This window comes from Tardiphaga sp. 42S5 (genome assembly GCF_034044155.1).
Classification (GTDB): Bacteria; Pseudomonadota; Alphaproteobacteria; order Rhizobiales; family Xanthobacteraceae; genus Tardiphaga; species Tardiphaga robiniae.
This window is the reverse complement of record NZ_CP139027.1, coordinates 2,450,479-2,681,164: the sequence shown is the minus strand read 5'-3', so window position 1 is coordinate 2,681,164 and position 230,686 is coordinate 2,450,479. Positions and strand designations below refer to the sequence as shown.

Here is a 230,686-nt window from a genome sequence, read left to right as displayed (position 1 = left end):
GCGACCGCCCTGCTCCGCAGTCACCAGATGCTCCATCTTCATGGATTCGATGATGGCGAGTTGCTGGCCGGGCCTGACAACATCGCCTTCGGCCACCGGAATGGACACGACCGTGCCCTGCAGCGGCGCCGCGACCGGGATCGATCCTTCCGGCGCGGGCTGTACGACGCCGGCGGAGGTCCGTGCATCACCGGTTGATCCGCTGGCGGCGAATAGCGGCTTGCCCGCTGTCAGTGTGGCAGCGACCAGATCGGCGACGTTGCGATCGATGAAGCTGGTGTTGATCCGATTGGCCTGGAAATCGGCGTTGGCCAGGATCGCCTGCATCAGCGGAATATTGGTGGCGACGCCCTCGATGCGAAATTCGCGCAGGGCTCGCGTACCCTTGGCGATGGCGTCGGGCCATTTCGACGACGGCGTGTGGACGATCACCTTGGCCAGCAACGAGTCGAAGGCAGCGCTGGTCTTGTAACCGGCATAGCCGAACGTATCGACACGCACGCCCGGGCCTGACGGCGGTTCGAAAATCGCGAGCGTACCGCCGGTCGGCTTGGTGGCGCCGGTGACATCCATGGTCTCCATATTGATGCGGAGCTGCATGGCGAAACCGCGCGGGCTCGGCACCGACGCCTGATCGAGGCCGAGCGACGCCAGCGTGGCGCCACCGGCAACGGCAAGCTGCGACCGCACCAGATCGACCGATAGCACTTCCTCGGTCACGGTATGCTCGACCTGCAGCCGCGGATTGGCCTCGATGAAGGCGAAGGCACCGTCGCCCTCACCAGCTTCGCCATCGACCAGAAATTCGAACGTGCCGAGGCTGTCATACTTCGCCTCCGCCGCGAGATTTTTGGCGGCCTCAACGATGCGGCTGCGCAATTTGTGTGACAGCGACGGGCTCGGCGCAACTTCGACCAGCTTCTGATTGCGGCGCTGAATGGTGCATTCACGCTCCCAGAGCTGACTGATATCGCCGTGACGATCACCGATGATTTGCACTTCGATATGACGGGCATTGCGAATGAGACGCTCGACATAGACGCCGTCGCTGCCGAAGGCCGCCTTGGCTTCTGACTGGCAACGCGCATAGGCGTCATCGAGATCCTCCGCATGCTCGACAACGCGCATGCCGCGGCCGCCGCCGCCAGCCATAGCCTTGATCATCACGGCGGCATTGCTACCCAGCGATGTGAAAAACGCTTTCACCTCATCAAGCGTCGAGGGGCCCGTGGTGCCCGCGATGATCGGCACACCACAGCGCTTTGCGAGTTGCTTGGCCGCGACCTTGTCGCCGAACAGCTGCAATGCCGCGGGTGACGGGCCGACAAAGGTAATGCCCTCTTCGGCGCAGCGGCGGGCCAGATCGGCGTTCTCGCTGAGAAAGCCGTAGCCCGGATGCAGCGCGTCACAGCCGGTGGCTTTCGCGGCACCAATCACACCTTCGATATCGAGATAAGCACGCGCACCACGGCCGGGGATTTCCATGGACTCGTCAGCGATCCGTACATGCAGCGAAAGCGCGTCATCGGCCGGATACATCGCGACGGTGGCAAGGCCGGCGTCCGCCGCGGCGCGCGCGATACGAATGGCGATCTCGCCGCGATTGGCAATCAGCAACTTGCGAAAGGGCATCAAAACTCTCCGTGAACAATAGACGCGATCCGGGGTGGCATCATCCACACCCGGGGCCATGTAACGTTTCGATTTACTGCGGCGCGTTGGCGTCGAGTTCCTGCTTCTTCACCTTGCCGGTGCCGGTCATCGGCAGCGCGTCGATAATGCGGATCTCAGGCACCTTGTAGACGGCCATCCGTTCGGCACACCACGCCTGCAGTTCCGCTGGCGTGACGGTGCCCCTCTCTTCCGGCTTGAGCTGGATGAAGGCGACCGGCACTTGCCCCTTGCTGGCATCTTCACGGCCGACCACGCCTGATCCGAGAACCTTCGGATGCTGCCCGAGCAGCGCCTCGATCTCCGGCGGGAATACACTCATGCCCTTGACCTTCAGCATCTCTTTGCGACGACCGAGGAAATGCAGGAAGCCGTCGGTATCGATGGTGCCGATATCACCCGTCCGCAGCCAGCCATCGATCAACGACTCCGCTGTTGCTTCCGGCTTATTCCAGTAGCTCTTCAGCAGCGATGGTGTCCGCACGAGGATCTCGCCCTCGCCGCCGAGCGGTACGAGTTCACCTGTCTCGAAATCGGTGATCTTGAACTCGGCGCCGGGCACCGGGAGCCCAACGAAGATCGGCTGCGACAGCAGATCGAAATCATCATCCTGGAAGCCAGCCGTGAGGGTGTTGGATGTATGGGTCTCGGTCATTCCCCACGACGCTTCTGTCAAGATCGTGCCGGTGAGATCCTTCCAGCGCTTGCGATAGGCCGGATTGAGCTTCTTCACGAAGGACACGACGCGCACCTGATTGAGCGACGACAGGTCGAATTCCTTGAAGCGCGGATGGTCCATCAGTTCGACAGCGCCATCGACCGGCATCGCAGTGACATTGACCTTGTAGCGATCGATGGCCGACAGTGCCCCGATCGCATCCCAGCGGGCCAGCAGGACAAGCGTTGCGCCGGTAAACATCGGAAAGATCAGGCCGAAATTCTCGCCGGCAATCCAGAACTCCGGGAAGAACGACAGAAAGACGCTGTCTTCATTGGCGACGACGGAGATGCCGTGATTGGCGGCGGCCGTATAGACCATATCGCGCTGGGTGTGCACGCAGCCTTTGGGCATGCCGGTGGTGCCACCGGTGTAATTCAGCGCAGCGATATCATCGAGCCCGGCGGGCGGCAGCGGCCTTGGCGCGGGCAGCGCAGCCAGCGCCGGTAACAGATCGGTCGCACCTGAGATGGCAATGCGCGGCACACTGATCGAGTCAGGAACGGGAATGGTCGGCTTGGCCGGAAGTACATCCGCAAAACTGGTAACGATCACTTCGCGCAGCTTGGAATCGCTCCGCACCTGGTCGACCACAGGCGCCAATTGATCCAGCGCCACGATGACCTCGGCGTCGGTATCATTCAACTCGTAGGACAATTCGAACGCGCGTGACAGCGGGCTCACTGGCACATGAATGGCGCCGAGCTTGAGGATGCCGAAGAACACGATATGGAATTGCGGGCAGTTCGGCAGGAACACCGCGACACGGTCGCCCTTGCGGACGCCCTTCTCCATCAGCAACGCTGCGAAGCGATCACTCTGCGCGTCGAGTTCGGCATAGGTGGTGACGTGACCGTAAAAGATCACTGCAGGCTTTTCAGGATTACGCTTGGCCCACGCGCGCAAATATTCGGTGAGCGCCACCTCGCCATGCAGATATTGCGGCTTGTCCGGCGTGCCCTTCGGCCAGGCCTTAGCCCACAGCTCGTGCAGCATGGCGAGATATTCAGTTTCTTTGGCGCTTGCGGTCATCACCGTCGTCCTTGTTCTTGATCTTGGTCAGTTGCGTTTCATGGTCGGGTCGAGCGCGACGCGCAGCGATTCACCCAATGTGTTGAAGGCCAGTGCGGTGAACAGGATGGCGAGGCCGGGCGGATACATCTGCTCGGGCGCGATTTCCATGTTCTGATAGGCGCGCGCCAGCATCGAGCCCCAGCTCGGATCCGGCGGCTGGATGCCGAGGCCGAGGAAACTGAGGCTCGCTTCCGCCAGCAGCGCCGCGGCCAGCAACAGCGTGACCTGCACGATGACGGGCTGGATCGCGTTCGGCAGCACATGACGCCAAAGAATGCGTGGCGTTGATCCGCCGAAGCAACGCGCGGCATCGACATAAAGCTCATTGCGCACCACCAGCGTGCGCGCCCGGACGAGGCGCGCCAGTTGCGGCGAAAACACGATGCCAACCGAGATCATGCCGTTCGTGAGGCCGATGCCGAGCGCACCTGTCACGGCGATCGCCAGCACGATGGCCGGGAACGACAGGAAGCTGTCGATAACACGGCTGATCACCGTATCGACCCAGCCGCCAAGATAGCCGGCGAGAATGCCGACAGGCACGCCGATCAGAACGGCGATCGTGACCGCAAGGAAGCTCGCATAGAGCGACGCCATACCGCCATAGATCAGGCGGCTGAGCGTATCGCGACCGAGATCGTCGGCGCCCAGCCAATGTTGAGTCGACATGGTCGCCAACGCCGCGTCGAGATCCTGTGCGGCCGGCGCGTATGGCGAGATCCACGGGCCGAGGACCGAGATCACGAACAGCGCGACGAGGAAAGTCAGGCTGAAAGCACCGCGTAGATCACTGACGAACCAGCGTACAAAACCCGAGAAACGTCCCGGCCGACGCTCGGGAGCCATCACAGCATCCGTCATGATGAAATCCTCGGATCGAGGACGCTGTACAGAATATCCGTGAGCAGATTGAGCGTCACGACGATCAGGACCATGGTAAACACGACGCCCTGCACCACCGGGAAATCGCGGTTCATCGCGCCGTTGACGATCAATCCGCCCATACCGGGAATCGCGAACACCGCCTCGACCACGACGGTCGCCGCAAGCAGGCGGTTCGCGAGCAGGCTGACGACGGTGAGCAGGTTGACGCTGACATTCTTCAAGCCGTGACGCCACAGGATGGACGATGGCGGCAACCCTTTGGCATGCAGCGTGCGAACCTGTTGCGACGACAGTATCTCGACGAGTGACGACCGCAATTGCCGCGCCACCTCGGCAATGCCGCCGGACGCAAGCGCTACCGCCGGCAGGATGGCATGACTGAGCGACGCCCACGGATCTTTCATGAGCGATACTGCACCCGTGGCCGGCAGCCAGTTGAGCTGCAGCGAGAAGAACGCCACCAGCAGCATGCCAAGCCAGAAATTCGGTACGGCAACACCGAGTGAGGCAATCGCCATGACGAAGCCGTCGATCCACGAGCCGGGCTTGGTTGCCGCGGCAATGCCCAGGGGGATGCCGACCAACATCGCCATGAACAGCGCGAGTGCGACGATCAGCAGCGTATGCGGCAGGCAGCGCTGGATCGAGGTCAGCACCGCTTCGTTGGAAATCAGCGAGCTGGAGAGATCGCCATGCGCTGCCTTCCAGAGCCATGAGCCATATTGCAGCAGGAATGGCTGGTTCAGGCCATAGAGCTCGCGGATTTCGGCGATCCGCTGCTCCGACGCATTGTCGCCAGCAAGCGTCACCGCAACGTCGCCCGGCACCAGCTTGAGCAGGCCGAACACGATGAAGGTCGACAGCACCACCACCGGGATTGCCTGCAGCAGGCGACGACCGATGATGCGGAGACGTCCGGAATTCAACATGCGCAATTCACACCAGTTAAGGCGCCGCGATGACCGCGGCGCCGGTTGCTGTGTCCGATGGATTAGCCGAGCGAGATGTTTTCGAATTTCGGCTTGCCGAGCAGATTGGGCTTGAAGCCCTTCACCTTGGCGGACAGCGCATCGAGTTCAAACTGGAATGCGAGCGGTGCCGACAGGGCGTTCTCCACCGTGAATTTCTGGATCTTGGCGAACACATCGGCGCGCTTGGCGAGATCTTCGCTGACACGGCTCTCCTGGATCAACTTCGACAACTCCGGCTCGCCGCTACGGCCCGCATTGTAATAGGCGCCTTTGTCAAAGCTCAGCCCGTAGGTCATGCTCGGATCAGGACGCCCGGTCCATGCCGAGACAAGAAGGTCGAACTTCTTCTCGGTGGCAAAGAACTGCGCGCTGATTTCGGCGATGGTGCCGCGGGTGAATTTCAGACGGATGCCAGCCTTGCCGAGCTGATCCTGGATCACCTCGCCACGCCGCACGGAATCCTGATCCATATAGCCGCCTATGGTCAGTTCGAGACCATCCTTGTAGCCGGCCTCAGCGAGCAGCTGCTTCGCTTTCTCCGTATTGTTGGGATACATCCCCGCGACGTCCTTGTTGAACGCCCAGTGCGAGCTCGGCAGCGTCATGCGCGCCGGTTCGCCAAGGCCGTTGAGCGCCGCCTTGACGAAAGCATCGCGGTCGAGCGCGAAGTTGATCGCCTGACGGACCTTGACGTTGTCGAGCGGTGCGCGGCCGTAATTGAAGTAGACCTGAATACAATACAACGTCGGCGAGCTGACAGTTTCCAGATTCTTGGCGCGCTCGATCACCGGCTTCAATCGCGCTGGCAGCTGGAACGCCATATCGTTCTGGCCGGCGACGACCGAACGCAAAGCGGTAGCATTTTCCGGGATGATGTTGAATTCGATGCCGTCCAGATAAGGTCGGCCCTGGCGCCAGTACTGATCATGGCGGGTGACGACGATGATCTCGTTGTCATTCCAGCGTACGAATTTCCACGGCCCGGCGCCGACCGGCTTGCGGTCGGTCTCATTGCCGAGCGCTTTGATATTGGTCGGCGACACCATCATGCCGGCGCGATCCGACAGGATCGCCGGCAGCGCGGTGTCGGGATTCTTTAGCTTCAGCGTCACCTGCAGCGGACCGGTGACCTCGACCGCATCCACACTGGACAGATCGGGCTTGACGTTGGAGCGCTGGTCGGTGCGGTTGCGCTCGAGGTTGAATTTGACGGCCTCCGCATCCATCGGTGTGCCATCGTGGAATTTGATGCCGGTGGTGATGTCGAGCACCATGGTCTTCGGATCGGGAAACGCCCATTTCGCCATGCCCGGCTTCGGCTTCAGCGTCTCGTAGTCCCACTCCACCAGCGTGTCATACATGGTCCACAGAATGCTGTGGTCGGAGCCGGCGCCGCCGGTGGCCGGATCGAGCGACGACGGATTGGCCGGCGCAGCGACCTTCAGCACGCCGCCCTTCTTGGCCTCTTGCGCCCAGGCCGGCAGGCCGAGTGCGCCGGTCACGGCAGCGCCGCCCATCAGCGCCAGAATGTCACGACGGCGTAGCGTCCGCTTGCTGAGGTCGATGGTGGTCATTCGAAAATCCTCCCGTTGATTATGATGCGCGTTGCGCTTTTTGATTGTCTGGCGGTGGACCGTCCGCCGTGGCGAAATGGCAGGCCACGCGGTGTCCCGGCTTGACGTCGCGCCAGGCTGGCACTTCTTTGGCGCAACGCGGTTGCACCGACGGGCAGCGCGTGCGGAAACGGCAACCCGACGGCGGTGCCACCGGGCTCGGAATTTCACCTTCGAGAATGATGCGGCGGTCGACCCGCAAATGCGACGGCAATGGGATCGGCTCGGCCGACAACAGCGCACGCGTATAGGGATGCAGTGGCCGCTCGACCACATCCTCGGCCGGACCGAGCTCCATCAGCTTGCCGAGATAGGTGACGGCGATGCGGTCGGAGATGTGCGAGACCACCGAGATGTCATGGGTGATGAACACATAAGTCAGACCGAATTCGCGCTGCAGATCGGCAAACAGATTGAGCACGTCGCCGCGGATGGAGACGTCGAGCGCTGCCACCACCTCGTCGCAAACAATGACCTTGGGCCGCAACGTCAACACGCGCGCGATGTTAACGCGCTGCTTCTGGCCACCGGACAATTGGTGCGGATAGCGATCGGCCGCTTCGGCGGCGAGGCCGACGCGCTCCAGCACCTCGATGCCACGGCGATGGCGCGAGGCATGATCGCCCTCGCCCATGATCTCCAGCGGCTCGACCACGCTGTCGATGATCGTCATGCGCGGATTGAGCGCGGCATTCGGATCCTGGAAGATGATCTGGTAGTCGCGGCGATGCTTGCGAAATGCGCTGGTGCCGAGGGCCGCCGGATCGGTGCCGTCATGCAGAATCTGGCCGTGACTCGGCGGCAGCAGCGACACCAGCGCACGGCCAAGCGTGGTCTTGCCCGAGCCAGACTCACCGATGATGCCAAAGGTCTCGCCAGCACGAACCTCGAAATCCATGCCGTCGATCGCCTTGACGGTGTCGCGGCCATCGCGGGTCGGAAAGAGGATCCGCAAGTCACGCACTGCGAGAATCCCGCTGAGAACGCCGCTGTCCCGATTGTGGTCCCGCATGCCTGACATCAATTCACCGCCCCCGGCAGCACGAGTTCGGGAGCACGCCAGCAGCGCGCGGCACGGCCATTCCCGCTCTCGACCATCGGCTGTTTCTGCTCGCAGCCCGCAACGGCGTGGCTGCAGCGCGCGCGGAAGCGGCAGCCGGCGGGCATTGCATTGGGCGACGGTACGCGGCCGGGAATCGAGGCCAGCACGCCGCGGCGCGGGCTGAGGCTAGGCAGCGAGCGCAGCAGTCCGGATGTATAGGGATGACGCGGCCGCGTCAGCACATCGTCCACCGGGGCATCCTCGACGACCTCACCGGCATACATGGTGATCATGCGGGTGCAGGTTTCGGCGACGACGCCGAGATCATGGGTAATGAAGATCAATGCCGTGCCGGTGCGCTCGCTCAACGAACGCAAGAGATCGGTGATCTGCGCCTGCACCGTGACATCGAGCGCCGTGGTCGGCTCGTCGGCGACCAGCAGCTTCGGCTTGCAGATCAACGCCATCGCGATCATCACGCGCTGGCGCATACCGCCCGAGAGTTGATGCGGATATTCGTCGCAGCGGCGTTCCGGCGCGGGGATACCGACCTCGCGCAACGCAGCGATGGCGCGCTCGCGCCCCTCCGCGCGGCTGACCGGAAAATGGATGCGATAGGCTTCGCTGATCTGGTCGCCAACCGTGAAGACAGGATCAAGCGCGCTCATAGGCTCTTGGAAGATCATCGCGATCTCACGGCCGCGCACGGCGCGCATGCGTCGCGGCGACAGAGTGGCTAGATTAATCCCGTTGAACAGGATATCGCCCTGAATGCGCGCCGACTGCGGCGGCAGCAGGCGCAGCAGCGAGAGGCCGGTAACAGTCTTGCCGCATCCGCTCTCACCAACCAAGCCAACGCGCTCGCCCGGCGCGATGGTGAAATTTACGTTCCGGGCGATCGGCAATGCGCCGCGCGCCGTCGTGAATGACAGTGAGAGATCGCGCACTTCGAGCAAAGGCGGCTGCGGCAAAACGCCCGCGTCGGGCATTCCAGCAACGCGCGTTGCCGTGGGAGCGGAGATGTCGATCGCACCTGTCATCGCGCTTCGCCAGCAGGAACACGGCCAGTGACGCCGCGCATCATCCACTGCTGCAGGGTTTGCCGGTGCTGCACTTGCGCATACGGATGAAAGCCGCAGACCCGTGTCTGTTGGGGTGTTGTCAGTCGGACATGCGCCGACGCGAACAGAGCCGCCATGTTCACCTCCCTTGCCATCCCTGTTCTGCAGATCTTGCATCGGGACGTTCCATCGCGGTCCGGCTTGTGCCGGTATGTATTGAAGCGACAGTAACCCAATGAAGGGGCATCGACTGTCAATTGTCAACAATTGACTTCTGCGGTAGACAGGACCGTATGACGCTGCAAGCGTGCATCGACAGGAGGCGGCCATGGCAGCGACACTTCGCAAGCCGTTCAATGATAACGAGCACGACGTCGAACGAAGATTTGCGCCGCGCACGATCCCCGACCAGGTTGCGGAGGAACTCGGTGCCGAGATCGTCTCCGGCCGTCGCAAAGCGGGCGAGCGTCTTGTTGAACTCGACCTGGCGCGCGATTTCGGCGTCAGCCGTGGACCAATCCGTGAAGCGATCCGCATTCTCGAGCGCCGGCGCCTGGTCGACATCTTTCCGCGGCGCGGCGCCTATATCAGGCCGCTGTCACTCAAATCGGTGGCTGACCTGTTTAATGTCCGCACCGCACTGTCGATGCTGGCAGTTCGCACCATGGCGACCACGCCGGTCGAAAGCTTCATCGACACATTGGCGCGCCGCTGCGACGAGTTGAGAGTCGCAGTCGAGATCGATGATCCAATGGCTTTCGCACACACAACGACGCGCGCGGTAAAGACCATTGCGCGCGGCTCGGGCAACGAACTGCTCGTCGAACTGCTCACCGACCTTGCCAATCAAACCGTATGGGAAACCATATGGAAGACGCCGCTGGACTATCAGACCCGCGACATCCGCCGACTCAGCGCCGACCTGATGGCGTCGACATTGAAGGCGATCCGGCAGCGCAAGCCGAACGCTGCTGTCACACATCTCGGTCAGCTTCTGGAAAGTGATCGCGACCGCGCCTTGTCCACCCTATCGCGCATTCGCGGAGAGACATTCGACCTGAGTGCGCTAACACATAGCGATGGGCACGATAATGTGCTGGCGGACATTGTGCCCGCTCCGCGCGGGTGAAATGCGACGGAGCGGCAGGCTCGGACGGTAGCGACTCGCAATTCATCAAGGCAAAAACGTAAGGGCACACGGGGCGTCAGTAACGCCCCGTGTGCCATGTTCCGGCGCTAGACGAAGCGGAAGTCGTCAGCGGTAAGCGACGCCAAGCTGGTGTTGGCGAGCGTGACTGCGTGGTTTTCATCCAGCGTCACCACGATGCTGCTGCCGACCTGGGCGGTGTGAGACATCACATCGGCATAGTCGGAGAACAGATCACTGGAGAACTGGATGAAGTCCTTGGACGCTCCGCTCGCGGCGAAGTCGGTGATCATATCCTTTCCGAACCCGGCGGCGAACACGAACACGTCGGAGCCAGAACCGCCGGTCAGGATATCGTCGCCGGTTCCACCGCCGATGATGTCGTTGCCGGAGCCGGCATTCACCTTGTCCGCACCCGCACCGGCCACGATGATGTCGTCGCCCGAGCCAGCATCGATGATGTCGTTGCCGTCACCGCCATCGACGCTGTCATCGCCGGAGCCGGCCTTCAGCGTATCGTTGCCGATGCCGCCGGACACCACGTCGTCGCCGGAACCGCCGTCGATCGCGTCGTCACCAACGCCGCCGCTGAGCGCATCGTCACCCGCACCGCCATTGATGGCGTCGTTGCCGGCACCGCCATCGAAGGTGTCGTCACCGTTGCCGCCGGTGATTTGATCATTGCCCGCACCGAACAGGATCTGCTCGATGCCGGTGAAATGATCGGTCCCGATCCCGGCACCCGTCACCGTTCCAGCCGCGTAGTTGACCGTCAACGCTCCGGTCGCATCCGACAGGTCGAGCACATCGTAGCCCTCTCCGCCGTCGATCGTGTCGTTGCCGGCACCGCCGCGCAGGATGTCGTCGCCGTCACCGCCGTTCAGAACGTCGTTGCCCGCGCCCCCGATCAACGTGTTGGCACCGCTGGTTCCGATCAGAAGATCGTCATAGCCGGTCCCGATCGCATTCTCGATATTGCTGAAGTGATCGGCGCCGGCGAGATAGCCGGGGTAGTAAGCGAGCCCGGAGGCAAGATCGACCGTCACCTTGAATGTGATCTGGCTGTAGTCGATTGTGTCGGTTCCGTCGCCGCCCTCATAGGTATCCAGCCCGCCGGTGCCGAGGAAAGTATCATTTCCGCTGCCGCCGAACACCAGATCATTGCCGGCAGAACCGGTGATCGCGTCGTTGCCGTTGGTGCCGACCACTAGCTTCCAGGCCCCATCGACAAAATTGAGCTGCTCGACATTACGCAGCGTGTCGATCCCGTCCGGCGCACCATTGCGCAGGTCGGTGACCTTGACGGAGCCATCCGCGTTCAACGCGTAGCCATGGTTATTGAACGTTCCCGTGTAGAAGACGGTATCGTTCCCTTCGCCACCATCGATGCTGTCATTGCCGCCATCACCATGAATGGTGTCAGCTCCAATGCCGCCGGCGATATCGTCATTGCCGGCTCCGCCCTTGATCAGGTCATCGCCGTCATTGCCATAGAGCGTATCGTCGTCAGCCCCGCCATCGACCTGATCGTTGCCTGCACCGGCATAGATGTAGTCGTTGCCGTTTCCGCCGCTGAGGATGTCAGCACCGCCATATGCGTAGTCCATGGCCATCGTATCGCTGCCGTCGCCGCCATCGATATCGAAGCCACCAGCCGAGGTGGAGAGAGCGACGTCGTCGCCGGTCCCGAGCAGGATCTTGCCCGTCACCGTCGCACCGACATAGAGGTTCACCTGGTCGTTGCCGGCGCCCATGTCGATGGCTGATCCACCGGTCGCGATGATCGAGCCGGAGTTATTCAGGGTGTCCCTGGCTCCGCCCATCGATATGCCGCCGATGATCCGGCCCGTGCTGTTGTTGCCGACGAAATCCTCATAGTCGCCAACCAGATTGATCGCCTCATTGCCGCGCAGGTCGAAGCGGGCAGCGTCTTCCGCAGAGACGCCTTCCGGACCGTGACCATCGCCGCGGATCAGGCCATCATTCACGATCGTGGACACACCCAGCGCGTTGCTGTTGCTGGAATTATCCACCTGGATAGCACGACCGTAACCGTAGATCTCGCCAGTAGCACTGTTGACGACGGAGCCTCCTCCGATGGCGATACCCTCGGAGACGTTCGGTTCGCCATCATGGTAGCCCTCGGCGCCGAGGCCGGCGATACGGCCGTAGTTCAGGACCTGCACCAGACCATCGACGTCGATGGCATCGCCATCGGAGTCGGACAGTTCCGCCGAGCGACCTTCCATCGTGCCGTGGTTGGTGATGAAGACCTTCTCGGCTTCCGAACCGCCATTGTCGATGTTCACCGCCGAGCCGTTGCGGCCGATCATCGTGCCTGAATTGACAACGGTCACAGCATTGTCGCCGGTCACGGCATGGCGCGAACCTTCCATCCAGCCGCCGGCATAGTTGTTGACCTTGCCGCCGGTATCGCTCTGGAAGTCGATCAGGTCACCTCCGCCGACGAAGCCAGGATCGGTAGTGATCGTACCCCAGTTATTAACAATCCCGTCATTGCCGGGGCGGATCACGTCGGTGTCGCTCCCGTACTGGCGGATAATGCCGCCGGCGAGATTGTTGATCACCGCCGAAGCGCCGGCTCCATCGAAGCTGCGGAAGTCGATGACGCGACCGCCCGCTTCCATCACGCCAGCATTGTTGATCGTGATGGTCGCATCAGCGTGTCCCGCCTGTTGTGGGCTCAGCGCACCGCGAAGAATGCCGCCTGCTTCGTTGTTGAAGGTCAACGAGCCCGTCACACCGGTCGTGGTGTTGAGCACGCGGCTCGATCCTTCGATCAGGCCGGCATTGTCGACCACGGCGGCTCCGCCGCCCGACCAGGTGATGGCGGTGCCGGCGATCAGCTTGCCGCCAGCATGGACCGAAAGCAGATCGCCGTTGTTGACAGCCACGTTGCTGATGAGTGTGGCGCCGCCCTCGACTGTAACCGTGGAGTAGTCGCTGCCGGTGACCGACCAGGTACCTTCACTGACCACGAGATTTTCGACGTTGATGACAATGTTGCTGGTGTCGATGACGCCGGTACCGGAACCCACCAGTTTCAGGATGTCATTGCCGTCACCGCCATCGATCAACGCCGGCGCGTAATCGTCGGTCGAGACTTCGATAATGTCGTCGCCATCGCCGCCGGATGCGACATCGCCGGCTCCGGCAACGAGCCGGTCGTTGCCAGCACCGCCGTCGAGGGTGTCGTAGCCTTCGCCGCCATCGAGCTCATCGTCACCGGCGCCGCCGGAGAGCGTGTCGTCACCTTCGCCGCCGGCCAGGACGTCGTTGCCGGCATCGCCGCTGAGAGCGTCGTCACCTTCGCCACCGGTGAGATTGTCGTTTCCGGCACCGCCGAGCAACGTATCGTCGCCCTCGCCGCCGTCGAGTTCGTCATTGCCGCCAAGACCCGTCAGCGTGTCATCGCCCTCGCCGCCGGAGATCGTATCGTTGCCGAGTGCGCCAGTGAGGATGTTGTCATCATCGTCGCCGACCAGCACGATCGGCTGCACGGAGAGCACCGTATCCGACCGATAGTCGAGGTTCTGGATTCGAGTGTCATGCGCGCGGTCGGTGTCGAGGACATCGTAAGCCGTTTCGGAATAGTGCGCCGCGAGATATTCGGCGAACGCGTCCTGTTCGGTGCCTTCGGCCACAAAGTTAGCCACCTGACCAGCATCGGGAATGAGATTCGGAGACAGGTCCACAACATTTGCAAAGGCCGGATTGGCCGCAATGAAGCTCGCGAACGGATAGCCGTCGCCGCCCGTGAGCAGGAAGCTCAGCGTCACGACCCGGATCGCCATATTGGCATCGACAACGAGCTCACCGTTCTCGACCAGGGCAAGGACGGGATTGCCGTTCTCGTCGATCAGCGCTGCCGACTGGATGCGGTTGCCGGCCGGGCTATCCTTGTCGAAGGAGTAAGCGATACCGCCAACCTGTGCAAACTGACCGGGGGTGGCACTTGCCGTGGTCGCAGCCACCGCATGCTCCAGCACCGTCAGCAACTGCGTTGCCGTCACGGTGACCATGGACAGGGCATTGTTGAAGCGCAGCGAGTTGGCGATGTCGAGCTGGGAGATATCACCTGCCTCTTTGTCGACTTCAGGATTAGCCGAAGGTGGATTCTCCTGGGCGTTGCCGCCTACAGCAGACACGTTGCCGATCGAGTCGCGGATACCACCGCCATTCTTGATCGAGACCATCACCGTCGCATCGGCCTTCTGGGCATACCAGAGATTGGCGTCGGCCGTGAGGTCACCCAGATTGGTCTCCTCGGTGCGGACCTCGCCGCGACGGCCTTCCAGATAGACATTGGTGCTGCCGAACAGATTGCCGTCCTGGGCGTCGATCACATTGCCGACCCCCTGAGCGATGTCGTTGACGAGATCGCCCTTGCTGCCTTCCGCAAACGGATTGGCATCGGCCGTGTCTATATCGCCATCTCCATCGACGTCGATGACGTCGTCATAAAGATCGGCAACCTCTTCGTCGGTGGTCGCGTAAGCGCCGCTGACATTCGGATCGACGCTGCCCGCGATGACATTGCCATTGGCGTCGAAATCGACCACCAGCCGGCCGACATAGGAGTATTCACCGTCAGTATTGACGATCAGCGTGGTGTTGCCGTCGGCATTATGGGTCACGATCGGGTAAGTGCCATCGGCGGTGTCGCCGGGACGCAGCGTATCCTGCGCATCGGCAAGCAGCGTGTTCGATCCGCCCGAGATGATGATGTCGACGCCATGCAGCAACGGTGCAAGCGCCTGCTCGAACGCGATCTGCTGGAGATGGCTGACCAGGATGATCTTGTTGATACCCTGGGCGATCAGGCTGTCGATAGTTGGCTGCAGGATCGCAGCAAGTGCGGCCATGTCGTCAACATCGTCGCCGATCACTTCGACGCCACCGGTCGAGGAAATGCTTTCGACGATCTGAGTGGTGGCGCCCACCACGCCGATCTTTTCGCCGCCTTCCTCGATGATGGTCGCAGGCGCGATCTTCTTGCCGATGCCGGCGGCCGGCGGGAAGCCGGAATAGTTGTCAGCGTTCTGGATGAGGTTGGTGTAGAGGCCGGCAAGATTGGAATCGCCTGAGAAATCCAGATTGGCAGATAGGAAGGGGAACTGTGCACCCGGGAAGCCAGCAGTTTGCCGAATAATCGCTGCGAGCGGATTTGTGCCTGCGTCGAATTCGTGATTTCCGATCGCCGAGGCCTGCACGCCGATGATGTTCAGCATCGAGATGTCAGCACTACCGAAGCCCGGCGTGATGTTCAGCGTGCCGCTGGCAAGACCGTAATAGGTCTCGAGCGCGGTCTCATAGACCTCCTTCAGCGAGGCGTCGCTGCCGGCGCTGAAGAACGGGCTGGGGATGAAGTTATCGCCCGACGACAGCGTGATCGAATTCGCCTGTGTCTCTTCGAGGTAATCGACGATGGCGGCGAAATTGCCAGCGCGATCAACCGCATCGAGACCGGCCTCGAAATCCGACGCATGCAGGATCTGCAGCCTGTAGGTCGACGGCGTCTGGTTCAGATCGAGGCCAACGATGACCGGATCGTGGTCGGAAACGCGGACATTCGTATCGGCATCGAAGATCGCCGGATCGCGCGAAAAGTCCGTGTTGTAGTCGAGGGCATCGGCTTCATCGGCATTGATGTGCCAGGTGGTGACGCCAGTAACCTGCGACGACAGGCTGTCATTCGCGAACGCGTAATCGAGGGTGCCGGTTTGACCGTCGAAGACGTAGGAATAAGCACCGTCCTCCCGGCCATGCAAGTTTTCATAGCCTGCATTCTCGATGATGCCCGTTGCCTGCTCCTTGGCGTAGCTGTTGAAATCGCCGAGCATCAGCACGTCGCTGTCGCCGGAGCCGGTCGGGTCGCTGTTGGCCCAGGCGGTGAGCGCAGTCGCTGCGAGCTCGCGCTGGTTCTGCCAGTTGCCCTGACCGTCACCCTGGTCAGCATCGAGGCCGGTGCCGGTGCCGCTCTTGGATTTGAGGTGGTTGGCGATTGCGGTGAAAGTTTCACCAGTGGCGATCTGCTCGAACGTCACCGCGAGCGCATTGCGGCTGGTATTCGCGCCGTCGAAGATGTGCCCGACGGTGCTCTGGCTCAGCAGGCCGGAAAGCCCGAGTCCGGGCAGATCTGCATCGTTGAGGATCGCGACCGTCGTCCCGTCCGCGATTTTCACATCCGCGGTCTTGTAGATGAAGCCGACCGCGATCGCATCACCACCAACAAACTGCTGACCGGGATTGACCCAGGCATAGGCGCCGGGACCCGCAGCGGCATTGAGCTGACCGACCAGATATTCGATGGCATTGCCAGACGAACCCGGCAGAAAATCATTTTCCAGTTCGGTCAGTGCAAGCACGTCGGCATCCATTGCAAGAATGGTATCGACGAGCTTGCCGGTCTGGCGCGAGAGCTCGACGGAGTCGTTGGCGCCGCGCGGCTCCTGGCCGATGGCGGTGCTGGCGCCATTGTCCAGCGTCTTGAAGAAATTCAGGACGTTGAAGCTTGCGACCTGGAGCGTACCTCCGACATCGTCGGGTGCAGTAGTCCGCGGCGCGGCGCCGTCTTCAAACGTATTGGTGCCGTTCTCGACGGAGCGGACCCGCCAGGTCGCGCCCGATGCGGCATTGCCGGCCCACTGATAGTCCAGTACGCCGGTCAGCCCGGTGATCGTGTCCCCCATCCGCGGCGCCGTCGCCGTGTTGTAGGTCGGGCCGAAGCCGTCGAGATTGCTGATGGCCGCGTTCTGAGCGTTCAGGCCATCATCATAGGTGATGGTGCGCGAGCCGAGTTCGGCCAGATAGGCCTGGTAGGCTGCAGCGTCCGGCGCATTTTCCTGCGTGAACTGGGCCGGGCGATCGCCTGCCGCCAGCTTGATTTCATTGAAGCGATCAAGGTTGAACTGCTCGGTAATCACGAGTGTCTCTGGCAGCGTGACCAGCATCCCCTCATAGGCTTCGAGGTTCGGCTGATAGTCGCCGTCCTGGCTCAGCGTGGTGCCGGCACCCGGCAGATCGATCACGGTCGCCATCGTGTTGATATCGGCAACTGCTCCCGCTTCAACCACGGAAATGTTGGTCGCGGTGAGTTCGGTGAGACCGAAATACTCGCTGATCGAACCGGTGACACGGACACGGTCGCCGACGGCCACGTCACCGTTGCCGCCGAATACGAAGATGGCTTCAGAGGTCAGGACATTACCGTCGGAGTCGGTCACCTCTTCCTGAACATAGAAGCCGTTCAGGTTGCGACTGTTGTCGCCGTCCCCATTCTGGAAATCACCGACGACGATGGCTTCGACAGTGACCGTCTGGCCGGCCATTCCGCTGGTGGCGCCCGTCCCCTGGATGGCGCTGATCTTGGTGATCGCGACGTCATCATTGACGATGGTGCCGGTGGCTTGCGCGGTGCCAATCGTGGTCGCCACGGCGGTGGAATTGGAAGCGCTCTGAAGCGTCAGCGTGAAATTTTCATTCGGCTCGCTCGTGGTGTCACCGGCGACCATAACGGTCACCGTTGCCGAGCCCTGCCCAGCCGGAATCACGCCGCTAAAGCTGCTCGGCACGCTTCCAACGAAGTCCGATGCGTCGGTCTGCGCAGAGGCAATGGTTCCGGAGAATGAGACATCGCCATCGGTGCCACCACTGCGCTCCACGGTGAATTGATAGACCGTCGAGCCGCTATTGCCCTCGTCATGCGAGACCGACACCGTGCCTGCAGAAAAGCCGACGGTCTGGCCTACGACCGGGGTGCTGGCATTGCTCGTAACGCGGATATCGTCGATCCCGACCCACTCGTCATTGCCACCGGCATTGGTGGTGAGGATCCGAACCTGCAAGTCCGCGTGGCCATTGACTTCGGACGGCAGCAGTAAATTGAAAGGCGTCACTTGAGTGGCGGCATTCGCGGTGGTCACGTCGGCAGCGTAGCCACCCGGCACATTCGTCCAGGACCCGGCGGAACCGACCCGGTACTGCACGGCAATTGGCTGGGACGCATCGTCTGCGCTGCCGTCGAGATCGCGCGCATTGAAGGTCAGTCGCACATTATCGCGGCCGCTCGCATCGAGATAAAGCACGAGGCTCGGTGCGTCTGCAGTACCCGAGCCGTTCAGCGCAATGGTCGGATTGGCAACAGCGAATTCCGCAACGCCGCCATTGGTAAGAGAATTCGGGGCAGTCTGATTGGCGATCACATCGACGGCGCCGAGCCCAGCGCCGGTCAATGTCCGCGGATCGGTGCCAGTTGGCGAACCAGCGTTGATGTCACCGAGATAGCCGACGATCGATGGAACGGAAGACCAATTATCATCGGCGTTGATTGCGCCGGCATTGGACCAATCCTGGACGAGATCGCTAACGGCAAGGGCGTGATATGTCGTTGACATGAAATCGGCTTCCATCGTTGAGGCGTGCGTCGAACATCGCTCGCTTCGCAGAATGCGAATACGCGCGACCGACTGCCTTTGGTTAACGAAAAGTTAATGCGCCGGATGTAGCCACGTCGATTTAACAGCCGCGTGACTGGTTTCTAACGTCGCAGTGAAGCCACGCGCCGACCGCTCTTTTTGCTCGACTATACAAAGGCGACACAGCAAATCGCGACATCGTGCCACACCCGCAAAAGTGCAAAGCGTTGCGGGTTGCTCCACCGCGGATTGGTCGCAGTTCGCACCGAAGAATGATGAAACTGATCGAACTACACTGAATTACTTTGAGCTCCCGATCGATCGCGCGGCAAAACAGCGGCCGAGGTTCGCGCACGTAATGCGCAAGAAAGAATGTATTTGCTGTTGCAATGTCTTGTCGCGCACATCGGTCACCATTCACATGGCCGATCGCGCGACAGAAAAATTGCACGCGCACGCAATTCACACGCTGTCACGCAGTTGACGCTGAAGCCAGATAACGAACTCGATCGGCGCGCATCGCTGTCGCTTACTGGCCCAGGTGAAATATGACCGCAGCAATTTCGGCAGACAGAACAGCCGGATCGAAGTACCAAGATCTTCCGAGTGCCGCTCTCGCATCATGTCGTAGCGCGTTCCTGTCTGTCGGGTTGTTCTCCGCCGTGGTCAACATCCTGATGCTGACCGGATCCATTTACATGCTGCAGGTCTATGACCGCGTCATTCCCTCGCGCAGCATTCCTACTCTCGTATCGCTCTCGATTATCGTAATTGCGATCTACGCTGTGCAGGGTGTTTTCGACTGGTTGCGCCAGCGGATCCTGACGCGCATCGGAGCTGCACTTGATGGCGCGTTGTGGGAGCCAGTGAATTCCGCCATTCTGCGATCGCCTTTGAAGTCCAGCCGCGGCGGCGGTGTTCAACTCGCTCATGATCTGGATTCAGTGCGCGGGTTCCTGTCCGGCCTCGGGCCGACAACGCTGTTCGATCTGCCGTGGATGCCGCTGTATCTCGCCGGGTGCTTCCTGCTGCATCCGTATCTTGGATGGACCCTGGTCGGTGGCGCAACCATTCTGTTCGGCATTGCTCTTGTTACGGAAATTCTGACACGGAAGCCCACGCGAGAAGCATCCCGCCATGCCGCCATACGCAACATCCATCTGGAGGCAGGACGCCGCAATGCCGAGGTCGTCGCCGCCCTCGGCATGGAGCGACGAGTCATCTCACGCATCGGCGCAGCCAATGCCAATCAGATTGCTGCTCAGCAGCACGGTTCCGATATTGCCGGTGCACTTGGCACGCTGTCGAAGACCCTGCGGTTCATCTTGCAATCGGCATTGCTCGGATTAGGCGCTTGGCTGGTAATCGAAGGACAGGCCAGCAGTGGTGTCATGATTGCCTCCTCGATCATGGGCAGCCGTGCGCTGGCTCCCGTCGAACTGGCGATCTCGGTTTGGCGTCCTTTCGTCGGCGCCCGCCAGGCCTGGCAGCGGTTACGCGATGCGCTATCGTCTCAAGACGAAAGCCCTTCTGCCGTTGCGCCAGAACGTGCTCAGCACATTCTCACGGTCGATCAGGTTTTCATTGTCGCGCCGGGTGGCACCAAGGCCATCGTTCAGAATGCCACGTTCCAACTCAAAGCCGGCCAGGCTGTTGGAATCATCGGACCGTCGGCGTCGGGCAAATCCACATTGGCGCGTGCGCTGGTCGGGATCTGGCCTGCAGCGCGCGGCGAGATCCGCCTCGATGGCGCAACCCTCGACCAGTGGCCCGCCGAAATTCGGGGCGGCTTGATGGGCTATTTGCCGCAAGACGTCGAACTGTTCGACGGCACGGTGGCTGAGAACATTGCCCGCTTCGATCCGGAGATGGATGGACCGACCGTCATTGCCGCCGCAAAAGCCGCCGGTGCCTATGACATGATCCTCAACCTGCCAAAGGGCTTCGAGATGCGGATCGGCGAAGCCGGTGCTGCCCTCTCGGGTGGGCAGCGGCAACGGGTAGCGCTTGCACGCGCGCTTTATAGGGACCCGTTCATGGTGGTGCTCGACGAACCGAATGCCAATCTCGACGTCGAAGGCGACGCAGCACTGACTCAGGCAATCAAGGGCGTACGTGAGCGCGGCGGAATCGCCATTATCGTCGCGCACCGCCCGGCCGCTCTCGCAGGCGTCGATCTCGTGATGACGCTCGCCAATGGCCAGGTCCAGGCATTTGGTCCGAAAGATGAGGTCCTGCGCAAGGCGCTTGCCTCGCAACACCCTGCAAACCAGGTGGCGCCACAGCCGGTGCACGAAGTCCGCATGACCGCTGACGGCCGAAGCTGAGGAAACCCTGATGCCAAATTCTGCAACGCCCAACTCAAGCCGCCCCGATCCCTTCCGCGATATCCGGCGAACTGCGTATGCGGGACTAGCTATACTCGCCGTGGCGATCTCCACCGCTGGCGTCTGGGCGGCAACCGCGCCACTCGCTAGCGCGGTGATAGCGCCGGCACAGATCGTCGTCGATAGCAACGTGCGCAGGATTCAGCATCCGACCGGCGGGGTGGTCGCCGAAATTCTCGTCAACGACGGGGACCGCGTGCGCGCAGGCGACGTTCTTGTCCGGCTTGACGAGACCATGACGCGAGCCAACCTGGCACTGATCGAAAACCAGCTCAACCAGTTCTGGACGCGTCGAGCGCGGCTGCGCGCGGAACAAGATGGTCGCGACGCTTTCGTGATACCGGGCGAACTTGCGGACCGTATCGAGTTACCCGCGATCGCCGACATCATCGCCGGTGAGACGAGCCTGTTGCTCAGACGACGCGAAGCCGTCAGCGGCCAACAGTCGCAACTGCGCGAGCGCACGTCGCAGATCGGTGAGGAGATCCACGGCCTCGCCGCTCAGATCGCGTCAAAGCGTGAACAGATCCGACTGATCCAGCGCGAACTCGAAGGGGTTCGCCAGCTCTTCGAGAAAAATCTAATTCCCTACGCACGGCTAACCACACTCGAACGCGAAGCCGCGCGGCTGATCGGCGAGGAAGGACAATTGATCGCTGAGACGGCGCGGGCCAAAGGCCGCATCACCGAGACAGAACTACAGACGCTTCAGGTCGTGCAGGATCAGCGACGCGAGATCGCGACCGAGCTGCGCGAGGTGGAGATCAAGATGGCCGATCTCTCCGAGCGCCGGATCGCAGCAGTCGATCAACTCGCACGCGTGATGCTGCGGGCGCCGCAGGACGGGATGGTTCACCAGAAGACGATCCATACGGTGGGCGGCGTTATTACTGCGGGCGAACAGTTGATGCTTATCGTTCCGGAAAAAGATTCTCTCGTGGTCGAGGCGCGGGTCGATCCGCAAATGATTGACCGCCTCCGACTAGGTCAATCCGCGAAGCTGCGCTTCACCGCTTTCGATTCCGCGATCACACCGGATCTCAACGGAAGGCTTACCCGCATAGCGGCCGATCTCACAAAAGACCAGCAGTCCGGCGCGTCCTATTACGTAGCGCGCATTAGCCTCATCGACGGAGAACTCGCCAAGCTCGGCGGGAAGGCACTTGTGCCGGGCATGCCGGTCGAAGCCTATATTCAGAATGGCTCCCGTACCGCGTTCGCCTATCTCCGCAAGCCGATCGAGGACCAACTGGCTCGCTCGTTCCGTCACGACTGAGTCGAGTCGCGCCGGCCAACCTCCGCATTGATGACCCCATCAATCTGCGCAAGGTTTTCCGTGACTATTCATTACCCATACCGCGGCACCCTTCCCTCAGCGTCAACCTAAGCGAATCGGCGGCGACATCATGGACAGGCATGAGGGACGCGAACTGTTGCTCGCAGATACGATAGCATTCCTGCAGCAGGCGATCGGAGAAGGACTGGTGCTCGCCGTCAAGCTGAAGGCCCCGCTTTCGCCGGAGATCGTCGCCGCGGCCAAGTATTTGCGGGGATATCACGAGGGACCGAGACCGACGCAGATCGAAGAGCTGCGCAGGGAGCTCCGTACTGTCGTCGAGGTGTTCGGCAAGATGCAGTCCGCCCTGCGTCGCAGGCAACTGGGTGACGATCAGATCGCTGCCGACTGCACAACTGGAAACGATAAGCCGACAATGATGAAGGCCGCCTGACAGCCCAATCCACTGCTCTTCTGCTCCACTGAACCCGAGCCGCGCTATCTGCGACTAATCGGTATGCCACATGCCCTGACACGCGCCTGGACGAGATTGATGGACTGGATCGAGAATGCCGTCCACTTCGTGGACTGGCTGACGGATGACCCATCCCCGACCAACAAATTTCTGGAAGAACCGCCAATTAAGGAACGAGCCACACCGGACAAACGCTCGATACGCTAGCGCGCGACGTCACACGGATTTCAGTTGACCGAGACCGATCGCCGGCCACGGGAACCGCGCCAGCTTGCTGGCGCATAGGGCAGCGCCGTGTATGCCGATGAGCGCCTCACCGCTGCGGCGCCACGCGACACGCGGTTCTTCGGCGCAAACATCCATCCGATCAGGCCAAGCGTCGTTTTGCACGCCGTCGCGGGCGTCGACGCTGCAATCGATGTCGCCTTCAATCCAAATTGTCTGGGCATTCAAACCTCCATCCCGAAATTCCGATTACGCCAAAAGGGCGCTCCGAATCCCAGCCGAGATTGAATTTATACACCACGAATCTTGTGGCGCACTTGCGCTGCATCAAGTCACCAATCAGTGCAGAACGGCGTGCACCATCTGCTCATCGAACGGCCGTGCGGCCATCTGCGCACGCAGCTCGGCCAGTTCGGTCTCAAGTTGCTGATTGACGAGAATGAGTGCTGCCACGGTACCGCGGGTGTCGCCGTGGCAGGCGGCGATGAGATCGTCGACTTCTGCGTCTAACTTGGTCATTGAAAAAATCCCCTGCCGCGCTTTCGGTTGCCTTCAATAATCGGCTGAGCGTTGCATCAATATTAAACGATACCGGAGTCGTCGGCGTCATCGCCAACGTGCATGAATACCGGTTAAGAGCGCCTTTCCGGGCTCAAAGAATCCATAAGCGACTTTCTGCAATCGGTTTAAGCGACCCGTTTCAATCACCGCGCTGCAACCGCGCGTTGATCGCAAAATCACCTGTTTCTGATTAGTCATAGTCCGCCGAACCGGCTACCGCCGTCAGGCCGATCACGATGCAAATTCAAGGACATGCCAATGATGAACGATGGTCGCCCGTTCGGGCTTTATATCAATGGCCGGTTTCAGCCAGCCTCGACCGGCCGCACCATCAGGATCGAGAACCCGAAGGACTGCAGCCATCTGGCCGATGTCGCCGAGGGGGACGAAAAGGATATCGATCTGGCCATCGACGCCGCCGAACGCGCCGGCAAAATCTGGGCGGCGACACCGGGCGCGGTACGCGGCGACATCATGCACCGGGCCGGCGAATTGCTGGCCAAAAAGCTCCCCGAACTGGTGACCATCGAGGTCGATCAGATCGGCCGCGCCCGCCGCGAAATGACCGCCCAGCTAGGTCGGCTGCCGGAATGGTTTCGCTATTTCGGCGCTCTGGCGCGCACTCATGAGGACACCGTGCCGCCGTTCGGCGGCAACTTCCTGAATTATACCCGCCGGGTGCCACTCGGCGTCGTCGGCCATGTGACGCCATGGAATCATCCGCTCCTGATCCTCACCAAGAAGATCGCGCCATCGATGGCGGCCGGCAATACGATGGTGGTAAAGCCCAGCGAACTGGCGCCGATCACACCTCTTCTGCTCGGCGACATCTTCAAGGAGGCCGGTGTGCCCGACGGCGTCTATAATGTCGTGCCCGGCTATGGTGCGACCGCCGGCAAGGCTCTGACCACCAGCAAGCGCATCAGGAAGATCGACCTCACCGGCGGCACCGAAACCGGCAAGATGGTGGCATCCATGGCCGGCGCCAACCTCACCAAGGTCGCAGCCGAGCTTGGCGGCAAGGCTGCGGTCATCCTGTTCGACGATACGCCGATCGAGCGCGGCGTCGCGGCGGCCCTGTTCGCCTCGTTCATCGCAACCGGCCAGACCTGCGTGCAAGGTGCTCGGCTGTTGGTGCAACGCTCCGTGCATGACGCCGTCGTCACCGAGCTGGTGAAGCGCACCAATGCGATCCGGATCGGCGATCCGCAGGACATGGCGACGCAGATGGGTCCGCTCGTCTCGGCCAAACAACGCGAACTCACCGAGCGCTACGTCAAGATCGGTCTGGAAGAAGGCGCGACGCTTGCCGCCGGCGGCAAACGCCCGGACGGCAAGGCCTTCGAGAGCGGCTACTATCATCAGCCGACCATCTTCACTGGCGTGACCGGCAGCATGCGCATTGCGCAGGAAGAGATCTTCGGACCAGTCGTCGTCGTGATCCCGTTCGACACCGAAGAGGAAGCCATCGCGCTGTCCAACGGCACTGAATTCGGCCTGGCCACCTCGATCTGGACCCGCGACGTCACCCGCGCCCATCGCGTTGCGCATCGGCTGGAGAGTGGCATCGTCTGGATCAACGACCACCACCGCATCGATCCCTGCTCGCCCTGGGGCGGCTTCAAGATGAGCGGTATCGGCCGCGAGAACGGCATTGTCGCCTATGAGGAATACACCCAGATCCAGAACGTGATCGTCAATCTCTCGGACGAGCCGTTCGACTGGTATGCGGACGATGGGCAGGAGAAGCGGTATAGCTGAGACGAACGTCGTTTTAGTCGAATACTCCGTCCTCATCCTGACGAGCGCGTACTTCGCGCGCGCCTTGAAGGATGCACGACACACTCATGGTTCGAGACGCGCGCCAAGCGGCGCGCTCCTCACCATGAGGACAGTGAATGGGCGCTAACCAAACCCAGCCACGGCATGCGGCACATACGGCGCTTCAAGCGATGCGACTTCCTCACTCGTCAGCTTCAACAACAGCGCCGCCACCGCATCGGTGAGATGCGCCGGCTTCGACGCGCCGATGATCGGCGATGTGATCCCTTTCTTCTGCAACAGCCAAGCCATCGCGACCTGCGCCTGCGGTACTCCGCGCGCCTTGGCGACCGCGGCAACCTGCTCGACGATCTTGCGATCGGACTCCTCGGACTGCACATAGAGCGTCTTGCCGAACTCATCGGTCTGCTGGCGTTCGCTGGTCTGGTCCCAGGCGCGTGTCAGACGCCCGCGCGCCAACGGGCTCCACGGCATGACAGCGATCTTCTGGTCGGCGCAGAGCGGCAGCATCTCGCGCTCTTCCTCGCGGTTCAGCAGATTCACATGGTTCTGCATGCTGACAAATTCAGTCCAACCGTTCAGTCGCGACGTATAGAGCGCCTTGGAGAACTGCCACGCATACATGCTGGACGCGCCGATATAGCGGACCTTGCCGGCTTTCACGACGTCGTGCAGCGCTTCAAGCGTCTCCTCGAGGGGCGTGTTCTTGTCGAGGCGATGGATCTGGTAGAGATCGATATAATCGGTGCCGAGCCGGCGCAGGCTGTGATCAACCTCGGTCATGATCGCCTTGCGCGACAGGCCTGCCCCGTTTGGTCCCGGCCGCATCCGGTTGAAGACCTTGGTCGCCAGCACCACATCGTCACGGCGCGTGAAGTCCTTCAGCGCGCGACCGACGATCTCTTCCGAGGTGCCATCCGAATAGACATTCGCCGTGTCGAAGAAATTGATGCCGAGCTCAATCGCTTGCTTGATCAGCGGCCGGCTCTTGTCCTCGTCCAGCGTCCATGCATGCGCGCCGCGATCGGAGACGCCATAGGTCATGCAGCCCAGACACAGACGCGAGACGTCCAGGCCGGTATTTCCAAATTTGACATAGTCCACGGCGTTTCTCCCTTGTTGTTTTATTTGCGTTTGACGAAGTCCGCAAAGGCGTCGGCATAGTCGGGATGCCAGCGCGACAGCGCCGGTCGATTTTCCACGACGTCGCCGATGGCCCACAACATGCGGCGTTCGTCGAGTGCGCGCGGCACGTCGTTGTCCGGACACAGGATATAGAAGTCGCTGGCTTCGAGCCGTTGCATCATGAAGTCCACGGTCTGCTCGGCTGTCCACGCTGCATCCGGCTTCTCGCTGCGCCCGCCAGCCGCGAGCGGCGTGAAGACAAAGCCGGGGATCAGCAGATGTGCGGAGACCTGACATCCCTCGGTGTTGCGCAGCTCGTGCGCCAGCGCTTCGGTATAGGCTTTCACGCCGGCCTTGGAGACATTGTAGGCGGGATTGCCGGGCGGCGTTGTGATGCCCTGCTTAGAGCCCGTATTGATGATCAGGCCCGGCCGCTTGCGCGCGATCATGTCCACAGCGAAGGCCTGACAGCCATTGACGATGCCCCAGAGATTGACGCCAAGCAGCCGCTCCCAATTGTCGCGCGGCCCGAGCGCCGAGGTCGGCACCTGAATGCCGGCATTGTTCATCAAAACATCGCAGCCGCCGAAGCGGGCCTGCACGTCGGCCGCGAGTCTGGTCATCGCGGCGACGTCACTGACATCGACAGCGGCCGTCATCACATCGTCACGCCCGCCGCGCGCCACACCGGCGATCTTGCCAGCCGCCTCAGTCAAACGATTCTCGCCGAGATCCACGATGCAGATGCGCATTCCCAGTCGCGCAAAGGCTGTCGCTGCGGCCAAGCCGATGCCGGAGGCGCCTCCCGTAATGACGGCTACAGAACCGGCGGACAGAGCGGTGTGGGTCATGGTGCACTCCAGCAATTCGGGATTTTAGAAGGCGTCCAATCGATCAGGACGTGATCCGGACAAATGAGCGTGGCGGTCTCAATATCACGCACGACACTAATCCGCATTCACGTCACCGCGAACGAATTCACGATCATGAATTGGTCGCGAAGACCTCCCATGCAAGTCGTTTCGGGTTCCCCGCCTTTACCCGTTTCGTGAAAACGATATATTCCGCGCGCTACAACGACACTTCAATCAAACGTCCGGGAGGATCACATTATGGGCTTGATGCAGCCAATCTCTGCCACCGCGCACCCTTACGCGAACGGCTCCTACAAGCAGATGCTGATCGACGGCAAATGGCAGGACGCCCAATCCGGCAAGAAGTTCGAAACGCATAATCCAGCCACCGGCGAACTGCTTGCCACCGTCGCCGAAGGCGATGCTGGGGATATCGACCTTGCGGTCGCCGCCGCCCGCCGCGCCTTCGAAGGCCCATGGAGCAAGGCCAAGCCCTACGAGCGCCAGGCGCTGCTGCTGAAATTCGCCGAGCTTGTCGAGAAGCATTTCGATGAACTCGCGATGCTCGATACACTCGATATGGGCGCGCCTGTCATGCGCACTTTCGCTGGCAAGCAGCGCATCCTCGGCATGCTGCGCTTCTATGCCGGCCAGGCCACGCTGATCTACGGCGAGACCATCGAGAACTCGCTGCCGGGCGAGATCTTCTCCTACACGCTGAAGGAGCCCGTCGGCGTCGTCGGCGCGATCATTCCGTGGAACTCGCCGCTGTCAGCCAGCATCTGGAAGATCGGCCCTGCCATCGCCACCGGCTGCACCATTGTGCTGAAGCCGGCTGAGGAAGCACCGCTGACCTCGCTACGCCTCGGTGAGCTGGCATTGGAAGCCGGCTTCCCGGCTGGCGCCATCAACGTCGTGCCGGGCTATGGCGAAACCGCCGGCGCCGCGCTGGCCTCGCATATGGACGTCAACAAGGTCGCCTTCACCGGTTCCCACTTCACCGGCCAGTCGATCATCCGCGCCTCGGCCGGCAACCTCAAGCGCGTGTCGCTCGAGCTCGGCGGCAAGTCGCCGAACATCGTGTTCTCGGATGCCGACCTCGATGCCGCCGTCCCCGGTGCTGCCATGGCGGTGTTCGCGAATTCCGGGCAGATCTGCAGCGCCGGCACCCGCCTGTTCGTCGAAAAGAAGATCTATGACGAGTTCGTCGGCCGCGTCGCCGAATTCGCCAAGAAACTGAAGGTCGGCAACGGTGCCAATCCCGACACCCAGCTCGGGCCATTGGTCTCCAAGGAACAGCTCGATCGCGTCACCGGCTATCTCACCACCGGAAGCGGCGAAGGCGCCAAGGCGCTGTCCGGTGGTGGCCGCCTGATGGACGGTGAACTGTCGAAGGGCTTCTTCGTCCAGCCGACCGTGTTCGCCAACGTCCAGGACACCATGAAGATCGCGCAGGAAGAGATCTTCGGGCCGGTGATTTCGGCGATCTCCTTCACCGACATGGACGAACTGGTGCAGCGCGCCAACAACACCACCTTCGGCCTCGGCAGCGGCGTCTGGACCAAAGATGTCAGCAAGGCGCATCGCCTCGCGAAGTCCCTGCAGGCCGGCTCGGTCTGGATCAATTGCTATCAGGCGATGGATCCCGCGGTGCCATTCGGCGGCTATAAGATGAGCGGCTATGGCCGCGAATCCGGCGTGCATCACATCGACGAATATCTGAACATCAAGGCGGTCTGGATCAACACCTGATCGCCGCTGTCATCGAAAAGAAAAGGCGCCGAGCAACGAGCCCGGCGCCTTTTTTTTGCGCCGTCATCGCAAGGAGTCCTTGCGATGACCATTGGCGATTAAGCGACCGGCGCGGCACCGTATCGATCGCGCAGCTTGCGCTTGAAGATCTTGCCGGTCGACTCGCGCGGCAGCGCATCATGAAAATGGATTGTCTTCGGCACTTTGAAGTTCGCCAACCGCTGCTTGAGATAGGCTTGGATCTCGGACGAGGAGAGCTGCGCATCATCTTCGAGTTCGACGCAGCCCACCAGCCGTTCGCCGAACTCGTCATCAGGCACACCGAACACCGCGCAGTCGCGCACGCCGTCCATGCCGATCAGCGTGTTCTCGATCTCGGCTGGATATATATTCACACCGCCGGAGATGACCATGTCGCGCTTGCGATCACACATGAAGAGATAGCCGTCCTCGTCGAGATAGCCGACGTCTCCGACGCTGATCAGGCCCTCACGACCGGCTTCCGCCCGCGCGTCCGGGCGGCCCTGATAGTTGAAATCCGGCACCGAGGTCTGCCGCATAAAGATTTCACCGGGCACATTGACCGGACATTCCTTGCCGTCCGCATCGAAGATCTTGACCACGCCCCCCTCGATGGTGCGACCGACGGTGCCCGGCTTCCTCAGCGCCTCCTCCGATGAATGCCAGATCGGCACCCCGGTTTCGGTGGAGCCGAGATACTCGTTGATCACCGGTCCCCACCACGCAATCATCGCCTGCTTCACATGGATCGGGCACGGCGCTGCGCCATGAATGATGAAGCGCAGCGACGACAGGTCGTAGCGCGACTTCACCTCGTCCGACAGACGCAGCAGCCGCACGAACATAGTCGGCACCATATGCATGTTGGTGATGCGGTGCTTCTCGGTGAGCTGCAGCAGATCTTCGGGATCGAAACGCGGTTCGAGCACGATCGTGCTGCCATGACGGAATGCCATCAGCCCGTAGGAGCTTGGCGCCGAGTGATACATCGGCCCGTTCATCAGGATGATCTGATCCTCGTTCGGCTTCAGCCCATAGGCGATGCCGCCGACGCGCTCGGATGCCGCAGCCTGTTCCGGCGTCATGGCCGCGCGGGTCACGCCCTTGGGACGGCCCGTGGTGCCCGACGTGTAGAACATGGTCAGCGCGCGCTTCGGCGCGTTCTCCACCGGCGCATGCAACTCGCGCCAAACATCGAAGTCCGTGGCGCCTACAGGCACCTCGGTCGCAGCTTCGGCAACACCATAGGCGACTGCGATCTCCGGCGGCGTGCGGACGATCAGGATCGGAAATCCCGCGGGCAAATTATCTTTGATCTGCGGCAAAAGATCAGCGTGGCAGACCAGCAGTTTCGCACCGCTGTCGGCGAGGATGTAGCTGACCTCCTCACCTTTAAGATGCCAGTTGATCGGGACCACACGCGCGCCGAGCGCACCGGCGCCGAACGCAGTCTCGAACAGCGCGAAATCGTTGCGCAGCATCATGCCGACCGGCGCATCGGCGCCTGCGCCGAGGCTCTTGAACCCGGTCGCCACCTTGGCGATGCGCTGCATGATGTCCGGATAGCTGATCGCCCGGTCGCCGCTGATAATCATTGTCCGCCCTTATATTGTTCTTGAATCGATCGAAGCCATCGCTGGCTTCGATCCTTGTTCTGTCGATGTGATGGTACAGATGCTCACTGGTCGTCGAGCAATTCGCCAAAGCCTTCCCAGTTCTTGCCGTTGAAACGGCGCAGCCGCAGTTGCTGGAACGAAAGATAGTCATCCTTGTCGGTATTGACCGTGACGCCCGACAGCAACAGCGGCAGCTTGACGTTCTTCATCGACGTCGCCTGACGCAGGATATTCTCCCGGCTGACGTCATCGCCGCACGCTTTCAGGATATGCGTGATGAGATGCGCATTCAGGAAGCCGGTCGCATAATTGGTGTTGCGCGGATCGGCTGACGGCAGGCTCTCTTTCATGAAAGCGAAATAGGCCTTCACGTCCTCGTCGTTGGCCCATGACGCGTCATTGATGTCTTTCTGATAACTCGACGTGATCAGGCCAGTGGCGTTGTCCAGACCTGCCGGCTCCAGAAAGGTGATCGACGAAGCGGACGTAGGGACGAACATCAGGTCCGGCTTCCAGCCGATTTCCGCAACGCCCTTGATCATCTGCGACGAGAATTTGCCGACCACCGCACCAAACAGCACATTCGCGCCGGACGACTTGAGCGCCGCAAGCTGCGACGAGATCGTCGGCGCACTGGTCTCATAGGTCGCTTCGGATACGATCATACTGGCGACCTTGTCGCCCAGCGCGCGTTTAAAGCCAGCCACATAGTCTTTGCCGAGATCATCGTTCTGCGCGAGAATGGCGATCTTGGCATCCGGCTTGGTCTTCAACACGTGCTTGGCGTAGACAACCCCTTCCGATTCATAGGCGGCCATGCCCGGCATGGTCCACGGAAAACCTTTCGGATCCGCCCATTTGGTCGCGCCTGATAGCACGAACAGCTGCGGGATTTTCTTGCTGTTCAAATAGCGATGCACCGCGTTGTTGGTCGCGGTGCCGAGCGTCCCGAACATCATCAGAACCTCATCCTGCTCCACCAGTTTGCGGGTCTGCTCCACGGTCTTCGGCGGCGAATAGGCGTCATCGAGACTGATGAACTTGATCTTGCGCCCGTTGATGCCGCCTTCGGCGTTGAGCTTGGCAAAATAGGCTTCCTGCGCACGGCCGATCACGCCGAAGCCCGAGAGCGGACCGCTATAGGGAAGCGTCTGCCCGATCTTGATCTCTTCCTTGCTGTTGGCCGCAGCTTGCGTCGGCGCATTCACGCAGACGGCAAAAGCGAACAGCCCAAGCGTCCTCAGCATGACTGATGTCATGATTGTCTTCTCCCCGTTATATTTTTATCGGGCCGCGCTTATGCGCGTGCCCGTCTCGCAAAGTCTCCGGTCGCTTCCGCATATTCGCGCTTCAGGCGATCCACGAGTTCTGCCACCGACGGCGCATCGGTAATCTGGCCGATGCCCTGGCCGCAACCCCAGATGTCCTTCCAGGCCTTGACCTTCATGTTACCGCCGGAGCCGAAGTTCATCTTGGTCTTGTCAGCCACCGGAAGATTATCGGGATCGAGGCCGGCGGCTGCGATGGACGGGCCAAGATAGTTGCCGTGAATACCGGTGAACAGGTTGGTGTAGACCGTGTCATGCGCGGCGAATTCGGTCAGCGCCTTCTTGTAGGCCGGGTCGGCATTAGCTTCTTCGGTCGCAATGAAGCGCGTGCCCATATAAGCGAGGTCTGCGCCGAGCGCGAGCGCCGACGCAATCCCGTAACCGTCAGAGATTGCACCAGATACCAGCACAGTCCCCTTGAACCACTGCTTCACTTCGCGCACCAGCGCAAAGGGCGACAGCGTGCCGGCATGGCCACCCGCACCGGCGCAGACCAGGATCAGTCCATCGACGCCCTGCACGGCTGCCTTGCGCGCATGCTTGACGTTGATAACGTCATGAAACACGACGCCGCCATAGGAATGCGCGGCCTCGACGATCTCCGAGGGCGGGCGCAACGAGGTGATGATGATCGGAACCTTGTGCTTCACACAGGTTTCCATGTCCTTCATCAACCGGTCGTTGGACGCGTGGCAGATCTGGTTCACCGCATAGGGCGCGACCTTCTTGCCGGGATTCTTCGCTTTGTATTCGCCGAGCTCATCCTCGATGCGCGTCAGCCACTGATCGAGCACTTCCACCGGCCGCGCATTCAGCGCTGGAAACGAACCGACGATACCGGCCTTGCATTGCGCAATGACGAGTTCAGGACCGGAGACGATGAACAGCGGGGAACCGAGCACAGGCAGCTCGAGGGTGCCATCGAGAGCTTTGGGGAGCGACATAAGCGTTTCCTTATATTTTTATAATCGAACTATAGGGGTTGACCGCCCGCTCGTGTTGTTCGAATTTGAACAATAAGCCTTTCGGATTTGATCACATGGACTGGGATCTTTGTCGCACCTTCAATGCCGTGGTCGACGCCGGAAGCTATCTCGGCGCGTCCAGGCAGTTGCGCACCAGCCACCCGACCGTCAGCCGCGAGGTCGCGGCGCTGGAGAAGCAACTTGGCACCAAGCTGTTCGTGCGCTCCGACGAAGGGCTGGTGCTGACGGCGCGTGGCCGGCGCTTTCATGAGAGCACCAAAGCGATGGCCGAGGCCGCGCTGAAAGCGGAAGCCGCCGCCGGCGCGTCGGGCCAGAGCGCACGCGGCGTGGTCAAGGTGTCCATCGGGCCGACGCTCGCGAATTTCTGGCTGATGCCGCATATCGGCGCCTTCATCCGCCAGCATCCGCATGTCGAGATCCAGCTGGTGACACATCCCTTCCCGGTCAGCGTGCGCAAGCGCGAGGCCGACATCGTGCTCCGGCTGTATCAGACCGGCGACGAAAATCTCACCGGGCGGAAAATTGCCAAGCTCGGCATTGGCTTCTACGCCTCGCGCGATTACGCAGCGCGATGCCCGCTGCCCGAACAGCGGGCCGCTTGGAAGGACCACACTGTCATCGGCTTCGCCGACAAATCGTCGAATTCCGAACTCGGACGCTGGAGCGACCACATCACCAAGGACGCCACCGTCGCCATCCGCTGCTCGTCGCAAGCGGATATGCTTGCAGCCGTCCGCGCAGGAATTGGCATCTGCGTGCTGTCATGCATCGTCGGCGACGCCCATGCGGATCTGATCCGCGTGGCACCGCAGAAGCTGGCCAGCCTCTCTGATATCTGGCTGCTGGCGCATCCGGACCTCATCGATCAGCCGTCGGTGCGCGCCGTGCTGGAATTCATCACTGCCTGCGCGCGCGACGACCGCGCGCTGTTACGCGGCCGATGATGTCGCGCCCTTGCCGGGAAATGGCGCCGCACGGCTGACATAGCGTCCCTCGCCTTTTCCACCGACGAGCTTGCCGTCGCGCGTAACGAATTTCCCGCGCAACATCGTTGCCACCGGCCAGCCCGTAATCTCCAAACCTTCATAAGGCGTGTAATCGGCGCCGTGATGCAAGTTCGCCTGGGTGAGCGTTGCTTGGCGCTTCGAATCCCACAGCGCGATATCGGCATCGTAGCCGATGGCGATGGAGCCCTTGCCGGTGAGGCCATAGGTCTTCGCATGATTGGTCGAGGTCAGTGCCACAAACTGGTTGAGCGTGATGCGGCCCTTGCTGACACCTTCCGAGAACAGGATCGGAAGGCGCGTCTCGACACCGGGAATGCCGTTCGGAATCCAGCGGAAGCTGGTACGCGCGTTGGGTGGTTGCTTGCCCTGCACGTCGTCATAGCGAAACGGGCAATGATCCGACGAGAACAGTGTGAATACGCCCTGCTGCAAACCTTCCCAGCACGCCTGCTGGCTGGCGAGATCGCGCGGTGGCGGCGAGCAGACATATTTCGCGCCCTCCATACCCAGATCCTTCAGATCCTCTTCGGTCAGCACAAGATATTGCGGGCAGGTCTCGCCATGGATCGTCAACCCGCGCATCTGAGCGCGGCGGATCTCTTCCATGGACTCCCGATTGGAGACATGAACCACCACCATCGACACGTCGACCAGTTCCGCCAGCGAGATCGCCCGGTGCGTGGCTTCGCGCTCAACGACGATAGGCCGCGACTTGGCGTGAAAATACGGGCCGACATTGCCGTCGCGTTCGAGCTTGTCGACCAGAAAGCGGATGGCGTCGTAATTCTCCGCATGAACCTGAACCAGTGCACCGGATTCACGCGCCACGGCCAGTACCTGCAGGATCTGCAGATCGCTCAGTGCAAGGTCTTCATAGGTCATGAAGACCTTGAGCGAGGTGTATCCATCGGCGATCAAGGCTGGCAGCTCCTGCCCGAGTACCGCTTCACTGGGATCGGCGATGATCAGGTGGAAGGAATGATCGATATGGCAATTCTGATCGGCAAGCGTGTGATAATTCTTCAACGCCTCGCGGATCGGTTGGCCCTTCGCCTGCAGACAGTAAGGCATCACGAAAGTATTGCCGCCGAAGGCTGCGGCGCGCGTGGCGCTTTCGAAATCGTCGGCCATCACGATGCCGGGGCCGGATGGTTGCGCAATATGAACGTGGCTGTCGATACCGCCGGGCAGCACCAGCAGACCGGTTGCATCGACCGTCTCGTTCGCGTCGGTCAGCGCTTCGCCGATGGCAACGATGCGGCCGTTCCTGATACCGACATCGGCTTTGTAGGTTTCGCTCGCGGTTGCAATGGTGCCATGACGAATGACGGTATCGAAAGCGGTCATGAGCAAAACCTCATCAATTCAGCAACGCAGGTTGCATACAGACAAATACTAGACTTGCTGAAACAGCGATCCCCATTGGGTGACGCGTTTGGTATCGACACCAGCCATCTTCAGGCATTTCCAGACCACCGTGGCAATGGTGTCATAGACCGGAATGCCCGTCTCCCTTTCCAGTTTCGCCGCGGATGGTGCAACTCTCAAATTGGTGCAGATGATCGTGATAGCGTCTGGCTTTTCCTTGGCCACGTCCCGCGTCATATCCTCAAGTTGCACAACGGGCACTTCGGAGAACGAGAAGTTATCCTGCAGGCCGAGATGGCGTTCACCCTGGCACGCAAAGCCCAGCTTTTCATAATTCTCCAGAATCTTGGCCTGAACGTCGTCCAGATATGGCGTCACGTACCCCAGACGCTTCACCCTTTGATGTTCAAGAATCTCATTGAGAGCTAACATCGACGTCGTCGCAGGAATCCCGGTTGCTGCGGTGATCTGCTCACACAGGCGGACATCCGCCTCAAAGCCGAGCCAGCCAGAGGATGTTCCATTCCAGCCGATGACATCGACCTTCGCATGAGCCAGCAATTCTGCGGCCCGCAGGATTTCCGAATTGTCGAATTGGGCGAGCGCCTTGTTCGACAGCGCGATCTCCGTGACCTTGAAACGCGAGAAATGCGCCGAGACTTCGGGCAATTCGCCAAGCATAGCAGTCGTGATCGGCTCCAGCGCCGTGTTCGACGAAGGCGTCAGCATTCCGAGAAGCACACGTTTGGTCATGGATGATCCAGAGTTTCGAGGGATGGTTTCGTCCGTTCAGATCGAAGCAGATCGAGAACGTGACGTTTGATTTCGTTGAACTGCGGGCTGGTGATGTCGCGTGGCCGCGGCAGGTCCAACGGGATGATTTCGCGGATACGCCCCGGGCGGGCGCTCATCACGGCAACATGCGTGCCCAGCGTCAGTGCTTCGTCGATGCCGTGCGTCACGAAAACGATCGTGCCCTGGTGTTCCTGCCAGATCCGGACGAGTTCATTCTGCATATCCATCCGGGTCTGCTCATCGAGCGCGCCGAACGGCTCATCCATCAGGATGACCTGCGGATTCATCAGCAATGCACGGGCGATGCCGACACGCTGATTCATGCCGCCTGACAGTTCGGACGGATAATGATTTTCAAATCCCGTGAGCCCGACCATGTCGATATAGCGCTGTGCTGTTTCGCGACGCACGGCCTTCTGGCCGCCGCGCAGCAGCAGGTGGAAGCCGACATTCTCCCAGACCGGGAGCCACGGCATCAGGTTGGCCTGCTGAAACACCACGCCGCGCTCCGAGCCGGGCGCCGTGATCAATTGACCATCGACAGTGACGGTGCCGGATGACGGCTTCTCGAAGCCTGCGATCATATTGAGAAGCGTGGACTTGCCGCATCCACTGGGGCCGAGCAGACAGAGAAACTGGTTCTTCTCCACCTTGATATTGATGTCGTCGAGAGCCGTGACATCGGCCTTGCGTTTCGCGTCCTTGAAGACCTTGGAGACACCGGAGATTTCGATCGTCGCCATGACCTAGCTCTCCCCGCTCTGGATCGTCGTGTTGCGCTGCCAGTGCAGCACACGCGCCATCACGAGACGGATGCCGAAATCGCTGAGAAAACCGAGCAGCCCGATGCTGGCCATCGCAGCGAGGACGAGGTCGTAGCGCAGGAAATAATAGGAATCCCACAGCACATAGCCAAGGCCGCTTTTCACAGCGACCATCTCCGCCGTCACCGTCAGCATCCAGGCCGAGCCGATGCCGATCCGCAGACCGGCAAAGATGCTGGGCAGCGCGGCCGGCAGCACGATGAAGCGCAGCAGTTGGCGATTGCCGCCGCCGACCATCGCGCCGGCGCGGATCAGATTGCGATCGCAGGTCTTCACGCCGTGAATCGTATTGAGCAGGATCGGAAAAAACGCACCGAGAAACACCAGGAAAATCGCCGGCTTGTTGGCGATGCCGAACCAGATGATGGCAAGCGGAATCCACGATACCGGCGGGATCGGCCGCAGCGTCTGCAGCGTCGGCTCGATGATCACCTCGACAGTGCGGGACCACCCGATGGCGACCCCGACCGACACGGCCAGCGCCGTGGCGATGGCGAAGCCCGCGAGAACGCGCGACAGACTGGCGAGCATGTCGAACAGCCAGTGGCCGCTATAGGTCTGGGTATTGCCGTCGGTGCCCAACACCCAATCCGCCCAGGCCCAGGCCACGGTGGAAGGCGCCGGCAACAGCGCCGCCGGCAGTGCGCCGGATCGGGAAAACGCTTCCCAGCCCGCCAGGATCAGGACCGGTACGACATACCGATCCAGCCGTCTCAACATCGCGACGATTTGGCACATCACCGGACTCAGTAACCGAGTTCGGATTTCGGCTTGCCGGTGGCAGCCTCCAGGAAGCGATAGTCCATGTTCTTCTCGACGGCCGCCGAAACGTCGGAATTGATATATTTCAGGTCGCGCATCATCGCTGCGATGGCGAGCGCCGATGCGCGGTACATCCTCGGATCCGGATCGAGGTTTTCGACAGCGCCTGTGGCGATGGCCTTGTCGAGGCCGGTGATCTTGGAAATCACGTCGATCAGGGCACCCTTGTCCGCCGCGACGAATTCATCGACTTTCACAACCGCACGCACGGTCTCTTCGAGCTGCTTCGGCTTATCCTTGACGACATCGGATCGCGTCAGGATCAGGTTAGTGAGCTTTCCCGCCGCCTGATCGTAGGGAAGGCCAAACATCTTGGCGGCCTTGGCCTGAAGGATCTGCGTGGCGAAGGGCTCCACGGTGCAGATCAGCTCGATTTCACCGCGACGCAGCGCCTGAAGGTGATCGGAGGGATTGGGAATGTTGACGAACTGCACGTCCTTGTTGATGTCGATGCCCTGCTTGGCAAAGGCGCCGCGCATATGAATGTCCTGCGCGTTGCCGCGGGACGCCGCGACGCGGAATGGCTTTCCCGCTGTCTTGTAGTCAGCGATGACTTTCTTGAGTGAAGCCCAGTCATTCGGAACGATCGACAGATCATTACCGACCAACATTGCCGAACCGCCATTGACCTGCCCGGAAATGGCGACCACGTCGAAACCCTTGTCGAGCGCGATCGCATAATGAAGATAGGTCACCTGGGCGACGTCGATGTTCTTCGAAACAAGCGCAGTCAGCGCATCCGTGCCTGTGTTAAATCCAACCGCATCGATCTGGACGCCCTTGGCGTATTGCGGGGTGAGCGACATCGGTGTGCAATGCGCACATTTCGCATAGCCGAGCTTGATCACCGACTCGGACTGGGCCATCGCGGCCGGGGCAATCGATGCCAAACAAAGCGCAATCAGAATGCCGAGCAGATTTTTCTTCATCGTCGCAATCTCCGGAGCGGGTGGCGGTGAATTCATGATACGTCCACCACTCAGCAAGCCTCATGCCAATCCGGATACGATATACAATCGTAAAATTATATAGTAATATCAGTTACTATGAATTATTATAACCTCGACTTCGATGCTGCATTTTTGGGCGAAGGATGTCGTTTGGAGGCAACCTCGCCACCCGAGAGACTGAACCATGAGTGAGATTTCCCCACGCGCGAAGCTTCGGACGCGCTTCAAGCCGACGCGGCTGAAACTCTCCTCGGATCATTCAAAACGGCCGCTGGACCGTATGTCGCTGCACGATCAACTTGTCGCGAAGGTGCGCGAAATGATCGTCGATGGCGAACTCCAGGCCGGAGCCCCTTTGCCAGAAAAGATGTTGTGCGAAACGTTCGGCGTATCGCGCACACCGTTGCGCGAAGCATTCAAGATACTGGCCTCCGAAGGGCTGATCGAACTGCGCCCTCACCGCACCCCTGTCGTCACCCCGGTCGACAGGGAAGAAATCGCAAACAGCTTTGCGATCATGGTCGCACTGGACGGCGTTGCCGGCGCCGAGGCCGCAATGCGCGCGACGGATGAAGATATTGCCCGGCTCAGCGCGATGCACGACCGGCTTGTTGCCCTTCATCGCGAAGCATCGCGCCCGGCTTATTTCAGGCTGAACCAGGACATCCATATCGAGATTACCAGGCTCGCCAAGAATCCCGTGCTCCTCAATATCTGGACGACGTTGAACGCGAATATCTATCGGGCACGGGCCACCGCCAATTATGACGCGGCACGGTGGACGGAATCCGTCAGGGAACACGAGGCTTTCATGGCCCTGCTTCGCGCGCGCGACGCACAAGGATTTGCGGCCTCCCTCAGCGCGCATACGCGCAAGACGGGCGATGCCGTTCTTGCGACATTGAAGATTGCGACCGATGCGAAGACCTAGCAGACCTCTATCACGACGAATAAAGCCTGGGCCCGTATCGCTGCACACCGCATAATCGCCAAGCGCCTGCAAAACGTGCTTTGGGCATGGAGCGCGATGGTCCAAACAGGGGCGAAGGACCGCCCCGCGGTTCATAGGCTGATCGATGAAGATTCTCGTTTTTGGCGGCACCGGCTTTGTCGGGCTGAATATCGCGGAAGCCCTGCTGAAGCGCGGCCATGCGGTCACCCTGTTCGACCGTGCAGGCCTGCCGCCGGCGGCACAGCGCGCCTTCGCTGACTATGGCGACAGGCTCTCGGTCATCACCGGCGATGTGCTAGATCGAACACTAATCGACAGCGTCATCGCGCCCGGCTTCGATGCTATTGTTCTCGGCGCTGCGATCACGGCAGGTGCGGAGCGCGACGCCGCCGATCCCGAAAGCATTTTGCAAGTCAACCTGATGGCGCAGACGCCGATCCTGATGGCGGCGCAACGCCATGGCATCAAGCGGGTGATCAACCTGTCGTCCGCCGGCGCTTACGGCGCCTCTGCCTTCAAATATCCGCTGCTTGACGAAGAGCTGCCTTGCGATCCCGTTTCGCTTTACGCCATCACCAAATTCGCGTCAGAAAAGGTCGCTGCGCGCCTCGCCGCGCTCTGGCAGACCGATTTCATCAGCGTGCGGCTCAGCGCCGTGTTTGGACCATGGGAGCGTGCAACAGGCGTACGGGATACGCTCAGCCCGCTGATGCAGATTTTCACGGCGCACGCGAAGCAGAGCGCCGCCATTCTGGTCCGTTCCGGCGTGCGGGACTGGATCTATGCGCCCGATGTCGCCGATGCCATGACTTTGCTGATCGAGGCGCCGAAGACGCAGCATCGCCTCTACAACATCTCAACCGCCACCCCGTGGTCAGCGCTGGAGTGGGGTCAGCAATTGGCAGAATCCCATCCGGGCTTTGTTTGCCGCCTGGCCAGCACCGGCGAAACCCCAACCATCGATCTGCACAGTGACAGCGACAGGGCACCGTTATCGGTCGCGCGATTGGCGCAGGAATTCGGATGGCGCGCCAAATTCGGCTGCACCGACTCAGCCGCGGATCTGACCGACTGGTCAGCGCGGCACAGCATAGGGTGATGACATGAAGCTTCAGGGACGTACAGCAATCATCACCGGCGGAGGCTCTGGCATCGGCCAGGCGAGTGCCATGCTGTTCGCGCAGGAAGGCGCGTTTGTCGCACTGGTCGATCGCGACGAGGCCGCATTGAAAGAAACACTGGCAATGCTGCCTAATGCAAACGAGGCATCGATGCATGTCGGCGATGTCGGCGACGGCGATTTCGCGCAGAAAGTTGTTTGCGACGTCATCGCGCAGCGTGGTCAACTCGACGTGCTGATAACCTCGGCCGGGTTCTCCTGCGGCGGCACCGTGGTGACCACGGCGCCCGACGATTGGGACGCGGTGTTTCGCACCAATGTCGGCGGCACCTGGCTATGGGCGCGCGCGGCGATTCCGCAGATGCAGAAGCAAGGCAAGGGCTCGATCATTACGCTGGCTTCGCAGCTCGCGATCGCCGGCGGCAAGGGCAACAGCGCCTATATCGCGGCGAAAGGCGCGATCATCAGCCTGACGCGCACCATGGCGGTGGATTTCGCCACCGACGGTATTCGCGTCAATGCGATCGCGCCGGGCGCCATCGACACGCCGCTGCTGCGCCGCAGTTTCGCGCGCCATGCGGACCCTGAACCCGTGCGCGACGCCTCGCGCAACCGTCACGCCATGAAGCGGTTCGGTCTGGCCGAGGAAGTCGCGCAGACCGCGCTGCATCTGGCCAGCGACGCATCCTCCTTCACGACCGGCACGGTCATGCCGGTCGATGGCGGATGGCTTGCAGCATGAATGACGCGCTCAAGGCGCTGGAAGCACAGGTCCGCGACGATCTCCACAAGATCGCCCATCCGAACATGCCCTGGCTGCAGCCGAAGTCTGCGCCAGACGGTACGCCCGCGCTGGACGTCCTCATCGTCGGCGCAGGCCAGGGCGGCGTCACAGCGGCCTTTGGCCTGCTACGATCACAGGTCACCAATATACTCGTTGTCGACAAAAGCGCAGAAGGCCGCGAAGGCCCCTGGCTCACCTACGCCCGCATGCCGACGCTGCGCAGCCCCAAACACTTCACCGGCCCTGATCTCGACATCCCCGCTCTCACCTATCAGTCATGGCACGAAGCCATGTTCGGGAAGGATCACTGGCAGGCGCTCGATCGCATCCCGCGCGGACACTGGGCGGACTATCTGCTGTGGTTCAGGCGCATTACCGGCGCGCCTGTACGCAATGGCTGCGAGGTCCGGGACATTGGGCCTGCCGCCAACGGCTTGCTTGCAGCAACCGTACAAAGCGCCGGCGGCATCGAAATCATCCATGCGCGCAAGGTGCTGCTGGCGACCGGACAGGAAGGCATGGGCGACTGGATGATCCCGGAGCAACTCCAGCACCTGCCATCATCGCTTTGCGTGAATGCATCCGCGGATATCGATTTCGAAGCTCTGCGCGGCAAGACCGTCGCCGTGATCGGCGCCGGCGCATCCGCCTTCGACAATGCGGCAACCGCGCTCGAAGCCGGCGCTGAGGTGCACCTGTTGTGCCGCCGCGCCGAAATCCAGATCGTGCAGCCCTACCACTGGCTAACCTTCCGTGGGTTGCTGCGTCACTTCAGCGAACTCGACGATGCCTGGCGCTGGCGCTTCATGCGCCGGCTCATGGATTTGCGCGAAGGCTTCCCACAGCCGACCTGGGATCGCTGTGCACGGCATGCCGGCTTCCATCTCCACGAAAACGCGCCCGTTCAGTCGGCACAAAAAATAGGCAACCAAGTTACATTGCAGACGCCACAGGGTACCTTCACCGCAGACTTCGTGATCTGCGGAACCGGAATCGACATGGATTTCGCAGGCCGTCGTGAGCTACAGAGCTGCGCCGGCAATATCGCGATCTGGTCTGATCGCTACCAGCCGCCGGATACCGAGTTCAGCCCGCGCCTCGGCCGTTTTCCATATCTCGGCGATGATTACGCGCTGATGGAACGCGTTCCCGGCACCACGCCGTGGATCGCCGACATCCATCTTTTCGCAATTGCGTCCACCATGAGCTTCGGCCCGTCGGGGTCATCGATCAATGCGATGACCACCGCGATCCCGAAACTGGTGCATGGCCTGACGCGCGGCTTGTTCCGCGCGGATATCGAGCGATACTGGACCGCGTTCGAGGCCTACGACGTTCCACAAGTGACCATTGCAAGGGCGACGGAAGCTGCGGCAAAAAGCTAAAGGACCAAATTATCCCGACGGGGAAAGTTCTCCGCTTGGCACCTATCGACCATCGTTTGGCGCGTTCCTTGCTTCAGTGGATGAGTCGCTCGACAGCCTCGGCACTGACGAGTCCGTTCAGAGTTTCCGTCGAATTCAGAGGATAGGGTTATGGGACTGATCTATTCCAAGCAGATGCTCGGCGCCGCCGCAGCGCTGGCATTTTTCACCGCTGCCGTTCCTGCCAAGGCGCAGACCCGCGCCGAGACGCTGCGTTACGTGACCGGCGCCGCCGTCAACACGCTCGATCCCAATATTCCCGGCTCGACCCGCGAAGCCTTCGCCGTCAGCCTCTCGACCTATGACCGTCTCGTCTCGTTCGGCCGCAAGCAACTGAATGGCAAATGGGTGTTCGATCTCGACACCATCCGCGGCGAACTCGCAGAGTCCTACTCTGTCAGCCCGGATGGCCTGAAGATCACCTTCAAGCTGCGCAACGACGCGAAATTCCAGGACGGCTCGCCGGTCACAGCCGAGGACGTGAAGTGGTCGCTCGACCGCGCCGTCACCGCCAAGATCCTTGGCAAGGCGCAGCTGCTGACCGGTTCGCTCACCGATGCCAGCCAGTTCAAGGTGATCGATCCCACGACATTCGAAGTAACACTGCCGCAGCCGGACAAACTGGCGCTGCCTAACCTCGCCACGGTCTATCCGATCATCATCAATTCGAAACTCGCCAAGGCCCACGCCACCGAGGAAGATCCGTGGGCACAGGCCTGGCTCAAGGAAAACACTGCCGGATCGGGCGCCTATATCGTCGAGACCTTCAAGCCCGGCGAGCAGGTCATCCTCAAGCGCAACGACGCCTGGAATCGTGCCGCCGGCGACAAGCAGGCCTTCTTCAAGCGCCTGATCATCCAGTCGGTGCCGGAACCGGCAACGCGCGCCAACCTGGTTGAAAAAGGTGACGCCGATATCGTCATCGATCTGCAGGCCAGCGACGCGCAGGCATTAGAGGCCAAGGGCAAGCTGCAGGTGATCTCGACGCCGCAGTATAACGCCATCACCTTCATCTCGATGAACAACCAGATGGCTCCCTTCGACAAGCCGGACGTGCGTCGCGCCGTGGCCTATGCGCTGCCTTATGACGACATGTTCAAGGCGGCACTGTTCAGCCGCGGGGATTTGCTGGCCGGCGCGACCTGGGCCGATGGCAAGCCGCCGAGCGGTGCATTTCCGATCAAGCAGCCGATCAAGCTCGACCTCGAAAAGGCCAAGGCCTATCTGAAGGCCGCAGGCTATCCGGACGGTTTCTCGACCACGTTCAGCTTCAATGTGGGCCAGTCGGCAACTGCTGAGCCGATGGCTGCGCTGCTGAAGGAATCGCTCGCCAAGATCGGCATCAAGGTCGATATCCAGAAGCTGCCGGATGCGCAGATGTCGACTCAGATCACCGAGAAGAAGCTGCCCTTCTTCACCGAGGGCATCGTCGCCTGGCTGCCGTCGACCGACTACTTCTACCGCAACTTCTACACCGGCAATCAGCGCTGGAACTACAGCTCTATCGATAATGCCGAGCTGACCGCGGTCGCGCAGAAGGCTCGTTTCGAGGCTGACAAGGCCAAGTACGAAGCCGACGGCAAGGTGCTGAACGCGATGAACTTCGATCTGATGCCCCAGATTCCGCTGTGGCAACCGAGCCAGGACGCGGTGATGGCCTCGAACCTGACGGGCTACACCTATCAGTTCCATCGCCAGGTCGATTACCGCGACCTCAGCCGGAAGTGATTTTCCGAGCACCATGCGAGCGAATCCCGAAGCGCCCCTCAGCGGCGCTTCGGATCTACACAGTTTGCGAACTTAACTTCAGCGAGCTGCCCATGACTACGAGTAACCGATCATGACGACTCTCGGCGCAACGGCCATCCGTGCAGCGCGACGCTTCGCATCCTCCTTGCCTGCGTTGTTCGGCGTGCTGATCTTCACCTTCCTGTTGATGCGCGTATTGCCGGGTGATCCCGCCGTGTTCTTTGCCTCGGGACCCAACTCCGGCAAGGAAGAGATCGAGACCATCCGCAAACAGATGGGTCTCGACAAGCCCGTGCCACAGCAACTGTTCCTGTATCTCTACGACGTCGGCCGCGGCAATCTTGGCCGTTCGCTGATGACAGGCCAGAACGTCACCAAGGACCTGCGTGAGCGCCTGCCCGCTTCCCTCGAACTGACCTTCTCGGCACTTCTGATCGCACTTGTTCTCGCAATCCCGCTGGGTGTCCTTGCAGCGCTTAAACCAGGATCGCTGGTCGATCACGGCGTAAGGCTATTCTGTGCGCTCGGGGTCTGTGTCCCGACCTTCGTGTCGGGGCTGCTGCTGATCTATATCTTCTATTATCTGTTCGGCGTGTCGCCAGATCCGACCGGGCGCGTCGATATCTTCACGACGCTACCGCCAGCACATACCGGTTTCCTGTTGATCGACTTTGCGCTCGCCGGCGACTTCGATGGCTGGTGGGCCGCATTCAAACAATTGATCCTGCCGGCCTGCACCATGGCGCTGTTCGTTATCGCGCCATTGGCGCGCATCACCCGCGCCTCGATGCTGGCCTCGCTCGGCAGCGACTTCGTTCGCACCGCGCGTTCTGTCGGCCTGTCGTGGTGGCGGATCATCGTCACCTATGCGCTGCGCAACGCGATCCTGCCCGTCATCACAATCGCCGGCATCGTGTTCTCCACCATGCTCGGCGCCAATGTGCTGGTGGAGAAAGTGTTCTCCTGGCCCGGCGTCGCGTCATATGCACTCGACGCCCTGCTCTCGTCGGACTACGCACCCGTGCAAGGCTTCGTGCTGCTGATGGCTTCGGTCTTCGTTATCGTCAATCTCGTCGTCGATGTGCTCTATGGCATCGCCGATCCCAGGATTTCCATCGGATGAGCAGCGCAACCCTTCAACACGCCGCCTTCATCCTGCGCGGCAATCCCATCACCGGCATCGCTGCTGTCGGCGCGTCGCTGTTGATCTTTGTCGGTATCTTCGGCCCGTGGATCGTGCCCTATGATCCCATCGCGTCGAACGTTCAGAACGCGCTGATGCCGCCGAGTGCGGCGCATTGGGCCGGCACCGACCAACTTGGCCGCGATGTGTTCAGCCGCATCATCGTCGCCGCACAGCTCGACCTCGCCATCGCCGTCTCTGCGGTTGGCATCTCCTTCGCGCTCGGCGCCGTCATCGGCGCCCTCTGCGGCTATTCGGGCGGCAAGCTCGATCGCGCCGTAGGTCGCTTCGTCGATGTACTGATGGCGTTCCCGCTGTTCGTCCTGGCCATGGCCATGGTCGCTGCACTCGGCAACCGCGTCGAGAACATCGTGATTGCCACTGCCATCATCAACCTGCCGTTCTACATCCGCTTTGCACGCGCCGAAGTGAACGTGCGCCGCAACCTCGGCTGGGTCGAGGCCGCGCGCGCCTGCGGCGACAGCCATATCTCCGTCGTGCTGCGCTTTTTACTGCCGAACGTGCTGCCGGCGATGGTGGTGCAGATGTCGCTCAATCTCGGCTGGGCGATCATCAATGCCGCTGGTCTCTCCTTCATTGGCCTTGGTGTGAAACCACCGACGCCCGAATGGGGCATCATGGTCGCCGAAGGCGCGCGCTTCATCTCCACCGGCAAATGGTGGCTGGTAGCGTTTCCCGGCCTGGCGCTGATGCTCGCCGTGCTGTGCTTCAATCTGCTCGGCGACGGGCTGCGTGACATTCTCGATCCAAGACAACGTACATGATCGCAGCGAACGTAATGACGACACCAAAGCCGCTGCTCGATATCGAAAACCTTCAGGTCACGTTCTCGACACGCCGCGGCCCGGTCGAGGCCGTGCGCGGAATCTCGCTATCGCTGACCGAAGGCGAGACGCTCGGCATCGTCGGCGAAAGCGGCTCCGGAAAATCCGTAACAGGGTTTGCGATGACGCGCCTGCTGGACGCATCGGGTAAGATCTCCGGCGGCCGCATCAGTTTCCGTGACCGCGACATCACCAAGATGACCAGCGCCAGCCTGCGTGAGATGCACGGCTCGGCGATGGCGATGATCTTCCAGAATCCGCGCGGGGCGCTCAATCCGATCCGCGCCATCGGCCAGCAGATCGCCGATGCCATTCTCGCGCATCGCAAGATCTCGGCCTCCGAGGCACGCGCGCAATCCCTCGAATTGTTGCACGCTGTGAAAATCCGCGATCCCGAAAAGCGGATAAACGCCTATCCGCACGAACTCTCTGGCGGCATGTGCCAACGCGTCATGATCGCCATGGCGATATCCAGCAATCCGGCACTACTAATTGCCGACGAACCGACCACCGGCCTCGATGTCACCACGCAAAAGGTGGTGATGGATCTCCTCGCCAGCATTGCCGCCGAGCGGGGCATGGCGACGATCCTCATCACCCACGATCTCGGCCTCGCCGCCCGCTATTGCCGCCGCGTCGTGGTGATGGAACAGGGCAAGCTTGTCGAGGAAGCCGACGCCCTGACGCTGTTCCGGTCGCCGCAGCATCCCTACACCAAGCGGCTCGTCGCAGCGTCGCCTACCGCGACCTCGCGGGTCGAGGATCTCGTGACCGACGACGAAAAGCTACTGGTGCCAGCCGTCCCCCTCGCTCCGCCGCCAAAGCCGGTGCATGGCACGCCGCCACTGCTGGAAGTTCTCGATCTCGTCAAACGTTTCGACGACGGCACTGTTGGCGTCGCGAATTTCTCGATGGCCATCGCGTCCGGCGAAAGCGTCGGCCTGGTCGGCGAGTCCGGCTCCGGCAAGAGCACGACATCGCGTATGATCTGCCGCCTGCTCGATCAGAGCGAAGGCACCATCAATTTCAACGGTCAGTCGATCAGCCATATTCCCGCGCGCGAATTCCACCGTGCGCCGCAGCGCCGCGAGATCCAGATCGTCTTCCAGGATCCGAACGACAGCCTTAATCCGCGCTTCAATGCTTTCGACTGTATCGCACACCCTTTGATCCGCCTGCTCGGCATGCGCAACGGGGCGGCGCTGCGCCAACGCGTCGGCGAATGCGCTCACCGCGTCGGCCTGCCCGCCAATCTTCTGGAACGGTTTCCACATCAGCTGTCGGGCGGCCAGAAGGCCCGCATCGGCATCGCCCGCGCGATTGCCTGCCGGCCGAAGCTTCTGGTGCTGGACGAACCGACGGCCGCCCTCGACGTCTCCGTTCAAGCCGTGGTGCTGCAGCTCCTCGACCGGTTGCGCCGCGAAGACAATCTCGCCTTCCTGTTCGTCAGCCACGATCTCAACGTCGTGCGCATGATGTGTCAGCGGACCATTGTGCTGCGCAACGGCGCCATCGTCGAGGAAGGCGAGAGCCATCAGTTGTTCGACAGCCCGAAGACCGACTACACCCGCGAGCTCGTCGATGCAGTTCCGCATATCGAGATGATCGCCGCGGAAAAAATGGCCGCCGGCGCCTAGCCGCGGGTGGCCAGCGGCGAAAGGCCTCAGCTGTCAGCCTTGTCCGGTTCCATTGGCGTAACCATACCGACTATAGTGTGAGTTGCACCGGCGCCGGATACCTTGCATCCGCGCCCTATCTCGCAGAACATAAGACCAAGCGTCCCCAATGACGCAATAAAATCGGGAGGATTCCGTGCGGATCAAAGCCGTTCACGTCGCCTTGCTCGCCGCCATGGCCAGCTGTTCTGCCATGACGTCAGGCGCTCACGCCCAGGCATGGCCACAAAAACAAGTCACCTTCATTGTGCCCTTCGCCGCCGGCGGCGGCACAGATGCCTTTGCGCGGCCACTGGCCGCACAGCTCGATACCCAACTCGGCAAGCGCGTCATCATCGAGAACCGCGCCGGTGCCGGCGGCACGGTCGGCGCCTCGGCAGCGGCCAAGGCGGCGCCTGACGGCTACACCTTCTTCATGGGCGCCGCGCATCACGCGATCGCGCCGTCGCTCTATCCCACCCTCGATTACGACATCGAGAAAGACTTCATCCCGGTGGCGCTGATCGCACGGCCGCCACAGGTCATCGTGGTCAATCCCGACAAGGTCGCCGCCAAGACGCTGGGTGAATTCATCGCCTATGCGAAGGCCAATCCGGACAAGCTCTCCTATGGTTCGGCCGGCGCCGGCACCACGCATCACCTGGCCGGCGAGCTGTTCAAGATCCTGACCCAGACCAAGATCCAGCACGTGCCCTATCGCGGCGCCGGACCGGCCATGCAGGACCTGATCGCCGGTCACGTGCCCGTCGTGTTCGACGGTCTCGGCTCATCGGCTGCGCCAATCCGCGCCGGACAACTCCGCGCGCTGGCGATCGCAGCTCCGAAGCGCGTGGCAGCCTTCCCCGATCTGCCGACCGCGGCGGAAGCCGGTTTGCCAAACTATGAAGTCGCCACCTGGTACGGGCTATTCGCCCCCAAGGGCACGCCGCCCGACGTGGTCGAGCGCATGGCGAAGGAATTGAAAGCTGCATTGCAAGTGCCGGCGATCAAGGAAGCGTGGGAACGCAACGGCTCCGACGTGCCTGATGTGGCCGGTGCCGACTTCGGCAAGATGGTGTCGGCCGAGGTGGCGCGCTGGCGCAAGGTCGTGACCGAGGCCAACGTCAAGCTCGACTGATCCGAGCGAACACACGAAAGCCCACCGGACGCGGCAACCTGCGTCTGGCGGGCTTAATTTTATACGGAAGCGACTTCCGCCCGCCTGGCGCCCGGACCGGCGAACATCGCGCGGCCGGGGATCGCATCCAGCAGCGCACGCGTATAGGCGTCGCTCGGATTCTGGAAGATCTTCTGCGTTTCGCCCTGCTCGACGATCTCACCACGCCGCATCACCACGATGCGGTCGGCGATTTCAGCAGCGACGCGCAAGTCATGGGTAATGAAGATCATGGCCAGGTTCATCTCCTCGCGCAGTTCGGCGAGCAGCTGCAGCACCTGCGCCTGCACCGACACGTCGAGCGCCGAGACGGCTTCGTCCGCGACCAGCACCGAAGGCTTCAGGGCCAGCGCACGCGCGATACAGATGCGCTGCCGCTGACCGCCGGAGAATTCGTGCGGATAGCGATTGGCGGCACTCTCCTGCAGGCCAACGCGGGCCAGCAGGCGCTTGGCATCGGCCATCGCTTCCTTCGAAGGCGTGCCATAGGCAATCGGACCGCCAGCAATGGCGTCGCCGACCTTTTGCCTCGGGTCTAGCGCCGCGAAGGGATCCTGGAACACGATCTGAATCTTGCGGCGCATCTGGCGCAGCCGCTCACCGCGCTGTGATAGCAGATCCTTGCCATCGAAATGCACCGAGCCCGTATCAGGCTCGATCAATCGCATGATCAGCCGCCCGAGCGTGGACTTGCCGGAGCCGGACTCGCCGACGATGGCCACGGTCTCGCGCGCCTTCAGGCCGAGCGAGATGTTCTGCACCGCGTCGGTTCGGCGCGGCGGTAGGAACATGCCCTGTTTGGTGATGAAGGTCTTGTTCAAGCCAACCGCATCGAGCAGCGGCTCACCGGTGATCTTGCGATCGGCTTTGGTCAGCGAGCGCGCGCCGGGGACGGCGGCGATCAGGCTCTTGGTGTAATCGTCCTTCGGATTACGCAGGACCTCGTCGACGGTGCCCTGCTCAACGACACGGCCGTTGCGCATGACCACGACGCGATCGGCGACGTCGGCAACGACGCCGAAATCGTGGGTGATCAGCAGCACGCCCATGCCGCGCTCCGACTGGAGCTTCTTCACCAGCGCCAGAATCTGCTTCTGCGTGGTGACGTCGAGCGCCGTGGTCGGCTCGTCGGCCAGCAGCAACGCCGGATTGTTGGCCATCGCCATGGCGATCATGATGCGCTGGCGCTGCCCACCGGAGAGCTGGAAAGGGAAGCTGCGCGCGAGCGCCACCGGATCCGGTAGACCGACGTCCCGGATCAGTTCCTGCACGCGCGCATCTACCGCCTCCTTGGACGGCGTCGGCTTGGTGTGTGTGATGATCGATTCCGCAATCTGCTGGCCGACACGGGCCAGCGGATTGAGTGCGCTGAGCGGCTCCTGAAAGATCATCGAGATCGCGCCGCCGCGCAGCTTGCGCATCGTCGGCTCATCGGCCTTGGCGATGTCGTTGCCGTTGAAGCTGATGCTGCCTTGGGCAACGCCGGTCCGGTCGGGCAGCAGCCGCAGGATCGCATGCGCAGTCATCGACTTGCCGGAGCCGGACTCACCGACCAGACACACGATCTCGTTGCGGTTGACGGTGAGCGACACGTCTTCGATTGCGAAAGGACGATCAGCGCCCGGCGGCAGGCTGATGGAGACGTTCTCAATGGCAAGCAGTGTTTTGTCGGTCATGAATACTATCGCTTGCGTGAGATGCGGGGGTTCAGCGTGTCGTTTAGGCCTTCACCCACGAGATTGATGGCGAGCACCGTGAGCAGGATGGCGAGACCGGGAAACACGCTCATCCACCACGCCTGCCGGATCACGGTGCGTGCGGCGCCGATCATGAAGCCCCAGGACATCAGATTGGGATCGCCGAGACCCATGAAGCTCAAGGCGCTCTCGATCAGGATGGCGCTAGCGACCGCAAGCGATCCGGTGACGATAATCGGCGAGATCGCGTTCGGCAGGATGCGGCGCAGCACCACGGTCAGCGGACGCTGGCCCTGGCAGACCGCAGCCTGAACGAACTCACGCCCGCGCAGCCGCATGAACTCCGCACGCGTCAAGCGTGCCAGCGGCGGCCAGCTGACAATACCGATGGCGAAGATGATGTTGGAGATCTTCGGTCCGATGGTCGCGACCAGCAAAATCGCAAGAATGAAGCCCGGGATGGTCTGGAACAGTTCGGTGATACGCATCATCACCTCATCGACCTTGCCGCCGAAATAGCCGGCGATGGCGCCGATGGTGACGCCGATAACCAGGGAGGTCAGTGTCGAAATGACGCCGATGATCAGCGAGATGCGCGCACCATGCGCGATGCCGGCAGCGACATCACGGCCGAGCATATCGGAGCCGAGCCAGAGCCCTTCGCTGAACGGCGGCTGGAACGGCGCGCCGACCATATCCCAGGGGTCGTCGGGGAACAGCCACGGAGCCGTCACGGCGAGGAGGACCACCGCGAGGAGGACGATTAGACCAATCATCCCGGTGGGATGGTGGAGAAACGATTTGAGCGTAGACATCATATAATCCCGTTCACGATGCCGCGCGCACGGAGACGCGCGGATCGATCACCCGGTAGATCGCATCGGTAAGAAGGTTGAGCGCGATCACGATCACCGACATCACCAGGAACACGCCCAGCAACACCGGATAGTCGCGCTGCAACAGCGCGTCATAGATGAGACGGCCGAGACCCGGCCAGGCGAACACGGTCTCGATCACCACCGCGCCACCCACCAGTGCACCGGCCTGCATGCCGGCGACAGTCACGATGGGCAGCATCGCATTGCGCAGGATATGTCGAATGATGATACGGCCCTGCTTCAGACCCTTGGCCTTGGCGGTCTTGATAAAGTCCTGATGGGTAACGTCCAGCACCGAAGAGCGCATCAGACGCGTGTAGATCGCGAGATACACCGCTGCGAGCGACACGGCGGGCAGGATCAAATGCCAGCCGATATCGACCATGCGCTGCAGTGCGGTCATCGGCACACCGATGGTGACATAACCAAACGCCGGCAGCCAATCTAGTTGCACCGAAAACAGCAACACCAGCATCAGGCCAAGCCAGAACACCGGCGTTGCATAAAGCAGCAACGACACGACGGTCAGCACCGTGTCGGACCACTTGCCGGCGCGGACACCGGCCAGCGTGCCAAGAATGATGCCTGACAGAAGCGCGAGGCTGAAAGCCGTCGCCGTCAGCAGCAGCGTCGCTGGCAGACGCTCGAGAATGAGCGACGCCACGGTCCGCTGCTGGCGATAGGAATAACCAAGGTCGAGCGTCACGACGCGCTTCAGATAGGTGGCGAGCTGAATTGGATAGGGTTTATCGAGCCCATATTCAGCGCGCAGCTGCGCCAGAAGCTTTTCGTCGGATGCGCCGCTCTGGCCGGCAATCACCTGCGCGGGGTCGCCAGGTGCGGCATGAACGAGAATAAAGTTGAAGGTCGCAATGACCAAAACGACGGCTACGAATTTGACAAACCACCCCGCAAGCGCGAGGGCGATCGCGAACACGCGACCGCCTTTTGCATTGACCGATACCGCCGTCATCCGAAGCTCACGTCGCTGAACGATTCATGCACGCCGATCGCTGTTGTAGTCACGTTCTTGAGGCGCTTGTCGATGAATGTGGGATAGGCCTGCTCGAACATCCAGACCACCGGCACATCCTCGACTAGGATCTTCTGCACCTGGCTGTAGAGTTCCTGACGCTTGGCCTCGGAGGTCGAGGTTGCAGCCTCTTCGAACAGACGGTCGACTTCCGGATTGGAATAGCCTGCCGTGTTCGAGAACAGGATGCCCTTCTTGATATTCGACGAGATGTAGGTGCGCGACACGCCGAGTGCGGGATCGCCGAACTGATAGACCAGGTTGCCCGTCATCTCGTAGTCCCAGTTGCTGAACTTCTCGGCCCAGCCACCGACATCGGTGTTCTCGATCTGCACGTCGATGCCGACGCGGCCGAGCGACTGGCGAATGAACTCGGCCGCGCGCTGATAGATTTCACCATAGGGCGGGGTGAGATACTTGATGGTAACGCGTTTGCCGCCAGCACCCGGCTTGAGCCCCATCTCGTCGAGCAGCGCCTTCGCCTTGTCGAGCGAGTAGTCGTAACGCTTGACGTCCTTCTCGTAGAACCTGGTCGCCGACGACACCGGACCGGTCGCAACCTTGGGCAGACCGAAGTAAACGCGCTGTGCCATCGATTTCAGATCGAGCGCATAGGCAATGGCCTGACGGAAACGCTTGTCATCCATTGGCTTGATGCGGTTGTTGAGCTCGAGCCACTGATGCGGTGCGAAATATTCGTAGCCCTTGGTGGTCATCTCGAAATTCGGCAGCTTCGACAGCCGCGCCACATCGAACATTTCGATGTCGTTCCACTGCGTCAGCTGAATCTTGCCCTGCTCCAGCGCAACGGCGCGTGACGCCGAGTCGGGAATGATGCGGTAGATGATTTCGTCGAGACACGGCTGATCCTTGCGGTAGTAGCCTTCGTGCTTGACGAGATGAACATGCGAGCCCTTCACCCATTCCTTCAGCTTGAACGGGCCCGAACCGATCGCCTGCGCATTGGCCGGATTCTTGCGATATTCCGTGCCGTCATAGATATGCTTCGGCACGATCGGACCCGTCGTGCAGTCGAGCGCGGTCAGGAACGGGGCAAAGGTCGACTTCAGCTTGAACACCACGGTGAGCGGATCCGGCGCGTCTGCCTTTTCGATACGCGAGTAAATCCCGCGCGCACGTGCATGGGTCTCCGGCAGCAGCTTGGTCATCGAGAAGATGACATCGTCCGCCGTCAGCGGCTTGCCGTCGTGGAAGGTGATGCCCGGAAACAGCTTGAACGTATAGGTCAGGCCGTCCGGCGACACTTCCCACGACTGTGCGAGACCGGGAAGCGGCTTGAGGTCAGGGCTGTAACGCAGCAGGCTCTCATAGATCTTGCCGCCCAGGGTCAGCGTTGGCTGCTGCTGGTTAAGTGCAGTGACGAGAATCGGAGGCTCTGGCTGAATGATCGTGTTCAACGTGCCGCCCTTGGTCTGACCAGCGGCACGAGTGATGCCGAGAGGGATACCCGAGAGCGCAACCGCACTCACGCCCATCAGCTTTGCGAATTCACGTCTATTCATAACCTAGTCCTTTAACAGTGCATCTAACAGTGGCTGCAGCCAGACGCTTGCACATCTGGCTGCAGCCGAGTCATCAAGTGACTTTGAGTGACCCTATCTTCAACCGAGCGTCACGGCTCCAAAAGTCTCGTGCACACCGATGCCGGTGGTGATGACGTTCTTCAACCGCTTGTCGATGAAGTTGGGGAAGTCTTGCTCGACCATCCATGCGATCGGGACTTCTTCTATGACAATTTTCTGCACGGCCGTGTAGAGTTCCTGACGTTTTGCGTCAGAGGTCGCCACGGCGGCTTCCTCGAATAGCCGGTCTACTTCCGGATTGGAATAGCCCGCGATATTTGAGAACAGAATACCCTTACGGATATTCGCCGTGATGTAACTGCGCGACACGCCCAGTGCCGGATCGCCGAACTGGTAAAGCAGATTACAGGTCATCTCGTAATTCCAGTTGCTGGTGCGCTCGGCCCAGCCGGCAAGATCGAGATTTTCCAGTTGCAGATCGATGCCGACGCGGCCGAGCGACTGCTTGAAATATTCAGCCGAGCGCTGCCAGATTTCGCCGTAGGGCGGAACCAGGAATTTGATGCTGACGCGCTTGCCGTCGGCGCCGGGCTTCAAGCCCATCTCGTCGAGCAGAGCCTTCGCCTTGTCCAGCGAGTAATCGTACTGCTTGACATCCTTTTCGTAGAACCGCGTCTTCGACGAAACCGGTCCGGTCGCGACCTTGCCGAGATTGAAGAACACGCGCTGCAGCAGCGCCTTGCGATCGACGGCGAACATGACGGCCTGACGGAAACGCTTGTCGTCCATCGGCTTGACGCGAAGATTGAACTCCAGCCAGAAATGCGGCGCAAAGAACTCGTAGCCCTTGGTGGTCATTTCCACATTGGGCAGCTTCGAGAGACGCGCGACGTCGAACAGTTCGACGTCGGTCCACTGCGTCAATTGGACCTTGCCCTGTTCGAGCGCGACGGCGCGCGATGCGCCGTCCGGAATGACGCGGTAGATAATTTCGTCGAGATGCGGCTCGCCCTTGCGGTAATAACCCTCGTGCTTGACGAGATGAACGTGTGAGCCCTTGACCCATTCCTTGAGCTTGAACGGGCCCGAGCCGATCGCCTGCGCGTTGGCAGGGTTCTTGCGGAAATCGGTGCCGTCATAGATGTGCTTCGGCACGATCGGCGCGGTGGTGCAATCGAATGAATTGAGGAACGGCGCGAACGGCGCCTTCAGCGTGAACACCACCGTGAGCGGATCGGGCGCTTCGGCCTTGTCGATGCGCAGGAAGGTGCCGCGCGCACGCGCGTGGGTTTCGACGAGGACCTTGGTGACCGAGAACACCACGTCTTCCGAGGTCAGCGGCTTGCCGTCATGGAAGGTGATGCCCGGAAACAGCTTGAACGTATAGACGAGGCCGTCGGGCGAAACGGACCAGGACTCAGCGAGACCAGGCAGCGGCTTGAGATCGGAGCCGTAGCGCAGCAAGCTCTCATAGATCTTGCCGCCAAGCGTCAGTGTCGGCTGTTGCTGGTTGAGCGCCGTCACCAGGATCGGCGGCTCGGGCTGAATGATCGTGTTGAGAGTACCACCCTTGGTCTGACCGACGGCGCGCGTGACGCCGAGGGGAATTCCCGAAAGCGCCGTCGCACTCAAACCCAATAGCTTCGCGAATTCACGTCTATTCATCTTAATTCCTTTGTAGCAAAGATATTTGAAGCGTTCAACGTCATCCGAAACTCACCGCCCCGAATGTCTCGTGCACCCCGATCGCCGTCGACAGCACGTTCTTCAGCCGCTTGTCGATGAAGTTCGGATAGTCCTGCTCGAACGTCCAGACCACTGGAACATCCTCAACGAGAATTCTCTGGACCTGGCTATAGAGCTCCTGCCGCTTGTCATCAGATGTTGCCACGGCTGCTTCTTCGAACAGGCGATCAACTTCCGGATTGGAATAGCCGGCAGTGTTCGAGAACAGGATGCCCTTCTTGATATTCGATGTGATGTAGGTGCGCGCGACGCCGAGCGCGGGATCGCCGAACTGGTAGACCAGGTTGCCGGTCATATCGTAATCCCAATCGGCGAACTTTTGCGCCCAGCCGGCGATATCGGTGGTCTGCAATTGCAGATCGATGCCGACGCGCCCGAGTGACTGGCGCAGGAATTCGGCGGCCCGCGTATTGGCCTCGCTGACCGGCGAGATCAGATAGCGCAGCGTGACGCGCTTGCCATCCGGACCCGGCTTCAGCCCCATCTCGTCGAGCAGCGCTTTCGCCTTGTCGAGGGAGTAGTCATACGTCTTGACGTTCTTGTCGTAGAACCGTGTCTTCGACGAGATCGGGCCGGTCGCCAGCTTGCCGAGCCCGAAATAGATTCGCTGCAGCATCGCCTTGCGGTCGATCGCATGCATTACGGCCTGACGAAAACGCTTGTCGTCCATCGGCTTGATGCGATTATTGAGTTCAATCCATTGATGCGGCGCAAAGAACTCGTAGCCCTTGGTGGACACCTCGTAATTCGGCAGTTTCGACAGCCGCGGCACCTCGAAGAATTCGATATCGCCCCACTGCGTCAGCTGCACCTTGCCCTGCTCGACCGCCACGGTACGCGACGCACCATCGGGGATCGCGCGGTAGATGATTTCGTCGAGATAGGGCTCGCCCGGCCGATGGTAACCTTCGTGCCGGACAAAATGAATGTGCGATCCCTTGACCCACTCCTTGAGCTTGAACGGACCGCAGCCGATCGCCTGGGCATTGGCGGGATTCTTGCGATAATCGGTACCTTCATAGATGTGCTTCGGCAGGATCGGCGCCGTGGTGCAATCCAGCGACGTCAGGAACGGCGCGAACGGCGACTTCAGCGTGAAGATCACCGTCAGTGGATCGGGCGCTTCCGCCTTTGCGATGCGCGCAAATGTCACGCGACCGCGCGCATGGGTTTCCATCAGCACCTTGGTCATGGTGAAGATCACGTCTTCCGAGGTCAGCGGCTTGCCGTCGTGAAACGTGATGTTCGGGAACAGCTTGAACGTGTAGGTCAGCCCGTCCGGCGAAACCTCCCAGGATTTGGCGAGGCCGGGAATCGGCTTGAGATCGAAATCGTAACGCAGCAGGCTCTCATAGAGTTTGCCGCCAACGGTGAGGGTCGGCTGTTGCTGATTGATCGCCGTGACCAGGATCGGCGGTTCGGGCTGGATAATCGTATTGAGCGTACCGCCTCTGGTCTGCCCCGTGGCGCGGGTGATGCCGAGCGGGATGCCCGACAGCGCCGTAGCGCTCAGGCCCAGCAATTTCGCAAACTCACGTCGATTCATTCAGCTCTCCCGATGGACACAGAGGGTTGAACGTCAGGGTTGCACTGACGCGCAAGGATGAGCTTGCAAAATTCAAGCCGCCGCCGTCGCCGGGCCGATCATCATCGCGATCGGGCCGGCGTTGTCTGAGAACCGAACATGTTCCGTGAATGAGCAGGCATTCAGTATCCCAGTGCCGGATCGACGCGGTTGAGTAGAATCTCTCCAGTCTTGAGACGGCGGATATTCTCGGCGATCTGGTCGGCAATGACGCGTGGCTTGGCCAATCCGGCCATGTGCGGCGTCACCAGAATACCCGGCTCCGTCCAGAGAGGATTGTCAGGCCGCAACGGCTCCTTGTCGAACACGTCGAGAACCGCGCCGCGCAGATGGCCCGAACGCAACGATGCGACGAGATCGGGGACATTCAGATGCTCGCCGCGGCTGCAGAGAATAAGTGCCGCCCCTTTCGGGAGGCGGGCGAAGCGGTCGGCATTCAGGATTCCCATCGTGCTCTGCGTTAGCGGCAGCAGGCAGACCAGAATATCGGTCTGCGCCAGGAAATCGTCGAGCGCGGCGTCGCCGGCGAAGACGTCCACACCCTCGACCTGTTTTGCGGAGCGCAACCAGCCGGAGACCTTGTAGCCAACCGATTTCAGCAGCGTGGCAGCCTGGATTCCGAGGGTGCCGAGACCGAGGATACCGACACGCTTGTCGGCGGCAGCGACCTGATCGTAGCGATGCCAGTGCCCATTGCGGGCATTGGTGGAGACGCGATCAAATTCGCGATGAAAATACAGCGTGCCCCAGAGCACATATTCGGCCATCGCCTTGCCCAGCAGCGGATCCACAATCCGGCACAGCGGCAGGTCCGGCAGTGTCGTGTCGGACAACACATTGTCCACACCGGCGGCGATGGAGTGGATCAGCCGCAAATTCGGCATGGTCGCCATCACGCCCGCGGGTGGTTTCCAGCAGATCACAACCTCCCCGTCCAGCGCCCCCACTTCCGGCCAAGTGGTCACGACTGCGCCGGGAACCGCCCGCTTCAGATGGTCTTCCAGAAAGCCCATCGTGTTGGACAGGGTTGTCATGAGAGTAATGCGGGTCATCGAATTTCTGCGTTTGTTTCTGCCATTGGCATGAAGCCTGCTTTGAGAATGGCAACGTCCGGAACGATGCGCTCAAAACCTCTATCCCAGGGTACGATGTTGGCGCATCATCTCCGTCTTCACAGGGTCAGGATTTGTCGCGTATGGGCCATATCTCTTCAATTTCATGCGCCACGCCGCGCCAGCGCGTCGCGCCGCCGGCCATGGTGAGTTTTTCCGGCTTCGAGGCCAGCGGCCGCCGCGCCGATGCACTACAGGCCGCACAACGCCCGGTGGTTGCGATGGCCGCCGAATTCTCCTCGGGCGGCGTCGGCGTCCGGCATAGCCACCGCCGCGCGCAATTTCTCCATGGCCTGACCGGCGTCATGACCGTGATCACCGAGACCGGCAGCTGGACCGTATCGCCGCAGCACGCGCTGTGGATCCCGCCCGGCGTCGTCCATCAAAGCCGCTGCTGGGGCACCGTGCAGCTGCGTACGCTCTATGTCGAACCCGAAGCAGCCGACGGCCTACCGACGTCGTGCCAGCTGATGGAAGTCTCCTCGCTGGTGCGCGCACTGCTCAACGAAGCCGTCACCTTCCCGACTGAATACGATATGGATGGCCGCGAAGGGCAGATCATGAATTTGATGCTCGCGGAAATCGGCCGCATGCCCGCGGTGCCGCTGCGTGCGCCGATGCCGCAGGACCGCCGCCTCGCGCGTATCTGCGAGGCGATCCTGCGCGAGCCCGGCAACAATCAGGATCTGGAATCCTGGTCGCAGATCGGCGGCCTCGGACGACGCACGCTGACACGGCTTTTTCGCCGCGAGACCGGCATGAGCTTCGCCGAATGGCGCCAGCAGGTGCGATTGATGGAAGCGCTGTCGCGCCTGACCATGCGCGAACCGGTGACCAATGTAGCGCTCGATCTCGGCTATGATAGTCCGAGTGCCTTCAGCGCCATGTTCCGTCGCTCGATGGGAATTTCACCACGCGACTATCTGCGCTGGAGCGAACAGACGGAGGACTTGGCAACGTGACCGACGCGCACCTCCTTAGGACTCGACCGCTGGCCGCGCTTCCATCGTAGCGCGCAAACGCCGGATGCCGGCTTCGATCTCGCGGATGTCGTCGTCGAGCTGCCCGAGCAGCACCCCGAAATTGAAGTCCATTCTGTTGCGGACGGACGCCGCCAGCGTTTCGCGATGCACCTTGAGATCTTGCAACGCGCTTAGCTGGTTCGTATCGACATAGGCGGCAACCACAAGCTCAATCGCGCTTTTCACCGCAACGCTTTCTTCTCGGCTTCATCGATTTGCGCTTTCAGCCGCGCCTTGGTCGCTCGAACACCGGGGAATGGTGCTCCGAGCCGGCGTGCCTGGATCTGAACGGAACTCTGCGGTCGTTTCATGATCACCGCGGCTCTGGCCAGCGATACTTTACGCGCGATAAGCCCTTTCAAAATTTCAATCTGTTCGTCGTCCCAACGATTTTTTGCCATCTGATCTTATGAGTGCGCTGAAATAACTTGTCTGTGCGGTAGCTGTCCCTTTGCAACGCGATGTTCACAACTATTGTTCCCGATGCACCCAGGTTGCAGGGCACAATCCCTGCCGGAGAAAGCGCTGCGTGGATTTGTGGCGGAAAATCGGAACGTGTTTCCATTGGTATCATTTCGTCAGTAGGGAACAGTACTGAAAAGGCTCCGGAGTGATCCGGAGCCTTTCTCTATTTGGCAGCCACCCATCTGGTAGCGGGGTATTTGTCAGCTGCGGTGATACCCGCTGCTTACATCACCACTTCGATCAGCTTCGGGCCCTTCGCTGCGATCGCGTTGGCGAGCGCCTTGTTGAAGTCGTCGACGTTGGACACCGAGACGCCGGGGACGCCCATGCCCTTGGCGAGCGACACCCAGTCGAGCGTCGGACGGTCGAGGTTGAGCATATCGAGGGCGCGCTGGCCGGGCTCGCCGGCATCGACGCCGGCGAATTCACCGAGCAGGATTTGATACTTGCGGTTGGCGAACACGATGGTGGTGATGTCGAGCTCTTCGCGGGCCTGGGTCCACAGCGACTGCAGCGTGTACATCGCGCTGCCGTCACCGACCATGCAGATCACCTTGCGATCCGGGCAGGCCACGGCGGCGCCGGTGGCGACCGGGGTCGAGAAGCCGATCGAGCCACCCATGTTCTGCAGCCAGTCATGCGGCGCAGCCGCTGCGGTCGGCGGGAAGAAGCCGCGGCCGGTGGTCAGCGACTCATCGACCATGATGGCGTTTTCAGGAATCGCATAGGCAATCGCCTGCGCAATCGTGGTGTGGTTCAGCGCGCCGGTCGGCTTCACCAATTCGGCGAGCTTCTGCGGCTTCACATCCGACGGCTTGGCACCGAGCGCGCCGGCCAGCGCTTCCAGCGCAGCGATCGAGTTCTCGCCGCCGGCGGTGATGCGATGCACTTCGCAGCCTTCCGGCTTCAGCATGCTCGGCTTGTTCGGATAAGCGAAGAAGGCCACGGGATCGTTGGCTTCCACCAGCACGATGTTCTTGAAGTCCTTCAGCAGCGGAAGTGCGGCTTCGATCACATAGGGAATGCGATCGATGGAGAAGCGGCCACGACCGCGCGCCATGCGCGGATTGTAGGTCTGGCCCATCACCTTGCAGCCGGTCTTGCCGGCGATCTGCTCGGCCAGCGCCAGGCCCTTTTCGGTCAGCCCCTGGCCGGTCATCAGCAGCAGTGTCGAGGCGCCACCGTCCTTCATGATCTTGGCGGCAGTCTCGACGGCCTGCGCCGAATAGCCGGCGCTCTGCTTCTCGGCCGGCACCGGCGCCACACCATCAGCCGCGCCCCATGCGGTGTCAGCGGGCAGGATCAGCGTCGCGATCTGGCGATCCTTGGCGGCGGCAATTGCTGCGGCGCCGTCCTTGGCCACCGACTTGGAATCCGGCGAGGTGTGCACCCACTGCGACATCGGACGGGCGAGGCCCTCGATGTCCGAGGTCAGCGGCGCGTTGTATTCGATGTGATAGACGGCATGCTGGCCGACGATGTTGACGATGCCCGAATTGGCCTTCTTGGCGTTGTGCAGGTTGGCGAGGCCATTGGCGAGGCCGGGACCGAGATGCAGCAGCGTCGAGGCCGGGGTGCCTTTCATGCGGAAGTAGCCATCCGCCGCGCCGGTGACGATGCCTTCGAACAGGCCGAGCACGCAGCGCATGCCTTCGACGCGGTCGAGCGCCGCAACGAAATGCATTTCCGACGTTCCCGGATTGGCAAAGCAGACATCCACATTGCCCGCCACCAATGTCCGCACCAGGCTTTCCGCACCGTTCATCGTCTCACTCCGTTTGATTCAGGGTCGTATCTCGGTTTCTTGATCTCGGGGGCTGATGAACCATTGTTCGGAGGGCCCGTCAAAGGGTCGGAACGCAAGGCTTCGTTGTGAGGGCCGCGGGGCGGGCTGAACGCCGGTTATTATCGCTCCATCCGGGCTGTCCTCACACGGCCGTGGGTTGCGGATCGGGGCGATTTATGGCCTGTCTTGGGCCTCAATTTTTTCTGGCGAGGACCATGATGAAGCGCCTTTTTGCTCTCTTTTTTGCCGCAGCCGCGTTCACCACAATTGCGTTTCCTGCCGATGCACGCGTTCGCAACCAGCCGCCGGCGCAGGACTTCGAGGTCGACGACGGCCCGTCGCTCTCCAACTTCTTCTCCAATTTCGGCAATGGCGGCGGCAACAGCTCTGGCCCGATCCAGCGCCAGACCGTCGGCTTCCACAGCAATTACGCCCCGGGGACCATCGTTGTGAACACCGCTGAGCGCCGGCTCTATCTGGTGCAGCCGGGTGGCCAGGCGCTGCGCTATGGCATCGGCGTCGGCCGCGATGGCTTCCGCTGGGGCGGCGTCCACCGCGTCACCGCCAAGAAGGAATGGCCGAGCTGGACCCCGCCGGCCCAGATGCTCGCCCGCCGGCCCGATTTGCCCCGCCACATGCCCGGCGGCATCGACAACCCGCTCGGCGCCCGCGCCATGTATCTCGGCTCGACGCTGTACCGCATTCACGGCTCGAACGAGCCGGAGACCATCGGGCAGGCCGTGTCCTCGGGATGCTTCCGCATGACCAATGACGATGTCACCGATCTCTATAACCGCGTCTCGGTCGGCGCGACGGTCATCGTCAAGAACTGAGCTTGACCTGAGAACGAAGGCTTCCTGCGGGAAGCCTTCGAATTGTCCGCGGGGGCGGCACTGAACGCTTGCGCAAATACGCGCATTGCGAGAACTTGAGTAATAATGCCCGCCCCGACACCAGATCGATTCATCGTCCGGACGATTGCCGCGCTGCTGGCGCTAGCGTCTTTGACCGCCTTCGTGCCGCAGCCGTCTTATGCCGGTGCGAGCGAGCCGCCCGCCGTTACCGCACGCCAGCGCACCGAGAAGAAGACCTTTACCGACAGCGAGATCATCGACGGTTTTTTCAAGACCGCCTTTGGCGCCGAGTATCACCTCGCCGGCCGCGTCGACCGCATCCGCAAATATGAGCTTCCGGTGCGGGTCTTCGCCGAGGGCCGTGCCGACCGCAAGGCTCAAATCGCCAAGGTTGTGACCGACATCGCGCGCCGGGTGCAGCATCTCAACATCGCCATGGCGGACAACCGCGACGACGCCAATGTGCTGGTGAAGCTGGTGCGCGACCGCGATCTCTATCGCACCATCTCGACCTTCTATGGCACCGACCGGGCCAACGAGATCCGCGACTCCCTCGACCCGCAATGCCTGTCCGGCTTCCGCAAGAACGAGGCCTTCGAGATCGAACGCTCCGACGTGATCCTCACCGTCGACAATGGCGACTTCGTCTTTCTCGATTGCGCCTATGAGGAATTGCTGCAGTCGCTGGGCCCGATCAACGATACCAGTACGGTGCCGTGGACGATGTTCAACGACAACGTCCAGATGGGCTTCTTCGACGTCTACGACCAGTACATCCTCAACATCCTCTACGATCCCCGCATCAAGGCCGGCATGACCGTGCAGGAGGTCAAGGACGTGCTGCCGCAGGTGCTCACTGACGTGCGTATCTGGGTGAGCAAGGTGAACGAGCTGCAGGATTAGCGACGCTTCTCTTATCCCTCCCCCCGCGCGAAGCGAAGCTTCGCCAGGCGGGGGGATTCCACGAACGCCTGCGCGTCATTGCTGATCCAAATTTCAAACAGCCACTGTTCTGCAGACATGCGTCATCGCCCCCATTGTTTGCGGCGCGGGGGCGCCGTCGTCGCTTGCATTCCCGCCCCCTTGTGAGAGGGCGTGCGGAACGCCGGGTGCCCGTTGCACCCTTGGGCCTGATGCGATGCGGTCTTCCGCAAGGATAATGCATCAGGACTTTCGGAGGCGCCGAGCAAGTGCCCGACGTTCCGCCTGCGGTGTTTTTTCGGTTGCTTGCACTTTGCCTCAGCGAACGATCCGATCGCCGAATTAAAGTCCCAAGGCGATGGGAAGGGAGCCTCAAGCGAATAGGCCGGACACGTTTTGACTTGGTCGTCCGTCACACTGTCCAGGGGTCTGTCCATTCCGAAGGTCGGCCGTCTCCTTGCCAGTGGCAGTGCTGGCGCAGATCCGTCCTGCCCGAAGACAGACGTCACCCGTGAACCGCGTAACGCCGCATCTCCGGCGTCCACCGCACCCTGCCCCGCGAACGTGACGATCGCGATCGCCCCTCTCGGTGGGACAGGACAGAGGGGAATATAGTCCATGCAGGGATGTTGTCAACGGGAGATAGGAAAAAATATCTGGCGCTGTCTTGCCACCCCACACTGTCATTCCGGGGCGGGACCAGCGCCGCAGGCGACGGGACCGAGCCCGGAATCCCAACCTGTTTTGCGCTGAACACTCCGGGATTCCGGGGTCGCATTGCAGCGGCTTCGCCGCTTTCATGCGCCCCGGAATGACGAGAGAGATCCTCCCCCTCACCCTCGCGGCTTCGGCGTGAACGGGCCCTTCGGCGCATTACCGATCAGCGACACGGTGATCAGCGCCGCCATCGCGAACCAAAAGGTGAGCCAGAAGCCGTCGATATAGGCCAGCGTATTGGCTTCGCGCTGCACGAGACTTGCCAGCGTGCCGATGCCGCGCGCTTGTGCGAGACCCTCGCCATGGCTGGCGAAGCGGCCGGTAAGTTTGGCGAGAATGCCAACGACATCGGCATCGCCGCTGGCGACATGCTGGCCGAGGAGGTTCGAATGGATCTGCTCGCGCACGCGCAGCCAGGTGCCCATCAGCGCGATGCCGATCTCGGCGCCGCCGAGTCGGAAGACCTGGATATAGGCTGCAAAGGCGGTGGCGCGCGACGGATCGGAATTCGACAGTGCGATGATCACGATGGGCAGCAGCGTGAAGCTCTGCCCAAGCGACTGCAACATCACCATCGGGATGAAATCGCCAAGCGCCCATTCATGGGTGAGCTGCGTGCCCAGGAGGGCGGCGGCGGCGAATGCCGCAAGGCCAATGATCAGCGTCAGCTTCACGTCGTAATAGCGAATGAGCCAGATCGACAGCGGCACCAGCACGATCATCGGCACGACGGCATAGAGCAGAAACAACATGCCGGACTGTTCCGGCCGCAACAGCGCGATGTTGGTGAGAAAATTCGGCGCCAGCGACGAATTGGACAGGCTGGTCATGGTGTAAAGAATGATCGTCAGCAGCGCGAGACCGATATTGCGCGACAGCAGCACTTCGGCATGCGCCCATGGCCGTTTGACCACCGACTCATTGATGAAGAAGCCGACGGTCAGGACCGCGCCTCCGCCAAGCAGCGCCACCACCGTACCCGAACCCAGCCAGTCCAGCCGGTTGCCCTGATCGAGCCCGGCATAGATCATGGCCATGCCGGTGCCGAGCAAGAGCATGCCGCCCCAATCGGCCTCGCACAGCACGAAGCGATTGATCGGCTCGCGTGGTGTACCGAGCCAGACGAACAGCGCCAGCAGCGGCGCGATGATGACATCCTGCCAGAACATCCATTGCCAGCCGATGTGGCTGACATAGAAGCCGACCAGCGCGGTGCCGGAATTGAGCGTGAAGCCGACGCGGATCGCGTAGATCGCAATGGCCGGCAGCCACCATTGCATCGGCAGATTGCGAAAGATGATCAGCAGCGTTGCCGGCACGAAGGTGCCGAGCAGCATGCCGTGCACGATGTTCAGCACCAGCAGCAGATTGTAGTCGCGCACCAGCGGGATCATCAGCGAGATCGCCGCATAGACCAGAGCGGGGATGCCAAGCACGCGGCGCAGCCCGAATACGGTGGCCATCCAGGCCACCGCCGGCGCGATGAAGATCTGCGACGCGGTGCCGGCGGTGGAGAGCCACGCGCCTTCGTCGAAGCTCAGCCCCAGTGCCCCGCGCAGATCGGCGAGACCGATGGAGAAGATACGCGTATCGAAGTTGGCGAGGAACGCGCCAAGCAGCACCGCGCCGACCGCAAAGATCGGATGATGCGAAACGCCCCCGGTCGAGACCGGGCCGCTTTCGATGACCTTACTTTCCGCCATTGCCGGCCGCCGGCGCGTCGGTGTTGATGCTGGCGGTTACCGACATGCCCGGCAGCAACCGGTCGAGCAGCGGCTGTCCCTTGTCGAGCGTGATGCGGACCGGCACGCGCTGCACGACCTTGGTGAAATTGCCGGTGGCGTTATCCGGCGGCAGCAAGGCGAATTGCGATCCCGACGCCGGCGAGACCCGCTCGACGCGGCCACGCAGCGTCTCCGCCGAGAACGTATCGACGACGATGTCCACAGGCTGGCCGGGCTTCACGCGCGTGAGCTGCGTTTCCTTGAAATTGGCGATCACATAGACGTCGGGCAGCGGCACGATGCTGATCAGGCTCGAACCGATATTGACATAATCGCCCGGCTGCACCTGACGCTCGCTGACCACGCCATCGAAGGGCGCCACGATCTTCGTGTAACCGAGGCGCAGCTTCGCCGCTTCCAGCGTCGCCTTGGCGCCGAGCAGATCGGCAGCCCGCTGTTTGCGCGTGCCGGCGAGAACTTCGAGCTGATGTTTTTGCGCAGCGATCACCGCGCCACTCGCCTTTACATCGGCCTGTGCCTTGGCATAGGCGGCAGTTGCCTGTTCGAAGCGCTGCCGCGTGCCGGCTTCGGTCTGCGTCAGCGAGGCCTGGCGTTCCCGCTCCTGCTGTGCCTGCACTTCGAGCGCTTGCGCAGACACGCGCTGCGCCTCGGCCTGCGCGATGGTGGCATATTGCAGCTCGACCTGATTGGCGAGATTGTCCAGGGCTGCCTGCGCACCGGCGACGCCAGCCTCGGCCTGCGCCACCTGCGCCTCGTAATCCGCGGGATCGATCTGGATCAGCAGGTCGCCGGCCTTGACGTGCTGGAAGTCGTTCACCGGTACGGCTTTCACGGCACCGGCCACGCGGCTCGACAGCCGCGTCGTCTGCGCGCGTATATAGGCATCGTTGGTGGTCTGCACCGCCCGGTTGCCCATCCAGATGTCCCAGCGTGTGGTGGCCAGAACGATAAAGACAAGCGCGGCAGCAACCGCCAGCAACGGAATCGCAAGACGACGCCACGTCTGCTGCGCTGGCGTCAGCGCCGCAGGCTGCGCGGGTGGCGGCGCAACAGATTGTGGCGGCGCCGGCTGTGGCGTTGGGGATGCATCAAGCTGGGACATGTCTTCCTCGCAGCGACCTGAGTGACATTATGTCTCATGTCGTCGCAAGCGATTCAATCGCCCGATATCGGCATTCCATACCGGTGCCGCACCATTCGGGTGCGATTCGTAACAAGGACCGCAGGTTTATATCTTTTTGCGACGTGCGGGCCTTTCGCCGCCACGCGATGGCGCTGGAGTATCCAGGCCACGCGGCTGCAGATAGCGTTGCAGCGCAATGGCACGCTCGCTGGATTCGACCAGACGCTCGACGCTTCCCAGCAATTGATGAAATTCGTCCGCGTTGAGACAATCGAACTGTACGTCGTTGACCTGACGCTGCGTCGGATTGAGGCTCGCCAGCAGCGCGTCGCCGGCCTGCGTCACCATGAGGCGCAGGCGCCTGCGATCGGCGGGATCCACGAGCTTGTCGAGCAGGCCCATCTGCTGCAGCTTGTTGGACACCGTGGTGACGAAAGCGCCGCTGAGATGCAGATGCGCTGCGAGTTCGCGCACGCTGACATCGCCTTCAGCGGCCAGATATTTCACCGAGATCAACACGGTGTATTCGATGCCGGCGAGGCCGATCGCGGCGGCATGCCCCTCACGCACGGTCTCGTGACGCGCGAGGAACGCCAGCAATGTGTGCACGAGTTGCCGGAATGCATGATCGGAGCCATCGACCAGCAGCGCCTTGCGCGACGTGGTCAACGCCGGCGCCGGAAGTTTTGCCTTGAGCGCGGTTTTGGCCCCCGCCTTCACCGCGGGCTTGGCCAGGGCCTTGCCGGATTTACGCAGTGCCGACGTTTTGGAAAGCGGCGCAACCTTGGAACGAGACATACCGCTTCCTGATGATCGACCGGTACAGAATTGGCCGGGGCCCGCTGCCGCGTCAAGCGATTCCGCATACCTTCTAAACGAAGCTATTGATCAAATGCATTTACTGGGTCAGGATCGGCGCCAAATCCGACGGGAGAACACCATGAAACTCGATATCAGGCGCCTGCTCTGCTTCACCGACCACAAGGAGGTTGAAGCAGGCCACCGGCACGACCAGCCGCTGCGCCGCGTTGCCGCCGTGGCCATCGTCGCCAACCCCTATGCCGGACGCTATGTCGGAGACCTCTCCGAGGCAATTGCCGCCAGCGTCGAGGTCGGCGCCGTGCTGGCCAAGCTCGCGGTTGAAGCGATGGGGTCGTACAAGGTGGAAAGCTACGGCAAGGGCGGCGTCGTCGGGCTCGGCGGCGAACTCGAACACGCCAATGCGATGCTGACCACGACCTTCGCCACGCCGCTGCGCGAGGCCGTCGGCGGCGCCGAAGCGTGGATCCCCTCTTTCACCAAGCTCGCCGCTCCCGGCTGCCTGATCGACGTTCCCCTGGCGCACAAGGACGCGCTCTATGTCCGCTCGCATTACGACGGCGTCTCGGTGACGCTGCCCCCCGATGCGCCGGCCGCCGATGAAGTTGCGCTGATCGTCTGTCTCGCCAATCGCGGGCGCCTCAATGCGCGGGTCGGCGGGTTGAATGCCAGGGATATCGGCGGCAAGGACGGCTTGCGCTAGGCTGCAGCTTTGTGCGGCCTTGGACGGCCTTGAGATTGCGGAGACGGGTATGAAAACGGCCATCGTCAATATCGGCACCATCGTCACCGGTGATCTCAAGGCGCCGTTCGCCGACGGCGACTGCATCCTGATGCAGGATGGCCGCATCAGCGCGATCGGCACGCTGTCATCGGACCAGGTGTCATCGGCCGATGTGGTGATCGACGCCGCCGGCACGACGGCGATTCCCGGCCTGATCGACAGCCATGTGCACATTACCTTCGGGGATTACACGCCAAGGCAGCGCGTGGTCGGCTATCTCGAAAGCTACGTGCATGGCGGCACGACCACGTCCATCACAGCGTCCGAAGTACACGTCCCCGGACGCCCCAAGGATCCCGCCGGCGTGAAGGCACTGGCGCTGGCCGCGCGTGCCTGTTTCCTCGACTATCGCCCCGGCGGCATGCGCGTGCATGCCGGCTCGATCATCCTTGAGCCGGTACTGACAGAGGCCGATCTGGAAGAACTGGTGAAGGCCGGGCTGTGGCTTGCGAAAGCCGGCTTCGGCGCATTCGAGACGCCATTCGACTACGCACCCTTGATGCTCGCCGCACGCCAGCTCGGCATGGTCACCACCATGCATACCGGCGGCTCGTCGATCCCCGGCTCATCGGGAATCTGGGCCGAACATGTGCTGAAGTCCAATCCGAGCGTGTCGTTTCACGTCAATGGCGGCCCGGTGGCGATGCCGGAAGCCGGCTTCGCGCGGCTGGTGAATGAAAGCGACATCGCGCTGCAGCTCTGCACGGCCGGCAATCTGCGCACCGCGCTGTTGACGGCGAAACTGCTCGACGAAGCCAAACAACCGGAGCGCCTGCTGATCGCGACGGACACACCGACCGGCAGCGGGATCATGCCGCTTGGCATGTTCTACACCATCAGCCATCTCGCCAGCCTGGGCGGCATGCCGCCCGAACAGGCGATCGCGGCTGCGACAGGCAACAATGCCACGGTCTATCGGCTCAACAGCGGATTTCTGAAGCCCGGCAAGGATGCCGACGTGGTGCTGATCGACGCTTGCGCCGGCGGCTCGCGGAACGATGCGCTATCGGCGCTTGTGAATGGCGACGTGCCGGCGGTGAGCGCCGTGATCACCGACGGCGTGCCGCGCTTCGTCGGCCGCAGCCGGAACACGCCAGCGGGTATGCGGAATGTGCGCGTGGCGGAGACGAGATTGCCGCGGGATTTCTCGGGCGCGGCGGTGCATTGATTTAGCGACCACTCTCAGTTGTCGTCCCCGCCTAGCGCGCCAAAGGCGCGCGCGGGGCGGGGACCCATAACCACGGTCAGCTTAAGAGAGAGACGGCAGAGCCACGACTACGTCGTCTCAACCAGCGTGCCAGCGTGTATGGATCCCCGCCTTCGCGGGGATGACACCTGAGGGGCTTTCGCCTTACTTCGCCCCACCGAACTCCGGCAAATCATATTTCGCCGTCATCTTCTCGGCCATGCCCGCAGCGCGCTCCCAGTCATAGGTGCGGTAGCTATGGCCGCGGGTGACGAACTGCGCGCCGGCATAGAACATCTCATATTGCAGATGGCGCGAGGCGAATTCGGAGCCGACGGCGTCCCAGGTCAGCTTCAACAGCTTGACGCGGTCCTGGCCCGACATCGCCGGCGAGATTTGCGTCAGCCCGATAATGTCCGCGATTTCCGGATTGCTGAAATCATCCACCGACGACGGCAGCATCAGCAGCGCTCCGCCGGCGAGTTCACGGATCGTGCTGATGATCTGCGGATACATCTCCTGCGATTGCACCTGCGCCGCATAGAGCAGATGCTTGTTGGGCAGATAGTAGTCGCCGCGCATGGCGCCGCCGGCTTCCATGCCGAGCACCATGCCCTCGATCAGCGCTGCCTGCGAGGCCAGCTTGCCGAGCGTATCGACCACGGGCGGGAAATTGATCGTGCCGATGGTCTTGGCGATGCCGCGCGCAAGGCCGACCAGGAAACGCAGCTTCACCGACAGGCGGATCTGCGCCTGATAGTTCTGGTAGACATGGGCCGGTGTGTCATGGAGCTGGGCGCGGCACATGTCGGTGTTGCGGAGCAGGAACACGCGCTCCCACGGCACTTTCACGTCGTCGAAGAACACCAGCGCGTCGTTCTCGTCATAGCGATAGGCCAGCGGATTGTCGTATTCGTTCGGCGCATGGGCCTCGAACGATTTCCGCGACAGCATCTTGAGGCCCTTGGTCCCCATCGGCAGCGCGCAGGAGAACGCCAGATGCTCCTCGCCCGGCCGCAGCGGCTGGCCGGAGCCGACAAAGATCTCGTTGGCCATGATGGCTGACGTGGCGAACAGTTTTGCACCGCGGATGGTGATGCCCGACGCATCCTCGTCGACAATGCGCGCGACCATGTCCTGCGCATTCTTGCCCTGATCGCCGAACGCCTTGGAGCGATCGCCCTGCACGTTGTTGATCACATAGGTCAGGAACAGGTCGCTCTTGCGGGCGTAGTCGTACCAATCGCGGAACGCCTGTGCGCGTTTCGGGTCGTAATTGTCGAACACCCCGATGCCCATCATCATGCCGGACATGGACGAGGCCACGTGATCGGGCGAGCGGCCAAGGAAGCCGCCGGACAGTTCGGCCCATTCCACCAGCGCCTTGCGGCGCTCGACCAGTTCCGCGTAGCTGGTCGGCAGTTGCCAGGCGCGATTGACCCGGCGGCCGCCTCCGATATCGAAGGTCATGCGTTCGATATTGGCGGGGTCGGCCTGATAGTCATACAGCGCGCCGGCCGAGGCGACCGCATGGCGATAGGCCGGATGGGTCGAGACGTCATCGACCTTCTTGCCGTCGAGATAGACCGCACGACCGTCGCGCACAGCGGCGACATGCTGGGCGCCAGTCTTGACGCCGGCAACTGCCGCACCGGATCCAAATGCCTTGTTCATCACTTTTCTCCGTCACATGCTGCCGGCCGCGTGCCGGTCATCACCATTAATAGCTATCATCCGAAGCTATTTTGAATCCGTTGTCAAGCGGACCTGTGGCATTCGCACACCTGCATCATTCGTCGTGATTGCAATTACCGCGCGAAGCCGCCAAGCTCGGGCAAGTTTTGATACATGGGATCATCACGTGGCCAAATCCGCAGCGCGTTCCACTTCGATCGGCAAATCAGTTGGCAAGGAGATCAGCAAGAAGCCTGCCACAGGCCGGCCGGCGTCCCGCGCCGCATTGACGGTCTCCCGTCCGGAGCTACTGGTGGACGGCTCGGACGCCCAGTTCCGCCGCCTCGTCCATAGCCTGTTCGGCTTTCTGGTCCGCCACCAGACCTTGCGCGAAGGCCACGCCGCCGTCATCGGCCTCGCCGGCATCGAATACACGACCCTGATTTCGATCCGGCATCTGTCGGCGCAAGGCGACGTCCATGTACGCGCCGTCGCCGATCACCTGCATCTGAGCGGCGCCTTCGTCACCACCGTGACCAACAAGCTCGAAACCAAAGGGCTGATCACCAAGACCTCGCACACCGGCGACCGCCGCCGCATCAGCCTCGTGGTGACGCCGCATGGCGCCGAACTGCTGGAGCGGCTCGCGCCGACTCAGGCACAGGTCAACGACGTGCAGTTCGGTTGCCTCGGCACCCGGGAATTCCACCAGTTGCTGGACATGGTGCAGCGGCTCGTCGATTCCAGCGACCGCGCCATTGCGTTGCAGCGTTATCTGGCCGACACCAATGTGAAGCAGCTCTCGCCCGAGGCGCATTCAATCGCCGTCGCCAAGCGCGGCAAGCCGCGCAAGGGCTGAATCCGGCCTGCAATCTGACCCGCGTCAGGACCGGCGGTTGCACCCGGCCAAGGCCCCGGGGATAGCCACTGCCCGCGTCGCCATTGCTGCGACAAAACGGCACCGGGGGAGCGCAGCCCCCGCCTGCCCAAGGACGACGCGGGAATCAGCCGCGACGCGCCCGCAACACCAAACACCCGTGAAACAGGCAATTGCGCGCATTCCCGCCAGCTTCGAATTGCTGCATTTCCGGGCCGCACTGCCGCATAAATTAGCTTCTTAAGAGAACTATTTTATAAAGATACTCAGAATGACGATTGTCAAAGCCTGAAATTTATTGGACGATCCGACCAACGCTGTCATTCCGCTGTCACAGCCGGCGATGGCACATGGCATGCATAGAAATCTTTATCTGGATTATGCTGCGGATCACTGCAGCAAAAGCATCAGCAGAAGAGGACGATCGTCGATGTCACGGATCAAATCGAATTTGCCGCGCGTATTGGGCACAGTTGCCGCCGTCACGCTCTCCGCCATGGTTGGCGGTCAGGCATGGGCGCAGGAAATCGCCATCGGCGCGGTGGTGCCGAGCTCCGGTCCGTTCGCCGAGTGGGGCCGCAGCAACACCGTGACGCTGAAGATGCTGGAACAGCAGACCAACGATGCCGGCGGCATCAATGGCGCGAAGCTGAAGATCACCATTCTCGACGACGCCGCCAAGCCGGCGCAGGCCGCAAGCTCGCTGCGCAAGCTGGCCGGCGACGAAAAGGTTCTTGCCGTGGCCGGCCCGCTGACCTCGAGCGCCGCCGAAGTGACCTTCCCGGTCGCCAATGAAATGAAGGTGGTCTCCACCTCGCAGGCCTCCTCGAAGCCGGGCGTGGCGAAACTCAACCGTCCGTGGGCATTCCGTAACACCATCGACGAAGGCGTGCTCGCCAAGACCACCGTGCCTTTCTACAAGAAGGCCTTCAACATCAAGACCGTCGCCGTGATCTTCGACGCCAAGGACGCCACGGCGTCCACCGTCGGCAAGGTGATCATGCCGGCTGTACTGAAGGCCAATGACATCATCGTCGCCAACGAGAACGATCTGCTGTCGTTCAACACCGGCGACCTCGATGTGTCAGCACAGGTCACCAAACTGAAGGCCCTGAATCCCGACGGCGTCGTTGTCAGCGCCGATTACAGCCAGGCCATCACCGTGCTGCGCGAGATGAAGCGCCAGGGTCTGATCAAGCCGGTCGTCGGCGCCACTCAGTTGATCTCGTCGGCGATTCTCAAGGCTGCGCCGGAAATCCCGGTGATCGCGCCCGCGACCTTCTACGCCACCATGACAGGCCCGGCACCCGAGAAGTTCACGGCAACCCTGACGCCGCTGCTGCGCAAGGAATCGGGCCTGCCGAAGGACATCGAGCCCTCGATGTATGACGCCAACATCTACGAGATCGTCTCGATGTATATCGAAGCGATCAAGAAGACTGGCGTCACCGGCAAGCCGGCCGATCTCGAAGCCGACCGCACCAAGATCCGCGATCACCTTGTCAAGCTCGAAGGCTTCGCCGGTCTCGGCGGCCCGATCGGCTTCAATGACGACGGCGACGCGATCAAGGCCTTCTACGTGCTGCAGGGCCAGAACGGCGCCTGGGACACCAAGGTCAAGGGCTGCAGCTCGGCGCCCGGTCACCCGGCCTGCTGATCTCTCACATGATCCACGCCGCTGCGGCCGGGAAGTCCTCCCGGCCGCAGTCATGATGACGACCACCTGATTTAACGATTGCAATCCCCATGCTGATACAGCAACTCGTCAACGGACTGACGCTCGGAGCGGTCTATACGCTGCTGGCGCTGTCGTTCTCGCTCGTGATGGGCATTCTCGGCATTCTCAATCTCGCGATTGCCGAACTGTTCATGATCGGCGGCTATCTCGGCTTCACGCTGATCACCGCGGGCTTCCCGCTTCCGGTCGCCGTGCTCGGCGGCATGCTCGGTGCAGCCGTGATCGCCATTGCCATCGAGAAGATCGGCTACCAGCCACTGCGCGACGCGCCGCTGGTGACGCCGATGCTGTCGACGCTGGGTTTCTCGATCATCCTGCAGAATGTCGCCACCAATATCTGGGGCTCCGATCCTGCCCAGCTCCCCGACGAGTATTTCGGCAAGCAATATGCGTTCGGCCCTGTCAATATCGGCGAGATGCAGCTGATCGTTCTCGTCGCCACCGTCGTGCTGGTCGCGCTGGTCGCCTATATCGTGCAGAAGACCCCGATGGGCCGCGCGCTGCGCGCCGTCGCCGAGAACCGCGAAGTCGCACGAATCCTGGGCGTCTCCGCTGACCGCCTGACCATGCTGGCCTTCATCCTGTCGGGCTCGCTCGCCGGCGTAGCCGGCGTGTTGATCGCGCTGCATTACGGCACCATCACGCCCTATCTCGGCGTCGAGATCGGCCTCAAGGCCATCGCCGTGATGGTGATCGGCGGCACGCGCCAGATCTGGGGCGCGCTGGTCGCGGGTCCCTTGATCGGCATCGCCGAAGTGCTGACCGTCGCTTACGGCGGCTCGCAGGTGCGCGACTTCGTCGTCTACGGCTTCATGATCCTCATTCTGTTGCTGCGTCCGCAGGGCCTGCTCGGCGGCGCGCGATCCGATCAGGGGCAGCGCGTCTGATGTCGACCTATTATGCAAGCCTGCTCGCCGAGTCCGGCATTCTCCTGCTCGGCGCACTCAGCGTCTATATCATCCTCGCCACCGGCCAGCTCTCGCTCGGCAACGGCGCCTTCATGGGAATCGGCGCGTATCTGTCGTCGTATCTCACCGTCGCGCTGAACGTACCGCTGACGCTCGCACTTGTGATCTCGGCGATCGCCGCCGGCATCATCGGTGCCATCGTTGCTTTCCCTGCTTTGAGATTGAAAGGCATCTATCTCGCGATGGCCACCGTCGGCTTTGGCGAAATGGTGCGCAGCTTTTTCCTCAACTTCGACGCCATGGGCGGCTCCGGCGGCTATCGCGGCATGCAGCACATCTCGGTCGGCTATGTCTGGCTGTGGGCCGGCGGCATCCTGATCGCGGTGATGCTGCTGGAGCGCTCGCGCGTCTGGCTGGAAATGCAGGCTGTCCATGACGACGAAACCGCCGCCGGCCTGATCGGTCTCAACACCACCGTGACCAAGATCGGTGCCTTCGGTGTCGGCGCCGCCGTGGCCGCCGTCTCCGGCGGATTGTTCGCGCATCACAACGTCTATATCGAGCCGGCCAATTTCGGCTTCGATCGCTCGATCGAATTCGTGCTGGCTGTGATCCTCGGCGGCTCCACCGTCGGACCGGGCTCGCTGGTCGGCTCATTGCTGCTGGTGTTCCTGCCTGAATTCCTGCGTCCGATCGCCGACTGGCGGCTCGCCGCCTTCGGCACGCTGCTGATCGTCGTGCTGCTGGTCCGGCGTCAGGGCATTCTCGATCGCTCGCTGATCCGCACACTGACCTTCCGGAGGGCCGCGGCATGAGCACGCCCCTGCTTCAACTCACCGGTGTCACCAAGACGTTCGGCGGCATCCATGCGCTGTCGGGCATGGTCTGCGAAGTGCCGGAAGGCAAGATCGTCGGCGTGATCGGTCCGAACGGCGCCGGCAAGACGACTTTGTTCAACACCATTACCGGCGCCTACCGCGCCGATGCCGGCGAAGTCAAACTCAAGGGCGTCGACGTCACGCAGTGGCCGTCCTATCGCATCGTGCGCGAGGGCATCGCCCGTACCTTCCAGAACATCCGGCTGTTCGGCAGCATGACGGTCTGGGAGCATCTGCTGGTGGCGCAGCCGCATAGCGAAAGCGCGTGGCGGCGTCTGCTGCCGATCTCCTGGGCCAATCCGGCAGCGCAGGAACGCGCCGAGGAAGTGATGGCGTTCTTCGGCCTCACCGAACTGCGCGACCGCCCGGCGAAATCCCTGCCCTACGGCATCCAGCGCAAGGTGGAGATGGCGCGCGCCGTCACCGCCAGGCCGAAGCTGCTGCTGCTGGATGAACCCGTCGCCGGCATGAACCACGACGAGGCCGAGGAGATCCGCGCGCTGATGATCCGGCTCCGCGACACCGGCCTCACCATCCTGCTGATCGAACACGACATGAATTTCGTGATGCGGCTCTGCGACTATCTCTATGTCCTCGATTTTGGCGTGCTGATCGCCGAAGGCAAGCCCGAGGAAGTACGCGCCAACCCTGTCGTCCTCGACGCCTATCTCGGAAAGGACGACTGATGCTCACCATCCGAGGCTTGCAGGTCCGCTACGGCGCCATCACCGCGGTGCGCGGCGTCGATCTCGACATCAAGCAGGGCGAGATCGTGGCTCTGCTCGGCGCCAATGGCGCCGGCAAGAGCACTATCGCGCGGTCCATTGCGGGACTGCTGCCGTTCCAGGGCGACATCACCTATCAGGGCGAGAAGCTCGTGCCGAATGCCGCCGAGAAGAATCTCCGCCGCGGCATCGCGCTGGTGCCGGAAGGCCGCGGCATTCTCGCCCGCATGACAGTGCATGAAAACCTGCTGATGGGCATCTACACGCGCAGTGACAAGTCTGCGGCGACGACCGATGTCGAGAAGATGCTGGAGCGCTTCCCGATCCTCGGCAAGCGCCGCGACGGTCTCGCCAGTCTTCTCTCTGGCGGCGAGCAGCAGATGCTGGCGATTGGCCGCGCGCTGCTGTCGAAGCCGAAGCTGCTATTGCTGGACGAACCCTCGCTCGGCCTGGCGCCTCTGATGACCGACACGCTGTTCAATATGATCGCGCAGTTTCGCGACGAAGGCCTGACGGTGCTGCTAGTCGAGCAGAAGGCGCGGCAGACGCTGAAGATCGTCGATCGGGCCTATCTGCTGGAGACCGGCCGCGTTGTGACCTCAGGCACGGCGCAGGCGTTGATCAATGATCCGACGGTGTCGGATGCGTTTTTGGGTGGGACGCATTGACACTCAGTTGTCGTCCCCGCCTAGCGCGCCGAAGGCGCGCGGGGCGGGGACCCATAACCACGGTCAACGCGGTGAGGCGGCAGAGTTACAACGGTCAGCGTTCTAACTAAATCTCTAGAGTGTATGGGTCCCCGCCTGCGCGGGGACGACAGCGGAGAGGTTCTCACGCCCCATACCGCGCCAGCACCGGCCAGGTCTCCACGCCATTATTATGCCCAACCACCTGATACGCCGCGTGCAAATTCACCGTGGGATCGCAATGCGTCGTCAGCAACAACACGCGACTGCCGAGCTTCGGCGCCGCGGCCCCCGCCGGCATCGTGATCATGCCGTGCTCGTCGCCGCCGAAGCGATAGGTTGAACCTTCCGGCACACCCAACATCAGCGACGGCACCGGGCCATTGAAGGCCATCGCCTTGACGCCGGCATCGACGGTGAATTCGCCGGCACGATTGACCGACGTGACCGTCGCGAGAATGAACAGGCTTGGATCGTAAGGCAGCGCACCACCCTCGTGCTCCAACTTGCCGTAGTCGGAATCCATGAAGACATAGGAACCGACCTGCAGCTCCGTATAGGTGCCCGTGACATCATAGGCGCAGGCGCCCGTGCCACTGCCGGTCACGATCTCCGCCTTGATACCCGCTTCCGCCAGCACGTGCAGATGCTCATCGAGCATAGCCCGCACGCGCGCAGCACCTGCCCTGCGCTCCTGCGAGTCGATCATGTGCTGCACGTGACCTGCAAAGCCCTGGATGCCGCCGAATGTCATGCCCGGCGTGGCTTCGATCAATTGCGCCAGCGCGAGTGTCGAAGCTGTGTCAACGACGCCGGTGCGGCGCTGGCCGACATCGATATCGATCAGCACCTGCAGCGGACGGCTGCCCGCATCGAGCAATTCGTGCAGCACGTGAACCTGGTCGGCGTGATCGACGACGATGCTGATGTCGCTGTGATCCGCGACAGCGGCCAGACGCGCGAGCTTCGGTCGGTCGGCCACCGGCGTGGTCAGCAACAGCCCTGTGATGCCTGCCTGCGCGAAAGCCTCGATCTCGGCGACCGTCGCGCAGGAAATGCCCACCGCGCCGGCCTCGATCTGCAACTGTGCGATGCGTGTGGACTTGTGGGTCTTGGCATGCGGGCGAAGCGCAACGCCATGCGCTTTGGCGAACTCGGCCATGGCCGTGATGTTGCGCTGAATCGCAGACGCATCCAGCACCAGCGCAGGCGTCTGGATATCGGCAAAAGCCGGCAGATTGGGATCGAGCATGTTCTGCATCACAGCAACTTTGCGCCAAAGTTCTTCGCCGGATCCATCTCGGCGGCGAGTCTGCCTGACGGCGTCGCGGCCTTGCCGCCCTCGCGCAGCATCAGGCGTCCCTCGCCCGGCTTGCTGGTGAACGTATTGCCATCGACCAGCACGCGGCCGCGCAACAACACCTTCTCGGGCCAGCCGGTGACGGTGCGCCCGGAGAACGGCGAGAAGCCAGTGAGATCGTGCATCATCTCATCCGTAAGCGTCACCTTGCGGACGGGGTCCCAGATCGCAATGTCGGCATCGTTGCCGATGGCGATCGAGCCCTTCTTCGGCAGATTGTAGATCTGCGCCGGTGCGGTCGATGTCAGTTCGACGAATTTCGAGAGACCAAGACGCCCTTTCGACACCATCGCGTCGAACAGCAGCGGCAGGCGAACTTCGAGGCCCGGCAGACCGTTGGCGACCTGCTTGAATGTCGGGTTCGGCCCTGCGCGCAGCTTGCCGGTCTCGTCATAGCGATACGGCGCGTGATCCGACGACACCAGTTGCAGATCGCCGAGGGCCAGCGCGTGCCACAGCGCTTCCTGATCGTCCGTGGTGCGCGCCGGCGGGCTGCACATCCACTTCGCTCCTTCGGCGCCGGGCTTGTCCATGTCATCGGCAGTGAGGAACAGATATTGCGGGCAGGTCTCGGCGAAAATCTTGACGCCGCGGCCGCGCGCCTCGCGGATCACCGCCGCGCCTTCGCGGGTCGAGACGTGGAAGATCATCACCGGCTGATCAAGCAATTCGCTGAAAGCGATCAGCCGCGTGAAGGCTTCGGATTCCGACACCCGCGCATGGCTGACGGCGTGATATTTCGGCGCGGTGTAGCCCTTGTCGATCAGGCGCTTCACCATCCAGGCAATGACGCCGTGATTTTCTGCATGGACGCAGACCAGCGCCTTCGCCTCACGCGCCGCGGCGAGGATATCCAGCAACTTCTCGTCGTCGACCTTGAGCCGGTCATAGGTCATGAAAATCTTGATCGAGGAATGGCCCTGCTTCACCAGCGCCGGAATATCCTCGGCAATGACCTTGTCGGTGACATCGGAGACGATGATGTGGAAGGCGTAATCGATCATCGCGCCCTTCTTTGCGAGCGCCGTATAGTCGGTGACGACCTCTTGCACATCCATCCCGACATGCTGGGCGGCAAAGGAGATCATGCTGGTGGTGCCACCAAAGGCCGCGGAGCGCGTCGCGCTCTCGAAAGTGTCGGCATTCATGATGCCCGCAGCGGAGAGCTGTTCGATATGGGCATGGGCGTCGACGCCGCCCGGCAGAACCAGCTTGCCTGTTGCATCGATTTCCGTCTTGCCGGCTGCAAGCCCGCTGCCCAGCGCCACGATGGTCTCGCCGGTAATACCGACATCGGCGGCAAATACATCGCTCGATGTGGCGACGGTGCCACCACGGATTACGAGGTCGTAGACGGGATCGGACAAGGGCAGAACTCCAGGGATTGGATCGGATATGCGAACATTTTACAGGCTTTGACGGTCGGCACTTTCCGGTAATACTGCTGTCCTGACAAGGAGCCGAATATGCAGCCCCGCAAGAAGATTCTGGTGGTCAATCCGAACAGCAACCCGCAGGTGACGCGCAACCTCGCGGAGGCGTTGCAACCGGTGATGTTCGAAGCCGGGCCCGAGATCGAATGCGTCACGCTGGCGGAAGGACCATTGGGCGTGCAAACGCAGGCCGATCTCGAAAGCGTCACGATACCGCTGAGCCGGCTGGTGGCCGCGGATAATTCCGCCGATGCCTTTGTCATCGCCTGCTATTCCGATCCCGGCCTGCATGTGTGCCGCGAGGCGACGCAGCGTCCTGTCTTCGGGATCGCCGAATCCGGCGTGCTGACGGCACTGTCGCGCGGCGACCGCTTCGGCGTCATCGCGGTGGCGCAAGGCTCGATCGGCCGGCACATGCGCTATCTGCGCCAGATGTGCCTGATGGATCGCTTCGCCGGCGAACGTCCGCTCAACATGACCGTGGCGGAAGCGGCTTCCGGCGACGACACGCTGGCGCGCATGATCAAGGTCGGCCGCCAGTTGAAGGACGAGGACGGCGCCAACGCCGTGGTGATGGGCTGCGCGGGCATGTCGCGTCATCGCAGCGCGCTCGAGGATGCGCTGGGCATTCCGGTGATCGATCCGACACAGGCTGCGGTGAGCATGGCCATTGGCACGGTGATGTTTCAGTAGCACTTCTCTTACCTTGTAACTTGCCTCCCGCCGTTTCTGCTAAGCTATGCGGAGCGGTGGCAGGCGGGAGACCGAGTAACCTGAGGGACACCAAGCCCGTGGGAGAGCGCGGGTCCTTGCTTGCCGTTCCATCGAACCCGAACAGTCGCTTGGGCCGCTCAGCAAGCCCGGTTGCGCAAGGATGGGATCAGATGGACGCGATTTATGTTGGCATCGATGTGTCGAAAGATCGGTTGGACGTGGCGATGCGTCCGGGCGGTGAGAGTTTTGCGGTTGCCCGCAATGGTGCGGGGATCGATGATCTGATCGCGCGGCTGAAAGCGCGACCGCCACTGGTGGTGGCGATCGAGGCGACCGGCGGCTTCGAGACGGTGGTCGCCGCAGGATTGGCCGGCGCCGATCTGCCTGTGGTGGTGGTCAATCCGGCACAGGTGCGCGCCTTTGCCAACGCCCTCGGCAAGCGCGCCAAGACCGATCCGATCGATGCCATGGTGATCGCGCATTTTACCGAGGCGACCAAACCGCAACTGCGGCCGCTTCCCGATGCCACGACGCGGCTGCTAGCCGATCTGGTGGCGCGTCGGCGCCAGATCGTTGAGATGATGGCCGCGGAAGGCCAGCGTGCGCGGCGCGTCAGCAATCCGCGCCTGAAGAAGAGCATCGCCCGGCTCCACAAGGCACTGGAGAAGGAGTTGTCCGAACTGGACGACGACATCGGCGATCACGTGCGGGGATCGCCGGCCTGGGCCGAGAAGGAAGACTTGCTGGCGTCGGTGCCCGGCATCGGTCCGACCATCGCGCGCAGCCTGATTGCCGAACTGCCGGAGCTCGGCACACTCGATCGTCGTCAGATTGCGGCTCTCGCCGGTTTGGCGCCATGGACCCGGCAATCCGGCCAGTGGCGCGGCAAGAGCTTCATCGGCGGCGGCCGGGCCAATGTACGCCGCGTGTTGTTCATGGGAGCGATGGTGGCCGCCCGCTTCAATCCGCAGCTCAAACTGTTCCGCGACAAGCTCGTCGCCGCCGGCAAGCCCAAGCTCGTCGCTATCATCGCCGTCGCCCGCAAGCTGCTCACCATCCTCAACGCCATCCTGCGAGACAAGACCCCATGGCAGCATCAAAACGCTTGACCAAAAAGGCAGTCGCTCTCCCCGTGCTTACGGGGAGAGGTCGAAATCCGCATGCGAAGCATGTGGAATTCGGGTGAGGGGGACTCTCCATTGGCTACGCCGTTCATGGAGAGTCCCCCTCATCCGACTCGAACGCGCTTCGCACATTCGAGCCACCTTCTCCCCGCAAGCGGGGAGAAGGAAGAAGCAACGGCGCCCTTCACTCACTCCGGCGGCAGCACCACGCCCGTCTGGCTGGTAATCCGGCCATAATGCTCGATACGCCGGTGGCGCTTGAAGTCGAAGATGGTGTCCTTGCCAAACTTCGTGTCGTCGAGATCAACGGTGCAGACCAGCAGCTCATCGCCTTCGGTCTTGGCTTCGGCGAGAATGACGCCGTTGGGATCGACGATCAGCGAACCGCCGATCAGGGGATGACCGTCTTCGTCGCCGGCCTTGGCGACGGCAACCACGAAGGTCGAGTTCTGATAGGCGCCGGCCTGCACCGACAAGCGATTGTGGAACAGGCGCTGTTCCGGACCCTCGACCGACTTCTGCGAATTTACCGACGGCGTATTGTAGCCGAGCACGATCATCTCGACGCCCTGCAGACCCATCACGCGGTAGGATTCCGGCCAGCGGCGATCGTTGCACACCATCATGCCGAAGATGCCGCCCAGCGCGCGGAACACGGGAAAGCCTAGATCGCCCGGTTCGAAATAGCGCTTTTCCAGATGCTGGAAGGCACGCTCGGTATCGAATTCGACATGGCCCGGCAGATGCACCTTGCGATATTTGCCGACGATCTTGCCGGTCTTGTCGGTGAGGATCTGGGTGTTGAAGTGATGGCCGTCGGGCGTCAATTCGGCGTAGCCGATGGACAGCGCGATACCAGCCTTGGCGGCGGCATCGAACAGCGGCTGGTTGGCGGCGTTCGGCATCTCCGACTCGAACCAGGTGTCGACCTCCTTCTGGTCGATCATGTACCAGCGCGGGAAAAATGTCGTCAGCGCCAACTCCGGATAGACGACGAGATTGGCGCCCTGCCCCTTGGCCTCGTCCAGCAGCGCCAGCATGCGCTTGACCACAGCCTCGCGGCTGTCGGCTTTCTGGATCGGGCCCAATTGGGCGGCGGCGACGGTGAGCTTGCGCATGGGATCATCCGGATTGGAGTGGTCAAGACGTCTGCGAGAAATGCATCAAGGCTTGTATCAGGTCAGCGCCCCCTGTTCGAGCCGAATGGGAGGGCGTTTCACTGCGGGAGAGACCCAAAACTGCTTAGTTAGATAGCTTGCGTGCCTAACAATCGGGCGCAGCATTCATGCCAGGGAACACCTTGGTTCTGCAAGAATTCTCCCTCCGTCACCGGATTAGAGAATGACTCCCTCCGGCCTTGTGCCGTAGGTTGCGCGGGCTATGCGCTGGTTCCATCTGCGCAGGCCCGACGCAGGAGACTTCGACACCATGACCCGCCTGGAAATGACCCGCCGCACGGCACTGCTGACCTCCGCCGCCATCGCCGCCAATGTCGTAAACCCGCTGCGCGCCTTCGCGCAGGAAACGCCCCGCAAGGGCGGCGTGTTCAATGTCCATTACGGTGCAGAACAGCGTCAGCTCAACCCCAGCATTCAGGCCTCCACTGGCGTCTACATCATCGGCGGCAAGATCCAGGAAGCGCTGGTCGACCTCGACGCCAATGGCCAGCCGGTCGGCGTGCTCGCGGAGAGCTGGGAATCCACGCCGGACGGCAAGACCATCACCTTCAAGTTGCGCAAGGGCGTGACCTGGCACGACGGCAAACCGTTCACCTCGGCCGACGTCCAATTCACCGCCATGAACATGTGGAAGAAGATCCTCAATTACGGATCGACCCTGCAGCTGTTCCTCACCGCCGTCGAAACGCCGGACGCGCAGACCGCGATCTTCAAATATGAGCGCCCGATGCCGCTCGGCCTGCTGCTGCGCGCGCTGCCGGACCTCGGCTACATCTCCGCCAAGCATCTCTACGAGGGCAGCAGCGACATCCGCCAGAACCCGACCAACCTCGCCCCCGTCGGCACCGGCCCGTTCAAATTCGTCAAATACGAGCGCGGCCAATACATCATCGCCGAGCGCAACGAGAACTACTGGCGCCCGAATGCACCCTATTTGGACCGCATCGTCTGGAAGGTCGTCACCGACCGCGCCGCGGCCGCCGCCCAGATGGAAGCCGGCGACATCCAGTACAGCCCGTTCACGGGCCTGACGATTTCCGACACAGCACGGCTGAGCAAGGACAAGCGCTTCATCGTCTCCACCAAGGGCAATGAAGGCAACGCGCGCACCAACACCATCGAGTTCAACTTCCGCCGCAAGGAACTCGCGGATATCCGCGTCCGCCGCGCCATTGCGCACGCGATCAATGTGCCGTTCTTCATCGAGAATTTCCTTGGCGATTTCGCCAAGCTCGGCACCGGCCCGATCCCCTCGGTCTCCACCGACTTCTATCCGGGTCCGGACACGCCGCAATATGCCTATGACAAGAAGAAAGCGATCGCGCTGCTCGACGAGGCCGGCTTCAAGCCTGGGGCCGGCGGTACGCGCTTCTCGCTGCGTCTCCTGCCCGCGCCATGGGGCGAGGACATCTCGCTGTGGGCGACCTTCATCCAGCAGTCGCTCGGCGAAGTCGGCATTCCCGTCGAGATCGTCCGCAACGACGGCGGCGGCTTCCTGAAGCAGGTCTATGACGATCACGCCTTCGACCTCTCGACCGGCTGGCACCAGTATCGCAACGATCCCGCCGTCTCGACCACGGTCTGGTATCGCTCCGGCCAACCGAAGGGCGCGCCCTGGACCAACCAGTGGGACTGGAAGAACGACGCCATCGACAAGGTCATCGACGACGCGGCCACCGAAATCGATCCGGTCAAGCGCAAAGCGCTCTATGCGACCTTCGTCAAGGAAGCCAACACCGAATTGCCGGTGTGGATGCCGATCGAACAGATCTTCGTCACGGTGATCACGGCCAAGGCGCGTAACCATTCCAACACGCCGCGCTGGGGATCGTCGAGCTGGCACGATCTTTGGCTTTCCGCCTGAGCCAAACTTCGCCACAATAGCCAGATGCGCATCCTGAGCCTTGCGGGGCGGCGTCTCGCCGCCTCGATCCCAACGTTATTCCTGATCCTGATCGGCGTGTTCCTGCTGCTGCAATTCGCACCGGGAGACACCGTCGATGCCATGATGGCGCAGATGGGCGGCGGCGATGCCGCAACCGCGCGCGAGCTGCGCAAATTCTACGGGCTCGATCTCTCAATCCCGATGCAGCTCGGCAACTATCTGTGGCGACTGATCCGCCTCGATCTCGGCTTCTCCTCGATCTACGGCAAGCCGGTCGCGACCGTGATCCTCGAACGCCTGCCGCCGACGATCCTGCTGATGACCGCGTCGCTGTCCTTTGCGTTTTTCTTCGGTCTGCTGCTCGGCGTCATCGCCGCGCGCGGCGTCAACAAATGGCCGGATACGCTGATCTCCACCCTCGGCCTCGTCTTTTATGCCACCCCGTCGTTCTGGTTCGGCCTGATGGCCATCGTTGTGTTCTCGATCTATCTGCAATGGCTGCCGGCCGGCGGTTTCGAGGATATCGGTGCCGCACAAACCGGATTTGGCCGCACCATCGATATCGCGCTGCATCTGATCCTGCCGACACTGACGCTGGGGCTGATCTTCCTCGCCATCTATCTGCGCATCATGCGCGCCTCGATGCTGGAAGTGCTCAATCTCGATTTCGTCCGCACGGCACGCGCCAAGGGACTCGACGAGACCCGCGTGGTCGCCAAGCACGTGCTGCGCAATGCGCTGCTGCCGATGGTGACGCTGATCGGCCTGCAGGCCGGCACGATGCTCGGCGGTTCGGTCGTGGTGGAGAGCGTGTTCTCGCTGCCAGGCCTCGGACGGCTGGCTTACGAGTCTGTCGTGCAACGCGATCTCAACACGCTGCTCGGCATCGTCTTCGTCTCAGCGCTGCTGGTGATATTAGTCAATTTCCTCGTCGACCTTCTCTATGCGCGGCTCGATCCGCGCATCCAGGCGGAGGCATGAGATGATGGACGCGATCAAGCGCTACTTCCGCAGCCCGGCCGCCGTGGTCGGCCTGCTGCTGTTGCTGGTGGTCATCGTGATGGCCATCACCGCGAGCTGGATCTATCCGCGCGATCCGCTGGCGCTGGCCGGCCGGCCGCTGATCTGGCCGTTCTCCAATCCGCGCTTCCTATTGGGCACCGATAATTCCGGCCGCGATATCGCCGCGCAGATTTTCTACGGCGCACGCATCTCGCTGCTGATCGGCGGCGTGGCCACTGTGATTGCCGTGGTCATTGGCGTACTGATCGGCGCCTTTGCCGGCTATTATGGCGGCTGGGTCGATACGGTCTTGATGCGCATCACCGAAGCATTCCAGACGCTGCCGAATTTCGTGCTGCTCTTGGTGCTGGTCGCCGTGTTCGGCTCGACCATCACCACCGTCACCATCGCGGTCGGCATCGTGTCATGGCCCGCGCCTGCGCGGCTGACGCGCGCCGAATTCATGTCGCTGCGCAGCCGTGAATTCGTCCAAGCTGGGCGCACGCTGGGTATGAAGGATATTCAACTGATCCTCGGCGAGATCCTGCCCAATGCGCTGCCGCCGGTCATCGTCTATGCCAGCGTGGTGATGGCGCTGTCGATCCTGCTGGAAAGCGCCCTCGCCTTCCTGCGTCTGTCCGATCCCAATGTCGCATCGTGGGGCAATCTCATTGGTCTCGGCCGCGACGTGCTGCGCGTGCAGTGGTATGTCTCCGCGATCCCCGGCATCGCCATCCTGCTCACGGTGCTTGCGGTATCGCTCGTCGGCCAGGGCCTCAATGACGCGCTCAATCCGAGGCTGAAGAGCCGATGAGCGCCGTGGACAATCCGATCCTCACCATCGAGGGCCTCAGCGTGAAGCTGCCCAAGGGCGCCGACCGCTCACATGCGCTTGGCGGCGTCTCGATGGCGATTGCCGCCAACGAGATCGTCTGCGTGGTTGGCGAGTCCGGCTCCGGCAAGTCTGTCATGGCCAACGCCATCATGCGGCTGCTGCCCGGTGAAGTCGCCATCGATGGCGGCCGCGTGCTGTTCGAGGGCAAGGATCTCGCCAGCGCGTCGAATACCGAGATGCGCAAGGTGCGCGGCGCCGGCATCGCGATGATCTTCCAGGAGCCGATGACCGCGCTCAATCCGCTGCGCACCATCGGCGACCAGATCGGCGAGATGTTCGAGATCCATACCGATCTCTCGAAGGCCGACATCAAGGCGCGCGTGCTGGCTTTGCTGCAAGACGTGCACATTCCCGATCCTGCCCAGGCCGCACGCGCCTATCCGCACGAACTCTCCGGCGGCCAGCGCCAGCGCGCGATGATCGCCATGGCGCTGGCGCTCGATCCGCGTCTCCTGATCGCCGACGAGCCGACCACCGCGCTTGACGTCACCACGCAGGCGCAAATCCTGAAACTGATCAAGGAATTGCAGAGCCGCAGGAATACCGCGGTGCTGTTCATCACCCACGATTTCGGCGTGGTCGCCGAGATCGCCGACAGGGTCGTGGTGATGCAGCACGGCAATGTGGTCGAACAAGGCGACGTCAAGGACGTGCTGACGAATCCGCAGCATCCCTATACGCAGCAACTGATCGCCGCGGTGCCGCCACTGACGGCGCCGCCGCCGCGCGCAATGTCCGACGACATCATCCTGACGCTCGACAACGTGTCGAAGACCTATCGCAATGGCGGCTTTCTCGGCCGCGGCGTGCGCGTGACCCATGCGGTGAAGTCCGTCTCCCTGAAACTGCCACGTGGTGCGACGCTCGGCATTGTCGGCGAGTCAGGTTCGGGCAAATCGACGCTGGCCCGCTGCATCATCAGGCTGATCGATCCCGATGGGGGATCGATCGTGCTGGAAGGCAAGGACTGGGCGAAGCTCACGCGCGACGAGGTGCGCCGCGAGACCAGACACATCCAAATGGTGTTTCAGGACCCGTTCGCCTCGCTGAACCCGCGCCGCAAGGCCGGCGACCTCGTCGCGCAGGGTCCGATCGTACACGGTACGCCGCGTGCGCAGGCAGTGGCACAGGCGAAGGAGCTGTTTCGGCTGGTCGGCCTCGATCCCTCGGCCATCGATCGCTTCCCGCACGAATTCTCCGGCGGGCAACGCCAGCGCATCGGTCTTGCGCGCGCACTCGCGCTGAAGCCCGACGTGCTGGTGGCCGACGAGGCTGTCTCGGCGCTCGACGTCTCGGTGCAGGCGCAGGTGCTGAAGATGTTGCATGAATTGCGCGAGCGGCTTGGGCTCTCCATCGTCTTCATCACGCACGATCTGCGCGTTGCCGCGCAGATCTGTGATCTCGTCGCTGTGATGAAGGACGGCGAAGTCGTCGAGCACGGACTGGCCGGCGAAGTGTTCGGCAATCCGCAGCACGCTTATACCAAGGCGCTGCTGGCTTCGATCCCCGGCGGCGATTTCGCGCGCAGCCGGAAGCCGGTGACGGTGTAGCTTCCCTCGCCCCGCTTGCGGGGAGAGGGTGGCCGCGCGAAGCGCGGTCGGGTGAGGGGGAATCTCAGCTGGCTCGGAGCGAGTGGAGAGCCCCCTCACCCGACTTCCACATGCTTCGCATGTGAAAGTCGACCTCTCCCCGCCCGGCGAAGCGAAGCTTCGCTAGGCGGGGCGAGGTTAGAAAGCCCCTACACAATCTCCTTCGCGTCGCGCCGGCGATAGACCAGCAGCATGAAGGGTGCGAGCAATCGCATGAGCCCATGCGCCGCAATCGGCACTGGCTCGGAAAACGGCAGCGCCAGTTCGCTCTCCGGCACGCCGCGCACGACCTTCGAGAATTCATCGCCAAGCGCTACCGACAGCGCGACGCCGCGGCCGTTGCAGCCGGTCCAGCCGTAAGCATTGGGCCCGAGTCTGTGCATGCGCGGCAGGAAGTCCGTGGTCATGCCGACATAACCGTTCCAGACATAGTCAAATTTCACATCGCCGATCTGCGGCCACAGCCGCTTCAGGCGCTCGGCGACCATGACCTTCAACCGCTCCGTCTTGTCGCCGAGACCGACCACATTGCCGCCGGTGACCAGACGATTGCGCGCGTCGTAACGCGCGAAATACAGTTCGCCATGCGTATCCGACATCGACTGCCGGCCGGGGATGATGGTCTTGCGTGCCTCGTCCGACAGCGGCTGCGTCGCCATTTGCCAGGACAGCACCGGCATCACTTCGCTGGCGATGCCCGGAGAGAGTTGCCTGGAGAATTCGCCGGTATAGGCATTGGTGGCGACGATCAGGCTGCGCGCGCTGACCTCGCCGCCTTTTGTCTTGACGATCCAGCGATCACCCTTGCGCTCATAACTCTCCACCGGCGAGCGCGCATAGATGCGGCCGCCCTGCTCCAGCACCACGCGCGCAAGGCCGCGCGCCAACGCCAGCGGATTGATATGGCCGCCGGTCTTGTTCCAGAAGCCGCCGAACCAGGCATCGGAGCCGAGCAGCCCGCGCATCTGTTCGCGTGACAGCAGCTCGACCGGCGCGCCATGTTTCGACCATTGCCGCACGCGGCGCTCGGCGATCTTGATGCGGCCCGGCGAATGCACCGGCTGGATCCAGCCATTTTGTTCGGCCTCGGCCTGGATCTGATAGCGGCGCGTGAGATCGAACAGGATCGCGGCGCTGTCGCGGATCAGACCGACGAGACGCTCGCCGGCGGCGCCATAGCGCTTGATGATGTCTTCGGGATCGGGCCGCGACAGCGTCGGGATCACCTGGCCGTTGTTGCGCCCCGACGCGCCCCAGCCCGGCTCCATCGCCTCGACAACCGCGACATCGACACCGGCCTCGCGCAGATGCAGCGCTGTCGACAGACCCGTGAAGCCGCCACCGATGACGACCACATCGGCCTCGACCGGGCCTCTCAATTCCGGCAAATCAGGACCGGGAAGCGTGACGCCGGCCCAGAGCGACTTCGGCCAGGGCACAGTTGCGGTATCCATCGTCACGCCTTTCTGCAGCATCAATCGTGCATTGCGCCGCGCAACCGAACATAACCGTTCTCTTGCGGCACCCCTGCATTCTGCATAGTTTACGGCCCTGATCCATTGCAAGGTAATGAGCACGTGACGCTGAAAAACATCGTTGGAATCGACCACGCCGTGGTCGTCGTCAAGGACCTCGACGCTGCTGCTGCGAACTGGAAGAGCCTCGGCTTTACAGTGTCGCCGCGCGGCACCCACAGCGCCAAGATGGGCTCCGGCAATTACACCATGATGCTCGGCCCGGACTATGTGGAGCTGCTGGGCGTGCTTAACGAGACCGAGCACAACGCGCCGACGCGGGTGTTTCTCGCCAAGCGCGGCGACGGCATCGAGCGCATCGCCTTCACCACCACCGACGCCGCTGTCGGCGCCGAGGAAATCCGCGCGCGCGGTTACACGCCGATCGGCCCGACCGATTTCGAACGCCCGGTGACGATGCCGGACGGCAGCCTGAGCGCGGCGAAATTTGCCACCTATCAGTGGCCCTATGAAGAAGCGCCCGGTGGCCTCCGCATCTTCGCCTGCCAGCACAAGACCCGCGAGACGGTCTGGATTCCCGAGCTGCAGGTGCATGCCAACACGGCCAAGCGCCTGAAGAAGGTGTTCATCGTCACGCCGGAGCCGGAGAAGGACGCGCAGCATATGGCGAAGCTGATCGACGGCGCTGCGCGCAGCGAAGCCGATGGCACTGTCGTCGTGCCGTCAGGCGGCGACCGCGCGGACTTTGTATTCGTCACCAAGGACGTGCTCGCGAAGCACTTCCCCGGCACATCGCTGGCCGGCATTCCCGAGCGTGGCGGCATTTCGCTGGTGTTCGGCGTGACTGATATTGCAGCGGCCGAGAAGGCCGTTGGATCAGCTGGCAGCCGCAGCGATGTCGGCGTCGTCGTGCCGCCGAGCAAGGGCAACGGTGTGTTGCTGGCGTTTGTGAAGGATTGAGAGGGCGCTGCCCCCTCCTCGTCATCCCCGGGCTTGACCCGGGGATCCATCTTTTTGAAGATGACGGGTGCGAAAGATGGATGGCCGGGTCAAGCCCGGCCATGACAGCGCAAAGCACGAGCGCCATCGCTCATCGTTACTATCGCAACGATTAGGCCCGCACAGGCGCCTCACCCAAATCCCAGAACAACCCCGCCATGATGTTCAGCGCCTCCTCCGTCACCGGCAGGAGAATGTGTTCATCCGGCGCGTGCTGCGAGCAGCCGGGGTAGGAATGCGGCACCCACACGGTGGGCAGGCCGAGAATATCCGTGAACACGTCATTCGGCAGCGAGCCGCCGAAATTCGGCAGCAGTGCCGGCGCGCTACCCGTGGTCTTGCGCACGGACTCGACGGCCCAGCCGACCCAGGGATTGTCGATATCGGTGCGCGATGCCGAAAAATATTGCGACTGGCTCACCTTGATGTCGGCAAAACCGTTTGCGGCAAGGTGTTTCTCGATTGCCGGTACGACATTCTCGATATCGGTGCCGACCACGAAGCGCAGCTGCAGCACCGCGCTTGCCTTGCCGGGAATGGCATTGGCGGGATTGTTGATATTGCCCGCATTGATCGCCAGCACTTCCAGCGTATTCCAGGCATAGAGCCGTTCCGCCGGCGACAATCCGTCTTCGCCCCAATTCTCCGACAGAGCCGGTTCATCGGCCGACGGCGCGACGATCACGTCAGCCAGAGCCGCACGGACCTGATTGGAAATGCGCGGCGGCTTCAGTGCGTCCAGCAGGATGCGGCCGTTTTTGTCGACCAGCGTCGCTATCGCCGACGCCAGGATCGTTGCTGGATTCGCGAGTAGCCCGCCCCAGTTGCCGGAATGATGCGCACCGTCACGCAACTCGATATCGAGATGAATGCGGCGGCCACCGCGGCAGCCGAGAAAGATCGTCGGGCGCTCGGCCGACAGACGCGGGCCGTCGGAGGCGAGAAACAGATCGGCCTTGAGCGCATCGCGATGGGCCTCGCAGATCTTCGGCAGATCGGGCGAGCCGATCTCCTCGCCCATCTCGATAATGAACTTCGCGTTGAAGCCGAGCTTGCCGCCGCGCGCGTCATACACCGCGCGAAGAGCGGCGATGTTGATGGCATGCTGGCCCTTGTTGTCGGCGGTGCCGCGGCCGTAGACGCGCTCGCCTGATGTCGTGCAGCGCCACGGATCGAGCCCGTCGCGCCATTCGCCTTCCATGCCGGGGACCACATCACCATGGCCATACATCAGCACGGTCGGCAGGTGGTCGCTCTCGTGATAGGTCGCGAGCAGATGGGGCCCGCGCCCCGATGGCGACGGGATGATGTCAGTCGTAAAGCCGAGCGCCGTGAAGGTCGGCGTCAGTTCCTGTTCGAGATAGGCGCGCAGATCGTCGGCGCGCTTGTCGCTCTGGCTCTCGGTCTTGTAACCCACCATGCGATCGAGCGTGGCGAGGAAATCACCTGACGTGAACTGCGCGTTGACCCGCGCGATGGCATCAATCCGTGTCATCTCAGAGCGACGCCATCACGGCTTCGGTCTCGGTCAGCAGCCGGTCGGCATTTGCCTCGGTGAAGACCAGCGGCGGGCGCACCTTCAGCACATTGGCATGAGGACCCGTCGCCGAAATCAGTACGCGACGCGCGCGAAGACCATTGACCACAGCCGATGCAGCGGCGGCATCCGGCTCCTTGGTACTGCGATCCTTCACGAGCTCCACGCCCACATAGAGGCCCGAACCACGGACATCGCCGATCTGCTCATATTTCTTCGCCAGCGCATGGAAGCCGTCGCGCAGGATCTTGCCAACGCGGAGCGAATTCTCGACCAGCTTCTCGTCGCGAATGACGTTCAGCACGGCCTGTGCGGCCGCCATCGCGACGGTGTTGCCGCCGAACGTGTTGAAGTAGCGGTTGTCGCGGCCGAATTTCTCCACGATCTCCGGCAGCATCACGGCGGCAGCAACGGGGTAGCCATTGCCCATCGGCTTGCCCATGGTGATGATATCAGGCGTGATGCCGTGGCGCTGATAGCCCCAGAGCTTTTCACCGCTGCGGCCGAAGCCGGACTGCACTTCGTCGGCGATGAACACGCCGCCGGCCTGGTGCACGACATCGAGCACCGGCTTCAGCACGTCGGTCGGATGCGAGAAGATGCCGTCGGACGAGAACATCGAGTCCGCGATGAAGGCGGCGACACCGACGCCGCGGCGTTGCAGGTCAACGATCTGCTCCGACACTTTCTCCGCCATCCACGCACCGATCTTTTCCGGCGCGATGCGATAGGAATCCGGCGCGGGCACGCGACGCACATAGGTGCCGAGCGGCGAATACGGCCCGAGCGACGGCGAGAAGCCCGCGGTCAGTTCCGAATTGCCGTGATAGGCCTCTTCGGTGATGATGATGCCCTGATTGCCGGTGTGATGCTTGGCCATGCGGATGGCGAGATCGTTGGCTTCCGAGCCGGTGCAGGTGAACATCACATGGCGCTTCGGCCCGTCGAACGTGCTGAGCAGATCCTCGGCGTAATCGAGAATGCCCTTCTGGATGTAGCGCGTGTGGGTGCAGATGGTCTGCGCCTGCTGGGTGATCGCATCGACCACGCGCGGATGGCAGTGGCCAACCGAGACCACGTTATTATAGGCGTCGAGATATTCGTTGCCTTCCGAGTCATAGAGCAGCACGCCTTTGGCGCGCGCGACCTCGACGGGGTTGCTGTAGAACAGCCGGTAGGCCGGGCCGAGCAGATCGCTGCGGCGCGCGACGAGCTTGCGGCTCTCTTCGGTGAGGCCGGTTGCCGTGGCGGGGTCGAAGCCGTTGACCATCTTGCCGCGCGGGGCGCTGGTGACTGCGGTCATGTTGTTGTTTCCTCTGGAAGCAGGGTCGGATGTGGCGAAGACTATCTGGCGAAATCCATCAACTGATCGGAGATCTCGTCCATCGAGCGGGCGATGAACCAGTCCATCTGCACCCAGGTCTGCTCATTGTTGCGCAGGACATAGGCGGCGACGGACGGCACCCGGTTGGCCATCGCCGTCGACAGCAGCAGGCGCGTCGCCAGACGGGAGAAGATCAGATGCGGAATGAGGCTCAGTTCTTCCGCCGTCAGATCGGCGATGGACAGATAGCCTTTCAGGAGATCGCGACCATCGGCAAAGACATCGCCCTTCATCGCGACGGGCAACTGATTGAGCATCGCCGTCGACGCATCGATGGCAATGGCGGTGCGGACCGTGTCGCCGAAATCGATGATGCCGCTGACAAAACCCGGCAGCGACGCATCGACGACGACATTGGAGCGCGTGAAATCGTTATGCAGCACCTGCATGCGGCACTGCTTGAGCCGGCCCTCGATCGCCGCGAAGCGCTCAAGCGCCGCCTCGACCTTGCGGCGCTGGCCGGTATCGGTGATTTCCGCCAGCAGATCGCGCAGCGTCAGCAGGTTCTTGACGTCCCATGCGACAACCCGGGAATCCGACGGATGGCTGAAATCGGCCAGCGCGAGGCGGAGCCGCGCCAGCAATTTGCCGATCTCGGCCCGACCCGACGCCGTGGACGGCACCTCGCTGAGAGGCTGGCCTTCGAGATAGGACATCATCCGCACCTGCCGGCGCTGGCCGGCACGATCCAGATAATTGAAATGCCGCTCGCCCTTGTCGTTGGGAATGACGCGCGGCACCGGCAGATCGGGCGCACGCGCTGCGACGTGATCGAGCACCTGCACCTGCAGATCAATCTCGGGAATGTCCTCGATGGGGTTCGCAACCTTCAGGATAAAGCGCGGCCCGCTTGCCGGTGCGATTCGGAAGGTGTCGTCCTTCTCGGTGGCAAAGCGCGTGGGACGGCCTTCGATGCCAAAACGCTCGCGGGCGAGATCGACGGCCTCATCATCCGTCATATTTATATACGATGCCGCGAGTCCGCCCTGCATTGCACCCGGACGCGCGGAAGGCTCAAATGTCACCTGAACTGATCCATCTCGATTCGGAACCCGGCACGTCGCGGCCGGTACGCGCGACCATAGCAACGCTGTTCCCGCTTGTCAGGGCGTCCGCGCGGATGCGGGCATTTTCGACGAATTAAGCCCGTATTTTCTGCCTTTGCTGCCCATTTGGGCATGGATGCCACGGAAGCCACATCCATCGCATATGCGCGGCATCGATCCGCCGGGCGCCGTCAACGCCTATGGCGTGGGCCGACCGACGATACGGCAGGCGACGGCGTAAGCGCCGTTGCTCTGGTCTTGGCTATTTGCCTCTGACGGCGCCGGGGCCGCGAACATCGCTGATCGGCACACAGCTTTTCTTGCGACGCTGGTTGTTCGGCGCACCTTGCACCTTCAGCACCTTGCCCGCCGAACACGAACCGTTGTCGACGAACACGGTCGCATACGGATCCATCATCAAAGGTTCGAAGGAGAGAAATTTTTGCGCGAAACACGGCTGGGCGACGGCCGTCAGGAACAGTCCAAGTAGAATAGTACGCACGACGATTATCTCACATAGATGACAAGACCGCCGATGATCACCAGGGCCGCGATAGCAAGAACATGGGCGCATGCAATCGAAACCGCCTCGACGGCGGAACCAACCTTCTGCCTGAGCTTCGACTCCTTGAATCGGAGCATAGGCATGCGAGACGCCACTTGCGCCTTGAAACGAGAGTCAGTCAATGAGCAGTCCCCAAATGCCGGCGCAAGATGTGTCCCACTTTGCCGACGAGCAAAGACTTGCGGTCAAATGAGGCGACAGTGAGTCAGGGTAACAGCCGACAATGATCGCCGGGATTCGTCGGTCAGTTGGATTCCATGATCCATGCCCTGCCCGCTTGCGCGACGGACGGCGCAACATCGCGGCCGCAGAACTCCGCAGCGCGTTCGAATTGTTCCTGAATTTCCGATGTTACCACCCCATTTGCGGCATCGAGTTCCCGCAGCGAGATGGTCGATGTGAAGGTTCCGGCAAAACAGCTGCAGAATTTTTTGGAATCGCTCGAAGGTTTGTTTGGCCGCTTACGAAAGTGGTTCGAACAGCTTGTTTCCAGATTGTTCGCCATCTGATCGATTTCGTTCGCATAGGCCGGCGATGCGATGACGGCGGCAAGCGCCAATGCAAGTGCAGTCTGTTTCATGGTGCAATCATAGCCTCGGTACTCCAGCAACACATTGTCACTCTCATGTCATCCTCAGGTTCCACGGGAGAAGCTGATGCTCACGCGCCTGTGTTCGGTATTCCGACATTCGGGGTTGAATTGTTGCAATTGTGACGGTTGAACAAATGGGCCGCATTGGCGATGTTCGCGAATGGGGCGGATGCCGAAAGTGATTGTGATTCTGCGATCTGCGGTCTGAGCGCCGCATTATTCGCTTATTCAATGGGTTCTCTGCTACGCGACGATCTCGGCATTTCCAGCAGACATGTCAGGTCGATAACGCTACACTGTCCGGGATTGATTGCGCTGTTGCTTGCGCTCGAATTCCTGAGCACCAACTGGACCAGGCCGTTGCAGGATAGCGGCATGCCCCATAGGACGTCTTCATGGACAAGATCGCTCCGCATAAAGTCACGAAGGCCGATATCGTCTTCTCCGTCGGCCGCGGCCTCGTGATGGCCGCAGCCATCATCGGCGCCACATATTTCCTTGGAAGCTGGTATCTCGGCGGCAGCGACCTGGAATCGATCTACCAGACTGAAAGCTATAACGACGCCTCCACGACGCCGCGAAGCGAACATGCGACTGCGCCCGGCACAACGGAGGAAGCGACGCAGTAAAACACTGCGCGCCTCCTCGCATCTGCGCAGATGCGCTGGCTAGTAAGCCACTGCTTGCGGCCGCCCGACGCCGCTATAGAGAAATCCGTTCCGCGTCACTTCATCCGGCGAATAGATGTTGCGGAGATCGATGATCACCGGACAGGCCATGATCGCCGCCATCTCCTTCAGATCGAGCGCGCGGAACTGCTCCCATTCGGTGACGATGACCATGGCGTGACACCCGCGGGCGCATTCATAGGGCCCCTCGCAAAAGGTGACATTCTCGAACACCTTCTTCGCCTGCTCCATGCCCACGGGATCATAGACCCGCACCTCGGCGCCCATATCCTGCAGCGCCGTGATCAACGGGATCGACGGCGCGTCGCGCATGTCGTCGGTATTCGGCTTGAAGGTCACACCGAGAATGGCGATGGACTTGCCGCGCAGATTGCCGCCGAAGGCATGCGCCACCTTGCGTGCCATGGCGCGCTTGCGCTGGTCGTTGACGGCAACCACGGTCTCGACGATGCGCAGCGGCGCTTCGTAATCCTGGCCCGTCTTGATCAGTGCCAGCGTGTCCTTCGGAAAACACGAGCCGCCATAGCCCGGTCCGGCGTGCAGGAACTTCAGGCCGATCCGGTTGTCGAGGCCGATGCCCCGCGCGACTTCCTGCACATTGGCGCCCACCTTCTCGGCGAGATCGGCGATCTCGTTGATGAAGGCGACTTTCGTGGCCAGGAATGAATTGGCGGCGTATTTGGTCAGTTCGGCCGTGCGGCGATCCGTATACATGATCGGCGACGAGTTAAGATGCAGCGGCCGGTAGACTTCGGCCATCACGTCCTTGGCACGCTGGTCGCTGGAACCGATGACGATACGGTCGGGATGTTTGAAGTCTCTGATAGCCGCGCCTTCGCGCAGGAACTCCGGATTCGAGACCACGGCGAATTCCGCCTCCGGGTTCTCCTCGCGAATGATGCGCTCGACCTCGTCGCCGGAACCGACCGGCACCGTCGACTTGTTGACCACCACGGTGAACTTCTTGATGGCCTTCGCGATCTCGCGCGCCGCTGCATAGACATAGGACAGGTCCGCATGACCGTCACCACGCCGCGATGGCGTGCCGACGGCGATGAACACCACCTCGGCCGCACCGACAGCAGATGTGACATCGGTAACGAATTTGAGACGTCCCTGCTTGGCATTGCTCGCGACCAGCGCATCGAGACCAGGCTCATGGATCGGAATCTCACCGTTGTTCAGCGCATCGATCTTTCCCTGATCCGTATCGACGCAGGTGACGTGATGGCCGAAGTCCGAAAAGCACGCCCCCGACACGAGCCCCACATAGCCAGCGCCAATCATGGCAATTCGCATTGCATGTCCTGTCTTGTAAACAGTCCGCGGTCAGAACGACCCGGACATCCCCCGAGAATTCCGCATGCGCCTCAGCTGTTGAGGATCAACTCGCCGTCGAGATGCTGCGGAAAGAAAAAGAAGTTGTTGACGTAAGCTTGCCCGGGTTTACGGCCACCATTGGGCAACAGCGCATCGGCGTCCTGCATTTCCCCGGCGTTGAAATGATCGATGGAGATCACCTCGTCGTCCTGGAGGAAGAAGCCGCGATAGGATTTGTCGCGAAAGAAATCGAACACCGAGCGCGTCGCCTCGGCACGGTGGCGATCCTCAGCCTCGACAAGGAAGACCGGCTGGCACCGGTCGATCAGGCCGACGGCTCCATGCAAGACGCTCAACTCGTGCCCCTCGACGTCTACCTTCACGAAGGACACGTCCTCGCGCACGACACCATCGAGACGCGCCAATGGAACATGCGTGGTGATCAGTTGCTTCACCGACGGTTCGTATTGCTGTTCGAGCGATGCCCGCCCGTAAACAAGGCCATCCTCGCCTTGCGGTGTGTAGAGCTCGGCATCGCCTTCATGATCCGAGAGAGCCACTTCATGGATGCGCACATTGGACGCGGAGGTACGCCGGAGCAGATCGGCCATCTCACGCGACGGCTCGAACGCATGGACCTGACCGGACAGTCGCGCCAGTTGCTGGGTATAGAGACCGCAATTGGCGCCGACATCCACCGTGACGGCCCCCTGCGGCACGATCTTGTCGAGATAAGCCAGTTCACGCTCCGCCGATTTGGGACGCTTCATGAAGCGCCAGCGCAGATACATCGACGGGAAAGCGTCTTTCAGGAGCTGCTTGGTCCGTTGCGTCGCCGTCATGGCTGTCACCCTTCGTTCGAGGCTGGTTTCAAGGCAAAACAATTCCGGGCGCCGGACGGAGGTCCGCCAGCGCAATGTCTGCAATGTGTGGTGTGATCGATGCCGCCGCTCAATCGGTCGTGGGCATCAGAAGGCATTACCGGAGAGGAATTCGCGTCGGACGGTTTGCACGATGATCGTGATGTCCATACGCATCGACCATTTCTCGATATATTCGAGGTCGTAATCGATGCGCGAGATCGCCCGGGGCGCCTCCACGGTGCTGCCGCGACAGCCGCTCACCTGGGCCAGGCCGGTGATGCCGGGCCGCGCGCTGTGACGCGTAAAATAATACGGCACGAGATCTTCATAGAGCACGTTGGCGGCCAGCATGCCCGGAACATGGGGCCGCGGCCCAACCAGAGACATATCGCCCTTGAGCACGTTGATCAGCTGCGGAATTTCGTCGAGGCTGGTCTTGCGCAGCAGCTTGCCAATCCGCGTCACCCGGGCGTCGCCTTCGACCGTCTGCTGAATGCCGCGCTTGTCGCCGGCATCGGTGCGCATTGAGCGGAACTTGTAGATCTTGAAGAACCGGTTGCGGTAGCCATAGCGATACTGGGTAAAGAACACCGGTCCCGGCGAGGTCGCCTTGATGATGATTGCGATCGTGATCAGCAGCGGCGCGAGAAACAGCAGGGCCGAGCCTGCGGCCGCAATGTCGAACAATCGCTTGGCAATCGACTCCGACGGCTCGCACCGGGCAACCTGGTTCGTCCGGCGGCTGCGATAGGCGCTATTCCGATAGGACCCGTGGCCGGCAAACTCGACCGGCCGCACTGAAATGAGCTGCCGCTCCTTCCAGAGCGGCGTCACCTTGTTGCGATCAAAACCAACTGAAACTGTAGAGGCCATGCTCTCGCTCCCTGCTGGAACTTTGGTGCGCGATAATCGAACAGAAACATGCCTATGTGGCAGGCATGCGAATTCAGAACTCTTCCCTTCGACGAACATTCGCAATTGCGAAACCATCTTCGTCGATCAGCAAGAACCTTCATCCCTGAAGATTTCTTAACTGTGCGAACGAATTAGGGCGGCAAAACGGTATTGGCGTGTAACATTACGCAGTCGCAATATTGATATAATTGTGCGGCGCGCAAAATTCTTTGTGCACGGAAGCGCTTAGATCATTTTGTGGGTCTATTGCGCTGCATCACGCTCACAGCAGCCATGCAAAATAATTACACGACGCAGATCGATGAATTGCATCGCGTCGCTGCGAGATCAGGTGCATGATCTCCGCAATTAACAAATAGCCACCAAGCAGCAATCGATTCGAGCTTGATTTTTCACTCGATACTAAAGCGCGCCCATTATGTTGCGCACTGAGACTGCTCACTCCGCCAGATATTTCGGCATCGCCATGGTCGCTCGACGAACACCTCAGATGACTACAGGGGACATTTCATTTCCCCCGCGCGCGATCGCCGTGGATAAGGCGGCGATCTCGAGCCCTGTGGACAGTTCTACCAGCGATGTGCACAACGCATCTGGCCGCAAACTGCGAAATAGACTTCTTCTTATCAATGCGGCCGTCTGGGTCGCTGTGATCGTCGCCGTTCGCATCATTTTCTTCTGAGCTCATCGCTATCCCCAAAGCTTTATGAGTCCCAAGGCGTTGCGCGGCCGATTGAATTTGACCGCGACGGTTCCCTGATCGTAGCTTGCGCGAAATGCCGCGCTCCCTCTCCAGGTCAGATTCGAACAAGGCGGCACTGCCGCCCGATACGCGTATCTATGCTATCGGCGACATTCACGGGCGCGCCGACCTGCTGCAGGAGACCATCGCGCGCATCGATGAGGACATCCGACGTCGCCCGATCACCTATGCGGCAGAGGTCTATATCGGCGATTACATCGATCGTGGCGCGGATTCGAAAGGTGTGATCGATTTGCTGGCAGTCCGCATGGTGCACAACCATGCAATCTGCCTACGCGGCAATCACGAAGCCATCATGGAAGACTTCCTAGAGGATGCCAGCGTACTTGAGCACTGGCGCCAACTGGGCGGACTTCAGACTCTCGCGTCCTATGGCGTTTCTCCATCGCGCACGGCAACGGCGCGCGACGTGCAGAAAGCCTTTCATGCCGCATTCCCTCCGGCGCATGACGCTTTCTTGCGTTGCCTGCGGAACAATATCAGATGTGGCGACTTCTTGTTCGTTCACGCGGGCATTCGTCCCAATGTTCCGCTGTCGTCTCAAGATCCGCATGATCTGATGTGGATCAGGGACGAGTTTCTGGATTCAAAGCGCGATCATGGCGTCTATGTGGTGCACGGACACACGCCGGTTCCCCATGCAGATATTAGAGATAACCGTGTGAATATTGACACAGGTGCGTGGCGCAGCGGCATCCTCACGTGCATTGCCATCGAAGGCACAGAGATTCTGGTTCTCTAAGAAGACATTAGTACGCAATCTGCGCGCTCTCTGAGTACGCCACATTCTTTCGCCGTTTTTTGCCGGACACTCTCGCGCAATTGTCGTCTGCATCAATTGTCATCGAATTGATGCAGATGATCACATTGATGTTGTGTTGGGGGTCTACCATGTTGCGAACGAACCGATGCGCCGGCATTTTGATAGTACCGGTGCTTTCATTTTTCCTTGCTGGCGTCGCTCCGTCGATCGCGCTCGCACAGGACCAGCGGGTTTCTGCGGCTTCGCCGTCAGGCACCTATCTTCTTGGACCAACTGACAGGATTCGTCTGAAGGTCTATGGCGAAGCTGATATCACCGGTGAATATGAAGTCGACAGCAACGGATTTGTATCGATTCCCCTTGCGGGCCACGTGAAGGCCGCTGGACTGACCACACGGCAATTAGAGAAGGGCATCTCCTCCGCGCTGGCCAAGGGAATCGTGCGAGACCCACGCGTGAATGTGGAAATCGCACTGTATCGCCCCTTCTATATCCTCGGCGAAGTGAAGAAGAGCGGCGAATACCCTTATCGCATGGGCCTGACCGTGATGGACGCCGTCGCAACTGCCGGTGGATTCACCTATCGCGCCAATGAGAACAAAGTGTATTTGCGGCGATCGGGCTCAACCGTCGAAGAGATCTATGCGCTCGATTCGCCAGTCCTGGTATTTCCCGGCGACAATGTGCGTGTCCCAGAACGATACTTCTGAACTCATCATTTTTGATTTTGTCTGATGTGTAGTGACCGATGCGCGCCTTCATGTCGCGCGTCGCCATAGTCTCGACTTTTTGCGATGCGTATTCTTGTGCAGTGCGACGAACTTTACTTCGCACTTCACATTGTGGGCAGCAAAGAGAAGGGCGTTTCATCAGACGAGTGTTGAGTGCGCTAGTGGGGGCGCGACATTCATCACGGGCTTGCTGAGTTTGTAAGCGCCAGGATGAATTTCTAAGCGGCAATCAAGTCTCGACGACAATTCGATAGCGGAGGAATGCATGTCCTTCGCAAGGGATGAGTGATGAAATGTACGTTTGTATCAGCAGGATCGGATGCGATCGGCGAAGGACCGGAGGGGCTGCGGCCGATTCCCGTCACGCGCCGCGCTCTCCGTATCGCGCCATGGCCGGTCACGGCGATTCTGCTTGGTATTGCATCACCCGCCAATGCTCAGGCGATCCCGGCAACCAGCGACGAGCTCGCGCCGCCCTGGAATGCGCAACGGATTTTCGAACCGTCCGCGCTGCCCGATCTGGTCGACCGGGATAACCGCGAAGCAGTAGCGCCAGAGGACATGCCAGTAAAAAAGCGACAGCAACCTGGTTATGAACCCGTCGGCATCCGCCAGGGATCCTGGATGTTCAACCCGTCGCTGATGACGGGCGCGCTCTATGACAGCAATGTGTTTGCCTCGAACACCCAGAAGCGCGGCGACGTTGCAGCGGTGATCGAACCCAGCCTGCGTGCGCACACGCTGTGGGAACGACACGGCATCGACATCAAGCTCAATTCACGAACCACGGCCTATAACGAAAATTCAAGCCTCGACCAAACCGATGTGAGCCTGAAGGGCGCCGGCTGGATCGATATCGCCAACGATATGGTCGTGCTGGGCAGTTTCCAGATCGCGCATCTCAATGAGGGTGTGGGTTCGCTGAGTTCGCCTTCCAATGCCGTGACACCGACTCCTTATAATCTGATGTCCGGCGACCTGACCGTCCGCAAGGAATTCAACCGGCTGGCGACATCGATCGGCGCACGCGTCGACTCGTACGATTACGGCACGGCGCGCGCGCAGGATGGCAGTCTGATCGACCAGAGCAGCCGCGACGGCCAGATCTATGCGCTTCACGGCCGCGTCGATTATGCGTTCTCGCCTGTGCTCGGCTGGTTCGGCGGCGTCGAAGGCAACCAGCGCAACATCCGCGGCGTGCCCGGCCAGACGCTGGACTCCACCGGCTATCGCGCGTTGTCCGGCTTGACCGTCGGTTTCGGCAATCTGCTCCGCGGCGAATTCGGCGGCGGCTATGTCGAGCAGCGTTTCGACAATCCTCTGATCGGCACCGTCGACGGACCGTCCTATCGCGCCAAGCTCACATGGAGCCCGACGCGATTGATGGACATCCACGTCAAGGCCGAACAACTGGTCACGCAGACATCCGATACCAGCTCGACCGGCGTGCTGGCCAATGCCGTGCAGGTCGGCGTCGACTACGAGCTGCGTCGCAACGTCATCCTGTCGCTGGCGGGCGCCTATGAGATCGATCGCTTCTTCGGCCAGGCCCGCAAGGACCGCGTAACCACGACCAATGCCAGCGTGAAGTATTTGATGAACCGCTTCAGCGCGATCTCGGCCTATCACCGCTACACATCGCGCGACAGCGATATACCCACCTTCAGTTACGACAAACACCAGGTAGGGCTCAATGTTACAGCGCAATTTTGATCAGCCTTATCCGGCGGCACCGGAACCGGTTCCGACCGCCGTTGCCGGTTGGCAGGCACCGACCGTCGATCTCCGGGAAATGGCGCGCATCCTGCGCCGGCGCTGGCGCGCGGTCGTGCTGCCCGCCGCCGTGCTCGGCGGCATCGCCCTCGCTTATGTGGCGACGGCGACCACACTCTATACTGCGAACTCCACCGTACTGGTCGATCCCCGGCGCGCCAATGTGGTCGAAACCAACCAGTCGGTGCTGACCAATTTCGGCACGGACGATGCGACCATCGAGAGCCAGACGCTGCTGATCCAGTCGCTCTCGATCCTGCAGCGCGTGGTCGACAAGTTGAAGCTGACGCAGGATCTCGAGTTCATGCCAAAGCCCGGCCTGCTCGATCCGATCCGCAATCTGTTCCGCAGCAGCAGCCCGGTCGATGGCGTGAGCCCCGAAGATGCCGCGCGTGCATACTCCATATATCTGCTCCAGCGCCGCATGAAGGTGACACGACAAGGCACGACATTCCTGGTCGATATCGCCGTCAGCTCGGAATCGCCGCAGAAAGCCGCGACCATCGCCAATGCGGTGGCTGACGCCTATTTCGAGGAACAGGTCCGCGCCAAATTCGACGCGACGCGCATCGCAGCCAAATGGCTCGGCGGCCAGATCGATGCGCTGAAGAACCGCGTCGTCACCTCCGAACAGGCCGTCGCGGACTATCGTTCCGCCAATAACCTCGCGGTCTCGCAGGGCGTGACGGTCAACGACCAGCAGATCACCGATCTCAACAGCAAGCTGATTGCTGCCCGGGTGCAGACCGCCGAGGCGCGTGCCAAGTTCGATCAGGTGCAACAATTGGCGAAAACCGGCGGCGATGCCGGCGGGCTCAATGCCGCCGTCTCCTCGGAGATGGTGACCAAGCTGCGCGCGCAATATGCCGATATCGCCAAGAACGAAGCCGACCTGACCAGCAAATATGGTCCGCGGCATCCGCAGGTCGCCAATGTGCGGGCGCAGCTCAAGGACACGCAGCGGCTGATCAACGAGGAAATCGGGCGCATCGTGCAGGGCACGGCGCATGATTATGACGTTGCGAAATCGCGCGAGGCGTCGCTGCAGGACAGTTTCGACAAGCTGCAGGGCGTGTCCAGCACGTCCGGTCAGGCCGTGGTCCGGCTGCATGAGCTGCAGCGCGAGGCCGAGGCCAACCGCACGCTCTATGAGTCATATCTGGCGCGCTCGAAGGAGACGACGGCGCAGGAAAGCCTGGAGATGCCGGACTCCCGCATCGTCAGCTTTGCCAGCATCCCGCTCAAGCCCTCCGCGCCGAAGACCATGCTTATTCTCGGCTTTGCCATCCTGCTCGGCCTCGGCGGCGGCACGGTGCTGGCATTCCTGACCGACTATCTCGACGGACGGATCAAGACGTTGGAACAGGCCGAAGAGATTTCGGGCGTCCCCGCTTTGGCCGCTCTACCCTCGATCAGCAGCCGCGAACTCGCCGGGCGTGCCAAACGCGGCCGCACAGAGCTCGGAAATTACGATCCGCGCACCATGCGGCTGCTGCCGGCTGCATTGCAGCCACCACTGATGCGCTATGCCATCGAGGAGCCCGGCACATTCTTCGCCGAAGCGATCCGCGCCGTGCGTCTGGCGATTCAGCGTGCGCGCAAGATCGACACGGTCAAGGTCGTGCTGGTGACGTCGGGCCTCGAAAGTGAAGGCAAGACGACCTTCGCCGGCAATCTCGCACTGTCCTTCGCCACGCTGGGCATCAAGACACTGCTCATCGACGGCGATCTGCGCAATCCCGGCCTGACCCGCGCCGTCAGCCCCAATGCCGATGCCGGCCTCCTGCAGGTGGCGACCGGCGAAGTGTCGCTGGAGCGCGCCATCCTGCTCGATCGCAGCACCGGCCTCTCGATTCTACCCTCCCCCGCTATCAAGGACGTCGACGCCATCACCGAGTTGATGTTCTCCGAGCAGATCGTCGAAATCCTCGACCGCCTGAAGTCGCATTATGAATTGATCATCATCGACTCGCCGCCGCTGATTCCGCTGGTCGACGGCCGCGCGCTGGCCGAACTCGCCGATCGTATCCTGCTGGCCATGGCCTGGAATCAGACACCGCGCGAAGTCGTCGCCCACACGATGGAGCTGCTGGCTCCGGTGCATGATCGCATTCTCGGCACCGTGCTGACCCAGGTCGATCTCAGCAAGATCCGCTTCTATGACTATTACCGCAGCTCGGCCTATCTGAAGCCCTATGGCGTCGCCGCCGCCAGTGCGGGAGCTGCGCGTTGACATTGGCCCGGACCGCGCCGCTCAGGCTGCACCGCAACGGCGCCCATGCCGCGGCAGGCCTGCGTGCGCGCGTTCCGCAACGACGCCAGATCGTCAACACCGCCCAACTCATTAATTTAATGATCGTCAGCGTGCTGCTGGGCGCCATCGTCGCGATCTTCACGCTGTCCGGCGGCGTTCTGACCAATCTCAAGATCCATTACCTGACACCCGGCGGCAATTTTCTCGAAAAGCTCCATCCCGGGACCTATGCGACATTCATCGCGACGCTTTTGCTGCTGATGCGCGACGGTGACCCGATCGGTGAGATCAATCGTGCCTTCACGGACGCCAAGCTTTTGCTGGTGCACCTGTTCTGCTGGTTCGTCCTGCTGATCCAGATGTTCGTGCTGGAACGCCCGTTCACGGTCATCATCGACACGTTCCTGCTGCCGGTGCTGCTGTGCCTGCTGATCTGGCGGCTGACGCCGGCGCAGCGGCGGCCGTTGGTCTGGGCCATCCATGCGACACTGCTGCTCAACATCCTGATTGGCTATTACGAATATTTTTCCGGCCATCGCATCATTCCGCTGACGCTCGGCAGCGTGCTGGTGGTCGGTGAATGGCGCTCGGCTGCGCTGCTCGGCCATCCGCTGACGGCCTCGGGCATCGTCGGCGCCTATATCATGGCGCTGGTGCTGCGACCGGCCATCTGCCCGCCGATCATGATCCGCGTGCCATTGATCGCCTTCAGTCTGGGCTCGCTGATGGCCTTCGGGGGCCGTACCGCGCTGATGACGGTATTGTTCGTGCTGGCTTGCCTCGGTCTGCTTGAGACGATCCGGCTGATCCGCGGCAAGCGCGTGCCGCTGCTGTTCGCTGTCGGCGCAATCTGCTTTCTTTTTGCGGCGGCAGGCGTCGTGTTTGCTGCGCTCTATCTCGGCATCTTCGACAAGATGCTGCTGCGCTTCTCATCGGATAAAGGCAGCGCCCTGGCTCGCTTTGCGACCTTCGACATGCTCAATCATTTCCAGTGGAGCGAACTGATCCTCGGACCCAATCCGGTTCGCGTGAACGCGCTGCAGTCGCAGCTCGGTTTGAATTATGGCATCGAGAATTTCTGGGTGTCCTGCATCGTGCAATTCGGCCTGATCCACACCATCCTGATCACGCTCGGCCTGACCTGCTTCTTCATCGAACTGCTGCGCCGGTCGGACCGAGCAGCCTTCGCCATCTTGCTGCTGATCCTGATGATTGCGGCAAGTTCGGTGAGTTTCTCGTCGAAGAACATCCAGCTCGCGCAGCTCGTTCTACTCATTGCGCTGCTGTTGCCGCGCGAACGCGCGCCGGCCGTGGCGCCACCCCGCTATGTCCATCAGCGGCCGCCGATGGCGGCCCCGCATGTCCGCGCCGTCCCCCGGGATCAGGAGTTTGCATGACTATCTATGTCGATCACACCCATCTCGGACGCCATGTGACCGGACTCGAACGGATCACACTGGAGTTGTTCTCGGAACAGGCGCTGGCGCCGCTCGATGTCGTGCCCATCACCTCGCGCGGCACCGGCCAGATGGTGGCGACGCAGACTTTCGGTCTGCCGATGCGCCTGGCGTCTCCCTCGTCGTTCCTGCTGTGCCCCGGCTTCCCGCCAAGCCCGCTGCTGCGGATGTTTTCATCACGTGTGCTGCCCTATATGCACGACGACTTCCTGCTGACGCGACAGGCCGATCTCAATGCCCGCGCGCGACTCTATATGGCGACGCCTTTCAAGATCGCGCTGAAGAACTATCCGCGCTTCCTGACCAATTCGCGCGACACCCAGCGCAAGCTCGCCGAGCATTGTCGTCCGGACGCCGAGATCACGCTATATCGCCCGCCAGTGCGCAACGTGTTCGAGCTGGAATCCGCCGAGCGCGCCGAGCGCGAACCCGAGACGTCGCCGCTGCGCGTCGTCGCCCTCGGCACCGTGGAGCCACGCAAGAACTTCATCGCCGCGGCCAATATCGTCCGTGAACTGCGTCAGCACGGTTTTCCCGGCGCCACCCTCGACATCGTCGGCCGCAAAGGTTGGGGCGATGACTGGAAGACGCTGGAACGCATGTCCTGCGTGACCTTGCATGGCTATCAGTCGTCCGAGAACGTGGCGCGCATTCTCAATGAGGCCGATATTTTCCTTTGCACTTCGCATGATGAAGGTCTCGGCTTGCCGCTGCTCGAAGCCCAATATGCCGGCCTACCGATCGTGGCGCCGAATGCGCCCGTCTTCCATGAAGTACTGGGCACATCCGGCATCTTCATCGATCCGTCGGACCACGGCACCGCAGCGTCGCAGATCGGCGGGGCTATCGCGGCTTCTCAGTGGCGCAGGCAGTATGTTGCGGCAGCGACCGAGAACCTCGCGCGCTGGAACGCGCTGGCAGCGAGCGACCACGACATCGTCATCGACCTGATCGCCGAGCTCGCCGGCGGGCAGTTGGCCGGCCGTCGTTCGGCGGCGAAGCCCACCGTCGCGCATTAGGACCGTGACGCCGGCGTCCATGCCGGATCGGGGCCACGCTTGGCCCGTTCAACAGGGGACATGCTTCTTGCAGGATATCGACACCAGCACACGACATCTGGACGGGCTGCGCATCGTTGCGGCCAGCGCCGTCGTGATCCTGCATTATTCCGATTACATCAAGGAACTGCCAATTGGTCGCTTCATGGTGGACCACACCTGGCACTTCAATCTGTTCGTCGACCTGTTCTTCGTCATCTCCGGCTTCGTCATTGCCAGCCAGTACCTGGCGAAAGTTGGCTCACCCGCCGCGGTTGGCCGCTTCCTGTGGCGGCGCCTCGCGCGGATCTATCCCCTACATCTGGCGACGCTGGCTTTCTATATCGTGATCGCATTGGCACTTCATGCGGGCATCGCCAAGACCGACAACCCGGCGCGCTATCCATTCTCCGATCTGCCGGCGCAGTTCCTGCTCCTGCATGCCATCGATGGCGACCGCCTGACCTTCAATTTTCCGAGCTGGTCGCTGTCGGCTGAGTTCTTCTGCTATGTGCTGTTTCCGCTGATGGTGCTGACGATCGCGCGGAACAGGACGGTGATTGTGGCCCTCGTCGTGCTACCGCTACTGGCCAACAGCATCTATGCCGTTGCCATGGGCACCGAGCCCTGGCCGGACTGGATCAACAAGGGCGGCGCATTCCGCGCTTTACCTGCCTTCAATCTCGGCATCGCCTGCTGGCTGTTTCGCGACCGGATTGCGCGGCTTCCGGCGATACCGGGTCTGCTGGCAGCCGCCCTTGTGCTGTTTCTGATCCTGGGATCGCAGCTGCCGATCATGGTGGCGCTGGCGGTGATCTATCTCATCGCGGTGCTCGCCATCCATCACGACCTCTCCAGCCAGACCACCCTGTTCTCGCGCCTTGGCTTCGAACGCTGGTCGTCGCTGACCTATTCCTCCTACATGCTGCATATTCCGGTCGCGACCGTCGTCCTCACGCTGGCGGCACGCTTCCTTGCCCCCGTCATTCCCGGCGGCAAGCTCGCTCTGGTGCCGCTGGCCATCGCCGTTCTTGCCGCTGCCAGCATTCTGTCCCTGCGCTATTTCGAGACGCCCATGCGGCGCGCTCTCAATGAGGCTTATGATCGCCATTTAAGCACGCGAATTGCCGCGGCGACGGTGCCAAGGCAGACGTGACCTGATGGTGGATGCAACGCAGACAATGTCCGGGACGGCGCGGCCGCTGACTCAAACGAGGACGGCCAGCCGGGATGTGGCCATCGACAGCATGCGCGGCCTCGCCATTCTGATGGTGATCGGCATCCATTCGCTGCAGCAACCGCTCGATGCATCGTGGAAGACCATGCTCGATGCGGCGTTGCGCCCCTGTGTGCCGATCTTCCTGTTCGCATCCGGCTATCTGACCGCCCTGTCGGGCCGCGTTCCACTCGGCAAGCGCGTCATGGCCGCATTGATCCCCTACGCAATCGCTTTCGCTGCGGCCTATCTCTACATGGCGCTACAGAACCCGGCGATGGACCATCGACCGACAACCACGGTCGCCCGTTTCGTGCTCGCTTACGTGTTCGTGTATTATTACGTCTTCGTCTATCTCGGTTGTACGCTCATGCTCTGGCTGACCCTATGGTTTGCCCATCGTGTGCCGACCCAAGCCAATGAGCGACTGCGCGTCGTCCTGATGCTCGCCCTCGTCTTCGGCCTGATCGTCGGCAGCTACATCGATCCCCTGCTGATCCAGCGCGGATTGTCCGAAGGGCTGGTCGAGGAAGTCCGCATGCGCGACATCCCATTCTGGTTCAGTTTTGTGGCACTGGGGATGCTGGTCGCTGGGTCGACGGCGCGGCCAGCCCTTCCGCGGATGCGCCTGACGCTGACCGCTGCGGCACTGCTGGCCTATGTCATCTATGCAGCGGTCCGGCTGCTGAAGATCGGCGACGCCGCCGATTATGATTCGATGGCGTTCTTCGGCTATGCCGGGGCGCTCTGCGTTCTGCTATTCGCCCTCGGTGCCCGCACGCCGGTCCTGGCCACGCTCGGGTCCGGCAGCTACTTCATCTATCTCTGGCATATTTTCATTGTCATGGCCTTGCGCGATCATGGCGGACTGCGCCAGTTCGGCCCGGTTGCGGGAACATTTCTAATGTATGCCATCACCGTCGCCTTGAGCCTTGTCGCACTGCTCGCCGTACAACGATGGGCACCGCCGCGCGCAGCCCGCTGGCTCGGAGCCTGACCATGCTGCTGAAGCGCACGATCCTTTATCTTCCGGCCCAAATCGTCGGGCCGATGTTCCAACTGATCGCGATGATCGTGTGGACCCATGTGGTCAACGAGCATACGCTGGGTGTGATCACGCTGATCACGGCGACGCATGAACTGCTGCAGATCGCATTCTTGGCCTGGTGGTCGCAATATGCGCTGCGTTTCTTCGGTCGCTATCAGGACGGCGAACAGGCCGAACGCTTCTATCGCACCGAGAATGTCGTCATTCTTGTTTCGCTGGTGCTGCAGAGCGCCGCCGTGATCGGCGTGCTCTATACGGTCATCGCGACTGACACCAACCCGGCGCTGCTCGGCGCGACCGTCGCTTACGTCATCAGCCGCTCCCTGAATCTCTATATCGCCGAACGCGCCCGGGTCCGGCACCAGATCGGCGTCTATTCGATCCAGCAGATCGTCGGACCTTCGATTGGCTTCATTCTCGGCCTGGTGCTCATCAAGCTGATCGGCCCGTCGCCGGAATGGCCACTGCTAGGCTATGCCGCCGCGCAGCTCATTGCCGCTTTGGTCGTCCTGCCCCATATCGGCTACAGCCGCCGCCTGTGGCCGATCGACCGCGAGATCATTCGCCATGCGGTGAGCTACGGCATTCCGCTGATTATCGGCGGTGCGCTGGGCTGGGTCGGCCTCAATGCGTCGCGCTTTATCGTCAACGACATGCTCGGCGTCGCCGCCGCCGGTCTTTTTGCCGTCGGTTATGGTCTGGGCCAGCGCGCCGCGGCAGTGGCTGCGATGCTGGTGACGGCAGCGGCTTTCCCGCTGGCGGTCAAGAGCATGGAGCAAGGCGGCAGCAAGGCCGCAATGCGCCAGCTTGCCGACAACAGTGCACTGCTCATCGGCATTCTGGCGCCAAGCATTGCGGGCATCTTCCTGCTACGGGCCGAGATCGTGCACCTGCTGATCGCCACGCCGTTTCAACAGGTGACGCTGGCCATTCTGCCTCTCTCGGCCCTGGCCGGTTCGATCCGCAACATCCGCGCCCATTTCGGCGATCAGGTGTTTCTCCTGCACAGCAAGACACAGCTGATGATCGTGGTCTCCAGCATCGACGCACTGGTGACGATCGTGGCGAGCTTCATCTGTATCCACTATTGGGGACTTGTCGGCGCGGCCGGCGCGACAGTGCTGTCCGCCATTGCCGCAGCGCTGGTCAGTTTCATCATCGGTTTTTCGAAATTCGGCCTGACCCTGCCCTGGGCGCATCTGGCCCGCATCGTCCTTGCAACGACGGCCATGGCGGCGCTGCTGACGCAACTGCCCGAAGCGCCGAACCATGTCTTGCTGGCGGCACATGTCGCCGCTGGCGCGGCGATCTACGTGTTGGTCCTTGCCATCCTTTACGGGCCGACGTTGCTTCGGATGCTGCGCCGGCAGCCGCAACTCTCGGAGCTCTAATGTCGTGAAATCGTCACGACCGTTTGGCGGTCTCCAGCGCACGGGCCATTGCGTACCACAGCGGCTTTTTCTGCATGTTCTCATCGAACGGCAGCGGCCGTGGCAGTCGCTCGGCGAGAGGATTCTTCTTTCTCGCGGCGTCCGTATAGAATGAATAGTGATCGGACAGCTGCCATGCGATCACGGCCTTGACCGCCGGGACCTGCAGCACCGTCTCGAGGAATTTCCCACCGGTCTCCGCGATCATCTTGTCGCGCGTGGCCACATCATCCGGGAACGTGTCGTCGCGGACATCGAATTCGGTGATGTAGATGTCGACCTTGCGTTCGGCGAGCGCGTGGACGAATTCCAGAAACCGCTGGGGATCATGCGGATAGCGCGGCTGCAAGTGGCCCTGCAGGCCGACCACATCGAGCCGGACGCCCGCATGCTGCAATTCATCGACCAGACGCAACAGTCCGGTGCGCACCGCGAGACCAACATCGTCATCGCGTTCCGCCTGTGCCTCATTGAGCACAAGTTTAGTCTTCTTATCCACAGCACCGGCCCGCGCGAAGGCGCGCCTGATATAATCAGTGCCAAAGGCATCGTACCACGGGCCAAGACGATAGCCGCCGGGTGCCTTGTGACCAGGCCAGAACGGCTCATTCACGACGTCCCATGACTGCAATTGGCCGGCATAACGTCCTGCGACTTCATCGATATAACTATCAAAGAAGGCCTGCCGCTCGGTATTGCTCATGGACTTGATCCACTGCGGAACCCATTCGTTCCAGATCAGACAATGACCGCGCATGGGAATGCGATTGCTCGCACAAAATTGTAACAATCGATCGGCGCTCTCGAATCGCTTCGGACCCGCCATCGGCGCAAGCGTGCCCATTTTCAGAGCGATATCCGTCGTTATAATTTTCGTCTGTGTTGTGTAAAGCTCACGATATCCGACATCCTTGTCAATCACCGGCCCTGCAGCCGCGCCAAACATCAAACCATTTTTTGCCGCAATTGTACCAAGGCTCTGCATTTGAGTCGCGCCGAGTGCATGTTGTTGCATAGCGACTGTCGCACCGGCGATGACTGCGAGCGACTTTCTCCTTGAACATTCGAACATATCCACTCTCCATCGATTCAAAATCGTGACTGCTATCTTTTCCATATTGCGCGACAGCATCGCCATCGTTGCGTCGCAATAGTTCGTTTTGATGTCCATGACGTCGGGGAGATGATTTTCGACTCACTTTTCTTTGCTGCATCGGCAGCAAGCAGGTGTGCACTTCGTTCAAGCGTACCTCGGCTACATCGTCATCAGGGGACCGACATGTCGAAGACGCAGGCGCCACACGCCAAAAATCTCACCGTTGACGGAGTCACCGTGAACGTTTCATCGCTCGATGAAGCCGTTTTATCGATCGTAGAAGCGGCCGAACGCGGCGATAACTTCAGCGTATGCACGCTCAATCTCGATCATGTCGTACATCTGCAACAAAAGCCCGATTTTCGCGCGGCCTACCGGCGCGCACGCTTCGTGACTGCGGATGGCTTTCCGATCGTCGTTCTCAGTCATCTGCTTGGCAAACCTATTTCGCGAACAACCGGCGCTGATCTTGCTGCTCCCTTGTGTGAAGCTGCAGGCAAGAAGGGACTTCCCATCTTTCTGTTCGGTTCCGATGGGCCAACGCTGGACAAGACTGCAGCAGAATTGCGCAAACGATATCAGGGCTTGCAGATCGTCGGCACGTTCGCGCCTGGTCGCAACTTCGAGGCCTATTCAGCGGAAGCCGATACAGCGATTGCACAGATCCGGGCATCCGGTGCAAAGCTCTGCTTCCTCGCACTGGGCGCCCCGCGACAGGAAGTGTTTGCGTCGCGCTGTATCGATGAGCTGGACGGGACGGGCTGCCTGTGTTTCGGCGCGGCGCTGGACTTCATCGCAGGTACACAGGTTCGTGCACCGATGTTCACCCAACGTGCCGGTCTCGAATGGGCCTGGCGCATGCTGCGGGATCCGCGCCGCCTTGCGCCCCGCTACGCACGCTGCGCGGCCGCCGTGCCACGTTTGATCGCCAGTACGCTTCCACAAATCCTGAACGCCCGCATGAGGAAAGCCGCATGACCTCGACACTCACTCTGGGCCTTCGCGCCCGGAACGCCGCGCCGGCCAAGCAACGCTACCAGATCTGCCTCATCCACCCGTTCGATCCGCGCGGCCAGAAGGTGGGTGGACTAGAGACCTATATCCGCGACTTCATCACCTTCCATCCCACGGACACGGACATCCTGTTCGTTGGCGTGGATTCGATCGGCGACCTCAAGCTCGGCGAAGTGCGACGGCTGACTTTCCGCGGGCGCGACTTCGACTTTCTCCCGGTCCTGCACTATTCCGACCAGCAGGCTCGAGAGGCCGCGCGCACCATCCGCTCGTCACTGACCGGCCAGTTCTTCATGGCGTTGCTGCGCTATTTCGGCCCGGTCTCGCGGTTAATCCGCGAGCGCGGCTGCACAGTCGATCTTCGCCGTGTCGAATTCTCGTGGCTGCCGACGCTGCTGCGCCGCCCCTTCATCCAGATGCTGCATGGCGAGGGCGCCCCGAAGCTGCAAATGGATTCGCTCCTGAAGAAATATTCGTTCGTGCACAATATCGGCGAGCGTTTCGCGGTCACGACCAGCGCAAAATTTCTGTGCGTGAATCCGTTCATCACCGAACGGCTGCAAAAGACCTATCCCGGCCAGAGCGGCAAGATCGACACACTATGGACCTGGGTCAACACCGACATCTTCAAGCCACAGCCGTTTCCGGCGATGACCGAGCCGTTCCGAATCATCTTCGCGGGACGCCTTGACGAGTTCAAGGATCCGCCGTTGATGTTCAGCACCATCGCCCGCCTGCGCGAGCGGCTGCATGGCCATCTCGAATTCCATTATATCGGGACCAGCGATCCGCATCGCTTTGCCGAATTCGCTGCTATCGAAGACATCACGATCCGGCACGGTTTCAAAGACGCAGTCGGCATGGCCGCAACACTGGCCAATGCCCATGCAGGCATCCTGACATCGGAATTCGAGGGCATGCCGCGCTGCGTACTTGAGACGCTCGCGGTCGGCCGACCGGTCGTCGCCGTGCACCTACCGCAACTGGAATCGGTGATTCACGATGGTGAAAGCGGCTACCTGATTTCGCGTAGTACGTCGCGCGACGAGATGATCGAGAACCTGGCCCAACGTTTCCTCGATACCCGCGATGCGATCGGCACCGGCGAGATCAACCCGGTGCAGGTTGCCAGCGCGATCGATAATTTCACACCAGCGACACAGCTGGCGCGCGTCTTTACCTATCACCAGGACATCCAGAATGCGCGCAACATGACGATGACGCCCTCCGCGGCACACTGAGGTTATCTGTGAATATCCTGTTGCTATCGAGCGAATATGCTCCCGCACGCGGCGGGATAGGCACCTACGCCCACGAGATCGCATTGGCCGCAACGCAGCTCGGCGCGCGGGTGACGCTGGTCGCTCCCGATTACGCACAGGATATGTCAGCCGACGATCGTGCCATGCCATTCGCAATCCACCGCTTCAGCGGCGGATTGCATTCGGCACGTGATCTGCCCGCCAAGATCATGCTGGCGCGCAGCCGGATCGGTACGGCTCCGTTCGATGTGGTGCATGCCGCCGACTGGCCATTCTTCATTCCGGTCGCACTCGCGCGCGGCCGCACGCCGGCGCGGATGCTGATGACCGTGCACGGTACAGAGATCAATGAGACGCAGACGCCACTGAAGCGGCTGGCGATCCGCTTCAGTGGCGTGTTCGGGCCACGCACCGAGGTCGCTGCCAATAGCAACTTCACACGCGAGCTGTTTCGCAAAAGATTCACGATCGACGAACGCCGCATCCATGCCATTCGCCTTGGCGTCTCCGATTTCTGGTCCGGCCGGCGCAGCGACCGCGCTGCCACGCGTGCGATCTATGACATTGCGCCCGACCGGATCGTCATGGTCACTGTGGCGCGGCTCACGCGGCGCAAGGGACACCACCTCACGCTCGCCGCACTCGCGCAGCTTCCTGACGAATTACGTCAGCGCGTCACCTGGCTGGTCATCGGTCCGCAGGGAGAGGCTGACTATGTCGATGAGCTTCGCGGTATGATCGCGGCGTCGGACTGCGACATCAGGCTACTCGGCGCGCTATCGAATGAGGAAATTCGCGATATCTACGGTGCGGCGGACTTCTTTTGCCTGACCGGTGTGCCGGATTCATCCGGCCGCGTCGAAGGCTTCGGTCTCGTCTATCTCGAGGCGGGTGCCACAGGCCTGCCGAGCGTCGCGAGCAATATCGGAGGCGTGCCCGATGCGGTGCTCGCCGGCCAGTCTGGCCTTTTGGTCGCCCCCCGCATCGACATGATCACCCATGTGATCCGGCAACTGGCCGAGGACGATGAGCTGCGGGCGCGCCTCGGCTCTGGTGCCGCCACACATGCGCGTGATCTGTCGTGGGAACGTTGCGCCGCAGAAACCTATGGTTTGAAGCGGCCATCACCGTCGGAGGATGCCTTGCAGACCGGATCGGAGCTGAGGGCATCGGCATGAAACAGCTCGCTGCCATCGTCACATTGCTCGTGCTCACCGCAGGCACCGCGCATGCCGACAATTGCAACAAGAGCCGGGAGTATCTGCTCGGCGGTCTTGCAGGCGATCTCACCATGCCGCCACAGGCCTATGAAGGCCTGTTCAAGGTTTGCACCGCGACGGCGACGATGCCGAACGTCAAAGATGCCTACATCCTGAAGGATGGGGCCATCGCGGTGATTCCGAAACAGGACACGGTGGCCGCCACCGCGGCGACGCTGTCGCGATTCTGCGACGCCAACCCCAGAGCCACGCTACGCTTCATCTCCGCCAAGGAGCTCGTGCTAACGAAATCGACATCGGGCATTGTGCAGATGTCGTCAGGTTCCGCAACATCGTGTAAGAAGATCAAGGGTCTCACCTGAGCCAGAGGGAAATGCCGCCATGCTGAAGCGCATCTTTCGCTCCTCGTCCGAGACATTCCGGACACGCTCCCCGGAACGCGACCGCATCACCGATGAACGGCTGGTTCTTGCCATTGCGGCGACCATCGACTCCGGCCTGCGCAGCGCAGAATATGAGCATGACGGCCTGAAGCGTCGGCTGGAAGACGTCATCTCCATCGCCGCAATTGTCGGCGGTAACGAGATCGAGGACGTTAACAGCCAGTCGGACCCGCGGGCGGAACTCCTACAGAAATCGGACGACGAGATTCGCATCGGCGAAGCACGGCTGCGGACGCTCGAAAACAATATCGAGCATTTCAGATCGCTGAGGCGGGACCTGAAGCGGCGTTTCCCGAGCATCAATCTCGATGCCGCCGAACCCGCGCCGAAATAGCGGTTTTCCACCGATCAAGACCAGCCGATCAAGATTTGGCCGATCGGCACGCCATGCGCGGGTCAGTGACGCCACGACACGCTTCACGGTGATCGATGCCTCGTAGCCGAGTTCGATGCGATCGGGCATACTGATCGTGTAAATGCTATCCCTCACCTCGTCGCCGGCCACCACCCGTACCGTGATCGGCCCCGCCTGCCTCAATCCCGCCCAGGGCTTCGCCCAAGGGGCGACCGGAGTATCTGCTTCCATGACTGATCGCGCCGACGCCATTGCCGCCAGGATCGAGACCTTCATCCGCGCCGAAGTCATCCCCTATGAGAAAGATCCGCGGACAGGTGCTCACGGCCCGAGCGACGAACTGGTGCAAGAGCTGCGCGACAAGGCCCGCAAGTCCGGCGTGTTGACCCCGCACATTCTTGCGGATGGGTCGCATCTGACGCAGCGCGAAACGGCAAAGGCCCTGATCAAATCCGGTCTTTCGCCGCTGGGTCCGCTTGCCTGCAACACGATGGCGCCCGATGAGGGCAATATGTATCTGCTCGGCAAGGTCGGCACAGCCGAACAGAAGACGCGTTTTCTGGAACCGCTGGTGTCGGGCAAAGCACGTTCGGCATTCTTCATGACCGAGCCGGCAGACGAAGGCGGCGCCGGCTCCGATCCGTCGATGATGCGGACCACCTGCAGGCTCGATGGCAATCACTGGGTCATCAACGGGCGGAAGAAGTTCATCACCGGCGCGGAAGGCGCCAAGGTCGGGATCGTCATGGCGAAGTCCGATGACGGCGCCTGCATGTTCCTCGTCGATCTGCCCGATCCTGCGATCCGCACCCTGCGCGTGCTGGATACGATCGACAATTCGATGCCCGGCGGCCATGCGGAGATCGAGATCGATAACCTGCGTGTGCCTGCCGACCAGATGCTTGGCGCCTCCGGCGACGGTTTCAAATACGCGCAAATCCGCCTTAGCCCCGCGCGCCTGTCGCATTGCATGCGTTGGCTGGGTCTTGCGATCCGCGCCAACGAGATCGCGACCGACTATGCCTGTCGCCGCCATGCATTCGGAAAGGCCCTGATCGATCACGAAGGCGTCGGCTTCATGCTGGCGGAAAACCTGATCGACATCAAACAGTCGGAACTGATGATAGACTGGTGCGCCGACGTGCTCGACACCGGCTCGCTCGGCACGGCCGAAAGCTCGATGGCCAAGGTCGCCGTGTCGGAAGCGCTGATGCGGATCGCCGACCGTTGCGTGCAGGTGATGGGCGGCACCGGCGTTTCCGGCGAAACCATCGTCGAACAGGCCTTCCGCGAGATCCGCGCCTTCCGCATCTATGACGGCCCGACCGAAGTCCACAAATGGTCGCTCGCCAAGAAGATCAAGCGCGACTGGAAGACGGAACAGCAATAACGCGCACGGCGAAAGCCGTCGCTGTTTGATCGAGCGCTGCGACCATTCAGGGATGGCGTCAGGAGGTCGATGGCCATCCTGAGGCGGCGCGCGGGCGCCGAAATTGCCAGACGCCTCGCTTGAGACAGCCCCCCATCAGCAACCCTGCCCTGAAACTGCTGACCGACAGGTCAATGACGTTCTCTCGTACAAGCCATTCCGAGAAAAAATCTCCTGCATTCACCGCGGTACCAGCAGGCTTCTTCCGAACATGACGCCATCGCATCTGCGCGCTGGACGCATTGCCTGATTTCCTGAAGTGTAGTTGCAACTTCTCCAAAGCGCACACTTATGCCGCATCAGCAGGCACCGAAGAGACATATCATGAAGACAGCAAAATTTCTGCACGTCGGCGCGCTCGCATTGGGCTTTGTCGCGGCGAACATGCAAGGCGTTCGGGCTGAGACGGCCCAACTCCGCATCGCGCAGCAATTCGGGATCGCCTATCTCCCGCTCATCGTCGCGAGCGAACGAGGCTTGATCGAGGAAGAAGCCAAGGCGCTTGGCATCACGCCGCCGAAGATCGAATGGCTGCGGCTCTCGGGCGCCGCATCGATGAACGAAGCACTGATTTCCGGCGGGCTGGATTTCGCGACCGCCGGCATAACGCCAATGATCCTGACCTGGGACAAGACGCGAACCACCGCCAAGATCATCGGCGTCGCCGCCTTGGGATCGATGGCCAATATCCTGACCACCAACAATCCGAACGTCAAGACACTGGCCGACTTCACCGAGAAGGACCGCATCGCGCTACCATCAGTTAAGGTCGGCTTCCAGCCTATCGTCCTTCAGATGGCCGCTGACAAGGCATTCGGCAAATACGACAAGCTGGACGAACTCACCGTCAGCATGCCGCATCCGGACGCAACGGCGCAGATCCTGTCGGGTCGCTCCGAGATCACGGCACACTTCACCTCGCCGCCGTTCTCGCAACAGCAACTCGCCAGCGGAAAAGTGCACGAGGTGCTGAACAGCTACGACGTCCTTGGCGGCCCGCATACGTTCAACGTGGTCTATGCCACCACCAAATTCATCAACGACAATCCGAAGACGATCCAGGCCTTCGTGCGCGGCCTCGACCGCGCCAATGACTGGATCAAGGCCAATCCGAAGGAGGCCACCGCGCTCTACATCAAGGCGGAAAACTCGAAGCTTGCTCCGGATTTCGTCGAGAGCATCATTCGCGACAAGAACATCAACTTCACGACAATTCCCGAAGGCGCGCAGAAATTCGCCGACTTCGAGGCCAAGGTCGGCCTGATCAAGCAGGCGCCGGCGTCGTGGCGGGATCTGTTCTGGTCTGGCCTCGGAGAGAAGCCGGGGAGCTGACGTGAACGTCGCGCCGCGATCGGCTGACTTCGTCGGCGACGCCGTAACGGCGCCGCTGCTGGCGCTCGACCATGTCAGCATCAGCTATCCCACCCGCGACGGCATCCTCACGGCCGTCGAGGATGTCAGCTTCACGCTGTCGGCCGGCGAACGGCTGGTGCTGCTCGGCCCGTCGGGCTGCGGCAAGTCCACGCTGCTACGTACGGTGGGCGGTTTCCTGAAGCCAAGCACCGGCGAGATCCGCCTACACGGGCGGCGCATCGATGCGCCTGGCCCTGACCGCATGACGGTGTTTCAGGAATTCGACCAGTTGCTGCCGTGGCGCACGGTGCTGGGCAATGTCCGTTACGCGCTGGAGCGCGGCAAGTCGCTGCCGCGCCCGCAGGCGGAAGAGGTGGCGCGCCACTGGCTCAGCCGCGTCGGGCTGAAGAATTTCGTCGACGCCTATCCGCATACGCTGTCCGGCGGCATGAAGCAGCGCGTCGCCATTGCTCGTGCCTTCGCGCTCGAGCCTGCATTGCTCTTGATGGACGAGCCGTTCGCTGCACTGGATGCGCTGACGCGTCGACAGATGCAGGACGAACTGCTCAAGCTGTGCGAGGAGACCGGGAGCACGGCGCTATTCGTCACCCACGGCATCGACGAGGCGATCCGCGTCGGCACCCGCATCCTCGCACTGACGCCGCATCCCGGCCGGCTGGCCGCGGCATTCGACGTGCCGCCCGACACCCGCATCCGCGGCACCGCGCGCTTCGCCGAGCTGGAACGACAGATCCAGCAGAGCGTGTTCGCCGATCCGGAAACCGAACATGTCTGATATTGCTGCGCCGAAACTAGTGCGCGCGCCCGCTTTACAGCGCGCCTTCGCCGGTACACCCTGGCGGCGCGCCGTCATCCTCGCCGGCTTCGCGCTGATCTGGGAGCTTTATGCGCGCTGGCTCGACAACGCGCTGCTGCTGCCGACCATGGGCGCAACTTTGTCGGCGCTGTGGGCAGCTATCGTCTCCGGTGAACTGCCGGACCGCACCCTGACGTCGCTGCGCGTCCTGATCACCGGCTATGCGCTGGGCGTCGCCGTTGCCGCGGCGCTCACCACCCTCGCCGCGCTGTCGCGCTGGGGCAACGAGGCGCTCGGGCTGCTGACATCGATGTTCAATCCACTTCCGGCCATCGCGCTGCTGCCCGTTGCATTGCTGTGGTTCGGCATCGGCACGCCGAGCCTGATCTTCGTCATCGTCCATTCGGTGCTGTGGCCGGTGGCGCTGGCCTGCTATGGCGGCTTCCTCGCCGTGCCGTCGACGCTGCGGATGGCTGGCCGCAATCTCGGCCTGTCCGGCGGCCGGTTCGTGGTGGAGATCCTGGTGCCTGCGGCGTTCCCGCAGATCCTGTCGGGCCTGCGGATCGGCTGGGCATTCGCGTGGCGGACGCTGATTGCGGCAGAACTGGTATTCGGCGTCAGCGCACGCTCCGGCGGTCTCGGCTGGTTCATCTACACCAGCCGCGCACAGCTGGAGACGGCCAGCGTATTCGCGGGACTGCTGACGGTGATCCTGATCGGCCTCGTCGTCGAAGGCATGATCTTCCGGACGCTGACGCGGATTACCGTTCAGCGCTGGGGCCAGGAGCAGGCCTGAGCGAGCAATCCACAGCGGCAATACCGGAAGCACAACGTTCTCCGGATGGCGGCATTGTGCAGAGCGATCAACCCATGATCGTCCTGGTTTTTGGAATTCCCCAGATCGCCTGCTTGGGACTCTAATGCCTCATTGATGATGGCGCCCTCCACGCCCAATGCAGGACAACGACAATGCAGGCCAGACGAATGATCTTGAAAGCCGCCATCGCCATGGGCTTCGGCGTGGCTGTCGTCTCTGCTTCTGCGCTGATCGGTTCCGGATCAGCGCAAGCGCAGGAAAAAACCGTCCGGATTGGCTTCCAGAAATACGGCAAGCTGGTTCTGCTGAAGAGCAAAGGCAGCCTTGAGCCACGCCTGAAGGCACTTGGCTGGAACATCAAGTGGACGGAGTTTTCGGCAGGCCCCGCGCTGCTGGAAGCGATCAATGTCGGTGCGCTCGATTTCGGCAACACCGGCGAGGCGCCGCCGATCTTCGCGCAGGCCGCCGGCGCACCGATCCGCTATGTCGCCTACGAGCCGCCAGCGCCGAAGGGCGAAGCGATCCTGGTGCCGAAAGGCAGTCCGATCAAATCGGTCGCCGAGCTGAAGGGCAAGAAGGTCGCGCTCAACAAAGGCTCCAACGTTCACTATCTCCTCGTCAAGGCGCTGGAGAAAGCCAATGTCAAATATTCCGACATCACACCGGTGTTCCTGGCGCCGGCTGACGCGCGCGCAGCGTTCGAGCGCGGAGCCGTGGATGCCTGGGTGATCTGGGATCCGTTCCAGGCGGCCGCTGAAGCCGCGATCGAGGCGACGGTTCTCGCCGACGGCACCGATACCGTGTCGAACTACCAGTTCTATCTGTCATCGCAGAAATTTCTGGAATCCGATCCCAAGGTGGTCGATGCGATTCTCGAAGGCCTGCGGGAAGTCGACGACTGGGCCAAGACAGACATCAAGGCGGTGGCCGAGCAGTTGAGCCCGTCGGTCGGCCTGCCGGTTCCTGTCCTGGAGGTCGCGCTCAAGCGGCAGGCCTACGGGATCAAGCCGATCGATCGCAAGGTCATCACCGAGCAGCAGCAACTGGCGGATACGTTTCTCGCGCTCGGACTGATCCCGAAAGCCATTGCCGTAGCCGACGCCGCCGGGACCCCCGCACCATGACCGCTGCCGACGACGCTCTCAAGATTCTCTGGTTCCTGCCGACCAGCGGCGACGGCCACCATCTCGGAACCACGGCCGGTGCGCGCGAGGTCGATTTCGACTATCTGCGGCAGATTGCGCGTGCCGCGGACAAACTCGGCTATTACGGGGCCCTGCTCCCCACCGGGCGCAATTGCGAAGACTCCTGGGTCATCGCATCGGCCATCGCGCCGTGGACGGAACGATTGCGCTATCTCGTCGCCGTGCGACCCGGACTGCAGTCGCCCACAGTGGCGGCACGCATGACTGCCACGCTGGATCGCCTGACCAACGGACGGTTGCTCATCAACATCGTGACGGGCGGCGATGCCGTCGAGAACAAGGGCGATGGCGTGTTCCTCGATCACGACGAACGCTATGAGGTCACCCGTGAGTTTCTGAATGTTTACGCGCGGGAGCTCGCCGGCGAAGCCGTCACTGTCGCGGGCAAGCACATCACGGTCGAAGACGGTCGTATCCTCTATCCACCGATCCAGACACCCCATCCGCCGTTCTATTTTGGCGGTTCGTCGGATGCCGGCATCGATGTCGCCGTCGATACCGTCGACAAATACCTGACCTGGGGCGAGCCCCCGGCGCAGGTGGCGGAGAAGATCGCACGCGTGCGCGGGATCGCCGAGCAGCGCGGCCGCAAGATCACGTTCGGCATTCGGCTGCATGTCATCGTTCGCCATACCAATGAAGCGGCATGGAAGGCGGCCGACGAACTGATCGAGCATCTTACCGACGACACGATCGCATCCGCGCAGCAGATTCTCGGGCGAATGGATTCCGTCGGCCAGCAGCGCATGTCGCAATTGCACGGCGGCCGGCGCGACCGGCTCGAGGTCAGCCCGAATCTGTGGGCCGGCGTTGGCCTGGTGCGCGGCGGTGCCGGCACGGCGCTGGTCGGCGATCCCGTCACCGTCGCCGCACGCATCCGCGAATATCAGAACCTCGGCATAGATACCTTCATCCTGTCCGGCTATCCGCATCTCGAAGAGGCCTATCGGTTTGCCGAACTGGTGTTTCCGCTGCTGTCGTTGCAACGGACCGACAATGTCCGGCAGTTCCGCGCCAATACCGGCCCGTTCGGAGAGCCACTCGCAGATCACCGCCGGGCGACCGCAAAAGTTTGACGCGCCGCCGGTCTTGATCCCAGCGGCGCAATGACGCCGCGGCATCTGGAGGACACCACGTGACCAAGCAGATTCGCCTCAACGCATTCGCCATGAACTGCGTGGCGCACCAGTCGCCCGGCCTGTGGACGCATCCCGACGACCGCTCCAGCGACTATAATCGCCTGCCCTACTGGCTCGATCTGGCGCGAACGCTGGAACGCGGACGGTTCGACGGACTATTCCTTGCAGATGTGCTCGGCGTCTACGACGTGTTCGGCGGCAATCCGGACGCGGCATTGCGCAATGCCGCGCAGGTGCCGGTCAACGACCCGCTACTGCTGGTGTCGGCGATGGCCGCCGTCACCGAGAATCTCGGTTTCGGCGTGACCTGTACGCTGTCCTACGAGCCGCCCTATCCATTCGCCCGCCGGATGTCGACCCTCGATCACCTCACCGATGGCCGTATCGGCTGGAACATCGTCACCGGCTATCTCGACAGCGCCGCCAAGGGCATGGGCAAGGCCAGCCAGAACGCCCATGACGACCGCTACAACGTGGCCGAAGAATATATGGAGGTCGTCTACAAGCTGTGGGAGGGCAGCTGGGAAGACGACGCCGTGCAGCGCGACAAAGCGCGCGGCATCTTCACCGAGCCGTCGCGCGTTCACCGCGTCCAGCATTATGGCGAGAACTACACGCTCGACGCCATCCATCTCTCCGAGCCGTCACCGCAACGAACGCCGGTGCTGTATCAGGCCGGAACGTCGCTGCGCGGAAAACTGTTCGCCGCGCAACACGCCGAATGCGTGTTCATGTCCGGTCCATCCGCAAAGGTGATCGCGCCGCGCGTCGCTGCGATCCGCGCGCTTACGGCAGAGACCGGGCGCGATCCGTCGGAAATCCTGATGTTCAGCATGATGACGGTGATCCTCGGCCGCACCGAGGAGGAAGCCGCCGCGAAACATGCGGAGTATCGTCGCTACATCAACCATGAGGGCGCCCTGACGCTGATGTCCGGCTGGACCGGCGTCGATTTCTCGACCTATGACCTCGACCAGAAGGTGGAGCACGTCCACAACGAGGCCGGCCGCACCGCGATGGACAATATCACCCGCGCCGATCCCGATCGGACCTGGACGGTGCGCGAGGTTGCCGAGCATGTCGGCATCGGCGGCATCGGGCCAATCGTGGTCGGAACGCCCGAGCAGGTGGCTGACGCCATCGAGGACTGGGTCGCGCAGACCGATGTCGATGGTTTGAACCTCGCCTTCGCGATCTCGCCAGGAAGCTTCGAGGACATCGTCGATCTGCTGGTTCCGGAACTGACCCGACGCGGCATCTACAAGAGCGCCTACGCGCGCGGCACGCTTCGCGAGAAATTATTCGGTGCCGGTCGCGCACGGCTGCAGTCGCCGCATCCAGCCTCCTCGTTCCGCCCCGCGCTGCCATCCGCTATCGCCGCGGAGTAACGACTCGAAGTCGGCCTACCGCTCGGGCTGGCACCAAAGCAGCAGAGGGATCGACGCATGCGAGGCGCTCTGATCATCCCGGGCCTTCACGGATCACCGGACGGCCACTGGCAGACCCTGTTGCAGAGCCATACGCCGTTTGCGCGCCGCGTCGAGCAGGACGACTGGGACGCACCTGTGCTCGATCGCTGGGTGGAGCGACTTCTGTCGAGCGCAAATGCCAATCCCGGCGCGATCGCAGTCGCCCACAGTCTCGGCTGTATCCTCATTGCTCATGCAGCGCTGCGGGTGCCGGACATCAAAATCGGCGGCGCACTTCTGGTCGCACCGGCCGATGTGGAAACGAACACCGACGCATTCCCGCAATTGCGCAACTTTGCACCGATGCCGACGACATCCCTGCCGTTTCCGAGCATCGTCGTCGCCAGCAGTAACGATCCCTTCATGTCGCTGCAACGGGCGCGCATGCTGGCCGAGAGCTGGGGCTCGGACTTCGTCAACATGGGCGATGCCGGCCACATCAATATCGCGTCGGGCTATGGCGCGTGGCCGGCCGCGGACCACTTGGTCGATGCGCTGGCAGCGAAAGCCGAGACGGCACCGCACCCGCCACGGCCATTCCGAAACCGCACGACCGGCAAACGGGTGCCGGCGTCGTAGAGTGTTTCAAGCCGTCTTATCGTTCCGTTCAAACCGATCGTGCCGTCGAAACGCCAGCCGTCGCCGCATTGGCAGACGAACGCACGAAGGCACTCTCGATGGCGGGGATCGATGACAACAAGGTCCTGGTGTAGTCATCGGCCGGGTTGGAAAACACCTGATCGACCGGTCCGGATTCGACGATCCGCCCGCGGTGAAACACCAGCACACGATCGGCGATATGCTGGACGACGCCCAGATCGTGAGAAATGAACAGCAGCGCGGTCCCGAGGCGCGCCTGCAACTCGCTCAGCAGGTCCAGCACCTGCGCCTGGATCGAAACATCCAGCGCCGACACCGGCTCGTCGCACACGATGACGTCCGGCTCCGCCGCCAGTGCACGTGCAATGGAGACACGCTGCCGCTGGCCGCCCGACAGCGACCGCGGAGTGCGACCGAGATGACCGGCGTTCAGCCCGACCTGCTCGAGCAGCGCGACGATGCGGTCGCGCTTTGTGCGCGCATCGCCGGTCAGGTTTTCAGCGATCACATCAGCGACCCGGTAGCGCGGATCGAAACTGCTGAGCGCATCCTGCGGGATATATTGCAGCCTTGCGCGCAGCGCGCGCCGCTCGGCCTCCGCCACCCCGGACCACGGCTGCCCGAGCAGGCGCACCTCGCCCTCATCCGGCGCAAGCAGGCCAAGCACGATCTTGGCGCATGTCGACTTGCCAGATCCGGACTCGCCGACAATGCCGACAACCTCGCCGGCCTTCACAGCAAAACTGACCCGATCCAGCGCCGGAAGCGGCGGCTCGCGGCCAGACGTCCGCCGCGATACGTATCGCTTCGATATGCCGTCCACCTGCAGCACCACGGCTTCATCCGATGGCTTGCGGGCCGGAAGCGGCTCGCGGACGATGATAGACCCGTTGGTGCTGCCGCCTTCGGCGCCGGCGACATCAAACCGGGCGGAGGCGAGCAGATGTCCTTTTGAATCAGCGGATGGGATCGCAGCAAGAAGCTGGCGCGTATAGGGATGGCGCGGACGGCGCAAGACATCCGCTGTAGCTCCGCTGTCCACAATGCGGCCGTCGCGCATCACGATCACCCGATCGGCGATTCCAGCCACGACAGCGAGATCGTGGCTGATCAGCAGCAGCCCGGCGCCTTCCCGCACGCGCTCGGCCAATACGGCGAGCACCTGCGCCTGGACGGTGACGTCCAGCGATGTGGTCGGTTCGTCTGCGATAATGAGATCCGGGTCGGCCGCAATGGCCGAGGCGATCAGCGCGCGCTGGCGCAAACCGCCGGAGAGCTGATGCGCATATTGCGTAGCCCGGTGTTCGGGATCGGGAATGCCGACCTTGCGGAGAACGTCGGTGACGCGTGCGGCTACTGTGTGTCGCCCGCGTAACGTCCGATGCGCGGAGAGCACCTCGCCGACTTCCTGCCCGATGGTGCGCAGCGGGTCCAGCGACACCAGCGCGTCCTGCATGACAAGGCCGGTGACCGTGCCGCGCAGCTTGCGCCAATCGGCCTCACGAAATTTCAGCGCATTGCGGCCCTTGATCTGGAAACGGTCGGCGTCGATCTCGGCCCCTTCACCAGACAGATTCAGCAGACTGCGCGCGGTGATGCTCTTGCCCGATCCGGACTCGCCGACCAGCGCCACGCATTCGCCCCGGCGGATCGTCAGGTCGAAGTTCCGGACGATCGGCGCGCCGCCATTGGCGCCGGCAAAGCCGATCGAGAGGCCCTCGATGTCGATCAGCAAATCGTCGGGTTGTGGAATGACCAGATATGGCTTGTCGGTCATGCCAGCCGCCCTTCGAACCGTTTCTGGATGGCATTGCCGACCAGCGTGAAGGCGATCACCGTCAGCGTAATGGCGAGTCCGGGAAATACGCCGGGCCACCACGCCACGCGCAGCACGTCGCGGCTCTCCGCCAGCATCACGCCCCATTCCGGCGTCGGCGGCTGCGGGCCGAGGCCGAGAAAGCTGAGGCCCGACACCGCGAGGATCGTATTGCCGATATAGACCGTCGCGATTACCGGCACCGCGACCAAGACATTCGGCAGCACATGGCGGATGAAGATCTGCCAGCGGCCGAGGCCGTAGACGACCGCATGCGTCACATAATCGGCATCGCGCACCAATTGCGTTTGGGCACGGATCACCCGGCCGAATTTCGGAATGCCGGCAATGCCGACGGCGATGGCGATGTTGAGCATACCCTGCCCGAGAAACGTGACCACCAGCATCGCCAGCAACACGCCGGGGAATGACGACAGCACGTCAAACACGCGCGACGTCGCCTCGTCGAGGAAACGGTTGCGCTGTCCGGCGAGAATGCCAAGCACGATGCCGAAGGCCAGACTGATCGCCATGCCGCCGAGCCCGATCAGGAGCGAATAGCGTGTGCCGTGGATGGTCCGCGCGAACACGTCGCGGCCGAGCCGGTCGGTGCCGAACAGATGCTCCCAGCTCGGCGGCTTCAGCCCCAGCGCATAATCGCCGATCAGCGGATCGAACTGGGTGAAGGCGCGTGGGAATGCCGCGGCCAGAAGTAGCACGAACAGAAACGCCAGAGAGATCGCAAGGCCCAGCGACAGCAATCGCGGCGCGATCACCGCCGCCGTCGTCACCGGTTCCACCGCACCGGGCGGGTTAACCTGCGGGTCGAGCGCGATGGACAGGTCTGCGAGCGGACGGGTTTGCACGTTCATTGCGCCCTCAGTCTCGGATCGATCAGCAAATACAGGATGTCGAGCAGGGTTGACGCGGCGACATGGATGAAAGCGGCCAGCAGCACCACGGCCAGCACCACCGGCACGTCATGGGTCAGCACGGCGCCGAGCGTCACGGTGCCGAGACCCGGACGCCCGAAGACTTTCTCCGTGATCACAGCGCCGCCGAGCAGTCCGCCAATCAGCCAGCCACCCAGCGTCACCGCCGGCAGCAGGGCATGCCGGAGCACATGGCGCGCGCGGATCACGAGCTCGCCGACGCCACGCGAACGCACCGTAGTGACGAAGGGCTGATCGAGCGTCTTTTCCATCGCCTCACGCAGCACCTGCGCGAGGAGGCCCGCCGTCGGCAGTGCCAGTGTCAGCGACGGCAGCACAATCGACTGCCAGCCACTGGCCCCGGACACCGGAAACCAGCGCAGCGTGAACGAGAACGCCATCAGCAGCAGAATGCCGAGCCAGAACACCGGCGTCGATGCGAACACCAGTTCCAGAAAGGATGCGATCTGGCGCGAGATGCGACCACGCCCTGCCGTCAGCAACGCGAGCGCGATCGCAATGATGATCGCCAGTATGCCCCCGAGCAGCGCGAGCTGCACCGTCGGCATCAGTTGCGATCCCACGACCTCGGTGACGGGCTGGCGCAGCACGTAGGACGTGCCGAAATCGCCCTGCAGGATGCGCAGAAGAAAATCCAGGTACTGCGCGGGCAGACTGCGATCGAGCCCCCACTCCGCCGCAATCGCCTCGCGCAGCCCTGGATATTCCAGATCGCCCGCCAGGATATCCTGGATGCGCCCCGGCAAAGCGTGCAGCGCGAGGAAGGACGCCGTCACACTTGCCCAGGCCACCACGAGGCTGGTGAGCAATCTGGAAATGATACGAGACCACATGATCTCGTCTACTTCGCCAGCCAGAAGTCATAGGCGCTCGACGGCGAGTCCAGACCCGCCTCGAAGCTCAGCCCGTTGACATTGTTCTTCGCCGCCAGGAACCAGCTCGGAGCGAACATCGGCACGATGAAGGCCTGATCGACGCCGAGCTTCTGGATTTCATCGGTGAGGGCACGCTTCTTCGCCACGTCGGTCGAGCGCAGCGCTTCATCGATCAGACCCGTGATCTGAGGATCCGGATTGGCGATGTTGGAATACAGAAACCCTTTGGAGCCGAGCATGTCCCACAACTCCCGCGCGGGATCCGATGGATTGTCGGTGTTCGGATAGATCGTCCAGTTGCCATTGGCGTTGTTCTTGGCATATTCGCCGGCGGTGATGATGCGCAGGTTGAGATCGAATCCGATATTCTTGCGCAGCGCGGCCTGGATGCCCTGGATCAGCACTTCGCGGTTGTCGCGGACGTAAGGCTGCGGATAGCCGACGTCGATCTTCAGGCGTACGCCGTTCTTGGTGCGGAAGCCTTCGGCGTCGCGGCCGGTCCAGCCGGCTTCGTCGAGCAGCTTGTTGGCACCCGCGATATTGTTGCCCCATGCACCGACCAACGCCTTGTTATAGGCCGGGTTGGCCGGGCCGATGATCGACCATGCTCGCGGCACCGTACCGAGATAGACCTGCTTGACCAGCGGCTCGAGATCGAAGCCGTCTCGCAGCGCGCGCCGGACCCGCACGTCATCCGCAGGCGGAATGGTGTAATTGATGTTGAACGTGAACGACGTGCTGGCGCCGGATGGACCGGTCAGCAATTTGAATTCGGCCTGATCTGCGAACAGCGCCACGTCGGTCGGCTGCACGCCTTCGATCAGATCGACCTGTCCCGACGTCAGCGCACCGGCCCGCACCGCGGCCTCCGGCAGGAATCGCAGCGTCACGCGATCGAGATAGGCCGGGCCGGTATGCGCGGCATAACCCGGTCCCCACTTGTAATCCTTGTTGCGGACGAACACCGCCGACTGGCCGCGGCTGTAGCGCTCGAACACGAACGGTCCGCTGCCCGCCAGCACCGGCCCGCCGCCGCACAGGTCACCCTTGGCGAGAGCCTTTGGCGAGATGATGCCCAGCTTGACGTTGGACGCGGACTCCAGGAACGTCGAATCCGGCTGCGTCAGGATGAGTTTGACGACATAGGGCGACACGACTTCGGCACGATCGAAATATTGCAGCAGCGCGACTGCATTGGCGGCGTTTTCCGGCTTCTTGACGAAATCGTAATTCGCCTTCACCGCCGCCGCGTCGAACTTCTCGCCGTCGTGGAAGACGACGTCCTCGCGCAGCTTGTACGTATATTCCTTGCCGTCCGGCGAGATCGACCACTCAGTCGCCAGCCATGGCGCGAAGGTGCCGTCGGTCTTCTTGCCAACCAGCGAGTCGATATAGTTGCGCGCCACGAAAAATGCAGCCTGCTGCGAGGCGCGATGCGGATCGAAGCAGCTCGGCTCGGTCGCAACGCCCCATGTGATGGCACCGCCGGAAACCGGCTTGCCTTCCTGCGCCTGCGCAAGCTGTCCGCCCAGCATGACCGACGCGATGACGATCGCAGTGCGTGGCGAAATACTAATCTTCCTCATTGGGGACCGTCCGTTGGTGTTTTTCACTACCAACCGCAGCAGCAACGTCTCGCATTTTCTGAAGTGATCAATGGCATGGAGTTGCCACTTCATCTGAGCGCTGCAACGCGGTAGCAATTTGTAGCGCGATCTAAATCTGCAATCCGCGCAAAGACAATGCACTTCACGCGATCTCACCGTCGCGACATCAAGTTTGAAAGATCATTCGCGATGCGATGCGATCAGTGGGCGAATGTCATACGTGCGAGCCCAAAGACAACTGGATCGCTCTCCGTCTCGCCCATCAGGAATGCTCCATGAGTGAACGCAAACTGCATCTCAACGTGAACCTGCTCCATTCCGGGGTCTATGCATCGGCATGGCGGCTACCTGACAGCGATCCCGGCGCATTCTACGATGTGCAGCATTATGTGAATGTCGCGAAGATCGCCGAGCGCGGAAAATTCGACGCGATCTTTCTCGCCGACACGCCGGCCATCACCGACCGCATCGACCTGCGGCCATTTCAATCCATGGAGCCGACCATCATTCTGGCTAGCGTGGCTGCTGTGACCACGCATATCGGCCTGATCGCCACCGCATCCACGACCTATAACGAGCCATATAACATCGCACGGCGCTTCGCGACGCTCGACCATGCAAGCGGCGGCCGCGTCGGCTGGAATGCGGTGACCACGGCGGACGCGTCTGCGAGTCGCAATTTCGGCCTGTCGAACGTGCTCGAACACGGCTTGCGCTATGAGCGCGCAAAGGAATTCGCCGAAGTCGTACACGCACTATGGGACAGTTGGGAAGACGATGCCTTTGTCGGCGACAAGGCGACGGCGCGTTTCGTCGATATGTCGAAGGTCCACGCCATCGATCATCGCGGTACGCATTACACCGTGGCCGGGGCCCTGACCGTGCCGCGCTCGCCGCAGGGCCGGCCGATCACCGTGCAGGCCGGCGGTTCGAGCGACGGCCGCGACCTCGCCGCGGCGCAGGCCGACGCGGTGTTCACGCTGTCGCAGTCGATCGAGGACGGCGTCGCCTATGCGCGTGATCTGCGGGCGCGAGCCGTCGCCTATGGCCGCCCGTCGGATTCCATCGTGATCCTGCCGGGCCTCGCGACCATCATCGGCAGCACCGAGGCCGAGGCGCAGCGACGGCAGGACGAGTTGTGGGGCCTGGTGCCGATCCAGTACAGCCTGTCGCGCCTGGCGGGAACACTGCATGTCTCGCCCGATATCCTCGAACTCGACAAGCCACTACCGGACATCCCACTGCCGGCCAACGCCAATCAGACGATGTTCAAGGGCACCGTCGCCATAGCCCGCAAGGATAATCTGACGGTGCGGCAACTGCTCAAGGCGCTGGGCGGCGGGGTCGGCCATCGCATCATCGTCGGAACGCCCGAGGCGATCGCCGACGATATCGAGGCCTGGTTCAGGGCCGGTGCCGCCGATGGCTTCAACCTGATGCCTGACGTCTTGCCGACCGGTCTGGCCGTGTTCGTCGAAGAAGTCGTTCCCCTGCTGCAAAAGCGCGGCATCTTCCGCCGCGACTACGAGGGCACCACACTGCGCGATCACTTCGGACTGGAACGTCCGCCCAGCCGCTATGCCAAGCGCCCCGCAGCGGCCGTCACGGCGTGATATCACCATAGGTGGGTGCTCCCGCCGCGATCGACGGGAGCACTCATGGTCGCGCTAGCCTGCCCTATGGGGCGTGGAACACCAGCGCGCGCAGCTCGATACTCTCGCGCGGCGGCGCATCCGCAGGCGCGGTCGGATCGGCAAAGGCCGTATGCGGAGCGAAACGTGCGACGCCGTCTTTAGTCGAGTCATAGCACTTCAGCAGCAATATCTCGTCGGGCGTCATATCCGGCACGTAGTACCAGCGATGCTGCGGATTGAATTTCACCGCATAGGTTTCACCGACCCGGTGCTGATAGACCAGATCCGATCCGACCAGTTCGTCGAAGCGAACGGTCCGCGCATCGGCAACCGCCAGCGGTGAATCCTTCAACGGGCCGCGGATCGGACGCCACAGATTGATGATCTGCACCCGACCCTTGAGCAATTCTTCCGCGTCCTCCGGGATCAGATCGCGGACACGTTGCGGACCTGATCTATCGGTGTGATCGACATGCACCCGGGCGACAGGCTGGCGCGGGCTGTCGCCGCGGTCATTGACGCCATCGACGCGCTTGCGCACGGTATGATCGAAGATGAAGACACGGTTCGCGCCGGTGATGTCTTTCAGCAGCTTCTCGGCCTCGGGATAGTAGACGCCCTTGATGTTCTCGTCATCGTAGAAGTCGGATACCGCGCTGTGCTGGTGCGCCACCGCAAAGCCGTGTTCATCGAGCGACCACTGATCGATGCTCGGCCGCGCATCATGGATCGCAACCGCATGCGGCTCCGGCTCCGCAGTGGAGCGCGGCTCGCCGGCCGGAGGATCGAATGTATAGGTACGAGGGCGGCCATTGATCGGTGCCAGGTAGTTCAGATCCGCGGTGACGAATGCACCGGCCTTGATCTTCTCGTTGAGCAGTCCCATGATGGTTCTCCCGATTGACATGGGCTCACCACATTTCATGCGGCCCATTTGCTTCAATCTGATCCCGGAGCCCCGCCGCGCCAATGGGGCGTTTCAAATAAGAACGTCATTTCCCGACAGCGTGAAAACGGATGATGCGATTTCAGCATCGGTATCGATTGAAGATGTTTAATGTTGTGATCACGATCAACGTTCGGCGTCGGTGCTCCCGCGCACGCGGGACATCGCGCGCATCCGCAAGCATTTACGCTTCGTGACCGACGCTCCGAAAGAAGGATTCGAAGCCGTTCGGCCCAACTTTGGAATTCCCAAGCGCGCTGTGTGGAGCGTTAATGGGTGTCTTCAGGAGTCGAATTGATGCCACATCCGCCACTTCTCGCCGTTGCCATCGCAGGCGCTCTCGCGCTCGCGACGGCCGTCGAGACCTATCACGCTGCCCATCAGCCCAAGCCTGACATGTCCCGGAATGCTGCAGCCACAGTGACGCCAGCCCAACAACTCGATCGCGCTCTGCAGGCACTCCGCCTCGATGCTGTCAGAGACAACGCATCGGCCATGTAGACAGGAGAAGGGACTAAGGCATGTATCTCGGAAAGATGATCGCTTTGGTACTGGGACACGCGACGCTCCTCAGCCTGTTCGTGTGGTGGTTTAGCTAAGCGGGGCTCACGCCTTCCGGCAAGACCGCTTCGCGGGGTCAACTCAACCGCGCGAGGCCTTCAGCAAAGCTGCCTCCCCCTTCACCCGTGGAAAGATTTGCTCGGCAAAACGCTGCATCTCGCTCTCCAATGGCTGGAATTGCAGCATGAACAACTCGATGCCGGCGGCATGGAATTCGCGGATGCGCGCGGCGACCGTATCGTAGCTCCCCACCAGACCGGCTGCGGTCCCGCCATTGGTGCCGACCCGCGGCGACTTCTGCATCGTCTGCATCATCACGACCTTGGGATCGGTATTGGCCCGCTGGATGGCCTTCATCGGCGCGTCCTGCGCGGCAAGCGCCAGCAGACGCTGATGTGCCTGCTCGGCTTCTGCGTCCGTCTCACGCGCGATTACGAAGGCCGACAGGCCGAAACGCAGCGGTGCGCCGGCCCGCGGTCGTGCCGCGACATTGGCGATCAGCGCTGCCACATCGGCCAGCGGCTGGCCGTTGATGAACCAGACATCGCCGTGCGCTGCCACCAGATCGCGCGCTGGCTTCGACTCGCCGCCGACATAGATCGCGGGCCGCGCGCGGTACAGGTCCTTCGGCCGCAGCGCGTAGTCTCGGACATCGAAATTTTCACCCTTGTGCGTCAGCCGTTCCCCGCTCGTCAGCTGCGCAACGATCGAGATCCATTCCTTGCCATAGGCATAGCGATCGTCATGCTCGGCAAAGCCGATGCCGGCCTTCTCCAGCTCGGGCTTGTTCCAGGCATTGACCAGATTGAGCGCAAAGCGGCCGCGGCTGATATTCTCAATCTGCAGTGCCATCTTGGCCAGTACGACCGGATGGAAGAGATAGGGCTTGATCGCCGCAATGATCTCGATCCGGCTGGTCAGCGCAGCCAACGCCGCTGCCGAGCTCCAGGTCTCGAGTTGGTCGAGATCTTCCTGATGCGGATTGATGGTGTGCTGCGCGATCAGAGTCGAATCGTAACCCAGCGCCTCGGCCTGCAGGACCAGCGCCTTGTTGCGCTCCCACGACGCATCATACGGCTCTTCAGGATCATGATGCGACGCCCGTGGCCCATGCACCGGTGCCCAGACGCCAAATCGAAGAGGATTCGTGCTCATTGTCTGCCTCATATTCACGTCGCTCTCGCTATAAGACGACCCGCACACGACAATGCAAGCACCGCCATGCACTCATGACATCGGCGGCAAAATAGCGCGGATCGAACGAGAAACTTCTTCTTCGCATGACGCATAGCACCACAAGAAAATTCCACTGCGCTTCGGGCCGATCAAATTTTAAGGCAACACGCAGCTTCATTTTCCAAAAACAAGCACTGCAAAAGATCGTTCACCTCTCAATCGCGTCGCTCGGATATCAAACTGATCTAATATCGCATGGAGAATGGTTTCGCCGAAGAAACCGAAGACGCTGCGCTTTTTGTTGCTCTATCATCTCCGCTGAATTTCAGAACTGCAGCAATGGATGGCAGGGTGAGCAACGTCGACTACGTCATTCAACAGGAGTATCGCGCGCCCGCAACGCCGACACCCGCGCGCAACGCTTCCGCCATTGCCAAACCCGGCCTGAAGCCAAATCTGATCGTCCTGTCCTGGATCGCGCCAGTCGTCCTCATCGTTGTATGGGAAGCGCTGGCGCAGGCCGGTTGGCTGTCGCCGCAAGTGCTTCCTGCACCTTCGAAGGTGCTGCGCACGGCGTGGAAGCTGACTTTGTCGGGCTCGCTGCTGAACGATCTCGGCGTCAGCCTGCTGCGTGCGGCCGCCGGCTTTGCAATCGGTGGCAGCATCGGCTTCATCCTCGGCACGCTGGTAGGCTTCTCGCGCATCGCCGAAGCATTAATCGATCGCAGCGTGCAGATGATCCGCGCGATCCCGTTTCTCGCCCTCGTCCCGCTCGTCATCGTCTGGTTCGGCGTCGGTGAGGGACAGAAGATCTTTCTGGTCTCGCTCGGCGTCGCCTTCCCGATCTATATCAACACCACCCTCGGCATTCGCCAGATCGATCCGAAGCTGGTCGAGCTTGGCCGCGTCCAGGGGCTGTCCACGCTGCAATTGATCCGGCGCATCATCCTGCCCGGCGCGCTGCCGTCGATCCTCACCGGTGTCCGCTATTCGCTGGCAACGGCATGGCTGGCGCTTGTGGTGGCCGAAACCGTCGGTGCGCAATCAGGCCTCGGGTTCCTCGCCATGGACGCCCGCGAATTCCTCCGCACCGACGTGATCGTGCTGACCATCGTGATCTACGCGCTAATCGGTGTTGCCGCCGACTCCATCGCTCGGCTGCTCGAACGCAAATTGCTCGCCTGGCATCCGAACTACGGCAAGGGCGCGCGATCATGAGCCCGACATCCGGGACATCTAGCGAAACCGCCGTAACCGTGAGCGGCCTGACGCGCGCCTATGGTCCGCGGGTGGTGATCGACAGGCTGGATCTCCGCATCGGGCGCGGTGAATTCGTCGCACTTCTCGGTGAGAGCGGCTGTGGCAAGACGACGTTGCTGCGCGCCCTCGCCGGCCTCGACCCGATCCAGGGCGGACATATCGATGCGCCAGGACGACCCGCCGTAGTGTTTCAGGAACATCGGCTACTGCCCTGGGATACGCTCTGGCAGAATGTCTCGCTTGGCCTTCCCGGCGCGGATGCGCGCAAGCGTACCGCTGCCGCGCTAGTTGAGGTCGGTCTAGGCGACCGGCTGGACGACTGGCCGCGTAATCTGTCTGGCGGACAGGCGCAGCGCGTCGCCCTCGCCCGCGCGCTGGTGCAGGAGCCCCGGTTGCTATTGCTCGACGAGCCCTTCGCAGCACTGGACGCGCTGACGCGAATTCGCATGCATGTGCTGGTCAAGGAGCTGGTCGCCCGCCACCAGCCTGGCGTTCTTCTCGTTACACATGACGTCGATGAGGCAATTGCTCTGGCCGACCGAATTCTGGTGATGCGCAACGGCGTGATCGCCTCCGAGCACCGCGCCGACACTCATGGCGGGCCGGCTGCATCCCGTGATCAACTGCTTCGCGAACTCGGCGTCGCCACCAATCTCCAGGTCGCCTGATTCCATCTCACAGGAAGTTTTCTCATGTCAAAACCGTTCTTCACATCGTCACGCCGGGATTTTCTCAGTCTCGCGATGGCTGGTGTCAGCGCCTATGCCGGCATTCATCTCGCCAGCCATGACGACGCCATCGCGCAAGGCACCGGGCGAAAGACCGACAAGGTCCGTCTCACCTGGGGCTATCACGGCCTCACGCTGATCGCCAAGGAACGCGGCGAGCTCGAGAAGGCACTCGCACAGCATGACATCAAGGTGGAATGGCTCGGCCCGTTCCCGAACCACGCGCCGACTTTGCAGGCGGTGACCGGTGACAGTGCTGATTTTGGCTTTGGCGGTAGCACCACGCCCGCGCTGGCGGCCATCATCGCCGGCTCGCCGCTCGTCTTCACCCAATTCGTGCTCTACGAGCCGCGCACGACGGCGATCATCGCCAAGGATGATTCCGGCATCAACAAGGTCGAGGATCTGGTCGGCAAGTCGGTCGCGGTCAACCGCTCCGGGCTTGGCGAATTCCTGCTCATCGCAGCGCTCGAGAAGCACAAGGTTGATCGCTCCAAGGTGAAATTCGTCTATCTCAACCCGCCGGACGCAGCGCCGGCACTCGCATCCGGCAAGGTGGATGCCTGGTCGATGTGGTCGCCGGGCGTCGACATCGCGCGGCTGGACTACAAGGCTCACGACGTTTTCCTTGAGGGACGCGACCTGCCGTTCCAGATCGACTTCTCCTCTTACGTGACGTCCCGCAAGTTCGCGAAGGACAATCCGGCCATCGTGCGGGCGCTCAACGCGGCCTATGAGAAGGAAGCGCAGTGGGTCAACAAGAACACGACCGACGCCGAACATCTCATCCAGAAGGTCGCGAAATATGACGACCGGATTCGCGACCAGTTCATTGAGCGCAAGCGCAACTACACACTCATCCCCGTGTCGGACAAGAAATTTGTCGGAGAACTGCAAACCGCAGCGAACTGGCTGACCGAGCGAAAGGTCCTGCCCGAATCCGTCACCGTCTCGGATCATCTGGCCAGTCTTTAAGTGTCTATCGCCGCTCGATCCCCCTGGAATCGTCGAGAAAGAATCCTATGAACAAGCCCACACCGCAGCACTCGTTCGACGTGTCGCAGCCGATCCGGATCGGCTCGTCCGATCTGCAACAGTTGTTTGATCACATCGCGCAGGGCGAGGCAGAGCGCGAGCACGACCGTGTCCTGCCTTACGACATCATCGAGCTGATCCGCCGATCGCGGATCGGCGCGCTCCGCATTCCCAAGGCCGACGGCGGCGGCGGCAGTACCGTACGAGAACTGCTCACTGCAGTCATCAGACTGGCGGAAGCCGATGCCAATGTCGCGCATATCCTGCGCAATCACTATAGCGTGGTCGAGCGTCTGCTGGCCTCGCCGCCAAGCGCGCAGAATCGCAAGTGGCGCGATGACGTCGCGGCCGGTGCCATCATTGGCCTCGCCACCACGGAGCTGGGCAGCTCGCAGGTGGGAGACATCGCTCCCGCCACAACTGTCACGCCGGATGGCGACGGCTACCGCCTTAACGGCACCAAATATTACAGCACCGGCACGCTCTATGCGGACTACGTGCTGGTGCGCGTCGCGGACGGCAATGAAGCACTCGCGACCACGATCATTCCGGTCAAGCGCGAAGGCATCGAACTGGTCGACGACTGGGATGGTTCGGGCCAGCGCCTGACCGGAAGCGGAACCACGCATTTCCGCAACGTCCGGGTCGAAGCGGCAGAACTGATTTTCGATCAGCCCAATATCGGCTATGGGGCCTCCTATCAGAACACATTCGCGCAACTCTATCTGACGGCCATCAATGCCGGCATCGCCGCAGCCATCCTGCGTGACGCCAGCGACCTGGTCAGGCGTCGCGCGCGCAGTTTCTATTACGCGCCCACTCTTCGCCCGCGCGAGGATCCCATCCTGCAGCAGACCGTTGGCCAGATCGCAAGCAACGCGTTCGCGGCAGAAGCGACCGTGCTGGCCGCGGCCGACGCGCTTGACGTATCGAGCAAGGCCCCTGATCGGGAAGACACCAAGCCGGCGCTGGATGCCGCCCTCGCATCGTCCAAGGCCAAGATCGTCGTCGACGAACTGGCCATCCGCAGTGGCAGCCTGCTGTTCGACGCCGGCGGCGCATCCGCGACCAAGAAGTCCGACAACCTCGACCGTCACTGGCGCAATGCGCGGACGCTGTCGTCGCACAACCCGGTGACCTACAAGGCACAGGCGATCGGCGCCTATGAGATCAACGGCACGCCGCTGCCGGCCAAAGGCTTCTTCTAGGTCGTCCGGAAGGCTGCGCCGTCGTAGCGAGCGCGATACATTCACTTCATTCCCAACCTGGACACACCATGAAAGCTGCATCTCGATTTCTCATTCTCTCCCTTTCAGCGCTTGCACTGTCATTACCCGCCTTGCAGGCCAACGCCGCCGACAAGCCGCTCAAGGTCGGCGTTTCGGCAGGGCCCTATGGTGACATTCTTCGCGAGCCCGCGCGGCTTCCGAGAAAGAGGGATTGAAGGCGGAGATCATCGAGTTCAGCGACTGGAACCAGCCCAATGCAGCGCTGCAGGCAGGCGACATCGACCTCAACAACTTCCAGCACCGCTTCTATCTCGCCAATCAATCGAAGGCGCGCGGTTACAAGCTCTCCGCCCTCGATGAATCGATCCTGGTGCCGGCCGGCGTCTTCTCCAAGAAATACACCAAGGCCTCCGACATTCCCGACGGGGCCAAGATCGCCATCCCCAACGATCCGACCAATGCAGCGCGCGCATTGTTGCTGTTTCAGACCGCTGGACTGCTCAAGTTGAAGACCGACGCCGGTCTCTCGGCGAGCATTCTCGATGTGACTGAAAATCCGAAGAAGCTGCAGATCGTTGAAATCGACGCGGCCCAGTTACCGCGATCTCTCGATGACGTGGCAGCCGCCTTTGTGTCATCCAACTACGCCTATCTCGCTGGCCTGGATCTCAACAAGGCGCTTGCGGCCGAGACCAGCGTTGTCGAAGCCAAGCCATATTATACCCTCGTCTTCGCCGCACGTGACGATCGCAAGGACGATCCGCAGATCAAGAAATTCATCTCGATCTATCGTTCGCAGCCGGTGAAGGATTTCATCCGCACCAAGTTCAACGGCTCGATCCTCGCCGCCTGGTAATCCCAACGGGAGGGCAGCTCGGGTGTTCTCCCTGACGCGATGTGGCATGGCCCGACCACGGGCCGCGCCTGTTGGATAGCGACAGCGTGCCAGCGCGGCGGCTATCCAACCATTATCGCGGGCTGATCTTGCTGCGCACTGATGCCTGCGTCACGAAACTGTTCGGCGGCACGTCTTCGGTCAACCAGACATTGCCACCGATGGTGGAGCCGCTTCCGACCACGATGCGTCCCAGAATGGTCGCGCCCGCATAGATGATGACATCGTCCTCGATGATCGGATGGCGCGCATTGCCCTTGATGGCCTTGCCCTCGTGATCGGTCGGGAAGTGCCGGGCTCCAAGCGTTACCGCCTGATAGATTCGGACGCGATCGCCGACGATGGCAGTTTCGCCGATCACGACGCCGGTGCCATGGTCGATGAAGATGCTGGCGCCAAGACGCGCGCCCGGGTGAATGTCGATTCCCGTTGCGCTATGCGCCAACTCGGCGATCAACCGCGCCACCATCGTTGCCCCGAGATTGTAAAGCAGGTGCGCGACGCGGTGATGGATGATCGCCACCATGCCGGGATAGCCAATCAGGATTTCGGGGAAGCTCGTTGCAGCAGGATCTCCCACGAAGGCGGCCCTGAGATCGCTGACCAGCCTGCCTCGGATCTCGGGCAGCTGCGCGGCGAAGTCGCGCGTCAACGTAACGGCATCCTCGAAATGTCGCTCGGTTGGCGCACCGTCGGAAACGAAAGTCTGCCCGCGGTAGACTTGCTCGAGCAAGCCATCCAGCGCGGCGCCCAGTTTGCCTTCGACAAACGCATCGATGCTTTCGGTGCCGAAATCGGAACGGCCGTAATGCCGGGGAAACAATGCCTCGGTGAGGCTCTTGAGCACCTCCGCGAGGGCTTCGCGCGACGGCGCCCGTCTGCTTGGCCCGCGCTGCCAGATATCCAGATATTATGGGCAACGTCGCGGGACTCGCGCAGCCCGGCAACGATCGTACCCAGGTCCCAAAGTGGCGCCGGACCGTCCCGATCTGTGTCTTGTTTGACGTCCTCGGCAACCCTCGACATCGCGGCTCCCCTGTTGCGATCTCACGCAGCTGCAACTGTGACTCATGAGCCGAGGACAAGGAATTCCAAAAGTGCAGCATTTTCGATACGTCCATCCTTCCTTCTCACGCGCCGACCTCACGTCACGTGCCTTCGCTTCGGATACGATCGCGGTCAGGCACTGAACCGGCGTGCGCGCGGCTCCCAAGCCTGTGCAAGCTGCACGGCGGAACGATTTTACAGTGATCGGATGGCTGCTGCCGTCGCCAAACAGCCGTTCATTCGCCGCACATGCCTGCGCGCAGCATCGTCGTCATTGCGGTGCCGATAAATTTGGATGGCCATTTCATTGACGAATGAGCGCCGCCGTCGGATATTCGTGACACAGATTGTGCCCTTCGGAATGCCTGCATGACCGCATATGAGACAACAGTAGTGAGCCAGTTACGCAAGCGCGTAACCCGCCGCTGCGTGTCCGCGGCCACCGGCGCGTGTTGTTGATTCCAGCGTAACGGCTCACACCGAACATCCCATCACTCACCGATAGGATCGCTGCCTCGGCGGCGAACAGAACGCGCATGTCCAATGCCTATGTCATCGAAGTCTTCAATCGTACTGCCGGAATCGTCGTCGCCGAAGAGCGCGGATTTCGTTTCTTTTCATCAGAACCTGCCTTCGACACGCTCGAAGGCGACCATTTCGGATCGGCCCGTGCAGCGGAACGCGCAGCGGAGGCACTCATGGACCAGCGAAGTCACAAGGCTGGCCAATCCCGTATCGCCACGGCCCGCTGAGTTCGAGACTGTCCTCGCCCGACCAGAATGACAATCAGCGTAGAACGAACAAAATTGCCCGGCGCAGACGGCATGGAGAATATTACTCCACGCCGGAACGCCCCGACGTGCTGATCATCATTATTTATGGCGCGCGCTTGCGTAGACCGGATTTATCGCCTTGTTATCTGCAAATGGCGTGTTGGAGAACGGTGATGCGTGAACTATCCGCGGAAGCCCGGTTGCATAACCGTGCGCGCGCGTCGTCGAACCGCACAGCGGTGCGTCTGCACACGGCCGCCGTTTACGGCGCATTTGCGTTGATCGCAGCCATCGTGTTCGGCGCGACATCGGTGCGCCCATTTTGACAACGGCACGGGACGGTGAGCCGCACGCAAACATGCGGTCCCATCGTCAGAGGACATCATGAGCGATCGTTCGGATTTTCTTTGGTACATCCCGAATGACGTGAAGGCAGGTCACCGCGGCGATGTCGTCGATCCAAACGACAACAGCGTCGAGACGCTTGTCGACCAGGCGCAAGCGCTGGAACGTCACGGGTGGAAAGGCGCGCTGATCGGAACCGGCTGGGGAAGGCCGGACACATTCACCGTCGCGTCAGTGCTGGCGGCCCGAACGACGCGTTTCGAGCCGCTGATAGCCATCCGTCCCGGCTATTGGCAGCCGGCGCATTTTGCATCTGCCGCAGCCACACTGGATCAATTGAGCGGTGGCCGGGTTCGCATCAATATCGTCTCCGGCAAGGACAATCTGGCGGCTTACGGCGATGACGAAGCCGACTCGTCGCAGCGATATGCGCGGACCAAGGAATTCATGCGCATCGTCCGGCGGCTGTGGACCGAAGAAAACGTCACCTATTCCGGCGCACATTTTCGCGTCTCTGACTCAACCGCAGCGCCGCGCATCGTCCAGCGCGGCAGTCGCCGCCATCCGAAGCTGTATTTCGGCGGGGCGTCGGACGCGGCCGAGCATGTCGCCGCAACCGAAGCCGATGTCCAGCTCTTCTGGGGCGAACCGCTTGGCGACGTCAAACAGCGCATCGAACGGCTCAAGAGCTTAAGTCAGCGCCTCGATCGGGATCTCCCGCCCCTGGAGTTTGGTCTCAGGATCACAACGCTTGTCCGGGAGAGCTCGGCCGAGGCCTGGGCTGCGGCGGAAGCCAAGGTTGCCGACATGGCGCGGAAAGCAGGCGCGGGCTGGAACGACCACGGCCCTGCCATCGCAATCGGCCAACGGCGACTGCTCGACCTGCAGGCCCGCGGCGACGTCCTCGACGACAATCTCTATACGGCACCAGGAAAATTCGGCGCAGCCGGCGCTGGCACCACCTGGCTGGTCGGTTCGGCATCTGAAGTGGCCAGCTCGCTGCAGAAATACCGCGATCTCGGCATCAAGTATTTTATCCTGTCCGACACGCCCTATCTGGCGGAGATCGAGCGGCAAGGCAAAATACTCCTGCCTTTGCTTCGAGATTGATTCATGGAAATCGAAATCTGACGACCATTATATAATTGAAATCATTCTATAATTTATACGGACACCTTTAGGCTCAATCGTGCTGAGGTCCGCTTTGCGGCCCATTCCCGCTTCCAGAAGGACGATGTAACCCGTCCGGAATGCAGCGCCGGCTTCCGCCGGATCGCTTTCGCTCCGACGAGGTAAACCAAGCGGATATCGCTGCCCCGTTCGCGATACTCTGGCGCGCAAATTTAATTGCGGGGGCCTGCCGTAAGTGATTGAATTTTCAGCAACTCGACTCAACTAATGAAGGAGATACTTTCGCCAGCGAGGTTACTGCCATGCTTGCCGAGAAGTTTTTTCTGGTGCTCGAGACAATCAGAAGTCACGCCTCCGATGATAAGCCATCCAATGGTAGATCATCTCCAGTCGTGACCGGTCCCGTACCGCAGACCCCGATCAAACCGCCAAGCGAAAAGCAAATTAAGGCCGCCAACTGAGGCAGCGTTTTGCTTTTCACGAATGTGGGCGTTCGCACCATTCGAACAGCCCTGAGTCCCGCTGGTCCCGATCGATCCGGAAATTGCCGTCGTAATTTACCGCGTCATTCCATCGCTATCTTGGGCATGTCTTGCTAGTGTCATAGAATATGATGCGTGCTTCCGATGGAGTTACCATTGAACGCCCAGCAGCCAATCGTGCCCGATTCTGCTGGCGCAGCAATTGCTGTACGACCGGGTGAACAGGCGGAAATCGAACTTAAGCTGCTGGCGCCGCAAACTATCCTCGAAAAACTGCGCGAGATCCCCGTCATCGTGCAGTATGCGCGCAATCGCGGCGTGGTCCGCCGGCTGGAGACAATTTATTACGACACACCCGAGGGGGCGCTGTTTCAACGCGGCATGTCGCTGCGCGTGCGACGCAGCGGCAAGCATTTCATTCAGACATTGAAGCTTCTGCCCTGCATCGGGCGGCCATTGGCGCGACGACAGTGGGAAACACCGGTTGACGGCATGACTCCCGATCTGGCGCGGCTTCCTCTCGCCGAGATCGGAGATCCGCTGACGAAGCTTACGCCCGATGCGCTCGTGCCAGCATTTGCGACAAGAGTTCGCCGGCATGCACGGCAGCTCGATCTCCCTGATGCGTCGGTTGAAGTCGCCTTCGACGTGGGGACTATCGAGGCCGGTACGCGTCAAGAAGTCCTGTCCGAGATCGAGCTCGAATTGAAGAGCGGCAACGCCGGTGCGCTGTTTGATCTCGGAACGCAGTTGCTCGACGCCGCACCGCTGCAGGTCGGCACACGGAGCAAGGCGGAACGCGGCTATGCGCTGGCGTTCGACGTCGTGCAACCGGCAGTGAAAGCCGAACCCGTCAACATCACTGCCGAGCACGCGGTTGACGACGTCATTGCGCTGCTGGCGGGCGCCTGCTGGCATCATCTCCTGCGCAATCATGCGGTGGCAAAGGAAGGATCCGACCCCGAAGGCGTGCACCAGATGCGCATCGCTCTGCGCCGTTTGCGCACGATCTGTGCGCTGTTCCGGCGCGAGATCCCATCGCCCTCGTTCGAGGCGATCAATAGCGAAGCGAGGTGGCTGATGCGACAGCTCGGCCAAACCCGCGATTGGGACGTTTTCGCCACCACGATCGTTTCTCGCGTGGCGACGACCACGCCGGAGGTCGACTTCGGCGGCTTGCGCGAGGCAATCGAGCGGCAGCGCAAGTCGAGCTATGGCAGCCTGCAAGCGGTTCTCGACGATCCGCGCTACAGCCGTTTTCTGCTTTCGCTCGGGCACTGGGTCGAGCGCCGCCGCTGGCGCAACGATATCGACAGCGATGCGCTGGCTGTCCTGTCGCAGCCGATGCCGGCGCTCGCCGACAAAATTCTGGCGCGACAGCAGCGGAAGGTGCGCAAGCGTGGCGCGCACTTCCGGCAGCTCGACACCGCTGCACGGCACAGTCTCAGGATCCAGCTCAAGAGGCTGCGCTATGCGGCCGAATTCTTCTTGCCACTTTACGCCGGCCACGCGCCCGCCAAGCGCTACGTGGCTCGGCTCGCCAGGCTCCAGAAGAGTCTGGGACGCGTGTGCGACATCGCAAGTATCCGCGGATTGCTCGGTTCCGTCAGGCAGGACGATCAGGCCGCGCTTCACCTCGCCATCGGCACGGTCACCGGCTGGCAGGCCCGCGACGAGATTGCGGCCGCAACAACGCTGCGCAAGAAATGGCGGCGCTTCAAGGCGACGCCGGCATTCTGGGACCGGTAAAGTACCTTCAGGATTGCTGGAAAGCAGCGCTATTGAACCGTGATCGGTGCCATCACTTTCTGAGTACGAAATGACGCCGCCGGATTGACGGAACTATCTGTCGATAGCTCACGAGCTCCACAGATCTGTTACGCTGGCGATAAGACCCTTCGATCCCAGAGCGTTTAACGCGATATTGTGAACTGTCTCAGTTGGAGCACTGCAGAGTTCACCGATGACCCGGACGGCCAGGTCGTCAGCCGCGCGCGATAAGGCGGTGAAGACGACACAGTTCTGCGTCATCATTCCGCAGATCAGCAGCTCGCCGGTTTGAGCCAAATGAGACGATAGTTCGGTCTCCTGGAAAGCGTCGGCGAACTGTTTGGTGACGATCGGAGCATCAGCTGCAGCAGCAAGAATCGCTGGTCGGATGGCACTACCTGGGCCGTTTGCCGCGAACAAACCGGCGTCTGCCTTCGACACGTGTCGGACGAGGACGACGTTGTCTCCTGAAGCTCTTGCCCGCGCGATGGTGGACACGATGCGAGCCTCAATCTTATCGGGCTTCCATAGTGGAAGCAGGCCACCGGGGAAATATTCGTTCTGGACGTCGATCACGAGAAGCGTGCGGGTCATAATGGGGCTCCTGGGTTTCAGCGACCTTTACCCGCACGCACCTGCGTCTGTCAGTGGCCCGATGGACATTTTTGGTGTAGATCGGGCCAATGCGAATTGCCGTCCTCGCCTACGATCATATCAGTCCGTTCATGCTCTCCACGCCGCTCGCGGTGTTCGGCGAACCGTTTCTGGCCAGCGGTCATCGGATCGACGTCTGTTCAAACGAGCCTCGTTTAAAGACCACAGGCGGATTGACGATCGAGGCGAGCTATCCGTTGGAGGCGGCCCGCGAGGCGGACGTCGTGATCCTGCCGGGCTGGCGGAACGTCGACGAGCCGCTGTCGTCGGATATCATCGCGGAAGTGCAAATGGCAGGCGAACGCGGGGCGATCGTCGTCGGTCTTTGCCTTGGAGCCTTTGGTCTGGCCGAAGCCGGCTTGCTCCATGGACGCCGTGCCACAACGCACTGGGCTCAAGCGAAGACGTTCGCGCTACGTTATCCCACGGTCGACGTCGATGCCGGCGCACTCTTTATCGACGAAGGGCAAATATTGACTTCAGCGGGCATCGCGTCCGGGCTGGACTGCTGTCTGCATCTGCTCGCCCGCGTGTCCGGGCTGGGCGAAGCCAACCGCGTCGCCCGTCACCTCGTCCTTGCGCCGCAACGCTCGGGCCAGCAACCGCAGGTGCTTGAGCGGCCTGCCATCGGATCGTCCTCCGATCGGCGCGTCACCGAAATTCTGGAACGGCTGCGCGTCGATCCGACCCGGACGCCGTCGCTCGACGAACTGGCGGAGCGTGCCGGCATGAGCCGCCGAAGCCTGTCGCGTCATATCCGCTCGCGGATCGGCGGCAGCCTTGGACAATGGCTGAAGCAGGTGCGTCTGTCGCGCGCCCAGGAGATACTGACATCCGGCGTACATGGCATGGAAGATGTCGCCCTTCGCAGCGGATTTCCAGATGCGCACGCATTGCGGTCAGCATTTCGCGCCGAGCTCGGGCTTACGCCGACGCAATGGATGGCGCGGCAGAAAGTCGGCTGATCGCAGACCAATCGATCTGGAGCTGGCGATCGCAAGAGCTCCGTCATTCTAGAACCTCAATGACACGAAGCTAGTTTTCGCCTCTCAATGATGGCGGCAACATCTCGATCGTTTTCGATAGCGTTCATTCGCCGAAATGAAATTCTTGTTCTTGCTGAACGAAGACCGCACGCAATCGCAGATCGCGACGTCGGTCTCTCAAGGAAGCGATAGTTCTTTCTTCACCCCGCGCCATTGCGGCGTGTTTGTCCTCCGCTTGGAGCAATATCTGAAATTGCCAGAGCGAATGTTGTGGGCAAACATTCACGACAGCTTCTGACGCCTTGCGGGCGCATCTCGATTTGCAGCGGAGACATGAAATGAGCGACAACGCGCCTCGCGTCGATGCACGCATAGCGGACGGCGTCGAGCTCGATGCAGATGTGCTGGTGCTCGGCGGCGGCCCGGCCGGCACCTGGGCGGCAATCAGCGCTGCCGGCGAAGGCGCGCGCGTCGTGCTCGTTGACAAAGGCTTTTGCGGGACCTCCGGCGCCACAGCACCATCCGGCACCGGCGTTTGGTATATCGATTCATCGCCTGACAAGCGCGAGGCCGCCATGGCCAATCGCGAGAAGATGGGCGGCTATCTGCAGGATCGCCGCTGGATGTCCCGCGTCCTCGACCGCACCTACGATCAGAGCAACAGACTGGCGGAATGGGGCTATCCCTACCCGACCGATGACAGCGGCCGGCCGCAGCGAAACTCGCTGCAGGGGCCGGAATATATGCGGCTGATGCGCAAGCGCACCAAGTCCGCAGGTGTCACGATCCTGGATCACAGTCCGGCGCTGGAATTGCTGGCCGATGAAGCCGGCGCCGTCGCTGGCGCCGCAGGACTGCAGCACCAGAGCGGAAAGCCATGGCGCGTGCGTGCCGGCGCCGTCGTCATCGCGACGGGCGGATGCGCCTTCCTCAGCAAGACGCTGGGCTCGAACGTTCTCACCGGCGACGGATATCTGATGGCCGCCGAACTCGGCGCCGAGCTGACCAGTATGGAGTTCTCCAATCCCTATGCGATATCGAGTGCATTCGGATCGGTGACCAAAACGCTGTTCTTCGGCTGGGGCACCTTCACCTATGAGGATGGGACGCCGGTGCCGGGTGCTGCGTCGAAGGGCGGCCGCTCGGCCATCGCGCGCGCATTGCTGCAGGGTCCCGTGTATGCGCAACTCGACAAGGCCGATGCCGACATTCAGGAGGCCATGCGTGTCTCGCAGCCGAACTTCTTCCTGCCTTATGACCGCACGGGCGTCGATCCTTTCACCCAGCGCTTTCCGGTCACGCTGCGTCTCGAAGGCACGATCCGCGGCACCGGCGGCCTGCGCATCGTCGATGACAGCTGCGCCACCACCGTGCCCGGCCTCTATGCCGCCGGTGATGCCGCGACGCGCGAGCTCATTTGCGGCGGCTTCACCGGAGGCGGCAGCCACAATGCGGCCTGGGCGATGTCATCGGGCTACTGGTCGGGCCAGGGCGCGGCACGTTACGTCAAGGGCACGCGCCGTATCCGCCGGAATGCAACGGGCGCCGGCACCGTGGGCCTGCAGGAAAGCACGCGCCCGACATTGAACGGCGCGGCGCTTGCCACAGCCGTGCAGAACGAGGTCTTCCCGTACGAGATCAACTATTTCCGCGAAGCTGGTCGCCTGATGGCATCGCTCGCGCGCCTGGACACACTCTGGCACGACGCCACCAAGGCAGGCGCCGTGTCGGGCATTGACGCGGTCCGTGCGCGCGAAAGCGCCGCGATGCTGGCAACGGCACGCTGGATGTATCGCAGCGCGCTGGCGCGCAAGGAAACCCGTGGCATGCATCGCCGAGACGACTTTCCCGAGCAGGATCCGTCGCAGCGCCACTACATCACCACCGGCGGCCTCGATGAGGTCTGGACAGCTACCCGTCCGCACGCCGAGGCATCTCTTGCGGAGGCTGCAGAATGATCGAGGTTATCGATTCCGAAACTTGCACTTCCTGCAATATCTGCGTCCGTGTCTGCCCGACAAATGTGTTCGACAAGACCGAAGGCGTGCCCGTCATCGCCCGGCAGGACGATTGCCAGACCTGCTTCATGTGCGAACTGTATTGCCCTGAGGACTCGCTCTACGTCTCACCCTTCGCGGATGTATCAGTCAGCCTCGAAGCCGCGGAGCTCAAGCAGACCGACGCACTCGGCAGTTATCGACGCGCCATCGGCTGGACCAAGGAAACACGGGATCAGCGCGGCATCGATCGCAGCTATCGACTCTTCGGCCACTGACAATACCCGATGGTGTCGGACGCATTCCGCGTCCCGGAGCTTCGCATGAACGTCAGATCCGTGGCCGTCGACCGTGTCGTCGATCGCTTTCCCGCCGTTCGCCGCATCTGGACGGCGCGCGCGGTCGGCCATCGGCTGCTGCCACTCGCGATTCCACTGATCGTCCTCATCGCATGGCAATGCGCGGCATCGCTGCGGCTTCTGCCGGTCCAGATCCTGCCGCCGCCGCTACTGGTGGCGACCACGGCCATCGACCTGATCCGCGGCGGCGAGATCGTCGACGGGCTTCGCGTCAGCCTGTGGCGGATCGGAATCGGCTTCGCCATCGGCGCCGGCAGCGGCCTCGTCTTCGGCGCGCTGCTCGGCCTGTCGCGCACCGTCGAGGCCTATTGCGGACTGACCTTCAGACTGCTCGCGCAGATTCCGTCGCTCGGCTGGCTGCCGATCCTGCTGCTGATCTTTGGTCTCGATGAGACGCTCAAATTCGTTCTCATCGCCAAGGCGAGTTTTGTCCCGACCGTCATCGCGACGTCCGAAAGCGTCAAACAGATCCCTACGCCGTTTCGCGAGGTTGCGCGCGTGTTGCAGCTGCCAGCGCGGTCCTATCTGCGCCGCCTCGTCCTGCCCGCAACCATTCCCGGCATTTTCGGCGGCCTGCGCACCGCGTTGAGCCATGCATGGATCGCGCTCATCGTCGTCGAGATGCTCGCCGCCACTGAAGGTGTCGGCTACACGATGGTGTGGGGACGCACCCTGTTCCAGATCGACATCGTCATCGTCGGCATGGCCGTGATCGGCCTGATCGGCCTCGCCATGGATACCGGCCTTGCGCGCATCGAGCAGCGACTGCAGCACTGGGAGGCGCGCCCATGAGCGGCGCGACACCTTCCGAAGCTCTGCAAGCGACGCGCAGCGGCGCATTGTCGTGGTCGCGCGGTCTGGTCGTGCCGCTCGCCCTCGCGCTCGGCTGGGTCTGGTCGGTACATGTCGGCTGGCTGTCAGGTTCGCTCGCCATTCAGCCCGAACGGATTCTGCTCGCACCGTTCGACGATGCGGCCGGCCGCGAGATCTGGCGAGCCATCGCTGCCAGCGTGCTGCGTTACGCCGGCGGTGCCGGCATCGGCATCGTACTGGGCCTCGCGCTTGGCACTGCGATGGGCCTGTCCTCCACCGTCGAACGGGCAAGCGGCGGCTCCTTCCATGCGCTACGCCAGATCACGCTCTTCGCCTGGATTCCATTGCTCACGGCCTGGTTCGGCAACGGCGAGGCCAGCAAGATCGTCTATATCGCTCTGTCCGCCTTCTTCCCGGTCGCACTGAACACCGCCACCGGCCTGCGCAACGTGCAGACATCCTATCGCGAAGTGTCGCGCGTGCTCGGCCTGTCGCGCCGGCAGGAAATCCGCCGCGTGCTGCTTCCCGCCGCCCTTCCGGCCATCACCATCGGCACCGAGATCGCTCTCATCAGCGCGTGGATCGGCACCGTCGGCGCGGAATATGCCATCGGCAACGGGCGCGGCATCGGCACCTTCGTTTCCGAAGGGCGTGAACAGTTTCGCATGGACATCGTCATCATCGGCGTCATCGCGCTGGCGGCCACCGGCTATCTGGCGACACGTCTGTGCCGCCGGCTGTCGTCGCTAGCCTTGACGCACGCCTCCGGCCTGACGTGATGGAAACCGCATGACAGAATTCACCGAACTCGCGATCCGGCATGTCACCAAGACCTATGTGGTCGATGAGATGCCCCTGCTCGTGTTGCAGGATGTGTCGTTGTCCGTGCTGCCCGGCGAATTCGTCAGCATCGTCGGCGCCTCCGGCTGCGGCAAGTCCACGTTGTTGCGCCTCATCGTCGGGCTCGATGACGTCTATCGCGGCGAGATCCTGCTCGGCGGCACGCAGGTGAGCGGCCCCGGCGCCGATCGCGGCATCGTGTTTCAGGATCACCGGCTGTTTCCGTGGTTGACGCTGACAGAGAATGTCGCGCTCGCGCTGGATGCCTGTCCGCTGCCGGCGGAAGAGAAGGCTCAACGCGTCCGCGATGCCATTGCGCTGGTCGGCCTGTCCGGCTTCGAGCGGGCACGCCCTGCGCAGTTATCTGGCGGGATGGCGCAGCGCGCGGCGATTGCGCGCGCGCTGGTTCGGCGGCCTGCAATCTTGTTGCTGGACGAACCGCTTGGCGCTCTCGACTCGCTGAACCGCACGCGGCTTCAGGATGCGCTGCTGGACATCTGGGAGGCGCAGCGGACCACCGTGATCATGGTGACCCACGACGTCGAGGAAGCCGTCTATCTCTCCACCCGTATCGTGGTGATGGAGCCGCGCCCCGGTCGCATCCGCAGCATCGTTCCTGTGGAGCTGGCAGCGCGCGACCGCGCAGCGCCCGATTTTATCGCGCTCAAGCAGCGCGTTCTCGCCGATCTCCGACACTGAAATCAGGAGCGCCATCATGCACAAGATCACCCGACGCAGTTTCACCGCCGGCGCCGCCGCGCTGCTGGCAGCCGGCACAGTGGCCCGCGCTGCCACCGATACGCCGGACACCATCCGCTTCGGTGCATTCGGCGCGGGCTTCGGGCAGCCTTACGGTGTCGCGACCTTCGGCGTCGCGCAAGCCAAGGACTTCATCACCAACGAATTCAAGGACACGCCGGTCAAGCTGGAATGGACCTATCTCGCGGGCACGGGCCCTGCAGTCAATGAAGGCATCGCCAACGGGCGTATCGATTTCGCTCAGTACGGCGCATTGCCGAACGTCATCGGTCGCGCCAACGGTCTGCCCACCCGCGTGCTCTTGAATTACGGTCCCACCACGATCTTCGGCGCTGCACGCAAGGGACTGCCGATCCATTCGATCAAGGATCTCAAGGGACGCAAGGTCACCTTCCAGAAGGGCACCGTCCTGCATTGGGCGTTCCTGCGCGCGCTGCAGGCAAACGGCCTGACGGCCAAGGACCTGACCGTCGTCGATCTCAAGACTGCCGATCAACTCGCTGCGCTGGCCGCCGGCAGCGTCGATGCCAGCATCGGTTCGAGCTCGGTGCTATCACTTCGCGAGAAGGGCATCGTCGATATCTTCTACACCTCGAAGGACATCGGCCCGAAGGCCACCGGTTTCGGCGGCATTCTCGTCACCGATCAATTCCGCGAAAAATATCCCGACGCCACGCGCCGCGTCGTCACCGGCCTTCTCAAGGCGGTCGCGTGGATCGGCGACGAAGCCAATCGCGACGAGGCGTTGCGCATCTGGTCGAAATCCGGCACGCCCTACGAGGCCCTGCAGGAGGAATTCCGCGGCCAGTCACTCAAAGAGGCGTTCAATCCGCTCGTTGACGAATTCCTGCTAGCCCAATTCCAGGATGTCGTCGATTTCTCCAAGTCCGAAAAGCTGATCCGCAGCGATATCGACGTGAAAGAATGGGTGCTTGCGGCGCCAATCCACGAGGCACTTGCCAATCTCAAGCTCGAGAAATTCTGGACGCCGCGACACGCCGATGGATCGCCGAAAGCATAAGGCAACGATTCCGGTTGTCCGGATCGTACTGGGTGGGAGATTGTGATGATCGATTTTCCGCTCAAGCGACACTATGAGCGCGATCCTGTCGATCTCGACGAAGCGGACACACGGGCGGCATTCGCCGCCTGTGACGCCATTCCATTGGCGATGCGGGCGCGCGCGCAGACCTTGCGCTCCCTGGACCGCTGTGTCCGGCTGCGGCGAACGCTGCGGACACAGCGCCCCGATCGTCCGCAATTGCGCTCCGCCCTCAAGGCCGAGCAACGCGTGCTGGCCCTGCTCCGTCAATGGGCGGACGGCCAACGCGTGCGGTGAAGTGAAAGGCCTCTGGCGCGCTACCCTAAGAGTAGGTCCGTTGTTCTCCCGACACGCTTTCGGACAGAATCTTTATCCAAGAAATGCAGCATATCCGAAATTGCCGCTGGCCCACCGTGCCACGTATCTTCTACGCGCATGCGCAGTCCGCTCACGATTGCAGCGAACGATGCGATCGCGGCTCATCCAACGCAGGAGCACGAACTGGCTCGCGGTGTGCCGGCGGATGCGGCGCGCCAAAGCGCGGATATTTACGACCGACGACATCGACATTTGGCCAACCAACCCAGGATCCGACACGTGACAATTTCCCGCCGAGGCACTCGCCTTCCTTCGCTCAGCCGCCGCAGTCTTCTGATCGGCGCAGGCGCCACTGCCGCCACCGGTCTCCTCGGCACCCCGGCCATCGCGCAGGCACGTAGCAAAGCGGTGCTCGCCTATGGTAGCACCGGCTACACTTGGGCCCTCCCCTATGTCGCCGAAGCAGCCGGCCTGTGGGAAAAAGCCAATATCGACCTCGCGACGTCATCCTTCGAGACCGGGCGCGACGCCATGCAGGCACTCCTGTCGGGATCTGCCGACTTCTCCGCATCCACCGACACGCCGCTGGTGTTCGCCGCCCTGACCGGATTGCGGCCCGTTGCTGTGATCAACTACAGCCGCTACTCGCGCGACATGAAGCTTGCAGTGCGCAAAGGTGGCGCTATCGATCCGAAGACTCCCGCAAGCCTGAAGGGTCGCAAGATTGCCACCCGCATCGGCACGTCGGGCCAATTCTTTCTCGCCAAATATCTCGAACTCGCCGGCCTTAAGCTGCAGGACGTCACCGTCGTCGATCTCGCGCCGAATAACATGACGACCGCGCTGGCGCGCGGCGATATCGATGGCTTTGCCTGGACCAGCCAGACCGTCGGCGTGGCACAGAAGCAGTCGAACGGCCAGGTCGATGAAATGACGCTCGACGGGATAGAGAAATACTTCCAGAGCCACCAACTCCTTCTTACCACCGAGCGCGTGCTCAAGGAGAAGCCGGATTTGGTCAACACTGCGGTAAAGGTATTCCTGCAAGCCGAAGCTCGCATCGCCAGCGATAAGAACTGGCCGCAGATCATCACCGACCGGATCAAGACGCCAGCCGGCGACATCACCGAGGCAACCTCGACTTTCACTTTCAAGCTCACCTTCGACGATCGCTTCGTCGACGATCTCGTTAGCCAGGCCCAATGGGCGATCGATGCCGGACTTGCAAAGCCCCCGAAGGGCGAGTTGCGTCCGCTGCTGCGCAGCCTTGTCGTCGACGCGCCGGTCAAGACTGCGCAGCCAGACCGCGTGACCCTGACGTGAGCCGAGGCACTGCATCGCTGATCGACGTCTCAGGCGTCTCGCAAATCTATGCGGGACGCGACGGTGCTCCCACCTGGGCGCTCCGCGACGTCTCGCTGCAGATCGGCGACGGCGAGTTCGTCTGTCTGATCGGGCCGTCGGGCTGCGGCAAGACCACGCTGCTGCACCTCATCGCCGGCTTCCTGCAGCCAAGCCGCGGCAGCGTCGCATTCCAGCAGCAGCCCATTCTGGGCCCCGGCCCCGATCGCGGCGTTGTGTTCCAGGAATATGCGTTGTTCGCCTGGATGACCGCGCGGCAGAACGTCGAGTTCGGCCTGCGTGCCAAGCCGTTGTCGCGCGGCGCGCGCAGGCAACTGGCGCTCGCTGCGCTGGAGCGCGTCGGCCTGCTCGCCGCCGCCGACAAATATCCGCATGAACTCTCCGGCGGCATGCGCCAGCGCGTCGCCGTCGCGCGTGCGCTCGTGGTCGAACCGAAGGTCCTGCTGATGGACGAGCCGTTCGCTGCCGTCGATGCGATGACGCGGCAGACCCTGCAGGACGATCTGCTGCGGCTGTGGAAGGAAACCGGCGTCTCGGTCGTCTTCGTCACCCACAATATCGACGAGGCCATTTTCCTTGCCCAGCGCGTCGTCGTGATGGCGCCGCATCCCGGCACGATCGTCTCGGAGCGCATCATCGACGCCGACTATCCCCGCGACCGCGGCTCGGCAGCGTTCGGCGAACTCTACGGCTCGATCTCGGGCGAACTGACCAATGGCACGCGAAGGGCCGCATGACGACGATTTCAGATATCGATCTGGCCGACGATGCGCATCCGGCGTCGCCCTCCTTCGAGGCCCAGTTCCGTGCCGCCAATGACCGTGCACGGCGGAAGGCCCAGCTCACGCGGCTGACCCTGAACATCCTCGGCCTCATGCTGTTCATCGCGATCTGGGAAGCGATCCCGCGCTATTCGGACTGGGTCAACGAAGTCCTGTTCCCGCCGCCAAGCACCGTGTTGCAGGCCTTCATCCCGATGCTGACCTCGGGCGAGATCGGCCGCAACATCGCCATCAGCCTGCAGCGCGCCGGGCTGGGCTTCCTCATCGCGCTCGCTTCGGGCATCATGCTCGGCCTCGTCACCGCGCGTGTCCGCTGGCTGCAATATCTCACCGAGCCACTGCTGCACGGCTTTCGCGCCATTCCGACTATCGCGCTGGTGCCGCTCTGCGTGCTGTGGTTCGGCATCGGTGAACCGTCGAAGGTGGTGCTGGTCGCGTGGGGCGCGTTCTTCCCGATCTGGATCACCACTTTCATCGGCGTGCGTGATATCAATCTCATCTATCTGCGCTCTGCGGCCTGTCTTGGCGCCAGCCGCCGCGACACTTTGCTGCTGGTTGTGCTGCCGGCCGCGCTTCCCTTCATCCTCTCGGGCATCCGCCAGTCCATCGCGGTATCGCTCATCGTGCTGGTTGCTGCCGAACTGTCCGGCGCATCGGCCGGCGTCGCCTATATGATGTCGCAAGGGCATCAGTTATTCCGCGTCGACATCATGTTCATCGGCCTCGCGCTGCTCGGTACCTTCGGCTTTCTCGCCGACCGCGTCTTCGTCGCGCTCGCGCGCTGGCTGTTCCCCTGGTACGCGGCGTCATGACGGCGCCAGTACCGCGGCAGCAGATCTTCGAGAATGCGAAGATCTTGACGTTCGACCGCGAACGGCCCAGCGCGCAGGCCATCGCGATCGACGGCAACGTGATCGTGGCCGTGGGCGACCGGGACGTCGTGCGCGCCGCCGCGCCGGATGCCGAACGGATCGACCTGCAGGGCACCTGCGTCATCCCGGGCTTCAACGACACTCATGCGCATATGGAGCGTGAGGGGCTGAAGACGCTGCGCCCCTCACTCGCTGGCGCCAAGTCTGTCGGAGACATCCTCGCCCGCATCCGCGATGCTGCTGCGATCACACCGCCGGGCGAATGGATCGTCACCATGCCGGCAGGCACGCCGCCCTTCTTTTCGATGGTGTGTCCTCGCTCGCGGAACGACGCCTGCCGAACCGCCACGAACTCGACGCCGCAGCACCCGACCATCCCGTCTATATCCAGGGCGTGTTCGGCAACTGGGGCAAGCCGCCGGGCCACTCGGCACTCAATTCGTGCGGGCTCGAACTCAACAATATCGGATCGGACACACGCCCGCGCATCGGCGGCGTGGAGATCGAAGTCGATGCGCAGGGCGCACCGACCGGCATCATCGTCGAGCACAACAACCGTCCGACGGTGGAATTCGACATCCTGCCCGCGGTACCGCGCTTCGGCTTCACCGATCGCCTCGAAGGCGTCCGGCGATCGCAGCGCCTCTACAATACCAAAGGCACCACCAGCATCTATGAGGGTCACGGCTCCGCGGCCGAGACCATCTCGGTCTATCGCCGGCTCTGGGAACTGAACGAACTCACTATCCGCGCTGGCCTCGTGCTGAGTCCGAGCTGGAACGACCTGACCGAGGCCCGCCGCATCATGCGCGACTGGCTCCCTAGCGCGCGCGGCAGCGGGCTCGGCGACCGCTGGCTGCGCGTCTCCGGCATCCACATCGCCTATGGTGGTGATCCCGTCGTCGCCTGCTGCGCTCGCGCACATTTGCCCGACACCGGCTGGTCCGGCTTCGTCGAACAGGCGGTGTCGCCGTCCGACTTCCGCGAGGCGTGTTTTCTCGCCGCCGAATTCGACCTGCGCCTGCACACCATCGTCGGCGACCAGCTGCACGAGATCGTCCCCGTGCTGCGGGCGGTGAACGAGCGACATCCGATCGCTGAACGCCGCTGGGTCATCGAACATGTCGGCCGTGCACGGCCTGAGGACATCCGCGCGCTCAAGGAGCTCGGCGTCTATGTGACGACGATCCCGACTTATTATCTCTGGAAGGGCGGAAGCAAATATCTGAACGAGGCCGATGGCGGCAATGGCGTCGTGCCTCATCGCGCCATCCTCGATGCCGGTATTCCCATGGCCATCGCCACCGACAATATTCCCTACGATCCGTTCTTCACGCTGTGGACCACCTGCGCCCGCGAGGAGCGCTCCACCGGCCGCGTGATCGGGCCTGATCAGCGCCTCGATGCCCATACGGCGCTCGAACTCTTCACCGCCGCCGGCGCTGCGCTCACTTTTGACGAAGGCTGGAAGGGCCGTCTGAAACCCGGCTTCGCTGCGGATCTCGCGGTGTTGTCCGATGACTCCACGACACTGCCACCGGCGGAGCTGAAGGATCTCTCCTGTCTGCTCACAATTGTCGACGGGCGCATCGTCCATGACGTACGTTGACGCCGCAAAGCGCGTATAGTCCGTCGCCATGACCGACGCACCCCGCTCCATCATCATCCTGTCGCATAACGAAAGCCCGTTCGGCCCTTCGCCGCGCGCACTCCGTGCCATCGAGGAGAACCTCGCCCATCTCAACCGCTATGTCGGTGACGAGCTGGACCAGCTGACTGCCGCCATCGCCGCGCATGAACGTATCGCGCCGGAGCAGATCGTGCTCGGCGAAATCCTCGACGTGCTCGGGCTGTATCTCTCCGCGCAAGGCGGCCCCGGCGGCGAGTTCATTTATTCTGAGCCCGGCTATACGGCGCTGGTCGATGCCGTCGCACCGGCTGGCGGCAAGATCATCGCCGTGCCGCTGAATGATCGGCTCGACAACGACCTTCCGGCCATCGCCAGCGCAGTAAATGCGCGAACCCGTGCCGTCTATCTCATCAACCCGCACAATCCGAGCGGCACGGTGAGTCCGGCCGAGGAATTCATCGCATTCGTCCGCGATCTATCGAACCGCGCGCTGGTGATCGTCGACGAAGCCTATCTCGACTACACGCTCGATCCGGAACGGCGCACCGTGGCTGGTCTCGTGCGTGATGGCCATCAGGTCGTCGTGTTCAGGACCTTCGCCAAGATACATGGCCTCGCCGGTCTCGCCATCGGCTATGTGCTGGCGTCTGCCAAGCTTGCCCGATCGCTCAGGCAGATCGGCATTGGCGCGTTTCATGGCCTCAACCGCCTCGGCCTCCTCGCCGCTCAGGCAAGCCTGGCCGATAGCGAACATATCACCGCAGTGCGCACCGCGGTTGCCGCCGAGCGCGAGAGTTGGCACGCTTTGTTTCGCGCGAACGGCGTTTCCTTCTCCGCAGCGCAGGGCAACTTCGTATTCTTCGATGCCGGCCGGCGACACGGTGATGTGACTGCAGCCCTTGCGGCACGGGACATCGCGATCAAGCAATCTTATCCCGCGCTGCCGACCTGGCTGCGGATATCGATCGGCCTGCCCGATGACAATGTATTGGCGCGCCAGGTCGTCGCCGACAGCCTACGCTGATCACCCACAATGGCACCGAACGCCGGCAGGCGTATTTCAGAAGAAGTCCCATCACCAGCGCGCGCGTCAAAGTTCGGAGAAAGGCGACGAGCGCCGCCTTTTCTGCCTCCGATAGACCGAGCGGCCGGATATTCGCCAAGATTATTGGTGGCGTGACGTCAGAATCCCGGGCGCAGAACGCCAATTTAATCCACCGTTGCTCGTAGCTGTCGTGGCACCAGCCCCATTTCCGCCAATTAGCGGCGCATGAAGGTGCCTGATGTGGTCATTGTGTTCGGCTATTCCCCGTTAAGCCCTAGCCGGTTCGGCATGCGCTTCTCGATGTTGAATTTGAGCAGTGCTGCGGAGCGGAAGATGCCGTGGGCGAATTTGCCGTAAGGCAATGTCAGGAACAGCGCCATCACGGTGCCGAGATGGATCGCAAGCCACAGCGCCATGAAGCGGGTGTCGCGCAGCAGCAGCAGCGCGAAGCCGGTGGCGCTGACCAGCAGCAGCAGCATGATGAAGCCGCGGTCCATGGCGTTCTGCTTGACGTCGGCGCGCAGCGCATCGCGCTTGAGATTGAGCCACAGCAGGCCGATCGGCCCAATGATGAGACCGATGCCACCAAGCGAGCCGAGAATCACCGGCGCGCTGGCGAAGGCATAGGGTGCGTGCAGATTCCAGAGATAGTGATAGAGCGTCGCCACGCAGGTCGCCGCGAAGCACAGCAGGAAGCCATAGAGCGTGAAATGGTGGAAGCGCCGCCGCCACGGCGTGAAGGCATCATCGTCCTCGTTGCAGCCCTCGCCATGGCCGCCGCCGAGATACTTCAGCCGCGCGACGTCGTGGACGGCTTCGGCCACCGCAGGAACGCGCGCCTGCGCGGCCGCCTTCATGTCGGCGGGATTGCCGTCCTTCGTCGGCGACACCTCGCGCCAGAATTTGACCACGCCGATCGCGAGCGCCAGCATCGCGAACAGGAACACGGTGCCGAACAAGAGCGCCAGGAAGTTGTGCGGGAAGATCGCGTAGAAATTCCCGGCCAGCGGTTCGTGGATCAGGCGGCCATTCATCGCGATCGCCAGGATCATGAACAGCGCGAGGCCACCGGACAGCGCGAAGGCCACGGTGAGCCCGGCGCGCTCATAGAGCCGGCCGAACGCGCGCGGCCACGCATAGTCCTGATAGGTGCGCACCCGCACCTTCGCCATCGCCTGCGGAACATTAACTGCAAACTCATGCGGCGGCGCATATTGGCACGCATAAAGGCACGAGCCGCAGTTGTGACAGAGATTCGCAAGGTAATGCGTATCGGCCGCGTTGAATTCGAGCCGACGCGTCATCGCCGGGAAGACGGCGCAGAATCCTTCGCAATAACGGCATGCATTGCAGATCTGCATGACGCGGGCGATCTCCGCCTCGCCCACAGTCATCGCATCGGCAAAGTTCACGCCGCCTTCGCAGGCGCCGCCGGCGACGGGCGCTTCCAACTCAGTGACCGGCGGCATAGCGAAGCTCCTCGTGGAATGTCGGGTGGCGATGCCCGGTCGCAGCCGCCGCATTGACGCCGGCGATGCGGCCGAACGCGGTGCCGATGCTCATGCCGACACCGGCGGTGTAGCCCTTGCCGAGCACATTGCCGGCCACCATCTCGCCGGCAGAGAACAGATTGGTGCTCGGCATATCCTTGAAATGGACGGCGGCACTCGCATCGGTCTTCATGCCGAGATAGGTGAAGGTGATGCCGGGCTTGAGCGGATAGGCATAGAACGGCGGCGTGTCGATCACGCGCGCCCAATGGGTCTTGGCCGGCGTGACAGCTTCGGTCCGGCAGTCGTCGAGCGCGGTGTGGTCGAAGGTCCCGGGGCGGCAGGCGGCGTTATAGGCCGACAGCGTCTCGACGAAAGTGGCGGGATCGACGCCAATCTTGACGGCGAGTTCATCCAGTGTATTCGCTTTGGTGCCATCGAACACCGGCGGCATAAAGCGGCCGATCGCTTTCTGGTCGATGATCGACCATGCGGTCTGGCCGGGCTGCTGCGCCACCAGACGGCCCCAGATCGCATAACGCTTCGGCCAGAAATCCTCGCCCTCGTCATAGAAGCGCTTGGCTTCGCGATTGACGACGACACCGAGCGAGACGCAATCGATACGCGTGCAGATGCCGCCGTCATAGAGCGGCGCGCGCGCGTCGATGGCGACGCAATGCGCCTGGGTCGGGTCGCCGATACTGTCAGCACCAGCATCGATCATGAACTTCAGCAGCACACCCTGATTGAAGCGGGTGCCGCGGATCAGGAAGTTCTCCGCGGTCCATTCACCGCGCTCGTTCTGGCCCCACGCTTCACGCTGCCATTCCAGATTCGACTCGAAGCCGCCGCAGCCGAGCACGCAGCTTTTAGCGGTAATGCGCTCGCCCGACTCCGTGATGGCGGCGACGAATTCGCCGTCCCTGAGTTCAAGACTTTTCACCGGCGTATCGTAGCGGATATCGACGCCGAGCGCCTCGGCTGACCGGTAATAGGCATTCACCAGCGCCTTGCCGCCGCCCATGAAGAAGGCATTGGTGCGCGCCACATGCAGCGCACCGGACAAAGGTGGCTGGAAATGCACGCCGTGCTTGCGCATCCATGGCCGGCAGCGCGACGAATGGCGGATCACCATCCGCGCCAGCGGCTCGTCAGTCAGGCCGCCTGTGACCTTCAGGAGGTCCTGCCAATACTCTTCCTCGGGATACGCTTCGACCAGCACGTCCTGCGGTTCGTCATGCATGCAGCGCAGATTCCGCACATGCATGGAATTGCCGCCGCGCCACGCCTGTGGTGCGGATTCCAGCATCAGCACCGACGCGCCGGCCTCACGCGCCATCAGCGCCGAGCAGAGAGCCGCATTGCCGCCACCGATGATGAGCACGTCCGGTGGGGATGAAAATGTTGCCATGGATCAGGCCATTCCTGCGCAGCTTCGCGCCGCGTGTAAAATTGTCAGCGTCGATAGGCCGGCCATTCGCCACCCAGATTGATTGTGAGCTTTTTGGCAACGGGGCCCAGTACGCGTTTCATCTCGGCGATCTCTGCCTCGCCGAAGCGCTCGCGCGGCCCCGACAGCGAGATCACGCCGACGAGCATGCCGCGCGGGCCGAACACAGGTGCCGCCACCGCTGCACAGCTCGGATCGCGTTCGCCGAGCGAGACATCAAAACCAGTGGCGCGAATGGCGTCATAGCGTTTGCCGGTGCTGCCGGCGTAAGCGAGAATGATGTGTCCGGCCGCGCCGCGCAGTAGTGCATAGCTGTGACCGGCCTCGACGCGGTCGAGCGTCGCGTGACGCGAATTCACCCGAAACAGGCAGACGCGGTTGTCGGCATCCTGCCGCACATGGAACGACGCGCTCTCGGTGCCGCGATCGACCAGCTCCTGCAACGCCGGCACCACATGATGGCCGAGCGCATTCTTGCGGGTGAAAGCGACGCCGAGGCGAAATGCGGTTGGCCCGAGGTCGTAGCTACCATCCGGCAGCCGCGTGACATAACCGGTCGGGATCAGCGAGCTCAAAAGACGCAGGATCGTGCTCTTGTAGAAGCCGGTACGAACAGCGAGTTCGGCCAGCGTCATCGGCTGGTCCGCGGTTTCGAGCGCCGCCACAATGGACAAAGCCCGCTCGACGGCGGCGACGCCCTCGCCGGCTTCTCGCACCGGGACCTCCGTCGTTGCAGGTTTGGTCGCAGGCTTCTTCATGGGAGCTTCCGATCAGGCCGTACGCGACGCCTTGATGACGCGCGCCAAAACCGGCCAGTAGAGGTCGCCATCACCGGCGTCAATCGCCTCGCCCAGGATCTTGTCGGCAAGTTCCGCACCCTGAAGCTTGATGTTCACCGATTTGGCGAGATCGAGCGCGTAGGAGATGTCCTTGCGGGCATATTCGGTGGAGAAGGCACGTTCCGGGAAGGTCTCGGGAAGCATCGCCTTCATGCCGTGGTTACGTAGCGCGAAACTGTCGGCCGAGCCCTTGGCCAGCGTCTCGAACACCAGCTTGGGATCGAGACCTGCGCGTTTTGCGGTCTCCAGCGCTTCGCCGAGCGCCACCACGGTTTCCATCAGCACCATGTTGTTGAGGATCTTGACGACCTGACCCGCGCCGATATCGCCGCAATGGGTGATGTCGGTGGCGAAGGTTGCGATCAGCGGCTGCAGCTTGGCGAAGATCGCCGCGCTGGCGCCGACCATGACGCTCAGCGTGCCCTCTTCCGCGGCCTGTCGCGTGCGCGCGATCGGCGCATCAGCATAGGCCGCGCCCTTAGCGGCGAAGCGCTTGGCGAGTTCGCGGCTGGCTTCGACCGGCGAGGTGCCGAGATCGACGACGGTGTGGCGCGCATCGGCATGCGCGAGCAGCCCGTCATCGCCCTCGCACACGGCCTGCACATGCTTGCCGCTGGGCAGCGCCATGAAGATGACGTCGCACTGCTTGGCGAGTTCGGCCAGCGAGTTTGCGCGCTTGACGCCGGCTTCTGCGAGACGCGCGAGCGGCGCATCGGCGCGGTCGAAGCCGAACACCGGCACGCCCGACTTGCGGGCCAGATTGCGGCACATCGGCTCGCCCATCACGCCAAGACCGATAAAACCAATGGCAGTCACCATGCCGCACTCCTTCGTCTTCATTCCAAGAGAGATCGAGACGCGAGCGCAGCCAGGCTGCACCCGCGATGTCGTGGTTCGCTTAGCCCTTGACCAGCGGGCAGTTGCCTTCGCTCATCGGCCGGAACGCCTGTTCGCCGGGTGATGTGGTGATGACCTTGTAGTAATCGAACTTGTACTTCGATTCTTCCGGCTTCTTCACCTGCACCAGATACATGTTGTGCAGCACGCGGCCATCGGGACGCACAGTGACGTCCTTGTTGTACATGTCGTTGACCGTCATCTCGTGCATCTTCTTGGCAACCACGGCCGGGTCCTTGGTGCCCGCGGCCTTCACGGCAGCGAGATAGTGACGCACGCCGCTATAGACGCCGGCCTGCACCATACTGGGGACCTTGTTGTTGGTCAGCGCGAAATAGCGCTTGGTCCAGGCACGCGTTTCGTCATTGAGGTCCCAGTAGAACGAGGTCGTCACCTGCAGGCCCTGGGTCGCCTTGAGGCCAAGCGCATTGACGTCCGTGATGAAGACGAGAAGACCGGCGAGCTGCTGTCCGCTCTCGACGATGCCGAATTCACCGGCCTGCTTGATGGCGGTCTGCACATCGGCGCCCGAGGTGGCGAGGCCGACGACCTTGGCCTTCGAGCCCTGCGCCTGCAGCAGGAACGAGGCCATGTCGGTGGTTCCGAGCGGATGGGCGGACGAGCCGATCACCTTGCCGCCGGCGCCTTCGATGAACTTCGTCGCATCACGCTGCAAAGCGTGTCCAAAGGCATAATCGGCAGAGATGAAATACCAGGTGTTGCCACCGGCCTTGGTGATGGCCTCTGAGGTCAACTTCGACAGCGCATAGGTGTCGTAGTTGAAATGGAAGCTCACCGGCGAGCAGGCCTTGCCGGTGAAGTCCGACGATCCCGGGCCGCTGATGGTGAAGATCTTGCCCTTCTGCTTTGCCACTTCGAGGATGGCGAAGCCGGCCGACGATGCGGCGCCGTCGGCGATCATGTCGACGTTCTCGGTATCGAACCAGCGGCGCGCGGTGGCCGCAGCGACGTCCGGCTTGTTCTGGTGATCGGCGGTGACCACCTCGATCTTCTGGCCGTTGATCTCACCGCCGAAATCTTCAGCTGCAAGCTTGGCCGCGGCCACCGAGCCGACGCCGCCATTGTCGGCGAACACGCCTGACTGGTCGTTCAGCACGCCGATCTTGATGGTCTCGGCAACGCTAGCGACCTGCGTCGACAGCAAGAGTGCGGCGGATAGATAGAGACTCTTCGTGAATGCCCTGGTTGTCATGTGATGCCCTCTCCTCAGATTTTCTGTTGTTGTTGGATTTTCTCAAGCACCGGCGCGATGTAACGCCGGAATTGCGCGGGATTCTCGCTCATCGGGAAATGGCCGAGCTGCTCCATCACGGCGACTTCCGTGCCCGCGATGCCGGAGGTCGTTCGCACGGTGTCTTCGGGCATGCAGGAGAAGTCATATTCGCCGGTGAGCAGATAGAGCGGACAGACCCTGGTATCGATCGCCTTGGTGCGACCGCGCAGGTCGCCGTCGACGCGATAGAAATACAGATCGCCCTTGAATACGCCGGGGCCGCCCTGCTTGTAGGCCCACAGGGTTTCCATCCGCGCTTCCGCAGGAGACTGCGGCGCAACGAGACCGGACACCAGCGCGGCACAGACTTCACCGCCATGGATATCGGGGCGATTGAGCCAGGTGGTGTCGTACCATGGCGCCTGGAAGTCTGCGGCTTCGAGGCCAATCAGGGCGCGGAATTCGCTGGCGTGATCGATGGCGAGATTGAGCACGATCCGGCCGCCGATCGAACAGCCCATCACCACGGGCTTGTCGAGATCGAGCGCCGCACTGAATGCACGGATCGTCTGCGTATAGCGCGCGGTGGTGAGCTGATATTCGCTGCCGTCCCAATTCGCTGGCGGATTCGACTTGCCATGCCAGGGCATGTCGAAGGCAATGATGCGGAAGTGTTTGGTGAACTGTTCATCCGCAAGGAGATAGCGCCATTGCCGGTTGTCCGAACCGGCGGTGTGCAGGCAGACCAGCGGAATGCCTTGGCCGGCTTCCTCGAAATAGATTCGGTGCGCGATGCCGTCGATATCGACATGCACGTAACGCCCGATCATCGGTTCGATATATCCGGTCATGATGCAGCTCCCGACTTGCGCGGCAGTGCCAGCAGATCCTTGAAATACTGCAGATGGGTCATGAAGGGCTTGATGTCACCTTCGAGCTTGGCTTCGCCGCGCTTGGTCAGCGACAGAAGATCGTGCCACCCCGCCTTCGGCATCGGCTGCCAGAATGCGGTCCAGGCGTCAGGCGTCGCGCGATAGCCGAAAGTCCACGACCGCATCAGCGCCGGCGCCGGCACCATGTCGATGATGCGGCCGGCCCGGATGGCGACGTAAAACGCCTGCTCGGTCGAGCCAAGCAGACAATCGACATCGAGAAAGCGGCCACGCTGGATCAGCGCAGTATCACTCTCCAGCAGTGCCGGGAGCTGCGAGAACAGCTCGCCGACGGGATCAGATTTTTTCAAGACCGGACTCCTTGATGATGCGGCCCCACAGCTCGGTCTGCTTGGCGACGTGCTCGGCGAGGCCTTCCGGCGTGCTGACATCCGGCTCAAGACCGATATCGGCGAAGAACTTCTTCGCCTCATCCGTCGCTATGACCTGCAGGAAAGCCTTGTTGAGCTTCTGCACGATGTCGGCCGGCACATTCTTCGGTGCAAACAACCCGCTCCAGGCAGCGAAGTCGTAGCCGGGCAAACCGACCTCTGCCATCGGCGCCACCTCCGGCAGCGAGGCAACCTTCTGCGGTGTCGTCACGCCAAGGGCGCGCAAACTGCCGTTGTTGATGAATTCGCGTGTGACCGCGACGTCGGTGATGATGAATTCAATGCGGCCTCCGAGCAGATCGGTGATCGCCTGCGGCGTGCCGGGATAGGAGATCCGCACGGCGTCGATGCTTCCCATCGACCGCACGAGCTGCGCCGCGGCCATGCTGCCGGTATTGCCGCTGCCATAGCTCAGCTTGCCTGGATTGGCCTTGGCGTAAGCGATGAACTCCTTGAGGTCCTTCGCCGGAAAATCCTTGGCGACCACCATCACCAGTGGATTGCGCGTCAACCGCGCGATAGGCGTGAAGTCAGCGACGGGATCGAACGGCATCTTGTTGTAGAGATGCACATTGGCCGAATGGGTCGAATTGGTCGCGAGATACAGCGTATAGCCGTCACCCGGCGCGCGCGCGACTTCGGCCGCGCCGATATTGGCGTTGGCGCCCGGCTTGTTGTCGACGAGGATCTTCTGGCTCAGCACGGCGCCGACTTTTTCGGCGAGGAAGCGCGCTTCCACATCGGTGGCGCTGCCGGCCGGGAACGGCACCAGCAGCCGGATCATCTTACTCGGATAGGCATGCTGCGCCTGCGCCGGTGCGAATGCAGTAACCGTCACCGCCAGCATACCTACCATCGCGACGCACCGCGTGAGCGACCACGCCGCAGCCCACTGCTCTCTCATGTTTCAACTCCCAATCGATGTTCTTGATGATTTTGTTGTTCAGCGCGCCCGACACGCGACGACCGGCACATGCATGGCGCGCGTCGCGGCATCTGCTGCTGCGCTCTCCGCCATCTCGCATCGTCCAATCGTACGCATCTTCGATCTCGTCCAATTCCAAAACGTTCTGACTGACAGAACACTTGTTCTATTATATCAACATATGATTGGATGCCGCGCAAGTGAGGCGGAGTCAACCGCTTCCGACGACCGAGAAAGTGGACTTCGACATGGCCTATCCCAACATCGAGCTTTACGTGGACGGACACTGGCGCCGGGCTTCCGGCACGCCGATCATCAATCCCGCTGACGAGAGCGTGCTCGGGACGGTGCCGCATGCGACGAAAGCCGATCTCGACGATGCGCTCGATGCGGCGGTGCGCGGCTTCAATGTTTGGCGCAAGACGGCACCGAACGCGCGCGCGCAAATCATTCTGAAGGCTGCGGCGTTGATCCGCTCGCGCGTCGACGAGATGGCGACGGTGATGGTGCTCGAACAAGGCAAGCCGCTCAATCAGGCGAAGCTTGAAATCCTGCGCGGCTGCGAGATCATCGAATGGGATGCAACTGAAGGCATGCGCATGTATGGCCGCGTGATCCCGGCCGGCCCCAGCCTGCAGCATACGGTGTATCGCCAGCCAATCGGCCCCGTTGCAGCATTCTCGCCGTGGAATTTCCCAATGAGCTCACCTGCGCGCAAGGTTGCCGGCGCGCTGGCGTCCGGCTGCTCGATCATCCTGAAGGCGTCGGAAGAAACACCAGCCGGCGCGCTGCAGCTGGTGTGCGCGTTCCATGATGCAGGCCTGCCGCCGGGCGTGCTCAATCTGGTGTTCGGCGATCCCGCCGAGATATCCGGTTATCTGGTGCCACATCAGGCCATCCGCCTGATCACCTTCACCGGCTCGGTGCCGGTCGGCAAACATCTCGCCGCCATGGCCGGCCAGCATATGAAGCCCGCCATCATGGAGCTCGGCGGACATGGCCCGGTGATCGTGTGCGACGACGCAGATCCCGTCGCCACCGCCAGGGCTTCGGTCGTCACCAAGTCGCGCAATGCCGGCCAGGTCTGCGTCGCGCCGACGCGTTTCTTCGTGCACGAGAAGAACTTTGAGATCTTCGCAAAGAGTTTTGCCGAAGGCGCCGCCAAGCTGAAGATCGGCAATGGCATGGATCCATCCACGCAGCTCGGGCCTTTGGCGAATTCACGTCGCGTCAACGCCATGGAACGGCTCGTGTCGGACGCCAAGGACCGCGGCGCGCGCGTGCTCGCGGGTGGCCAGCGCATCAACAATCGCGGTTACTTCTATCCGCTCACCGTGCTCGCCGACGTGCCCGACGATGCGCTGGCGATGAACGAGGAGCCATTCGGCCCGCTCGCGCTGGTCAATCCGGTGCGCGATCTCGATGAAGCCATTGCCAAGGCCAATGCATTGCCGTTCGGCCTCGCCGCCTATGCCTTCACGCAATCCGCCGACAACGTGCAGCGCATTTCCAACGATGTGGAAACCGGCAATCTCACCATCAACCACTTCGTCGCCTCGACGGCGGAAACACCATTTGGCGGCGTCAAGGACTCGGGCTACGGCCGCGAAGGCGGTAGCGAAGGCCTTGCCTGCTATACCGTAACGAAGAACGTGTCCCATAAATTTGCGTGAGCTATCTGTGGAGGCTGGACAGCATTCCGGTTCTTCAAGAGACGTTTGAAGAACCGGAATCACGCGGGTGCGATCTGCTGGTTTTCAATTGAACTACAAACAATATAGGTTGTGATGGACATACAAAGACACTTAACCTCGGGATAGTCATCGATCCCGCCTAGCCACGCTGCGATCTCGCGAGAGATAAATTCATCTCGCGCGTGTCAGGGTTCGAGCTTCGCTTCCTTCACGATGATCGACCAGCGGTCGACCTCCGAGTTGATGAGTTGCTGCAAGGCCGTGCGGCCTTGCGCAGATGGCGCCTGCGCCGCCAGTTCGGCGAAGCGCGCCTTAACGTCTTCATTCTCGAGCGACTTGGCGAGCGCCGCTTCCAATCTGGCGATCACTTCGGGCGGCGTGCCGGCAGGGGCCGCCAGCGCATTCCACACTTGCAGATCGAATTTCGGCAGATTGCTTTCGACGAAAGTCGGCACGTCGGGCGCCTGCACCAGTCGCTGCGGCCCGGTGACGCCGATGGCCCGCACCAGCCCGTTTTGATGCGCCGGAATCATCGTGACGGTTTGGTCGATCACCGCCTCGATATTGCCAGCGATCAAATCCTGGATGGCAGGCCCCGAGCCACGATAGGGCACCAGCATCGCATTGGTCTGCGTCAGATAGAGCAACATCGCTGCGGCGAGCTGCGCGGTCGAACCCGCCCCGGATTGCCCGAAGGTGATGCGGTTGTTCGGCACCTTGAGGCGCTCGACCAGTTGGCTCAGATTCTCGATGCCGCTCTTTTTGCTGACCGAAAGCATCATCGGGACATTCGCGAACACGCCGATGCCGGTCAGGTCCTTGCGCGGATCGAAGCCCAGATTCGGATACAGTGGCACGATCGCCGCCATCGAGCCCATATTACCGAAATTGAGCGTGTAGCCATCGGGTTTGGCCCGAACCACGCGCTGGGTGCCGATCGTGCCGCCGGCACCACCGACATTCTCGACGATCACCGTCTGTTTGAGTTCGGCGCCGAGTGCCTTGGCGAGAATGCGAGCCAGCACGTCCGTGGTGCCACCAGCTGCATAGGGCACGACCAGCGTGATCGGGCGGTCCGGATAGTTGTCCGCCCGTGCCGACGTGAGCGAAGCTGCGATCCAAAGCAGTGCAATAAACAGACAGCGCACGTGGAGCCCCCCTTGATATTGGCCGATGGGCGCTTGGCGCGCCTTTGTTGTCCTTCTGGCATACCCGCCGGGCCTCCGTCCCATAGGCTGTTGCTCTGAGGGGTATAAGATTAGGCACCGGCCCCGTCGCCGCCGCTGGCAATGGCCAGCGAAGTGCGGTTCGGTGTAAGGAAACCAGCTTGCCCGCATCTTCACTGGATCGATGCCTTGGAACTGAGACAGCTTCGCTATTTCGTCAACGTGGTCGACATGGGCAGCCTGTCGAAGGCCGCGGTGCTGCTCGCGGTGTCGCAGCCCTCGCTGAGCCAGCAGATCGCCGCGATGGAGCACGACCTCGGCGTGCCGCTTCTGCTGCGGAGCGCGACGGGCGTGAAGCCGACCGATGCGGGCGCCAAACTGTATCGTCATGCCCGCATTGTGTTGCGACAGATGCAAGAGCTCGCGGCCGACATTGCTGACGAGGGCAGCGGCGCCGTCGGACCCGTGGCCGTCGGCCTTCCCACCAGCATCGCCTCGGTGCTCGCCGTGCCGCTGGTGGAGCGCCTGCGGCACGACCATCCCGGTGTGAAGCTCCAGCTCTTCGAGAGCTTCAGCGGCTATCTCAACGAGTTGCTGGCCAATGGCCGCCTCGACATGGCCATTCTGTTTCGCGGCTCCGACGCGCCGGGCATGACCGTCAGGCCGCTGTTTACCGAGCAATTGTCCGTATTCGGCGCCCCCGGCATAGGCGATCCCGAAGCGACGACCTGCGATCTCGCATCCCTGGCCGATGTCCCGATGGTCCTTCCGGACAGAACAAACGGGCTGCGCCTTCTCGTCGAGCAAGCGTTCTCGGAAGCAGGCGTGCCGCTGAATGTGATGTCCGACATCGACTCCCTGCCGGTTATGATGAAACTCGTACGCAACGGCACCGCCGCGACGATCAACTCCTCCGGGGTCGCCCGGGTCGCAGAAACACCCATCCTGTCGAGACGGCTCGTGAACCCCGCCATCAATCGCACCGTAGGACTCTGCCTGCCCACCGGCATTCCGCAGACCGCGGCCGCACTGGCCGCGGAGGAGACCATCCGCACGCTGGCGCGCGAACATGCGGCGATCTGGGACAAGGCCACTGACTGACGCGCTATTGGTTCAGCCTATACCTGCGATGGCAAACCAGTATGCCCCCTGCGTGCACCGACGCGGCTAAGAGTGCGCGGAGCAAAACTGTCGGGACAGCAGATGGACCAAGAAAAGCGCGCCTTGCCCCTGTCGGGCGTCACCGTGGTATCGCTCGAACAGGCGATTGCTGCGCCCTTGGCCAGCCGACATCTGGCGGATTGGGGCGCCCGCGTTATCAAGATCGAGCGGCCGGGACGCGGCGATTTCTGCAGGGATTACGACTTCGTCCTGAACGGCATGTCGAGCCAGTTCGTCTGGACCAACCGGTCGAAGGAAAGCCTGGCGCTCGACATTAAGCAGCCGCAGGACCGCGACGCGCTGGAAAGCCTGCTCGCCGGCGCCGACGTCTTTCTGCAGAACCTGGCGCCGGGAGCGGCGCAGCGGCTCGGGCTGGATGCGAAGGCTCTGGTTGAGCGCTTTCCCCGCCTGATCGCCTGCGACATCTCCGGCTACGGATCGGGCGGGCCGTATAGCGACAAAAAGGCCTATGACCTGCTGGTGCAATGCGAGACCGGCCTGCTCTCGATCAACGGTTCGGAAGACCATCCCGCCAAGGGCGCCATCGCCATCGCAGATATCGCCACCGGCATGTATGTGCTGAACGGCGTTCTGATGGCGCTCTATGCGCGCGAACGCACCGGGCGCGGCACCGCCTTCGAGGTGTCGCTGTTCGATGCGATGACCGAATGGATGAGCTATCCCTCGCTCTATACAGCGGGCGCCGGAAAGCCGCTGAAACGGACCGGCATGCGCCACGCCACGATTGCGCCCTACGGTCCGTTTCACGCCGGCGACGGCAAAACCGTGTTCTTCGGAATCCAGAATGAACGCGAATGGCTCTCGCTCTGCACGAACGTGCTGGACGACGCCGATCTCGCCATCGATCCGCGATTCGTGACTAATCCGGATCGTATGACCAACCGCGACGAGCTCGAACGTCTGATCGAAAGCCGCATTGCCGGCACCACCAGCGACCAGTTGCTGGCCCAGTTAGAGCAGGCCTCGATCGCGAATGCGCGCCTCAACAGCGTCGAGGAATTTCTGGATCACCCGCAACTGCACAGCCGCCATCGCGTCGTCGATGTTGAAACGCCGAACGGTGCTGTCACCAGCTATCTCCCGGCCATCACGATCCCCGGCCTGACGCCGCAGATGGGTCCGGTCCCCGCGGTCGGGCAGCACACCGACGCGATCCTGTCCGAACTCCGAGAACGAGCCCGCTTATGACCGCCCCTCGACTGACGCGTACCTATCTTGCCGTACCGGCGCATCGCGAACGCATGGTCGAGCGCGCAGCGGGATCTGCGGCGGACGCCGTGTTTCTCGACCTCGAAGACGCTGTCCCCGTCGGCGAAAAGAACACGGCCTTGCGGACGGCGATCGATGCCATCACGCGGCTGGACTGGGGGCAGAAGACCGTCACGGTTCGCATCAATGCGATCGACAGCCCGTCCATCACTGAGGAAGTCGAAAAACTGTCCGGCCTCGCAAGGCTGGACGCCGTCTTGCTGCCGAAAGCGGAACGTGTGGCCGATGTGATCGGCATCGGCGAGCGGCTGTCGCAGTATCAAGGCGGCCGAAACCATCCGCTGGAGCTCGAGCTCCTGATCGAAACGGCGCTCGGCGTGGTCAATGTCGATTCCCTCGCCGCCGCGCATGCGACGGTCGCTGCGCTACATTTCGGCGTCGGCGATTTCAGCGCCTCGATCGGCGCCCGAAGTGATGAGATCGGACTGTCCCCGCGCGATTACAGACACGTGGCCTCCGCCGCGGAAAGTCACCGGGAGACAGCGCTAGACCTCTTCGCCTATCCGATGATGCGGATTCTGATCGCGGCGCGCGCCTTCCAGCTGAGGGCGATCGACGGGCCTTTTGGCGCATTCCGAGACAACCAAGGCACGCTCGGCTCCGCCGTCAAGGCAGCAAGCATGGGCTATGACGGCAAGCAGGTGATCCATCCCGACCAGATCGAGCCGACGCGGTCCGCATTCGTCCCGTCAGCCAGCGACATCGCCTCGGCGCAACGCGTCATCGAAGCGATGCGCGCCGCCGAACGGGACGGGCATGGCGCCGTGACACTGGATGGCCGGATGCTCGATCTCGCCAATGTGAGAATGGCCGAGCGCATCCTTCGCTTTGCATCATAAGGGACCAGCGCCCCACAGGGCAATATCCGGCCTGTCCACATCCGCCCAATGATATCATGGCTCACGAGGGATATAGGAAGTCGCGCCGACGCCCGCCCGCACTGCATCGCGGATCATGGGAAGAGATGAGACGCAGGCGTGAATCATTCCCCTTCGACTTCCTCAATCTTCATTCTTCGTCCCCACTTGTCGAAGAAGTGCCCTTCATTCAGCACCAAACGATCATCATCAAGCCGCTCCTCAAGTCCACGCAACTGCAGGCGCGCAACAGAATCGTCCAATGGCCCACCGGAAGGAGCCATGTTTGGAAAAAAAGCAGCTCCATCCCATTCCCGTCCCACTCCAGCGAACAGAACCGTGATTCCGCTCCAGTCGACATCATCGCCGATCACGTTAAAATAGGTTGAGCACAGCGGAGTGACCTTATCGTCGGCGATCTCAATCAGAACCACGAACGCTGTGAAAGCCCCCGTCTTCGAAAATTCCGTAACGATCCAGCGATCGAAATCGGTGAGAACTGCATCAGAAATCGACAACGGGCGTCTCCGGCATGTAATTCTCAAACAGTACCCAGAACGGATTTGGATGCGTTGCCGCGTACCAGGTTTCGAATTCGCCCAGAGCCTCGATCACATCGGGCTTCTCTTCGTTGTCATCTGCGCTGGGCACAAGACTCGCAAACATGACCTGAGCGACCGGCGCAAAGCGTGACAGGACCTCACTCCGGGCTTCGCTGTCATTTACCCATCCCAGTTTTGCACGCAGGACGGCCGTCGCGACCGCGACCGCAATTTCTTCGCTTTCAGCTTGAACAATGACGCTGGAGAGCTCCTTCATAAGATTCAGCCTTCGAAATGCGAAGGAACGCTGTTTCTCCAGCTCTTTCATCCGCTCAGCCATACTGCGGCGAAACTCGTCCTCCGCTACAGAGCTTCGATCCGCTGATAGTTTCAGCACGTCGATGAAGGATGCTGCGCGATCCATCGCATTTTCTTTCTAGCGTGGCGGAAGAGAGAGGGAGTCGAACCCACCAAGGACCGACTCGCGGCCCCTCCCGGATTTGAAGTCCGGACGCCCCACCGGGGATGCTTCCCTTCCAAAATTCGAAACGTTGTCAGGACCGGTTTCTATCGTTCTGCCGAACAAATCGAGCCGATGCCTATTAACGCGGCGAAGATCGCCTCGGCGAAGCGTTACGCCGTGGCGATCGAAGAATTCAAGGATCTGGATTGCGACTTTGCGGCCATTGTCCACCCGATCGCGAAACTGCGAGGCTGTGAACTGTCCAAGCGGCTGGCTCTGGCTCAGGCCTGCGACGATCCGGACCATTTCGGCAACCGTCTCCCGCAAAAAGAAATGATCGTGTGCGACCTCATCGACTCTGCCCATACGCCCAAGCAACTTCAACAAGCGCCGTATATCGGTTTCATGCGATCCCAGCACTCCCGCAATGTCACGCACCCTTGGTGGACGAAAACGCTCTGAACCAGAAAGCAATATCGCTATCCTCGGCCAGAGCTTTTCATCCTCAACGGTCAGGCGCACTTCATGCCCAGCCACGCGCACCCACGCCCCATCCAGAGCGATCTCCTTGCTGCGGACAAGCCCGCCGAGAATCGAAAGCAGCACCGGTGCCGGCAGACGCGGCTCAAGCTGCATCCTCAAGCGCTCGAGACCCATACCCTGTAAATCGGGGTTATCCGCATGGAATGCCTGCAGCGTCGCGAGCAAACTTCGCTTGAACTCAAGCCATACCGGCGCGGACATGGCGAATACGCCGCCGGCTGTGCGCGAAGTGACAGCGGGCAAATGATCGACGATTTTCTGAACGCGGCCCTCCGGAAAAACGCGATCACGCGCAAACGCCGACAGTTCGACAAACCACGGCGGGGTCTCAAGCAAGACCGCCAGCGCCACCTCGGGATCATCGATACGGTAAGCACGCAATTGAGCCATCCGTTCCGGCGACCGCCGCTTGCGGGCCGGTGCGCGCAGATCCAGAAATTTCCCGCCGCCGATTGTCCGCTGGCTGGTGGTGTCGCGCACAACGAATCTATCCCCGACCGCTGCGGCAATGGGTCGATCCAGCACGAGCTGCACCACGCCGGTTTGACCTGGCACTAACGGCGTATCTTCCAGCAAAACCAGACGCGCCCCGGCGTCCGCGGACGCATGAAAGAGATGGACGGGCATCCATTGCGTGACTGGTCTGGACTCTGAAGCGAGCAGCTGTAACTCCACATCAATTCGGTTTGTCGGCGCATGCAGCCTCTGGTCAAGAACCATGTCACCGCGGGAAATCGCGTCCTTGCTGATACCCTCCCCCGCCAAATTGAGAGCACAACGCTGACCGGCAACACCGTGCACGCATGGACGGCTCTGCGCATGAACGGAGCGCACGCGAGCCGTCACGCCGGGGGGAGAAATCATGACGTGATCGCCGTTCGATACGGCTCCGGACAGAACCGTACCGGTGACGACGGTTCCTGTGCCGGGAAGCGTGAAGGATCGATCGACAGCAAGGCGAAAAAGGTCCGAGGACGCTCGCGCGCCAATTGTCTTAGCGAGACCGAACAAATGATCCCGCAACTCAGCGATGCCTTCGCCGCGAACGGTCGAAACCCGAAAGATGTCAGAGCCGGCCAGCTTCGATTTCTGCAGCAGTTGCGTGATATCCCTCGACACATCGTCCAGCCGCGACCGGGAAACAATGTCCGTTTTTGTCAACGCGACAACGCCTCTCTTGATTCCCAGAAGATCGACAATCGCCAGATGCTCCAGCGTCTGAGGCTTGATCCCGTCATCGGCCGCGACGACCAGAATCACGAAATCGATTCCGGTGGCTCCTGCGAGCATGTTATGAATAAATTTTTCGTGGCCCGGAACGTCGACAAACCCGAGGACCGTTCCATCCGGCGCCGGAAGATAGGCAAAACCAAGATCGATGGAGATGCCGCGGGCCTTTTCTTCCTTCAGGCGATCCGTTTCCACGCCGGTCAGCGCGCGCACCAATGACGTTTTGCCGTGATCGATATGGCCCGCGGTTCCGATAATCATGATGATGGCTCGGGTAGCGGCAGCGCCGCGCATTGTTCAGCCTCCGCGACTTCGGAGTCCGAAAGGACCGAACGTGCTGCAGTGAGAAATCGCGATGCGAGCGGGCTTGCACCGGCATGGGCCCGCAACAACCAGATCAGAGCCTGGCGCGGATGCCGTTCGACGCCGGCTCCGAGATAATATGCGGCTCCGAGCATCGCCTGACCGTCTGCATCTCCACGCTCTGCACCCCGACGCCACCAGTGAACCGCCTGCGCAGGATCGCGCTCAACGCCAATGGCGTTATGATAGAGCATTCCAAGACGGGTCATGGATGAGGCGATGTTCTGTTCGGCGGCCGCCAATGCCCATTTCCGCGCATCAGCGTAATCGTGAACAATCACCTCTCCTTCGAGCAGCATCCAACTCAACATGTCCTGCGCTGGCCCATCGCCAGCCTCCGCAGCGGAGCGATAGAGCGCGGCCGCGCGCCTGAAATCCTCCTTGACGCCGTCTCCCCTGAAATAGAGCGCAGCCAGATTTCGTTGCCCCGCCGGATCGCCCGCATCCGCCGACAATGTCAGCCAGTTCGCTGCGAGCACGAAATCCGGCTCGACACCCCAGCCTTCGGCAAAGCACGTTCCGATATAGGCCTGCGCCCGGGCTATTCCCGCGTGAGCGAGCGGTCCCCATATTTCGAGGGCCCTCGGATAATCTCCGCGATCCGCGGCTTCGGAGGCGGCATCCATCTGAGCCGAAACCGATTGCGCATCGATCGTCCGAGCAAAGGAGTCAGATACTCTCATTGCTTTTCTCCGAAAGGTCGAGCGATTCGAGATTCCTTGCGAACGCGCGTTCGTCATCGAGGCATCGCAGGTCGAGAAGCAGCGCCTGCTCCTCGATTCTTCCGACCACAGGCATATCGAGATCGCGCAACCTTCCTGCCAGGCGTTTCAGGAGATGCCCCGCACCACGCACTGACAACGGGCGGATGGCAAGGCCGGCGCTTGGCACGGTGACCAGCGGCAAAGCTCCCGAGCCGATCTGGCTTTCGCAGGCCGTAACCTCAACGGAAAACAACGGGCCGACCGCTGCCTGCACATCTGGCAGCAGCCGGCGCGAACACGCTTCAATAGCCGATTGGGAAAGCGACAACAGCCGGACAGTGGGAAGCCGCTGGGCAAGCCTGTCCGGATCGCGATAGAGTTTCAGCGTTGCTTCAATCGCGGCAATCCGCATCTTGTCCAGACGCAAGGCCCGCTTCATCGGATTGCGATTGATGGCGACTATCAAATCCTTACGACCCACGATGAATCCGGCCTGTGGGCCGCCCAGCAACTTGTCGCCGGAGAAAGTCACGATATCGGCGCCATCCGCAATCGCTTCCGCAACTGTTGGCTCATGGGCAAGGCCGAACCACGCAAGATCGACCAGCGTTCCCGAACCCAGATCGTGGACCATCGGGATCTTGCGTTCAGAGGCCAGCGTCGCCAGTTCGCGGGCACTGACTTCCTTGGTAAATCCTTCGATCCGATAATTCGAGGTGTGAACCTTGAAGATAATCCCCGTCTTCGCGCCGATCGCGCCAACATAATCTTTCTTGTGTGTGCGGTTGGTCGTTCCAACCTCGACGAGTTTCGTGCCCGCACGGGACATGATCTCGGGCATCCGAAACGCCCCGCCGATTTCGATCAATTCGCCTCGCGAAACAATCGCTTCGCGCCGGTGCGCAAGCGTGTTGAGCACGATCAGAACCGCCGCGGCATTGTTGTTGACGACAGTCGCATCCTCGGCGCCGGTGAGTTCGCACAAGAGGCCACGCAGGTGATCGTCGCGCTCGCCACGCCGACCGTTCTCAAGATCGAATTCAAGTGTCACGGCCGAACGCATGGCCGAGACCGCAGCCTCGATTGCAACCTCGGCAAGAACCGCACGACCGAGATTGGTGTGTAAGACAGTTCCTGTAAGATTGAACACGGGCCGCAGCTTTGGCTTTACCTGCGCCTGAAGCAGCGCCAGTGCCCCACTTGTCACCTCGTCCGGTTTGCTTGGGATGCCCCCATTCGCGCGGGATTCGGCGATAACACGACGCACCGCGCCTACAACAGCCGCTCGTCCGAAGCGTTTCACCGCGTCGCCTGCATTGACGGTTCTCAACACCTCGTCGACGGAGGGGAGTTTGCGCAGGTTGGCGGTTGCGGTTTTCGCCATCGCTTACCTCAATAGCCGAGCAGGAAAAAGTTGAGGCTGCCGCGCCGGTAATCGTCCTCCCGCAACAACAGATCCAGGCCGAGACTGGCGACATCGTCAGCGACTGGATCAAGCCCCGGATTCTTGTGCTGGTGCAGAATCTTGACGTAGCCGCGGCACGACTCGCAAGTCTCAGCCAGGACGGTCCCGTCCCCTCCTTCGATCTCGCGATAGGAGATGCCTTTGGTCGAGCTGCACAGCGTGCATTTGATCCGGACATAATGCCACTGCGTCGCGCATAGCGAACACATGCAGTACCTCGCACCATGGGCACCCCGCCATCCCACCACCATCGAGGCTACCGGGGCGCCGCCGCAGGCGGGACACACGCCATCGCCAACCGGGACTAGCTTTTTGGCATTGAGTTTTGAAGCCAGGCGCGCGAAGTGTACCTGCAGCGCCGCTGCCACAAAGACATGGTCGGCGAATTCCTCGACGGGAATCTCGTTCGCGAGCACAGCCCGGGCCATAGTGACCCGCGCTTCAGCATTCGCTTTGGTGACGCGGAGCAGCGCGGATTTGGCAGCGTCCGGCATTTCGATGCTGGATGCCGACTGAAGCAAACGATCGAGTGTTACATCGAACGCAGCGTCAGCCGTAAACCGGCTGCGATCAAGTGGCGGCATCCCGTACACCCGGGCGCGCTCGCGGTCATCGTCGGTTGGAAGATCAACCTCCGGCAGGCCATCCTGCAGTTGGTGCTGACAAAACGAGATATCTGACAAAAGCCGGAGAAAAGGAGCCAGTTCGTGCTGCGCAGATAGCTCCCGAAAGCGCTCTGCCCTGCTCTCGAACAGCACAGCCACATCTGGGAGACGGACAAACGGCGGCTCGGCAATCTCACCGATCGGAACCGGATCGTGCTGGAACGCTCCAACCTTACTCATCAAAGAACCTCACGAACCCTCCGGGCCACGTGCAGCTTGAAGAACTCCGCTTACCCAAACGGATGCACAATCAACGGTGATTTTGCCTGCCCCCAACCAGTTCACGAAGCCACTTCCTGTGATGACGCCACGCCCATCCGCCAGTCACGCGGCCGCGCGTCATCGCACTAATGGTGCCGCGCACCCAGATCGCCGCATAGACGTGCACGATCCAGACGCAGATAATAGTCACCGCGGCGACGGCATGGACGAGAACTGCGATGCGCTTCTGGTCAATCGTCGAATACGCAGCGAAGTACTGATCCCAGATCACAAAACCGCTCGCGATCAGAATGATAATGAGAAATGACATTCCCCAGAAAACCGCTTTCTGACCGGCATTGTACTTGCCGACCTCCGGCAAGCGTTCTTCGTGGCCGGTCAGAACGTCCTTGAGCCGCGCGAGCCAGGTACCATCCTCAGCCTTCCACAAGTTCGCCCGCCAGAACCGAATGAACAGGCCGGTGAAGCTGAAAAACAGCACAACGCCGATCCAGGGATGGATTGCACGCGTCCACTGCCCCCCACCGAATAGCCCGGTCAGGAAAAACAGACTCGGATGAAATAACGAGAGTCCCGACAGCGCCAGAAGAACAAGGCTCGTTGCCGTAATCCAGTGGTTGATGCGCGCCCCGCCAGTATAGCGATCGACCGTGACCGGCTTGCCGGGATGAACAGCATCCCCGCGTTCAACGTCATAAGCGGTCATGACACGTTACTCCCGGTCAGTTGCTCAGCCTTCTTTTCATCCTCTTCGGAAACTTTGTTGGGACCCGAAATCAAATAGTGAAGGAAACCGAACGCCGCGAAGCCACCCATCGCGGCAAGGCCTGCATACTTCGTCACACCCTTCCACAATTCAACGATCGGGCTGATCCTCGGGTCTCTTGCGAGATTCGCGTAGATCTCCGGCTTGTCGGCGTGATGCAGCACGTACATGACATGGGTCCCGCCCACGCCCGGTGGATCGTAAAGACCGGCGTTCTTGAAGCCGCGCGACTTGAGATCCTTGATGCGGCCCTCGGCGTGCTGCTTCATCTCCTCCTTGGTGCCGAACACGATCGCTTGGGTCGGGCAGGCCTTGGCGCAGGCTGGTCCTTGTCCGACGGCAACCCGATCTGAACAAAGCGTGCATTTGTAGGCTTTGTGGTCGACTGCCGAGATGCGCGGAATGTTGAAGGGGCATCCCTTGATGCAATACCCGCAACCAATGCATTTATCGTGGTCGAAATCGACGATACCATTGGAGTACTGCACGATCGCGCCAGGCGCCGGACACGCCTTGAGGCAGCCTGGATCTGCGCAATGCATGCAGCCGTCCTTGCGGATCAGCCATTCGAGATTCTGTGTCTCGGGATTGATCCACTCGCTGAACCGCATGACGGTCAGACTGGCCGGCGTGAGATCGAGCGGATTGTCCAAGACGCCCGAATTGATGCCGACCTTTTCGCGCAAGTCGTTCCACTCCAGGCAGGCGGCTTGGCATGCCTTGCAGCCGATGCACTTGGACGTATCGATCAACTTGGCAACAGGCGTGAGCTGGCGCGCCGGCGGCGCTACATTCGATGCCGAACGCCGGATCAGATCCTGCTCGCCAAATTGAGCAGGCGTCGGCTTCACGGTCGGGTTAGGAAGCGGAGGAAACATGTGCGTACCTCCCTATGCCACCGGCCCGGCGATGGGCTCGATATTAACTAGAAATGCCTTGTATTCAGGCGTCTCGATATTGGCGTCGCCGACAAAGGGAGTGAGCGAATTCGGCCCCCATCCCTTCTTTGCCGCGCCGACAAAGCCCCAGTGGAGGGGAATGCCGACCACGTGGACCGTTTTGCCGTCACAGATCAGCGGCGCGATCCGCTTGGTCACCACGGCCTTCGCCTTCACCGATCCGCGCTTGGACCAGACCCGGACCCATCCGCCCAACTTGATGTTCTTCTCCGCGGCCAACTGCTCCGAAATCTCGACGAAGAACTCTGGCTGCAATGACGCGTTGATCTGGGCGTGCTTGGTCCAGTAATGGAAGTGCTCAGTAAGCCGATAGGAGGTCGCCGCGTACGGAAACTCGCTGGCTTCGCCGAACTGCTCCATATCGCCCTTGAAAACGCGGGCGACCGGATTGCCGCGAATCTTGGGTGCAATGACATTGACGACCGGCGATTCAAACGGCTCGTAATGCGTCGGAAACGGCCCGTCGCGCATCATGCCCCGCGTGAACAGGCGTGCGGTGCCTTCGGGGTTCATGATGTAGGGACCCACCACACCCGGCTTGGCGTTGGGGGCGATATCCGGCACGTCATAGCCGGTCCACTTCGCGCCGTCCCACCACAATAGCTTGCGGCTCGGATCCCAAGGGTTACCGTTGGTGTCCGCCGACGCACGATTGTAGATAATTCGACGGTTGACAGGCCAAGACCACGCCCACTTCGCGAAGGCACCGGTCTCGTCCGGATCGCTGTTGTCGCGGCGGGCCATGTTATTGCCTGCCTCGTTGTAGCAACCGGAATAGATCCAGCAGGCACACGCGGTCTTGCCGTCGTCGCGCAGGGCGGCAAAGCTGACCACCTGCTTGCCTTTCTCCAGCACAACCTTGGTTGGATCGTTCGGGTCGATGACCGTTTCGAGCACCGAACCGTTTAACTCCTTGGCCAGTTCTTCCGGACTTGGCTCTTCCGGATCCTTGTAGTCCCAGGCCAGATTGAGCATCGCATCCGGAAATGCACCGCCCTCTTTCCTGTACAGCTCGTTCAGACGCAGATGGAGCTGCGCCATGATCCATGTGTCATGCTTGGCTTCGCCCGGCGGCGTACCGGCCGCCCAGTGCCAATGCAACTGCCGCCCCGAATTCGTGAGCGAACCGGTATCTTCGGCAAAGCAGGTCGTGGGAAGCTGGATCACCTCGGTCTGGATACTCGCCGAGTTGACGTCGTTATGTTCGCCGTGATTTTCCCAGAACCGCGCCGTCTCGGTCTGCAACGGATCTATGACGACGAGGAACTTGAGCTTGGACAGCGCGTCCGTGACTTTCTTGCGGTTCGGGAACGCCAACAGGGGATTGAATCCCTGACAGAAGTACCCGTTCATCTTGCCCTCGTTCATCAATTCGAAGGCGCGCAAGATGTCGTAGCCCGGAAGATCGAGCTTCGGCAGGTAGTCATAGGCGAAGTTGTTTTCCGGCGTCGCCGCCGGACCCCACATCGATTTCAGAAAACTGACAAAGAACTTCTTGTAGTTCTGCCAGTAGCTCATCTGATCCGGACGCAACGGCTTGAAGCCGCGCGTCGACATATAGGTGTCGAAGGTCGGCTCTTTTTCCGTCGGGATGGTCAGATAGCCCGGGATCAGGTTCGACATCAGCCCGATATCGGTCAATCCCTGAATGTTGGAGTGACCGCGCAGAGCATTCATGCCCCCGCCGCGCACGCCGATATTGCCCAGAATGAGCTGCAACATCGCCATGGCTCTAATGTTCTGCGAACCTTTCGAATGCTGGGTCCAGCCGAGCGCATACATCGATGTCATCGTCTTGGTCGGTGACGAGCACTCCGAGATCATCTGCGCCACCTTCAGGAACTTGTCCTTCGGCGTGCCACAGATTCGCTCGACCATTTCCGGCGTGTAGATCGCAATATGCTGCTTCAGCAGGTTCCACACGCAACGCGGGTTCTGCAGCGTATCGTCGGAGACCACATAGCCATCCGGACCAAGCTCATAATCCCAGCTCGACCTGTTATAATCGCGCTTGGCCTCGTCATAGCCGGTGAACAGGCCATCCTGATAGCCGAAGCCCTCTTTCACGATATAAGGCGCGTTGGTGAATGCCTTGGTGTACTCCCACTGCACCTTGTCGTTGTCGATGCAGTACTTGATCACGCCGAGCAGGAATGCGATGTCGGTGCCCTGGCGGATCGGCGCATACACATCAGCGACCGACGCCGAACGGGTAAAGCGTGGATCGACGACAATCAGCTTCGCGCCACGGTTGGCTTTCGCCTCCGTAACCCATTTGAATCCGCAAGGATGCGCTTCGGCTGCGTTACCGCCCATAATGATCACGAGATCCGTGTTCTTGATATCAGTCCACGAATTCGTCATCGCGCCGCGGCCAAATGTTGGAGCCAGACTGGCTACCGTGGGGCCGTGTCAAACGCGCGCTTGATTATCGAATACCAGCATCCCGGTACTGCGAACGACCTTGTAGGTCGTCCACGCAGTTTCATTGGTCGTTGCAGAAGCAGCGAGGAAACCGGTGCTCAGCCAGCGATTGACCGTAACGCCATCGCGGTTTCTGGCGACAAAGTTCTTGTCCCGGTCATCCTTCATCAGCCGTGCGATGCGGTCGAGCGCCACATCCCAGGAGATCTGCTCGAACTTGTCCGAGCCGGGTTTGCGAAGCATCGGATGCTTCAGGCGGGTCTCCGCATGCACCATGTCGAGAAGTGCTGCACCCTTGGGACAGAGCGTGCCTCTGTTGGTGGGGTGATCGGCATCGCCTTCGACGTGGAAGATGTCGGCCCTCTCCCCCTTCGCCAGGCTGCCCTTGGAGTACATGATGATGCCGCAGCCGACAGCGCAGTAGGTGCAGGTGTTGCGGGTTTCCGTGACCCCGGTCAGTTTAAAGGGGCGGATCGACGATGCCAGAGCCGCCTCAATTCCGCCGAAACCAAGAGCGCCGAGTGTAGTACCCGCTACCCCACCACCGACGCTTTTCATAAATTGACGTCGCGAGATTTCCATATTCATGGCTGGTTCTCCTTCGAGATCACGGCCCCTCCAGGGGGACGCATGTCGGACGCGCCATAAGCGCGCTGGAAGTAGAATCCATCTAAGCATTGATAACGTAATGTTCAGAGATAGTTAAAGTCAACGTATACAAATGTCGCGCATGGAAGAATGTTTGCCGCGCCGCAACATTCAAGCTGATCGGGATCGCGTCGTAACAGGTTGTCGCCGCAGTGCGGCGATCACTCGATTTCATTAGCTACGCTGAAACGCCTCTGCAAACACGTCGAATTGCGTTGACGCCAGCGCGCGTTGATCCCCAAATTATGGCGTGACCTATCCATCGGCTCCCGAGTTTCGGGGCGCGCAATTTGGAGATATAGGGCTCTCGTTCAGAATCACGATTCTGGCGACGCTATTGGTGTTGGCTTTCTCGCCGGACTCGCGCGCGACTGAATTGCGGCGCATCGACGAACCTGCAAAGCCTGATTTTTCCTTGCCGGGTTTGGACGGGACGACCGTTCCTCTCACGTCCTTTAAAGGCCGCACGGTCCTCGTCCATTTCTTTGCGACGTGGTGTGCACCGTGCCGCGAAGAACTGCCCGCCCTGACCCGCTTTCTCAACCGTTCCGCATCCTACGCATCGGTCGTCGGGATATCCGTCGCCGACATCGATCAACGGCTCAACCGCTTCCTCGAGCAGACGCCGGTCAATTTTCCCGTGCTGCTGGATCGTGAGCGGACCGTGGCGAAGTCCTGGAATGTCACCACGCTCCCCACGACCTACGTTCTCGACGCAAACATGAAGCCCTTGCTCGTGGTCGAAGCCGATTCCCAGTGGGACACGGTCGACATCGAGCCCGCAACCGGAAAGCTCATCGAGAACAAGATCCGGGAGCCTGAAACCACCTCCGATCATTCACATCAGGAAAAAAGGGGAAGCGATCATGACCTTTAATCGACGCGAGCTCTTGAAAGGCGGTGCCGCGGTCTCACTGGTGGCAGGACTTCCTCGGCTCGCGATGGCTCAGGGAACATTCGCTCCGCAGCCGGGCGCGTGGCACGAATTCCAGATCGTCACCCGACTGGAAATTGCGAACGCCAAGGGCAAGACACAGGCTTGGATCCCTGTCCCGTCCGTCAACGAAAAGGACTGGTTCACATCCTCTCCAAGTCAATGGACGACCAACGGCAGGGCCGCGCTCAGGCATGATCCGAAATACGGGTCCGGTATGATTCATGCGCAATGGGGAGATGATCAGACTGCGCCCGTGATCGAGGTCATCAGTGCCATCAAGGTGCAGGACAGGGCGATTGATCTGTTCAAACCCGGCAAGGTGGCGGCGTTGTCCGCCGCTGAACGAAAGCTCTATACGGGCTCAACCGAATTGATCCCGACCGGTGGCATCGTCAAGGAGACCGCGGACAAGATAGTAAAAGGTGCCGGCACCGATCTCGAGAAAGCGCGCACAATCTACGAATGGGTTGTCGAGAATACATTCCGCGACGCCAAGGTCCGCGGTTGCGGCATCGGCGATATCGCATCGATGCTCAAAAGCGGAAATCTTGGCGGAAAATGCGCGGACATCAACGCGCTCTATGTCGGTCTTGCGCGAGCAGCGGATCTTCCCGCCCGCGATGTCTACGGCTTGCGCATCGCTCCGTCGAAATTCGGCTACAAGAGTCTCGGCGCCGGGTCCGCCGTGATCTCCAAGGCACAACACTGCCGATCGGAAGTCTATCTCGCCGGCTTCGGCTGGGTCCCGGTCGATCCGGCCGACGTGCGCAAGGTCGCACTCGAGGAACCGCCGGCCAATCTCCAACTCGATGATCCCAAGGTCGTGGCAGCCCGCAAGGCCCTGTTTGGATCATGGGAGACGAACTGGCTGGCTTATAATTTCGCACACGACATCGCCTTGCCGGGAACGAATGGTCCGAAGCTTGGCTTCCTGATGTATCCGCAGGCCGAAACCGCCAGCATGCGCCTCGATTGCCTCGATCCTGATACCTTCAAATACACGATCACGTCCAAGGAACTGACGGCGACGTGATGCGGAGTTGCCACCATATTCAGCGAGCGCCGCGCTTGCGGCATCCGTTTTATTTCGTCGGCTCTTCTCCGAGTCTTGGAACCTTTTGTTCCGGCCAGCCGTTTTTCATCACATCCCGCATCGGAGGCAATGATGAAAAACATCGGTCTTACTCTATTGGCCGCCGTTATCATGGTGTCGGGGACGTATTCGTTTGCCCAGAACAACGATCCATCGGCCAATGCGATGGAACAACCCGCAGCAGCTCCGCACTCCAGCAGCTCCGGCACCACGCCGGATGGCAAGGGTTCGACGGGCTGGACCGGCGGCGCCCGCGACCAGAACTCTCAAACGATCGGTCAAGCTACCGGTTCGCAAGATGCCGAAGCGGCAAAGGATCAGCCTGCGATGGCAACGGGCAAAGATCTGAAAGGGCCACCGAAGCAGTTTTCTCCTCGTCAAACGCCGGAATAGCATCCAGGAGCAGACTTTCGCGGTCATGTCTTGGAATCTGCCGGCCTGATCGTAGCGGCCTGAATCGCGACAACGGTACAGGTGCACGCCGGACGTCATCGCTTGATGATCGTGACACAACAACGATCACCATGAAGCCCGTCTATCTGGACTACAACGCCAGGGCACCAATCGATCCTGCTGTCCTCAGCGCGATGCTGCCCTGCCTGCGCGAAGCATTCGGCAATCCGTCGTCGGCGCATGCGCGTCTTCCGATCCGTGGGAACGCCACATCCACACCGCATGAGTTGAACACATGAATATCCGCGACATACGTCTCACCAGCCTTGCGCATGGCGGCGGCTGCGGCTGCAAATTGGCGCCTTCAGTTCTGCAACAATTGCTCGCGCGTCAACCCGCGGCGCAGCCTGTTGCGCAGCTGCTGGTCGGCACCGAGACCGGCGACGATGCTGCGGTGTGGCGGCTTGAAGATGGAACGTGCGTTATTGCAACGACGGACTTTTTCATGCCGATGGTAGACGATCCCTACGACTTCGGGCGCATCGCCGCCACAAACGCGATATCCGACATTTACGCCATGGGCGGAACCCCGATCATGGCTCTGGCAATCCTCGGAATTCCCATCGACAAGTTGCCCACCGAGATGACGGCAAGAATTCTCGCGGGCGGGGCGGCAGTTTGCGCGGCCGCCGGTATTCCAGTCGCGGGTGGCCACTCCATCGATTCTCCCGAACCGATCTACGGACTTGCCGTCATCGGCACCTGCAAGGAAAGCGATATCCGCCGCAATTCCGAAGCACAGGTCGAAGACGCCATCATTTTGACCAAACCGCTCGGCGTCGGCGTCTATGCGGCTGCTTTCAAGAAAGGCGCGCTATCGGACGTCGCGTATGCCGATATGATTGGATCGATGACACGGCTCAATCGCGTCGGAACGAAGCTCGCCGCAGATGCGTCGGTACATGCCATGACGGATGTGACCGGGTTCGGCTTGCTCGGGCATACTTTGGAAATGGCTCGCGGGTCGCACGTCAACATCGTATTGAACGCAGCGGATATTCCCCTGCTCCCCGAGGCTCAACAGTTGATTGAGCAGGGGTTCCTGACCGGAGCCTCCGGCCGCAACTGGGCAAGTTACGGACACGAGGTTCGCCTCGATCCTGGTCGTCCCGAATGGCAACGCCAACTGCTCACCGACCCGCAAACATCAGGCGGATTGCTGATTGCCTGCCGTGCAGATCACGCGGAGGCGATCACGCGCCAGATCGTGGAGGATGGTTATCCGTACGCGCGCGTTATCGGACGGGCAGAGAGCGGCCAACCTGTCGTTACGGTGATCGGGTGATCTGACCGAAACGTCGCCTGGAATCCGGAGACTTCCGCGGCAAGTACGGGTATCCCGTCCGTCGCACGGCGCCGAACCAGCAAATCTGCAACATCCAGCGCCGTCACAGACGCGATGGACGCCTCGTCGGCAGGGAAGCACACCAACTGCAGAAACTGGCCGATGGCGTTCTCGATCAGCTCACCGTCAACGCATGATCTGGTGGGTGCATATGCAGTCGAACAAATCGTCGATCGCGTCGATGTCGACTTGCGCTAATAGCGACCGGTCGCGCGACCCTTGAAGCCATCGGTTGACCGATAGGCCGTGGCTGACGTATCGCCAGCCCCACTGCCGCCAATTAGAGGCACATGTGGGCGCCAACGGACTGAGCCCCACCTTCTAGCCCATTTCGTTTCCACGGCTGCAGCTTAGCGTTGGCGCCGGGCTGATGTCACTCATTGCAAAATGACGAAATCTGATCGCCGATAACTGTATGGAAAATGCAGTTTCCTATACAGTCATCAGCGTGGATGAATTCTCATGTTTCTGAGTTCAGCAATGATCGTCGAACTATCCCGCTCCTCGAACTGATCGCGGCTCCTTTCGAAGCAGGTTCAGAGCTACACAGCCCTCGTCAGTGCACCATCGATGATGAGATTGGTACCCGAGATGCGGCTCGCGATCGGGCTAGCCACGAAAACGACCCCGGCCGCCACTTCCTCCGCGGTTCCCATTCGACCGGTCGGATTCAAGCTCATGGCCGTTTTGTAAAGCTCGGGCGAGCCGTGTTCGATGCCTTGCCATATGCCGCCCTCGAAATAGGTGTTGCCGGGCGACACCGCGTTGACGCGGATGCCTTTGCCGGCGAGCTGATTGCTCAATCCCTTGGCATAGTGGATCAGTGCAGCCTTAAAGGCGCCGTAGGAGCCGGCGGCGAAATCGACCTCGAACCCGGAGACGCTGGAGACAATGACAATCGACGGCGTCTTCGATTTTTCCAGATAGGGAAGCGCGGCCGCCACCGCATTGACCGTGTGCATCATGTCGGTGCGGAATGACTTTTCCCAAGTTTCTGCGGTATCGCCGACCGCCAGCGCGCTGACATTGCAGACGAGGATGTCAACGCCGCCGAGCTCGGCGGCCGCGCCGTCAACCCATTGCTTGAGAGCCACGGGCTCGGCGACATCGGTCGGCTTGCCCCAGGCCTTGACGCTCTTCGCCTGCAAGGCCGCAACGACGCTATCGATCTGCTCCTGTTGTCGCGCGCAAATGGCGACGTTGGCGCCCTCGGTAGCGAACATATCCGCAATCGCACGACCGATTCCCTTGCTTCCGCCCGTCACGAGAGCGTTCGTGCCCTTCAATCCGAGATCCATGGTTCACTCCTCAGTTGAGATGCCTGACCGCTCGGCTTGCATGATTGTCATCGGTGCTCTCGCGCGTGTCAGCCCGCATCCTTCGTGATCAACGCGCGGTAGCTGTGCGGCATCCGCATCGCGACCAGATCTTTCCGGCGCACGACGTTGGTCGGATAGACCGTATCGAGATTCGTGGTGTCCACCACCGCCGTCGCCGTCCCTTCAGTATCCGCCGCGATGGCTTCCCGACGCGGAAACTCGAAGGTGTCGGGGCCGAACACGCCGCTGAGGCCTGGATATCCGTTGCCGGGATCGAACACATTCGAGAACGCAAAGAACACGTTGTTCTCGCCGGCGCGAACCCGGAAGTGATGCCAGTGATAGAGATCGGCGCCGGTCGGGATCGGATAGTTCTGCGACACAAGCGATCCCACATGCGGGGTGCTGAAACGTTCCTTAATCGCTGCCGCGCAGACGATGAGATCGCAGCCACGCAGCGCAAGGATCCGGCCGGCTTCAGGAAACGATGCATCGTGACCGATCAGAAGGCCGATGCGCCCGACCGACGTGTCGGCCACCACCCAGTCATCGCCGTGACGCGCCCAGGCACGCTCGGATTCCGTCAAGTGGGTCTTGCGGTAAACCGCGACAAGGCCTTCAGGCCCGATCAGGCACGCGCTGTTGTAGATCGCATCGCCGTTACGCTCGGCGATGCCGACGACAAGATACACCTTGAGCTGGGCGGCCAGACGGCAGAGCTGATCGGTCACCGGCCCCGGAACAGTCTGCGCTCGCGCGCCGGGATTGTTGAGGCCGCTCAGCGCGAGTTCCGGAAACACGACGAGGTCGGCCTTGCCCTCAAGCTCCGCCTGCCGCGCCAGCGAGGTGATGCGCGCGAGATTTGCTTCGACGTCATCACTGGGACTCATCTGCGTGACCGCAACCCGCGACGTCCGCCCCGTCGGCCAGGGCTTGTGGCCGTACAACTTGAAGAAATCGCGAGGATTCCAGCTGAACGTATCGGACAGCAGCCCCGCATAGAGTTCGGGGCGGCGCTGAGAGAACACGGCTTCACCGCCAACACGCCGCGCGCGGGACGCGTCCAGATCCATGTCAGCTAGTGCGAAGCCGTCCCCGCCATCGATCAGGGCTGCAATTGTTCCGTCCGGCGCGATCACGCAACTGCCGCCGCTGAACTGGACGGTGCGTTCAAGTCCCCACCGATTGCTTTCGATCAGATAGCAACCGTTCTCGAACGCCCGGCTGATCCAATACGGAGCCGGTGTGCGCTCAGCGAGCCAGTTCGAGATATGGCAGATCACGTCGGCGCCCTGCAAGGCGACGAGACGCGCGGTCTCCACAAAGTGGATGTCCATGCAGATCAGCAGCGCGATGCGCCCGATCGGCGTGTCTAAGACCTGATGGCCGAGATCGCCTGCCGCCGACCATTTCGGCTCCGCAATATAGGGATGCGTCTTGCGATGCTGGCCGACGACACCTTCGGGTCCGATCAGCACCGCAGAGTTGAAATAGATGCTGTCGCTATCGACCTCCGGCATGCCGACAACAATGTAGCAGTCATGTTTCCGCGCGAGCGCTGCGAAGCGATCCGTGGTCGGCCCCGGGATCGTCTCTACGAAAGGTGCGACCTCAGCCCGGTCGAACCAGCAATAGCCCGTGGTGCCCATCTCCGGCGTAACGATGAGCCGGGCGCCCGCTGTCGCCGCCGCTTCGCAGAGTTCGAGCAGCCGCGCGATATTGCGCTCCTTCTCGAACATGGTCGGTTCGAATTGAACGGTAGCGACCTTGTGCACGCGCGACATGATCGGCTTGCCCCTTAGACCAGGAACGATTTCTTGATCGAGGCACCGAGCGTGTATTTCGGATCCACCATATTGCCGAGCCGAACGCGGCCGGCCTGGGTCAGCAACATGTAGGCATCGATCTCCTCAAAGCCGTAATCGGCTGTCATCCAGCGGCACAGCTCGCGATAGGCGATGCGCGCGGCGTCCTCCATCGGCCGTGCCGAGCCGATCGTCATGATGAAATCCTTGGTCTCCAACCGCGGCCACGCAATGCTCCAGCCCTTGATCAAGTCGATCTGGACCGTGGTCACGGTCGGATGCTCGATCGCAACACCGCAGAGTTCACCGTCACCCTGAGCGGCATGACAGTCGCCGAGATAGAGCAACGCACCCTTGGTATTGACCGGCAGATAGACCACCGCGCCGACGCCGACGTCAGGTAGGTCCATGTTGCCACCGTAGTAGTCCGGCACCAGCGAAGAGATCGCCTCAATCTCGGGCGAAGTACCGATGGTGCCGATGAACGGCTCATAGGGCAGCGTGATCTTGTCGTTCCATTTGGTGCCGCCCTCGAGAGTAATCTCGAGCTTCTTGACTCGCTCGGGCAACGCCGGATTGAGCAGCGCGGTCTGGCCGGTGCCGACCAGGCCGCCGAACTCCGGCATGACGACGGTGGTGCCGCGCGGCTGCGGCCCCCGCGGCACGATACTCTCAATATAGACCGCGAGCGTATCGCCCTTCTCGGCGCCGTTGATCCAGATCGGCCCGTTCTGCGGGTTGAGAAAGGGAAAGTTGAGAATCTTCGAGGGGATGTCGGTCTCGTGCTTGATGGCGCCCTCGAACGCATCATGGGTTTCGGCGGAGACCACAGCGCCGGGATCGACCGTCAGCACAGGCCCTACGTAAGGGCCATAGACATAGTGGTACTTGCCCTGATCCTGTTCGGTGATCATGTGATGGGTGCCGGGTTTTCCCTTGACGACGCCCTTGCTCGCCATGATCGAATTTTCCTGCCAGGCCATCGATTCTCTCCTTGTGTTGTTATGGGCGTGGGTTGGTTTCAGACCGCGAGATGACGGCGCATTTCTGCCTGATCGTCGAGCGCGGCCCGATCGAGGCTTGCGACGATGCGCCCCTTGTCCATCACGTAACAGCGCTGCGCCATGGCGCGGATCATGTCGAGATTCTGCTCGACCAGGATGATAGTGACGCCGGTGCTGCGGTTGAGTTCGACCATGTTGCGGGCAATGTCCTGAACGATATTCGGCTGAATGCCTTCGGATGGCTCATCGAGCAAAATGAGGTGGGGATCGGCAATCAGCACACGCCCGATGGCGAGTTGCTGCTGCTGGCCGCCGGACATGGTGCCGGCACGCTGGCTCCAGCGCTCCGCGAGGATCGGAAAGGCTTCAACGATCCGCCGCCGTCCCTCCTCGGGGATATCGCCCTTGATCGCAGCGCCGACAGCGATGTTTTCGGCCACCGTCAGGCGCGGAAACACGTCGCGCCCCTGTGGCACATAACCCATGCCAAGCCGCGCCCGTTTGTGCGGCGGCAACAGTTCGACGGCCTCGCCGCGATAGACAATCGAACCGCTCATCGCCGGCACGAGGCCAATCAGGCTTTTCATCAGCGTCGATTTGCCGACGCCGTTGCGGCCAATCACAGCGACGATCTCGCTCTCCCGTACATCGATTTCGAGGCCCTGCAGCACCGGCTTGCCGCCATACCCGGCGCGCAAGGCCAGCGTCGAGAGGATCACTTCCTTACGCATGGGCTTGCCCCAGATAGATGGCTGCGACGCGCTCGTCGGCGATGATGTCCTCGATCGAGCCTTGCGCGAATACCTGTCCGAGATGCAGCACCGTGACGCGTTGCGCGACCTGGCGCACGAAGGCCATGTCGTGTTCGATCGCCAGCACCGTCATGCCATCCCCATTCAGCCGCTGCACCATCTCGCCAGTCAGATGTGTCTCTTCCGGCGACATGCCTGCAGTCGGCTCGTCGAGCAGCAATAGTTGCGGCTTCAGGCTGACCGCCATGCCGATTTCGAGCCACTGCTTCTGGCCATGGCTTAAATTCCCGGCGGTCTGCATTTGCTCGGCTTCAAGGTTGAGGAACGTCAGCAACCGATCGATCTCGCGCGCGAGCTCAACGCCGCGATAATGCCGCTGCAGGGCGATTTCGAGGTTCTGTCGGACAGACAATCCCTTGAATACGCCAGGCACCTGGAATTTGACCGACAGCCCGCGGTGAATGCGCGCGAACGATTTCAGCGCAGTGATGTTCTCGCCGGCGAACAGGATATCGCCGCTGCCGGGATGGTGCTCGCCCAGGATCAACCTGAACAGCGTGCTTTTCCCCGCACCGTTCGGACCGATCAGGCAATGGATTTCACCGGCTTCGAGCACGAGATCGACCGAGTTGGTGACGTGCAGGCCACCGAAATGCTTGTTGAGTCCACGAAGTTCGAGAAGCGCCATCAGACGTCTCCCTTGCTGCGGCGCTCGGCGAGCCGGGAAATCAGATTCATGACGCCGAGCACGAGCCCGTTCGGTGCGATCAGCACGGTCAGAACCAACAGCACGCCCATAAACACCAGCGCGTACTGGCTGCCGTAGATCGTCAGGGCCTGAAAGGCCGCGAGCACCACCAGCGTGCCGATCACTGTCGAAGTGAGATCGCTGCGGCCGCCGACCGCGACCCAGATCAGCGGCAGCGCGGCCGCGGTCATGCCCATGCTGGACGGCGTGATGTACTGTCCCCACACCGTGTAAAGCACGCCGGAAATCCCCGCGAGCGCCGCCCCGATCACGAAGGTGATGAGCTGATATTTGCGCACGTCGTAGCCCAGCATCTCCGCGCGCTCCGGATTCTCGCGGATCGCCACGATGACATTGCCGAATGCAGAGTTCATCAGGATACGCAAGCCGAGATAAACCAGCAGCAGCAGCCCAAGCACCGCATAATAGAGCCCGATATCGGCAAACAGCACGATATCGCCGCCGGGCCACGGGATCGTCAGCGGCGGCATCGCGCTCATGCCGTTAAAGCCGTTGAGGCGCGCCGCGCCGATGCGCCACTCGGGGCCCGCAGTCTGGGCCATGAAGCGCTCCAGCATCAACGTCACCGCCAGCGTGACGATGCCGAGGAAAACACCGGCGATGCGACCGAAGAACATGAAATAGCCGAGCAGTAGGGCAAACAGTGCGGCAATCGCGATCGCCAGCACCAGTGCGATCAGGGTGAACCCATAAGCCGAGCCAAAATTGAGCGTGAGGATGCCGTAGCTATAACCGGCAATACCAAAGAACGCGGTCTGCCCGAACGAGAGCGAACCGCCGTAGCCCCAGATCAGGCACAGGCTGAGCGCGATGAACACCCAGACAAAGAAATACACTGTATTGCCGACGGTATAGCCGTCGCTGAACAGCGGATAGGCGCAGGCCATCGCGAATACGATGGCGAACACGATCCAGAACGCCGGGCCACGACCGACGGTCTGCGGGCCTTCGAGAAGGCGGAGAAAACCAGGCAAACCGTTCACAGCTGCGGATCCTTCAGGTTCGTTCGCGCAGCAGGAAGCCGGAGATGCCTTTCGGCAGGACCCGGACAACGATGATCACGGCGACCAGCAAACCGATCTGGCCAAATAATTGTCCCTGCCAGGAGGTCATCACCGACTTCACTACCGCGAGGATCGCGCCGGCCGGCGCGGTACCGAGGAATACGTCGGCCCCACCAATCACCACGGTGACGAAGGCTTCCATAATGAAGGTGGCGCCCATGGTTGGCACCAGCGTCATGGTGGGGGCGTACAGGCCACCCGCAAGACCAGCGAGCCCGGCGCCGCAAGCAAAGGTGAGACTGTAGATCAGGCGGGTATCGACACCGAGAGCCGCCGCCATGTGCGGCACCTGGATGGTGGCGCGGGCAAGGACGCCGAAGCGGGTCCAGTTGAACAGCATATAGAGACCGCCGAGTACGCCGAGCGCGGAGGCGAACAGCACGAGGCGATAGATGGAGTAGGAATACCCGCCAACCTGAAAGCTGCCGAACGGCGTTCCGACGCCGGCCATGGTCGAACCCACCATGATCAGCGTGCCTTGGGTCGCAATCAGGCTTAGACCCCAGGTTGCCACGATGGTGTCGAGCGGGCGATCGTAGAGATGGCGGATCACCACAAGCTCGACCAGCGCGCCGACCAACGCGGCGACGATGGCCCCGGCCATGATTGCCAGCGGCAGCGGCAGACCGACATGGGCAGTCGAAGCCGTCACATAGGCGCCGCACATGATGAACTCGCCATGGGCGAGATTGATCACGCCCATCATACCGAAGATCACCGCAAGCCCGCATGCCGAGAGCACGAGAAAAGCGAAAGCATCGCCGAATTGATAGAGCGCCGAGAATATATGCGTTGCTATGTCCATGAACCAACCGGGATGAAGCAAATTCGAAATGGGATGGAGATTTTAACTCTTCGAGAACACCGCCCCCGGCAGGCAGAAGTCTCTGCCGGGGCGGCGCCGACGCCGAGGTCAGGGTTTCGGCGGCGGGTTCGACGGCGTGTATTGCGCCATGGGATCCTTCTTGGTCAGATCGCAACCCGCATCACCCAGCCAGTACGGTTTGATGTCCTCCCACACTTTCGGAAATGAGATCGAGTGATCGGCTCCGACCTTGGCGAGATAGATGGTGTGCGACATGTGCTGGCTCTTCGGGTCGATACAAACCTTGCCCTCCGGCGCGTCCATGCAAACGTCGCCGACCGCGATCACCTTGCGAATATCTTCCCGCTTGGTGGATTTCGCTCGTTCAACCATCTGCTTGTAGAGATAGACCGCGAGATAGGAGTTCTCCGCTTCCTGGTTCACATAGGGCTCGTTCGGGAACTTGGCCTTGAACTTGGCGTAGAATGCCTTGCTGGCTGGCGTGTCGATCTCCTCGATGTAGTTGGTGGTGACATACATGTCCTTCAGGCTCGGCGGCTTAAAACGCTTGTGCTCGTAGCCCTGCCCGACATTGACCGACGAGGCCATCGGCAGATTGACGTTGGCGGATGCCGCCTGCTCGTAATAGGAAGCCTGTGCGGTACCAACCAGGAGTGTCACCACGAAATCCGGTTTTGCTTTCTGGATATTCTGGATGCTCTGCGAGAACTGGGACACACCGAGCGGGATGAACTCCTCGCCAGCCATCTTGCCGCCGTTCTCCTTGACGATCTTGCGTACCCATTCCGCCGAGATCTGACCGAAGTTATAATCGGCGGCGAGCGTGTAGACGTTCTTGCCGTACTTCTCCATCATGTAGGGAATGAGCGTGGAGAACTGCTGCTCCGGCACCGCACCGGTGACAATCATGTGGCCGTCGCAGACGCCGCCTTCATACTGATTGTTGTAGAATGCGAAGCCGTTGAACTGATCGACGATCGGGCGGTATGCCTCGCGCGAAGCGGACGAGAAGCCGGCAAATACCACGTCAACCTTGTCCCGCTGCAGCACGCGCCGCATGAATTCCTGATAGCGGGTGTTGTCGGACTGGGTGTCGTAGGTGACGAGCTCGAGCTGCCGACCGCTGATGCCACCGGCCTTGTTGATCTCCTCGGCCGCGAGCTGGATCGCGTGCACTTTACCGATGGTGGCCGCCGCGAAATCGCCAGACTGATCTTCCAGCACCCCGAGCTTGATCGGGGTTTCCGCAAACGCCGTGCCTGTCGCGAGAACAAGCGTCCCCGTGAGGGCTATGGCGCGCAGCCCCCGCAACACATTCTTGGTCATGCTGGTGTCTCCTACATCGCTTGCTTGTTGCCGCCTCGCAGCGTGATGCTGGTCGTGCGGCCGGGAATGTCGGGCGGATTTGCCCGCCTGCTCAGAAACTCATCGCAGTAGAGTTCGAGATTCTGCCGCGCGCGCATGCTCTCGCGGCGGAGCTGGGAATAGGCGCGCTCTTCATCGAGACCGTCTTGCTGCATCAAGAAAATTACCGCGCGGATCACATCGCGGCGACCACGACGGCGTCCTTCAAGATCCTGGAGGCGGGCATACATGTCGCTACGCAACATGAACTGGTTGACGCCCATGAACAGTGACGTGTAGACGGCGCCGCCGTGAACCGGCTTACGCAGGAAGGAAGTCGCACCGAGATTGACCAGCGCCTTGAGACGGCTCGGCGCCTCGACACCGACCAGACCGATCACCGGCACCGGCGGCAGGCGCGAAGCCGGATTGACCTCGATCGCAACCGCACCTTCGAGATCGCCATCAACGAACAGAATGTCGCGCTCGAGCTGTAGGCTACCGATATCAATCTGCGCGCGGCCGTCGATGATGTCGGGATACTCGGTTGTCACGCCGAGTTTGGCGAGGGTGGATTCGAGCGCGCCCTCCTTTCCTCCGCGTCCGATGATGACAAGGGCGCGACCACCTTTGAAGTTCTGCAGCAACCGAGATGTCATGATTGCACCACTCTGAGCACGGGAGAGCGCATTGCACTCGCAAAGCGCGGTGACGACTGAACGAGATAAGGATCGGGCGCGATCGGACTGCGCGCCTCCAGCAGCACGTCGAACTGCCCATTGAGGGTGGAACGGGCGATCCGCGGTGTCAGCCAAGCGTGATAGGTTTGCGGATCGATGCGCACCTCGCCCTGCGGCGCCAGCAAGCTCTGGCTGGCGACGGCGGCGCGCACGGCGCGTGCATCATCGGTACCCGCCTGCTCCAATGCTGCGGCCAGAAGCTTGACGGCGATGTAGGACGCTTCTGCATCGGCCGACGATACTGGTCCGCCGGGAAAGGCCTTGGCATACGCCGCGATAAACGCCGCATTCGCCGGCGATTCCAGCGAGGAGAAGTAGACGCTGGAACTAAGATGCCCATCGATAGCCTCGTCGCCAATCTCCGCAAGCTCCGGCTCCGACAGCGTGCAACTGGCCACCGGAATTTCATTGACCTGATCGATACCGCGCGCGCGGCAGGCAGCGCGAAAGGCGCGGAAGAAGGCATAGGCGCTGGTGCCGATCAGATTGTTGAAGACGAAATCGGGGCGCTGCTTGAAGATCGCCGAGACCACCTGATCGAATTCGGTATCGCCCACGGGCAGGTATCGCTCCGCGACCACGGTACCTCCACGGGCGGTCAACGCTTCGCGGAAGATGCGGTTGTTCTCCCAAGCCCAAATGTAGTTGGAGCCTACACAGAACGCACGGGTGCCGACTCGCGACACGAGATAGTCGACCAGTGGCAGCACATGCTGATTGGGTGACGCCCCGGTATAAATCACATTGTCCGAACTCTCGAATCCCTCATAGTGCGACGGATACCAGAGCAACCCGTCGAACTTCTCGAAACACGGAATGACCTCCTTGCGGCTCGAAGAAGTATAACAGCCCAAAACCTGGCGGATCCCGGCGCCGAGTAATTCCAAACTCAGCGCGCGGTAATGCGTAAGATCGCCCGAAGGGTTGACCACGACCGGCTCCAGCGTCACCGCACCGCCTGCTTCGGCATTTTCCTGGAAAGCCAGCAACGCACCATTCAGCATCGAGCGTGCGACGACACTGTAAGACCCTGTCGTCGAGAACATCACACCGATACGATAGTGCTTCCGCATCATCAGCTCGATCCAAAACAAAAAAAGCGCCCGCCGGCTGTAAAGCCGAGGGCGCCCTCGCCACCAACTGGACACGCTTGAATTTCAAAGCGCGGTGTTGGAAATGGTTTGAACTTGTAGCGTTATCGGGCAGCTTTGCCCAACGCTTGCAGTTTAGGCTCCCTTAGATCGACCATGCTGTCAAGCGCGTTGTTGCGGCGGGAATTGCTCCAATTCATGCCTCACTGCAGCAAAACTATGCAGGGCGCCGAGAAAAAGTTACTGATTGCACGAGCGCCAATGACAGTTGTTCCGTCAGCATTCATTCAGACGCGCATGCAAAGCATGACCGCCGATCTCCAGCTATCAGGTTGAATCATACGTCATGCCGAGCAGATGTATTTAAGGATTTAGATGCTCGTTCCAATTGCGCTTTGCCGATCATTTCCTGCAGGGTGATGTCGACGACGACGGCACGATCGACTTCGAGGTCCATGTCAACAGCGTCGCGTTGAGAGCAAGTGACTTCATTCTGTGATGACGAAGTGGCTGTTGGCGTCGCTGCCAAGCCTGCTCGTTCGCAGTATCATTTCGAATTTGATCCGAAAGACTTCTGACCGGCGCCGCTCTGCCTCGACGATCTTGTAGCCGAGTGGAGGCATTGCGCCATTCCTCCCTGCCGCGCCGACTCCAACATCGAGCGCTTCGCATTTTTCGAAATTTCCCGCGACGCGTGCTCATCGAAGGCTCCAATGATCTGATGCACAAGAATTTGGCTCGGATCATCGCCAGTCGGCTGCGTGACTGAGACGACCTCGACACCGTGCTTGTGCAGTTTCCGGATCGCCAATTCCATCTCGGCGACGTTGCGGAAAAATCGATTGAGAGCACAGAAGATGATCACGTCGTACGGATGATCCGCCACGCGGTGGCGGTGGCGACAACGCGGAATCCCACATTCGCATAGGCTTCGACCATCGGCGGCAACGTAGTGGTCTTGCCCGCCCCCTGGGCGCCCTCGCAACAGCAATGGCTGAGCTTGTGGTAGCGGAAAGTACGGCATCGCTCTGTTCGACCGTGAGCCCCATCAACTTGTAGCGATTGGAAACTAAGTCGCGATCGAAAGGGTCAATCTCAAGACGTGCACCCCCGCAGATGCTGCCCGTTCACCCAACGCTTTCCGCGGTAAGCGGGTCGTGGAGCGGCGAGCCGAGCCACCTTGTAGACCTCGAATGTGCCGCTGTTGATCTGCCACAGAGACGGCGAATATTTTCATCGCTCATCGCCGGTGGACGGAACAGGCGACTGAGTAACGGGCGTCATTGTCGAGTACTGGATACGAAGGCACTGAAGGCCGATTCGCGATGATAATTTTAGGCGGCGAGAATTGATAGTGAATTGGAACCCACAAGGTTGACGCACTTAAAGAGCGCATGCGCGCAGTCGCGCCTAACGTGACAGTCGACGTTTGGCGCGTGGCCCAAAGAGCCGAGATACCAGAGCGCAGTCATTAGCAGCAGCCATCGAGACAGTGGTGGGCGACGATTACGTGATCAATTGCTGCCAGCGCGGCTGACAGCTTGCTGTTCGATGCCATGCCCGCCCGCATCTGTGCCAATATCTCCCGCCGCACCGCCGGATAGTCGATCCCCATGACACGCTTATCTTTAACAATGCTGCGGCCGGCAACGATCAATTCGCGGATATGGCTGGCGCTCGCGCGCGAGAACAGCAGATTGATGGGATCGATGTCATCGCGCAGGGAATCGTTGTCTACGGCCGCCCAGTCCAAAAGCAACAAATCAGCGTCTGCTCCGGCGCGCAGGACGCCAGCATCGGTGATGTTGCTCACGGAGAAGCGGCCATTGCCGACCGCCGATTGCAGTGCCTGATGTCGTGTGGCGGTGAGATCGAAACCGCTGCCGGCGTGGAGCAGGTGAGACAACCTCAATTCGCGCAGCGAATCGTCATCGTCATCCAGCGCCTTGCTGTCGATGCCTATTGCGAGCTGGCATCCGGCTTTGCGCATCTCGGCCATGGGTGCCAGCCCGGAGTGTAGATGCAGGTTCGAACTGGTGTTGATCGAAATAGTTACGCCGCGTTCGGCCAGCAATTCGAACTCGTCCTGCCGCGCCCAGACGCAATGCGCCAATGTCAGGCGCGGCGACAGCAGGCCGATCTCATCGAGCATGCGCACGACGCCGTCGGGATAATTCGCGTCAGCCCACAGGCGCTGATATTTCGTCTCCAGCAGATGCATATGCACGCGGCGGCCGGTGCGCGCAGAAGCTTCGGCGATCGCCTGCAGCAATGCGTCGCTACACCACTGCACACCGTTGGGCCCGTACTGCACGTTGAAGTTCGGGCCATCCGCCGCTGACGCAACCTCGTCGACGAGGGTCATGTAGTCCTGCGGCGACAGCGGCGCGCGGATGAAGCGGGTTTCGATCTCCGGGCGCAGCTCCGGCGGCAATGCTGCGAGGATCGGTTCGGACGATCCATAGACCAGCGGGTTGCGATCCTTCATGGAGACCGCGAAGCCGGCACGGACGCCGACATCGCGCGCGGCGCGCGCGACTTTGGCGACCTCGGCCGGCAGATCCGTAAAGCCCTGGGCGCGGGTGTAGTGGTTCATCACCGTGCCGGCGCCGCCGAGTGCGCTGTTGGCGAAGGCCATGGCGGCGGCGAGATAAGGATCGACCGACGGAAACAGCGCCAGATAGTGAATCCACGATTCCAGCGGCTTGGCGTCGGCGCCGATCGAACTGGTGCGGATGGCGCGGCCGTGGTCATGCGCGTTGACCAGTGCAGGCAGCGCCAGCAGCTTCTCCCCGGCGGTATCGGTCGCAGGCGCAATCGATGCGATGCGCCCATCGCTGATCGCAATCGACTGCGCGCCGGCCATCGGTCCATCGGGCCCAATGACATGCGCGCAGGTGATGGTCCGCTGGTGGTCGGTCATCAGGGAGCAATGGTCGGCGGTGTGCGGTCCGCCTTGGCGGGCAGGAACGCGCGATTAAAGATTTCGCCCGCTGCGGGCGTTTTGGGCAGTTCGAACGAGGCGGCGATGGTGCCAATCGACGAGCTCAGCCTCTTGTCGCTGATGTCGCCGAGCCCGAGGTCGCGCACTTCCGGTGTGTCGATCAGGTTCGTGTAAACGTAAAGCAGGCGGCGCTTCTCGAGATCCTTCTTGATCAGCGGCTCTTCCGCGGCGAGCACGTCGATGGCGGCGTCCGGATTTTGCACAGTCTCCTTCATTGCGCGGTTGATGGCGCGCAGCAGGCCCTTCACGGCCTCGGGATTGTTCTTCGCCAGCTTCGGCGACACCATCACGCCGTTGGAATAGAGATCGAGGCCGAGGTCCGAATAGAAGAACCAGCGGAAATCCTTGTCCGGATCGAGTTTCAGCGACACCAGATTGAGATAGCTGGTGGCGGAGAACACCGCGACGGTGTCGACCTGCCCCTGCAGAAGCATCTGCTCCTGCAGCGCCGGCGACACCTGCGTCACATTGATCTTGCTGTAATCGACGCCGTTCTGCTTGGCGAGCAGCGGCAGCAGCTTGAACGAGGCGCCGCCCGGAGGCGAGCCGAGCTTGGCGCCTTCGAGATCCTTCAGGCTCTTGATCGGGCCGTTTGTTTTTGCGAGCAGCGCGAACGGCGCCTTGTTGTAGATCATATAGACCATCACCGGCGCCTCGCCGGGCTTGGTCGCGGCATTCTGGATGATCGCGTTGATGTCGCCGAAGCCGGCGTCATAGGCGCCGGACATCACGCGCGTCACCGCGGCGGCCGAGCCCTCGCCCTGGTCGATGGTGACGTCGAGATTTTCGGCTGTGAAATAGCCCTTGGCCTTGGCCCAGTAGAACCACGCATGGAGTCCCTGGATCTTCCAGTCGAGCGTGAACTTGATCTTGACCGGATCCGCCGCCTGCGCGGCAAACGGGAGCACAAGGCTGCTGGCGAGGACGAGAGATGTCAGGAGGCGGCGCATGGACGAATTCTCCGGGGAAGGTTGGTTCAAGCTTCCGGTCTTCCAGTGCTGCGATCAACCGCTAAGATTTTGATGCAGCGGTGCTGAAAAGGCATCACTGGATTGGACTGTCACAGCCACTTCGGCACGTCGGTCTTCTGGAAGCTGCGCAGCCGCTCGATCAGCGCTGCAGGATCGGGATCTACTGATATCGAATGCCGGTGCGCCGGCGGCAGAAACTTGCTGACCACCATGTGGTCAATGAAGCCGAGAAACGGCGCGTAGAAGTCCTTGATGTTTAGCAGGCCCACGGGTTTGTCGATCTCGCCGAGCTGGTTCATGGTCCAGACTTCCATCATCTCTTCCATGGTGCCGATGCCGCCGGGCATGGCGATGAAGGCGTCGGCGAGCTCCGCCATGCGCTCCTTGCGCCCGCGCAGGGTCGCGACAATCTCGCTGCGGTTGAGATGGGGATGCGCATGACCACGCGCGTGCAGGCTTTCGGTGATGACGCCATGGGCGGCGCCGCCAGCCTTCATCAGCGAATCCGCGACGACGCCCATCAGGCCCTTGGTGGTGCCGCCATAGATCAGCGTGATGCCGGCCCTGGCGAGCTCTTCGCCGAGTTGGCGCGCGCCGTCGGCATAGGCATCTGAATTGCCGAAATTGGAGCCGCAGAACACGGCGACGCTTGTGATCGAACACGTCATGACTATCGCTTCGATTGTGCGAGGATGTCGTGCCTGATCATCGCGTGGATGCCCTTGCTGCGGTTGACCAGTTGCGTGACATGCAGGTCCGCGACCAGGCTGCAGAGCTGATAGGCATCCGCATCGCTCAGCGTGGTCCGCGCCACGATCAGCGCGATCAACCGACGCAGCGCGACTCGGGCTGCTTCGTCGAGATCCTCGTCGAACGCCATGGCGATCAGGTGCGTCTTCGTCTCGGCATAAGGCGCGTCGAGCTTGGCGTCTTTCGCGAGATCGATCTTGAAGGTGCCGGTAAGGCCGGTCTCGACCGCGGTGAGGCAGACCTCGCCGTCGCCCTGCACTGCATGGCCGTCACCACATGAAAACAAGGCGCCTTCCACCGACACCGGCAGATACAGCACAGCACCAGCGCCGAGTTCCTTGTTGTCGAGGTTGCCGCCGAAATAGGACGGCGTCACCGAACTGGCGCGGCCCGTCGCTGGCGACGGCGCGACGCCCATCACGCCGAAGAACGGCTGCGCCTTGAGCCTGATGCCCCAGGTCGTGTCGATCACGCGCTCGGCCGTGTCGATCGGCAGATACACCGTGCGGGCATAGGGAAAATCATCGGGCAGCGTGCCCATGCCGGGCTTGAACAGGGTAAAGCCCCAATCGTCCGCGAGCTTCACGTCCAGGATTTCGACCCGCAGCGCATCGCCGGGCATCGCGCCGCGCACCGCGACGGGACCCGTGAGAATATGCGGCCCCAGGTCCGGCTTCACTGCCTGAAGCACTGCATCCAGTTCCGGGCGCACCGTCATGCCGTGCTGTGTCGGCCTGCTCTCGGCCGATCCGCTGACGCTATCGATCACAATGGTCTCGCCGGGGTCGATCGTGGCCACAGGCTTCAGTGTCGCGTCGAAATAGCCCCAATGAACGGTCGTCGGGGTCGGAAGCAGTGTCTGCGTCATGGAATATCCTGTGTTCAGCCGCCGGCGGCGAAACTGTCGCTGCGCACGGCCCAGCCGGTGACGCGCGCCTCGATCAGCGAGAACACAATATACAAACCGACGCCCAATGCAGCCAGAATGAACAGGCCGGCGAACACCAGCGGCACATCGAAGCTGGACGACGCGATCATCATCAGATTGCCGATGCCGCGATTGGAGGCCACGGTCTCCGAAATCACCGTGCCGACGAAAGCCAGCGTCGCAGCCACCTTCAGTGAGGCGAAGAAGTACGGCATGGTGCGCGGCAGGCCCACATTCCACAGAATTTCCAGCTTGGTCGCGCGCAGCGTCTTCATGACATCCTGCAATTCGGGCTCTGTCGCCGCAAGGCCGGTGGCGACGTTCACGACGATCGGGAAGATGCACATGATCATCGCGGTGAGGATCGCCGGCACGGTGCCCGCGCCGAACCACAGTACGAAGATCGGCACCACCGCGACTTTCGGGATCGACGAGAATCCCACCAGCATCGGATAGGCGACGTCATAGGCCAGCTTCGACGAGCCGATCAGCATGCCCAGGAGAATGCCGATCGCGATGCCGAAGCCGAACCCAACCATGGTTGTGTACAGCGTCTGCAGCGCATGCGGCCAGATCGCGGGGAAGCGCGTCCAGAGCGTCGCAAGCACCTGGCTCGGCCGCGGCAGCACGATGTCCGAGACATGGAACATCAGGCACAACAATTCCCACAGTACGAAGAAGCCGATGATGCAGGCGGTGGACATGACCTGGCGGCGGACGCGTTCGCTCATGACACGATCTCCTGAACGGCGCGAGCCGCGACGATGCGCTGGCGCAGGCGCTGGGTCAGCGTGACGAAATCCGGCTCGAACGACACGTCGATGGTGCGCGGCCGCGCGAACGGCACCGTGCTGTCATCGACGATGCGACCGGGCCGCGCCTGCATCACGCAGATGCGCGACGCCAGATAGGCGGCTTCCTTGAGGTCGTGAGTCACCAGCAGCACCGTCGGACGCTTCTCGATCCACAGGTTCTGCATGATCTCCCATAGTTCCTCGCGGGTGAACTGATCGAGCGCTCCGAATGGCTCGTCGAGCAACAGCAAGGTCGGATCATGAATCAGCGCCCGGCACAGCGAGGCACGCTGCTGCATGCCGCCGGAGAGCTGCCAGGGAAACTTGTCGCCGAAGCCGCCGAGGCCGACCTGCTTGAGCGATGCCTCGACGCGGTCGCGATATTCGGTCTTGCGCTTGGCGCTGAAGCGTTCCTTGAACGGCGGCACGATCTTCAGTGGCAGCATGACATTGTCGCGGATATTCAGCCACGGCAGCAGCGTGGGGTTCTGGAACGCCATGCCGATGCGCGCCGCACCCGCGCCGATTTCGCGGCCGGCAACGAACATGTTGCCCTGGGTCGCATTCAGCGTGCCGGCCACCAGTTTCAGAATCGTCGACTTGCCGCAGCCGGACGGACCGACCAGGGCGACGAATTCGCCCTTGTCTATGCGTAGCGACGTCTCGGCCAGCGCGGTCACGGCGTTCTTCGCCGTGCCGAAGGTGACGCGCACCTTTTCGAGCTCGATCACATTGTCCACAGCGCGGGGCTTTGGGTGGGCGAGCGGTGCGTTCATCGGGTCAGGCTTTCTGCACGGAGGTGATCGCGGCCATGGTCGAGTCGGTGTTGGCCGGCATCGCCGGCGGCATCTGCTGGATCGCATGCACCGATTGCCCGGTGCCGCGGGCTTCCTCTTGCAAGATCCGGTCCTTCATCACGAAGCGGCCGCGCACGATGGTATGGATCGGCAGTGCCGAGGCCTTGCGGCCATGCCACGGCGAAATCTTCGCGCGCGACTGGATCATCGCGTCGTCGACGGTCCATTCGCGCTTGAGGTCGACGATGGCGATATCGGCATCGGACCCCACCGTCAGCGTGCCCTTGCGTGGATACAGGCCCCAGATTTTGGCGGGGCTCTCGGCGCTCCAGCGCACGTAGTCGTTGATGGTGGCGCGGCCCTTGTTGATCTCGGTCAGCATCAGCGGCATCTGGGTTTCGACGCCGGGAAAGCCGCAGTCGACCGTCCAGATGTCCGGCCGGGTCTTCTCGTCCGGTGCATGTGGCGCATGGTCGGTGGCGATCACGTCGATCGTGCCATCCATCAGCGCGTTCCACAGCGGCTGCTGGTTGGGCTTCTCGCGCACCGGCGGGTTGACGCGCACGACGCCGCCGAATTTTTCGTAATCGGGTTCCGACAGCAGTAGATATTGCGGGCAGGTCTCGCCGGTAATGTCGACACCCCGCGCCTTGGCTTCGGCCAGTGGCTGCAGTTCGGCAGCGGAGGAAATGTGCAGCACGTGGATGCGCGCACCGGTCCATTCGGCGAGGATCGCCGCGCGAGCGACGGCCTCGACGGCGACGACGGCGGGCCGTGCTGCCAGGTGCGCGATCGGTTCGATGCGTCCGCTGGCACGCAGCCGTGCTTCGCGGCGCTCCATGATGGAATTGGTCTCGGCATGCAGCGAGATGCGCTTGCCGGTTGGGGCCACCACTTCGAAGGCTTCGAGCATCGCGCCGGTGGTCGGTGAGGGGATGCGGCCGAAAGTGTTGCCCATATAGAGCTTGAAGCCGATCACGCCGCCATCGATCAGCGCGTCGACATGTTCGATGCTGTCTTCGCCCAGCACCGCATAGAGCCCGTAGTCGACATAGGCCTTGGCAGAAGCGATCTTGTGCTTGTCGGCCAGCGCTTCCGCATTGTTGATGGTCGGCAGCGTGTTGGGCATGTCGAACACAGTGGTGACGCCGCCAAAGGCTGCCGCGGCAGTGCCGCTGGCAAAATCTTCCTTCTGCGGATAGCCGGGGTCGCGGAAATGCACGTGAACGTCGATGGCGCCGGGCAGAATATGAAGGCCTGTGGCGTCGAGTATCTGCGTCGCCGGCGGCATCGCCTCCGGCGCGCCGATAGCGTGGATCACGCCGTCCTTGATGGCGATGCTAGCCTTGTAACTTGCATCGGGCGATACGATGGTGCCGCCATTGATGACCAGATCGACCTTGTCGCCCATATTAGCCACCTCGCTCACAGCATTGCCCAACCGCCATCGACCGGCAGGTCGACGCCGGTAATCTGGCGCGAGACGTTGCTGGCCAGAAACAGGCAGGCATTGGCGACGTCGGCATCGACGGTGACGCGGCGCAGCGCGTAGTCCATGGCGTGGCGCTCGGCGGCTTCTTGTTCGGTGATGCCGAGCTTCAGCGCCATGTCGCGGCATACCTTGTCGCGAAAGCGCGGGCCATCGACCATGCCAGGCGCCACGCAATTGACGTTGATGTTGTGCGGGCCGACCTCGAGCGCGAAGCTCTTGGTGATGCCGCGCAGACCCCATTTCGAGGCCGAGTAGGCCATCCGGCCGGCGCGGCCGCGCATGCCGAAGGTGCCGCCAACATTGACGATCTTGCCGTAGCGCTGGTCGATCATGGTCGGCAACGCGGCGCGCATGGAGTGGAAGCAACCGTTCATATTGAGCGTGACGATCTCGTCGAATTCCTCCGGCGTGGTCTGCACGCCGGTCTTACCGATCGGTCCGGAGCCGCCGGCGACATTGACGAGAATGTCGATGCGCCCGCCGAACGCCGCCTTGGTCCTCTCCGCCGCGGCCTCGCATTGCTCGGACTTCGTGAGATCGCAGGGAATGACGATCACCTCGCCGCCCTTGGCCTTCACCTCGGCCGCTACCGGCTCGATCGCCGAGGTATCGCGGCCCAGCAGTGCCAGCTTGCAGCCTTGCTCAGCAAAGGCGTGGGTGATGGAGGCGCCCATGCCCTTGGCAGGGCCTGTGATCATGACGACGCGATTTTCGAGGGAGAGTTTCATGGTGTTGTCTTTCTTGGGTCGTTTGCTCTGGCCCTCCACGTCATTGCCAGGTCAGGGAAAGCTGGCTTGCCGGCTTTCCCCTTAGCGAAGCGACGCAGCAATCCAGAGGCCACGAACAGGGGAAGACTGGACTGCCTCGCCCAACGAATTGGCTTCGCCAATTCGTTGGGGCCCGCAATGACGGTTGAGAGGCCGGTGATGCTGAGGGCTCGGTTCGTCGTTACATCGCAGCCTTGATGGCCGTCGGACGATCCGCCAGCGGCGGCATGAAATTGCGGTCGAACACGTCGCCGACCTTCGGCGTGCGTGGCAGTTCCTTGGCGCTGACGAGGATATCGATCGCCTTGCTCATGCGTTGGTCGTTGATGTCGCCATGGCCGATCTTTGAAATTTCCGGCGAAGTCATTTCGTCGGACAGCGTGGCTTCCAGGCGGGCGCGTTCGATCTCCGGTTTGATCAGTGGTTCGCGCTTCTGCACGGCCTCGATGGCGGCCTTCGGATCGGCCATCGCATCCTTGACGCCGCGGTTGAGCGCCTTGAGGAAGCCCTTCACGGCGTCGGGGTTTTCCCTGGCAAACTTGCGCGAGACGATGATGGCGTTGGAATACAGATCCATGCCGTAGTCGCCGAACTTGATGAAGCGAATCTCTTTTTCAGGATCGATGCCGATCAGCCTGGCGCTGAAGCGGATGGTGGTGATGTAGCCGAACACGCCGTCGACCTGATCCTTCATCAGCATCTGTTCGCGCAAGTTCGGCTGCATGTTGGTAACCTCGACCTTGGTGCAGTCGATCTTGGTCGCCGCGCAGAGCGCCGGGAATAGCTTCAGCGCGCCGTCGTTGGCCGCACCGCCCAGCTTTCGTCCGACGAAATCGGCGGGGGTCTTGATCGGGCTGTCGGCTTTCACCGCCACCGTGAAGGGCGGGCGGTTGTACATCTGGTAGACGCCAATCGGCGCTTCGTCCGGCTTCCTGGCGGCAAGTTCGATCAGCGCATTGATGTCGCCGAACCCCATGTCATAGGCCCCGTTGGCGACCTGCGGCACCGCCGCACCAGAGCCGTTACCCTGGTCGAAACTGACGTCGAGGCCTTCAGCTTTGAAGTAGCCGCGATCCTGCGCCAGAAAGAACATGCCCTGCGGACCTTCATACTTCCAGTTCAGAACCATCTTGATCCTGGTGTCGGCCTGCGCGGCGACAAACGATCCGGCCGTCACGATCAGTGTCAGGGCAAGCGTCTGCAATCCACGAAATGCATGGCGTCCGGTCATCGGTGTGTTCCTGTTGAGAAGAGTGACACGATCGGCCGATGGGATGTTTCTGCCTGCAGCCGCCCTCAGGAGCAAAGTTAAGCTATCCGAGTGCACTTATCTGCTGCTATCTTTTTGCTTAAGCGGTGCAAAAAAGGCTTCACCTGGAAAACGCATGCGACACCTGAAATTGCTGACCCATGTGGTCGAAGTGGCCCGCACCGGCTCGATACGCCGTGCGGCGGAACTGCTCAATCTCACGCCTTCGGCAATGAACCGTCGGATTCAGGATCTGGAGGCCGAAATCGGCACGCCTCTGTTCGAGCGCCGTCCGCGCGGCGTGAAACTCACGACCGCGGGCGAAATGTTCGTGCGCTATGCACGGAGTCAGATCGCCGATGCCGATCGCATGAAGTCTCAGGTCGAGGACCTGCGCGGTCTCAGGCGCGGTCCTATCCAGATTGCCTGCAGTCAGGCCTTGGCACTCGATTTTCTGGCGCTGCGTGTCGCGGCGTTCCAGAAGAAGCACCCGAAAGTCGTATTCGATCTGAAGGTAATGGACCACGAGCGCGCAATGGCGGCGCTTGCCGCCTATGACGTCGATCTGGCTTTGGTGCACCGTCCGACGATGTGGCCCTCGCTGCGCGTCATCAACAGTGTGCCGCAACGGCTGGTAGTGGTGATGAAGGCGGATCATCCGCTTGCGGCCAAGAAAGTCTTGCGGCTGTCGGACTGTGTCGAGTACCCCGCTGCATTGCCGGATCGTACCCTGAGCGGTCGCCAGATTCTTGACGAAGTCACGACGCGGCGCGATCTGCGACTGAATATGCTCGCCGAATCCAATTCCTTCGAGATGCTGCGCGGCTTGGTGTTCCACTGCGACTTGATCTCGTTTCAGATCGAGATCGGCGCGCCTAACGGAACGCTTGGCATGGGTCTTATCGGCCGGCCGATCGATACCCGCGACGTTCCCACGGCCGATTTGGTGCTCTGCCAACTCCGCGGTCGCACGCTACCGGTTGCGGCTGCCACATTTGCGGAAATCCTGACGAAGAGCCTGAACGAGATTCGCCCGGCCGCCTAGCCTTTTCACCGTAAATTATATCATTACGCGAAGCTATTTGAACCGCCCGTCAATCATGCAAGAAGGTCGAGAAACAGCAACCATCAAAGCGCCTTGCCCGCACTGAAGCGGTTTTCGATGACGCCTCTATTCGCATTCAGCAGACCTCGTGGGCTTCGCGAATGTCCGCTTTGCGCCGGAACGGTCATCGACTATGCAAGTTTAACCGCTTCCTCTCTAACCTCTTTATATTAATTTACGCCGATGCTCGCTTCGCAGAAATTTTCAGCCCCCGCTGCTCGAATATCCCACCATCCTCGGCAGCTCGTAGCCCTGGAGCAGCGATAGGCTGAGGCTGGTGAATCCGCTTCGGGATGACGTTGGAACGAAAGGTATCAGAGAAATTTTTCAGCGCACTGCCCAACCTATAGGCTTGCCCGGTGGAACGCTTCTTGGTGAATTACGCTCAGAGTAGAAGCGGTCAGAACCAGTGCGGTTCGGGACATTGCTCGGCAAAGATCGTTGTTTTCGTTCTGGCGCCGGCAAGATGCAATTTTACTGTCCATTTTACAGTCCGTCAGATCTGCAGCGATCCCGCTCAACGGGAGAAGCAGCGATAATCACGCGTAAACGGCATCATAATGCTGTTTAAGTTATTACGCCTCGCTCCTGCAGTTTCGCACCTTGGCCAATGATGGAGTGTGACATGACAACACAAAGCAACGTCGGGTACGCCCTCGACGAACTGAACCAGGAAACCAACTTTGGCGGCGTTGGTGGTCTCAAGCACCGGGACATCCCGCGTATTGACCTCGCCAGTTTCGAAGTTCGAAAGCAGGAGATTTCCGACCAGCTCTGGACTGCGTCGACGGAGATCGGCTTTTTCCAGCTGATCAATCACGGCATCCCACAAGAGCAGGTCGACGAGGCCTTCGATATGACCGCGAAATTTTTTGCGCTCGCCTCGGACGTAAAGGCAAAGTACCCGCTCGGCAAAGGCACCAATGCCGGCTGGGAATACAAGAGCCAAGTTCGCCCGTCCACGGGAACTGCGGACAACAAAGAATCCTACCAAATCACTCTGCCGCGGATGGCTCAGCTGTGGCCGACGGGTGACGAAATCCCCGGATTCAAGGCTGCGATGCTGGCCTTTGAACGCGCCAATTGGGCAGTCGGCATGAAGGTGTTGTCGTGCTTCGCACTCAAACTCGGCTTCAAGCCAGACTTCTTCACCGAAGCGCACGATCCGCAATCCGCGGAATATCAGAGCACTCTACGACTGCTGCATTACTTGCCGATGACGAATGCCAAGCCTGAGGACTATACCGGCTGGCGGGCCGGAGCCCATACCGACTTTGATTGCCTGACGCTCCTGCACCAACGCCTTGGCCAGGGTGGCCTGCAGCTGTGCCCGGGCAAGGAATCCGCCGAATTGGAATGGACCGATGTTGAACCGGCGTCGGGCGTCATCACTTGCAACATTGGCGATATGCTACGCCGCTGGAGCGACGACCGGCTCCTCTCGACTCTGCACCGCGTGCGGATGCCCAAGGCCGACGAATATCTCGGCCCGCGCTATTCTCTCCCGTTCTTTTGCCAGGCGAACAAGGATGCGATGATCCAGGGCCCAGGCAAGATCTACGACCCGATCTCCGCGCACGATTACCTGCAGCAGCGGATCGCAGCGAACTTCGCACAGTAGACTAAGACACAGATCGAAATGGATCGATGCAACACGCACTTCACCGCATCGATCCTCTCCTGCTGGCGAGTAACATGGGCATTCGTATCACCGCATCGCGATGAAACGGGAGGCATGTCTATCAGTGCGGCGGCCAGCCGATCGGATGGGCTAGCTGCAGAAACTTCATCGCCGACAGAATGAGCGGTTCTTCGAAACGTGGGCCGACGACTTGAATGCCGGTCGGCAGGCCTTCGCGCGTGAGTCCTGCAGGCGCCGAGCCAGCTGGCAGGCTCATGAGGGTGACGAGGAATGATCCTGCAATCCAGTCGGTATAGTTGTCGAGCGTTCTGCCATTGACCTCGGTCGGAAAGTTCATGTTCACCGGAAACTGTTTGACCGGCGATTGAGGCGTCATCAGGAGATCAAAATTCTCGAAGAACTTGGCAAAGGCGAGGAACAACTCCATGCGCTTCTGCTCGGACGCGGCAAAATCCAGCGGCGTAATCTTCAGACCGGCCTTTACGTTCCCCTTCAGGTTCATGCCGAACTCCTCAAGTTGATCAAGATTTTCATATTGCTGACCAACCATCCAAAGCCCACGCCAGGCCTGATACGGAGCCTTGCCATCCGACATATCAAAATGGACTTCCTCGACCGTCGCACCGACATCTCGCAGCGACATAGTGGCGGCGCGGCAAATCACATCGATCTCATTATCTACGCCGATCCCGGAAATATCCGAGACATAAGCGATGCGGAGCCCTTTCAAGTCCTGAACGGTGTCGACGATCGTGAACGCGCTCGACCATGGCGGCGCCACCGAAATCGGCGAGCGTCGGCTGAAGCCAATCATTGCATCCAGCATCAGGGCGGCGTCTTCCGCCGTGCGCGCCAAAGGGCCATGCACCTGGCCGGGATCCCAAGCCAATGGCATCGGGTAGTTTGGGGTCAGCCCCGGTGTCGGACGAATACCCACGATACCATTGAACGACGCCGGCATCCGGATCGAACATCCAAAGTCAGTGCCCTGCGCCAGCGGCGCCATCCCGGTGGCAACAGCGACTGCCGAACCACCGGATGAACCGGATGGGCTCAGCGCTGAATTCCATGGATTGCGCGTGACCCCAAATACATCATTGAAGGTATTGGCCCCAGCAGCGAATTCAGGCGTGTTGGTCTTTCCTAGAATGATGGCGCCGGCGGCCTTCAGCCGCCGCACGACTTCAGCATCTTCCGTAGGGACGTGATCTTTAAACTGCGGCGAGCCATATGTGGTGCGAATGCCGGCCGTCGGCGTGATGTCCTTGATCACCACAGGCAGCCCGTGCAGCGCGCCAAGGCGATCGCCACGCATCACCGCTGCCTCGGCATTTTTCGCCGCAGCCCGTGCGCTGGCATCGGCCAAAGTGACAATGGCATTGAGCTTCGGGTTGACGCGCGCGATGACATCCAGATGCGCATCCAGTACCTCGACGGGGCTGACCGACCTGCTCGCAATCAGCGACGCGAGTTCGACGGCGGATTTACGCGTGAAGTCGTCAGTCATGCGGTTTCCCATTCGTCATCGCAGGCCTCCAACCAAGGGCGATGACAACGGTTAAGCTGGTTATTTTCCCGACCAGTGCACGAAGCGGCGTTCGATGGTTAGGAAAAGCAGATTGAGCCCATAACCCAGAGCGCCGGCGGCGAAGATGGCGGCGTACATGTCCGGCATTTCGAACATCTGCTGCGCCTCAAACACACGCTGGCCAAGGCCATCGACCGAGCCGATGAACATTTCGGCAACGACGACGATGACCAGCGCCAGCGACACGCCGTTGCGCAAGCCTACAAATGTGGCCGGCATCGATTCCAGCAACATAACGTCCCACAACACCCGCAAGCGCGAGGCACCCATCACCTTCGCGGCGAGGATGCGGGTCTTGCGCGCATTCATCACGCCATAGGCGACATTGAACAGGATGACCAACGCTGCGCCGAATGCGGCGACGAAGATTTTCGTGCGATCGCCCACGCCGAATAGGACCAAGAACAGCGGAAACATGGCCGATGCTGGCGTGGAGCGAAAGAAGTCGATCAGAAATTCCACCGAACGATACAGCCGCTCGGAAGACCCGAGCAGAATGCCGAGCGGGATGGCGACGATCGCAGCAATGATCGTCGAGTAAATCGTGCGCTCGACCGTTTTGACAAAATCGACACCAAGCTTGCCGTGAAACATGCCGGTCCACAGCGCCTTGAATGTCGCAGCCGGCGACGGCAGCAGGACGGGATCGACGATCCGCAGCCACGTCACGACCGACCAGACGGCCAGCAGCACAACGACGCCCACGAGTGGCAGCAGGACTTCCAGGCGCTTCCAGTTCATCGGTTCGTCAGCCCTTCCGCACTTCGCGCTGGAAGATCTCGAGGCAATGCGCCTTAGTGCTGATGAACTCCCCCTCGGTCATGGTCTTGTCGGTGCGCGGACGCGGCGCATCGTAATGTACGAATTCGACCGGCCGTGCCGGATGCCGCGACAGCAACAGGATGCGGTCGGACAAATAGACTGCCTCCTCCAGATCGTGGGAGACCAGGACGGTCGTGGTATGGGTCTCGACGAACACGCGCTGCAACTGCTCACGCATGAACAACGTCATCTCGTAATCCAGCGCCGAGAACGGCTCGTCGAGGAACAGAATCTCAGGGTCGACCACCAGAGCGCGCATGATCGAGACCAACTGCTGCTGGCCGCCGGACATCTGATAGGGATAGAGGTTGAGGTCGATCTTGACGTTCAGACTGGCAACGATCTTCTCGACCTTGAGATTGCGCTCCTTCTTCGGTACGCCCATCACCTTCAGGGGATAGGCGATATTGTCGAAGGCGCTCAGCCAGGGAAACACCGCCTCGCGGTAGTTCTGGAATACGTAACCGAACTTGATCTTGTTGAGCGGTTGGCCATCGAACAAAATCTCGCCTTTGTCGGCGGGAAACAGCCCGGCGATCATGTTGATCAGCGTGCTCTTGCCGCAACCGTTCGGACCGAACACCGACATCAGCTTGCCGCGCGGAATATCGAAATCGAAATTGTCGTAGATTGTGGCGTCCGCGAACCGCTTGCTGAGGCCGCGGATCGTCACATGCGGCGCGGTCCGCGTCGCCGCGGCCCGCGCGTTGGCAGACAGCTCCATGCTTGCAGCGGGATGCATCACGATCACGCCAGCTTCAATATTTGTAGATATATTTGGTGACGTCGAGCTTCTCCGGCACGACACCGATCGAAGTGCCGAAGTCCGACAGTTTCTGCAGATCGGCGATCTGCGTCGGCGTCATGTCCTTAGCCATCGTGTAACCGAGCATCGAGACCATATCGACGACATTATCCGGCGTGAACGTGTTCTTGGCGAGATATTTACGCGCGTCATCCGGGCTCTTGTTGATGTAGTCTACGGCCTTGCTCCAGGCCATAGCGAAGCGCTTCGCCACGTCCGGCCGCTTCTGGATGAAGTCGCTGGTGATGGCACAGCCGGCTGCATAGGCGTCGGCTTTTGGATTCCCGAGAATGTATTTCGAGATCACACCGGCCTCCAGCGTCCGCGCGACGCCAGCCTTGATCATCATCGACGCATTCGGTTCCAGCGTGTAGCCGCCATCGAACGTGCCCGCGGTCATTGCATTGACATGCTGGCTCATGTCGAGCTGATCGATGGTATAGTCACCGTCCTTCAGCCCATTCTTGGCAAGAATGCCCTTGGCGGTGTTGAGATTGGCCGGCCCCGGCGCCGACATCAACTTCATGCCCTTGAGGTCGGCAATCTTGTCTGCCTTCACGCCGTTGCGAACGACGAATTGCTCCATCTTGAATTCAGGTGTCTGGCTGTTCAGGGCGATATACATCGCAACGCCGGGCTTCTTGATATTGGCGTTGAGACCCTCGAGCGTGACGAGCACTGCAGAGACCTCGATCTGGCCGGTAATCATCGCCGCGACATTGGCCGGACCGCCCATCAACTTGGTCATTTCCGGTTCGATATTCTGCTCCTTGAAGAACCCCTTCTCCAGCGCCACAAAATACGGCAGGGACGAGCTCAGCGGGAACACGCCTACCGCAACCTTGTCCTGCGCCGACGCGCGTCCAGTACAAAAACCGGTCAGAGTTGCGGCGACGGCCAAGGCAAATGTCAAACGAACCAGCGACTTCATACGTGCAACTCCTGTTACCAGCATGGCGAGCCCTCTCGCCTTGAACGTTCACGCCCGATGCGGCGGCTGCCTCATTACAGAGCAAGACTCGTGCCGCATGAACGGATTCAACGGCTGCTTTTGTCGCCGCTACATCCGGGACCGAAATTCTCCGCGCAGCATCTTTTCGTAACCCTCGCCGCGATCGATCATAGGCAGATCGCTTGGCCGCGCTTTGGACAGCGCCGCACGCTTTGCCGCAGTCGCGGCTTCGTCGATCACCGGTTCGTCCGCCGTGCTGGCCGCTCTGAAAACCACACCATAGTCCCGTCCCGCCGCGGCGATCGAGACCCGCCCTTCCATGACGTCGCGCAGCACCAGCGGCAGTTCCCGCGTTAACGGATCGCCCCAGCCGCCGCCGCCTGTGGTGACCACCTGCACGACCTGGCCCTTCTTCACCTCGGCGCCATCGACCAATCCCCCGAGCTTGCGGGCTTCGCCTTCGGTGTCCACCGTGACGCAGAACGGCTCGCCCGCCTTGCCCCCCTTCAGCCCGTAGCAGCCCAGGCGGACGCGATCTGCGGTGACGATGGTGCGGCAATCCACCAGCGCACGATAGTGTTTCTCATAACCCTGCCCGCCGCGCCGCAAGCCGGCGCCACCGGAATCGGTCGACAGCGCCAGTTTCTCCACCATTACCGGAAACCGGGTCTCGGTGAATTCGGCCGGTTGGTTACGGGAGTCCGGCACGATATGGATCGCGTCGTTGCCGTCGGCATAATAACGGCCCCCGGACCCGCCACCGAGCACCTCGCGCGACAGGAATGGCTTGCCGTCCGCGTCGTTGCCGTAGAAGCCGGTATAGCGGATGGTCTCCTGATCCGCCGGCATCCGTCCGTCGACCGCCTTTGCCACCACGCCGGCCAGCAGCCCGAGGCTACGTAGCAGCACGAATGAGCGCGCATTGGTCGCCGCCGGCCATTCCGGCGTGATCAGCGTGCCCTTCGGCGGAAAGACGATCTCGAATACGTCGCACACGCCTTCATTGACGTGAATTTCGGCGGCACGCTCCGGCGTGTCGGCGAGATTGCGCAGGATCGGCGCTATCCATTTGATCAGGAAGGCACCGTCGGCGTAGTCGGTCGGCCAGTTGATCGGGCCTGTGGATTGCGGATCGGTGCCATTGAAGTCCAGCACAATCTTGCCGGTCATCTTGGTCATCTTGATCGCGATCTTGTGCAGCTTGGGATCGGTCAGACCATCGTGTTCGACATAGTCCTCCCACGCATATTCGCCATCCGCGATCTTGCTCAGCAACTCGTTGCGGTAGATATCGCGGCACTTGTCCAGGATGGCCTGAAAACAGGCCTCGACCTGGTCCTTGCCAAAACGCTCGAACAATCCCTGCATGCGACGTGCGCCCATCAGGCAGGCCTGCACCTCGCTGTCGAGATCCGCGGAAAGCATTTCCGGCACGCGGGTGTTGCGCTTGATGATGGTGAAGACGGCATCGTTCTTGACGCCCTCGCTGTAGATCTTCACCGGCGGAATCGCCATGCCTTCCTCGAACACCGTGGCAGCCGTGCCGGGCATCGAGCCAGGCACCTTACCGCCGACGTCGTCGTGATGGCCGAACGCCTGGATATAGGCGACCACGATGCCTTCGTGGAACACCGGCACCGTACTGCAGAGATCTGGCAGATGGCCGATCGAGCCCTCGGTCAGATAGGTGTCGTTCATCAGGAACACGTCGCCGGGCTTCATGGTTTCCGGCGGGAAGTCACGAACGACTGCATTCGGCATCGCCGAATAGGAACGCCCGGTCAGCTTGCGACAATAGCGGTCGAACAGGCCGACGCGATAGTCGTGCGCCTCGCGGATCATCGGCGAGCGCGCGGTGCGCTCGATGGCATATTCGATTTCCGCCTCAATGGAATTCAGCGTGCCCTCGACGATCTGCAACACAATCGGATCGACCTGGACGACGTCACGCGCGGGCGCAGTAGGCCAGGGATGCCTGCTATGCTGGTTCATTACATCACCTCCTTCGACGACACCGGACGGATCACGAGAATGCCGTGCGGATCGACCTCGACATATTGTTTGGGAAAGACCATCGTTGTGGAGCCGAACTCCTCGATGACGGCCGGACCGACAATCTTTGCGCCAGGCGGCAGCGTCACACGATCATAGAGCGGCGTATCGACGAAACCGGTGTCGAAGTAGACTGGACGCGTGCTCTTCGGGGCAAACTTGCCGTCACCTGCGGCGAGCTTCGGCATTTGCGGCCGATCGATCACGCCGAAACCGGAGACGCAGAGATTGACCAGTTCGATCTTCTGCTGGCCGGCATAATCGTAGCCGAAGGTCTTCCTATGCGCAGCGTGGAATGCGCCGGTGAGACCCGCAAGGAACGCCGCGTCCGTGGGTCCTGCAGGCGCGGTGACCCGCACCTCCATCGACTGCCCGGCGTAGCGAAGGTCTGCCTCGCGCACCAACCGGATCTGCGATGCAGCAATGCCATCGCGTTCGAGATTGGTAACGGCTTCTTTTTCCAGTGCAGCATAGCGCTGCGCGATGTCCGCGAGATCGATGGCGTCCTCATGCATCACCTTGGTGACCATATGATCCGTGCGCCAGTCCACTGCGAGCAGGCCGAAGGCGGAGAGGTTGCCGGGATTGGGCGGCACGATACAGGCCTTCATGCCCAGAAGGTCCATCACTGCCGGCGACTGCACCGGGCCTGCACCGCCGAACGACAGCAGTGCGAAGGTGCGGGGATCGATGCCGCGCTGGATAGTCATCTGGCGGATCGCATTGGCCTGCGCCCAGTTGGCGATCTCGATGATACCCAGAGCGAGTTGTTCCGCGGTCATGTTACCCGGCAGCCTCGAAGCCAGCGCGGCGATGCCGGCGCGGGCACGCGCGACATCAAGCGCGAGGCCGCCGCCGATCAGCGCCGGGGGCAGCCGCCCCAGTACCAGATTGGCATCGGTGATCGCGGGCTCATTGCCGCCGTTCGGATAGCACATCGGCCCGGGCACTGCGCCGGCGCTGCGCGGACCGACCTTGAGATGTCCCTCGCGACTGATCCAGGCAATCGAACCACCACCGATGCCGATGGTGGAGATGTCGATCATCGGGATGCGAACCGGAAACTGCCCAACCGAGCCGCCGTTGGTGAGTTGCGGCTTGGCGTTTTCGATCAGGCAAAAGTCGGTCGAAGTCCCGCCCGCATCCAGCGTCACCAGATCGGGGAAGCCAGCGATGTCGGCAATGACCGCGCTACCGAGAGCGCCTGCCGCGGGGCCGGAAAGCGCTGTCGTGATCGGCTTGCGCAGGATCTGTTCAGAACTGGCGACGCCGCCGCTCGACTGCATAACCAAGAACGGCACGCTCTGCAGCGGACCCAACTCGTCATGCACGCGTTTCAGATAACGGTCGAGATAGGGCTTTACGAACGCATCGACGAGGGTAGTAACCGCGCGCTCGTATTCACGATATTCCGGCAGCACGACGCAGGACAGCGACAAGGTCGCCTCGGGATACTCCTCGGCGACGATCTCGGCGACGCGACGCTCGTGGCTATCGTTAGCGTAGGAGTGCATCAGGCAAATGCCGATCGCCTGGACCTTGTGCTTGCGATAAAAGCGTGCGGCCTCTCGCACCATGGTTTCGTCGAGGGGACGCAACTCATTGCCTTTGAAGTCAAAGCGACCGCCGACCTCGCGAACGAATTGCAGCGGCACCAGGCGCTCCGGCTTCACCCAGAAATAGGAATTGCCGTAACCATCAGGCACAGACTGTCGTGCAATTTCGAGCAAATGGCGGAAGCCCGAGGTGACGATCAACCCCAGAGATTCGATGCCGCCCTGCAGTAGTGCGTTGGTGGCAACAGTCGTCCCGTGAGCCAGCCCGGCAACGTCCGCCGGCCCGGCACCCGCCCGCGCGAGAATGTCGTTAACGCCGCGCACCAGACCGATTGCCGGATTGGATGGCGTGCTCGAGACCTTGGTGACCTCCATCGCACCGGTGGCAGCGTCCACCGACACGATGTCGGTAAAGGTCCCTCCGGTATCGATTCCGATGCGAAAACGAGGAGCGGCGGTTTGAGACATGCTGACAACTTCCGATGTGAAGATGTGCCAGCATGGGTCCGTGGCCGCTACGGAGTCAAAATCCGATTATCGATGGTGCCATCGGAAAAACAGATGGCTTCCTTTTTCAACCTTTCAGCATCTCGAGCATCTTCTGGAGCGCGGTTTCCTTGCGTCGTGACATCGGTTGACGCCTACGAAACAGGCTGAATGCAACATTTCGCGCCGGCACGATCGGCATCGCCTTCAACAGACCGAGTGCGACTTCATTGGCAACGCAGGCGCGCGGCACAATGGCGATGCCCCCGCCGGACTGTACGATGATCTTGATGGTCTCGACGTTATCGACAACGGCGATCACGTTCGGACGCATGCCGAGGTCCGTGAACAGCGACATCACCACCTGACCATAGCCGACGGTGAGTTCGCTCATGATCAACGGCTCGGCCAGAAGGCGACCGATATCGACCGGCTGCTTACCACGCCCGAGTGGATGCTTGGCCGGAACGATCAGCGCCATTTCAGCATCGACCAGCCGGTCGACGACCAGCCCGGACGGCAACCGGTCCGGATCCGACTCAATGGCCAGGCCAGCGTCGATCCGCTCCTCATGCAGCTCTGTGAAAATATTGCGGGTCGGTGCGGTGATGATCTCCAGCCGCACGCCCGGAAGTTGGCCTTTGAGGTCGGCGAAAAGACGCGGCATAAATATCTGCGCCATGCCCGAGCCCATCGCGATCGTCAGCGTGTCGAGCACCGCTCCGCGCAATCGCCGCGCGGTATCGGACAGGCTCAGGAGATCGCCAACCACGCGTTCGGATTCATAGAGAAAGGTGCGCCCGCGATCAGTCGCTTCGATGCCCCGCGAGGTCCGCGTGAACAGATCGAAACCCACTTCCTCCTCAAGCAGCCTGACTTGCTCGCTGACGGCGGACTGCGAGATGTTCAGCCGCTTCGCGGCTCGGGTAAAGCTGCGCTCCTTCGAGACCGAAAGGGCATAGCGTAACTGCCGGAAATCCAACGATGTGTCCCTTGCCTGTACCGCGACGCGTGCGGAATGACGCGTCGTATCCGCCGCAACGATATAGCACACCTCGCCGGCGGGATCGTCACTCCCACAATGCGCTGGGGGCCGCCGGGTAAGCTTTCTTGCTGTAGATCATCTTCAGATCGACGAACATCTCGGCCGTGCGCAGGCCGACCGCAACACCGTTGATGACGGGTATCCCGATCTCGTCCTCGATCTCATGGAGATCGACCATGAAAGGTACGAACACAGCGCAGAATGGCAGAACGACGTTGACATCGACCCTTGCCATCGCTTCACGACACAGACGCAACGTCAGCTCACGCATCTCGCCGCGGCGCTGCCAAACTTCCGCCAGCGGCATGTCCCACGGCATCATCGCGGAAACCTGTTCGGCCCCCCCCCCAGCCTCGCAGCAGCTTGCGCACGTAGGACGACACCGAAGCCTGCGTGATCAGCATTGCAACTCTGTCACCGACCAGTGCCGCCGCGTGGAACGACGGGGTGCCGGTATCAATCACCGGGATGCGCACTTTTGACTCCCCCACGTTCCGCGCCGTTACGCCATATAATGAGACAATGTATGCAATTTTAGATCTTTAGTGTGCAAATGACCCGGTCTGGCACGACCATTGCTTGGCTGCCCTTCGTACTTCCGTCTGCACCTTTCGCTTGAACAGCAACCACGAGACGCTCTCATGACCCGCTGCGATATCCTTCTCAAAGGCGCCAGATTGCGCGGCCTAGCGGAATTCACCGACATTGCGATCACCAACGGCAGGATCACCGCGATCGCGCCGGGACTGACGTTGCAAGCAGAACAGATCATCGAAGCCCGCGGCCGGCTCGTGACTGAATCATTCGCCAATCCGCATCTGCATCTCTGCAAGGTGTGGACACTCACGATGGTCGAGGACGAGGCGCGCGCGAACTATCACGGCGCCAGCATGGGCAAGGCGATGGCGGCCATCGAAGTCGCCAGCCGCGTGAAAGAGAAATACGCCGAAGGCTGGATCATCGAAAACGCACGTCGCGCAGTCGCGCTCGCGGCACTCTATGGCAACCTGCATATCCGCGCCTTTGCCGATGTCGACAGCAAGGGCCGCCTCGAAGGTCTCAATGCGCTCCTGAAAGTGCGCGACGAATTCAAGGGGATCGTCGATGTCCAGGTCGTCGCCTTTCCGCAGGATGGCGTGCTGCGCGAACCCGGGACCAAGGAACTGATGCGTGAAGCGATGGAGCGCGGCGCGGATGTCGTCGGCGGCATTCCGTGGATCGAATATACCGACGCCGCGGCCACCGAGCACATCTCATTCTGTTTCGACCTAGCGCAACAATTCGAGAAGGACGTCTCGATGTTGCTCGACGATGCCGGTGATCCGGGCCTGCGCACGCTGGAGACCTTTGCGATCGAAGCCGGCAAGCGTGGCTGGAGCGGACGCGCGCTCGCGCACCACTGCCGCGCCATGAGCCAGTATCCGAAACCATATTTGCATCGCCTTATCGGCACGCTGCGCGCCGCGAATATCTCGGTGGTCAGCGATCCGCATACGGGGCCCCTGCATGCCTGCGTGCAGGAGTTGCTGGCGGAAAACGTGAATGTCTGCCTCGGACAAGACGACATCTCCGACGCGTATTACCCGTTCGGCCGCAACAACATGCTCGAAGTGGTCTTCCTGGCGTCGCATCTGCTTTGGATGATGGCGCGGGAGGAGATCGAAACGCTGTACGATCTCGCTACGATCAATGCCGGCAAGGCGATGAATGTGCCGTTGAAACTCGGTGTCGGTAATCCCGCGTATCTCGTGATGCTCGCGCAGAACGACGTGCTCGAAGCCGTACGCTTTCATAGCGCGCCGGTCTGCGTGATCAGTCACGGCAAGGTCGTCGATCTCGGCCGGATGCGTGAACTCGCCGGCGAGCCTGCGGTTTAACCGCAGTCGCCATTACATCTTCAGCAGCTTGCGCGCGTTCTCGCCGAGAATCCTGGCCTTGTCGGCATCGCTGAGCGATGTCCGCATCACCCAGTCGGTCCCAGCCTTGTTGGAGGCGAACGGCCAATCCACCGAAAACAGGATGCGATCAACACCCATCTCCGCGATACTGCATGCCAAAGCGGTGTCGGAGAAATTGCCGCTCGTGGTGAGGTGGAAGTTGCGCCGGAAGATCTCGCTGAACGTCATGCCGTCGCTCACCGGGCGCGCCAGCAGATCGTCGATGCGCCACAGCATGAACGGTAGCGCCTCGCCAAGATGACCAAGGATCAGCTGCAGCTTCGGATACTCGGCCAGCGCACCGCTGAGCACCATGCGCATCGCTTGAGTGACGGTCTCCGCGGTGAAGCCCCATACCGGCCCGCGAAACTCGGGAAATTTGTCGGTAATCCCGTCGTAATAGATCTTCTCGACATCCGGGCTCGGCAACGCCGGGTGCAGATAGATCGGCACGTCCAGTGCTTCGGCGCGCGCAAAGATCGGCCAGAACTGGCGCTCGTCGAGAAACTTGCCGTTGGTCAGGCCATTGACCACCGCCCCCTTGAAACCCAGTTCGGTGACGCAACGCTCGAGTTCATCGGCCGCAGCTTCAGGCGCTGGCGTGGGCAACACCGCAAATCCCGCGAAGCGATCACGTGCCATGAAGAATATGCTCTTCGCCAGGCGATCATTGGTTAGCCTCGCCATCCGCACGGCTACATCCGGCGCAAGCTTCTGCGTCGTCGGCCCGGCATGAGACAGCACCTGAATATCGACTGCCCCCTCGTCCATCTCGCGCAGCCGGACCTCACCGAGATCAAGCAATTTGCGCTCGACCTCCGGCGGCCTCAGCAAGTCGAGGCCGGTAAAATGCGCGACCAGTTCAGGGTCATTGTAGTGCTCTTCAATCGCTATCGTGAAAGGTCTTTGGGCCAGCATCTTTGTCGCCTGTTCGATCCTCGCACCCTATATCTTGTATGCAAAAATACATGCAAAAAATATGGGCGATACCGCTGATTTATAAGCTCCTTTTTTCCCTATTGATTGGTCATGATCGCTCCAACACGCGATAAACGCAGAAGCATGTATGCATGACTTAAGGGATCACCAGATGACCGGCGCCGGGACCGTGAAACGCTACGCTTTCTTGCAGGCGTTGGCCGCGCGCACGGAAAATCAGCTCGTCGTGACCAACCTCGCCAATACCGCCACCGAATGGTTCTCGGTGCGGCCATCGGATGCCAATCTCTATGCCGCAGGCATGGGAATGGTGACATCCTACGCTCTGGGCCTCGCGTTATCGCTGCCCAAGCGGGAGGTCATCGCACTCGACGGCGATGGTGGAATCTTCTTCGACCCCTCGGTATTCGGCGTGATCGCCGCACAGGCCGGCGCCAATCTAACCGTCATCGTATTTGACAATGGCGGTTACGTCTCGACTGGAAAACTGCCGGCGGTCGGTTCGCTCAGCTCATCCGGCGTGGACCTGGAAACACTGGCACGGGCATATGGCATCGCCAATGTCGTGACCGTCGCAGACATCGACGGCTTTATCGGCGTGCTCGACAAACGTATCTTGAACGCGCCGCTGGTAATCGTGGTGAAAACGAGTGTCGAGCAGCAATTTGTCGGCGCGCTGCCGATGGACCTCAAGGAAAACAAGTATCGCTTCGCCCGACACATCGAGCAGAGCCAAGGCGTAAAGATCTTCAAGCCCTCGGCCAAGGAACATGGCGCCAAGCCCGCGGCCGACCCCGCTTTGCGCGAGGCCGGACAGTCCAGCCTCGGCCAGGTCCTGTACGAAGGCCTCAAGGAGAACGGCGTCAACTTTGCGATCGGTCTACCCTGCAGCGGTTTTTCATCGGTGCAGGAGCTGTTACTTAAGGACGATGGCTTCGACTATGTCTCCGTACCCCATGAAGGCACCGGCATTGGCATGTGCGCTGGCGCGTGGCTTTCGGGACGGCGGCCAGCAGCATTGATCGAGAATTTCGGGCTATTCGCCAGCGTCTATCATCTACTGCGCGGCCATATGAGCTACGGCATTCCGACCTTGATGCTCACGGAATTCCGCGGCGACACCGGCGACCAGGAATTTTTCGCCGAAGGCGGCGAGGTAACGCTCGATGTATTGAAGGCCATGCGCATCAATTATCGCGTCGTCGATCAGATCGATGATCTCAAGCCCGCGATCCGCGACGCGCTTCGCTGGATGGATGGTTGCCTGCGTCCGTTCGCGCTGGTGCCAACATTCAACCTCACTCGCCTGAAATCCTGATCGGCATGACGTCGGCCGGAATCACAAATCGTTTCGACTACGTGATCGCGGGCGGAGGCTCCGCCGGTTGTGTGACAGCATCGCGCCTGTCTGAAGATCCTTCCATCTGCGTACTGCTGATCGAAGCCGGCGCAGACACGCCGCCCGGCGAGGAGCCCACGGAAATTCGCAGCCCGGCCCCCGCGGTCATTTTCCACGGCACACGCTACATGTGGCCTAAGCTTCGGGTGATCCCGTTCCAACACCAGGACGGCGACCGCTTCTACGAACAGGCCCGCGTGCTCGGCGGTGGCTCCAGTATCAATGCGCAGGTCGGCAATCGCGGCATTCCCGACGACTACGACGAATGGCAGCGGCTCGGCGCAACCGGCTGGGGCTGGCATGACGTGTTGCCATACTTCCGCAAGCTCGAACGTGACCTCGACTTTCCCGACAACACGCAGATGCACGGCAGCGACGGACCGATCCCGCTGACCCGCGTGCCGCGCGCCGAATGGCCGGAATTCTCGCAGCGCCTCGCTAGCGCGGCCGAGAACATTGGACTGCAGGACATCCATGACCAGAACGGCGTTTTCACAGACGGCTATTTTGCGCCGGCTTATACCAACGAAAACCACCAGCGCGTGTCCGCCGCGATGGCCTATCTCACCGCAGAGGTGCGCAAACGGCCGAACCTGACGATCCTCACCGACAGCCTCGTCATTGGATTAGGCTTCGACGGCACGCGCGCGGTCAGCGTCGATTATGAGAAGGGCGGCCACCGCACGACCGCCTATGGCGGCGAAATCATCCTCGCGCTTGGTGCATTGCAGACACCCGCAATGCTGATGCGCGCGGGCATCGGCCCCGCCGCTACGCTCGCACGGTACGGCATCCCTCCCCGCGCCGTACGCGAAGGCGTAGGCCAGAATCTGCGCGATCATCCGGGCACGCATCTTTGCGCACTGGTGAAGCCACATGGCCGTATGCCAAAGCGGCTAAAGAAATCCGGTCACGTGGCCCTGCGTTTTACATCGTCGACGCCGGTCTCGTTGCCCTCAGACCTTTATATGCATAACGGCGTATCTTCGGCATGGCACGGCGTCGGCCAGCGCATTGCCTATTTCTATCTCTGGCTCAACAAGTCGCACTCGACTGGCGAAGTGACGTTGAAAGACGCCGATCCCTACAGTATGCCGATCGTACGGATGAACCTGCTCGGCGCCGATGGCGATGTCGAACGGCTCGCGGACGGCTTCCGCGTCATTGCCGGCCTGCTGCGTGATCCGCAGATGGCCCCCGTGATCGAGCATCCGTTCGCGGTGCGCTTCAGTCCGTTCATCCGGAGCATGAGCCAGATGCGCCGTTCCAACAAATGGATCATGGGCACACTAGGGAGGCTGCTCGATGGCCCCGCCTGGTTGCGCAGCCTGCTCGTAAAACATGTCCTGTCCAACGCGCCGTCGATCGACGCGCTGCTGAGCGACACCGCGAAGCTCAAGGACTACCTCAAGCGGTATGCCATGAGCGTGTCTCACGTCACCTGCACCTGCCGGATCGGACAGCCGGACGATCCCCGTGCCGTGGTCGATCTCGATGGCCTCGTCTATGGCATCGATAATCTGCGCATCGTCGATGCGTCGGTGATGCCATCACTGCCACGCGCCAATACCAACCTGGCCACCATGATGATTGCGGAGAAGATCAGCGACGCGATCCGGCGTAACCGGACCGCAAGAGTCGCGTGACAGAACGGAGGCGCCAGTGAAGGTCGCGCGTCTGCATGCCGGAGCCGTGCTGTATTTCGACGCTGTGCGGCGCTCCAGCTCGATCCGCGAAGCCGCGCGTCGGCTCAACGTCGCCTCCTCGGCGGTCAATCGCCAGATCCTGCGTCTCGAACAGGACGTCGGGCTGCCGTTGTTCGAAAGGCTCGCCACCGGCGTCAGGCTGACAGCTGCGAGAGAGGCCTTTGCGCGCCACACTATTGTGGTGCTGCAGGATGCCGAACGCCTGAGCGCCGAACTGGACCAGTTGATCGGCGTGCACTCCGGCCACGTTACGGTGGCCGCCGCTGAGGGAATTTGCACCACCGTCATGCCGGACGTGATTGCAGCGCTGCGCGCCAAGGCGCCGCGGATCACCGTGTCATTGCGTCGAACAGAGTCGCTCCGGATCGAGCAGGCCCTGACCGCGGGGGATGTCGATCTCGGCGTCGGTTTCGATCTGCCGGTCTCAGTTGGATTGCGACGACTGTTCGCCGCCGAGTTTGGCATTGGCGTCATCATGAAGCCCGACCATATGCTGGCCGCGCGAGCGCCAATCCCGCTGTCGGCATGCCTCGATTATCCGCTGATCCTGCCGGAGGACGCGATCTCGATCATGCAACTTCTCGCACCGGCGTTCCTGCGGCTCAATGTACGGCCGGCGGCATCTGTCAGCACGAACTCCATCGATGCCATTCGCTCGCTGGTCGAAATGGGCGTCGGCATCGGATTGCAGACCCGGTTCGGGCTCGACCGCTCGCTGACCGAACAGCGCATCGCCCATGTTCCACTCGACGCCGGCGGTCCCGTGGTCAGTACGGTCTCGATCCTGGCCCGCGCGCAGCGCGCGCTCCCCGCCCCGGTCGACATGCTGGTCCAACTACTGGCCGACGACCTGCGGCAACGCCAGCAGGCGGAGCAATTGTCCTGATGCCAGA

Annotated in this window: 197 protein-coding genes, 1 tRNA gene and 2 pseudogenes (1 of these 200 cut by a window edge); 96 read left to right on the top strand and 104 right to left on the bottom strand. The window is 61.6% G+C overall.

What is annotated here, in order from left to right; genetic code table 11:
• From SFY93_RS12485 to SFY93_RS12455, 7 genes are all read right to left on the bottom strand, one after another.
• Positions 1 to 1,632, bottom strand: the start of a protein-coding gene (locus tag SFY93_RS12485) for a carboxyl transferase domain-containing protein (protein WP_320447330.1). Its footprint begins 1,680 nt before the window's first position; the window shows 1,632 of its 3,312 coding nt (coding positions 1-1,632); it begins with the start codon at positions 1,630 to 1,632; its stop codon lies off the left edge, out of view.
• 73 nt (positions 1,633 to 1,705) lie between these two features.
• The gene (locus SFY93_RS12480; protein ID WP_320447329.1) at positions 1,706 to 3,421 is read right to left on the bottom strand and encodes an AMP-binding protein; all 1,716 of its coding nucleotides are present in this window, start codon (positions 3,419 to 3,421) and stop codon (positions 1,706 to 1,708) included.
• 27 nt (positions 3,422 to 3,448) lie between these two features.
• On the bottom strand, positions 3,449 to 4,324 hold the full coding sequence (locus tag SFY93_RS12475; protein WP_320447328.1) for an ABC transporter permease: 876 nt from the start codon (positions 4,322 to 4,324) through the stop codon (positions 3,449 to 3,451).
• Positions 4,321 to 5,277: an ABC transporter permease gene (locus SFY93_RS12470; RefSeq protein ID WP_068737345.1), complete on the bottom strand. Its 957-nt coding sequence runs from the start codon at positions 5,275 to 5,277 to the stop codon at positions 4,321 to 4,323. Before SFY93_RS12470 ends, SFY93_RS12475 begins: the two co-directional genes overlap by 4 nt.
• 62 nt (positions 5,278 to 5,339) lie before the next feature.
• On the bottom strand, positions 5,340 to 6,893 hold the full coding sequence (locus tag SFY93_RS12465; RefSeq protein WP_320447327.1) for an ABC transporter substrate-binding protein: 1,554 nt from the start codon (positions 6,891 to 6,893) through the stop codon (positions 5,340 to 5,342).
• A gap of 19 nt (positions 6,894 to 6,912) precedes the next feature.
• Positions 6,913 to 7,944, bottom strand: coding sequence for an ABC transporter ATP-binding protein (locus SFY93_RS12460; RefSeq protein WP_320447326.1), 1,032 nt, complete (start codon positions 7,942 to 7,944; stop codon positions 6,913 to 6,915).
• Positions 7,945 to 7,952: 8 nt separating this feature from the next.
• Positions 7,953 to 9,014, bottom strand: a complete 1,062-nt coding sequence (locus tag SFY93_RS12455) for an ABC transporter ATP-binding protein (RefSeq protein WP_414717115.1) — start codon at positions 9,012 to 9,014, stop codon at positions 7,953 to 7,955.
• A gap of 349 nt (positions 9,015 to 9,363) precedes the next feature.
• Between SFY93_RS12455 and SFY93_RS12450 the strand changes: the two genes are divergently transcribed.
• Positions 9,364 to 10,164 (top strand): GntR family transcriptional regulator, encoded by an 801-nt coding sequence (locus SFY93_RS12450; protein WP_320447325.1) that lies wholly within the window; start codon positions 9,364 to 9,366, stop codon positions 10,162 to 10,164.
• Between the two features lie 107 nt (positions 10,165 to 10,271).
• Here SFY93_RS12450 and SFY93_RS12445 read toward each other — a convergent pair whose 3' ends face one another.
• The gene (locus SFY93_RS12445) at positions 10,272 to 18,599 is read right to left on the bottom strand and encodes an ExeM/NucH family extracellular endonuclease (protein WP_320447324.1); all 8,328 of its coding nucleotides are present in this window, start codon (positions 18,597 to 18,599) and stop codon (positions 10,272 to 10,274) included.
• A 569-nt stretch (positions 18,600 to 19,168) separates the two neighbouring features.
• Between SFY93_RS12445 and SFY93_RS12440 the strand changes: the two genes are divergently transcribed.
• From SFY93_RS12440 to SFY93_RS12430, 3 genes are all read left to right on the top strand, one after another.
• Complete coding sequence (locus SFY93_RS12440; protein WP_320447323.1) at positions 19,169 to 20,947, top strand: type I secretion system permease/ATPase; 1,779 nt, start codon at positions 19,169 to 19,171, stop codon at positions 20,945 to 20,947.
• A 10-nt stretch (positions 20,948 to 20,957) separates the two neighbouring features.
• Entirely contained in the window at positions 20,958 to 22,283 is a 1,326-nt protein-coding gene (locus SFY93_RS12435; RefSeq protein ID WP_320447322.1) for an HlyD family type I secretion periplasmic adaptor subunit, read from the top strand.
• Positions 22,284 to 22,413: 130 nt separating this feature from the next.
• On the top strand, positions 22,414 to 22,737 hold the full coding sequence (locus SFY93_RS12430) for a hypothetical protein (RefSeq protein ID WP_320447321.1): 324 nt from the start codon (positions 22,414 to 22,416) through the stop codon (positions 22,735 to 22,737).
• A gap of 248 nt (positions 22,738 to 22,985) precedes the next feature.
• Here the strand turns inward: SFY93_RS12430 and SFY93_RS12425 are convergent, their stop codons facing one another.
• Entirely contained in the window at positions 22,986 to 23,207 is a 222-nt protein-coding gene (locus SFY93_RS12425) for a hypothetical protein (protein WP_184514376.1), read from the bottom strand.
• A 115-nt stretch (positions 23,208 to 23,322) separates the two neighbouring features.
• Positions 23,323 to 23,502 (bottom strand): hypothetical protein, encoded by a 180-nt coding sequence (locus SFY93_RS12420; protein ID WP_093761044.1) that lies wholly within the window; start codon positions 23,500 to 23,502, stop codon positions 23,323 to 23,325.
• Between the two features lie 300 nt (positions 23,503 to 23,802).
• Here SFY93_RS12420 and SFY93_RS12415 point away from each other — a divergent pair, with 300 nt between their 5' ends.
• Entirely contained in the window at positions 23,803 to 25,305 is a 1,503-nt protein-coding gene (locus SFY93_RS12415) for an aldehyde dehydrogenase (protein ID WP_320447320.1), read from the top strand.
• 144 nt (positions 25,306 to 25,449) lie between these two features.
• On the opposite strand, the gene SFY93_RS12410 is transcribed toward SFY93_RS12415, so the two are convergent.
• Complete coding sequence (locus SFY93_RS12410; protein ID WP_320447319.1) at positions 25,450 to 26,430, bottom strand: aldo/keto reductase; 981 nt, start codon at positions 26,428 to 26,430, stop codon at positions 25,450 to 25,452.
• A 20-nt stretch (positions 26,431 to 26,450) separates the two neighbouring features.
• Positions 26,451 to 27,302, bottom strand: a complete 852-nt coding sequence (locus tag SFY93_RS12405) for an SDR family NAD(P)-dependent oxidoreductase (protein ID WP_320447318.1) — start codon at positions 27,300 to 27,302, stop codon at positions 26,451 to 26,453.
• A gap of 261 nt (positions 27,303 to 27,563) precedes the next feature.
• Here SFY93_RS12405 and SFY93_RS12400 point away from each other — a divergent pair, with 261 nt between their 5' ends.
• On the top strand, positions 27,564 to 29,057 hold the full coding sequence (locus SFY93_RS12400; RefSeq protein WP_320447317.1) for an aldehyde dehydrogenase family protein: 1,494 nt from the start codon (positions 27,564 to 27,566) through the stop codon (positions 29,055 to 29,057).
• A gap of 98 nt (positions 29,058 to 29,155) precedes the next feature.
• On the opposite strand, the gene SFY93_RS12395 is transcribed toward SFY93_RS12400, so the two are convergent.
• The 3 genes from SFY93_RS12395 to SFY93_RS12385 all read right to left on the bottom strand — a co-directional run bounded on the left by SFY93_RS12395 (position 29,156) and on the right by SFY93_RS12385 (position 32,966).
• Positions 29,156 to 30,673, bottom strand: coding sequence for an acyl-CoA synthetase (locus SFY93_RS12395; RefSeq protein WP_320447316.1), 1,518 nt, complete (start codon positions 30,671 to 30,673; stop codon positions 29,156 to 29,158).
• Between the two features lie 83 nt (positions 30,674 to 30,756).
• Positions 30,757 to 31,941, bottom strand: coding sequence for an ABC transporter substrate-binding protein (locus SFY93_RS12390; RefSeq protein WP_414717143.1), 1,185 nt, complete (start codon positions 31,939 to 31,941; stop codon positions 30,757 to 30,759).
• A gap of 50 nt (positions 31,942 to 31,991) precedes the next feature.
• The gene (locus SFY93_RS12385) at positions 31,992 to 32,966 is read right to left on the bottom strand and encodes an NAD(P)H-dependent flavin oxidoreductase (RefSeq protein WP_320447314.1); all 975 of its coding nucleotides are present in this window, start codon (positions 32,964 to 32,966) and stop codon (positions 31,992 to 31,994) included.
• Positions 32,967 to 33,061: 95 nt separating this feature from the next.
• Here SFY93_RS12385 and SFY93_RS12380 point away from each other — a divergent pair, with 95 nt between their 5' ends.
• A complete protein-coding gene (locus SFY93_RS12380) occupies positions 33,062 to 33,952 on the top strand; it encodes a LysR family transcriptional regulator (RefSeq protein ID WP_320447313.1) in 891 nt (296 codons plus the stop codon).
• On the opposite strand, the gene hydA (SFY93_RS12375) is transcribed toward SFY93_RS12380, so the two are convergent.
• Genes hydA (SFY93_RS12375) through SFY93_RS12355 form a run of 5 tightly spaced genes read right to left on the bottom strand, consistent with a single transcriptional unit; the run spans position 33,938 to position 38,753 of the window.
• Positions 33,938 to 35,362, bottom strand: coding sequence for a dihydropyrimidinase (gene hydA / locus SFY93_RS12375; RefSeq protein ID WP_320447312.1), 1,425 nt, complete (start codon positions 35,360 to 35,362; stop codon positions 33,938 to 33,940). The genes SFY93_RS12380 and hydA (SFY93_RS12375) overlap by 15 nt on opposite strands.
• Positions 35,363 to 35,410: 48 nt before the next feature.
• Positions 35,411 to 36,136: a maleate cis-trans isomerase family protein gene (locus tag SFY93_RS12370; RefSeq protein WP_320447311.1), complete on the bottom strand. Its 726-nt coding sequence runs from the start codon at positions 36,134 to 36,136 to the stop codon at positions 35,411 to 35,413.
• Positions 36,133 to 36,921, bottom strand: a complete 789-nt coding sequence (locus tag SFY93_RS12365) for an ABC transporter ATP-binding protein (protein WP_320447310.1) — start codon at positions 36,919 to 36,921, stop codon at positions 36,133 to 36,135. Before SFY93_RS12365 ends, SFY93_RS12370 begins: the two co-directional genes overlap by 4 nt.
• A gap of 3 nt (positions 36,922 to 36,924) precedes the next feature.
• Positions 36,925 to 37,740 carry an ABC transporter permease gene (locus SFY93_RS12360; protein WP_320447309.1) on the bottom strand — a complete coding sequence of 272 codons (816 nt, stop codon included), beginning with the start codon at positions 37,738 to 37,740 and terminating at the stop codon, positions 36,925 to 36,927.
• Between the two features lie 8 nt (positions 37,741 to 37,748).
• Positions 37,749 to 38,753, bottom strand: coding sequence for an ABC transporter substrate-binding protein (locus SFY93_RS12355; protein WP_320447308.1), 1,005 nt, complete (start codon positions 38,751 to 38,753; stop codon positions 37,749 to 37,751).
• A gap of 205 nt (positions 38,754 to 38,958) precedes the next feature.
• Here SFY93_RS12355 and SFY93_RS12350 point away from each other — a divergent pair, with 205 nt between their 5' ends.
• From SFY93_RS12350 to SFY93_RS12310, 9 genes are all read left to right on the top strand, one after another.
• Positions 38,959 to 39,705 (top strand): GntR family transcriptional regulator, encoded by a 747-nt coding sequence (locus SFY93_RS12350; protein ID WP_320447307.1) that lies wholly within the window; start codon positions 38,959 to 38,961, stop codon positions 39,703 to 39,705.
• A gap of 145 nt (positions 39,706 to 39,850) precedes the next feature.
• Positions 39,851 to 40,825, top strand: coding sequence for an NAD-dependent epimerase/dehydratase family protein (locus tag SFY93_RS12345; protein WP_320447306.1), 975 nt, complete (start codon positions 39,851 to 39,853; stop codon positions 40,823 to 40,825).
• Positions 40,826 to 40,829: 4 nt separating this feature from the next.
• Positions 40,830 to 41,588 carry an SDR family oxidoreductase gene (locus SFY93_RS12340; protein ID WP_320447305.1) on the top strand — a complete coding sequence of 253 codons (759 nt, stop codon included), beginning with the start codon at positions 40,830 to 40,832 and terminating at the stop codon, positions 41,586 to 41,588.
• Positions 41,585 to 43,015: an NAD(P)-binding domain-containing protein gene (locus SFY93_RS12335; RefSeq protein ID WP_320447304.1), complete on the top strand. Its 1,431-nt coding sequence runs from the start codon at positions 41,585 to 41,587 to the stop codon at positions 43,013 to 43,015. The genes SFY93_RS12340 and SFY93_RS12335 overlap by 4 nt, the downstream gene beginning before the upstream one ends.
• Before the next feature lie 150 nt (positions 43,016 to 43,165).
• The gene (locus SFY93_RS12330) at positions 43,166 to 44,782 is read left to right on the top strand and encodes an ABC transporter substrate-binding protein (RefSeq protein WP_414717114.1); all 1,617 of its coding nucleotides are present in this window, start codon (positions 43,166 to 43,168) and stop codon (positions 44,780 to 44,782) included.
• A 112-nt stretch (positions 44,783 to 44,894) separates the two neighbouring features.
• Positions 44,895 to 45,926 carry an ABC transporter permease gene (locus SFY93_RS12325; RefSeq protein WP_170849808.1) on the top strand — a complete coding sequence of 344 codons (1,032 nt, stop codon included), beginning with the start codon at positions 44,895 to 44,897 and terminating at the stop codon, positions 45,924 to 45,926.
• Positions 45,923 to 46,771 (top strand): ABC transporter permease, encoded by an 849-nt coding sequence (locus SFY93_RS12320; protein WP_320447303.1) that lies wholly within the window; start codon positions 45,923 to 45,925, stop codon positions 46,769 to 46,771. Before SFY93_RS12325 ends, SFY93_RS12320 begins: the two co-directional genes overlap by 4 nt.
• Positions 46,768 to 48,468 carry a nickel ABC transporter ATP-binding protein NikE gene (nikE, locus tag SFY93_RS12315; protein WP_320447302.1) on the top strand — a complete coding sequence of 567 codons (1,701 nt, stop codon included), beginning with the start codon at positions 46,768 to 46,770 and terminating at the stop codon, positions 48,466 to 48,468. Before SFY93_RS12320 ends, nikE begins: the two co-directional genes overlap by 4 nt.
• Positions 48,469 to 48,643: 175 nt before the next feature.
• Positions 48,644 to 49,624, top strand: a complete 981-nt coding sequence (locus SFY93_RS12310) for a Bug family tripartite tricarboxylate transporter substrate binding protein (RefSeq protein ID WP_320447301.1) — start codon at positions 48,644 to 48,646, stop codon at positions 49,622 to 49,624.
• Positions 49,625 to 49,683: 59 nt separating this feature from the next.
• On the opposite strand, the gene SFY93_RS12305 is transcribed toward SFY93_RS12310, so the two are convergent.
• The 7 genes from SFY93_RS12305 to SFY93_RS12275 form a co-directional block, all read right to left on the bottom strand.
• Positions 49,684 to 51,339, bottom strand: coding sequence for a dipeptide ABC transporter ATP-binding protein (locus SFY93_RS12305; protein WP_320447300.1), 1,656 nt, complete (start codon positions 51,337 to 51,339; stop codon positions 49,684 to 49,686).
• Positions 51,340 to 51,344: 5 nt separating this feature from the next.
• Positions 51,345 to 52,175 (bottom strand): ABC transporter permease, encoded by an 831-nt coding sequence (locus SFY93_RS12300; RefSeq protein ID WP_320447299.1) that lies wholly within the window; start codon positions 52,173 to 52,175, stop codon positions 51,345 to 51,347.
• A 13-nt stretch (positions 52,176 to 52,188) separates the two neighbouring features.
• A complete protein-coding gene (locus SFY93_RS12295; RefSeq protein WP_089268021.1) occupies positions 52,189 to 53,211 on the bottom strand; it encodes an ABC transporter permease in 1,023 nt (340 codons plus the stop codon).
• Positions 53,208 to 54,794: an ABC transporter substrate-binding protein gene (locus SFY93_RS12290; protein WP_320447298.1), complete on the bottom strand. Its 1,587-nt coding sequence runs from the start codon at positions 54,792 to 54,794 to the stop codon at positions 53,208 to 53,210. Before SFY93_RS12290 ends, SFY93_RS12295 begins: the two co-directional genes overlap by 4 nt.
• 99 nt (positions 54,795 to 54,893) lie before the next feature.
• A complete protein-coding gene (locus SFY93_RS12285; RefSeq protein ID WP_320447297.1) occupies positions 54,894 to 56,480 on the bottom strand; it encodes an ABC transporter substrate-binding protein in 1,587 nt (528 codons plus the stop codon).
• A 40-nt stretch (positions 56,481 to 56,520) separates the two neighbouring features.
• Positions 56,521 to 58,107: an ABC transporter substrate-binding protein gene (locus SFY93_RS12280; protein WP_320447296.1), complete on the bottom strand. Its 1,587-nt coding sequence runs from the start codon at positions 58,105 to 58,107 to the stop codon at positions 56,521 to 56,523.
• A gap of 161 nt (positions 58,108 to 58,268) precedes the next feature.
• Positions 58,269 to 59,198 carry a 2-hydroxyacid dehydrogenase gene (locus SFY93_RS12275; RefSeq protein WP_320447295.1) on the bottom strand — a complete coding sequence of 310 codons (930 nt, stop codon included), beginning with the start codon at positions 59,196 to 59,198 and terminating at the stop codon, positions 58,269 to 58,271.
• Positions 59,199 to 59,341: 143 nt separating this feature from the next.
• Between SFY93_RS12275 and SFY93_RS12270 the strand changes: the two genes are divergently transcribed.
• Entirely contained in the window at positions 59,342 to 60,220 is an 879-nt protein-coding gene (locus tag SFY93_RS12270; protein ID WP_320447294.1) for an AraC family transcriptional regulator, read from the top strand.
• 15 nt (positions 60,221 to 60,235) lie between these two features.
• Here the strand turns inward: SFY93_RS12270 and SFY93_RS12265 are convergent, their stop codons facing one another.
• From SFY93_RS12265 to SFY93_RS12255, 3 genes are all read right to left on the bottom strand, one after another.
• Complete coding sequence (locus SFY93_RS12265) at positions 60,236 to 60,466, bottom strand: hypothetical protein (protein WP_320447293.1); 231 nt, start codon at positions 60,464 to 60,466, stop codon at positions 60,236 to 60,238.
• Positions 60,463 to 60,681, bottom strand: a complete 219-nt coding sequence (locus tag SFY93_RS12260) for a hypothetical protein (protein WP_068737424.1) — start codon at positions 60,679 to 60,681, stop codon at positions 60,463 to 60,465. The genes SFY93_RS12265 and SFY93_RS12260 overlap by 4 nt, the downstream gene beginning before the upstream one ends.
• Positions 60,682 to 60,968: 287 nt before the next feature.
• Positions 60,969 to 62,510, bottom strand: coding sequence for an acetolactate synthase large subunit (locus tag SFY93_RS12255; RefSeq protein WP_320447292.1), 1,542 nt, complete (start codon positions 62,508 to 62,510; stop codon positions 60,969 to 60,971).
• Positions 62,511 to 62,749: 239 nt separating this feature from the next.
• Between SFY93_RS12255 and SFY93_RS12250 the strand changes: the two genes are divergently transcribed.
• Positions 62,750 to 63,364 carry a L,D-transpeptidase gene (locus SFY93_RS12250; RefSeq protein WP_081422064.1) on the top strand — a complete coding sequence of 205 codons (615 nt, stop codon included), beginning with the start codon at positions 62,750 to 62,752 and terminating at the stop codon, positions 63,362 to 63,364.
• Between the two features lie 105 nt (positions 63,365 to 63,469).
• Complete coding sequence (locus SFY93_RS12245) at positions 63,470 to 64,288, top strand: DUF2927 domain-containing protein (protein WP_089268029.1); 819 nt, start codon at positions 63,470 to 63,472, stop codon at positions 64,286 to 64,288.
• Between the two features lie 851 nt (positions 64,289 to 65,139).
• Here SFY93_RS12245 and SFY93_RS12240 read toward each other — a convergent pair.
• The 3 genes from SFY93_RS12240 to SFY93_RS12230 all read right to left on the bottom strand — a co-directional run bounded on the left by SFY93_RS12240 (position 65,140) and on the right by SFY93_RS12230 (position 68,689).
• Positions 65,140 to 66,726: an MFS transporter gene (locus tag SFY93_RS12240; protein WP_320447291.1), complete on the bottom strand. Its 1,587-nt coding sequence runs from the start codon at positions 66,724 to 66,726 to the stop codon at positions 65,140 to 65,142.
• Positions 66,713 to 67,870, bottom strand: a complete 1,158-nt coding sequence (locus SFY93_RS12235; RefSeq protein ID WP_320447290.1) for an HlyD family secretion protein — start codon at positions 67,868 to 67,870, stop codon at positions 66,713 to 66,715. The genes SFY93_RS12240 and SFY93_RS12235 overlap by 14 nt, the downstream gene beginning before the upstream one ends.
• A gap of 126 nt (positions 67,871 to 67,996) precedes the next feature.
• Positions 67,997 to 68,689 carry a MarR family winged helix-turn-helix transcriptional regulator gene (locus SFY93_RS12230; RefSeq protein WP_320447289.1) on the bottom strand — a complete coding sequence of 231 codons (693 nt, stop codon included), beginning with the start codon at positions 68,687 to 68,689 and terminating at the stop codon, positions 67,997 to 67,999.
• 142 nt (positions 68,690 to 68,831) lie between these two features.
• Here SFY93_RS12230 and SFY93_RS12225 point away from each other — a divergent pair, with 142 nt between their 5' ends.
• Positions 68,832 to 69,413 carry an amino acid synthesis family protein gene (locus tag SFY93_RS12225; RefSeq protein ID WP_320447288.1) on the top strand — a complete coding sequence of 194 codons (582 nt, stop codon included), beginning with the start codon at positions 68,832 to 68,834 and terminating at the stop codon, positions 69,411 to 69,413.
• 49 nt (positions 69,414 to 69,462) lie between these two features.
• Positions 69,463 to 70,662, top strand: a complete 1,200-nt coding sequence (locus SFY93_RS12220) for an amidohydrolase family protein (RefSeq protein WP_320447287.1) — start codon at positions 69,463 to 69,465, stop codon at positions 70,660 to 70,662.
• A gap of 183 nt (positions 70,663 to 70,845) precedes the next feature.
• On the opposite strand, the gene SFY93_RS12215 is transcribed toward SFY93_RS12220, so the two are convergent.
• On the bottom strand, positions 70,846 to 72,354 hold the full coding sequence (locus SFY93_RS12215) for a 4-hydroxyphenylacetate 3-hydroxylase family protein (protein ID WP_320447286.1): 1,509 nt from the start codon (positions 72,352 to 72,354) through the stop codon (positions 70,846 to 70,848).
• Positions 72,355 to 72,541: 187 nt separating this feature from the next.
• Here SFY93_RS12215 and SFY93_RS12210 point away from each other — a divergent pair, with 187 nt between their 5' ends.
• From SFY93_RS12210 to SFY93_RS12185, 6 genes are all read left to right on the top strand, one after another.
• A complete protein-coding gene (locus SFY93_RS12210) occupies positions 72,542 to 73,213 on the top strand; it encodes a MarR family winged helix-turn-helix transcriptional regulator (protein WP_320447285.1) in 672 nt (223 codons plus the stop codon).
• A gap of 448 nt (positions 73,214 to 73,661) precedes the next feature.
• Complete coding sequence (locus SFY93_RS12205; RefSeq protein WP_320447284.1) at positions 73,662 to 74,888, top strand: ABC transporter substrate-binding protein; 1,227 nt, start codon at positions 73,662 to 73,664, stop codon at positions 74,886 to 74,888.
• 89 nt (positions 74,889 to 74,977) lie between these two features.
• Positions 74,978 to 75,856 (top strand): branched-chain amino acid ABC transporter permease, encoded by an 879-nt coding sequence (locus SFY93_RS12200; protein ID WP_175366873.1) that lies wholly within the window; start codon positions 74,978 to 74,980, stop codon positions 75,854 to 75,856.
• Positions 75,856 to 76,692 (top strand): branched-chain amino acid ABC transporter permease, encoded by an 837-nt coding sequence (locus SFY93_RS12195; protein ID WP_120288801.1) that lies wholly within the window; start codon positions 75,856 to 75,858, stop codon positions 76,690 to 76,692. The genes SFY93_RS12200 and SFY93_RS12195 overlap by 1 nt, the downstream gene beginning before the upstream one ends.
• The gene (locus SFY93_RS12190; RefSeq protein WP_320447283.1) at positions 76,689 to 77,441 is read left to right on the top strand and encodes an ABC transporter ATP-binding protein; all 753 of its coding nucleotides are present in this window, start codon (positions 76,689 to 76,691) and stop codon (positions 77,439 to 77,441) included. The genes SFY93_RS12195 and SFY93_RS12190 overlap by 4 nt, the downstream gene beginning before the upstream one ends.
• Positions 77,441 to 78,148 carry an ABC transporter ATP-binding protein gene (locus SFY93_RS12185; RefSeq protein ID WP_320447282.1) on the top strand — a complete coding sequence of 236 codons (708 nt, stop codon included), beginning with the start codon at positions 77,441 to 77,443 and terminating at the stop codon, positions 78,146 to 78,148. Before SFY93_RS12190 ends, SFY93_RS12185 begins: the two co-directional genes overlap by 1 nt.
• Positions 78,149 to 78,311: 163 nt before the next feature.
• On the opposite strand, the gene SFY93_RS12180 is transcribed toward SFY93_RS12185, so the two are convergent.
• Positions 78,312 to 79,418 carry a DSD1 family PLP-dependent enzyme gene (locus SFY93_RS12180; RefSeq protein WP_320447281.1) on the bottom strand — a complete coding sequence of 369 codons (1,107 nt, stop codon included), beginning with the start codon at positions 79,416 to 79,418 and terminating at the stop codon, positions 78,312 to 78,314.
• 8 nt (positions 79,419 to 79,426) lie between these two features.
• Complete coding sequence (gene hydA / locus SFY93_RS12175; RefSeq protein WP_320447280.1) at positions 79,427 to 80,893, bottom strand: dihydropyrimidinase; 1,467 nt, start codon at positions 80,891 to 80,893, stop codon at positions 79,427 to 79,429.
• Between the two features lie 99 nt (positions 80,894 to 80,992).
• On the opposite strand from hydA (SFY93_RS12175), the gene SFY93_RS12170 reads away from it, so the two are divergent.
• On the top strand, positions 80,993 to 81,652 hold the full coding sequence (locus tag SFY93_RS12170) for an aspartate/glutamate racemase family protein (RefSeq protein ID WP_199712036.1): 660 nt from the start codon (positions 80,993 to 80,995) through the stop codon (positions 81,650 to 81,652).
• Between the two features lie 191 nt (positions 81,653 to 81,843).
• Positions 81,844 to 82,782 carry an IS110 family RNA-guided transposase gene (locus tag SFY93_RS12165; RefSeq protein ID WP_320444434.1) on the top strand — a complete coding sequence of 313 codons (939 nt, stop codon included), beginning with the start codon at positions 81,844 to 81,846 and terminating at the stop codon, positions 82,780 to 82,782.
• Between the two features lie 203 nt (positions 82,783 to 82,985).
• Here the strand turns inward: SFY93_RS12165 and SFY93_RS12160 are convergent, their stop codons facing one another.
• Positions 82,986 to 83,915 (bottom strand): N-carbamoyl-D-amino-acid hydrolase, encoded by a 930-nt coding sequence (locus tag SFY93_RS12160; protein WP_320447279.1) that lies wholly within the window; start codon positions 83,913 to 83,915, stop codon positions 82,986 to 82,988.
• A 310-nt stretch (positions 83,916 to 84,225) separates the two neighbouring features.
• Between SFY93_RS12160 and SFY93_RS12155 the strand changes: the two genes are divergently transcribed.
• From SFY93_RS12155 to SFY93_RS12140, 4 genes are read left to right on the top strand one after another with little or no spacing between them, the layout of a single operon-like run.
• On the top strand, positions 84,226 to 85,839 hold the full coding sequence (locus tag SFY93_RS12155) for an ABC transporter substrate-binding protein (protein WP_320447278.1): 1,614 nt from the start codon (positions 84,226 to 84,228) through the stop codon (positions 85,837 to 85,839).
• Between the two features lie 24 nt (positions 85,840 to 85,863).
• Positions 85,864 to 86,841: an ABC transporter permease gene (locus tag SFY93_RS12150; RefSeq protein WP_320447277.1), complete on the top strand. Its 978-nt coding sequence runs from the start codon at positions 85,864 to 85,866 to the stop codon at positions 86,839 to 86,841.
• A 4-nt stretch (positions 86,842 to 86,845) separates the two neighbouring features.
• Positions 86,846 to 87,676 carry an ABC transporter permease gene (locus SFY93_RS12145; protein WP_120289215.1) on the top strand — a complete coding sequence of 277 codons (831 nt, stop codon included), beginning with the start codon at positions 86,846 to 86,848 and terminating at the stop codon, positions 87,674 to 87,676.
• On the top strand, positions 87,673 to 89,307 hold the full coding sequence (locus tag SFY93_RS12140) for an ABC transporter ATP-binding protein (protein ID WP_320447276.1): 1,635 nt from the start codon (positions 87,673 to 87,675) through the stop codon (positions 89,305 to 89,307). Before SFY93_RS12145 ends, SFY93_RS12140 begins: the two co-directional genes overlap by 4 nt.
• A 188-nt stretch (positions 89,308 to 89,495) precedes the next feature.
• Here SFY93_RS12140 and SFY93_RS12135 read toward each other — a convergent pair whose 3' ends face one another.
• Positions 89,496 to 90,800 carry an NAD(P)/FAD-dependent oxidoreductase gene (locus tag SFY93_RS12135; protein WP_320447275.1) on the bottom strand — a complete coding sequence of 435 codons (1,305 nt, stop codon included), beginning with the start codon at positions 90,798 to 90,800 and terminating at the stop codon, positions 89,496 to 89,498.
• Between the two features lie 123 nt (positions 90,801 to 90,923).
• Between SFY93_RS12135 and SFY93_RS12130 the strand changes: the two genes are divergently transcribed.
• Positions 90,924 to 91,781: a VOC family protein gene (locus tag SFY93_RS12130; protein WP_320447274.1), complete on the top strand. Its 858-nt coding sequence runs from the start codon at positions 90,924 to 90,926 to the stop codon at positions 91,779 to 91,781.
• Between the two features lie 151 nt (positions 91,782 to 91,932).
• Here the strand turns inward: SFY93_RS12130 and SFY93_RS12125 are convergent, their stop codons facing one another.
• The 6 genes from SFY93_RS12125 to SFY93_RS12100 form a co-directional block, all read right to left on the bottom strand.
• Complete coding sequence (locus tag SFY93_RS12125) at positions 91,933 to 93,315, bottom strand: M20 family metallopeptidase (protein ID WP_320447273.1); 1,383 nt, start codon at positions 93,313 to 93,315, stop codon at positions 91,933 to 91,935.
• A gap of 1 nt (position 93,316) precedes the next feature.
• Positions 93,317 to 94,660 (bottom strand): aspartate aminotransferase family protein, encoded by a 1,344-nt coding sequence (locus SFY93_RS12120; RefSeq protein ID WP_320447272.1) that lies wholly within the window; start codon positions 94,658 to 94,660, stop codon positions 93,317 to 93,319.
• Between the two features lie 41 nt (positions 94,661 to 94,701).
• On the bottom strand, positions 94,702 to 95,700 hold the full coding sequence (locus SFY93_RS12115) for a phosphotransferase (RefSeq protein ID WP_320447271.1): 999 nt from the start codon (positions 95,698 to 95,700) through the stop codon (positions 94,702 to 94,704).
• A gap of 349 nt (positions 95,701 to 96,049) precedes the next feature.
• Positions 96,050 to 96,289 (bottom strand): DUF6719 family protein, encoded by a 240-nt coding sequence (locus SFY93_RS12110; protein WP_120288788.1) that lies wholly within the window; start codon positions 96,287 to 96,289, stop codon positions 96,050 to 96,052.
• Between the two features lie 5 nt (positions 96,290 to 96,294).
• The gene (locus SFY93_RS12105) at positions 96,295 to 96,435 is read right to left on the bottom strand and encodes a hypothetical protein (RefSeq protein ID WP_158596770.1); all 141 of its coding nucleotides are present in this window, start codon (positions 96,433 to 96,435) and stop codon (positions 96,295 to 96,297) included.
• Between the two features lie 161 nt (positions 96,436 to 96,596).
• Positions 96,597 to 96,965: a hypothetical protein gene (locus SFY93_RS12100; protein WP_320447270.1), complete on the bottom strand. Its 369-nt coding sequence runs from the start codon at positions 96,963 to 96,965 to the stop codon at positions 96,597 to 96,599.
• A 374-nt stretch (positions 96,966 to 97,339) separates the two neighbouring features.
• On the opposite strand from SFY93_RS12100, the gene SFY93_RS12095 reads away from it, so the two are divergent.
• Complete coding sequence (locus SFY93_RS12095) at positions 97,340 to 97,573, top strand: hypothetical protein (RefSeq protein WP_320447269.1); 234 nt, start codon at positions 97,340 to 97,342, stop codon at positions 97,571 to 97,573.
• Between the two features lie 39 nt (positions 97,574 to 97,612).
• Here the strand turns inward: SFY93_RS12095 and SFY93_RS12090 are convergent, their stop codons facing one another.
• From SFY93_RS12090 to SFY93_RS12080, 3 genes are all read right to left on the bottom strand, one after another.
• Complete coding sequence (locus tag SFY93_RS12090; protein WP_093759182.1) at positions 97,613 to 98,932, bottom strand: UDP-glucose dehydrogenase family protein; 1,320 nt, start codon at positions 98,930 to 98,932, stop codon at positions 97,613 to 97,615.
• A 71-nt stretch (positions 98,933 to 99,003) separates the two neighbouring features.
• On the bottom strand, positions 99,004 to 99,795 hold the full coding sequence (locus SFY93_RS12085; protein WP_175366890.1) for an FkbM family methyltransferase: 792 nt from the start codon (positions 99,793 to 99,795) through the stop codon (positions 99,004 to 99,006).
• Between the two features lie 126 nt (positions 99,796 to 99,921).
• Positions 99,922 to 100,689, bottom strand: a complete 768-nt coding sequence (locus SFY93_RS12080; protein ID WP_120288785.1) for a sugar transferase — start codon at positions 100,687 to 100,689, stop codon at positions 99,922 to 99,924.
• 818 nt (positions 100,690 to 101,507) lie between these two features.
• On the opposite strand from SFY93_RS12080, the gene SFY93_RS12075 reads away from it, so the two are divergent.
• From SFY93_RS12075 to SFY93_RS12035, 9 genes are all read left to right on the top strand, one after another.
• Positions 101,508 to 102,236 carry a metallophosphoesterase family protein gene (locus tag SFY93_RS12075; protein ID WP_315844356.1) on the top strand — a complete coding sequence of 243 codons (729 nt, stop codon included), beginning with the start codon at positions 101,508 to 101,510 and terminating at the stop codon, positions 102,234 to 102,236.
• Positions 102,237 to 102,385: 149 nt separating this feature from the next.
• Entirely contained in the window at positions 102,386 to 102,967 is a 582-nt protein-coding gene (locus tag SFY93_RS12070) for a polysaccharide biosynthesis/export family protein (RefSeq protein ID WP_093759184.1), read from the top strand.
• 309 nt (positions 102,968 to 103,276) lie between these two features.
• Complete coding sequence (locus tag SFY93_RS12065; protein WP_175366891.1) at positions 103,277 to 104,701, top strand: outer membrane beta-barrel protein; 1,425 nt, start codon at positions 103,277 to 103,279, stop codon at positions 104,699 to 104,701.
• The gene (locus SFY93_RS12060; protein WP_320447268.1) at positions 104,682 to 106,994 is read left to right on the top strand and encodes a GumC family protein; all 2,313 of its coding nucleotides are present in this window, start codon (positions 104,682 to 104,684) and stop codon (positions 106,992 to 106,994) included. Before SFY93_RS12065 ends, SFY93_RS12060 begins: the two co-directional genes overlap by 20 nt.
• Positions 106,991 to 108,412: a VpsF family polysaccharide biosynthesis protein gene (locus tag SFY93_RS12055; protein WP_320447267.1), complete on the top strand. Its 1,422-nt coding sequence runs from the start codon at positions 106,991 to 106,993 to the stop codon at positions 108,410 to 108,412. The genes SFY93_RS12060 and SFY93_RS12055 overlap by 4 nt, the downstream gene beginning before the upstream one ends.
• The gene (locus SFY93_RS12050; RefSeq protein ID WP_320447266.1) at positions 108,409 to 109,491 is read left to right on the top strand and encodes a glycosyltransferase family 4 protein; all 1,083 of its coding nucleotides are present in this window, start codon (positions 108,409 to 108,411) and stop codon (positions 109,489 to 109,491) included. Before SFY93_RS12055 ends, SFY93_RS12050 begins: the two co-directional genes overlap by 4 nt.
• Before the next feature lie 67 nt (positions 109,492 to 109,558).
• Complete coding sequence (locus SFY93_RS12045) at positions 109,559 to 110,665, top strand: acyltransferase family protein (protein WP_320447265.1); 1,107 nt, start codon at positions 109,559 to 109,561, stop codon at positions 110,663 to 110,665.
• A gap of 76 nt (positions 110,666 to 110,741) precedes the next feature.
• Positions 110,742 to 111,722, top strand: coding sequence for an acyltransferase family protein (locus SFY93_RS12040; RefSeq protein WP_244628430.1), 981 nt, complete (start codon positions 110,742 to 110,744; stop codon positions 111,720 to 111,722).
• A gap of 2 nt (positions 111,723 to 111,724) precedes the next feature.
• Positions 111,725 to 113,164 (top strand): oligosaccharide flippase family protein, encoded by a 1,440-nt coding sequence (locus tag SFY93_RS12035; RefSeq protein ID WP_320447264.1) that lies wholly within the window; start codon positions 111,725 to 111,727, stop codon positions 113,162 to 113,164.
• A gap of 13 nt (positions 113,165 to 113,177) precedes the next feature.
• Here SFY93_RS12035 and SFY93_RS12030 read toward each other — a convergent pair whose 3' ends face one another.
• Positions 113,178 to 114,374, bottom strand: a complete 1,197-nt coding sequence (locus SFY93_RS12030; RefSeq protein WP_320447263.1) for an endo-1,4-beta-xylanase — start codon at positions 114,372 to 114,374, stop codon at positions 113,178 to 113,180.
• Between the two features lie 108 nt (positions 114,375 to 114,482).
• Between SFY93_RS12030 and SFY93_RS12025 the strand changes: the two genes are divergently transcribed.
• The 13 genes from SFY93_RS12025 to SFY93_RS11965 all read left to right on the top strand — a co-directional run bounded on the left by SFY93_RS12025 (position 114,483) and on the right by SFY93_RS11965 (position 127,401).
• Entirely contained in the window at positions 114,483 to 115,277 is a 795-nt protein-coding gene (locus SFY93_RS12025) for a WecB/TagA/CpsF family glycosyltransferase (RefSeq protein WP_320447262.1), read from the top strand.
• Positions 115,274 to 116,554: a glycosyltransferase gene (locus SFY93_RS12020; RefSeq protein WP_320447261.1), complete on the top strand. Its 1,281-nt coding sequence runs from the start codon at positions 115,274 to 115,276 to the stop codon at positions 116,552 to 116,554. Before SFY93_RS12025 ends, SFY93_RS12020 begins: the two co-directional genes overlap by 4 nt.
• Before the next feature lie 8 nt (positions 116,555 to 116,562).
• Complete coding sequence (locus SFY93_RS12015; RefSeq protein WP_320447260.1) at positions 116,563 to 117,753, top strand: glycosyltransferase family 4 protein; 1,191 nt, start codon at positions 116,563 to 116,565, stop codon at positions 117,751 to 117,753.
• Positions 117,750 to 118,157, top strand: coding sequence for a hypothetical protein (locus SFY93_RS12010; RefSeq protein WP_320447259.1), 408 nt, complete (start codon positions 117,750 to 117,752; stop codon positions 118,155 to 118,157). Before SFY93_RS12015 ends, SFY93_RS12010 begins: the two co-directional genes overlap by 4 nt.
• Before the next feature lie 19 nt (positions 118,158 to 118,176).
• On the top strand, positions 118,177 to 118,572 hold the full coding sequence (locus tag SFY93_RS12005; RefSeq protein ID WP_320447258.1) for a hypothetical protein: 396 nt from the start codon (positions 118,177 to 118,179) through the stop codon (positions 118,570 to 118,572).
• Positions 118,573 to 118,714: 142 nt separating this feature from the next.
• Positions 118,715 to 119,983 (top strand): acyl-CoA dehydrogenase family protein, encoded by a 1,269-nt coding sequence (locus tag SFY93_RS12000; protein WP_320447257.1) that lies wholly within the window; start codon positions 118,715 to 118,717, stop codon positions 119,981 to 119,983.
• A 363-nt stretch (positions 119,984 to 120,346) separates the two neighbouring features.
• Positions 120,347 to 121,354, top strand: coding sequence for an ABC transporter substrate-binding protein (locus SFY93_RS11995; RefSeq protein WP_320447256.1), 1,008 nt, complete (start codon positions 120,347 to 120,349; stop codon positions 121,352 to 121,354).
• A gap of 1 nt (position 121,355) precedes the next feature.
• Positions 121,356 to 122,171 (top strand): ABC transporter ATP-binding protein, encoded by an 816-nt coding sequence (locus SFY93_RS11990; RefSeq protein WP_320447255.1) that lies wholly within the window; start codon positions 121,356 to 121,358, stop codon positions 122,169 to 122,171.
• Complete coding sequence (locus tag SFY93_RS11985; RefSeq protein ID WP_320447254.1) at positions 122,164 to 122,988, top strand: ABC transporter permease; 825 nt, start codon at positions 122,164 to 122,166, stop codon at positions 122,986 to 122,988. Before SFY93_RS11990 ends, SFY93_RS11985 begins: the two co-directional genes overlap by 8 nt.
• 212 nt (positions 122,989 to 123,200) lie before the next feature.
• Entirely contained in the window at positions 123,201 to 124,133 is a 933-nt protein-coding gene (locus SFY93_RS11980; protein WP_320447747.1) for a sulfonate ABC transporter substrate-binding protein, read from the top strand.
• The gene (gene ssuD, locus SFY93_RS11975) at positions 124,130 to 125,290 is read left to right on the top strand and encodes an FMNH2-dependent alkanesulfonate monooxygenase (RefSeq protein ID WP_320447253.1); all 1,161 of its coding nucleotides are present in this window, start codon (positions 124,130 to 124,132) and stop codon (positions 125,288 to 125,290) included. Before SFY93_RS11980 ends, ssuD begins: the two co-directional genes overlap by 4 nt.
• Positions 125,291 to 125,349: 59 nt before the next feature.
• Complete coding sequence (locus tag SFY93_RS11970) at positions 125,350 to 126,741, top strand: LLM class flavin-dependent oxidoreductase (protein ID WP_320447252.1); 1,392 nt, start codon at positions 125,350 to 125,352, stop codon at positions 126,739 to 126,741.
• Positions 126,742 to 126,798: 57 nt separating this feature from the next.
• Positions 126,799 to 127,401, top strand: a complete 603-nt coding sequence (locus SFY93_RS11965) for an RBBP9/YdeN family alpha/beta hydrolase (protein ID WP_320447251.1) — start codon at positions 126,799 to 126,801, stop codon at positions 127,399 to 127,401.
• Positions 127,402 to 127,429: 28 nt separating this feature from the next.
• Here SFY93_RS11965 and SFY93_RS11960 read toward each other — a convergent pair whose 3' ends face one another.
• The 4 genes from SFY93_RS11960 to SFY93_RS11945 are packed head-to-tail and all read right to left on the bottom strand — an operon-like array spanning position 127,430 to position 132,652.
• Entirely contained in the window at positions 127,430 to 129,199 is a 1,770-nt protein-coding gene (locus tag SFY93_RS11960) for a dipeptide ABC transporter ATP-binding protein (protein WP_320447250.1), read from the bottom strand.
• Complete coding sequence (locus SFY93_RS11955) at positions 129,196 to 130,110, bottom strand: ABC transporter permease (RefSeq protein ID WP_320447249.1); 915 nt, start codon at positions 130,108 to 130,110, stop codon at positions 129,196 to 129,198. The genes SFY93_RS11960 and SFY93_RS11955 overlap by 4 nt, the downstream gene beginning before the upstream one ends.
• Complete coding sequence (locus SFY93_RS11950) at positions 130,107 to 131,024, bottom strand: ABC transporter permease (RefSeq protein ID WP_320447248.1); 918 nt, start codon at positions 131,022 to 131,024, stop codon at positions 130,107 to 130,109. The genes SFY93_RS11955 and SFY93_RS11950 overlap by 4 nt, the downstream gene beginning before the upstream one ends.
• A gap of 8 nt (positions 131,025 to 131,032) precedes the next feature.
• On the bottom strand, positions 131,033 to 132,652 hold the full coding sequence (locus SFY93_RS11945; protein WP_320447247.1) for an ABC transporter substrate-binding protein: 1,620 nt from the start codon (positions 132,650 to 132,652) through the stop codon (positions 131,033 to 131,035).
• Positions 132,653 to 132,948: 296 nt separating this feature from the next.
• On the opposite strand from SFY93_RS11945, the gene SFY93_RS11940 reads away from it, so the two are divergent.
• Entirely contained in the window at positions 132,949 to 134,286 is a 1,338-nt protein-coding gene (locus SFY93_RS11940) for an LLM class flavin-dependent oxidoreductase (protein ID WP_320447246.1), read from the top strand.
• Between the two features lie 64 nt (positions 134,287 to 134,350).
• On the opposite strand, the gene SFY93_RS11935 is transcribed toward SFY93_RS11940, so the two are convergent.
• On the bottom strand, positions 134,351 to 135,193 hold the full coding sequence (locus SFY93_RS11935; RefSeq protein WP_320447245.1) for a CmcJ/NvfI family oxidoreductase: 843 nt from the start codon (positions 135,191 to 135,193) through the stop codon (positions 134,351 to 134,353).
• A 357-nt stretch (positions 135,194 to 135,550) separates the two neighbouring features.
• Here SFY93_RS11935 and SFY93_RS11930 point away from each other — a divergent pair, with 357 nt between their 5' ends.
• A complete protein-coding gene (locus tag SFY93_RS11930; RefSeq protein ID WP_068738633.1) occupies positions 135,551 to 135,754 on the top strand; it encodes a hypothetical protein in 204 nt (67 codons plus the stop codon).
• Positions 135,755 to 135,895: 141 nt separating this feature from the next.
• Here the strand turns inward: SFY93_RS11930 and SFY93_RS11925 are convergent, their stop codons facing one another.
• Complete coding sequence (locus SFY93_RS11925) at positions 135,896 to 136,969, bottom strand: LLM class flavin-dependent oxidoreductase (protein WP_320447244.1); 1,074 nt, start codon at positions 136,967 to 136,969, stop codon at positions 135,896 to 135,898.
• A gap of 450 nt (positions 136,970 to 137,419) precedes the next feature.
• Between SFY93_RS11925 and SFY93_RS11920 the strand changes: the two genes are divergently transcribed.
• The 5 genes from SFY93_RS11920 (at position 137,420) to SFY93_RS11900 (ending at position 142,098) form a co-directional block, all read left to right on the top strand.
• Positions 137,420 to 138,208: an ABC transporter permease subunit gene (locus SFY93_RS11920; RefSeq protein WP_244558582.1), complete on the top strand. Its 789-nt coding sequence runs from the start codon at positions 137,420 to 137,422 to the stop codon at positions 138,206 to 138,208.
• Entirely contained in the window at positions 138,205 to 138,918 is a 714-nt protein-coding gene (locus SFY93_RS11915) for an ABC transporter ATP-binding protein (protein ID WP_320447243.1), read from the top strand. The genes SFY93_RS11920 and SFY93_RS11915 overlap by 4 nt, the downstream gene beginning before the upstream one ends.
• A 24-nt stretch (positions 138,919 to 138,942) precedes the next feature.
• On the top strand, positions 138,943 to 139,953 hold the full coding sequence (locus tag SFY93_RS11910) for an NrtA/SsuA/CpmA family ABC transporter substrate-binding protein (protein ID WP_320447242.1): 1,011 nt from the start codon (positions 138,943 to 138,945) through the stop codon (positions 139,951 to 139,953).
• Between the two features lie 47 nt (positions 139,954 to 140,000).
• On the top strand, positions 140,001 to 141,221 hold the full coding sequence (locus SFY93_RS11905; protein WP_320447241.1) for an acyl-CoA dehydrogenase family protein: 1,221 nt from the start codon (positions 140,001 to 140,003) through the stop codon (positions 141,219 to 141,221).
• A 232-nt stretch (positions 141,222 to 141,453) separates the two neighbouring features.
• The gene (locus SFY93_RS11900) at positions 141,454 to 142,098 is read left to right on the top strand and encodes a MetQ/NlpA family ABC transporter substrate-binding protein (protein ID WP_320447240.1); all 645 of its coding nucleotides are present in this window, start codon (positions 141,454 to 141,456) and stop codon (positions 142,096 to 142,098) included.
• 112 nt (positions 142,099 to 142,210) lie between these two features.
• On the opposite strand, the gene epsC is transcribed toward SFY93_RS11900, so the two are convergent.
• Positions 142,211 to 142,984 carry a serine O-acetyltransferase EpsC gene (gene epsC, locus SFY93_RS11895; protein WP_320447239.1) on the bottom strand — a complete coding sequence of 258 codons (774 nt, stop codon included), beginning with the start codon at positions 142,982 to 142,984 and terminating at the stop codon, positions 142,211 to 142,213.
• A 736-nt stretch (positions 142,985 to 143,720) separates the two neighbouring features.
• On the opposite strand from epsC, the gene SFY93_RS11890 reads away from it, so the two are divergent.
• From SFY93_RS11890 to SFY93_RS11875, 4 genes are all read left to right on the top strand, one after another.
• Entirely contained in the window at positions 143,721 to 143,936 is a 216-nt protein-coding gene (locus SFY93_RS11890; RefSeq protein ID WP_320447238.1) for a hypothetical protein, read from the top strand.
• A 194-nt stretch (positions 143,937 to 144,130) separates the two neighbouring features.
• Complete coding sequence (locus SFY93_RS11885) at positions 144,131 to 144,283, top strand: hypothetical protein (protein ID WP_086937164.1); 153 nt, start codon at positions 144,131 to 144,133, stop codon at positions 144,281 to 144,283.
• A gap of 58 nt (positions 144,284 to 144,341) precedes the next feature.
• Complete coding sequence (locus SFY93_RS11880) at positions 144,342 to 145,412, top strand: LLM class flavin-dependent oxidoreductase (protein WP_320447237.1); 1,071 nt, start codon at positions 144,342 to 144,344, stop codon at positions 145,410 to 145,412.
• A 680-nt stretch (positions 145,413 to 146,092) separates the two neighbouring features.
• The gene (locus SFY93_RS11875) at positions 146,093 to 147,664 is read left to right on the top strand and encodes a CYTH and CHAD domain-containing protein (protein WP_320447236.1); all 1,572 of its coding nucleotides are present in this window, start codon (positions 146,093 to 146,095) and stop codon (positions 147,662 to 147,664) included.
• 108 nt (positions 147,665 to 147,772) lie between these two features.
• Here the strand turns inward: SFY93_RS11875 and SFY93_RS11870 are convergent, their stop codons facing one another.
• On the bottom strand, positions 147,773 to 148,279 hold the full coding sequence (locus SFY93_RS11870) for a cysteine hydrolase family protein (protein WP_320447235.1): 507 nt from the start codon (positions 148,277 to 148,279) through the stop codon (positions 147,773 to 147,775).
• An 89-nt stretch (positions 148,280 to 148,368) separates the two neighbouring features.
• Between SFY93_RS11870 and SFY93_RS11865 the strand changes: the two genes are divergently transcribed.
• The 14 genes and pseudogenes from SFY93_RS11865 (at position 148,369) to SFY93_RS11800 (ending at position 161,123) form a co-directional block, all read left to right on the top strand.
• The gene (locus SFY93_RS11865; protein ID WP_320447234.1) at positions 148,369 to 149,304 is read left to right on the top strand and encodes a GlxA family transcriptional regulator; all 936 of its coding nucleotides are present in this window, start codon (positions 148,369 to 148,371) and stop codon (positions 149,302 to 149,304) included.
• A gap of 359 nt (positions 149,305 to 149,663) precedes the next feature.
• Positions 149,664 to 151,283: an FAD-binding protein gene (locus SFY93_RS11860; protein WP_320447233.1), complete on the top strand. Its 1,620-nt coding sequence runs from the start codon at positions 149,664 to 149,666 to the stop codon at positions 151,281 to 151,283.
• The gene (locus tag SFY93_RS11855; RefSeq protein WP_175365675.1) at positions 151,280 to 151,600 is read left to right on the top strand and encodes a 4Fe-4S dicluster domain-containing protein; all 321 of its coding nucleotides are present in this window, start codon (positions 151,280 to 151,282) and stop codon (positions 151,598 to 151,600) included. The genes SFY93_RS11860 and SFY93_RS11855 overlap by 4 nt, the downstream gene beginning before the upstream one ends.
• A gap of 45 nt (positions 151,601 to 151,645) precedes the next feature.
• Positions 151,646 to 152,473: an ABC transporter permease gene (locus SFY93_RS11850; RefSeq protein ID WP_320447232.1), complete on the top strand. Its 828-nt coding sequence runs from the start codon at positions 151,646 to 151,648 to the stop codon at positions 152,471 to 152,473.
• Positions 152,470 to 153,273: an ABC transporter permease gene (locus tag SFY93_RS11845; protein WP_320447231.1), complete on the top strand. Its 804-nt coding sequence runs from the start codon at positions 152,470 to 152,472 to the stop codon at positions 153,271 to 153,273. Before SFY93_RS11850 ends, SFY93_RS11845 begins: the two co-directional genes overlap by 4 nt.
• A 10-nt stretch (positions 153,274 to 153,283) precedes the next feature.
• Positions 153,284 to 154,033, top strand: a complete 750-nt coding sequence (locus SFY93_RS11840; protein ID WP_320447230.1) for an ABC transporter ATP-binding protein — start codon at positions 153,284 to 153,286, stop codon at positions 154,031 to 154,033.
• A gap of 16 nt (positions 154,034 to 154,049) precedes the next feature.
• Complete coding sequence (locus SFY93_RS11835; RefSeq protein ID WP_320447229.1) at positions 154,050 to 155,114, top strand: ABC transporter substrate-binding protein; 1,065 nt, start codon at positions 154,050 to 154,052, stop codon at positions 155,112 to 155,114.
• A gap of 45 nt (positions 155,115 to 155,159) precedes the next feature.
• On the top strand, positions 155,160 to 155,432 hold the full coding sequence (locus SFY93_RS11830) for a hypothetical protein (protein ID WP_320447228.1): 273 nt from the start codon (positions 155,160 to 155,162) through the stop codon (positions 155,430 to 155,432).
• A gap of 300 nt (positions 155,433 to 155,732) precedes the next feature.
• Positions 155,733 to 156,776, top strand: coding sequence for an ABC transporter substrate-binding protein (locus SFY93_RS11825; protein ID WP_320447227.1), 1,044 nt, complete (start codon positions 155,733 to 155,735; stop codon positions 156,774 to 156,776).
• On the top strand, positions 156,773 to 157,552 hold the full coding sequence (locus SFY93_RS11820; RefSeq protein WP_320447226.1) for an ABC transporter ATP-binding protein: 780 nt from the start codon (positions 156,773 to 156,775) through the stop codon (positions 157,550 to 157,552). Before SFY93_RS11825 ends, SFY93_RS11820 begins: the two co-directional genes overlap by 4 nt.
• On the top strand, positions 157,549 to 158,409 hold the full coding sequence (locus SFY93_RS11815; RefSeq protein WP_320447225.1) for an ABC transporter permease: 861 nt from the start codon (positions 157,549 to 157,551) through the stop codon (positions 158,407 to 158,409). The genes SFY93_RS11820 and SFY93_RS11815 overlap by 4 nt, the downstream gene beginning before the upstream one ends.
• A pseudogene (locus tag SFY93_RS11810) lies at positions 158,406 to 158,684 on the top strand (imidazolonepropionase-like domain-containing protein); the annotation flags it as partial. The gene SFY93_RS11815 and the pseudogene SFY93_RS11810, both read left to right, overlap by 4 nt.
• A 47-nt stretch (positions 158,685 to 158,731) precedes the next feature.
• A complete protein-coding gene (locus SFY93_RS11805; RefSeq protein ID WP_320447224.1) occupies positions 158,732 to 160,078 on the top strand; it encodes an amidohydrolase in 1,347 nt (448 codons plus the stop codon).
• A 28-nt stretch (positions 160,079 to 160,106) separates the two neighbouring features.
• Entirely contained in the window at positions 160,107 to 161,123 is a 1,017-nt protein-coding gene (locus SFY93_RS11800) for a pyridoxal phosphate-dependent aminotransferase (protein WP_320447223.1), read from the top strand.
• A 278-nt stretch (positions 161,124 to 161,401) separates the two neighbouring features.
• On the opposite strand, the gene tcuB is transcribed toward SFY93_RS11800, so the two are convergent.
• From tcuB to SFY93_RS11760, 8 genes are all read right to left on the bottom strand, one after another.
• Positions 161,402 to 162,613 (bottom strand): tricarballylate utilization 4Fe-4S protein TcuB, encoded by a 1,212-nt coding sequence (gene tcuB, locus SFY93_RS11795; RefSeq protein ID WP_320447222.1) that lies wholly within the window; start codon positions 162,611 to 162,613, stop codon positions 161,402 to 161,404.
• Positions 162,597 to 164,045 (bottom strand): FAD-dependent tricarballylate dehydrogenase TcuA, encoded by a 1,449-nt coding sequence (tcuA, locus tag SFY93_RS11790; RefSeq protein WP_320447221.1) that lies wholly within the window; start codon positions 164,043 to 164,045, stop codon positions 162,597 to 162,599. The genes tcuB and tcuA overlap by 17 nt, the downstream gene beginning before the upstream one ends.
• A gap of 44 nt (positions 164,046 to 164,089) precedes the next feature.
• The gene (locus tag SFY93_RS11785) at positions 164,090 to 164,842 is read right to left on the bottom strand and encodes an IclR family transcriptional regulator (RefSeq protein ID WP_320447220.1); all 753 of its coding nucleotides are present in this window, start codon (positions 164,840 to 164,842) and stop codon (positions 164,090 to 164,092) included.
• A 12-nt stretch (positions 164,843 to 164,854) separates the two neighbouring features.
• The gene (locus SFY93_RS11780; RefSeq protein ID WP_320447219.1) at positions 164,855 to 165,742 is read right to left on the bottom strand and encodes an NAD(P)-dependent oxidoreductase; all 888 of its coding nucleotides are present in this window, start codon (positions 165,740 to 165,742) and stop codon (positions 164,855 to 164,857) included.
• 79 nt (positions 165,743 to 165,821) lie between these two features.
• Positions 165,822 to 167,033: an ABC transporter substrate-binding protein gene (locus tag SFY93_RS11775; RefSeq protein ID WP_320447218.1), complete on the bottom strand. Its 1,212-nt coding sequence runs from the start codon at positions 167,031 to 167,033 to the stop codon at positions 165,822 to 165,824.
• 14 nt (positions 167,034 to 167,047) lie between these two features.
• Positions 167,048 to 167,905, bottom strand: coding sequence for an alpha/beta fold hydrolase (locus SFY93_RS11770; protein ID WP_320447217.1), 858 nt, complete (start codon positions 167,903 to 167,905; stop codon positions 167,048 to 167,050).
• Positions 167,902 to 168,297 carry a hypothetical protein gene (locus SFY93_RS11765; RefSeq protein ID WP_320447216.1) on the bottom strand — a complete coding sequence of 132 codons (396 nt, stop codon included), beginning with the start codon at positions 168,295 to 168,297 and terminating at the stop codon, positions 167,902 to 167,904. The genes SFY93_RS11770 and SFY93_RS11765 overlap by 4 nt, the downstream gene beginning before the upstream one ends.
• The gene (locus SFY93_RS11760; RefSeq protein ID WP_320447215.1) at positions 168,284 to 169,282 is read right to left on the bottom strand and encodes a Bug family tripartite tricarboxylate transporter substrate binding protein; all 999 of its coding nucleotides are present in this window, start codon (positions 169,280 to 169,282) and stop codon (positions 168,284 to 168,286) included. The genes SFY93_RS11765 and SFY93_RS11760 overlap by 14 nt, the downstream gene beginning before the upstream one ends.
• Positions 169,283 to 169,551: 269 nt before the next feature.
• On the opposite strand from SFY93_RS11760, the gene SFY93_RS11755 reads away from it, so the two are divergent.
• Entirely contained in the window at positions 169,552 to 170,976 is a 1,425-nt protein-coding gene (locus tag SFY93_RS11755; RefSeq protein WP_320447214.1) for an NAD-dependent succinate-semialdehyde dehydrogenase, read from the top strand.
• A 206-nt stretch (positions 170,977 to 171,182) separates the two neighbouring features.
• On the opposite strand, the gene SFY93_RS11750 is transcribed toward SFY93_RS11755, so the two are convergent.
• A complete protein-coding gene (locus tag SFY93_RS11750) occupies positions 171,183 to 172,145 on the bottom strand; it encodes a Bug family tripartite tricarboxylate transporter substrate binding protein (RefSeq protein ID WP_320447213.1) in 963 nt (320 codons plus the stop codon).
• 207 nt (positions 172,146 to 172,352) lie between these two features.
• Here SFY93_RS11750 and SFY93_RS11745 point away from each other — a divergent pair, with 207 nt between their 5' ends.
• The 3 genes from SFY93_RS11745 to SFY93_RS11735 all read left to right on the top strand — a co-directional run bounded on the left by SFY93_RS11745 (position 172,353) and on the right by SFY93_RS11735 (position 175,453).
• Positions 172,353 to 173,264, top strand: coding sequence for a LysR substrate-binding domain-containing protein (locus SFY93_RS11745; RefSeq protein WP_068734838.1), 912 nt, complete (start codon positions 172,353 to 172,355; stop codon positions 173,262 to 173,264).
• A gap of 102 nt (positions 173,265 to 173,366) precedes the next feature.
• On the top strand, positions 173,367 to 174,533 hold the full coding sequence (locus SFY93_RS11740; RefSeq protein WP_320447212.1) for a CaiB/BaiF CoA transferase family protein: 1,167 nt from the start codon (positions 173,367 to 173,369) through the stop codon (positions 174,531 to 174,533).
• The gene (locus tag SFY93_RS11735) at positions 174,530 to 175,453 is read left to right on the top strand and encodes an HpcH/HpaI aldolase/citrate lyase family protein (RefSeq protein WP_320447211.1); all 924 of its coding nucleotides are present in this window, start codon (positions 174,530 to 174,532) and stop codon (positions 175,451 to 175,453) included. Before SFY93_RS11740 ends, SFY93_RS11735 begins: the two co-directional genes overlap by 4 nt.
• Positions 175,454 to 175,596: 143 nt before the next feature.
• On the opposite strand, the gene SFY93_RS11730 is transcribed toward SFY93_RS11735, so the two are convergent.
• The 10 genes and pseudogenes from SFY93_RS11730 to fdnG form a co-directional block, all read right to left on the bottom strand.
• Positions 175,597 to 175,989: a hypothetical protein gene (locus tag SFY93_RS11730; RefSeq protein WP_320447210.1), complete on the bottom strand. Its 393-nt coding sequence runs from the start codon at positions 175,987 to 175,989 to the stop codon at positions 175,597 to 175,599.
• Complete coding sequence (locus SFY93_RS11725; RefSeq protein ID WP_320447209.1) at positions 175,976 to 176,437, bottom strand: hypothetical protein; 462 nt, start codon at positions 176,435 to 176,437, stop codon at positions 175,976 to 175,978. Before SFY93_RS11725 ends, SFY93_RS11730 begins: the two co-directional genes overlap by 14 nt.
• Positions 176,438 to 176,455: 18 nt before the next feature.
• Positions 176,456 to 176,551: transfer RNA gene (locus SFY93_RS11720), tRNA-Sec, on the bottom strand.
• A 126-nt stretch (positions 176,552 to 176,677) separates the two neighbouring features.
• A pseudogene (gene selB / locus SFY93_RS11715) lies at positions 176,678 to 178,510 on the bottom strand (selenocysteine-specific translation elongation factor); the annotation flags it as partial.
• On the bottom strand, positions 178,507 to 179,295 hold the full coding sequence (locus SFY93_RS11710) for a tetratricopeptide repeat protein (protein WP_414717110.1): 789 nt from the start codon (positions 179,293 to 179,295) through the stop codon (positions 178,507 to 178,509). The gene SFY93_RS11710 and the pseudogene selB, both read right to left, overlap by 4 nt.
• Positions 179,282 to 180,700, bottom strand: coding sequence for an L-seryl-tRNA(Sec) selenium transferase (selA, locus tag SFY93_RS11705; RefSeq protein WP_320447208.1), 1,419 nt, complete (start codon positions 180,698 to 180,700; stop codon positions 179,282 to 179,284). The genes SFY93_RS11710 and selA overlap by 14 nt, the downstream gene beginning before the upstream one ends.
• Positions 180,701 to 180,708: 8 nt before the next feature.
• Entirely contained in the window at positions 180,709 to 181,626 is a 918-nt protein-coding gene (fdhE, locus tag SFY93_RS11700) for a formate dehydrogenase accessory protein FdhE (RefSeq protein ID WP_320447207.1), read from the bottom strand.
• A 70-nt stretch (positions 181,627 to 181,696) separates the two neighbouring features.
• Positions 181,697 to 182,374 carry a formate dehydrogenase subunit gamma gene (locus tag SFY93_RS11695; RefSeq protein WP_320447206.1) on the bottom strand — a complete coding sequence of 226 codons (678 nt, stop codon included), beginning with the start codon at positions 182,372 to 182,374 and terminating at the stop codon, positions 181,697 to 181,699.
• Entirely contained in the window at positions 182,371 to 183,312 is a 942-nt protein-coding gene (fdxH, locus tag SFY93_RS11690) for a formate dehydrogenase subunit beta (protein WP_320447205.1), read from the bottom strand. The genes SFY93_RS11695 and fdxH overlap by 4 nt, the downstream gene beginning before the upstream one ends.
• A gap of 12 nt (positions 183,313 to 183,324) precedes the next feature.
• Positions 183,325 to 186,405, bottom strand: a complete 3,081-nt coding sequence (gene fdnG, locus SFY93_RS11685) for a formate dehydrogenase-N subunit alpha (protein ID WP_320447204.1) — start codon at positions 186,403 to 186,405, stop codon at positions 183,325 to 183,327.
• Between the two features lie 310 nt (positions 186,406 to 186,715).
• Between fdnG and SFY93_RS11680 the strand changes: the two genes are divergently transcribed.
• The 4 genes from SFY93_RS11680 to selD all read left to right on the top strand — a co-directional run bounded on the left by SFY93_RS11680 (position 186,716) and on the right by selD (position 190,233).
• The gene (locus tag SFY93_RS11680; protein ID WP_320447203.1) at positions 186,716 to 187,342 is read left to right on the top strand and encodes a TlpA disulfide reductase family protein; all 627 of its coding nucleotides are present in this window, start codon (positions 186,716 to 186,718) and stop codon (positions 187,340 to 187,342) included.
• Complete coding sequence (locus tag SFY93_RS11675; protein WP_320447202.1) at positions 187,332 to 188,435, top strand: transglutaminase-like domain-containing protein; 1,104 nt, start codon at positions 187,332 to 187,334, stop codon at positions 188,433 to 188,435. The genes SFY93_RS11680 and SFY93_RS11675 overlap by 11 nt, the downstream gene beginning before the upstream one ends.
• A 132-nt stretch (positions 188,436 to 188,567) precedes the next feature.
• On the top strand, positions 188,568 to 188,888 hold the full coding sequence (locus tag SFY93_RS11670) for a hypothetical protein (RefSeq protein WP_320447201.1): 321 nt from the start codon (positions 188,568 to 188,570) through the stop codon (positions 188,886 to 188,888).
• A 295-nt stretch (positions 188,889 to 189,183) separates the two neighbouring features.
• On the top strand, positions 189,184 to 190,233 hold the full coding sequence (gene selD / locus SFY93_RS11665) for a selenide, water dikinase SelD (protein ID WP_320447200.1): 1,050 nt from the start codon (positions 189,184 to 189,186) through the stop codon (positions 190,231 to 190,233).
• Between the two features lie 602 nt (positions 190,234 to 190,835).
• On the opposite strand, the gene SFY93_RS11660 is transcribed toward selD, so the two are convergent.
• From SFY93_RS11660 to SFY93_RS11565, 20 genes are all read right to left on the bottom strand, one after another.
• Positions 190,836 to 191,591, bottom strand: a complete 756-nt coding sequence (locus tag SFY93_RS11660; RefSeq protein ID WP_320447199.1) for an SDR family NAD(P)-dependent oxidoreductase — start codon at positions 191,589 to 191,591, stop codon at positions 190,836 to 190,838.
• Positions 191,592 to 191,659: 68 nt separating this feature from the next.
• Positions 191,660 to 193,396 carry a nitrilase-related carbon-nitrogen hydrolase gene (locus tag SFY93_RS11655; protein ID WP_320447198.1) on the bottom strand — a complete coding sequence of 579 codons (1,737 nt, stop codon included), beginning with the start codon at positions 193,394 to 193,396 and terminating at the stop codon, positions 191,660 to 191,662.
• Positions 193,397 to 193,410: 14 nt separating this feature from the next.
• Positions 193,411 to 194,400, bottom strand: coding sequence for an acetamidase/formamidase family protein (locus SFY93_RS11650; RefSeq protein WP_320447197.1), 990 nt, complete (start codon positions 194,398 to 194,400; stop codon positions 193,411 to 193,413).
• Between the two features lie 38 nt (positions 194,401 to 194,438).
• Positions 194,439 to 195,152 carry an ABC transporter ATP-binding protein gene (locus tag SFY93_RS11645; RefSeq protein ID WP_320447196.1) on the bottom strand — a complete coding sequence of 238 codons (714 nt, stop codon included), beginning with the start codon at positions 195,150 to 195,152 and terminating at the stop codon, positions 194,439 to 194,441.
• The gene (locus tag SFY93_RS11640) at positions 195,145 to 195,861 is read right to left on the bottom strand and encodes an ATP-binding cassette domain-containing protein (RefSeq protein WP_320447195.1); all 717 of its coding nucleotides are present in this window, start codon (positions 195,859 to 195,861) and stop codon (positions 195,145 to 195,147) included. Before SFY93_RS11640 ends, SFY93_RS11645 begins: the two co-directional genes overlap by 8 nt.
• Entirely contained in the window at positions 195,861 to 196,925 is a 1,065-nt protein-coding gene (locus tag SFY93_RS11635) for a branched-chain amino acid ABC transporter permease (RefSeq protein ID WP_320447194.1), read from the bottom strand. Before SFY93_RS11635 ends, SFY93_RS11640 begins: the two co-directional genes overlap by 1 nt.
• Positions 196,926 to 196,938: 13 nt before the next feature.
• A complete protein-coding gene (locus SFY93_RS11630; protein WP_320447193.1) occupies positions 196,939 to 197,811 on the bottom strand; it encodes an ABC transporter permease subunit in 873 nt (290 codons plus the stop codon).
• 108 nt (positions 197,812 to 197,919) lie between these two features.
• Entirely contained in the window at positions 197,920 to 199,158 is a 1,239-nt protein-coding gene (locus SFY93_RS11625) for an urea ABC transporter substrate-binding protein (RefSeq protein ID WP_320447192.1), read from the bottom strand.
• Between the two features lie 11 nt (positions 199,159 to 199,169).
• Positions 199,170 to 199,835, bottom strand: coding sequence for an ANTAR domain-containing response regulator (locus tag SFY93_RS11620; protein ID WP_320447191.1), 666 nt, complete (start codon positions 199,833 to 199,835; stop codon positions 199,170 to 199,172).
• Complete coding sequence (locus tag SFY93_RS11615; RefSeq protein WP_320447745.1) at positions 199,832 to 200,992, bottom strand: transporter substrate-binding domain-containing protein; 1,161 nt, start codon at positions 200,990 to 200,992, stop codon at positions 199,832 to 199,834. Before SFY93_RS11615 ends, SFY93_RS11620 begins: the two co-directional genes overlap by 4 nt.
• A gap of 562 nt (positions 200,993 to 201,554) precedes the next feature.
• The gene (locus SFY93_RS11610) at positions 201,555 to 202,031 is read right to left on the bottom strand and encodes a recombinase family protein (protein WP_320447190.1); all 477 of its coding nucleotides are present in this window, start codon (positions 202,029 to 202,031) and stop codon (positions 201,555 to 201,557) included.
• Positions 202,032 to 202,478: 447 nt separating this feature from the next.
• Entirely contained in the window at positions 202,479 to 203,930 is a 1,452-nt protein-coding gene (locus tag SFY93_RS11605; protein WP_320447189.1) for an amidohydrolase family protein, read from the bottom strand.
• Positions 203,930 to 204,961 (bottom strand): ABC transporter substrate-binding protein, encoded by a 1,032-nt coding sequence (locus SFY93_RS11600; protein ID WP_320447188.1) that lies wholly within the window; start codon positions 204,959 to 204,961, stop codon positions 203,930 to 203,932. Before SFY93_RS11600 ends, SFY93_RS11605 begins: the two co-directional genes overlap by 1 nt.
• Positions 204,962 to 205,071: 110 nt before the next feature.
• Positions 205,072 to 205,650, bottom strand: coding sequence for an LOG family protein (locus tag SFY93_RS11595; protein ID WP_320447187.1), 579 nt, complete (start codon positions 205,648 to 205,650; stop codon positions 205,072 to 205,074).
• 2 nt (positions 205,651 to 205,652) lie between these two features.
• On the bottom strand, positions 205,653 to 206,600 hold the full coding sequence (locus SFY93_RS11590) for an acetamidase/formamidase family protein (RefSeq protein ID WP_320447186.1): 948 nt from the start codon (positions 206,598 to 206,600) through the stop codon (positions 205,653 to 205,655).
• A 14-nt stretch (positions 206,601 to 206,614) separates the two neighbouring features.
• The gene (locus SFY93_RS11585) at positions 206,615 to 207,391 is read right to left on the bottom strand and encodes an ABC transporter permease (RefSeq protein WP_068737726.1); all 777 of its coding nucleotides are present in this window, start codon (positions 207,389 to 207,391) and stop codon (positions 206,615 to 206,617) included.
• Positions 207,388 to 208,230, bottom strand: coding sequence for an ABC transporter ATP-binding protein (locus tag SFY93_RS11580; protein ID WP_320447185.1), 843 nt, complete (start codon positions 208,228 to 208,230; stop codon positions 207,388 to 207,390). The genes SFY93_RS11585 and SFY93_RS11580 overlap by 4 nt, the downstream gene beginning before the upstream one ends.
• 4 nt (positions 208,231 to 208,234) lie before the next feature.
• Complete coding sequence (allB, locus tag SFY93_RS11575) at positions 208,235 to 209,680, bottom strand: allantoinase AllB (protein WP_320447184.1); 1,446 nt, start codon at positions 209,678 to 209,680, stop codon at positions 208,235 to 208,237.
• A complete protein-coding gene (locus SFY93_RS11570) occupies positions 209,677 to 210,471 on the bottom strand; it encodes an SDR family NAD(P)-dependent oxidoreductase (protein ID WP_320447183.1) in 795 nt (264 codons plus the stop codon). Before SFY93_RS11570 ends, allB begins: the two co-directional genes overlap by 4 nt.
• 220 nt (positions 210,472 to 210,691) lie before the next feature.
• Positions 210,692 to 211,741 (bottom strand): ABC transporter substrate-binding protein, encoded by a 1,050-nt coding sequence (locus tag SFY93_RS11565; protein WP_320447182.1) that lies wholly within the window; start codon positions 211,739 to 211,741, stop codon positions 210,692 to 210,694.
• Positions 211,742 to 211,784: 43 nt separating this feature from the next.
• Here SFY93_RS11565 and SFY93_RS11560 point away from each other — a divergent pair, with 43 nt between their 5' ends.
• Together SFY93_RS11560 and SFY93_RS11555 are read left to right on the top strand one after the other, a co-directional pair.
• A complete protein-coding gene (locus SFY93_RS11560; RefSeq protein WP_320447181.1) occupies positions 211,785 to 212,804 on the top strand; it encodes a LysR family transcriptional regulator in 1,020 nt (339 codons plus the stop codon).
• Positions 212,805 to 213,489: 685 nt separating this feature from the next.
• Positions 213,490 to 214,485 carry an isopenicillin N synthase family dioxygenase gene (locus SFY93_RS11555; protein ID WP_320447180.1) on the top strand — a complete coding sequence of 332 codons (996 nt, stop codon included), beginning with the start codon at positions 213,490 to 213,492 and terminating at the stop codon, positions 214,483 to 214,485.
• Between the two features lie 121 nt (positions 214,486 to 214,606).
• Here SFY93_RS11555 and SFY93_RS11550 read toward each other — a convergent pair whose 3' ends face one another.
• The 8 genes from SFY93_RS11550 to SFY93_RS11515 all read right to left on the bottom strand — a co-directional run bounded on the left by SFY93_RS11550 (position 214,607) and on the right by SFY93_RS11515 (position 224,119).
• Positions 214,607 to 216,013 (bottom strand): amidase, encoded by a 1,407-nt coding sequence (locus SFY93_RS11550; RefSeq protein ID WP_320447179.1) that lies wholly within the window; start codon positions 216,011 to 216,013, stop codon positions 214,607 to 214,609.
• Between the two features lie 60 nt (positions 216,014 to 216,073).
• A complete protein-coding gene (locus tag SFY93_RS11545; RefSeq protein WP_068729103.1) occupies positions 216,074 to 216,835 on the bottom strand; it encodes an ABC transporter permease in 762 nt (253 codons plus the stop codon).
• Positions 216,836 to 216,842: 7 nt separating this feature from the next.
• On the bottom strand, positions 216,843 to 217,658 hold the full coding sequence (locus SFY93_RS11540) for an ABC transporter ATP-binding protein (RefSeq protein WP_320447178.1): 816 nt from the start codon (positions 217,656 to 217,658) through the stop codon (positions 216,843 to 216,845).
• A 16-nt stretch (positions 217,659 to 217,674) separates the two neighbouring features.
• Complete coding sequence (locus SFY93_RS11535) at positions 217,675 to 218,652, bottom strand: ABC transporter substrate-binding protein (protein ID WP_158550520.1); 978 nt, start codon at positions 218,650 to 218,652, stop codon at positions 217,675 to 217,677.
• A 129-nt stretch (positions 218,653 to 218,781) separates the two neighbouring features.
• Positions 218,782 to 220,665, bottom strand: coding sequence for a hydantoinase B/oxoprolinase family protein (locus tag SFY93_RS11530; RefSeq protein WP_320447177.1), 1,884 nt, complete (start codon positions 220,663 to 220,665; stop codon positions 218,782 to 218,784).
• Positions 220,665 to 222,749, bottom strand: coding sequence for a hydantoinase/oxoprolinase family protein (locus SFY93_RS11525; protein ID WP_320447176.1), 2,085 nt, complete (start codon positions 222,747 to 222,749; stop codon positions 220,665 to 220,667). The genes SFY93_RS11530 and SFY93_RS11525 overlap by 1 nt, the downstream gene beginning before the upstream one ends.
• A 106-nt stretch (positions 222,750 to 222,855) precedes the next feature.
• Complete coding sequence (locus SFY93_RS11520; protein WP_320447175.1) at positions 222,856 to 223,749, bottom strand: LysR family transcriptional regulator; 894 nt, start codon at positions 223,747 to 223,749, stop codon at positions 222,856 to 222,858.
• An 88-nt stretch (positions 223,750 to 223,837) separates the two neighbouring features.
• Positions 223,838 to 224,119 (bottom strand): hypothetical protein, encoded by a 282-nt coding sequence (locus tag SFY93_RS11515; RefSeq protein WP_320447174.1) that lies wholly within the window; start codon positions 224,117 to 224,119, stop codon positions 223,838 to 223,840.
• Between the two features lie 334 nt (positions 224,120 to 224,453).
• On the opposite strand from SFY93_RS11515, the gene SFY93_RS11510 reads away from it, so the two are divergent.
• Positions 224,454 to 225,689 carry an amidohydrolase family protein gene (locus SFY93_RS11510; RefSeq protein WP_320447173.1) on the top strand — a complete coding sequence of 412 codons (1,236 nt, stop codon included), beginning with the start codon at positions 224,454 to 224,456 and terminating at the stop codon, positions 225,687 to 225,689.
• 12 nt (positions 225,690 to 225,701) lie between these two features.
• On the opposite strand, the gene SFY93_RS11505 is transcribed toward SFY93_RS11510, so the two are convergent.
• Complete coding sequence (locus tag SFY93_RS11505) at positions 225,702 to 226,667, bottom strand: amidohydrolase family protein (RefSeq protein ID WP_320447172.1); 966 nt, start codon at positions 226,665 to 226,667, stop codon at positions 225,702 to 225,704.
• Between the two features lie 172 nt (positions 226,668 to 226,839).
• Between SFY93_RS11505 and SFY93_RS11500 the strand changes: the two genes are divergently transcribed.
• The 3 genes from SFY93_RS11500 to SFY93_RS11490 are packed head-to-tail and all read left to right on the top strand — an operon-like array spanning position 226,840 to position 230,679.
• Positions 226,840 to 228,006 carry a thiamine pyrophosphate-dependent enzyme gene (locus SFY93_RS11500; protein WP_320447171.1) on the top strand — a complete coding sequence of 389 codons (1,167 nt, stop codon included), beginning with the start codon at positions 226,840 to 226,842 and terminating at the stop codon, positions 228,004 to 228,006.
• A complete protein-coding gene (locus SFY93_RS11495; protein ID WP_320447170.1) occupies positions 227,949 to 229,733 on the top strand; it encodes a GMC family oxidoreductase in 1,785 nt (594 codons plus the stop codon). The genes SFY93_RS11500 and SFY93_RS11495 overlap by 58 nt, the downstream gene beginning before the upstream one ends.
• Positions 229,734 to 229,749: 16 nt before the next feature.
• Positions 229,750 to 230,679 carry a LysR family transcriptional regulator gene (locus tag SFY93_RS11490; RefSeq protein ID WP_320447169.1) on the top strand — a complete coding sequence of 310 codons (930 nt, stop codon included), beginning with the start codon at positions 229,750 to 229,752 and terminating at the stop codon, positions 230,677 to 230,679.
• Positions 230,680 to 230,686: the final 7 nt, after the last annotated feature.

What these genes read in the sequence shown, in the direction of transcription:
- SFY93_RS11660 (WP_320447199.1), bottom strand. Translation starts at nt 191,591, where the DNA reads ATGGATCTCGGATTGAAGGGCACGAACGCTCTCGTGACGGGCGGAAGC.
- SFY93_RS11505 (WP_320447172.1), bottom strand. Translation starts at nt 226,667, where the DNA reads ATGCTGGCCCAAAGACCTTTCACGATAGCGATTGAAGAGCACTACAAT.
- SFY93_RS11830 (WP_320447228.1), top strand. Translation starts at nt 155,160, where the DNA reads ATGATCGATTTTCCGCTCAAGCGACACTATGAGCGCGATCCTGTCGAT.
- SFY93_RS12300 (WP_320447299.1), bottom strand. Translation starts at nt 52,175, where the DNA reads ATGTCTACGCTCAAATCGTTTCTCCACCATCCCACCGGGATGATTGGT.
- SFY93_RS11650 (WP_320447197.1), bottom strand. Translation starts at nt 194,400, where the DNA reads ATGGCCTGGCAGGAAAATTCGATCATGGCGAGCAAGGGCGTCGTCAAG.
- SFY93_RS12335 (WP_320447304.1), top strand. Translation starts at nt 41,585, where the DNA reads ATGAATGACGCGCTCAAGGCGCTGGAAGCACAGGTCCGCGACGATCTC.
- SFY93_RS12280 (WP_320447296.1), bottom strand. Translation starts at nt 58,107, where the DNA reads ATGAATCGACGTGAGTTTGCGAAATTGCTGGGCCTGAGCGCTACGGCG.
- SFY93_RS12285 (WP_320447297.1), bottom strand. Translation starts at nt 56,480, where the DNA reads ATGAATAGACGTGAATTCGCGAAGCTATTGGGTTTGAGTGCGACGGCG.
- SFY93_RS12320 (WP_320447303.1), top strand. Translation starts at nt 45,923, where the DNA reads ATGAGCAGCGCAACCCTTCAACACGCCGCCTTCATCCTGCGCGGCAAT.
- SFY93_RS11605 (WP_320447189.1), bottom strand. Translation starts at nt 203,930, where the DNA reads ATGACCGACCACCAGCGGACCATCACCTGCGCGCATGTCATTGGGCCC.
- SFY93_RS11565 (WP_320447182.1), bottom strand. Translation starts at nt 211,741, where the DNA reads ATGACCGGACGCCATGCATTTCGTGGATTGCAGACGCTTGCCCTGACA.
- SFY93_RS12170 (WP_199712036.1), top strand. Translation starts at nt 80,993, where the DNA reads ATGCAGCCCCGCAAGAAGATTCTGGTGGTCAATCCGAACAGCAACCCG.
- SFY93_RS11600 (WP_320447188.1), bottom strand. Translation starts at nt 204,961, where the DNA reads ATGCGCCGCCTCCTGACATCTCTCGTCCTCGCCAGCAGCCTTGTGCTC.
- SFY93_RS12035 (WP_320447264.1), top strand. Translation starts at nt 111,725, where the DNA reads ATGCTGCTGAAGCGCACGATCCTTTATCTTCCGGCCCAAATCGTCGGG.
- SFY93_RS12245 (WP_089268029.1), top strand. Translation starts at nt 63,470, where the DNA reads ATGCCCGCCCCGACACCAGATCGATTCATCGTCCGGACGATTGCCGCG.
- SFY93_RS12140 (WP_320447276.1), top strand. Translation starts at nt 87,673, where the DNA reads ATGAGCGCCGTGGACAATCCGATCCTCACCATCGAGGGCCTCAGCGTG.
- SFY93_RS11860 (WP_320447233.1), top strand. Translation starts at nt 149,664, where the DNA reads ATGAGCGACAACGCGCCTCGCGTCGATGCACGCATAGCGGACGGCGTC.
- SFY93_RS12360 (WP_320447309.1), bottom strand. Translation starts at nt 37,740, where the DNA reads ATGTGCCAAATCGTCGCGATGTTGAGACGGCTGGATCGGTATGTCGTA.
- SFY93_RS12165 (WP_320444434.1), top strand. Translation starts at nt 81,844, where the DNA reads ATGGACGCGATTTATGTTGGCATCGATGTGTCGAAAGATCGGTTGGAC.
- SFY93_RS12420 (WP_093761044.1), bottom strand. Translation starts at nt 23,502, where the DNA reads ATGACCAAGTTAGACGCAGAAGTCGACGATCTCATCGCCGCCTGCCAC.
- SFY93_RS11925 (WP_320447244.1), bottom strand. Translation starts at nt 136,969, where the DNA reads ATGAGCACGAATCCTCTTCGATTTGGCGTCTGGGCACCGGTGCATGGG.
- SFY93_RS12075 (WP_315844356.1), top strand. Translation starts at nt 101,508, where the DNA reads ATGCCGCGCTCCCTCTCCAGGTCAGATTCGAACAAGGCGGCACTGCCG.
- SFY93_RS12480 (WP_320447329.1), bottom strand. Translation starts at nt 3,421, where the DNA reads ATGACCGCAAGCGCCAAAGAAACTGAATATCTCGCCATGCTGCACGAG.
- SFY93_RS11780 (WP_320447219.1), bottom strand. Translation starts at nt 165,742, where the DNA reads ATGGTGACTGCCATTGGTTTTATCGGTCTTGGCGTGATGGGCGAGCCG.
- hydA (WP_320447312.1), bottom strand. Translation starts at nt 35,362, where the DNA reads ATGACCGCTTTCGATACCGTCATTCGTCATGGCACCATTGCAACCGCG.
- SFY93_RS11590 (WP_320447186.1), bottom strand. Translation starts at nt 206,600, where the DNA reads ATGACGCAGACACTGCTTCCGACCCCGACGACCGTTCATTGGGGCTAT.
- SFY93_RS11915 (WP_320447243.1), top strand. Translation starts at nt 138,205, where the DNA reads ATGAGCCCGACATCCGGGACATCTAGCGAAACCGCCGTAACCGTGAGC.
- SFY93_RS11560 (WP_320447181.1), top strand. Translation starts at nt 211,785, where the DNA reads ATGTTTCTGCCTGCAGCCGCCCTCAGGAGCAAAGTTAAGCTATCCGAG.
- SFY93_RS11805 (WP_320447224.1), top strand. Translation starts at nt 158,732, where the DNA reads ATGGATCGTCACCATGCCGGCAGGCACGCCGCCCTTCTTTTCGATGGT.
- SFY93_RS11550 (WP_320447179.1), bottom strand. Translation starts at nt 216,013, where the DNA reads ATGACTGACGACTTCACGCGTAAATCCGCCGTCGAACTCGCGTCGCTG.
- SFY93_RS11540 (WP_320447178.1), bottom strand. Translation starts at nt 217,658, where the DNA reads ATGCATCCCGCTGCAAGCATGGAGCTGTCTGCCAACGCGCGGGCCGCG.
- SFY93_RS12395 (WP_320447316.1), bottom strand. Translation starts at nt 30,673, where the DNA reads ATGATTATCAGCGGCGACCGGGCGATCAGCTATCCGGACATCATGCAG.
- SFY93_RS12145 (WP_120289215.1), top strand. Translation starts at nt 86,846, where the DNA reads ATGGACGCGATCAAGCGCTACTTCCGCAGCCCGGCCGCCGTGGTCGGC.
- SFY93_RS11930 (WP_068738633.1), top strand. Translation starts at nt 135,551, where the DNA reads ATGCCACATCCGCCACTTCTCGCCGTTGCCATCGCAGGCGCTCTCGCG.
- SFY93_RS12365 (WP_320447310.1), bottom strand. Translation starts at nt 36,921, where the DNA reads ATGGCGACGATCGAAATCTCCGGTGTCTCCAAGGTCTTCAAGGACGCG.
- SFY93_RS11775 (WP_320447218.1), bottom strand. Translation starts at nt 167,033, where the DNA reads ATGACAACCAGGGCATTCACGAAGAGTCTCTATCTATCCGCCGCACTC.
- SFY93_RS11800 (WP_320447223.1), top strand. Translation starts at nt 160,107, where the DNA reads ATGACCGACGCACCCCGCTCCATCATCATCCTGTCGCATAACGAAAGC.
- SFY93_RS12065 (WP_175366891.1), top strand. Translation starts at nt 103,277, where the DNA reads ATGAAATGTACGTTTGTATCAGCAGGATCGGATGCGATCGGCGAAGGA.
- SFY93_RS11835 (WP_320447229.1), top strand. Translation starts at nt 154,050, where the DNA reads ATGCACAAGATCACCCGACGCAGTTTCACCGCCGGCGCCGCCGCGCTG.
- fdhE (WP_320447207.1), bottom strand. Translation starts at nt 181,626, where the DNA reads ATGAGTAAGGTTGGAGCGTTCCAGCACGATCCGGTTCCGATCGGTGAG.
- SFY93_RS12450 (WP_320447325.1), top strand. Translation starts at nt 9,364, where the DNA reads ATGGCAGCGACACTTCGCAAGCCGTTCAATGATAACGAGCACGACGTC.
- SFY93_RS12350 (WP_320447307.1), top strand. Translation starts at nt 38,959, where the DNA reads ATGAGTGAGATTTCCCCACGCGCGAAGCTTCGGACGCGCTTCAAGCCG.
- SFY93_RS11525 (WP_320447176.1), bottom strand. Translation starts at nt 222,749, where the DNA reads ATGTCTCAAACCGCCGCTCCTCGTTTTCGCATCGGAATCGATACCGGA.
- SFY93_RS11910 (WP_320447242.1), top strand. Translation starts at nt 138,943, where the DNA reads ATGTCAAAACCGTTCTTCACATCGTCACGCCGGGATTTTCTCAGTCTC.
- SFY93_RS11870 (WP_320447235.1), bottom strand. Translation starts at nt 148,279, where the DNA reads ATGACCCGCACGCTTCTCGTGATCGACGTCCAGAACGAATATTTCCCC.
- SFY93_RS12050 (WP_320447266.1), top strand. Translation starts at nt 108,409, where the DNA reads ATGACTATCTATGTCGATCACACCCATCTCGGACGCCATGTGACCGGA.
- SFY93_RS12405 (WP_320447318.1), bottom strand. Translation starts at nt 27,302, where the DNA reads ATGACCCACACCGCTCTGTCCGCCGGTTCTGTAGCCGTCATTACGGGA.
- SFY93_RS12090 (WP_093759182.1), bottom strand. Translation starts at nt 98,932, where the DNA reads ATGCGAATTGCCATGATTGGCGCTGGCTATGTGGGGCTCGTGTCGGGG.
- SFY93_RS12440 (WP_320447323.1), top strand. Translation starts at nt 19,169, where the DNA reads ATGACCGCAGCAATTTCGGCAGACAGAACAGCCGGATCGAAGTACCAA.
- SFY93_RS11535 (WP_158550520.1), bottom strand. Translation starts at nt 218,652, where the DNA reads ATGAAGTCGCTGGTTCGTTTGACATTTGCCTTGGCCGTCGCCGCAACT.
- SFY93_RS11585 (WP_068737726.1), bottom strand. Translation starts at nt 207,391, where the DNA reads ATGAGCGAACGCGTCCGCCGCCAGGTCATGTCCACCGCCTGCATCATC.
- SFY93_RS11755 (WP_320447214.1), top strand. Translation starts at nt 169,552, where the DNA reads ATGGCCTATCCCAACATCGAGCTTTACGTGGACGGACACTGGCGCCGG.
- SFY93_RS11675 (WP_320447202.1), top strand. Translation starts at nt 187,332, where the DNA reads ATGACCTTTAATCGACGCGAGCTCTTGAAAGGCGGTGCCGCGGTCTCA.
- SFY93_RS12425 (WP_184514376.1), bottom strand. Translation starts at nt 23,207, where the DNA reads ATGCCCAGACAATTTGGATTGAAGGCGACATCGATTGCAGCGTCGACG.
- SFY93_RS12115 (WP_320447271.1), bottom strand. Translation starts at nt 95,700, where the DNA reads ATGACGGATGATGAGGCCGTCGATCTCGCCCGCGAGCGTTTTGGCATC.
- SFY93_RS12155 (WP_320447278.1), top strand. Translation starts at nt 84,226, where the DNA reads ATGACCCGCCTGGAAATGACCCGCCGCACGGCACTGCTGACCTCCGCC.
- SFY93_RS11885 (WP_086937164.1), top strand. Translation starts at nt 144,131, where the DNA reads ATGCGTGAACTATCCGCGGAAGCCCGGTTGCATAACCGTGCGCGCGCG.
- SFY93_RS12010 (WP_320447259.1), top strand. Translation starts at nt 117,750, where the DNA reads ATGAAACAGCTCGCTGCCATCGTCACATTGCTCGTGCTCACCGCAGGC.
- SFY93_RS11865 (WP_320447234.1), top strand. Translation starts at nt 148,369, where the DNA reads ATGCGAATTGCCGTCCTCGCCTACGATCATATCAGTCCGTTCATGCTC.
- SFY93_RS12295 (WP_089268021.1), bottom strand. Translation starts at nt 53,211, where the DNA reads ATGACGGCGGTATCGGTCAATGCAAAAGGCGGTCGCGTGTTCGCGATC.
- SFY93_RS12390 (WP_414717143.1), bottom strand. Translation starts at nt 31,941, where the DNA reads ATGCTGAGGACGCTTGGGCTGTTCGCTTTTGCCGTCTGCGTGAATGCG.
- SFY93_RS11595 (WP_320447187.1), bottom strand. Translation starts at nt 205,650, where the DNA reads ATGACGTGTTCGATCACAAGCGTCGCCGTGTTCTGCGGCTCCAATTTC.
- SFY93_RS11960 (WP_320447250.1), bottom strand. Translation starts at nt 129,199, where the DNA reads ATGACCGACAAGCCATATCTGGTCATTCCACAACCCGACGATTTGCTG.
- tcuA (WP_320447221.1), bottom strand. Translation starts at nt 164,045, where the DNA reads ATGGCAACATTTTCATCCCCACCGGACGTGCTCATCATCGGTGGCGGC.
- SFY93_RS12000 (WP_320447257.1), top strand. Translation starts at nt 118,715, where the DNA reads ATGCTATCCCTCACCTCGTCGCCGGCCACCACCCGTACCGTGATCGGC.
- SFY93_RS12275 (WP_320447295.1), bottom strand. Translation starts at nt 59,198, where the DNA reads ATGACCCGCATTACTCTCATGACAACCCTGTCCAACACGATGGGCTTT.
- SFY93_RS11760 (WP_320447215.1), bottom strand. Translation starts at nt 169,282, where the DNA reads ATGAGAGAGCAGTGGGCTGCGGCGTGGTCGCTCACGCGGTGCGTCGCG.
- SFY93_RS12150 (WP_320447277.1), top strand. Translation starts at nt 85,864, where the DNA reads ATGCGCATCCTGAGCCTTGCGGGGCGGCGTCTCGCCGCCTCGATCCCA.
- SFY93_RS12005 (WP_320447258.1), top strand. Translation starts at nt 118,177, where the DNA reads ATGCTGAAGCGCATCTTTCGCTCCTCGTCCGAGACATTCCGGACACGC.
- SFY93_RS11735 (WP_320447211.1), top strand. Translation starts at nt 174,530, where the DNA reads ATGACCGCCCCTCGACTGACGCGTACCTATCTTGCCGTACCGGCGCAT.
- SFY93_RS11945 (WP_320447247.1), bottom strand. Translation starts at nt 132,652, where the DNA reads ATGAGGAAGATTAGTATTTCGCCACGCACTGCGATCGTCATCGCGTCG.
- SFY93_RS12235 (WP_320447290.1), bottom strand. Translation starts at nt 67,870, where the DNA reads ATGTCCCAGCTTGATGCATCCCCAACGCCACAGCCGGCGCCGCCACAA.
- SFY93_RS12470 (WP_068737345.1), bottom strand. Translation starts at nt 5,277, where the DNA reads ATGTTGAATTCCGGACGTCTCCGCATCATCGGTCGTCGCCTGCTGCAG.
- SFY93_RS11815 (WP_320447225.1), top strand. Translation starts at nt 157,549, where the DNA reads ATGACGACGATTTCAGATATCGATCTGGCCGACGATGCGCATCCGGCG.
- SFY93_RS12195 (WP_120288801.1), top strand. Translation starts at nt 75,856, where the DNA reads ATGTCGACCTATTATGCAAGCCTGCTCGCCGAGTCCGGCATTCTCCTG.
- SFY93_RS11995 (WP_320447256.1), top strand. Translation starts at nt 120,347, where the DNA reads ATGAAGACAGCAAAATTTCTGCACGTCGGCGCGCTCGCATTGGGCTTT.
- SFY93_RS11625 (WP_320447192.1), bottom strand. Translation starts at nt 199,158, where the DNA reads ATGACCAAGAATGTGTTGCGGGGGCTGCGCGCCATAGCCCTCACGGGG.
- SFY93_RS11630 (WP_320447193.1), bottom strand. Translation starts at nt 197,811, where the DNA reads ATGGACATAGCAACGCATATATTCTCGGCGCTCTATCAATTCGGCGAT.
- SFY93_RS12230 (WP_320447289.1), bottom strand. Translation starts at nt 68,689, where the DNA reads ATGTCTCGTTCCAAGGTTGCGCCGCTTTCCAAAACGTCGGCACTGCGT.
- SFY93_RS11955 (WP_320447249.1), bottom strand. Translation starts at nt 130,110, where the DNA reads ATGAACGTGCAAACCCGTCCGCTCGCAGACCTGTCCATCGCGCTCGAC.
- SFY93_RS12355 (WP_320447308.1), bottom strand. Translation starts at nt 38,753, where the DNA reads ATGAAGAAAAATCTGCTCGGCATTCTGATTGCGCTTTGTTTGGCATCG.
- SFY93_RS11770 (WP_320447217.1), bottom strand. Translation starts at nt 167,905, where the DNA reads ATGACCGGATATATCGAACCGATGATCGGGCGTTACGTGCATGTCGAT.
- SFY93_RS11695 (WP_320447206.1), bottom strand. Translation starts at nt 182,374, where the DNA reads ATGACCGCTTATGACGTTGAACGCGGGGATGCTGTTCATCCCGGCAAG.
- SFY93_RS12460 (WP_320447326.1), bottom strand. Translation starts at nt 7,944, where the DNA reads ATGCGGGACCACAATCGGGACAGCGGCGTTCTCAGCGGGATTCTCGCA.
- SFY93_RS11950 (WP_320447248.1), bottom strand. Translation starts at nt 131,024, where the DNA reads ATGTGGTCTCGTATCATTTCCAGATTGCTCACCAGCCTCGTGGTGGCC.
- SFY93_RS11515 (WP_320447174.1), bottom strand. Translation starts at nt 224,119, where the DNA reads ATGCCGCTGGCGGAAGTTTGGCAGCGCCGCGGCGAGATGCGTGAGCTG.
- SFY93_RS12435 (WP_320447322.1), top strand. Translation starts at nt 20,958, where the DNA reads ATGCCAAATTCTGCAACGCCCAACTCAAGCCGCCCCGATCCCTTCCGC.
- SFY93_RS11980 (WP_320447747.1), top strand. Translation starts at nt 123,201, where the DNA reads ATGGGCTTCGGCGTGGCTGTCGTCTCTGCTTCTGCGCTGATCGGTTCC.
- SFY93_RS11855 (WP_175365675.1), top strand. Translation starts at nt 151,280, where the DNA reads ATGATCGAGGTTATCGATTCCGAAACTTGCACTTCCTGCAATATCTGC.
- SFY93_RS11640 (WP_320447195.1), bottom strand. Translation starts at nt 195,861, where the DNA reads ATGGCGCTTCTCGAACTTCGTGGACTCAACAAGCATTTCGGTGGCCTG.
- SFY93_RS12475 (WP_320447328.1), bottom strand. Translation starts at nt 4,324, where the DNA reads ATGACGGATGCTGTGATGGCTCCCGAGCGTCGGCCGGGACGTTTCTCG.
- SFY93_RS12020 (WP_320447261.1), top strand. Translation starts at nt 115,274, where the DNA reads ATGACCTCGACACTCACTCTGGGCCTTCGCGCCCGGAACGCCGCGCCG.
- SFY93_RS12205 (WP_320447284.1), top strand. Translation starts at nt 73,662, where the DNA reads ATGTCACGGATCAAATCGAATTTGCCGCGCGTATTGGGCACAGTTGCC.
- SFY93_RS11940 (WP_320447246.1), top strand. Translation starts at nt 132,949, where the DNA reads ATGAGTGAACGCAAACTGCATCTCAACGTGAACCTGCTCCATTCCGGG.
- SFY93_RS11645 (WP_320447196.1), bottom strand. Translation starts at nt 195,152, where the DNA reads ATGCGTAAGGAAGTGATCCTCTCGACGCTGGCCTTGCGCGCCGGGTAT.
- tcuB (WP_320447222.1), bottom strand. Translation starts at nt 162,613, where the DNA reads ATGCCGCCGGTCACTGAGTTGGAAGCGCCCGTCGCCGGCGGCGCCTGC.
- SFY93_RS11615 (WP_320447745.1), bottom strand. Translation starts at nt 200,992, where the DNA reads ATGATGCGGAAGCACTATCGTATCGGTGTGATGTTCTCGACGACAGGG.
- ssuD (WP_320447253.1), top strand. Translation starts at nt 124,130, where the DNA reads ATGACCGCTGCCGACGACGCTCTCAAGATTCTCTGGTTCCTGCCGACC.
- SFY93_RS12325 (WP_170849808.1), top strand. Translation starts at nt 44,895, where the DNA reads ATGACGACTCTCGGCGCAACGGCCATCCGTGCAGCGCGACGCTTCGCA.
- SFY93_RS12080 (WP_120288785.1), bottom strand. Translation starts at nt 100,689, where the DNA reads ATGGCCTCTACAGTTTCAGTTGGTTTTGATCGCAACAAGGTGACGCCG.
- SFY93_RS12160 (WP_320447279.1), bottom strand. Translation starts at nt 83,915, where the DNA reads ATGCGCAAGCTCACCGTCGCCGCCGCCCAATTGGGCCCGATCCAGAAA.
- SFY93_RS12095 (WP_320447269.1), top strand. Translation starts at nt 97,340, where the DNA reads ATGGACAAGATCGCTCCGCATAAAGTCACGAAGGCCGATATCGTCTTC.
- SFY93_RS11740 (WP_320447212.1), top strand. Translation starts at nt 173,367, where the DNA reads ATGGACCAAGAAAAGCGCGCCTTGCCCCTGTCGGGCGTCACCGTGGTA.
- SFY93_RS12070 (WP_093759184.1), top strand. Translation starts at nt 102,386, where the DNA reads ATGTTGCGAACGAACCGATGCGCCGGCATTTTGATAGTACCGGTGCTT.
- SFY93_RS12030 (WP_320447263.1), bottom strand. Translation starts at nt 114,374, where the DNA reads ATGGACATCAAAACGAACTATTGCGACGCAACGATGGCGATGCTGTCG.
- SFY93_RS12190 (WP_320447283.1), top strand. Translation starts at nt 76,689, where the DNA reads ATGAGCACGCCCCTGCTTCAACTCACCGGTGTCACCAAGACGTTCGGC.
- SFY93_RS12220 (WP_320447287.1), top strand. Translation starts at nt 69,463, where the DNA reads ATGAAAACGGCCATCGTCAATATCGGCACCATCGTCACCGGTGATCTC.
- SFY93_RS11710 (WP_414717110.1), bottom strand. Translation starts at nt 179,295, where the DNA reads ATGAGAGTATCTGACTCCTTTGCTCGGACGATCGATGCGCAATCGGTT.
- SFY93_RS11655 (WP_320447198.1), bottom strand. Translation starts at nt 193,396, where the DNA reads ATGTCGCGCGTGCACAAGGTCGCTACCGTTCAATTCGAACCGACCATG.
- SFY93_RS11725 (WP_320447209.1), bottom strand. Translation starts at nt 176,437, where the DNA reads ATGGATCGCGCAGCATCCTTCATCGACGTGCTGAAACTATCAGCGGAT.
- SFY93_RS12385 (WP_320447314.1), bottom strand. Translation starts at nt 32,966, where the DNA reads ATGTCGCTCCCCAAAGCTCTCGATGGCACCCTCGAGCTGCCTGTGCTC.
- SFY93_RS12270 (WP_320447294.1), top strand. Translation starts at nt 59,342, where the DNA reads ATGGGCCATATCTCTTCAATTTCATGCGCCACGCCGCGCCAGCGCGTC.
- SFY93_RS11965 (WP_320447251.1), top strand. Translation starts at nt 126,799, where the DNA reads ATGCGAGGCGCTCTGATCATCCCGGGCCTTCACGGATCACCGGACGGC.
- SFY93_RS11555 (WP_320447180.1), top strand. Translation starts at nt 213,490, where the DNA reads ATGACAACACAAAGCAACGTCGGGTACGCCCTCGACGAACTGAACCAG.
- SFY93_RS12400 (WP_320447317.1), top strand. Translation starts at nt 27,564, where the DNA reads ATGGGCTTGATGCAGCCAATCTCTGCCACCGCGCACCCTTACGCGAAC.
- SFY93_RS12180 (WP_320447281.1), bottom strand. Translation starts at nt 79,418, where the DNA reads ATGCTCGATCCCAATCTGCCGGCTTTTGCCGATATCCAGACGCCTGCG.
- SFY93_RS12255 (WP_320447292.1), bottom strand. Translation starts at nt 62,510, where the DNA reads ATGAACGGTGCGGAAAGCCTGGTGCGGACATTGGTGGCGGGCAATGTG.
- SFY93_RS12105 (WP_158596770.1), bottom strand. Translation starts at nt 96,435, where the DNA reads ATGCCTATGCTCCGATTCAAGGAGTCGAAGCTCAGGCAGAAGGTTGGT.
- SFY93_RS11500 (WP_320447171.1), top strand. Translation starts at nt 226,840, where the DNA reads ATGACCGGCGCCGGGACCGTGAAACGCTACGCTTTCTTGCAGGCGTTG.
- SFY93_RS12120 (WP_320447272.1), bottom strand. Translation starts at nt 94,660, where the DNA reads ATGACCGCAGTCACCAGCGCCCCGCGCGGCAAGATGGTCAACGGCTTC.
- selA (WP_320447208.1), bottom strand. Translation starts at nt 180,700, where the DNA reads ATGGCGAAAACCGCAACCGCCAACCTGCGCAAACTCCCCTCCGTCGAC.
- SFY93_RS12330 (WP_414717114.1), top strand. Translation starts at nt 43,166, where the DNA reads ATGGGACTGATCTATTCCAAGCAGATGCTCGGCGCCGCCGCAGCGCTG.
- SFY93_RS12430 (WP_320447321.1), top strand. Translation starts at nt 22,414, where the DNA reads ATGGACAGGCATGAGGGACGCGAACTGTTGCTCGCAGATACGATAGCA.
- SFY93_RS12200 (WP_175366873.1), top strand. Translation starts at nt 74,978, where the DNA reads ATGCTGATACAGCAACTCGTCAACGGACTGACGCTCGGAGCGGTCTAT.
- SFY93_RS11880 (WP_320447237.1), top strand. Translation starts at nt 144,342, where the DNA reads ATGAGCGATCGTTCGGATTTTCTTTGGTACATCCCGAATGACGTGAAG.
- SFY93_RS11670 (WP_320447201.1), top strand. Translation starts at nt 188,568, where the DNA reads ATGAAAAACATCGGTCTTACTCTATTGGCCGCCGTTATCATGGTGTCG.
- SFY93_RS11845 (WP_320447231.1), top strand. Translation starts at nt 152,470, where the DNA reads ATGAGCGGCGCGACACCTTCCGAAGCTCTGCAAGCGACGCGCAGCGGC.
- SFY93_RS12215 (WP_320447286.1), bottom strand. Translation starts at nt 72,354, where the DNA reads ATGAACAAGGCATTTGGATCCGGTGCGGCAGTTGCCGGCGTCAAGACT.
- fdxH (WP_320447205.1), bottom strand. Translation starts at nt 183,312, where the DNA reads ATGTTTCCTCCGCTTCCTAACCCGACCGTGAAGCCGACGCCTGCTCAA.
- SFY93_RS12185 (WP_320447282.1), top strand. Translation starts at nt 77,441, where the DNA reads ATGCTCACCATCCGAGGCTTGCAGGTCCGCTACGGCGCCATCACCGCG.
- SFY93_RS12290 (WP_320447298.1), bottom strand. Translation starts at nt 54,794, where the DNA reads ATGAATAGACGTGAATTCGCAAAGCTGATGGGCGTGAGTGCGGTTGCG.
- nikE (WP_320447302.1), top strand. Translation starts at nt 46,768, where the DNA reads ATGATCGCAGCGAACGTAATGACGACACCAAAGCCGCTGCTCGATATC.
- SFY93_RS12340 (WP_320447305.1), top strand. Translation starts at nt 40,830, where the DNA reads ATGAAGCTTCAGGGACGTACAGCAATCATCACCGGCGGAGGCTCTGGC.
- SFY93_RS12370 (WP_320447311.1), bottom strand. Translation starts at nt 36,136, where the DNA reads ATGACCAAACGTGTGCTTCTCGGAATGCTGACGCCTTCGTCGAACACG.
- SFY93_RS12345 (WP_320447306.1), top strand. Translation starts at nt 39,851, where the DNA reads ATGAAGATTCTCGTTTTTGGCGGCACCGGCTTTGTCGGGCTGAATATC.
- SFY93_RS12085 (WP_175366890.1), bottom strand. Translation starts at nt 99,795, where the DNA reads ATGACGGCGACGCAACGGACCAAGCAGCTCCTGAAAGACGCTTTCCCG.
- SFY93_RS11890 (WP_320447238.1), top strand. Translation starts at nt 143,721, where the DNA reads ATGTCCAATGCCTATGTCATCGAAGTCTTCAATCGTACTGCCGGAATC.
- SFY93_RS11620 (WP_320447191.1), bottom strand. Translation starts at nt 199,835, where the DNA reads ATGACATCTCGGTTGCTGCAGAACTTCAAAGGTGGTCGCGCCCTTGTC.
- SFY93_RS12240 (WP_320447291.1), bottom strand. Translation starts at nt 66,726, where the DNA reads ATGGCGGAAAGTAAGGTCATCGAAAGCGGCCCGGTCTCGACCGGGGGC.
- SFY93_RS12250 (WP_081422064.1), top strand. Translation starts at nt 62,750, where the DNA reads ATGAAGCGCCTTTTTGCTCTCTTTTTTGCCGCAGCCGCGTTCACCACA.
- SFY93_RS11785 (WP_320447220.1), bottom strand. Translation starts at nt 164,842, where the DNA reads ATGAAGAAGCCTGCGACCAAACCTGCAACGACGGAGGTCCCGGTGCGA.
- SFY93_RS11580 (WP_320447185.1), bottom strand. Translation starts at nt 208,230, where the DNA reads ATGAACGCACCGCTCGCCCACCCAAAGCCCCGCGCTGTGGACAATGTG.
- SFY93_RS11850 (WP_320447232.1), top strand. Translation starts at nt 151,646, where the DNA reads ATGAACGTCAGATCCGTGGCCGTCGACCGTGTCGTCGATCGCTTTCCC.
- SFY93_RS11610 (WP_320447190.1), bottom strand. Translation starts at nt 202,031, where the DNA reads ATGCCGTACTTTCCGCTACCACAAGCTCAGCCATTGCTGTTGCGAGGG.
- SFY93_RS12060 (WP_320447268.1), top strand. Translation starts at nt 104,682, where the DNA reads ATGTTACAGCGCAATTTTGATCAGCCTTATCCGGCGGCACCGGAACCG.
- SFY93_RS11840 (WP_320447230.1), top strand. Translation starts at nt 153,284, where the DNA reads ATGACAGAATTCACCGAACTCGCGATCCGGCATGTCACCAAGACCTAT.
- SFY93_RS12465 (WP_320447327.1), bottom strand. Translation starts at nt 6,893, where the DNA reads ATGACCACCATCGACCTCAGCAAGCGGACGCTACGCCGTCGTGACATT.
- SFY93_RS11935 (WP_320447245.1), bottom strand. Translation starts at nt 135,193, where the DNA reads ATGGGACTGCTCAACGAGAAGATCAAGGCCGGTGCATTCGTCACCGCG.
- SFY93_RS11570 (WP_320447183.1), bottom strand. Translation starts at nt 210,471, where the DNA reads ATGAAACTCTCCCTCGAAAATCGCGTCGTCATGATCACAGGCCCTGCC.
- SFY93_RS12025 (WP_320447262.1), top strand. Translation starts at nt 114,483, where the DNA reads ATGTCGAAGACGCAGGCGCCACACGCCAAAAATCTCACCGTTGACGGA.
- SFY93_RS12415 (WP_320447320.1), top strand. Translation starts at nt 23,803, where the DNA reads ATGATGAACGATGGTCGCCCGTTCGGGCTTTATATCAATGGCCGGTTT.
- SFY93_RS11545 (WP_068729103.1), bottom strand. Translation starts at nt 216,835, where the DNA reads ATGAACTGGAAGCGCCTGGAAGTCCTGCTGCCACTCGTGGGCGTCGTT.
- SFY93_RS12125 (WP_320447273.1), bottom strand. Translation starts at nt 93,315, where the DNA reads ATGACACGGATTGATGCCATCGCGCGGGTCAACGCGCAGTTCACGTCA.
- SFY93_RS12455 (WP_414717115.1), bottom strand. Translation starts at nt 9,014, where the DNA reads ATGACAGGTGCGATCGACATCTCCGCTCCCACGGCAACGCGCGTTGCT.
- SFY93_RS11530 (WP_320447177.1), bottom strand. Translation starts at nt 220,665, where the DNA reads ATGAACCAGCATAGCAGGCATCCCTGGCCTACTGCGCCCGCGCGTGAC.
- SFY93_RS11510 (WP_320447173.1), top strand. Translation starts at nt 224,454, where the DNA reads ATGACCCGCTGCGATATCCTTCTCAAAGGCGCCAGATTGCGCGGCCTA.
- SFY93_RS12135 (WP_320447275.1), bottom strand. Translation starts at nt 90,800, where the DNA reads ATGGATACCGCAACTGTGCCCTGGCCGAAGTCGCTCTGGGCCGGCGTC.
- SFY93_RS12260 (WP_068737424.1), bottom strand. Translation starts at nt 60,681, where the DNA reads ATGGCAAAAAATCGTTGGGACGACGAACAGATTGAAATTTTGAAAGGG.
- SFY93_RS12305 (WP_320447300.1), bottom strand. Translation starts at nt 51,339, where the DNA reads ATGACCGACAAAACACTGCTTGCCATTGAGAACGTCTCCATCAGCCTG.
- SFY93_RS12380 (WP_320447313.1), top strand. Translation starts at nt 33,062, where the DNA reads ATGGACTGGGATCTTTGTCGCACCTTCAATGCCGTGGTCGACGCCGGA.
- SFY93_RS11985 (WP_320447254.1), top strand. Translation starts at nt 122,164, where the DNA reads ATGTCTGATATTGCTGCGCCGAAACTAGTGCGCGCGCCCGCTTTACAG.
- SFY93_RS12225 (WP_320447288.1), top strand. Translation starts at nt 68,832, where the DNA reads ATGAAACTCGATATCAGGCGCCTGCTCTGCTTCACCGACCACAAGGAG.
- SFY93_RS11905 (WP_320447241.1), top strand. Translation starts at nt 140,001, where the DNA reads ATGAACAAGCCCACACCGCAGCACTCGTTCGACGTGTCGCAGCCGATC.
- SFY93_RS12445 (WP_320447324.1), bottom strand. Translation starts at nt 18,599, where the DNA reads ATGTCAACGACATATCACGCCCTTGCCGTTAGCGATCTCGTCCAGGAT.
- selD (WP_320447200.1), top strand. Translation starts at nt 189,184, where the DNA reads ATGAATATCCGCGACATACGTCTCACCAGCCTTGCGCATGGCGGCGGC.